Annotated in this window: 225 protein-coding genes, 14 tRNA genes and 3 pseudogenes (1 of these 242 running past the window's edge); 118 read left to right on the forward strand and 124 right to left on the reverse strand. The window is 67.3% G+C overall.

Translation table 11 applies throughout. From position 1 onward, the window contains the following. Positions 1–790, reverse strand: partial view of a Bcr/CflA family efflux MFS transporter gene (locus tag G6N46_RS11990; RefSeq protein WP_407665094.1) — the 5' portion only. Its footprint begins 497 nt before the window's first position; 790 of the gene's 1,287 nt are visible here — the first part of the coding sequence; it begins with the start codon at positions 788–790; its stop codon lies beyond the left edge, outside the window. A 161-nt stretch (positions 791–951) separates the two neighbouring features. On the opposite strand from G6N46_RS11990, the gene G6N46_RS11995 reads away from it, so the two are divergent. Both G6N46_RS11995 and G6N46_RS12000 read left to right on the forward strand, forming a co-directional pair. Beyond that, entirely contained in the window at positions 952–1,722 is a 771-nt protein-coding gene (locus G6N46_RS11995) for a hypothetical protein (RefSeq protein ID WP_138249567.1), read from the forward strand. Positions 1,723–1,878: 156 nt separating this feature from the next. Next, entirely contained in the window at positions 1,879–5,553 is a 3,675-nt protein-coding gene (locus G6N46_RS12000) for a multifunctional oxoglutarate decarboxylase/oxoglutarate dehydrogenase thiamine pyrophosphate-binding subunit/dihydrolipoyllysine-residue succinyltransferase subunit (protein WP_163692729.1), read from the forward strand. Here the strand turns inward: G6N46_RS12000 and G6N46_RS12005 are convergent. Beyond that, positions 5,550–6,644: an MbnB/TglH/ChrH family RiPP precursor modification enzyme gene (locus G6N46_RS12005; protein ID WP_138249600.1), complete on the reverse strand. Its 1,095-nt coding sequence runs from the start codon at positions 6,642–6,644 to the stop codon at positions 5,550–5,552. The genes G6N46_RS12000 and G6N46_RS12005 overlap by 4 nt on opposite strands. Then, the gene (locus tag G6N46_RS12010) at positions 6,641–7,336 is read right to left on the reverse strand and encodes a TIGR04222 domain-containing membrane protein (protein WP_138249610.1); all 696 of its coding nucleotides are present in this window, start codon (positions 7,334–7,336) and stop codon (positions 6,641–6,643) included. The genes G6N46_RS12005 and G6N46_RS12010 overlap by 4 nt, the downstream gene beginning before the upstream one ends. A 14-nt stretch (positions 7,337–7,350) precedes the next feature. Between G6N46_RS12010 and G6N46_RS12015 the strand changes: the two genes are divergently transcribed. Beyond that, positions 7,351–8,187, forward strand: coding sequence for an SDR family NAD(P)-dependent oxidoreductase (locus G6N46_RS12015; protein WP_138249601.1), 837 nt, complete (start codon positions 7,351–7,353; stop codon positions 8,185–8,187). Positions 8,188–8,216: 29 nt separating this feature from the next. Continuing rightward, positions 8,217–9,047 carry an SDR family NAD(P)-dependent oxidoreductase gene (locus G6N46_RS12020; protein WP_061004151.1) on the forward strand — a complete coding sequence of 277 codons (831 nt, stop codon included), beginning with the start codon at positions 8,217–8,219 and terminating at the stop codon, positions 9,045–9,047. Positions 9,048–9,360: 313 nt separating this feature from the next. Here G6N46_RS12020 and G6N46_RS12025 read toward each other — a convergent pair whose 3' ends face one another. Beyond that, positions 9,361–10,221 carry a glycine betaine ABC transporter substrate-binding protein gene (locus G6N46_RS12025; RefSeq protein ID WP_138249602.1) on the reverse strand — a complete coding sequence of 287 codons (861 nt, stop codon included), beginning with the start codon at positions 10,219–10,221 and terminating at the stop codon, positions 9,361–9,363. Positions 10,222–10,226: 5 nt separating this feature from the next. Continuing rightward, entirely contained in the window at positions 10,227–11,369 is a 1,143-nt protein-coding gene (locus G6N46_RS12030; RefSeq protein ID WP_138249611.1) for an NAD(P)-dependent malic enzyme, read from the reverse strand. 136 nt (positions 11,370–11,505) lie between these two features. Here G6N46_RS12030 and corA point away from each other — a divergent pair, with 136 nt between their 5' ends. Continuing rightward, a complete protein-coding gene (gene corA / locus G6N46_RS12035) occupies positions 11,506–12,612 on the forward strand; it encodes a magnesium/cobalt transporter CorA (RefSeq protein ID WP_061004148.1) in 1,107 nt (368 codons plus the stop codon). An 87-nt stretch (positions 12,613–12,699) separates the two neighbouring features. After that, positions 12,700–12,978 carry a hypothetical protein gene (locus G6N46_RS12040; RefSeq protein ID WP_138249603.1) on the forward strand — a complete coding sequence of 93 codons (279 nt, stop codon included), beginning with the start codon at positions 12,700–12,702 and terminating at the stop codon, positions 12,976–12,978. A gap of 3 nt (positions 12,979–12,981) precedes the next feature. Here G6N46_RS12040 and G6N46_RS12045 read toward each other — a convergent pair whose 3' ends face one another. The 6 genes from G6N46_RS12045 to G6N46_RS12070 form a co-directional block, all read right to left on the reverse strand. Next, positions 12,982–13,575 (reverse strand): suppressor of fused domain protein, encoded by a 594-nt coding sequence (locus tag G6N46_RS12045; protein ID WP_138249604.1) that lies wholly within the window; start codon positions 13,573–13,575, stop codon positions 12,982–12,984. Further along, positions 13,572–14,747, reverse strand: a complete 1,176-nt coding sequence (locus G6N46_RS12050; RefSeq protein ID WP_138249605.1) for an ABC transporter ATP-binding protein — start codon at positions 14,745–14,747, stop codon at positions 13,572–13,574. Before G6N46_RS12050 ends, G6N46_RS12045 begins: the two co-directional genes overlap by 4 nt. Before the next feature lie 3 nt (positions 14,748–14,750). Then, entirely contained in the window at positions 14,751–15,587 is an 837-nt protein-coding gene (locus tag G6N46_RS12055; RefSeq protein WP_138249606.1) for a carbohydrate ABC transporter permease, read from the reverse strand. A gap of 1 nt (position 15,588) precedes the next feature. After that, the gene (locus tag G6N46_RS12060) at positions 15,589–16,467 is read right to left on the reverse strand and encodes a carbohydrate ABC transporter permease (protein WP_138249607.1); all 879 of its coding nucleotides are present in this window, start codon (positions 16,465–16,467) and stop codon (positions 15,589–15,591) included. After that, a complete protein-coding gene (locus G6N46_RS12065; protein ID WP_174814126.1) occupies positions 16,464–17,873 on the reverse strand; it encodes an ABC transporter substrate-binding protein in 1,410 nt (469 codons plus the stop codon). The genes G6N46_RS12060 and G6N46_RS12065 overlap by 4 nt, the downstream gene beginning before the upstream one ends. 168 nt (positions 17,874–18,041) lie before the next feature. After that, positions 18,042–18,542: a general stress protein gene (locus G6N46_RS12070; protein ID WP_061004137.1), complete on the reverse strand. Its 501-nt coding sequence runs from the start codon at positions 18,540–18,542 to the stop codon at positions 18,042–18,044. Between the two features lie 80 nt (positions 18,543–18,622). Here G6N46_RS12070 and G6N46_RS12075 point away from each other — a divergent pair, with 80 nt between their 5' ends. Continuing rightward, positions 18,623–19,282: a DUF4190 domain-containing protein gene (locus G6N46_RS12075; protein WP_064858966.1), complete on the forward strand. Its 660-nt coding sequence runs from the start codon at positions 18,623–18,625 to the stop codon at positions 19,280–19,282. Beyond that, the gene (locus G6N46_RS12080) at positions 19,279–19,509 is read left to right on the forward strand and encodes a DUF4190 domain-containing protein (RefSeq protein WP_061007142.1); all 231 of its coding nucleotides are present in this window, start codon (positions 19,279–19,281) and stop codon (positions 19,507–19,509) included. The genes G6N46_RS12075 and G6N46_RS12080 overlap by 4 nt, the downstream gene beginning before the upstream one ends. 10 nt (positions 19,510–19,519) lie before the next feature. On the opposite strand, the gene G6N46_RS12085 is transcribed toward G6N46_RS12080, so the two are convergent. Next, a complete protein-coding gene (locus G6N46_RS12085; RefSeq protein WP_061007143.1) occupies positions 19,520–20,485 on the reverse strand; it encodes an HpcH/HpaI aldolase/citrate lyase family protein in 966 nt (321 codons plus the stop codon). A 25-nt stretch (positions 20,486–20,510) separates the two neighbouring features. On the opposite strand from G6N46_RS12085, the gene G6N46_RS12090 reads away from it, so the two are divergent. The 5 genes from G6N46_RS12090 to G6N46_RS12110 all read left to right on the forward strand — a co-directional run bounded on the left by G6N46_RS12090 (position 20,511) and on the right by G6N46_RS12110 (position 26,247). Then, positions 20,511–21,824 carry a magnesium transporter MgtE N-terminal domain-containing protein gene (locus tag G6N46_RS12090; RefSeq protein ID WP_061007144.1) on the forward strand — a complete coding sequence of 438 codons (1,314 nt, stop codon included), beginning with the start codon at positions 20,511–20,513 and terminating at the stop codon, positions 21,822–21,824. Next, positions 21,821–22,414: a DUF1003 domain-containing protein gene (locus tag G6N46_RS12095; RefSeq protein WP_138249608.1), complete on the forward strand. Its 594-nt coding sequence runs from the start codon at positions 21,821–21,823 to the stop codon at positions 22,412–22,414. Before G6N46_RS12090 ends, G6N46_RS12095 begins: the two co-directional genes overlap by 4 nt. A 119-nt stretch (positions 22,415–22,533) precedes the next feature. Beyond that, a complete protein-coding gene (locus tag G6N46_RS12100) occupies positions 22,534–24,036 on the forward strand; it encodes a lytic transglycosylase domain-containing protein (protein WP_135355538.1) in 1,503 nt (500 codons plus the stop codon). A gap of 43 nt (positions 24,037–24,079) precedes the next feature. Beyond that, positions 24,080–25,213 (forward strand): Mrp/NBP35 family ATP-binding protein, encoded by a 1,134-nt coding sequence (locus G6N46_RS12105; protein ID WP_135355539.1) that lies wholly within the window; start codon positions 24,080–24,082, stop codon positions 25,211–25,213. A gap of 29 nt (positions 25,214–25,242) precedes the next feature. After that, positions 25,243–26,247, forward strand: coding sequence for a beta-ketoacyl-ACP synthase III (locus G6N46_RS12110; RefSeq protein ID WP_138249612.1), 1,005 nt, complete (start codon positions 25,243–25,245; stop codon positions 26,245–26,247). A 1-nt stretch (position 26,248) separates the two neighbouring features. Here the strand turns inward: G6N46_RS12110 and G6N46_RS12115 are convergent, their stop codons facing one another. After that, positions 26,249–27,160 (reverse strand): acyl-ACP desaturase, encoded by a 912-nt coding sequence (locus G6N46_RS12115; protein ID WP_138249613.1) that lies wholly within the window; start codon positions 27,158–27,160, stop codon positions 26,249–26,251. 254 nt (positions 27,161–27,414) lie between these two features. Between G6N46_RS12115 and G6N46_RS12120 the strand changes: the two genes are divergently transcribed. From G6N46_RS12120 to G6N46_RS12125, 3 genes are read left to right on the forward strand one after another with little or no spacing between them, the layout of a single operon-like run. Beyond that, positions 27,415–28,335 carry a DUF222 domain-containing protein gene (locus tag G6N46_RS12120; RefSeq protein ID WP_235688637.1) on the forward strand — a complete coding sequence of 307 codons (921 nt, stop codon included), beginning with the start codon at positions 27,415–27,417 and terminating at the stop codon, positions 28,333–28,335. Between the two features lie 4 nt (positions 28,336–28,339). Further along, positions 28,340–28,549: a hypothetical protein gene (locus G6N46_RS28665; protein ID WP_235688638.1), complete on the forward strand. Its 210-nt coding sequence runs from the start codon at positions 28,340–28,342 to the stop codon at positions 28,547–28,549. Next, a complete protein-coding gene (locus G6N46_RS12125) occupies positions 28,521–28,751 on the forward strand; it encodes a hypothetical protein (protein WP_138249615.1) in 231 nt (76 codons plus the stop codon). The genes G6N46_RS28665 and G6N46_RS12125 overlap by 29 nt, the downstream gene beginning before the upstream one ends. On the opposite strand, the gene G6N46_RS28265 is transcribed toward G6N46_RS12125, so the two are convergent. After that, positions 28,748–29,020, reverse strand: a complete 273-nt coding sequence (locus G6N46_RS28265; RefSeq protein ID WP_197746724.1) for a 2Fe-2S iron-sulfur cluster-binding protein — start codon at positions 29,018–29,020, stop codon at positions 28,748–28,750. The two genes, G6N46_RS12125 and G6N46_RS28265, sit on opposite strands and share 4 nt — an antisense overlap. After that, a pseudogene (locus G6N46_RS12135) lies at positions 29,020–30,379 on the reverse strand (oxygenase MpaB family protein). Before G6N46_RS12135 ends, G6N46_RS28265 begins: the two are co-directional and overlap by 1 nt. 112 nt (positions 30,380–30,491) lie before the next feature. Here G6N46_RS12135 and G6N46_RS12140 point away from each other — a divergent pair. Next, complete coding sequence (locus G6N46_RS12140) at positions 30,492–31,043, forward strand: TetR/AcrR family transcriptional regulator (protein WP_064857794.1); 552 nt, start codon at positions 30,492–30,494, stop codon at positions 31,041–31,043. 69 nt (positions 31,044–31,112) lie between these two features. Here the strand turns inward: G6N46_RS12140 and G6N46_RS12145 are convergent, their stop codons facing one another. Together G6N46_RS12145 and G6N46_RS12150 are read right to left on the reverse strand one after the other, a co-directional pair. Then, positions 31,113–32,804: an aldehyde dehydrogenase family protein gene (locus G6N46_RS12145; RefSeq protein WP_138249617.1), complete on the reverse strand. Its 1,692-nt coding sequence runs from the start codon at positions 32,802–32,804 to the stop codon at positions 31,113–31,115. A 41-nt stretch (positions 32,805–32,845) separates the two neighbouring features. Further along, positions 32,846–33,931: an oxygenase MpaB family protein gene (locus G6N46_RS12150; protein WP_138249618.1), complete on the reverse strand. Its 1,086-nt coding sequence runs from the start codon at positions 33,929–33,931 to the stop codon at positions 32,846–32,848. Positions 33,932–34,074: 143 nt separating this feature from the next. Here G6N46_RS12150 and G6N46_RS12155 point away from each other — a divergent pair, with 143 nt between their 5' ends. Beyond that, the gene (locus G6N46_RS12155; RefSeq protein ID WP_135355544.1) at positions 34,075–34,773 is read left to right on the forward strand and encodes a TetR/AcrR family transcriptional regulator; all 699 of its coding nucleotides are present in this window, start codon (positions 34,075–34,077) and stop codon (positions 34,771–34,773) included. Positions 34,774–34,786: 13 nt separating this feature from the next. Here the strand turns inward: G6N46_RS12155 and tatB are convergent, their stop codons facing one another. The 4 genes from tatB to sigE form a co-directional block, all read right to left on the reverse strand. Beyond that, positions 34,787–35,215 carry a Sec-independent protein translocase protein TatB gene (gene tatB / locus G6N46_RS12160; protein ID WP_138249619.1) on the reverse strand — a complete coding sequence of 143 codons (429 nt, stop codon included), beginning with the start codon at positions 35,213–35,215 and terminating at the stop codon, positions 34,787–34,789. After that, a complete protein-coding gene (gene htrA, locus G6N46_RS12165) occupies positions 35,215–36,708 on the reverse strand; it encodes a serine protease HtrA (RefSeq protein ID WP_135355546.1) in 1,494 nt (497 codons plus the stop codon). Before htrA ends, tatB begins: the two co-directional genes overlap by 1 nt. A gap of 84 nt (positions 36,709–36,792) precedes the next feature. Then, on the reverse strand, positions 36,793–37,200 hold the full coding sequence (gene rseA / locus G6N46_RS12170) for an anti-sigma E factor RseA (protein ID WP_061007153.1): 408 nt from the start codon (positions 37,198–37,200) through the stop codon (positions 36,793–36,795). 90 nt (positions 37,201–37,290) lie between these two features. Beyond that, on the reverse strand, positions 37,291–38,124 hold the full coding sequence (gene sigE / locus G6N46_RS12175; protein ID WP_138249620.1) for an RNA polymerase sigma factor SigE: 834 nt from the start codon (positions 38,122–38,124) through the stop codon (positions 37,291–37,293). A 237-nt stretch (positions 38,125–38,361) separates the two neighbouring features. Here sigE and G6N46_RS12180 point away from each other — a divergent pair, with 237 nt between their 5' ends. The 6 genes from G6N46_RS12180 to G6N46_RS12205 all read left to right on the forward strand — a co-directional run bounded on the left by G6N46_RS12180 (position 38,362) and on the right by G6N46_RS12205 (position 43,966). Further along, positions 38,362–39,120 carry an O-methyltransferase gene (locus tag G6N46_RS12180; RefSeq protein WP_234880689.1) on the forward strand — a complete coding sequence of 253 codons (759 nt, stop codon included), beginning with the start codon at positions 38,362–38,364 and terminating at the stop codon, positions 39,118–39,120. 298 nt (positions 39,121–39,418) lie between these two features. After that, positions 39,419–40,072 carry a TetR/AcrR family transcriptional regulator gene (locus G6N46_RS12185; protein WP_138249621.1) on the forward strand — a complete coding sequence of 218 codons (654 nt, stop codon included), beginning with the start codon at positions 39,419–39,421 and terminating at the stop codon, positions 40,070–40,072. Further along, the gene (locus G6N46_RS12190; RefSeq protein WP_138249622.1) at positions 40,069–40,992 is read left to right on the forward strand and encodes an ABC transporter ATP-binding protein; all 924 of its coding nucleotides are present in this window, start codon (positions 40,069–40,071) and stop codon (positions 40,990–40,992) included. The genes G6N46_RS12185 and G6N46_RS12190 overlap by 4 nt, the downstream gene beginning before the upstream one ends. Further along, positions 40,989–42,626 (forward strand): ABC transporter permease, encoded by a 1,638-nt coding sequence (locus G6N46_RS12195; RefSeq protein ID WP_138249623.1) that lies wholly within the window; start codon positions 40,989–40,991, stop codon positions 42,624–42,626. The genes G6N46_RS12190 and G6N46_RS12195 overlap by 4 nt, the downstream gene beginning before the upstream one ends. A gap of 8 nt (positions 42,627–42,634) precedes the next feature. Further along, positions 42,635–43,309, forward strand: coding sequence for a methyltransferase family protein (locus G6N46_RS12200; RefSeq protein ID WP_138249624.1), 675 nt, complete (start codon positions 42,635–42,637; stop codon positions 43,307–43,309). A 72-nt stretch (positions 43,310–43,381) separates the two neighbouring features. After that, on the forward strand, positions 43,382–43,966 hold the full coding sequence (locus tag G6N46_RS12205) for a DUF4126 domain-containing protein (RefSeq protein ID WP_138249625.1): 585 nt from the start codon (positions 43,382–43,384) through the stop codon (positions 43,964–43,966). Between the two features lie 75 nt (positions 43,967–44,041). Here the strand turns inward: G6N46_RS12205 and glgC are convergent, their stop codons facing one another. Next, positions 44,042–45,256 carry a glucose-1-phosphate adenylyltransferase gene (gene glgC, locus G6N46_RS12210; protein ID WP_061010717.1) on the reverse strand — a complete coding sequence of 405 codons (1,215 nt, stop codon included), beginning with the start codon at positions 45,254–45,256 and terminating at the stop codon, positions 44,042–44,044. A 77-nt stretch (positions 45,257–45,333) separates the two neighbouring features. Between glgC and glgA the strand changes: the two genes are divergently transcribed. Further along, positions 45,334–46,503, forward strand: a complete 1,170-nt coding sequence (glgA, locus tag G6N46_RS12215; protein ID WP_138249626.1) for a glycogen synthase — start codon at positions 45,334–45,336, stop codon at positions 46,501–46,503. Position 46,504: 1 nt separating this feature from the next. Here the strand turns inward: glgA and G6N46_RS12220 are convergent, their stop codons facing one another. The 5 genes from G6N46_RS12220 to folP all read right to left on the reverse strand — a co-directional run bounded on the left by G6N46_RS12220 (position 46,505) and on the right by folP (position 49,518). Continuing rightward, positions 46,505–46,672, reverse strand: a complete 168-nt coding sequence (locus G6N46_RS12220; protein ID WP_005059648.1) for a DUF3117 domain-containing protein — start codon at positions 46,670–46,672, stop codon at positions 46,505–46,507. Positions 46,673–46,825: 153 nt separating this feature from the next. After that, positions 46,826–47,407: a DNA-3-methyladenine glycosylase I gene (locus G6N46_RS12225; protein ID WP_138249627.1), complete on the reverse strand. Its 582-nt coding sequence runs from the start codon at positions 47,405–47,407 to the stop codon at positions 46,826–46,828. Beyond that, positions 47,404–47,709, reverse strand: coding sequence for a DivIVA domain-containing protein (locus tag G6N46_RS12230; RefSeq protein ID WP_060999033.1), 306 nt, complete (start codon positions 47,707–47,709; stop codon positions 47,404–47,406). The genes G6N46_RS12225 and G6N46_RS12230 overlap by 4 nt, the downstream gene beginning before the upstream one ends. A 46-nt stretch (positions 47,710–47,755) precedes the next feature. Next, a complete protein-coding gene (locus G6N46_RS12235; RefSeq protein WP_138249628.1) occupies positions 47,756–48,697 on the reverse strand; it encodes a glucosyl-3-phosphoglycerate synthase in 942 nt (313 codons plus the stop codon). Continuing rightward, positions 48,694–49,518 carry a dihydropteroate synthase gene (gene folP / locus G6N46_RS12240; RefSeq protein WP_064857811.1) on the reverse strand — a complete coding sequence of 275 codons (825 nt, stop codon included), beginning with the start codon at positions 49,516–49,518 and terminating at the stop codon, positions 48,694–48,696. The genes G6N46_RS12235 and folP overlap by 4 nt, the downstream gene beginning before the upstream one ends. Before the next feature lie 376 nt (positions 49,519–49,894). Here folP and G6N46_RS12245 point away from each other — a divergent pair, with 376 nt between their 5' ends. Then, entirely contained in the window at positions 49,895–50,989 is a 1,095-nt protein-coding gene (locus tag G6N46_RS12245) for a glycosyltransferase (protein WP_138249629.1), read from the forward strand. A 52-nt stretch (positions 50,990–51,041) separates the two neighbouring features. Here the strand turns inward: G6N46_RS12245 and fadD6 are convergent, their stop codons facing one another. Further along, positions 51,042–52,823 carry a long-chain-acyl-CoA synthetase FadD6 gene (gene fadD6 / locus G6N46_RS12250; protein WP_138249630.1) on the reverse strand — a complete coding sequence of 594 codons (1,782 nt, stop codon included), beginning with the start codon at positions 52,821–52,823 and terminating at the stop codon, positions 51,042–51,044. Positions 52,824–52,834: 11 nt separating this feature from the next. Beyond that, complete coding sequence (locus G6N46_RS12255) at positions 52,835–53,410, reverse strand: cytokinin riboside 5'-monophosphate phosphoribohydrolase (RefSeq protein ID WP_133425593.1); 576 nt, start codon at positions 53,408–53,410, stop codon at positions 52,835–52,837. Positions 53,411–53,511: 101 nt separating this feature from the next. Between G6N46_RS12255 and G6N46_RS12260 the strand changes: the two genes are divergently transcribed. From G6N46_RS12260 to G6N46_RS12270, 3 genes are all read left to right on the forward strand, one after another. Continuing rightward, positions 53,512–55,167: an AAA family ATPase gene (locus G6N46_RS12260; RefSeq protein WP_407665192.1), complete on the forward strand. Its 1,656-nt coding sequence runs from the start codon at positions 53,512–53,514 to the stop codon at positions 55,165–55,167. Positions 55,168–55,238: 71 nt separating this feature from the next. Further along, positions 55,239–56,111, forward strand: coding sequence for a type VII secretion target (locus G6N46_RS12265; protein ID WP_138249631.1), 873 nt, complete (start codon positions 55,239–55,241; stop codon positions 56,109–56,111). A 61-nt stretch (positions 56,112–56,172) separates the two neighbouring features. After that, positions 56,173–57,055 (forward strand): IS5 family transposase gene (locus tag G6N46_RS12270; RefSeq protein WP_407665193.1). Its coding sequence is split into 2 segments (ribosomal slippage): positions 56,173–56,504 and positions 56,503–57,055, totalling 885 coding nucleotides; the frame shifts between segments, so codons are not numbered across the junction. A gap of 252 nt (positions 57,056–57,307) precedes the next feature. On the opposite strand, the gene abc-f is transcribed toward G6N46_RS12270, so the two are convergent. From abc-f to G6N46_RS12300, 6 genes are all read right to left on the reverse strand, one after another. Beyond that, on the reverse strand, positions 57,308–58,897 hold the full coding sequence (gene abc-f / locus G6N46_RS12275) for a ribosomal protection-like ABC-F family protein (protein WP_138249632.1): 1,590 nt from the start codon (positions 58,895–58,897) through the stop codon (positions 57,308–57,310). Between the two features lie 143 nt (positions 58,898–59,040). Beyond that, a complete protein-coding gene (locus G6N46_RS12280; protein ID WP_064860489.1) occupies positions 59,041–59,403 on the reverse strand; it encodes an Hsp15 family ribosome-associated heat shock protein in 363 nt (120 codons plus the stop codon). Next, positions 59,400–60,464: a succinyl-diaminopimelate desuccinylase gene (gene dapE, locus G6N46_RS12285; protein WP_138249633.1), complete on the reverse strand. Its 1,065-nt coding sequence runs from the start codon at positions 60,462–60,464 to the stop codon at positions 59,400–59,402. Before dapE ends, G6N46_RS12280 begins: the two co-directional genes overlap by 4 nt. Before the next feature lie 109 nt (positions 60,465–60,573). Next, positions 60,574–61,854 (reverse strand): GAF domain-containing protein, encoded by a 1,281-nt coding sequence (locus tag G6N46_RS12290; RefSeq protein ID WP_138249634.1) that lies wholly within the window; start codon positions 61,852–61,854, stop codon positions 60,574–60,576. Positions 61,855–61,877: 23 nt separating this feature from the next. Then, positions 61,878–62,672, reverse strand: coding sequence for an acetoin reductase (locus G6N46_RS12295; RefSeq protein ID WP_133425587.1), 795 nt, complete (start codon positions 62,670–62,672; stop codon positions 61,878–61,880). Between the two features lie 14 nt (positions 62,673–62,686). Further along, the gene (locus G6N46_RS12300; RefSeq protein ID WP_133425586.1) at positions 62,687–63,733 is read right to left on the reverse strand and encodes a 2,3-butanediol dehydrogenase; all 1,047 of its coding nucleotides are present in this window, start codon (positions 63,731–63,733) and stop codon (positions 62,687–62,689) included. A gap of 114 nt (positions 63,734–63,847) precedes the next feature. Between G6N46_RS12300 and G6N46_RS12305 the strand changes: the two genes are divergently transcribed. The 3 genes from G6N46_RS12305 (at position 63,848) to G6N46_RS12315 (ending at position 67,640) form a co-directional block, all read left to right on the forward strand. After that, positions 63,848–65,662 carry an NAD(P)/FAD-dependent oxidoreductase gene (locus G6N46_RS12305; protein ID WP_138249635.1) on the forward strand — a complete coding sequence of 605 codons (1,815 nt, stop codon included), beginning with the start codon at positions 63,848–63,850 and terminating at the stop codon, positions 65,660–65,662. Between the two features lie 71 nt (positions 65,663–65,733). Next, positions 65,734–66,666, forward strand: a complete 933-nt coding sequence (gene dapD, locus G6N46_RS12310) for a 2,3,4,5-tetrahydropyridine-2,6-dicarboxylate N-succinyltransferase (protein ID WP_064860512.1) — start codon at positions 65,734–65,736, stop codon at positions 66,664–66,666. A gap of 224 nt (positions 66,667–66,890) precedes the next feature. Further along, positions 66,891–67,640: a hypothetical protein gene (locus G6N46_RS12315; protein ID WP_138249636.1), complete on the forward strand. Its 750-nt coding sequence runs from the start codon at positions 66,891–66,893 to the stop codon at positions 67,638–67,640. Positions 67,641–67,650: 10 nt separating this feature from the next. Here the strand turns inward: G6N46_RS12315 and G6N46_RS12320 are convergent, their stop codons facing one another. Next, entirely contained in the window at positions 67,651–68,073 is a 423-nt protein-coding gene (locus G6N46_RS12320) for a PPOX class F420-dependent oxidoreductase (RefSeq protein WP_064860496.1), read from the reverse strand. 99 nt (positions 68,074–68,172) lie between these two features. On the opposite strand from G6N46_RS12320, the gene G6N46_RS12325 reads away from it, so the two are divergent. Next, entirely contained in the window at positions 68,173–69,498 is a 1,326-nt protein-coding gene (locus G6N46_RS12325; RefSeq protein ID WP_064860513.1) for a hypothetical protein, read from the forward strand. Between the two features lie 3 nt (positions 69,499–69,501). On the opposite strand, the gene G6N46_RS12330 is transcribed toward G6N46_RS12325, so the two are convergent. After that, a complete protein-coding gene (locus G6N46_RS12330; protein ID WP_064860497.1) occupies positions 69,502–70,899 on the reverse strand; it encodes an acyl-CoA synthetase in 1,398 nt (465 codons plus the stop codon). Between the two features lie 163 nt (positions 70,900–71,062). Here G6N46_RS12330 and G6N46_RS12335 point away from each other — a divergent pair, with 163 nt between their 5' ends. The 3 genes from G6N46_RS12335 (at position 71,063) to G6N46_RS12345 (ending at position 73,050) form a co-directional block, all read left to right on the forward strand. Beyond that, positions 71,063–71,605, forward strand: coding sequence for an NUDIX domain-containing protein (locus G6N46_RS12335; RefSeq protein WP_374704289.1), 543 nt, complete (start codon positions 71,063–71,065; stop codon positions 71,603–71,605). A gap of 105 nt (positions 71,606–71,710) precedes the next feature. After that, positions 71,711–71,947, forward strand: coding sequence for a hypothetical protein (locus G6N46_RS12340; RefSeq protein ID WP_131808833.1), 237 nt, complete (start codon positions 71,711–71,713; stop codon positions 71,945–71,947). Between the two features lie 83 nt (positions 71,948–72,030). Beyond that, positions 72,031–73,050 (forward strand): isopenicillin N synthase family dioxygenase, encoded by a 1,020-nt coding sequence (locus G6N46_RS12345; RefSeq protein WP_064860499.1) that lies wholly within the window; start codon positions 72,031–72,033, stop codon positions 73,048–73,050. A 10-nt stretch (positions 73,051–73,060) separates the two neighbouring features. Here the strand turns inward: G6N46_RS12345 and G6N46_RS12350 are convergent, their stop codons facing one another. Then, a complete protein-coding gene (locus G6N46_RS12350) occupies positions 73,061–76,498 on the reverse strand; it encodes a bifunctional proline dehydrogenase/L-glutamate gamma-semialdehyde dehydrogenase (RefSeq protein WP_138249637.1) in 3,438 nt (1,145 codons plus the stop codon). Between the two features lie 69 nt (positions 76,499–76,567). On the opposite strand from G6N46_RS12350, the gene G6N46_RS12355 reads away from it, so the two are divergent. After that, on the forward strand, positions 76,568–77,494 hold the full coding sequence (locus tag G6N46_RS12355) for a LysR family transcriptional regulator (RefSeq protein WP_082934878.1): 927 nt from the start codon (positions 76,568–76,570) through the stop codon (positions 77,492–77,494). A 4-nt stretch (positions 77,495–77,498) separates the two neighbouring features. On the opposite strand, the gene G6N46_RS12360 is transcribed toward G6N46_RS12355, so the two are convergent. Together G6N46_RS12360 and G6N46_RS12365 are read right to left on the reverse strand one after the other, a co-directional pair. After that, positions 77,499–77,972: a MarR family winged helix-turn-helix transcriptional regulator gene (locus G6N46_RS12360; RefSeq protein ID WP_138249638.1), complete on the reverse strand. Its 474-nt coding sequence runs from the start codon at positions 77,970–77,972 to the stop codon at positions 77,499–77,501. Next, entirely contained in the window at positions 77,959–78,999 is a 1,041-nt protein-coding gene (locus G6N46_RS12365; protein WP_138249639.1) for a TIGR03617 family F420-dependent LLM class oxidoreductase, read from the reverse strand. Before G6N46_RS12365 ends, G6N46_RS12360 begins: the two co-directional genes overlap by 14 nt. Positions 79,000–79,150: 151 nt before the next feature. On the opposite strand from G6N46_RS12365, the gene G6N46_RS12370 reads away from it, so the two are divergent. After that, on the forward strand, positions 79,151–80,260 hold the full coding sequence (locus G6N46_RS12370; protein WP_138249653.1) for a sulfotransferase family protein: 1,110 nt from the start codon (positions 79,151–79,153) through the stop codon (positions 80,258–80,260). Beyond that, complete coding sequence (locus tag G6N46_RS12375; protein ID WP_138249640.1) at positions 80,250–81,545, forward strand: DUF1214 domain-containing protein; 1,296 nt, start codon at positions 80,250–80,252, stop codon at positions 81,543–81,545. Before G6N46_RS12370 ends, G6N46_RS12375 begins: the two co-directional genes overlap by 11 nt. Positions 81,546–81,643: 98 nt before the next feature. Here G6N46_RS12375 and dapC read toward each other — a convergent pair whose 3' ends face one another. Continuing rightward, a complete protein-coding gene (gene dapC / locus G6N46_RS12380) occupies positions 81,644–82,753 on the reverse strand; it encodes a succinyldiaminopimelate transaminase (RefSeq protein ID WP_275938042.1) in 1,110 nt (369 codons plus the stop codon). Then, a complete protein-coding gene (fdxA, locus tag G6N46_RS12385; protein WP_029121628.1) occupies positions 82,750–83,070 on the reverse strand; it encodes a ferredoxin in 321 nt (106 codons plus the stop codon). Before fdxA ends, dapC begins: the two co-directional genes overlap by 4 nt. Positions 83,071–83,327: 257 nt before the next feature. On the opposite strand from fdxA, the gene G6N46_RS12390 reads away from it, so the two are divergent. Continuing rightward, positions 83,328–83,894, forward strand: a complete 567-nt coding sequence (locus G6N46_RS12390) for a PadR family transcriptional regulator (RefSeq protein ID WP_064860503.1) — start codon at positions 83,328–83,330, stop codon at positions 83,892–83,894. Continuing rightward, positions 83,891–85,918, forward strand: a complete 2,028-nt coding sequence (locus G6N46_RS12395; RefSeq protein WP_138249641.1) for an NADPH-dependent 2,4-dienoyl-CoA reductase — start codon at positions 83,891–83,893, stop codon at positions 85,916–85,918. The genes G6N46_RS12390 and G6N46_RS12395 overlap by 4 nt, the downstream gene beginning before the upstream one ends. Before the next feature lie 122 nt (positions 85,919–86,040). On the opposite strand, the gene G6N46_RS12400 is transcribed toward G6N46_RS12395, so the two are convergent. After that, entirely contained in the window at positions 86,041–86,502 is a 462-nt protein-coding gene (locus G6N46_RS12400) for a DUF2231 domain-containing protein (protein WP_138249642.1), read from the reverse strand. A gap of 123 nt (positions 86,503–86,625) precedes the next feature. Further along, positions 86,626–89,205, reverse strand: coding sequence for a bifunctional FO biosynthesis protein CofGH (locus tag G6N46_RS12405; protein ID WP_138249643.1), 2,580 nt, complete (start codon positions 89,203–89,205; stop codon positions 86,626–86,628). A 213-nt stretch (positions 89,206–89,418) separates the two neighbouring features. Here G6N46_RS12405 and G6N46_RS12410 point away from each other — a divergent pair, with 213 nt between their 5' ends. Further along, complete coding sequence (locus tag G6N46_RS12410) at positions 89,419–90,780, forward strand: prolipoprotein diacylglyceryl transferase (protein WP_138249644.1); 1,362 nt, start codon at positions 89,419–89,421, stop codon at positions 90,778–90,780. A gap of 307 nt (positions 90,781–91,087) precedes the next feature. On the opposite strand, the gene G6N46_RS12415 is transcribed toward G6N46_RS12410, so the two are convergent. Further along, positions 91,088–91,540, reverse strand: coding sequence for a hypothetical protein (locus G6N46_RS12415; RefSeq protein ID WP_407665097.1), 453 nt, complete (start codon positions 91,538–91,540; stop codon positions 91,088–91,090). Positions 91,541–91,630: 90 nt separating this feature from the next. Then, positions 91,631–92,509 carry an N-acetyl-1-D-myo-inositol-2-amino-2-deoxy-alpha-D-glucopyranoside deacetylase gene (gene mshB, locus G6N46_RS12420; protein WP_138249646.1) on the reverse strand — a complete coding sequence of 293 codons (879 nt, stop codon included), beginning with the start codon at positions 92,507–92,509 and terminating at the stop codon, positions 91,631–91,633. 28 nt (positions 92,510–92,537) lie between these two features. On the opposite strand from mshB, the gene G6N46_RS12425 reads away from it, so the two are divergent. Further along, positions 92,538–93,836 carry a chloride channel protein gene (locus tag G6N46_RS12425; RefSeq protein ID WP_138249647.1) on the forward strand — a complete coding sequence of 433 codons (1,299 nt, stop codon included), beginning with the start codon at positions 92,538–92,540 and terminating at the stop codon, positions 93,834–93,836. Here the strand turns inward: G6N46_RS12425 and G6N46_RS12430 are convergent. Continuing rightward, complete coding sequence (locus G6N46_RS12430) at positions 93,823–95,730, reverse strand: ABC transporter family substrate-binding protein (protein ID WP_174814047.1); 1,908 nt, start codon at positions 95,728–95,730, stop codon at positions 93,823–93,825. The genes G6N46_RS12425 and G6N46_RS12430 overlap by 14 nt on opposite strands. Before the next feature lie 64 nt (positions 95,731–95,794). Here G6N46_RS12430 and G6N46_RS12435 point away from each other — a divergent pair, with 64 nt between their 5' ends. Continuing rightward, a complete protein-coding gene (locus G6N46_RS12435; RefSeq protein ID WP_135356283.1) occupies positions 95,795–96,655 on the forward strand; it encodes a hypothetical protein in 861 nt (286 codons plus the stop codon). 48 nt (positions 96,656–96,703) lie between these two features. Here G6N46_RS12435 and typA read toward each other — a convergent pair whose 3' ends face one another. After that, positions 96,704–98,608: a translational GTPase TypA gene (gene typA / locus G6N46_RS12440; RefSeq protein ID WP_138249648.1), complete on the reverse strand. Its 1,905-nt coding sequence runs from the start codon at positions 98,606–98,608 to the stop codon at positions 96,704–96,706. A gap of 68 nt (positions 98,609–98,676) precedes the next feature. Between typA and G6N46_RS28270 the strand changes: the two genes are divergently transcribed. Further along, positions 98,677–98,844, forward strand: a complete 168-nt coding sequence (locus G6N46_RS28270) for a hypothetical protein (RefSeq protein ID WP_167526410.1) — start codon at positions 98,677–98,679, stop codon at positions 98,842–98,844. A 93-nt stretch (positions 98,845–98,937) separates the two neighbouring features. Then, on the forward strand, positions 98,938–99,210 hold the full coding sequence (locus tag G6N46_RS12445) for a hypothetical protein (protein WP_138249649.1): 273 nt from the start codon (positions 98,938–98,940) through the stop codon (positions 99,208–99,210). 1 nt (position 99,211) lies between these two features. Here G6N46_RS12445 and G6N46_RS12450 read toward each other — a convergent pair whose 3' ends face one another. Beyond that, a complete protein-coding gene (locus G6N46_RS12450; protein WP_138249656.1) occupies positions 99,212–99,604 on the reverse strand; it encodes a (deoxy)nucleoside triphosphate pyrophosphohydrolase in 393 nt (130 codons plus the stop codon). Positions 99,605–99,841: 237 nt separating this feature from the next. On the opposite strand from G6N46_RS12450, the gene G6N46_RS12455 reads away from it, so the two are divergent. Further along, positions 99,842–100,114, forward strand: coding sequence for a 4a-hydroxytetrahydrobiopterin dehydratase (locus tag G6N46_RS12455; protein WP_061001910.1), 273 nt, complete (start codon positions 99,842–99,844; stop codon positions 100,112–100,114). On the opposite strand, the gene G6N46_RS12460 is transcribed toward G6N46_RS12455, so the two are convergent. Beyond that, the gene (locus G6N46_RS12460; RefSeq protein ID WP_234880692.1) at positions 100,098–101,234 is read right to left on the reverse strand and encodes a mannosyltransferase; all 1,137 of its coding nucleotides are present in this window, start codon (positions 101,232–101,234) and stop codon (positions 100,098–100,100) included. The two genes, G6N46_RS12455 and G6N46_RS12460, sit on opposite strands and share 17 nt — an antisense overlap. A gap of 207 nt (positions 101,235–101,441) precedes the next feature. On the opposite strand from G6N46_RS12460, the gene G6N46_RS12465 reads away from it, so the two are divergent. Together G6N46_RS12465 and G6N46_RS12470 are read left to right on the forward strand one after the other, a co-directional pair. Continuing rightward, a complete protein-coding gene (locus tag G6N46_RS12465) occupies positions 101,442–102,218 on the forward strand; it encodes a hypothetical protein (RefSeq protein ID WP_235688639.1) in 777 nt (258 codons plus the stop codon). Between the two features lie 45 nt (positions 102,219–102,263). Beyond that, a complete protein-coding gene (locus G6N46_RS12470; protein WP_163692734.1) occupies positions 102,264–103,310 on the forward strand; it encodes an Rv1157c family protein in 1,047 nt (348 codons plus the stop codon). A 67-nt stretch (positions 103,311–103,377) separates the two neighbouring features. Here the strand turns inward: G6N46_RS12470 and G6N46_RS12475 are convergent, their stop codons facing one another. The 5 genes from G6N46_RS12475 to G6N46_RS12495 all read right to left on the reverse strand — a co-directional run bounded on the left by G6N46_RS12475 (position 103,378) and on the right by G6N46_RS12495 (position 106,800). Continuing rightward, entirely contained in the window at positions 103,378–104,118 is a 741-nt protein-coding gene (locus G6N46_RS12475) for an SDR family NAD(P)-dependent oxidoreductase (RefSeq protein WP_133425564.1), read from the reverse strand. 62 nt (positions 104,119–104,180) lie between these two features. Continuing rightward, a complete protein-coding gene (locus G6N46_RS12480) occupies positions 104,181–104,543 on the reverse strand; it encodes a nuclear transport factor 2 family protein (RefSeq protein WP_234785409.1) in 363 nt (120 codons plus the stop codon). Between the two features lie 42 nt (positions 104,544–104,585). Beyond that, positions 104,586–105,011 carry a MarR family winged helix-turn-helix transcriptional regulator gene (locus G6N46_RS12485; RefSeq protein ID WP_166427968.1) on the reverse strand — a complete coding sequence of 142 codons (426 nt, stop codon included), beginning with the start codon at positions 105,009–105,011 and terminating at the stop codon, positions 104,586–104,588. 100 nt (positions 105,012–105,111) lie between these two features. Then, positions 105,112–106,536 carry a CYTH and CHAD domain-containing protein gene (locus G6N46_RS12490; RefSeq protein ID WP_133425563.1) on the reverse strand — a complete coding sequence of 475 codons (1,425 nt, stop codon included), beginning with the start codon at positions 106,534–106,536 and terminating at the stop codon, positions 105,112–105,114. Positions 106,537–106,650: 114 nt separating this feature from the next. After that, positions 106,651–106,800, reverse strand: a complete 150-nt coding sequence (locus G6N46_RS12495; protein ID WP_064859942.1) for a DUF1059 domain-containing protein — start codon at positions 106,798–106,800, stop codon at positions 106,651–106,653. A 33-nt stretch (positions 106,801–106,833) separates the two neighbouring features. Here G6N46_RS12495 and G6N46_RS12500 point away from each other — a divergent pair, with 33 nt between their 5' ends. Continuing rightward, positions 106,834–107,496 (forward strand): nitroreductase family protein, encoded by a 663-nt coding sequence (locus G6N46_RS12500; protein ID WP_163692736.1) that lies wholly within the window; start codon positions 106,834–106,836, stop codon positions 107,494–107,496. 69 nt (positions 107,497–107,565) lie between these two features. Here the strand turns inward: G6N46_RS12500 and G6N46_RS12505 are convergent, their stop codons facing one another. From G6N46_RS12505 to G6N46_RS12515, 3 genes are read right to left on the reverse strand one after another with little or no spacing between them, the layout of a single operon-like run. After that, on the reverse strand, positions 107,566–108,144 hold the full coding sequence (locus G6N46_RS12505) for an HhH-GPD-type base excision DNA repair protein (RefSeq protein WP_061005373.1): 579 nt from the start codon (positions 108,142–108,144) through the stop codon (positions 107,566–107,568). A 58-nt stretch (positions 108,145–108,202) separates the two neighbouring features. Continuing rightward, entirely contained in the window at positions 108,203–109,090 is an 888-nt protein-coding gene (locus G6N46_RS12510; RefSeq protein ID WP_138248216.1) for a dihydrodipicolinate synthase family protein, read from the reverse strand. 23 nt (positions 109,091–109,113) lie between these two features. After that, positions 109,114–109,899: an aldolase gene (locus tag G6N46_RS12515; RefSeq protein WP_138248215.1), complete on the reverse strand. Its 786-nt coding sequence runs from the start codon at positions 109,897–109,899 to the stop codon at positions 109,114–109,116. A 100-nt stretch (positions 109,900–109,999) separates the two neighbouring features. Between G6N46_RS12515 and G6N46_RS12520 the strand changes: the two genes are divergently transcribed. The 3 genes from G6N46_RS12520 to G6N46_RS12530 are packed head-to-tail and all read left to right on the forward strand — an operon-like array spanning position 110,000 to position 113,074. Then, entirely contained in the window at positions 110,000–110,521 is a 522-nt protein-coding gene (locus tag G6N46_RS12520) for a helix-turn-helix domain-containing protein (RefSeq protein ID WP_138248214.1), read from the forward strand. A 3-nt stretch (positions 110,522–110,524) separates the two neighbouring features. Further along, entirely contained in the window at positions 110,525–111,745 is a 1,221-nt protein-coding gene (locus tag G6N46_RS12525) for an MFS transporter (RefSeq protein ID WP_407665098.1), read from the forward strand. Between the two features lie 45 nt (positions 111,746–111,790). Further along, positions 111,791–113,074, forward strand: coding sequence for an acyltransferase family protein (locus G6N46_RS12530; protein ID WP_064859948.1), 1,284 nt, complete (start codon positions 111,791–111,793; stop codon positions 113,072–113,074). Positions 113,075–113,139: 65 nt separating this feature from the next. Here G6N46_RS12530 and G6N46_RS12535 read toward each other — a convergent pair whose 3' ends face one another. Both G6N46_RS12535 and G6N46_RS12540 read right to left on the reverse strand, forming a co-directional pair. Continuing rightward, a complete protein-coding gene (locus tag G6N46_RS12535; protein WP_061003916.1) occupies positions 113,140–113,328 on the reverse strand; it encodes a DUF5302 domain-containing protein in 189 nt (62 codons plus the stop codon). An 18-nt stretch (positions 113,329–113,346) separates the two neighbouring features. Beyond that, positions 113,347–113,790, reverse strand: a complete 444-nt coding sequence (locus tag G6N46_RS12540) for a PPOX class F420-dependent oxidoreductase (RefSeq protein ID WP_064859949.1) — start codon at positions 113,788–113,790, stop codon at positions 113,347–113,349. A 54-nt stretch (positions 113,791–113,844) separates the two neighbouring features. Here G6N46_RS12540 and G6N46_RS12545 point away from each other — a divergent pair, with 54 nt between their 5' ends. Beyond that, positions 113,845–114,366, forward strand: a complete 522-nt coding sequence (locus tag G6N46_RS12545) for a DUF1697 domain-containing protein (protein ID WP_064859950.1) — start codon at positions 113,845–113,847, stop codon at positions 114,364–114,366. A 49-nt stretch (positions 114,367–114,415) separates the two neighbouring features. Here G6N46_RS12545 and G6N46_RS12550 read toward each other — a convergent pair whose 3' ends face one another. After that, complete coding sequence (locus G6N46_RS12550; protein WP_064859951.1) at positions 114,416–115,609, reverse strand: ATP-binding protein; 1,194 nt, start codon at positions 115,607–115,609, stop codon at positions 114,416–114,418. Between the two features lie 232 nt (positions 115,610–115,841). On the opposite strand from G6N46_RS12550, the pseudogene G6N46_RS12555 reads away from it, so the two are divergent. Together G6N46_RS12555 and G6N46_RS12560 are read left to right on the forward strand one after the other, a co-directional pair. After that, positions 115,842–116,674: pseudogene (locus G6N46_RS12555) on the forward strand (class I SAM-dependent methyltransferase). A 108-nt stretch (positions 116,675–116,782) separates the two neighbouring features. Continuing rightward, positions 116,783–118,051 (forward strand): uracil-xanthine permease family protein, encoded by a 1,269-nt coding sequence (locus G6N46_RS12560; RefSeq protein ID WP_138248212.1) that lies wholly within the window; start codon positions 116,783–116,785, stop codon positions 118,049–118,051. Here the strand turns inward: G6N46_RS12560 and G6N46_RS12565 are convergent. Then, positions 118,024–121,167 carry a bifunctional cytochrome P450/NADPH--P450 reductase gene (locus G6N46_RS12565; RefSeq protein ID WP_138248211.1) on the reverse strand — a complete coding sequence of 1,048 codons (3,144 nt, stop codon included), beginning with the start codon at positions 121,165–121,167 and terminating at the stop codon, positions 118,024–118,026. The genes G6N46_RS12560 and G6N46_RS12565 overlap by 28 nt on opposite strands. Positions 121,168–121,201: 34 nt before the next feature. Next, positions 121,202–122,707, reverse strand: a complete 1,506-nt coding sequence (locus tag G6N46_RS12570; protein WP_138248210.1) for a flavin-containing monooxygenase — start codon at positions 122,705–122,707, stop codon at positions 121,202–121,204. A 130-nt stretch (positions 122,708–122,837) separates the two neighbouring features. On the opposite strand from G6N46_RS12570, the gene G6N46_RS12575 reads away from it, so the two are divergent. The 17 genes from G6N46_RS12575 to G6N46_RS12655 all read left to right on the forward strand — a co-directional run bounded on the left by G6N46_RS12575 (position 122,838) and on the right by G6N46_RS12655 (position 126,405). Beyond that, positions 122,838–124,034 carry a PucR family transcriptional regulator gene (locus G6N46_RS12575; protein ID WP_138248209.1) on the forward strand — a complete coding sequence of 399 codons (1,197 nt, stop codon included), beginning with the start codon at positions 122,838–122,840 and terminating at the stop codon, positions 124,032–124,034. A 59-nt stretch (positions 124,035–124,093) separates the two neighbouring features. Beyond that, positions 124,094–124,357: a hypothetical protein gene (locus G6N46_RS12580; RefSeq protein WP_138248208.1), complete on the forward strand. Its 264-nt coding sequence runs from the start codon at positions 124,094–124,096 to the stop codon at positions 124,355–124,357. A 181-nt stretch (positions 124,358–124,538) separates the two neighbouring features. Next, positions 124,539–124,627 (forward strand) — tRNA-Leu (locus tag G6N46_RS12585). 5 nt (positions 124,628–124,632) lie between these two features. After that, positions 124,633–124,706: transfer RNA gene (locus G6N46_RS12590), tRNA-Leu, on the forward strand. Between the two features lie 4 nt (positions 124,707–124,710). After that, a tRNA-Lys gene (locus G6N46_RS12595) sits at positions 124,711–124,783 on the forward strand. 3 nt (positions 124,784–124,786) lie between these two features. Then, positions 124,787–124,858, forward strand: a tRNA-Lys gene (locus tag G6N46_RS12600). Between the two features lie 13 nt (positions 124,859–124,871). Then, positions 124,872–124,944 (forward strand) — tRNA-Gly (locus G6N46_RS12605). 4 nt (positions 124,945–124,948) lie between these two features. Next, positions 124,949–125,024: transfer RNA gene (locus G6N46_RS12610), tRNA-Trp, on the forward strand. A 41-nt stretch (positions 125,025–125,065) separates the two neighbouring features. Then, complete coding sequence (locus G6N46_RS12615) at positions 125,066–125,560, forward strand: HNH endonuclease (protein WP_138248207.1); 495 nt, start codon at positions 125,066–125,068, stop codon at positions 125,558–125,560. Positions 125,561–125,618: 58 nt separating this feature from the next. Further along, a tRNA-Asn gene (locus G6N46_RS12620) sits at positions 125,619–125,691 on the forward strand. 4 nt (positions 125,692–125,695) lie between these two features. Further along, positions 125,696–125,779 (forward strand) — tRNA-Tyr (locus G6N46_RS12625). A 4-nt stretch (positions 125,780–125,783) separates the two neighbouring features. Next, positions 125,784–125,855: transfer RNA gene (locus G6N46_RS12630), tRNA-Gln, on the forward strand. A 92-nt stretch (positions 125,856–125,947) separates the two neighbouring features. Further along, positions 125,948–126,025, forward strand: a tRNA-His gene (locus G6N46_RS12635). A 60-nt stretch (positions 126,026–126,085) separates the two neighbouring features. After that, a tRNA-Ile gene (locus tag G6N46_RS12640) sits at positions 126,086–126,162 on the forward strand. A 1-nt stretch (position 126,163) separates the two neighbouring features. Beyond that, positions 126,164–126,251 (forward strand) — tRNA-Ser (locus tag G6N46_RS12645). 3 nt (positions 126,252–126,254) lie between these two features. Then, positions 126,255–126,326, forward strand: a tRNA-Arg gene (locus G6N46_RS12650). Between the two features lie 5 nt (positions 126,327–126,331). Further along, positions 126,332–126,405 (forward strand) — tRNA-Ile (locus tag G6N46_RS12655). Between the two features lie 110 nt (positions 126,406–126,515). Here G6N46_RS12655 and G6N46_RS12660 read toward each other — a convergent pair. Further along, positions 126,516–126,878, reverse strand: coding sequence for an Rv1152 family transcriptional regulator (locus G6N46_RS12660; protein ID WP_138248206.1), 363 nt, complete (start codon positions 126,876–126,878; stop codon positions 126,516–126,518). A gap of 61 nt (positions 126,879–126,939) precedes the next feature. On the opposite strand from G6N46_RS12660, the gene G6N46_RS12665 reads away from it, so the two are divergent. Beyond that, the gene (locus G6N46_RS12665) at positions 126,940–127,668 is read left to right on the forward strand and encodes an NAD-dependent deacylase (protein ID WP_064859958.1); all 729 of its coding nucleotides are present in this window, start codon (positions 126,940–126,942) and stop codon (positions 127,666–127,668) included. Here the strand turns inward: G6N46_RS12665 and G6N46_RS12670 are convergent. From G6N46_RS12670 to G6N46_RS12680, 3 genes are read right to left on the reverse strand one after another with little or no spacing between them, the layout of a single operon-like run. After that, entirely contained in the window at positions 127,655–128,284 is a 630-nt protein-coding gene (locus tag G6N46_RS12670; protein ID WP_064859959.1) for a class I SAM-dependent methyltransferase, read from the reverse strand. The genes G6N46_RS12665 and G6N46_RS12670 overlap by 14 nt on opposite strands. Positions 128,285–128,286: 2 nt before the next feature. Next, positions 128,287–128,967: a TetR/AcrR family transcriptional regulator gene (locus G6N46_RS12675; protein ID WP_138248205.1), complete on the reverse strand. Its 681-nt coding sequence runs from the start codon at positions 128,965–128,967 to the stop codon at positions 128,287–128,289. Further along, a complete protein-coding gene (locus tag G6N46_RS12680) occupies positions 128,952–131,168 on the reverse strand; it encodes an MMPL family transporter (protein WP_138248204.1) in 2,217 nt (738 codons plus the stop codon). Before G6N46_RS12680 ends, G6N46_RS12675 begins: the two co-directional genes overlap by 16 nt. A 336-nt stretch (positions 131,169–131,504) precedes the next feature. On the opposite strand from G6N46_RS12680, the gene G6N46_RS28915 reads away from it, so the two are divergent. Next, on the forward strand, positions 131,505–131,627 hold the full coding sequence (locus G6N46_RS28915) for a hypothetical protein (RefSeq protein WP_020099274.1): 123 nt from the start codon (positions 131,505–131,507) through the stop codon (positions 131,625–131,627). A 172-nt stretch (positions 131,628–131,799) separates the two neighbouring features. Here the strand turns inward: G6N46_RS28915 and G6N46_RS12685 are convergent, their stop codons facing one another. The 4 genes from G6N46_RS12685 to G6N46_RS12700 all read right to left on the reverse strand — a co-directional run bounded on the left by G6N46_RS12685 (position 131,800) and on the right by G6N46_RS12700 (position 135,968). Beyond that, complete coding sequence (locus G6N46_RS12685) at positions 131,800–132,945, reverse strand: acyl-CoA dehydrogenase family protein (protein WP_138248203.1); 1,146 nt, start codon at positions 132,943–132,945, stop codon at positions 131,800–131,802. A gap of 120 nt (positions 132,946–133,065) precedes the next feature. Beyond that, the gene (locus G6N46_RS12690; RefSeq protein ID WP_138248202.1) at positions 133,066–134,067 is read right to left on the reverse strand and encodes an NAD(P)H-dependent flavin oxidoreductase; all 1,002 of its coding nucleotides are present in this window, start codon (positions 134,065–134,067) and stop codon (positions 133,066–133,068) included. A gap of 13 nt (positions 134,068–134,080) precedes the next feature. Next, on the reverse strand, positions 134,081–134,833 hold the full coding sequence (locus tag G6N46_RS12695) for a 3-hydroxyacyl-CoA dehydrogenase (RefSeq protein ID WP_138248201.1): 753 nt from the start codon (positions 134,831–134,833) through the stop codon (positions 134,081–134,083). 40 nt (positions 134,834–134,873) lie between these two features. Beyond that, positions 134,874–135,968, reverse strand: coding sequence for a CaiB/BaiF CoA transferase family protein (locus tag G6N46_RS12700; RefSeq protein WP_138248200.1), 1,095 nt, complete (start codon positions 135,966–135,968; stop codon positions 134,874–134,876). A 121-nt stretch (positions 135,969–136,089) separates the two neighbouring features. Between G6N46_RS12700 and G6N46_RS12705 the strand changes: the two genes are divergently transcribed. The 4 genes from G6N46_RS12705 to G6N46_RS12720 all read left to right on the forward strand — a co-directional run bounded on the left by G6N46_RS12705 (position 136,090) and on the right by G6N46_RS12720 (position 139,391). Next, the gene (locus G6N46_RS12705; protein ID WP_138248199.1) at positions 136,090–136,881 is read left to right on the forward strand and encodes an enoyl-CoA hydratase; all 792 of its coding nucleotides are present in this window, start codon (positions 136,090–136,092) and stop codon (positions 136,879–136,881) included. Between the two features lie 217 nt (positions 136,882–137,098). Then, complete coding sequence (gene tet(V), locus G6N46_RS12710; protein ID WP_064858208.1) at positions 137,099–138,382, forward strand: tetracycline efflux MFS transporter Tet(V); 1,284 nt, start codon at positions 137,099–137,101, stop codon at positions 138,380–138,382. Between the two features lie 107 nt (positions 138,383–138,489). Next, a complete protein-coding gene (locus tag G6N46_RS12715) occupies positions 138,490–138,939 on the forward strand; it encodes a hypothetical protein (protein ID WP_064858209.1) in 450 nt (149 codons plus the stop codon). A 77-nt stretch (positions 138,940–139,016) separates the two neighbouring features. Continuing rightward, positions 139,017–139,391 (forward strand): hypothetical protein, encoded by a 375-nt coding sequence (locus G6N46_RS12720; protein WP_131808692.1) that lies wholly within the window; start codon positions 139,017–139,019, stop codon positions 139,389–139,391. A gap of 75 nt (positions 139,392–139,466) precedes the next feature. Here the strand turns inward: G6N46_RS12720 and G6N46_RS12725 are convergent, their stop codons facing one another. Both G6N46_RS12725 and G6N46_RS12730 read right to left on the reverse strand, forming a co-directional pair. Then, positions 139,467–139,982, reverse strand: a complete 516-nt coding sequence (locus G6N46_RS12725; RefSeq protein ID WP_138248198.1) for a gamma carbonic anhydrase family protein — start codon at positions 139,980–139,982, stop codon at positions 139,467–139,469. 149 nt (positions 139,983–140,131) lie between these two features. Continuing rightward, complete coding sequence (locus tag G6N46_RS12730; protein WP_138247968.1) at positions 140,132–141,535, reverse strand: IS1380 family transposase; 1,404 nt, start codon at positions 141,533–141,535, stop codon at positions 140,132–140,134. Positions 141,536–141,757: 222 nt separating this feature from the next. Between G6N46_RS12730 and G6N46_RS12735 the strand changes: the two genes are divergently transcribed. Together G6N46_RS12735 and G6N46_RS12740 are read left to right on the forward strand one after the other, a co-directional pair. Then, positions 141,758–142,978: an MFS transporter gene (locus tag G6N46_RS12735; protein ID WP_138248197.1), complete on the forward strand. Its 1,221-nt coding sequence runs from the start codon at positions 141,758–141,760 to the stop codon at positions 142,976–142,978. 133 nt (positions 142,979–143,111) lie between these two features. Beyond that, positions 143,112–143,858, forward strand: coding sequence for a fasciclin domain-containing protein (locus G6N46_RS12740; RefSeq protein ID WP_064858212.1), 747 nt, complete (start codon positions 143,112–143,114; stop codon positions 143,856–143,858). A 65-nt stretch (positions 143,859–143,923) separates the two neighbouring features. Here G6N46_RS12740 and G6N46_RS12745 read toward each other — a convergent pair whose 3' ends face one another. The 3 genes from G6N46_RS12745 to G6N46_RS12755 are packed head-to-tail and all read right to left on the reverse strand — an operon-like array spanning position 143,924 to position 147,022. Next, positions 143,924–145,066 carry an acyl-CoA dehydrogenase family protein gene (locus G6N46_RS12745; protein ID WP_064858213.1) on the reverse strand — a complete coding sequence of 381 codons (1,143 nt, stop codon included), beginning with the start codon at positions 145,064–145,066 and terminating at the stop codon, positions 143,924–143,926. Between the two features lie 13 nt (positions 145,067–145,079). After that, positions 145,080–145,880, reverse strand: coding sequence for a crotonase/enoyl-CoA hydratase family protein (locus G6N46_RS12750; protein WP_064858214.1), 801 nt, complete (start codon positions 145,878–145,880; stop codon positions 145,080–145,082). After that, a complete protein-coding gene (locus G6N46_RS12755) occupies positions 145,877–147,022 on the reverse strand; it encodes a thiolase family protein (RefSeq protein WP_138248196.1) in 1,146 nt (381 codons plus the stop codon). The genes G6N46_RS12750 and G6N46_RS12755 overlap by 4 nt, the downstream gene beginning before the upstream one ends. Before the next feature lie 194 nt (positions 147,023–147,216). Between G6N46_RS12755 and G6N46_RS12760 the strand changes: the two genes are divergently transcribed. Next, positions 147,217–148,014: a FadR/GntR family transcriptional regulator gene (locus G6N46_RS12760; RefSeq protein ID WP_073698289.1), complete on the forward strand. Its 798-nt coding sequence runs from the start codon at positions 147,217–147,219 to the stop codon at positions 148,012–148,014. On the opposite strand, the gene G6N46_RS12765 is transcribed toward G6N46_RS12760, so the two are convergent. From G6N46_RS12765 to G6N46_RS12785, 5 genes are all read right to left on the reverse strand, one after another. Then, on the reverse strand, positions 148,004–149,731 hold the full coding sequence (locus tag G6N46_RS12765; protein ID WP_138248195.1) for a DUF3556 domain-containing protein: 1,728 nt from the start codon (positions 149,729–149,731) through the stop codon (positions 148,004–148,006). The two genes, G6N46_RS12760 and G6N46_RS12765, sit on opposite strands and share 11 nt — an antisense overlap. Positions 149,732–149,850: 119 nt before the next feature. Beyond that, complete coding sequence (locus G6N46_RS12770; RefSeq protein WP_133425544.1) at positions 149,851–150,366, reverse strand: DoxX family protein; 516 nt, start codon at positions 150,364–150,366, stop codon at positions 149,851–149,853. 9 nt (positions 150,367–150,375) lie between these two features. After that, positions 150,376–151,614 (reverse strand): WS/DGAT domain-containing protein, encoded by a 1,239-nt coding sequence (locus G6N46_RS12775; protein WP_407665100.1) that lies wholly within the window; start codon positions 151,612–151,614, stop codon positions 150,376–150,378. A 79-nt stretch (positions 151,615–151,693) separates the two neighbouring features. Continuing rightward, positions 151,694–152,323: an Rv1363c family protein gene (locus G6N46_RS12780; protein ID WP_064858218.1), complete on the reverse strand. Its 630-nt coding sequence runs from the start codon at positions 152,321–152,323 to the stop codon at positions 151,694–151,696. Further along, positions 152,320–152,955, reverse strand: a complete 636-nt coding sequence (locus G6N46_RS12785; protein ID WP_064858219.1) for an Rv1363c family protein — start codon at positions 152,953–152,955, stop codon at positions 152,320–152,322. The genes G6N46_RS12780 and G6N46_RS12785 overlap by 4 nt, the downstream gene beginning before the upstream one ends. Before the next feature lie 138 nt (positions 152,956–153,093). Between G6N46_RS12785 and G6N46_RS12790 the strand changes: the two genes are divergently transcribed. Both G6N46_RS12790 and G6N46_RS12795 read left to right on the forward strand, forming a co-directional pair. Further along, positions 153,094–153,981, forward strand: a complete 888-nt coding sequence (locus tag G6N46_RS12790; protein WP_064858220.1) for an alpha/beta fold hydrolase — start codon at positions 153,094–153,096, stop codon at positions 153,979–153,981. Between the two features lie 34 nt (positions 153,982–154,015). Next, positions 154,016–154,846, forward strand: a complete 831-nt coding sequence (locus G6N46_RS12795; RefSeq protein WP_082934603.1) for an adenylate/guanylate cyclase domain-containing protein — start codon at positions 154,016–154,018, stop codon at positions 154,844–154,846. Here G6N46_RS12795 and G6N46_RS28275 read toward each other — a convergent pair. Next, positions 154,804–154,974 (reverse strand): hypothetical protein, encoded by a 171-nt coding sequence (locus tag G6N46_RS28275; RefSeq protein WP_090562611.1) that lies wholly within the window; start codon positions 154,972–154,974, stop codon positions 154,804–154,806. The genes G6N46_RS12795 and G6N46_RS28275 overlap by 43 nt on opposite strands. A 49-nt stretch (positions 154,975–155,023) precedes the next feature. Between G6N46_RS28275 and G6N46_RS12800 the strand changes: the two genes are divergently transcribed. Together G6N46_RS12800 and G6N46_RS12805 are read left to right on the forward strand one after the other, a co-directional pair. Further along, complete coding sequence (locus G6N46_RS12800) at positions 155,024–155,716, forward strand: hypothetical protein (RefSeq protein ID WP_064858221.1); 693 nt, start codon at positions 155,024–155,026, stop codon at positions 155,714–155,716. 110 nt (positions 155,717–155,826) lie between these two features. Next, the gene (locus G6N46_RS12805) at positions 155,827–156,054 is read left to right on the forward strand and encodes a hypothetical protein (protein WP_029104726.1); all 228 of its coding nucleotides are present in this window, start codon (positions 155,827–155,829) and stop codon (positions 156,052–156,054) included. A 19-nt stretch (positions 156,055–156,073) separates the two neighbouring features. Here the strand turns inward: G6N46_RS12805 and G6N46_RS12810 are convergent, their stop codons facing one another. After that, a complete protein-coding gene (locus tag G6N46_RS12810) occupies positions 156,074–156,934 on the reverse strand; it encodes a phytanoyl-CoA dioxygenase family protein (protein ID WP_064858222.1) in 861 nt (286 codons plus the stop codon). Positions 156,935–156,982: 48 nt separating this feature from the next. Here G6N46_RS12810 and G6N46_RS12815 point away from each other — a divergent pair, with 48 nt between their 5' ends. Then, complete coding sequence (locus tag G6N46_RS12815) at positions 156,983–157,561, forward strand: TetR/AcrR family transcriptional regulator (protein ID WP_138248193.1); 579 nt, start codon at positions 156,983–156,985, stop codon at positions 157,559–157,561. A gap of 5 nt (positions 157,562–157,566) precedes the next feature. On the opposite strand, the gene G6N46_RS12820 is transcribed toward G6N46_RS12815, so the two are convergent. Continuing rightward, positions 157,567–158,313 carry a class I SAM-dependent methyltransferase gene (locus G6N46_RS12820; RefSeq protein WP_064858224.1) on the reverse strand — a complete coding sequence of 249 codons (747 nt, stop codon included), beginning with the start codon at positions 158,311–158,313 and terminating at the stop codon, positions 157,567–157,569. A 28-nt stretch (positions 158,314–158,341) separates the two neighbouring features. Continuing rightward, a complete protein-coding gene (locus tag G6N46_RS12825; RefSeq protein ID WP_064858229.1) occupies positions 158,342–158,740 on the reverse strand; it encodes a VOC family protein in 399 nt (132 codons plus the stop codon). Positions 158,741–159,036: 296 nt separating this feature from the next. Here G6N46_RS12825 and G6N46_RS28670 point away from each other — a divergent pair, with 296 nt between their 5' ends. The 6 genes from G6N46_RS28670 to G6N46_RS12850 all read left to right on the forward strand — a co-directional run bounded on the left by G6N46_RS28670 (position 159,037) and on the right by G6N46_RS12850 (position 165,528). Beyond that, positions 159,037–159,429 carry an IS110 family transposase gene (locus G6N46_RS28670; protein WP_235688617.1) on the forward strand — a complete coding sequence of 131 codons (393 nt, stop codon included), beginning with the start codon at positions 159,037–159,039 and terminating at the stop codon, positions 159,427–159,429. Between the two features lie 122 nt (positions 159,430–159,551). Next, entirely contained in the window at positions 159,552–160,253 is a 702-nt protein-coding gene (locus G6N46_RS28675) for a transposase (protein WP_235688640.1), read from the forward strand. 228 nt (positions 160,254–160,481) lie between these two features. Then, positions 160,482–160,619, forward strand: coding sequence for a hypothetical protein (locus G6N46_RS12835; protein ID WP_163692738.1), 138 nt, complete (start codon positions 160,482–160,484; stop codon positions 160,617–160,619). 293 nt (positions 160,620–160,912) lie between these two features. Beyond that, positions 160,913–161,476, forward strand: coding sequence for a hypothetical protein (locus tag G6N46_RS12840; protein ID WP_234789748.1), 564 nt, complete (start codon positions 160,913–160,915; stop codon positions 161,474–161,476). Continuing rightward, entirely contained in the window at positions 161,469–162,590 is a 1,122-nt protein-coding gene (locus G6N46_RS12845) for an XRE family transcriptional regulator (protein ID WP_064860384.1), read from the forward strand. The genes G6N46_RS12840 and G6N46_RS12845 overlap by 8 nt, the downstream gene beginning before the upstream one ends. Before the next feature lie 112 nt (positions 162,591–162,702). Then, positions 162,703–165,528, forward strand: coding sequence for a class I SAM-dependent DNA methyltransferase (locus G6N46_RS12850; RefSeq protein WP_064860383.1), 2,826 nt, complete (start codon positions 162,703–162,705; stop codon positions 165,526–165,528). A gap of 12 nt (positions 165,529–165,540) precedes the next feature. Here G6N46_RS12850 and ychF read toward each other — a convergent pair whose 3' ends face one another. Next, a complete protein-coding gene (gene ychF, locus G6N46_RS12855; RefSeq protein ID WP_138248190.1) occupies positions 165,541–166,632 on the reverse strand; it encodes a redox-regulated ATPase YchF in 1,092 nt (363 codons plus the stop codon). An 83-nt stretch (positions 166,633–166,715) separates the two neighbouring features. Here ychF and G6N46_RS12860 point away from each other — a divergent pair, with 83 nt between their 5' ends. Beyond that, positions 166,716–167,834: a DUF6542 domain-containing protein gene (locus G6N46_RS12860; RefSeq protein ID WP_138248189.1), complete on the forward strand. Its 1,119-nt coding sequence runs from the start codon at positions 166,716–166,718 to the stop codon at positions 167,832–167,834. 24 nt (positions 167,835–167,858) lie between these two features. Here G6N46_RS12860 and G6N46_RS12865 read toward each other — a convergent pair whose 3' ends face one another. Beyond that, positions 167,859–168,869, reverse strand: coding sequence for a 4-hydroxy-3-methylbut-2-enyl diphosphate reductase (locus G6N46_RS12865; RefSeq protein WP_073696220.1), 1,011 nt, complete (start codon positions 168,867–168,869; stop codon positions 167,859–167,861). Positions 168,870–168,922: 53 nt separating this feature from the next. On the opposite strand from G6N46_RS12865, the gene G6N46_RS12870 reads away from it, so the two are divergent. The 4 genes from G6N46_RS12870 (at position 168,923) to G6N46_RS12885 (ending at position 172,083) form a co-directional block, all read left to right on the forward strand. Then, positions 168,923–169,507, forward strand: a complete 585-nt coding sequence (locus G6N46_RS12870; RefSeq protein WP_138248188.1) for a lipid droplet-associated protein — start codon at positions 168,923–168,925, stop codon at positions 169,505–169,507. A gap of 4 nt (positions 169,508–169,511) precedes the next feature. Further along, on the forward strand, positions 169,512–170,744 hold the full coding sequence (gene xseA, locus G6N46_RS12875) for an exodeoxyribonuclease VII large subunit (protein WP_138248187.1): 1,233 nt from the start codon (positions 169,512–169,514) through the stop codon (positions 170,742–170,744). Then, on the forward strand, positions 170,731–170,943 hold the full coding sequence (locus tag G6N46_RS12880) for an exodeoxyribonuclease VII small subunit (protein WP_138248186.1): 213 nt from the start codon (positions 170,731–170,733) through the stop codon (positions 170,941–170,943). The genes xseA and G6N46_RS12880 overlap by 14 nt, the downstream gene beginning before the upstream one ends. Before the next feature lie 63 nt (positions 170,944–171,006). Beyond that, a complete protein-coding gene (locus G6N46_RS12885) occupies positions 171,007–172,083 on the forward strand; it encodes a 3-beta-hydroxysteroid dehydrogenase (protein WP_138248185.1) in 1,077 nt (358 codons plus the stop codon). Between the two features lie 82 nt (positions 172,084–172,165). Here G6N46_RS12885 and G6N46_RS12890 read toward each other — a convergent pair whose 3' ends face one another. After that, positions 172,166–172,441 carry a dsRBD fold-containing protein gene (locus G6N46_RS12890; RefSeq protein ID WP_029104721.1) on the reverse strand — a complete coding sequence of 92 codons (276 nt, stop codon included), beginning with the start codon at positions 172,439–172,441 and terminating at the stop codon, positions 172,166–172,168. Between the two features lie 151 nt (positions 172,442–172,592). Here G6N46_RS12890 and G6N46_RS12895 point away from each other — a divergent pair, with 151 nt between their 5' ends. The 3 genes from G6N46_RS12895 to G6N46_RS12905 all read left to right on the forward strand — a co-directional run bounded on the left by G6N46_RS12895 (position 172,593) and on the right by G6N46_RS12905 (position 176,064). Continuing rightward, a complete protein-coding gene (locus tag G6N46_RS12895; protein WP_061003284.1) occupies positions 172,593–174,143 on the forward strand; it encodes an arylsulfatase in 1,551 nt (516 codons plus the stop codon). Further along, positions 174,144–175,037, forward strand: coding sequence for an HAD family hydrolase (locus G6N46_RS12900; protein ID WP_061003286.1), 894 nt, complete (start codon positions 174,144–174,146; stop codon positions 175,035–175,037). Between the two features lie 151 nt (positions 175,038–175,188). Continuing rightward, positions 175,189–176,064, forward strand: a complete 876-nt coding sequence (locus G6N46_RS12905; protein WP_064860374.1) for a formylglycine-generating enzyme family protein — start codon at positions 175,189–175,191, stop codon at positions 176,062–176,064. A gap of 10 nt (positions 176,065–176,074) precedes the next feature. Here G6N46_RS12905 and G6N46_RS12910 read toward each other — a convergent pair whose 3' ends face one another. Next, positions 176,075–176,644 (reverse strand): TIGR03086 family metal-binding protein, encoded by a 570-nt coding sequence (locus G6N46_RS12910; protein WP_061003291.1) that lies wholly within the window; start codon positions 176,642–176,644, stop codon positions 176,075–176,077. Between the two features lie 93 nt (positions 176,645–176,737). Here G6N46_RS12910 and G6N46_RS12915 point away from each other — a divergent pair, with 93 nt between their 5' ends. Next, positions 176,738–177,328: a CGNR zinc finger domain-containing protein gene (locus G6N46_RS12915; RefSeq protein WP_082934866.1), complete on the forward strand. Its 591-nt coding sequence runs from the start codon at positions 176,738–176,740 to the stop codon at positions 177,326–177,328. Positions 177,329–177,423: 95 nt separating this feature from the next. On the opposite strand, the gene G6N46_RS12920 is transcribed toward G6N46_RS12915, so the two are convergent. Then, a complete protein-coding gene (locus G6N46_RS12920) occupies positions 177,424–177,969 on the reverse strand; it encodes a redoxin domain-containing protein (RefSeq protein WP_163692740.1) in 546 nt (181 codons plus the stop codon). A 99-nt stretch (positions 177,970–178,068) separates the two neighbouring features. Between G6N46_RS12920 and G6N46_RS12925 the strand changes: the two genes are divergently transcribed. Continuing rightward, positions 178,069–178,695 carry a TetR/AcrR family transcriptional regulator gene (locus G6N46_RS12925; protein ID WP_082934864.1) on the forward strand — a complete coding sequence of 209 codons (627 nt, stop codon included), beginning with the start codon at positions 178,069–178,071 and terminating at the stop codon, positions 178,693–178,695. A gap of 15 nt (positions 178,696–178,710) precedes the next feature. Here the strand turns inward: G6N46_RS12925 and G6N46_RS12930 are convergent, their stop codons facing one another. From G6N46_RS12930 to G6N46_RS12945, 4 genes are read right to left on the reverse strand one after another with little or no spacing between them, the layout of a single operon-like run. Next, positions 178,711–178,950 carry an anti-sigma factor family protein gene (locus tag G6N46_RS12930; protein WP_082934863.1) on the reverse strand — a complete coding sequence of 80 codons (240 nt, stop codon included), beginning with the start codon at positions 178,948–178,950 and terminating at the stop codon, positions 178,711–178,713. Then, positions 178,947–179,582, reverse strand: coding sequence for an RNA polymerase sigma factor (locus G6N46_RS12935; protein ID WP_064860392.1), 636 nt, complete (start codon positions 179,580–179,582; stop codon positions 178,947–178,949). Before G6N46_RS12935 ends, G6N46_RS12930 begins: the two co-directional genes overlap by 4 nt. Positions 179,583–179,603: 21 nt before the next feature. Then, positions 179,604–180,320: a flavodoxin family protein gene (locus G6N46_RS12940; protein ID WP_064860370.1), complete on the reverse strand. Its 717-nt coding sequence runs from the start codon at positions 180,318–180,320 to the stop codon at positions 179,604–179,606. Further along, complete coding sequence (locus G6N46_RS12945) at positions 180,313–180,765, reverse strand: YkgB family protein (RefSeq protein WP_082934868.1); 453 nt, start codon at positions 180,763–180,765, stop codon at positions 180,313–180,315. Before G6N46_RS12945 ends, G6N46_RS12940 begins: the two co-directional genes overlap by 8 nt. 229 nt (positions 180,766–180,994) lie before the next feature. Here G6N46_RS12945 and G6N46_RS12950 point away from each other — a divergent pair, with 229 nt between their 5' ends. Continuing rightward, positions 180,995–181,351 carry a hypothetical protein gene (locus G6N46_RS12950; RefSeq protein ID WP_131808826.1) on the forward strand — a complete coding sequence of 119 codons (357 nt, stop codon included), beginning with the start codon at positions 180,995–180,997 and terminating at the stop codon, positions 181,349–181,351. Between the two features lie 138 nt (positions 181,352–181,489). Here G6N46_RS12950 and G6N46_RS12955 read toward each other — a convergent pair whose 3' ends face one another. Continuing rightward, the gene (locus G6N46_RS12955; RefSeq protein WP_138248192.1) at positions 181,490–181,936 is read right to left on the reverse strand and encodes a DUF417 family protein; all 447 of its coding nucleotides are present in this window, start codon (positions 181,934–181,936) and stop codon (positions 181,490–181,492) included. A 248-nt stretch (positions 181,937–182,184) separates the two neighbouring features. On the opposite strand from G6N46_RS12955, the gene G6N46_RS12960 reads away from it, so the two are divergent. Together G6N46_RS12960 and G6N46_RS12965 are read left to right on the forward strand one after the other, a co-directional pair. Beyond that, a complete protein-coding gene (locus tag G6N46_RS12960; protein ID WP_064860366.1) occupies positions 182,185–182,949 on the forward strand; it encodes an SDR family NAD(P)-dependent oxidoreductase in 765 nt (254 codons plus the stop codon). A 32-nt stretch (positions 182,950–182,981) separates the two neighbouring features. After that, positions 182,982–184,205 (forward strand): AI-2E family transporter, encoded by a 1,224-nt coding sequence (locus G6N46_RS12965; RefSeq protein WP_138248184.1) that lies wholly within the window; start codon positions 182,982–182,984, stop codon positions 184,203–184,205. Here the strand turns inward: G6N46_RS12965 and G6N46_RS12970 are convergent. Then, the gene (locus G6N46_RS12970; RefSeq protein WP_138248191.1) at positions 184,132–184,794 is read right to left on the reverse strand and encodes a DUF4245 domain-containing protein; all 663 of its coding nucleotides are present in this window, start codon (positions 184,792–184,794) and stop codon (positions 184,132–184,134) included. The genes G6N46_RS12965 and G6N46_RS12970 overlap by 74 nt on opposite strands. Positions 184,795–184,884: 90 nt before the next feature. On the opposite strand from G6N46_RS12970, the gene glpX reads away from it, so the two are divergent. The 3 genes from glpX (at position 184,885) to G6N46_RS12985 (ending at position 188,149) form a co-directional block, all read left to right on the forward strand. Continuing rightward, positions 184,885–185,913 (forward strand): class II fructose-bisphosphatase, encoded by a 1,029-nt coding sequence (gene glpX, locus G6N46_RS12975; protein ID WP_138248183.1) that lies wholly within the window; start codon positions 184,885–184,887, stop codon positions 185,911–185,913. Positions 185,914–185,942: 29 nt separating this feature from the next. Further along, positions 185,943–187,355: a class II fumarate hydratase gene (locus G6N46_RS12980; protein ID WP_138248182.1), complete on the forward strand. Its 1,413-nt coding sequence runs from the start codon at positions 185,943–185,945 to the stop codon at positions 187,353–187,355. Positions 187,356–187,789: 434 nt separating this feature from the next. Continuing rightward, complete coding sequence (locus G6N46_RS12985; RefSeq protein ID WP_138248181.1) at positions 187,790–188,149, forward strand: hypothetical protein; 360 nt, start codon at positions 187,790–187,792, stop codon at positions 188,147–188,149. A 288-nt stretch (positions 188,150–188,437) separates the two neighbouring features. Here the strand turns inward: G6N46_RS12985 and G6N46_RS12990 are convergent, their stop codons facing one another. The 9 genes from G6N46_RS12990 to G6N46_RS13030 form a co-directional block, all read right to left on the reverse strand. After that, positions 188,438–189,307: a polysaccharide deacetylase family protein gene (locus tag G6N46_RS12990; protein ID WP_061001750.1), complete on the reverse strand. Its 870-nt coding sequence runs from the start codon at positions 189,305–189,307 to the stop codon at positions 188,438–188,440. An 86-nt stretch (positions 189,308–189,393) separates the two neighbouring features. Then, positions 189,394–190,707, reverse strand: coding sequence for an RNA 5'-3' helicase PhoH2 (locus tag G6N46_RS12995; protein WP_061001774.1), 1,314 nt, complete (start codon positions 190,705–190,707; stop codon positions 189,394–189,396). Positions 190,708–190,897: 190 nt separating this feature from the next. Then, a complete protein-coding gene (locus tag G6N46_RS13000) occupies positions 190,898–191,719 on the reverse strand; it encodes an acyl-ACP desaturase (RefSeq protein ID WP_061001751.1) in 822 nt (273 codons plus the stop codon). A gap of 93 nt (positions 191,720–191,812) precedes the next feature. Continuing rightward, complete coding sequence (locus tag G6N46_RS13005; protein WP_138248180.1) at positions 191,813–193,819, reverse strand: hypothetical protein; 2,007 nt, start codon at positions 193,817–193,819, stop codon at positions 191,813–191,815. Between the two features lie 29 nt (positions 193,820–193,848). Then, a complete protein-coding gene (locus G6N46_RS13010; RefSeq protein ID WP_138248179.1) occupies positions 193,849–194,142 on the reverse strand; it encodes a hypothetical protein in 294 nt (97 codons plus the stop codon). A gap of 326 nt (positions 194,143–194,468) precedes the next feature. Then, positions 194,469–195,677 (reverse strand): PucR family transcriptional regulator, encoded by a 1,209-nt coding sequence (locus tag G6N46_RS13015; RefSeq protein WP_138248178.1) that lies wholly within the window; start codon positions 195,675–195,677, stop codon positions 194,469–194,471. Positions 195,678–195,750: 73 nt separating this feature from the next. Then, on the reverse strand, positions 195,751–197,223 hold the full coding sequence (locus tag G6N46_RS13020; RefSeq protein ID WP_138248177.1) for a glycine hydroxymethyltransferase: 1,473 nt from the start codon (positions 197,221–197,223) through the stop codon (positions 195,751–195,753). Between the two features lie 49 nt (positions 197,224–197,272). Next, positions 197,273–197,731, reverse strand: a complete 459-nt coding sequence (locus G6N46_RS13025) for a hypothetical protein (RefSeq protein ID WP_135355684.1) — start codon at positions 197,729–197,731, stop codon at positions 197,273–197,275. A gap of 6 nt (positions 197,732–197,737) precedes the next feature. After that, complete coding sequence (locus tag G6N46_RS13030; RefSeq protein ID WP_110783765.1) at positions 197,738–198,970, reverse strand: DUF885 domain-containing protein; 1,233 nt, start codon at positions 198,968–198,970, stop codon at positions 197,738–197,740. A 63-nt stretch (positions 198,971–199,033) separates the two neighbouring features. On the opposite strand from G6N46_RS13030, the gene coaA reads away from it, so the two are divergent. Beyond that, positions 199,034–199,972, forward strand: coding sequence for a type I pantothenate kinase (coaA, locus tag G6N46_RS13035; protein WP_061001757.1), 939 nt, complete (start codon positions 199,034–199,036; stop codon positions 199,970–199,972). A gap of 74 nt (positions 199,973–200,046) precedes the next feature. Here coaA and G6N46_RS13040 read toward each other — a convergent pair whose 3' ends face one another. After that, the gene (locus G6N46_RS13040; protein WP_138248176.1) at positions 200,047–200,448 is read right to left on the reverse strand and encodes a hypothetical protein; all 402 of its coding nucleotides are present in this window, start codon (positions 200,446–200,448) and stop codon (positions 200,047–200,049) included. A 367-nt stretch (positions 200,449–200,815) separates the two neighbouring features. Here G6N46_RS13040 and G6N46_RS13045 point away from each other — a divergent pair. Continuing rightward, positions 200,816–202,038, forward strand: a pseudogene (locus tag G6N46_RS13045) (IS110 family RNA-guided transposase). A gap of 105 nt (positions 202,039–202,143) precedes the next feature. Here G6N46_RS13045 and G6N46_RS13050 read toward each other — a convergent pair. The 3 genes from G6N46_RS13050 to G6N46_RS13060 form a co-directional block, all read right to left on the reverse strand. Further along, positions 202,144–202,563: a hypothetical protein gene (locus G6N46_RS13050; protein WP_138248167.1), complete on the reverse strand. Its 420-nt coding sequence runs from the start codon at positions 202,561–202,563 to the stop codon at positions 202,144–202,146. Positions 202,564–202,694: 131 nt separating this feature from the next. Next, a complete protein-coding gene (locus G6N46_RS13055; RefSeq protein WP_138248166.1) occupies positions 202,695–204,059 on the reverse strand; it encodes a hypothetical protein in 1,365 nt (454 codons plus the stop codon). A gap of 21 nt (positions 204,060–204,080) precedes the next feature. After that, on the reverse strand, positions 204,081–204,878 hold the full coding sequence (locus tag G6N46_RS13060; RefSeq protein ID WP_064860360.1) for a (2Z,6E)-farnesyl diphosphate synthase: 798 nt from the start codon (positions 204,876–204,878) through the stop codon (positions 204,081–204,083). A gap of 116 nt (positions 204,879–204,994) precedes the next feature. Here G6N46_RS13060 and trhA point away from each other — a divergent pair, with 116 nt between their 5' ends. After that, a complete protein-coding gene (trhA, locus tag G6N46_RS13065; protein ID WP_061001761.1) occupies positions 204,995–205,720 on the forward strand; it encodes a PAQR family membrane homeostasis protein TrhA in 726 nt (241 codons plus the stop codon). A gap of 49 nt (positions 205,721–205,769) precedes the next feature. On the opposite strand, the gene G6N46_RS13070 is transcribed toward trhA, so the two are convergent. The 4 genes from G6N46_RS13070 to mca are packed head-to-tail and all read right to left on the reverse strand — an operon-like array spanning position 205,770 to position 209,286. Continuing rightward, on the reverse strand, positions 205,770–206,132 hold the full coding sequence (locus G6N46_RS13070) for a nuclear transport factor 2 family protein (RefSeq protein ID WP_064860389.1): 363 nt from the start codon (positions 206,130–206,132) through the stop codon (positions 205,770–205,772). Between the two features lie 10 nt (positions 206,133–206,142). Beyond that, positions 206,143–208,122, reverse strand: coding sequence for a thioredoxin domain-containing protein (locus G6N46_RS13075; RefSeq protein WP_138248165.1), 1,980 nt, complete (start codon positions 208,120–208,122; stop codon positions 206,143–206,145). Between the two features lie 10 nt (positions 208,123–208,132). Then, positions 208,133–208,423 (reverse strand): hypothetical protein, encoded by a 291-nt coding sequence (locus tag G6N46_RS13080; RefSeq protein ID WP_138248164.1) that lies wholly within the window; start codon positions 208,421–208,423, stop codon positions 208,133–208,135. Further along, positions 208,420–209,286 carry a mycothiol conjugate amidase Mca gene (gene mca / locus G6N46_RS13085; protein ID WP_138248163.1) on the reverse strand — a complete coding sequence of 289 codons (867 nt, stop codon included), beginning with the start codon at positions 209,284–209,286 and terminating at the stop codon, positions 208,420–208,422. Before mca ends, G6N46_RS13080 begins: the two co-directional genes overlap by 4 nt. A 120-nt stretch (positions 209,287–209,406) precedes the next feature. On the opposite strand from mca, the gene G6N46_RS13090 reads away from it, so the two are divergent. From G6N46_RS13090 to G6N46_RS13100, 3 genes are all read left to right on the forward strand, one after another. Continuing rightward, entirely contained in the window at positions 209,407–209,829 is a 423-nt protein-coding gene (locus G6N46_RS13090; protein WP_138248162.1) for a DUF4307 domain-containing protein, read from the forward strand. Positions 209,830–210,093: 264 nt separating this feature from the next. Then, positions 210,094–210,588 (forward strand): transcription elongation factor GreA, encoded by a 495-nt coding sequence (greA, locus tag G6N46_RS13095; RefSeq protein ID WP_061001764.1) that lies wholly within the window; start codon positions 210,094–210,096, stop codon positions 210,586–210,588. 45 nt (positions 210,589–210,633) lie between these two features. Next, positions 210,634–211,296, forward strand: coding sequence for a GOLPH3/VPS74 family protein (locus tag G6N46_RS13100; protein ID WP_138248161.1), 663 nt, complete (start codon positions 210,634–210,636; stop codon positions 211,294–211,296). Here G6N46_RS13100 and G6N46_RS13105 read toward each other — a convergent pair. The 3 genes from G6N46_RS13105 to G6N46_RS13115 are packed head-to-tail and all read right to left on the reverse strand — an operon-like array spanning position 211,293 to position 213,467. Beyond that, entirely contained in the window at positions 211,293–212,465 is a 1,173-nt protein-coding gene (locus tag G6N46_RS13105) for a cystathionine gamma-synthase (protein ID WP_061001766.1), read from the reverse strand. The genes G6N46_RS13100 and G6N46_RS13105 overlap by 4 nt on opposite strands. Positions 212,466–212,475: 10 nt before the next feature. After that, entirely contained in the window at positions 212,476–212,931 is a 456-nt protein-coding gene (locus G6N46_RS13110; protein ID WP_138248160.1) for a TM2 domain-containing protein, read from the reverse strand. A gap of 14 nt (positions 212,932–212,945) precedes the next feature. Next, a complete protein-coding gene (locus G6N46_RS13115) occupies positions 212,946–213,467 on the reverse strand; it encodes a DUF4190 domain-containing protein (RefSeq protein ID WP_138248159.1) in 522 nt (173 codons plus the stop codon). 84 nt (positions 213,468–213,551) lie between these two features. On the opposite strand from G6N46_RS13115, the gene G6N46_RS13120 reads away from it, so the two are divergent. Then, a complete protein-coding gene (locus tag G6N46_RS13120) occupies positions 213,552–214,718 on the forward strand; it encodes an acyl-CoA dehydrogenase family protein (protein WP_110767579.1) in 1,167 nt (388 codons plus the stop codon). Here the strand turns inward: G6N46_RS13120 and G6N46_RS13125 are convergent. The 7 genes from G6N46_RS13125 to G6N46_RS13155 form a co-directional block, all read right to left on the reverse strand. Continuing rightward, complete coding sequence (locus tag G6N46_RS13125) at positions 214,702–215,199, reverse strand: Rv1078 family RDD domain-containing protein (RefSeq protein ID WP_234880557.1); 498 nt, start codon at positions 215,197–215,199, stop codon at positions 214,702–214,704. The genes G6N46_RS13120 and G6N46_RS13125 overlap by 17 nt on opposite strands. Further along, positions 215,196–215,681 (reverse strand): Rv1078 family RDD domain-containing protein, encoded by a 486-nt coding sequence (locus tag G6N46_RS13130; RefSeq protein ID WP_138248158.1) that lies wholly within the window; start codon positions 215,679–215,681, stop codon positions 215,196–215,198. Before G6N46_RS13130 ends, G6N46_RS13125 begins: the two co-directional genes overlap by 4 nt. 63 nt (positions 215,682–215,744) lie before the next feature. Next, the gene (locus G6N46_RS13135) at positions 215,745–216,830 is read right to left on the reverse strand and encodes a DUF2189 domain-containing protein (RefSeq protein ID WP_163692742.1); all 1,086 of its coding nucleotides are present in this window, start codon (positions 216,828–216,830) and stop codon (positions 215,745–215,747) included. Positions 216,831–216,881: 51 nt separating this feature from the next. Further along, positions 216,882–217,310: a DUF2752 domain-containing protein gene (locus G6N46_RS13140; protein ID WP_138248157.1), complete on the reverse strand. Its 429-nt coding sequence runs from the start codon at positions 217,308–217,310 to the stop codon at positions 216,882–216,884. Positions 217,311–217,322: 12 nt separating this feature from the next. After that, complete coding sequence (locus G6N46_RS13145; protein ID WP_133425507.1) at positions 217,323–217,703, reverse strand: CD225/dispanin family protein; 381 nt, start codon at positions 217,701–217,703, stop codon at positions 217,323–217,325. Positions 217,704–217,788: 85 nt separating this feature from the next. Beyond that, positions 217,789–219,183, reverse strand: coding sequence for a cystathionine beta-synthase (locus G6N46_RS13150; RefSeq protein ID WP_061004953.1), 1,395 nt, complete (start codon positions 219,181–219,183; stop codon positions 217,789–217,791). A gap of 42 nt (positions 219,184–219,225) precedes the next feature. Beyond that, on the reverse strand, positions 219,226–220,278 hold the full coding sequence (locus G6N46_RS13155; protein WP_138248156.1) for an alpha/beta hydrolase: 1,053 nt from the start codon (positions 220,276–220,278) through the stop codon (positions 219,226–219,228). Positions 220,279–220,484: 206 nt separating this feature from the next. On the opposite strand from G6N46_RS13155, the gene G6N46_RS13160 reads away from it, so the two are divergent. Both G6N46_RS13160 and G6N46_RS13165 read left to right on the forward strand, forming a co-directional pair. Then, positions 220,485–221,450 (forward strand): SGNH/GDSL hydrolase family protein, encoded by a 966-nt coding sequence (locus tag G6N46_RS13160; protein ID WP_138248155.1) that lies wholly within the window; start codon positions 220,485–220,487, stop codon positions 221,448–221,450. Between the two features lie 40 nt (positions 221,451–221,490). Further along, on the forward strand, positions 221,491–222,708 hold the full coding sequence (locus G6N46_RS13165) for an acetyl-CoA C-acetyltransferase (protein ID WP_138248154.1): 1,218 nt from the start codon (positions 221,491–221,493) through the stop codon (positions 222,706–222,708). 442 nt (positions 222,709–223,150) lie between these two features. On the opposite strand, the gene G6N46_RS13170 is transcribed toward G6N46_RS13165, so the two are convergent. Beyond that, positions 223,151–224,017 (reverse strand): endonuclease domain-containing protein, encoded by an 867-nt coding sequence (locus G6N46_RS13170; RefSeq protein WP_234880560.1) that lies wholly within the window; start codon positions 224,015–224,017, stop codon positions 223,151–223,153. Between the last annotated feature and the right edge of the window lie 227 nt (positions 224,018–224,244).

Here is a 224,244-nt window from a genome sequence, read left to right on the forward strand (position 1 = left end):
CGAAGGCGGCACCGGCGATGTACGCGAACAGGCCCGACATGCCGAGCGCACCGACGAGGACCAACACCACGAAACGGATGTCGCTGAGCACCTCGACGTAGGTCCGCAGGATGGCCCGCAGTCGCAACGGCCGACGGTCGGCGACCGCGAGGGTCTCGGGCAGGGCCAGCACCGCCACCGCCAGGATCGCGCCGCCCAGTACGGCGAGCGCGGCGAACACCCAGTGCCAGGAACCGCGTAGCAGGACGGCCGCACCGAGAGACGGCGCCAACACCGGCGCCACACCCAGGACCAGGATCAACCGCGACATCACGACGGCCGCGACCGACTCTTCGAACAGGTCGCTCACGACCGCGATGGCCACCACCGAGGCCGCGGCGGCACCCACACCCTGCAGTGCGCGGGCAATGCCCAGCACCTCGATGTTGGGAGCGAACAGGCACAGCAGCGAGGCCGCCATGTGCAGCAGGATCCCGGCGACCAGGGGCCGCCGCCGGCCCAGTGCGTCCGACAGCGGGCCGACGATCAGCTGGCCGAGCGCCAGGCCGCCGAGCGTCCCGGTCAGCGTCAGCTGGGCGATGGACGACGACAACCCCAGCTCAGATGCGATCCTCGGCAGCGCCGGCAGGTACATGTCGATGGTCAGCGGGCCGAGCGCGACCAGCAGGCCGAGCACCACGATCATCCGGGTGCGGCTCGGCGCCGGACGTACGTCCGAGGCCTCCACGGACGCGCCACTACCGGTGGCGTCGCCTACCGCTGTCAGATCCACAAGGGGCGATGCTGCCATGAATATGGTTAGCAATGCATACCGGTTTTTTCTTCCCGGCAAATCTGCAGCATTCAGATGTGATCACCGGCTCAGCCGGCACTGGGCACTCAGATGGCGCGCCGATCGTTGACCACGCGTTAGCCTGAATTCCTGAGTCACGGAGATGGAGAGGCCGGCCGATGAGTGCTCGCTCCAGCATGAAGGGGCAGTTGCCTGTGAAGCATGACGCCCACGCCGAGAATCCTGGCGCTGCCGCCAAGGCGCTCTCGCACATCCTCGAAGGCGGCGCCCGGGTGCAGGCACCCGCCGTGGCGGCCTACGTGAACCGGTTGCGCGAGCACAACCCCGGTGCCACCCCGGCCGAGATCATCACCAAACTCGAGAAGCACTACCTGGCCGCGACCATGGCCAGCGGCGCCGCAGTCGGATCGGCCGCGGCCTTCCCCGGCATCGGCACCCTCGTCGCGATGTCGGCGGTCGCCGGCGAGACCGTGGTGTTCCTCGAAGCGACCGCGGTGTTCGCCCTGGCGGTGGCCGAGGTGCACGGCATCCCGGTCACCGAGCGGGAGCGTCGTCGCGCGCTGGTGCTCGCCGTTCTCGTCGGCGATGAGGGTAAACACGCCATCGGGGATCTGCTCGGCACCGGCCGCACCAGCGGCGCGTGGCTGGCCGACGGCGCCACGACGGTACCGCTACCGGCTGTCTCGCAATTGAATTCGCGGCTGCTGAAGTTCTTCGTGAAGAAGTACACACTCAAGCGCGGCGCCATCGCCTTCGGCAAGCTGCTGCCGGTCGGCGTCGGCGCGGTGATCGGCGGTGTCGGCAACCGGTTGATGAGCAAGAAGATCATCGAGAACGCCCGCGCGGCCTTCGGGCCTGCCCCCGCGCGGTGGCGGCAGACGCTGCTCGTGCTGCCCGAGGCACGGGATAGCAAACTCTCGGCAGATTGATCCACCAATAGGTGGGCTTCCGCCGTCCAAGGAATCGACCGACGGGTTAGCCTTAGGCGGCACGCGGGCGGGCGACCGCCAACACAACAGATGGCGGGAACGCCGGGCTGAGGTCCAGCGCTCGTCGGACAGAAGGAAACGAGGCGAATAGCGGCCGTGAGCACATCACCTTCACCATTCGGTCAGAACGAGTGGCTGGTCGAAGAGATGTATCGCAAATTCCGTGAGGACCCGTCCTCGGTGGACCCGAGTTGGCACGACTTCCTGCGTGACTACAACCCCGAACCCATAACGGACACAACGGATTCCGTGGCCGCCGCAGCCCCGGCCCCCGCCGCGGCGCCCGCCCCTGCCGCGGCGCCTGCCCCCACCGCCGCGCCGGCCAAGGCCGCCCCCGCCAAGGCCGCCGCCGGACCCGCGCCCGCCGAGGACGCCGAGACGCAGACGCTGCGCGGCGCCGCGGCCGCCGTCGTCAAGAACATGAACGCGTCACTGGACGTGCCGACCGCCACGAGTGTGCGCGCCATCCCCGCGAAGCTGATGATCGACAACCGCGTCGTCATCAATAACCACCTCAAGCGCACCCGCGGCGGCAAGATCAGCTTCACCCACCTGCTGGGCTACGCGATCGTCCAGGCGGTCAAGCAGTTCCCGAACATGAACCGGTACTTCGCGGAGGTCGACGGCAAGCCGACGGCCGTCACGCCGGCGCACACCAACCTCGGTCTGGCCATCGACCTGCAGAACAAGGACGGCTCGCGCCAACTCGTCGTCGCGGCCATCAAGCGTTGCGAGACAATGCAATTCGGCCAGTTCATCGCCGCCTACGAGGACATCGTCCGGCGGGCCCGCGACGGCAAGCTGACCGCCGAGGACTTCAGCGGCGTCACCATCTCGCTGACCAACCCCGGCACCATCGGCACCGTACACTCGGTGCCGCGCCTGATGCGCGGTCAGGGCGCGATCATCGGCGCCGGTGCCATGGAGTACCCGGCCGAGTTCCAAGGCGCGAGTGAAGAGCGCATCGCCGAGCTCGGCGTCGGCAAGCTCATCACGCTGACCTCGACCTACGACCACCGCATCATCCAGGGCGCCGAGTCCGGCGACTTCCTGCGCACCGTGCACCACCTGCTGCTCGACGACGCCTTCTTCGACGAGATCTTCCGCGAGCTGGGCATCCCCTATGAGCCGGTGCGCTGGCGGATCGACAACCCGGACTCGATCGCCCACAAGAACGCCCGCATCATCGAGCTGATCGCGGCCTACCGCAACCGCGGTCACCTGATGGCCGACATCGACCCGCTGCGCCTGGACAAGACGCGCTTCCGCAGCCACCCCGACCTCGACGTCAACACCCACGGCCTGACGCTGTGGGATCTGGACCGCGAGTTCAAGGTCGACGGCTTCGCCGGCAAGCAGTTCATGAAGCTGCGCGACGTGCTGTCGGTGCTGCGTGACGCCTACTGCCGCCACGTCGGTGTCGAGTACACCCACATCCTCGAACCCGAGCAGCAGAAGTGGCTGCAGGAGCGCGTCGAGGTCAAGCACGACAAGCTGGCCGTCGGCGAACAGAAGTACATCCTGTCCAAGCTCAACGCCGCCGAGGCCTTCGAGACCTTCCTGCACACCAAATACGTTGGGCAGAAGCGCTTCTCACTGGAAGGCGCGGAGGCCGTCATCCCGATGATGGACGCCGCCATCGACCAGGCCGCCGAGCACGGACTCGACGAAGTGGTCATCGGCATGCCGCACCGCGGTCGCCTCAACGTGCTGGCCAACATCGTCGGCAAGCCGTACGCGAAGATCTTCAGCGAGTTCGAGGGCAACCTGAACCCGGCGCTGGCGCACGGCTCCGGCGACGTGAAGTACCACCTCGGTGCCACCGGCCACTACCTGCAGATGTTCGGCGACAACGAGATCGACGTGTCGCTGGTGGCCAACCCCAGCCACCTCGAAGCCGTCGACCCCGTGCTCGAGGGTCTGGTCCGCGCCAAGCAGGACCTGCTGGTCGGCGACGAGCATGACGACAGCGACGCGCACGGCCGCTTCTCGATCATGCCGATGATGCTGCACGGCGACGCCGCGTTCGCCGGTCAGGGCGTGGTCGCCGAGACGCTCAACCTCGCGCTGCTCAAGGGCTACCGCACCGGCGGCACCATCCACATCATCGTGAACAACCAGATCGGGTTCACCACGGCGCCAACGGATTCGCGCTCCAGCGAGTACTGCACCGACGTGGCCAAGATGATCGGCGCCCCGATCTTCCACGTCAACGGCGACGACCCCGAGGCCTGCGCCTGGGTGGCGCGGATCGCGGTCGACTTCCGTGAGGCGTTCAAGAAGGACGTCGTCATCGACATGCTGTGCTACCGCCGCCGCGGCCACAACGAAGGCGATGACCCGTCGATGACGCAGCCGTACATGTACGACGTCATCGACACCAAGCGCGGCGTCCGCAAGACCTACACCGAAGCCCTCATCGGCCGTGGTGACATCTCCATCAAAGAGGCCGAGGACGCCCTGCGCGACTACCAGGGCCAGCTGGAGCGGGTCTTCAACGAGGTCCGTGAGCTCGAGAAGCACGAGATCGAGCCCAGCGAATCGGTGGAGTCCGACCAGACCATCCCGCAGCGCCTGCTGACCGCGGTCGACAAGTCGCTGCTCGCCCGCATCGGCGACGCGCACCTGGCGGTACCCGAGGGCTTCAACGTGCACCCGCGCGTCAAGCCCGTGCTCGAGAAGCGCCGCGAGATGGCCTACGAAGGCAAGGTCGACTGGGCGTTCGCCGAGCTGCTGGCCCTGGGCTCGATGGTCGCCGAGGGCCGGTTGATCCGGTTCTCCGGGCAGGACACCCAGCGCGGTACCTTCACGCAACGGCACGCAGTCCTCATCGACCGCGTCACCGGTGAGGAGTTCACCCCGCTGCAGCTGCTGGCCACCAACACCGACGGCACGCCCACCGGCGGCAAGCTGCTGATCTACAACTCGGCGCTGTCCGAGTTCGCGGCGGTCGGCTTCGAGTACGGCTACTCGGTGGGCAATCCCGACGCCATGGTGCTGTGGGAAGCCCAGTTCGGAGACTTCGTCAACGGCGCGCAGTCGATCATCGACGAGTTCATCAGCTCCGGCGAGGCCAAGTGGGGCCAGCTCTCCGACGTCGTGCTGCTGCTGCCGCACGGTCACGAGGGCCAGGGCCCGGACCACACGTCGGGCCGCATCGAGCGGTTCCTGCAAGTGTGCGCCGAAGGTTCGATGACGGTCGCCATGCCGTCGACCCCGGCCAACTACTTCCACCTGCTGCGCCGACACGGCCTCGACGGCATCCACCGGCCACTGATCGTCTTCACCCCGAAGTCCATGCTGCGCAACAAGGCGGCGGTCAGCGACATCAAGGACTTCACCGAGATCAAGTTCCGCTCGGTGCTCGAGGAGCCGACCTACGAAGACGGCGTCGGCGACCGGTCGAAGGTCACCCGGGTCCTACTCACCAGCGGCAAGCTGTACTACGAGCTGGTGGCCCGCAAGGCCAAGGACAAGCGCGACGACATCGCGATCCTCCGCATCGAGCAGCTGTACCCGCTGCCCAAGCGCCGGCTCAACGCCACGTTGGACCAGTACCCGAACGTGCAGCAGTACTTCTGGGTACAGGAAGAGCCGGCCAACCAGGGTGCCTGGCCGACGTTCGGCCTGAGCCTGCCCGAGCTGCTGCCGGAGAAGCTGACCGGCATCAAGCGCATCTCGCGCCGGGCCATGAGCGCGCCGTCGTCGGGTTCGTCGAAGGTGCACGCCATCGAGCAGCAGGCCATCATCGACGAGGCGTTCGCGCCCTAAGCATCGAACGTGGGCTTGTGTGCGAACTTCCGACGGAGTTTCGCACGCAAGCCCATTTTCGTGTGCGTGTGCGCTCGCTTGTGCGCCAAGACGGCCCCGGCCACCGCAACGCGGTGTTCGTCGAATCCTGGCGGCGGGCCGGACAAGCCCAGCAGCGCCTGCAGTAGTGAGTCCTCGGCGACGGCCAGGGCTCGACGGGTGATGTCGGACGGCTCAGCGACCACTCGACCGGGCAGCCGCTGCAGTCCCGCGGCCCAGGGCCGAACCGCGTCGTCACCGGCGCGTCCGGCAGCCGACCTGACGGCGGCCAACTCGCGTGTCAGCGCGCTGGGCGCCGGGTAGGCGCCGTCGCGTTCCAGCATGACCGCGGGCAACTCGGTTCTGCGCGCGAGCTCGGCGAGCAATTCCAGGATCGGCTCGGCGACGTCGGCGGTGTGGGTGTCGTGCCAGACGCCGTCACGCAAGGCTCCGCCGGCGACGTGGACGTAGGCGATCCGATCCAGCGGCAACGTGTCGAGCGCGGCGAGCGGATCGGCGCCGAAGTTGACGGCCGACGTGTACAGATTCGCCACGTCCAGGAGCAGGTGCGCGCCCGTGCGCTCGATGATCTCCCGCAGGAACTGCGCCTCGGTGAATTCGTCGTCAGGCCAGGCCACGACGGATGCCACGTGTTCGAGGGCCAGCGGGACGGGCAGCGAGTCCTGGGCGTTCCGGACATTGGCCACGACGACGTCGAGTGCGGCCCGGCTGCGCGGTACCGGCAGGAGATGCCCGGCTTCGCGGTCGCCGGCGCGCACGAAAGCGATGTGCTCGCTGACCAACGGGGCCCCGAGGGCCACCGCACAGTCGCCGAGGTGCTTCAGCCGCGCAGATTCGGGCCGCTCCGCACCACCCAAGGAGAGCGAAATTCCGTGTGGCACAACGGGAATTCCGCGGCCGCGCACGGCAACCAACGACTCCGGGAGGGCGCCCGGCCGGATGCCCTCGGCGATCACCTCCATGAATTCGACACCGGGCAGTCGCTCGATGGTGAGGTCGATCTCGGGCCGCCAGCCGATGCCGACGGCCGGCCCGAGGGCGCCGGCGGTCATCCGCCGCACCCGCCGCAGCCGCCACAGCCACCGCCGCCGCAACCCCCTCCGCCACAGCTGCTGCCGCTGCCACAACCGCCTCCGCTGCCGACACCGGCACTGCCGATCAGCGACGTGCGCAGATCGTCGTCTGTCAGCGCGGCGAAACCGAGCAGCGCGACCCCGACCACCTGCGCCTGCCGTAGCGCGTCGGCCCGCCGGGTCTCCGTCGCAGGATCGTTCAGGCCCACGCCGGACTCGTACCGGTTCTTCATGCCTTCGAGCGCGAGTTTCCCCGAGTCGGACGGTCGGTGCGCCGCGTCGGCGAGAAATGCGCGTACCAGGACGAGCGTCGACAGACCGGTGGCCACCAGGAAAACCGTCAGCAGGATGACCCTGTGGTGCAACTCGATGCCGTTGATCAAGCGGAGGAGGCCGACCACCCATACCGCGCACGGCAGCAGCGCGCAGGCGCGCAACACGGTGGTCGAACCGTCGTCGAGAAGCAGACCCCGGCCGCGCAACCGGTCACCGATCGCCACGATGTGCGGGTGCTTGCGCAGCCGCCGCATCGCGCTCCGCCGGCGGCGCGTCGTGGACACACCGGCGGCGACGGCAGCATCGACGTCGTCGAGCGGTTCGACGTCGGCGGGAACGGTGAGCGCACCGCTGCGGGAAACCAGAAGCCGGTCGCTCAAGGCCAGGTTTGCGATCGCGGCGCTGACTCATGGAGGGCTTCGCCGGGAAAGTCTGTGTCGTCACCGGAGCCGGATCGGGCATCGGTCAGGCCCTCGCCATCGAGCTCGCCCGCTCGGGCGCCAAGCTGGCGATCAGTGACGTCAACACCGAGGGCCTCGCCGAGACCGAAGAGCGCATCAAGGCCATCGGCGCCCCCGTCAAGAGCGACCGCCTCAACGTCACCGAGCGCGAGGCCTTCGCCCTCTACGCCGACGCCGTCGCCGAGCACTTCGGCAAGGTCAACCAGATCTACAACAACGCCGGCATCGCCTTCACCGGCGACATCGAGGTCAGCCAGTTCAAGGACATCGAGCGGGTCATGGACGTCAACTTCTGGGGCGTCGTCAACGGCACCAAGGAATTCCTGCCGCACCTGATCGCCTCGGGCGACGGGCACGTCGTCAACGTCTCCAGCGTCTTCGGCCTGTTCGCCGTCCCCGGCCAGGCCGCCTACAACGCCTCCAAGTTCGCCGTCCGCGGCTTCACCGAAGCCCTGCGCCAGGAGATGAAGCTCGCCGGCCACCCCGTCAAGGTCACCACGGTGCACCCCGGCGGCGTGAAGACCGGTATCGCCCGCAACTCCACCGCGGTCGAAGGCATCGACCCGAAGGAGCTGGCCAAGACCTTCGACGCGAAGCTGGCCAAGACCACCCCCGAACGCGCCGCCAAGATCATCCTGGAGGCCGTGCGCAAGGGCCACGCCCGCGTGCTCGTCGGACCGGACGCCAAGCTGCTGGACCTGATCATCCGGGCCACCGGCTCGGGCGCGTACCAGGATCTGTTCTCCCGCGTCACGTCCCGCGTGATGCCGTCGCGCTCGCACTGACACCCACCACCCAACGCAAAGGAGCGGTCATGGAGGGATTCGCCGGCAAGGTCTGCGTGATCACCGGAGCCGGGTCGGGTATCGGCCAGGCGCTGGCCATTGAACTGGCGCGCTCGGGTGCGTCGCTGGCGATCAGCGACATCGACACCGAGGGCCTGGCCAAGACCGAGGAACAGGTCAAGGCCATCGGCGCCGAAGTGAAAGCCGACCGGCTGAACGTCGCCGAGCGGGAGGCCTTCGAGCTGTATGCCGACGACGTGGTCAAGCACTTCGGCAAGGTCAACCAGGTCTACAACAACGCCGGCATCGCCTTCACCGGTGACCTCGAGGTCAGCCAGTTCAAGGACATCGAGCGCGTCATGGACGTCGACTTCTGGGGCGTCGTCAACGGCACCAAGGTCTTCCTGCCGCACCTGATCGCCTCGGGCGACGGGCACGTCGTCAACGTCTCGAGCATCTTCGGCCTGTTCGCGGTGCCCAGCCAATCCGCTTACAACGCAGCCAAATTCGCCGTCCGCGGCTTCACCGAGGCGCTGCGCCAGGAAATGAAGCTGGCGGGCCATCCGGTGAAGGTCACCACGGTGCACCCGGGCGGCATCAAGACCAACATCGTGCGCAACTCGACCGCGGCCGCCGACATCGACTCCGCGGGCCTGAACAAGCTGTTCGACAGGGGCGCCCTGACCACCCCGGAACGGGCCGCTCAGATCATTCTCGAAGCGGTCCGTAAGGGCCATGCCCGCGTGCTGGTCGGGCCGGACGCCAAGATCGTCGACGTGATCGTCCGCATCACCGGGTCGGGCGCCTACCAGGGGCTGTTCGCGGCGATCGCGGGACGGGTCCTGCCCAGGCTCGGTTGAGTCTCGCGAGCATAGTCGTTTGGCGGTTGGCCCTACCCTGGGGCCCGAGATGCGAGGCGGCCGGAGGTCGGGTTGGGGTTGTTCACCAACAGCGGCGGGGCGAAAAGTCCCTGAGCGCAACCGGGGCGATGATCCGCGAGTTGCTATTGAGCCCAGGGACGTTTCGCGGCGCGGAACGGTGCGTGGCTTCAATCAGGACGGCTACTGCTCCCCCGGAAATGAAACCACGCTCCTCTCACCAGGTTTACCCACCTCTGGTGAGCACCGCCATTGCGTGCGGATCACCGGCGATCACCGCGGATTGCCGGCTCGGCTAGTGGTCCAGCGGGTGCTGGGCCAGCCACGCACCCGCCACCGCGGCCGGATCGGCCCCCTTGTCGACCTGACCGATCATGTCGGTCAGCGTCGCGGTGTCCAGTTCGCCGGCAATTCCGTTGAGCGCCAACACCTGTTGTTCGGCCAGGACGTTACGCCGGTACAAGGGCACCACGTTCTCGGCGCGGATCAGCGCGGTGCGGTCGGTCAGCACCGTCACGCCCGCCGGTACCGCCGGCGCCGCGGTGGAGGTCCAGGCCACCGTCACCGCGCCCGCCTTCAACGCATCGAAAAGGCCTGCGGCGTCCTTGAATTCACGAGCGGCCGGTAGGACACAGTCCCCCACGCGAGCCGGGTGGGCATCCCCCGTCACCACTCCGACGGACAAACCGCCGCAATGCCCCGGTAGCGCCGCGACATCCCGCTTGCCCCAGCGGTCCGCTGTCGCGGCGGTGACCGCGACAGCCGGCTTGTCCTGCGCCGACGCGGTGTAGTCGGCGGCGGCGACACCTTCGGGCAGCGCCGAGATCATCGACCGGTACACCTGTTCGTCGGCCCGTGCCGTGGCGTGTGGGACGAATCTGGCGAGCAGTTCGCCGGTCAGTCCGGGCGCCACGGTCACATCGGCGGAGTCCAGGGCCGCAACAGGATCCGGGACCAGGTGCACGCGGGTCGGGATACCGAAATATCCCAGGGCGGCCGAGTACAGATGAGCGAGAAGTTTCGACTCGCTGGTCGGCGCGGCACCGACGGTCACCGCCGGGGGTCCCGGCACGGATTGCCCGGTGCTGCAGCCCGCCGTCGTCGCGGTGAGCAGTGCGGCCAGCGCCACACCGCCCGCCGCGACCCGGCGGCTCATGGTGCTCAGGCTTGCGACGCGGCGGCCACCGCGGCCGCCACGGCCGGACCCACACGCGGGTCGAGCGCGCTGGGCACGATGTAGTCGACCGACAGATCATCACCCACGACCGAGAAGATGGCTTCTGCGGCAGCCACTTTCATGGCCTCGGTGATCCGGCGGGCACCGGCGTCCAGGGCGCCGCGGAACACGCCGGGGAACGCCAGCACGTTGTTGATCTGGTTCGGGAAGTCGCTGCGACCGGTCGCCACGACGGCGGCGTACTTGCGGGCGACGTCCGGGTGGATCTCCGGGTCCGGGTTCGACAGGGCGAACACGATGGCATTGGGCGCCATCTCGGCGATGAATTCTTCGGGCACCAGGCCGGCCGAGACGCCCAGGAAGACGTCGGCGCCGTCGAGCGCCTCGGCGATGCCGCCGGTCACGCCACGCGGGTTGGTGCGGCCGGCGAGTTCGGCCTTGAAGGAGTTCAGGTCGTCACGACCGGTGTGCACGACGCCCTTGCTGTCGAGGACGATGATGTCGCGAATGCCGCTGGCCAGCATGATGTTGGTGCAGGCCACACCGGCCGCACCGGCACCGGACACCACGACCTTGAGGTTGTGCATGTCGCGCTCGAGCACCTTGGTCGCGCCCAGCAGCGCGGCGAGCACCACGATGGCGGTGCCGTGCTGGTCGTCATGCATGACGGGGCAGTCCAGCGCCTCGATGACGCGGCGCTCGATCTCGAAACATCGCGGCGCGGAGATGTCCTCCAGGTTGACGGCGCCGAATGTCGGACGCAGCCGGATCAGGGTCTCGACAATCTCGTCGGGGTCCTTGGTGTCCAGCACGATCGGGATGGAGTCGAGGCCACCAAAGGTCTTGAACAGGGCGCTCTTGCCCTCCATGACCGGCAGGGAGGCCGCCGGGCCGATGTCACCGAGGCCCAGCACGGCGCTGCCGTCGCTCACGACGGCAACCAGGCGGTTGGCCCAGGTGTACTTCTTGGCCAGGGTCGCATCGGCCGCGATGGCACGGCTGACCTGCGCGACGCCCGGGGTGTAGGCGATCGACAACGCGCGCTGGGTATCAAGCGGCTCGTTGAGGGCTACGGAGAGCTTGCCCCCTTCGTGGGCGGCGAAAATTTCCGCATCGTCGATGACCACCTGGGGTGTGCGCACAGCGCCTGACTTATCTGACACCGCGTCAGGCTACTTCACTCAATTGTTACTCGCCGGTTCCGCGTAGCATTTGCGACTGGTCTACTGATCCGAGAAGTCCGCCCCACGGGAGGTCAGCCGCATGCCCTCGTTCCGCGCACTCCAACCATCGAACTTCCGCCCCGTGCCGAAAAAGGCGCCTGCCGGGCCCGATGCCAGCTCCATCCACGTGCCGGTCGCCCGCGCCACCGTCGACTGCGGCGTCTACTCCATGGGCGCGCGGCTACCCGGCAAATACACCCACGGCGCAGCCGTCTCCAAGGTGCGCGAACTGCGCGCGGCCGGCGCGGAGGCCTTCGTGTGGATCGGACTCCACGAGCCCGACCAGCACCAGATGCAAGCCGTCGCCGACGTCTTCGGACTGCACGAACTGGCCGTCGAGGACGCGGTCTGCGCCCATCAGCGGCCCAAACTGGAGCGGTACGACCAGACCCTCTTCCTGGTGCTCAAAACGGTCAGCTACGTCGAGCACGAGTCCGTGGCCAATGCCCGTGAGATCGTCGAGACGGGCGAGATCATGGTGTTCGTCGGCCCCGAGTTCGTGGTCACGGTCCGGCACGGTGAACACAGCGGACTGGCCGGCGTGCGGCACCGACTGGACGAGTCCCCCACCATCCTGACGCTGGGCCCCTACGCGGTGATGCACGCCATCGCCGACCACGTGGTGGACAGCTACCTCGATGTCACCGCACTGGTCGAGACCGACATCGACGCCATCGAGCAGGCCGTGTTCTCCCCGCACACCCAGACCGATATCGAGAGCATCTACCTGCTCAAGCGTGAGGTCGTCGAGCTGCGGCACTCGGTGAACCCCCTGACCATGGCACTGCAGCGGCTGCTGTCCGACCACCACGACCTGATCTCGAAGGAAGTCCGCCGCTACATCCGCGACGTCCACGACCACAACAGTCAGGCCGCCGACCAGATCACCGGCTTCGACGACATGTTGAGCTCGCTGGTGCAGGCGGCGCTCGGCAAGGTCGGCATGGAACAGAACGCCGACATGCGCAAGATCTCGGCGTGGGTTGCCATCGCCGCGATGCCCACGATGATCGCCGGCATCTACGGCATGAATTTCGATAACATGCCCGAACTACATTGGCATTACGGCTATTTCGCCGTCCTGACGGTGATGGTGCTGGTGTGCACGGGCCTGTACCGGACGTTCCGCCACAACCACTGGCTGTAATCACGGCGAACGCGCGGCAACGCGCGAGTGAACGGCATCTTTCGTAAAACGCGTCGCGGGATGCCGCGCGCCAGTCATGATCTCGGGATGAAGATCGGACCGAAGTCCCTCGCGGTGGCGGTTGCCATCGCGAGTGCTGCGCTTGCCGGCATCGCCGCGCCGGCCGCCCACGCCAACGGCGCGGACGCCGTCATCAGGGACCTCGAGGCCGAGGGCTACACCGTGATGCTGAACTGGCTCAACGGGAACAAGCCGCAGATTCTGCACCGCTGCACCGTGGTCCGGGTCAACAACCCGTCCTCTGACGAACCTGCCGAGGGTGATGCCGTGTGGGCTGACGTCGCCTGCCCCAACAACACCTCGTAGCCGTCAGCTGGGCTCGGCGGCCCGGCGCCGCTGATCGAGGACGTCGACACCGTCCTGTTGCCACGCGTCACGCATGGCGTCCGCGCCCTTGAGCCGCACCCAGGCGGCCTCGGTGGCGGTGATGGGTGTCGCGCTCAGGATCCGGACCGGCTGATACGGGTCGGGCAGCTCGACGTCGCCGATCTCGCTGGCGCCCAACAGGAATGCGGTGAATGCCGCCCCCTGCCAGACCGGCTGTTGCAGATCGATCAGCGCATCCGGTTCCAGGATCAGACCTTCGACGGCCGGCGCCGACGCCAGTACGGCGATCGAGCGGGCCAGTGCCGTCGGCGTCGGGCCACGCAGGGACAGCACCGCCTCCGCCCGCGGGCCGCTGATCCCGTCGGCCACCATGTCCATCGGATCCGTCATCGGATAGCGCGAACAGCCCAGCGACGCATAGTGATACACGTCGCCGTCGGTCGGCCCGTAGCGCAGTACCTCGATGGGGTCGGCGCCAAGGAAGGTGACACTGGCACCCACCGGCTCGGCGCTGCTGCCACGGCCGGCGAAATGCGTTGTCAGACGGGCGCGAACCGCGCCGAGAACGTCGGTCACTGCACCAATGACAGGTTGCGGCCCGTGGCCGGGTCGAACAGGGTCAGCTTGGACGTGTCCAGAGCCAGCTCGACCCGACTACCCGCGGTCGCGGCCGACTTGGCCGAAACCCGTGCCACATAAGTGTTTTCGCTCGATCCGGCATCGGCGGTGTCGTCGGCGAGCTGCTCCAGCTGGGCGGCTTGAGCGCCGGCACCTTCGAGCCGGAAGTGCACGTACTTGTCCGCCCCGAGCGATTCCACCAGCTCGGCGTCGACCTCGAAGGTCAGCGATTGGATGCGCGCGTAGGCGTCGATCACCGAGGCGTCGTCGAACTGCTCGGGACGCACACCCGCGATCAGGTCGGCCGACGGCCGCTGCTGGTCCAGCGCCGCGCGGGCCTCGTCGCTCAAGGTGACCTCACCGAAGGGCAGCTGCACCCCGACGTCGGTCCGTGTGGCCGGGAAGAAGTTCATCGACGGGGAGCCGATGAAGCCGGCGACGAACAGGTTCGCCGGCTCGTTGTACAGCTCGTCGGGGGTGCCGACCTGTTGCGCGACACCGCCACTCATCACCACCACCCGGTCCCCCAGCGTCATCGCCTCGGTCTGGTCGTGCGTGACGTAGACGGTGGTGGTGCCGAGGCGGGCCTGCAGCCGGGCGATCTCGGTGCGCATCTGCACCCGCAGCTTGGCGTCCAGGTTGGACAGCGGCTCGTCCATCAGGAAGGCCTTGGGGCTACGCACGATGGCACGTCCCATCGCCACACGCTGACGCTGTCCACCGGACAGCTGGGCGGGCTTGCGGTCCAGAAGTGCCGTCAAATCAAGGATTTTCGCGGTCTCCTCGACCTTGGCGGCGATCTCGGCCTTCGGCATCTTCGCGAGAGTGAGCGGGAACGCGATGTTCTGCCGCACCGTCATGTGCGGGTAGAGCGCGTAGGACTGGAACACCATCGCGATGTCCCGGTCGCGGGGCTCCTTCTCGTTGACCCGTTCGCCACCGATGCGCAGTTCGCCGGAGCTGATGTCCTCCAGGCCGGCAATCATGTTGAGCGTCGTCGACTTTCCGCATCCCGACGGCCCGACCAGGATCAGGAACTCACCGTCTGCGATCGTGAGCGACAGGTCCTGCACGGCCGTTGCGCCGCCGTCGTAACTCTTGGTGACGTTCTCCAGAACGATTTCGGCCATGGACTACCCCTTCACCGCACCGGACGTCAGGCCCGCGACGATCCGTCGTTGGAAGATGAGAACAAAGATGATGATGGGCACCGTGATGACCATCGCCCCGGCGGCGATGGAACCGGTCGGCTCCTCGAATTGCGAACTGCCCGTGAAGTTCGCGATCGCCACCGGCGCGGTGATGGCACGCTGGGTGGCGGTCAGCGACAATGCCAGCAGCAGGTCGTTCCAGGCGAAGATGAACACCAGGATCGCTGCCGTGACGATGCCGGGTGCGGCGAGTGGTGCGATGACCTTCCGGAAGGCCTGCCCCGGCGTGGCACCGTCCATCTTGGCGGCCTTCTCCAGATCCCAAGGGATTTCCCGGAAGAACGCCGACAGGGTGTAGATCGCCAGTGGCAGCGCGAAGGTGATGTACGGCAGGATCAGACCCGGCCAGGTGTCGAACAGCCCGACAGTGCGCTCGATGTTGAACAACGGTGTCACCAGCGAGATCTGCGGGAACATCGCGATCAGCAACGACAGGCCGACCAGCAGTCGCTTGCCCGGAAAGTCCAGGCGGGCCACGGCGTAGGCCGCCATGCCACCGATCGTCACCGCGATGGCGGTGGTGATGAGCCCGATGCCGATCGAGTTGATCAGTGCCGAGCCGAAGCCGACGCCGGTGAAGATGCCCTTGTAGTTGTCGAACGTGACCTGACGCGGAATCAGGTTGCCGTCCTTGACCGTTGACGTCGGCTTGAGGGACAGCGAGAAGATCCACAGCACCGGCAGCAGCGCGTAGACCACCACCAGGACGTTGACCACGCCCCAGCCGGCCAACCGGCCGCCACGTGTCTGATCGCTCATGTCACCGCACCTCGGCTTCCGCACCGGGCGCCGCGGCACCGAAGATCTTGATGTAGATGAACGCGATGATCGCGACGGTCGCGAAGATCAGGACGCTGATCGCCGATCCCAGGCCGATGTTGAACGCCTTGAAGAGATTGTCGTAACCCAGGATCGACACCGAGCCGGTGTTGTTGGTGCCGCCCGTGAGCACGTAGATGTTGTCGAAGATGCGGAACGCATCCAGCGTGCGGAACAGCAGGGCCACGAGGATCGCCGGTTTCATCAGCGGCAGAGTGACTTTGGCGAACCGCTGCCAGCGACCCGCGCCGTCCATCTGGGCGGCGTCGAGCAGGTCCCGGGGCACCAGCACCAGCCCCGCCAACAGCAGCAACGACATGAACGGCGTGGTCTTCCACACCTCGGCGAGCACCACGATGGCCAGCGACGGCAGCTGCTCGGTCAGCGGCGCGCTGCCCGTGGGCAGCAGATTCGCGAGGTAGCCGGTGCCCGGCGTCCACGCGTAATACCAACTGTAGGAAGCGGCCACGGTCACGATGCCGTACGGAATCAGGATGGCGGTGCGCACCACCGAGCTGCCGAAGACGGTCCGGTGCATCACCACCGCGAGCGTCATCCCGAGCACGAACTCGATGGCCACCGACACCACCGTGATACCGAGCGTGACCACGAAGGCCGTCCACCAGTAGTGGTCGGTGAGGATTGTCGTGTAGTTGTCCAGACCCACGAAGCGGGTCTCCGCCGGCGCGGCGAGGTTGTCCCGGTGCAGGCTCAGCCACACCGCGTAGCCGACGGGATACGCTGCCACCGCGAGCATCACCAGCACGGCGGGCGCGATCAGCGCATAGGCGAGGCGCCTGTCGGCAGTTCCACGGCTCACGGGATCAGCCCCTTGCCGTCGATCGCCTGTTGCACCTCGGAGGCCAGCTTGTCGGCGGTGCGCTGCGGGTCGATCTTGGTGATCGGGGCCAGCGTCGCCGAAATCCGCGTCGACACCGCCTGATACTGCGGCGTGGCCGGCCGCACCGCGGCATCCGCGAGCTGGCGACGGATCACCGCGTACTGCGGATACTTGGCCTGGAACTTGGGATCGTCGTACAGCGACGCGCGCACCGCGGGCAGCCCGCCCTCCACCGACGTGAACTCCTGATTGGCCGCGCTGCGCATGCACCGGATGGCCTCGAAGGCCTCGGCCTTGTGCGTACTGTCCTTGCCCACAGCCAGATTCAGCCCACCGATGGTGACCTTGGCCGGCACCCCGGGCTGCACCCCCGGGTAATCCGCGAAGCCGAACACCTTCTTGCTCTCGTCGTAGGCCGTCGTGAACTGCGCATCGTCGGGCGCGAAGGTACCGACGTCGTTGATGGCGCTCTTGAGCTCCGCGCGCTCGTTCAGCGGCAGGAACGGCACGCCACCCTTGACCGCGTTCTCCAGCAGTGACGGCAGCACGAACGGCCAGTTCACCTCGAGCGCGGCCTTGCCCTGCTCGAGTGCCAGCCGGGCCGTCCCCTCGTCGGTCTGGGTGATGGACGGGTCGGCGCCGGGCGCGGTGGCCACCGACTTGATGACCTGCAGCGCCTTGACGGTCGCGGCGCGATGCTCGGGGGTGTCGGTCAGGGTGACGGTCTTGCCGTCGTCGGACAGCACGCTGCCGCCGGCGCTGGTCAGCAAGGTGTTGAACCAGACCACCAGGCCCTCGTACTGCTTGCCCTGCACGGCGATCCAGCTGGGTCCACCGGCGGCGTGCAGCTTGGTCGCCTGCGCCACCATGTCATCCCAGGTCGCCGGCGGCTCGGGCATCAGATCGGCCCGGTACCAGAGCATTTGGGTGTTGGTCGTGATGGGCGCGGCGAACAGGCGGCCCTGCCACTGCGCCGTCTTGAGCGGTCCGGGCAGGGTGTCGTCGGCGGCGTCGGCTTCCGCTTTTCCGGCCGGGTCGTCGGCCAGCGGCACGGCCCAGCCGGCTTCGGCGAACTCCGCGGTCCACACCACGTCCAGGCCCATGATGTCGAGGGTCTTGTCGTTGCCGGTCAGCCGGCGGGCCAGCTGCAGCCGCTGATCGTCGGCGCCCTTGGGCAGGCTGATCTGCTTGATGCTGAAGCGGCCGCCGAGTTCGGCATTGCACCGCTTGGCGACGGCCGAGAATGTCGCCATCTCATTGGCCGAGGTATAGAAGTTGACGACGTTGCCGCCCGCACCGGAACCGCAGGCGGATACCAACGTGGCGGCCGTGCACGCCGCCGCACCCGCTGCCAGCGCAGCCCGCAGCTTTCCCGCGCGCACCACGGACGCCTCCTGTCTCACGGGAACCTCCCGCGCGCAAACCGTAGAGCGCAGAAGGTGTGCCGTGCAACATATCGGCGACGTCAGGAGCCGATCGTGTGCCTGAGCGGCGAGCCAGGTGCGGATCAGGCGGCGGGGCCGGAGCGGATCAGGCGGCGGGGCCGCCGGCCACTACAGCGAAAGGCGGCCCAGCAGGTCGCGGCCCTGCTCGGCACAAACCGGATCGCACAGGACGTCGTAGCGGCCCGCGACGAGCTGCATGGTGGAGCTGAAATCCCTTGTGCCGCGCGACATCGCATACTGCACGCCCGAGGTGATCAAGCCGAAGAAGATGCCGGCGATCAAGCCGGTGAGCAGCGAGCCCCACGCGTTGGTGCCGAAAAGCCCGAGCACCAGCCCGATGAACAGACCCAGCCACGCTCCGGTCAGGATGCCGCCGGTCAGCACCCGCGGCCAGGTGAGCCGCCCGGTGACGCGCTCCACCTGCATCAGGTCGACGCCCACGATGGTCACGTGCTGCACCGGAAACTCTTGGTCCGACAGGTAATCGACGGCGCGCTGCGCCTCGGCGTAGGTGGGGTAGGAACCGATGGGCCAGCCCTTGGGCGGAGTCGGCAATCCGGGCTGTCCACCCGGGCCCGGGGTCCGGTCGGGCTGCAGCGGATTCGTCATTCCCCTGGTCTCCTGTCACTCGCCTCGGAACGCGTTTCGGCTACCACGATGCCATGAACTCGTGCGCTAGGTTGGTCGGCATGACAAGTCCGGGCGGGCAGTCGGGCCAACCCTCCTGGGATCCGTCGGGGCCGGGCGGTTCCGCGCCTCGGCCGACCGGCACCGATGCCGAAGCGACCAGCGACTATCCGGTGTACGAATACCCCGCGATCGAAGAGCCAGGGCCCACCTCTGCGCCCTGGCAGCAGGCGCCGCCCACCCCGGCGCCGCAGGTCCCGCCGCAGCCACCGACGGGTCCGTTTCCCGCACCTCCCGGCCCGCCGCCGGGCTTCTACGGCGCCCCGCCCGCCGGTCCGTACGGCCCACCGGCGACGCCCCCACCGCCACCGGGATTCCCGCCGCCACCTGGATTCCCGCCGCCGGCCGGCTACCTGCCGCCGCCGCTGTACTCGTCGTACCCGGCACCGAGGTCCAGCGACGGCATGGCCATCGGGTCACTGGTCAGTTCGCTGATCGCACTGCCGCTCTACTTCATCTGCTTCGTGTTCGGCCCGGCCGGCTCGCTGCTCGGCATCATCCTGGGCATCGTCGCCTTGGCGCAGAGCAAGGGCCGGCCGCAGACCAACGGCAGGAACATGGCGATCGCAGGCATCGTCATCGGTGCCATCACCCTCATCGTCGGCCTGGTCGGCTTCGTGGTGCTGGTCGACTGGGCATCACGCCAAGACCCGACCTTGTGATCGGCGCACGGGTGAACCGGCTGGCGGTCGGCTCGGTCGTGTGCGCGCTGGCCGGCGTGGTGTTGGGCCCCGTGGCGCTCATCGGCGTCGGGCTCGGCGTGGTCGCCTACGAGCGCATCCCCGGCAGCGGCACCCGCGGGAGCCTGCTGGCCGTGATCGGCATCGTGTGCGGCGCCCTGGCGTTCCTGCTCAACCTGTTTCTGGTCGTCCTGATCCTCGGCGGCTAGGCCGGCCCGCTCACGCGGGCGGAGTGAACCGCTCGCCGGTGCGCGTCATGCCGGCGGCGCGGCCCTTGCCCGCGATCACGAGCGCCATCTTGCGGCTGGCCTCGTCGATCATCTCGTCGCCCAGCAGCACCGCGCCGCGGGCGCCACCGGCCTGCGAGGTATGCCATTCGTAGGCCTCGAGGATCAGCTCGGCGTGGTCGTAATCCGCCTGCCGCGGACTGAAGATCTCGTTCCCGGCGGCGATCTGGTCGGGGTGCAGCACCCACTTGCCGTCGTACCCGAGTGCCGCGGTCTGCCCGGCGACGCGCGTGAACGCCTCGGTGTCCTTCACCTTGAAGTACGGGCCGTCGATGGCGTTGATGCCGTGTGCCCGCGCTGCCACCAGGATCGTCATCAGCACGTGGTGATAGGCGTCGCCGACGCCGTAACCGACGGGCTGCTCCCCCACGACGAGGGTGCGCATGTTGAGGCTCGCCATCAGGTCGCCCGGCCCGAAGATCAGTGCCTGCACCCGCGGCCCGCCGGCGATGGCGTCGGCGTTGACGAGCCCCTTGGCGTCCTCGATCTGCGCCTCGATGCCGATGCGGCCGACGGGCAGTCCGTGGGTGCGCTCCAGCTGCGTCAGCAACAGATCGAGGGCCTGCACGTGCGAGACGTCGCTGACCTTCGGCAGCACGATGACGTCCAACTCGCCACCGCCGCGCGCCACCGCGGTGACGACCTCGATCACGTCGGCGTACGTCCACGGTGTGGTCCAGTCGTTGACCCGGAGTCCGCGCAGCTGGCCCGCCCAGCCCGGCTCGCACAACGCCTGTGCCACCCGGGTCCGCGCCGTGGCCTTGGCGTCGGCCGCCACCGCGTCCTCGAGGTCGAGGAACACCTGATCGGCGGGCAACGTCTTCGCCTTGGCGATCATCTTGTCGCTACTACCCGGGACGGACAGGCAGGTACGGCGGGGCCGATACAGGTTCTCCACGACCCCACTCTCTACCCTGTGGTGCATGGTGGCGGTCAACAGGGTCTACGTGGCCAGACTCGCTGGACTGGTCGTGCTGGGCCCCGACGGAGAGTCGGTCGGCCGGGTCCGCGACGTGGTCGTGAGCATGGGCATCGTCCGGCACCAACCACGGGTGCTCGGCCTCGTCGTCGAACTGACCACGCGCCGAAGGATTTTCGTGCCGATCCTGCGGGTGACGTCCATCGAGCACAACTCCGTCACCCTGACCGGAGCGACCATCTCGCTGCGCCGGTTCGAACAGCGCCCCGGCGAGGCCCTGGTACTCGGGCAGATTCTGGACACCCGCGTCCGCGTCACCGACCCACAGCTCGAACAGCTCGCCGGCGTCGACGTCGTCGTGGTCGACCTCGCGATCGAACAGGCCCGCTCGCGCGACTGGTTGGTCACCCGCGTCGCGGTGCGCCACCGCCGGCTCGGCCGGCGCACCACGGTGCACGTGGTCGACTGGCAGAACGTCACCGGCCTGACGCCGTCGGCGCTCGCGCTACCGGGACAAGGGGTGGCGCAACTGCTGGAGCAGTTCGACGGTCAGCGTCCCGTCGAGGTCGCCGACGCCCTGCGCGACCTGCCGGCCAAGCGCCGGCACGAAGTCGTCAAGGCCCTCGACGACGACCGGCTGGCCGACATCCTGCAGGAGCTCTCCGAACCCGAGCAGGCCGAGTTGCTCAACCAGCTGGGCACCGAGCGCGCCGCCGACGTGCTCGAGGAGATGGACCCCGACGACGCCGCCGACCTCCTCGGTGAGCTCGACGCCACCCGGGCCGCCGTGCTGCTGGACCGCATGGACCCCGAGGATTCCGAGCCGGTGCGCCGCCTGCTGCAGCACTCGCCCGACACCGCCGGTGGTCTGATGACGCCCGAGCCCGTCGTGCTCACACCGGACACCACCGTCGCCGAGGCGCTGGCCCGCGTCCGCGACCCCGAGCTGACGCCGGCACTGGCGTCGCTGACGTTCGTCACCCGGCCACCGACCGCGACGCCGACCGGCCACTACCTGGGCTGTGTACACACCCAGCGGCTGCTGCGCGAACCGCCGGCCAGCCAGGTCGGCGGCATCATCGACAGCGACCTGCCGGTGCTGTCCCCGACCAGCTCACTGGCCGAGGTCACGCGCTACTTCGCCGCGTACAACCTGGTGTCCGCACCGGTGGTCGACGACGAGAACCACCTGCTGGGCGCCGTCACCGTCGACGACCTGCTCGACCACCTGCTGCCGTCGGGCTGGCGCAGCGCGGACGAACCAGGGCCGGACTCGACGCAGGCCATCACTGACAACATCTCGGGAGCCGGCCGGTGAGCGAGCCTTCGGCGCGGCAGCGCCTGGACATCCCGCGCACGTCCCGTTTCCGGTTGACCCCACGGGTCGACGTCGAGGCCGTCGGCCAGTTCAGTGAGTCGATCGCCCGGTTCCTGGGCACGGGCAAATATCTGCTCATCCAGACGGTGATCGTGGTCATCTGGATCGCCTTCAACCTGATCGCGATCAGCCTGCAATTCGACCCGTATCCGTTCATCCTGCTGAACCTGGCGTTCTCGACCCAGGCCGCGTACGCCGCGCCGCTGATCCTGCTGGCACAGAACCGCCAGGAGAACCGGGACCGCGTGTCGCTCGAAGAGGACCGCAGGCGCGCGGCCCAAACCAAGGCCGACACCGAATTCCTGGCCCGCGAACTGGCCGCGCTGCGGCTGGCCGTCGGCGAGGTGGCGACCCGCGACTACCTCCGCCGCGAACTCGACGAGCTGCGGGCGTTGATTGCTCAGCAGAACGGCGGCAAGGGCGGATCCGGCAAGCGCAAGACCGGAAAATCCCGGCCGCCGGTCGAGGACGACGACGCTTTCAGCGGCACTCCGGCCGACTCTGCCGACTCCGCCACCGCAGCCGAATAAGAGATTCCATTGTCCGGAATCATTGCTACGACAAGCGACCGTGGAGTAGGTATGGTGACTTGGATCACAACACAGGTCACCGGGGTCACTCCGGTATTCCACTTTCATAGGATGGCTTAGTGCACAACGGGGGCGACACCGCTGATTTCGCGGACGACGCTGCGCCTACTACTGAATCCCACGCACTTTCCGGCGACTCCGCGCTGGTCGACGACGCCATCGAGGATTACGACGCCGCCGTCGACGACGACTCCGGCGTCGTTGCCGAAACCGCACCCGGCCGTCGCCGACAGATCGCCAGGGCGCTGCGCCGGCCGCTGGCCGGTGTCGCCGTCGTCGCGCCGCTCGTCTTGATGCTTGCCGTCGGCGGTTCCGCGCCGACTCGGCAAACAACCGCACACAACAGCGCCACCACGGGCGTCACGCCGCTGGCGGCCGTCACCCCCACCACGCCCGGCCCACGCAACCGGGCCGGTATGACGGTCGTCGCGTCCGATCAGATTCCCCGCGCGCTGCACATGGATCCCACCACCGCCCTGTCACCGCCGCCGGCGTCGCTGGTGATGGCGCCCGGCGGACTGCGGATCCCGCCGGTCGTCCTCAACGCCTACCGCACCGCCGAGAAGATCATGGCGACCAACGCACCGGGCTGCGGTATCAGCTGGAACCTGCTGGCCGGTATCGGCCGCATCGAGTCCGGCCACGCCAACAGCGGCGCCACCGACGCGCGGGGCACCGCGCTCACCCCGATCCTCGGACCTGTCCTCGACGGCACGCTGGCCGGCAACGAGGTCATCGTGCAGAGCATCTCGGCCGGGCGGGTGACCTACGCCCGGGCGCTGGGACCCATGCAGTTCCTGCCCGGCACCTGGGCCCGGTATGCCGCGGACGCCATCGGCGACGGCAAGCCCGACGTGCAGAACGTCTACGACGCCTCGCTGGCCGCGGCCCGCTACCTGTGCAGCGGTGGGCTGAACCTGCGTGATCCGTCGCAGGTGCTGACCGCGATCCTGCGCTACAACAACTCGATGCCCTACGCCCAGAACGTGCTCGGGTGGGCGAAGGCCTATGTCACCGGTATCGCCCCGGTCGACCTGCCGCCGATCGTCGGTCCGCCGCCCGCCATCGGCGACCAGCACCTGGACAACCCCGAGGGGCTCGGGCCGGGACTGCCGATCAACGCGATGGGCCTGCCGTCCGACGATCCGCTGGCAATGACGCCCGCGTTGCAGATGGGCCGCATGGGTCCGCTGCCCGGCCCGGCCGAACCGAAACAGAACTGCGCGGTGTTCTGCCTGCAGGGTGGCCCGGCGCCGAGCGCGGCGCCCATCCCGGCACCGGATGCGCCGGCGCTGGACGCACCCGCGCCCAACCCGTTCAACCTGCCGCCGTTCCTGCTGCCGCAGGCTCCGCCGCCCGCGCCTGTCGCGCCGGCACCGGCTGCTCCCGGACCCATTCCGGTCACCGCGGTGGGCGTCGGCACGCCGGCCGCCGGCCCGGTCGGCGCCGCACCGGGACCCGCGCCCGGTCCGGCGGCGGTCCCCGCACCACTTGCTCCCGCCGGTCCGCTGCCCGCGGAAGCCCTCGGTCCGCCGCCGCCCGCCTTTCCCGGCCTACCATGACCAGCTGCCGGTGCGCTGACCGGCAGTTATAAACTCGCGGGTAATGTCTGCTGAGCTGAAAGCCGCCGTGCGCGCCGCACTGGGCAAAGTCATCGATCCTGAACTGCGCCGTCCGATCACCGAGGTCGGCATGGTCAAGGACATCACGGTCGAGTCCGATGGCGCGGTGCACGTCGAGATCTACCTGACCACGTCGGCCTGCCCGAAGAAAACCGAGATCACCGATCGGGTCACCGCGGCCGTCACCGACGTGCCGGGCACCGGGGCCGTCAAGGTCACCCTCGACGTGATGAACGACGAGCAGCGCGCCGAGTTGCGCAAGCTGCTGCGCGGTGACGACAAGGAACCGGTCATCCCCTTCGCCCAGCCCGGCTCGCTGACCCGGGTGTACGCGGTGGCGTCGGGCAAGGGTGGCGTCGGCAAGTCCAGCGTGACGGTGAACCTGGCGGCCGCGCTGGCCGCCAAGGGCCTGTCGGTCGGCCTGCTCGACGCCGACATCTACGGCCACTCGGTGCCCCGGATGATGGGTGTGCAGGATCGCCCCACCCAGGTGGATTCGATGATCCTGCCGCCGGTTTCGCACGATGTGAAGGTCATCTCCATCGCGATGTTCACCCAGGGCAACACCCCGGTGGTGTGGCGCGGGCCGATGCTGCACCGGGCGCTGCAGCAGTTCCTGGCCGACGTGTACTGGGGTGACCTCGATGTTCTGCTGCTCGACCTGCCGCCCGGCACGGGCGACATCGCCATCTCGGTGGCGCAGTTGATCCCCGGCGCCGAAATCCTCGTCGTCACCACACCGCAGATGGCTGCTGCCGAGGTCGCCGAGCGCGCCGGCGCCATCGCGGTCCAGACCCGTCAGCGCATCGTCGGCGTGGTCGAGAACATGTCCGGACTGACCCTGCCCGACGGCACCACCATGCAGCTGTTCGGCGAGGGCGGCGGCGCGCAGGTCGCCGAAAGCCTCACGCGCACAGTCGGTGCCGAGGTTCCGCTGTTGGGTCAGGTCCCGCTGGACCCGCAGCTCGTGAGCGCCGGCGACACCGGTGTGCCCCTGGTGCTGTCCGGACCGGACACCGCAGCCGGCGCCGCACTGCGCGGCATCGCCGACAAACTGTCCAGCCGCAAGCGCGGACTGGCCGGGATGTCGCTCGGGCTCGACCCGGCCGGGCGCTGACCCCTCCCTCGTCCGACAGGAAACCTCAAGTGACACATATCCATACGCGCAGCGGCGCACAGAACGTCGGCCTGCTGAGCGTGGCGGCCTACCGCCCGGGCCGCGTTGTCACGAACGACGAGATCTGTCAGACCATCGAGTCGTCGGACGAGTGGATCTACTCCCGCACCGGTATCAAGAACCGGCGCTTCGCCGGTCCCGACGAGTCTGCGGTCACGATGGCGTGCGAGGCCGGACGCCGGGCCTGCGCCGCCGCCGAGCTGTCGGGCTCGGACATCGACGCCGTCATCGTGGCCACCAGCACCAACTTCCGCAACACCCCGCCGTGCGGACCGCAGGTCGCCACGGAGATTGGCGCACAGGGCATTCCGGCGTTCGACATCGCCGCGGGCTGCGCGGGATTCGGCTACTCACTGGGCGTGGCCGCCGACATGATCCGGTCCGGTAGCGCGGGGCGAATCCTCGTGGTGGGCTCGGAGAAGCTGTCCGACGCCATCGACATGACCGATCGCAGCAATGCCTTCATCTTCGCCGACGGCGCCGCCGCGGTGGTCGTCGGACCGACCGAGGAGCAGGGCATCGGACCCACCGTCGCCGGGAGCGACGGCGAACAGTCCAGTGCCATCGTGCAGGACCTCAGCTGGATCGACTACACCGAGAACCCTTCCGGACCAAGGCCTTTCCTGCGCATGGAGGGTCAGACCGTGTTCCGCTGGGCAGCCTTCCAGATGGTCGACGTCGGCAAGCGCGCCATCGCGGCCGCGGGCCTGACGGTCGACGACATCGACGTGTTCATCCCCCACCAGGCCAACGGCCGGATCAACGAGTTGCTCACCAAGGGACTCGGACTCAGCCCGGAAACGGTTGTCGCCCAGGACATCCAGGACGCCGGCAACACTTCGGCCGCCTCGATTCCACTGGCGATGTACACCCTGCTGGACACCGGCGAGGCAAAGCCGGGCAGCGTCGCGCTACTGCTGGGGTACGGCGCAGGCCTGGCCTACGCCGCCCAGGTGATCCGGCTCCCCGGCTGAGTCATCCACCCACCGCGGCCAGCTTGCGCTTCTCCTCGTAGAACCGCGCCCGCTCGTCGAGCATCGCGAGGAACCCGACCAGTTCCTCACGCGCCTTCTCACCACGCGGCCCGAAGTCATTGCGCTCGAAGATGTTCCAGAAGCGCAGCACCGGCACCAGCACATCGTCGTGGTGGATGCGCAGATCGTAGATACCGGCCTTGGCGATGGTGAGCGCATTCTTCGCGAAGTCGGCCATACCCAGGCCCGGCATCGCGAAGTTGACGACTTCATCGCGGATGGCAACCATCGCGTCGTCCGGCGCGATGTCCAGGGCGGCATTCATCAGGTTGCGGTAGAAGACCATGTGCAGGTTCTCGTCAGCCGCGATGCGCGCCAGCAGCTGGTCGGCCAGCGGGCAACCCGAGGCCCGGCCGGTGTTGCGGTGCGAGACGCGCGTGGCCAGTTCCTGGAACGACACATAGGCCAGCACCGACAGCGCGCTGCGCTCTCCGGCGTCGTAGCCGGCGACGGTGTGCTCCATGCGAAGCCGTTCCAGGGCAACGGGATCGACGCCGCGAGTGACCACCAGGTAGTCCCGCAGCGCGATGCTGTGGCGACCTTCCTCGGCCGTCCACTGCCCGATCCAGGTGCCCCAGGCGCCGTCCCGGGAGAAGCGGGTGGCGATCTCGCGGTGATATGACGGCAGGTTGTCCTCGGTCAGCAGGTTGACGGTCAGGGCCGTCTTGGCGACCGGGTCCAGCGGCGAGTCCTCCGGCCGCCAGTCCTCGCCACCGAGGAACGCGAAGTCCCGCCCGCGGCTCCACGGCACGTAGTCGTGCGGGAACCATTCCTTCGCCATCTTGAGGTGCCGGTCGAGGTTCTGCGCGACGACGGGCTCCAGCTCGTACAGCACAGCTGCCTGGGTATCCATGGGTCAATCCCTTCATCGGTGGTCGGCGTCAGATCGTGAGCCTCACAAACCTACGGTACCGTAACCTACGGTACCGTAGGTTAGCGCTGGGTAGCCGGATCGTGACGAACCTGGACCGCGCGAGCCCGCCGCGGGAGCATGGCAGGCGACTCTTTCCGAAAAACTTTGGTCACTTTGTTTGCGCTGGTCACATTGGGTAACTAGGGCCACATTCGCCGCAGCTTCTTGTCGGTGCTTCGAACTATTGTTCGAATATGGACATCGCCGGCAGCGCTCTCATCGAGGAGGCGTACGCCGACCTCGACGCTGACGCCGCCCGGGTCGCGGAGCTCGATTACAGCGGGTTGAGTGTGCCGGAGTTGTTGGCGTTGCAGTCCCGGCGTGAACGTCTGAAGTGCGCTGCCGAGGCGGTCGATCACCGCATCCTGGCCGCTCTGGTCGCACAAACCGGCCCGAAAGACATCGGCGCGAAAAACTGGCCCGACGTCCTGCGGATCCGCCTGCACATCTCCGGCAAGGAAGCCCGCCGCCGGGTCCGGGACATGGAACACCTCGGCACGCGGGTCGGGTTGACCGGTGAGCCGTTGCCGCCCCGACGGCAGGAGGCGGCGCGGGCGCAAGCCGCGGGAGCGATCAACCCCGAACACGTCGAAGTCATCGGCAATTTCATGGCGAACCTGCCGGGCTGGGTCGATCCGGTGACTACCACTCAGAGTGAGCAGACGCTGGTGGCCCGGGCGCGACACCAGACCCCCGAGGAACTGCGGGCCGCGGCCAACAAACTGCTCTACGAACTCGACCAGGACGGCCCCGAACCCGACGACACCGAACGCGACCGCACACGGGGCATCACCCACGGTCGGCAACGATCCGATGGCACCAGCGAGGTGTCCGGCACGATGACCCCCGAAGCTCGGGCGTATTGGGATGCGATCTACGACAAGTACGCCGCGCCGGGGATGTGCAACCCGGCTGATGAGACGCCCTGCTACTCGGGGACACCGACCGCCGAGCAGATCGCCAATGACACCCGCACAGCCCATGCGCAGATGTGGGTGGCGCATGGGGGACGGGGTGGTGCACCTGCACTGTCACCATGCACGCACCCGGCCAAGCTCGCGCAGCCAGGCCCATCACATCACCAACTGGCGCGAGGACGGCCTGACCAATGTTGACACCATGACCCTGGCCTGCGGCTGTGATAACCGGCTGGTCGACACCGGCGGCTGGAGCACCACCATGGGCCCCGACGGCCGCACCCACTGGACCCCACCACCCCTACTCGATGTCGGCCAACCCCGAACCAACCAATACCACCACCCCACGCTCTACCCACCCGAGCGCGGAGACGCCGACGACGATGGCGAAACCGACAGTCCCGCAAGGTGATACGGCGCCAACGGCGCCGGAACGCCACGTCGACCAACCGCGGCGGCGGTACCGCGCGCGCCGCTACAAATCACCCGTTGACGAGGTGGTGAAGCTGCCCGCGCAAGCTGCCGGCGCGGGCGACGAATACGACGCTCTCCGGCCCGCGGCGCCGACCAAACCCGCCCAGAGCTCCGAGCTGGAGACCGAGGCGGCAGGCTAGAGATCGAGCACGATGTCCGCCCCGCCCACGGCCCGGGAGACGCACGGCATCATGAACCGACCCGCGGCCCGCTCCTCGTCGCTGAGAAAGCTGTCGCGATGGTCGATGTCGCCGGACAGGACCCGCGTCTGGCATGTGCCGCACAAACCGTTGTGGCACATGGAGTCCACTCGGACTCCGGCGGCGAGCAGTGCCTCCAAGACCGATTCGTCCTGCGCCACATGGATGGTTCTGCCCGTGCGACACAGGACGACGTCGAACGCCTCCACTAGCTCGCGGCAGCCTGGTGCGGCACCGGGCAACCCCCGCTCGCGGTCTCGTTGTGGTGGTCGTAGGGAGTACCGTGAATTCCCTTGCGGGCCGCCACGAATCGGGCGACTGCCAGCATCGAGCCCCACAGCGCAAGGTCGCTTTCGCGGGCGGCGGCTCGCGCCGTTGCGCCGGGGACACGGTCGAGCAGCCGCCGCAATCCCACATTGACGTTGACCAGTACCTTCGAAACTCCCATCCAGGGCCTGAGGTTGACGCCCGCCAGGCTCGTGCCACGCACCATCGCGTGGGCGAGATCGTCACCGCCGTAGTAGGCCAGCAGCCCGAGCAGTGGTGTAGCCAAGGCGCGCTTGATCGTTCCGGCCGCGCTCTGCCCGTCGATGGCGGCGCCGACCATGGTGTCCGTCCACTCCGACGGGCCACCGGCATACGCCACTGTGAAGTCCATGGCTTCGATGGCTTCGGCGGTATTCCTCGGGATGAGTTCCTCCGCCACCCCGAAGACGTGGGCGATGTAGGCCCAATACATCAGCGCCGCATCGAGATCCGCGCTGCTGCAGGGTGCGGCCGTGCGCATGATCGACAAGCAGAGGCTGCAGGCCGAAACTGATCGCCGCGTTCATCATCATCGCATTGGAGATCGGGTTGCCGTGATGGGCGAACTGTTCGTCACCCCAGGTCTGTCGCAACCCGGCACGCACCTGCGAGTGCATGAGCCGCACCCGCACGGTGTCCTTGAACGGTTCGGCCCAGCGTTCCAGCGCACCGGGGTAGGTCATATTCCGAAACCAGGCCAGAGTCTCCAGGTTGCGGCGGTAGAAATCGCTGACGAATCGACCCGTCTGCCCGGTGGCATAGGCGACTTCGTCGCCGACGAAGGTGCCGAAGGTGTCACCAGCGAACATGCCGACCTTGCCGGCCAGCGACGCGTCGATCCATAACCGCCGGCCGGCTTCCCACTGCTGCGGGTCGTACCAGGCCGGTGGGTTGTCCAGCTGGTTGAACAACGCGACCAACTCCGCGGGCGCGTTCGGCACCGCGTCGATACCGTGGTCGAGCGCCCGGTCCAGCATGGCGCGACCGTCGGCCATGCCCATCGCGCGGAACCGCGCGACGACGGCGTCCATCAGCTCGTCGCCCTGCCACAGGTGATCGACGAACAGATCGGTCCACGCCGTGGAACGGGGCACCTCACGGAATTCCATCCACGGCGTGAACAGCTGCCGGCGGGTGTAGGTCCACATCGGTTCGAAACGCAGGCGCGGCGGTGCGGGCCGCAGCGCCGCGCCGGGCCGCCAGTAGTAGTCATACGGATGCGAACCCGCCTTCACCGCGGCACTTTCTTTGCCAGAAGCCATGTTCAGAGCCTGACACGAGCTTTTACTCGCATACAATTCGCGTTGTGAGTGCCTCATGAGCAGCCCAATCGCGCATCCGCGGCGCAGTCCGCGACAAGAACGCTCGCGTTTGATGGTCTCCCGCATCCTCGATGCCGGCCGCACAGTGCTCATCCAGCACGGCTACGACGGCACCACCACCAACCTCATCGCCAAAGAGGCCGACATCAGTCCCGGATCGCTCTATCAGTACTTTCCGAATAAAGACGTCATCATCGCGGCCATCGTCGACGACTACACCGACGAGATCGCCCGCACCGTCACCACGCACCTGGTGGAACACGTCGGCAAGCCCGCGAAACTGGACACGATGCGCCAGACGCTCGCCGTGCTGCTCGACGCGATGAGTGAGCAACCCGAACTGTTACGGGCCATGATCGAGCACACCCCGCGGCTCGGACTGGGCAACAAGATCGTCGACTTCGAGCAGCGCGTCGGCGAACTCGCGCTCGCACACCTGCAGCTGCGGGACCAACGCCCCGAACATCCCAACACGGTCGTCTGGATCGCCGTCCGCGCGGTCGAACACCTGACCATCCGCTACGTGCTCGACCAGCCGCCCATCGACCACGACGAGTTCCTCGATGAACTCACGGCTCTCTTCGGCAGCTACGTCAGCCTCTGAGATCCGAAAAGCCGGCCTGCGGCTGACCACAGACCGGCTTTTCGGATCAACGACCCCCGGGGAAACCCATCAGCCCCGCAGCGCCGAGACGAAGATCGCGGGCAGCTTGGCCCAGCTCGGCTTGCCCGTGAACGCCGTGAGGAGCCGTCCGGTCGAGGCAGCCGTGCGGTTGTTGACGAACCACGGCGGCTTCGGCGAGATCGACAGCTCTCCCCCGATCAGCGAGCGCGGCGACGGGCGGAACGGCCCGCGGACCACGGTTCGCTCGGGCTTCTCGAGCAGGAAACCGTTGTGCACCACACCGATTCCGCTCTGCACGTCGCTCAGCGTGTGGCCGGGGAACGCGCCCCAGGTGGCGTGCGGCGTCAGGTAGCCGACGCCGGTCCAGGCGTTGACCGCCACGGTGCCGTAGTGCAACGACTCGATCATGGCGTCGAACGCCTTGCCCAGCGCCTTGATGGTGGCCGGCGCCGCGACGATGTTGACGCCCAGGGTGCCGACGAAGTCCTCGTTGGCCAGGCGGGTGGCCGCGCGGACGAACTCGACACCGTCACTGTCGAGATCGACGACGCCGTACACCGGCGCGAAGTACTCGGTATTGAGCAGCGCGGTGCGGTCCTCGGGATCCACCACCAGCACGCGGTCGCCGAGGCGCTGCGCCTTCGGGTACGTCGCCTCGGCGCTGGCGACGCGGGAGTCGGAACCCGGGTAGTAGGCGGCGCGATTGGGCGCGGCGGCGAGGGCCTTGGTCAGCGCCGCCACGAACTCATCGCGCTGCGCCCACTTCGAGGACAGCACCACGACCTGCGACGCCACGCAGTTGTAGCCGTTGTTGTGCAGCCGCTGCGTGGCAATGTGGTTGGCCTGGAACACAATATCGGCCTTGCTCCACTTGCCGGGCACCACGATGGTCGGCGACACCCCGCCGAGCTCGCTGGTGATGTCCTTGTGCAGGATCGGCTCGCCCGCGGCCTTGCGCCGGGCCCCCTCTTCGCCGACGCCGAACACGATGGCGTCGTGCGTCAGCGCACTGCCGGTCATGTGCACGTGGTCCACCGCGTCGTGCTGCACCAGGTAGGTGCCGACATCCGCGCCACCGGTGAGGATCCGCACCGCGCCGAGCGCGATGAACGGCGCCAGCACCTTCGTCAGCACCGGCAGCAGCGGATCGGTGACCGGGTTGAGCTTGAGCGCCACCACCCGGTTGCCCGCGATCAGCTCGTAGATGGTGTCCAGCGGCGCGATCGAGGTGATGTTGCCGGCGCCGAGCACGGCGCCGATCCCGTTGGTCTTGCCCGGATCCCGCTGCGCAAGGCCGGCGGTCCGGATGGCTTCGTCGCGGCTGACGCCCGGCTGCAGCCACACCTGTGCGCTGAATCCCGACAGCAACAACTTGTCGAATACGTTGAGCGGCAACACGTTAACCGTCGTGCGGCCCGCCGCGGTGCCGAACGTCGCACCGTCCAGCGGGCTCTTGCCGGCCTCCAGCTTGGCCAGGCTCGCCGACAACGCCGCGGCCCCGGCGGCCAGCGGGTACGGGCCGGAAATCCATTCCTCACCGACCAGCGGCGACTCCGGATTGAGTTGTTTGATCCGGATCGCGGCCTCGACCCACTCGGCGCCGTGCTGCACCGCCAGCTGCTGCACGTCGTCGAGAATCTGCCGTCGGCGCGCCAGAGGGGTTGCCGCCCAAGCTTTCTCGCCCTCGGCGAGCTCATCCAGCGCCTGGTCCACCAGGGCCGTGTACGCAATGTCCGTCATGTACTGAATTCTCCCGGTGGTGCGGTCGGTATGGGCCGGAATCAGCCGGCGTGCGCTTCGAATTCCAGCAGCGCGTCGCTGTGGTTGTGCTCGTACGGCTTGGGGCCCTTGCCGAGTGCCCGCTTGGCGACGAGCGCCTGGTACTGCTCGAACGGCGTGGTCCGGCCCCATTTCTTCCGAGCCTCGGCCGGGGTGTACGTGACGGGATTCTGAGCCGGGATCTTCATCAGCGTCGGGCCGACGATCGGCGTGGTGTGCGGGGTGGTGAAGTCCAGGATCGCCAGTTCCAGGCGCGGGACGCTCGCCACCGCGCGCAGGAGCGGCCGCGCGATGAGCTTGGCAGCGACGTCATCGGAGTAGTTCTGCGGGATACCGCCGAGGGTGCGCATCCACTTCGGCATGGTCGCGATGATGGCCCGGCGCATCGGCCAGTTGAACACGCGGCGCATCCAGCTCGGCACCCGCTCGGGCAGGATGTGATAACCCAGGTCGACGAGGTAGTTCATCATGTTCTGGGCGACCTCGGAGCCGGCCATCTGCGGCCGGTACTGCTCGAAGTACTGCTGGATGCCCTCCCGCGTGCGCGGCACGTCGTCGGGGTTGATGGTCTGGAATTCCGCGGCCCGCGCGCACTCTTCCCAGTACTGCAGTTCTTCGGCCTCGGTCAGCTTGCCGGGGCCGAACATCTCGTAGGTGTAGAGGATCGAGTGCCACGCGGTCAGGTGGATCCACAGCTGCGAGTACGGGTCGTTGGCGTCGAACGGCTTGCCGGTGATCGGCTCGGTGCCGATGGCCTTCCCGTGGATCTTGACCAGGATCTCCGAAGCGTCCAGCACGGCCTCGGCGTCACCGAAGGCCACCAGCGCGAAGTACTGCATGGTGCGGTCGTAGCGCAGCCGCGTGCGGGCGTACACCTGACCACTGGCGTCCACAGCGGCGGCGAGGTACGGGTCGAGGTGCTCGATGGTCACGGCGCGGGCGAAGCCCAGCAGCAGCGACGTCGGGTAACTCCACACCCGCCAGGTGACGGAGTCGGGTCCGAAGAAGCCGTAGTCGACCGCGGGCGTCAGCTCTGTGTCCGTGACCGGTAGCCCGGCGACGCGGCGAAAAGTGGCGACAGCATCCATCGTCGTTCCCCTTTGAACATGAAGGCGCCACCCACTGGCGCGGTTCGCTAAATGGTACGCCACGTACCACTAGATAGCCAGACTCCCACTGATTGGCTGCATCAGGTAACTCCCGACCAGGTACATGAGGTAAACAAGCAGCCATGGCGAGTGCCACCACCGGTCGCTGGGCCGGCCAACGCGAGCGCAGGCGCGCTGAGTTCATCGACGCTGCCCTCGTCGTGATCGAGCAACACGGGCCCCAGACGTCGACCGAACAGATCGCCGCCCACGTGGGCGTCAGCCGCACCAAGCTGTACCGGCACTTCGTCGACGCCGCCGACCTGCAACGCGAGGTCGCGCACCGGACCGCCCAGATGATCACCGCCGAACTCGCGCCGGTGTGGCAGCCCGAGGGCAGCATGGCGCAGATCGTCAAGGCCGGCGTGAGCGCGCACGTCCACTTCCTGACCCAGCACCCCAATTTGTACCGCTACCTGCAGCGCTGCTCGATCGACGAGGGCTTCAACGCCTTCGCCGACATCAAGATCACCATCGCCAACCTGCTGACCGCGGTGCTCAAGGTGTACGTGGCGGCCTTCGACGTCCAGGCCGACGCCGAGCGGTTGTCGTACAGCATCGTCGGCCTCGTCGAGACCGCCGCGGGGCACTGGCTCGAACAGCCGCTGCGCGACACGCAGGACGCGCTGGTTGCCGATCTGACCCGCTGGATCTGGCTGATGCTCGACGACTCACTGCGCGCGGGCGGCGTCTACCTCGCGGCGGACGAAATCCTGCCGCCGGCCGCGGAGATCGCCGCGAATTCGGACCGCTACCGGGATCCGGCGCGCTTGCCGGCCTGAATCTCCGGCGGCGTCAGGTCGCGTCGGGGTCGAACTGCGTCGTCCCCGACTGCGGCTGCGGGGCGGCGCGGGCGGCGCCCGGGGTCGGCGGAATGCCGTTGACCTCAGGTGTGGTCAACGGCTTCGCCTGGTCCGGCGGCGCGGGGGTGTCGAAGGCGCCGGTGAGGAACGAGTCATCACCGTCGAGCAGATGCTTGGTCAGCGCCGCGCGCGGTGTCATGCCGCGCAGTTTCTGCAGCTCACTGAGAGGCTGACGCAGGTCTTCGAACTCCGGCCCGAGGTCCTGACGCAGCTGACTGGTCGCGCCGCTGAGATACTCCCGCACCTGCTTCAGGCTGCCGGCCGTCCACCGGATGGCACCGGGCAACCGCTCCGGGCCCAGGATGACGAGGCCCGCGATGACCAGCACGAGCATCTCGCCCCATCCGATGTTGCCGAACATCAGCTGGCCGGGGTGTCTGCGTTGGGCACGACGGTGAGCGTGACGTGCCGGCCATCACGGATCACCTCGATGGGTGCCGGCTGCCCGATCTGGAGCTGCCGCACCGCGACCACGAACTCGTCGGCATCGGCGACCTTGCGGTTACCCACCTTCACCACGACGTCGTTCTCGACGATGCCGCCCTTCTCCGCCGGGCTGCCGGCGACGACGTTCACCACCTGGGCGCCCGAGGCGACCTTGTCGCTGGCCGACTTGGCGTTGAGGCCGAGCGTCGGGTGGAAGATCTTGCCGTCCTTGATCAGGATCTCGACGGTGGCCTTGACCTCGTTCACGGGGATGGCGAAGCCCAGACCACTTGCGCTGTCGGACAACGACTTTCCGGCCGTGTTGATGCCGATGACCTCGGAGTTCATGTTGATCAGCGGGCCACCGGAGTTGCCGTGGTTGATCGAGGCGTCGGTCTGGATGCCGTCGATGACGGTGTCGGTGTCCGACCCTTCGCCGGACAGCGGCACCGGGCGATGCAGCGCGCTGATGATGCCGTGCGTGACGGTGCTGCGCAGGCCCAGCGGGGCGCCGGCCGCGATGACCTCGTCACCGACCTTGACCTTCTCGGCATCACCGAACTTCGCGACGGTCAGGTTGTCGACGTTGTCGACCTTCAGCACCGCGAGGTCGGTCTTGGGGTCCCGGCCGACGAGGTTGGCCGGCACCTGCTTGCCGTCGTTGAACACCACCGAGATGTGGTACTGGCTGGGGTTCTTGGCCGCGTCGGAGATGACGTGGTTGTTGGTGACGACGTAGCCGCGGCCGTCGACGACGACGCCGGAGCCCTGCGATCCGTCGGTATCGCCCATCGCCTCGATGGTGACCACCGAATCAGCCACGGCGGCAGCGACTTTCGCGAACCGGCCCTCGGGCAGGTCGCCGCCGTCACTGGTCTTCAAGGTGACCTTGGACGTGGTGAAGGCCTCGACCACCTCGGCGGTCTTGCGTCCGACGACGCCGCCGAGGATGCCGATGACCAACGACAGCAGGGCGAGCACCGCGAGAGCCGTCATCGAGACCTTGCGGCCGAACAGCACGTCGCGCACGCCGAGCTTGCCGACGGGAGCGGCGACCACCACCGGAGGCGGCGGGGGCAGCGCGGGGGTGCCGAGCGACGGCGCGGCCGACGGATCACGCCACGGGTCGGCGACGGCGTCGTCGTCGTCCTTGCCCTCGGCCTCCAGCGCGCCGGCATCGGCGGGATGGCGCTGCAGCGAATCGACGCCGCCACCGGGCCGGCCGAAGGCTTCGGCGAGCACGGGATCGGGCGCCTGGTTGGTGGGGGTGTACTCCCCCTGGTTACGAATCTGGTCCTCGGCGAGGAAAGAACCGGCGAAGCCCTCGGGCCGGCCGAACGCGCGCTGCGACGCCGGGTCCACCGGGGTGCGCGTCACCGGACGCGGAGCCAGACGGGGGCGATCGCCGGACATGTCCTGATTCGTCACCGGTGTTGCACTCCCCATCTACTGGCTCTGTCTGCCCGACCCGCCTGAACGGGCGTGGCGGTCACTCAAAATTCAGGCTCAACCCTACCGGCGACGACGACGTTCCCGCGGCGGCCGATCGGCAAAGTCCCGGTCTTCGATCCCGGACGCCTGAATATCCGCGAACTGCGTCGATGTGTCATTCGGGATGTTCGCCAAGGCGCCCAGCAAGGACGTGGGCGCGATGATCGGGCAGGAATCGCGCAATGCGCTCCGGGCCTGACCCTGCGCGTCCACCTCGGCGGCGCAATCCGGGCACTGGGACAGGTGATGGGCCGCACGCAGGTGCGCACCCATCTGCAGCTCACCGTCGACGAATGCGGCGATGGCCTCGATGGCCAGGTGCTCCGTGGACCCGAAGCGGCGTGGACCGACGGGGCCGTCGGTCTGCGAGGCGAACTGCGCGGGCAGCCAGGAGAACGCACGACGGAACAACTGTCCCCGGTCGACCATCACCGAGCTCCTCTCCGCGCCACGCCTTCGTCCGTGTTGCCGTTACTACTGAATGTAGCGCGACAACCTGGGACGGATACGTCACAACGCTCAGGCGGACTTGGCGGAGATGGCCGCGGCCGCCTCGGAGTAGTCACCCGGATGGCTGGCGAGGTACTCGCGCAGGGCCTGCCGGCCACGGTGGATGCGGCTGCGCACGGTGCCGAGCTTGACGTCCAGCGTCGCGCCGATCTCCTCGTACGACAGGCCTTCGATGTCACACAGCACCACAGCGGCACGGAACTCCGGGGGCAGCGAGTCGAGTGCGGCCTGCAGGTCCGGCCCGAGCCGCGAATCGTGGTACAGCTCCTCGGGGTTCGGGTCGTCGGCAGGCACCCGGTCGTAGTCCTCCGGCAGCGCCTCCATGCGGATACGGGTGCGGCGACGGACCATGTCCAGGAACAGGTTGGTGGTGATGCGGTGCAACCAGCCTTCGAACGTGCCGGGCTGGTAGTTCTGCACCGAGCGGAACACCCGGATGAACGTCTCCTGGGTGAGGTCTTCGGCGTCCTGCGGGTTACCCGACAAGCGGTAGGCCAGCCGGTACACGCGGTCGGCATGCTGACGGACCAACTCGTCCCATGACGGCATGGTGGCCACGTCGCCGGTGGCATCGAAGACGGCGGTGCCGGTCAATTCGTCGCTGACTTCAGCCCAATCCAGCTCGGCTTCGGCGACCGGGACATGGGACATGTGGGTCGGGGCAAGCTTGGTGGGGGCCGGCATGGCGGTCGTGGCAATCTCCAGTTCCGTAGGTTCCGCGTCGTTCACACATGACGCATCAGCAGAAACCGGTGCCTGGAGTCCGATATTCCCGATCCCGCGGATGTCCGGCGACTGCCGGAGTCCGGAATCGGCTTGCAGATCGTTCACACTCGCGTGCATGGCGATTACGGTTCCCCACCCTGGTGAGGTTGATGTATGAGCAAACTGAACTTTTCCTGAGAAACCCCGCGCCAGCTCCATGACCTGCGAATACCCGTTATATGTTCGCCAAAACTTAACCTTGCGCCCCGGGCGTGGCGCGCCGTCGCTCAGGATCGTTCCGCAGCCGGCCGAGACCACCGCCCTATTGCGCGTGTACTGACCGGCGGCGTGCTGGGCGTTCGTTACGCTGCGCACATGTCCAGCACCGATGACCCGACGGTTTCGGCCGGCAGCAACCAGCCTGATCCGGCGCAACCGGCTCCAGCGGCACCCGCCCAGGCGCCGGCCCAGCCCGTCGCTGCCGCACCGGCCGGTGCACCCAAGCCGAGCACGGCCGAGGCCATCGTCAAGCACGCCGAGCGATCCATCACCGAGGAGCCGATCACCGCGGCGACCCGCGAGCGTGCGGAGGAGAGCGGAGCCAACCCCGTCACCCCGGCGGTGGGCGCGCTGCTCAGCGTGCTGGCGAAGATCGCGTCGGCCAAGGCCGTCGTCGAGGTCGGCACGGGCGCCGGCGTCAGCGGGTTGTGGCTGCTGTCCGGTATGCGCGAGGACGGCGTGCTGACCACCATCGATGTCGAACCCGAGCATCAGCGGCTGGCCAAGCAGGCGTTCGTCGCCGCGGGCGTCGGACCGTCCCGGACCCGACTGATCGTGGGCCGCGCGCAGGAAGTCCTGACCCGGCTGGCCGACGAGTCCTACGACCTGGTCTTCATTGACGGCGAGCCCGCCGACCAGCCGCAATTCGTCGCCGAGGGCGTCCGCCTGCTGCGATCGGGCGGCGTGATCGTCGTGCACCGCGCCGCGCTCGGCGGCCGTGCCGGCGACGCGTCGGCCAACGACCGCGACGTGACGGCAGTACGCGAGGCCACCCGCGCCATCGCCGAAGACGAGCGACTGACCCCGGTCCTGGTACCGCTGGGCGACGGGCTGCTGGCCGCGGTCCGCGACTAGGACTGCCTGGTGCGCCAGGCGCAGGGTTTCAGCGGCCATTCGCGTTGACCCTGAACCCAGGGCGCGAAAAGCTGAGTAAGCCGCGCCCACACCGCAGGGTCAACACCGGGGCACCGTCGACTCGCGTTGACCCTGAACCCAGGGCGCAAAAAGTCGAGTAAGCCGCGCCCACACCGCAGGGGCAACGCCGGCCGGGCGTGCGAGCGCATGACCGGTTGACGCTTCTGTCGAATCTTTACGGACTCTTGACGTGTCAGATCCTTGACGCCCGACTGAACGCGTGTTTAACGTACTAAACATGCGTTCAGTCGAGGACCTCACCACCGTCGCCCGGATCCGCGACGCGGCGATCGAACAGTTCGGCCAGCACGGGTTCTCCGCGAGCGTCCGCAGCATCGCCGCGGCCGCCGGCGTCAGCGCCGCTCTGGTGATCCACCATTTCGGCTCCAAGGACAAGCTGCGCGAGGCGTGCGACGCCTACGTCATCGAGACCGTCCGGGCCGCCAAGACCGAGTCGATGCAGAACGCCAGCCCGAGCGCGTGGTTCGCGCAGATCGCCGAGATCGAATCCTTCGCGCCGATGACGGCGTACCTGATGCGTGCCCTGCAGACCGGCGGTGATCTGGCGAAGTCGTTGTGGCAGAGCATGATCGACAACGCCGAGGGCTACCTCGAAGAGGGCGTCCGGGCCGGCACGCTCAAACCCAGCCGTGATCCCAAGGCCCGCGCCCGCTTCCTGGCGCTGACCGGCGGCGGCGCACTGCTGACCTATATCCAGCTGCACCCCAACCCGACGGATTACCGCCAGGTGCTGCACGACTACGCACAGGACATGCTGCTGCCCGCCCTCGAGCTGTACACCGAGGGCCTCATGGCCGATCGGGCCATGTACGAGGCGTTCATGGCGCAACGCGAAGCAGGCCAACCCATCGTCACCACCACCGAGGAGTGAATGTGAACGCCGCCATCGAAATCGACACCCTGACAAAGAACTTCGGAGCAGTCCGGGCACTCGACGGACTGAATCTGCGGGTCGAACACGGCGAGGTGCACGGCTTCCTGGGGCCCAACGGCGCAGGCAAGTCGACGACGATCCGCATCCTGCTCGGGCTCGTGCGCGCCGACTCCGGCTCGGTCCGCCTCCTCGGCGGAGACCCGTGGACGGACTCCGTGGCCTTGCATCGCCACATCGCCTATGTGCCAGGTGATGTCACGTTGTGGCCGACGCTGACCGGCGGCGAGACCATCGACCTGCTGGCCCGGATGCGCGGCGGCATCGACGAGAAACGCCGTGCCGAGCTCACCGAGCGGTTCGACCTGGACCCCACCAAGAAGACCCGCACGTACTCGAAGGGCAACCGACAGAAGGTCTCGCTGGTCTCCGCGTTCGCCTCGAACGCGGACCTGTTGCTGCTCGACGAGCCAAGCAGCGGCCTGGATCCGTTGATGGAGAACATCTTCCAGCAGTGCGTCGCCGAGGCCGCCGCCCGCGGAACCACCGTGCTGCTGTCGAGCCACATCCTGGCCGAGACCGAGCGACTGTGCCAGCGGGTGACGATCATCCGCGCCGGCCGGACCGTCGAGACCGGGACGCTGGAGTCGATGCGGCACCTGTCGAGCACCACCATCAAAGCCGACATGATCAACAACCCGGGTCGAATCGACCATCTCCCAGGGGTTTCCGACATCTTCTTCGATGGCCGGATGCTCACGGCCCGCGTCGAATCGGAGAGCCTCGGCGCCGTCATCAAGGCACTCGGCGATGCCGGCGTGCGCTCACTGGTGAGCCAGCCACCCACTCTCGAAGACCTGTTCCTGCGGCACTACGACAATGGCCGGGCCCGCCGCGAACCCGAGCAGGTGCGGGCATGACCGCCATTCTGGACCGCCCGGCCCGGCCCGCCCGACCTGCCGCCGGGGCGTCCAGCTTCACCGGAACCCTTGGGCTGCTTCGCCTTTACCTGCGCACCGATCGCATCGTGCTGCCGCTGTGGGTGCTGCTGCTGTCCCTGCCACTGTCGACGGTGTACATCGGCAGCATCGAGGCCGTCTACCCCACTGCGGCGGCCCGCGCCGGGTTCGCCGCGAGCATCATGGCCAGCCCGGCCCAGCGCGCGATCTACGGCAACATCTACAACGACAGCCTGGGCGCGGCCGGTATCTGGAAAGCCGGCATGTTCCACGTACTGATCGCCGTCGCCGTCATCCTGACGATGATTCGGCACACCCGCGCCGATGAAGAGGCCGGACGCACAGAGCTGATCGACTCGACGGCCGTCGGCCGCAACGCGAGCCTGACCGCCGCGCTGCTGCTGACCGGTGGCGGCTCGGTGCTCACCGGGTTGCTCGGCTTCCTCGGACTGCTGAATACCGATGTGCCCGTGACGGGTTCGCTGGCCTTCAGTTGCGCACTGGCGGCCTCCGGGCTGGTGTTCACCGCCGTCGCGGCAGTGGCCACGCAGCTCTCCGCCAGTGCCCGCGTCGCACGCGGTACCGCCTTCGGCGTCCTCGGCGCCGCGTTCACGCTGCGGGCAGTGGGCGACGCGAGCGGTAGCGAGCTGTCCTGGGCATCACCCCTGGGCTGGTCACTGCTGGTCCGCCCGTATGCCGGCGACCGGTTCGGCGTGTTGGCGCTGCACGTGACGCTGACCGTCGCCCTGGTGGTACTGGCGTACCAACTTCAGGGTGGCCGCGATGTCGGCGCGGGGATGTTCGCCGAACGGCGCGGCCGGCCGCGGGCCAACGGGATGCTCCATGGCCCAACGGGATTGGCGTGGCGACTGACCCGCGGTTCGGTGCTGGTGTGGACCGTCGGACTGGGGCTGTACGGGCTACTGGTCGGCAGCGTCGTCCACGGTATCGGCGATGAGCTGGGCGGCAGCGGCTCGGCCCGCGACATCATCACGCGCCTCGGCGGTACCAGCGCACTGGAGGAGGTGTTCATCGCGATCGCCTTCAACATGCTCGGCATGGTCGCCGCCGCGTTCGCGGTATCACTGGCCCTGCGGCCCCACCAGGAGGAAACCGGCCAGCGTGCCGAGACCCTGCTCGCCGGAGCCTTGAGCCGGATCCATTGGCTGACGGGCTATCTGACGATCGCACTGGCCGGCACCACCGTCGCAATGCTGACGTCCGGGCTGCTGGCCGGCGTGACCTACGGCGCCGCGGCCGACGACATCACCGGCAAACTGCCCCTGGTGCTGGGTTCGGCAGCGGTGCAACTGCCCGCCATCTGGCTCCTGATCGCGGTGACGACAGTGTTGTTCGGGGTGATGCCGCGGTTCACCCCGGTGGCGTGGGGCGCCCTGGTCGGCTTCATCGCGGTGTTTCTGCTCGGTTCGCTGGCGAATTCACCGCACTGGGTACTGGACCTCGACCCGTTCAGTCACATCCCGCGGGTCGGGTCGGGCAGCTTCACCGCGACGCCACTGGTGTGGCTGCTGGTTCTGGACGCAATTCTGATCACCCTGGGCGCCTTGGCTTTCCGGCGCCGCGATCTACGGTAGGAGAAATCATGAAACTGGCTCTGCAGGCGCTCGCCTCGGCGGCTGGGGGCATCGTCTTCTTCGCGGTGTTACTGTGCGTGCCGGCCGGCACCATCCACTACTGGCAGGCTTGGGTTTTCATCGCCGTCTTCATGATCGCCACCATGGGCCCGAGCATGTACCTGGCCGTCAAACACCCCGAGGCGCTGGCGCGACGGATGCACGGCGGCCCGAAGGCCGAGACCCGACCGGTGCAGAAGGTGGCCATCTGGGCGATCCTCGCGTCGGTGGTCGGGACCGGTGTGGTCAGTGCCCTCGACTGGCGCTTCGGCTGGACCCACGTGCCCACGGCGGTCGTGGTCCTGGGCAACGTCGTCGTGGGGGTGTCCCTGATCGCGGCCCAGTGGGTCGTCATCCAGAACAACTTCGCGGGCGCGAGTATCTCCGTGGAGGCCGATCAGCCCGTCATCTCGACCGGTCTGTACGGCATCGTGCGGCACCCGATGTACATCTGCGCCCTCATCATGATGCTCGCGACCCCGCTGGCACTGGGCTCCTACTGGGGGCTGATCCCGGTGCTGGCCGCCGCCCCGGCGCTTATAGCCCGAATCTTCGATGAGGAGAAGATGCTGCGCGTCGAGCTGCCCGGCTACCTCGACTACACCCGCAAGGTGCGCTACCGGTTGGTCCCCTACGTCTGGTGACACCCCGCGATTTGTGCACGAAAATCCGCGGACAGCGCGGGAAATCGTGCACAAATCGCGGAGACTGAACGGGTGGAACTGTTCACCGGGCTCGGTCTGGCCACCGCGTCGGGCCTCAACGCCTACATCCCGCTGCTGGCGATGGGCCTACTGGGACGCTTCACCAACCTCGTGGAGTTGCCGCACCCGTGGGCGTGGCTGACCAACGGCTGGGTGATCGGCATCGTGGCCGTGTTGTTGGTCGTCGAGGTCGTCGCCGACAAGGTGCCCGCCCTCGACAGCATCAACGACACCATCCAGACGTTCGTCCGGCCGACGTCGGGGGGCATCGTCTTCGGCTCCGGAACGGCGGCGCAGACCGCCGCCGTCACCGACCCGGGCGCGTTCGCCAGTTCCGGACAGTGGATTCCCGTGGTGATCGGGGCCGTCACCGCACTCGTGGTGTCGCTGACGAAGTCGACAGTGCGGCCTGTCGCAAACGTCGCAACCGGCGGGCTCGCCGCTCCCGTGCTGAGCACGGTGGAGGACATCGCGAGCGTCGGACTGGTGATCCTCGCGATCGTGCTGCCGGTGCTGGTTGTCGTCGCGCTGGCGCTGCTGGTCTGGGCAGCGGTGGCCGTGCTGCGACGACGGAAGCGCCGAGACGCCGCGGCCTGAGCAGGCTGCAGCGGAGATCCTGTGCACGTTTTTCCGCGGCTGCCGCGGAAAAACGTGCACAAATCCCCGGATTTACTAGATCCAGACGCCCTTACCGACTGCGACTACACCGCCGGCACTTACCGAGAAGCGTTCGCGGTCCTTCTCCAGGTCCACGCCGACCATCTCGCCGGGGCCGACGACCACGTTCTTGTCGAGGATGGCGTGCCGCACCACGGCACCGCGGCCGACGCGTGCGCCGGGCATGATCACGCTGCCCTCGACGATGGCGCCGTCGTCGATCACGACGTTGGACGACAGCACCGAATTGCGTACGGACGCAGCGGAGATGATGCTACCCGCGCCGACCACCGATTCCTGCGCCGAGCCGCCGTTGACGAACTTGGCGGGGGCGAGATGCTCCGACTCCCCCAGGATCGGCCAGCGCCGGTTGTAGAGGTTGAACACCGGGTGCACCGACACCAGATCCATGTGGGCGTCGTAGAACGCGTCGAGCGTTCCGACGTCGCGCCAATAGCCGTGGTCGCGCTCGGTGGCCCCGGGGACCTCGTTGTCGTTGAAGTCGTAGACGGCCGCCATCCCGTCGGCGACCATCTGCGGAATGATGTTGCCGCCCATGTCGTGGTCGGAGTCGTGGTTCTCGGCGTCCACCCGGATGGCGTCGATGAGCGCCTTGGTGGTGAACACGTAGTTGCCCATGGAGACGAACGTCTGCTCCGGATCGTCGGGCGTGCCCGGCGGGTCCGACGGCTTCTCGATGAAGCTGCGGATGCGGCCGGACTCGTCAGCGTCGATGCAGCCGAACGCCGACGCCTCGGCGCGCGGCACCCGGATGCCCGCGACCGTCGCGCCCGCTCCGCTCTCGATGTGGAACCGCACCATCTGCTCGGGGTCCATGCGGTACACGTGGTCGGCGCCGAAGACCACGATGTAGTCGGGGTCCTCGTCGTAGATGAGGTTCATCGACTGATAAATGGCGTCGGCCGAGCCGGTGTACCAGCGCGGGCCCAGCCGCTGCTGCGCCGGGACCGGGGTGATGTACTCGCCCGCCAGACCCGACAGCCGCCAGTTCTGCGAGATGTGCCGGTCCAATGAGTGCGACTTGTATTGCGTCAGAACGCAAATCCGCAGGTATCGGGCGTTGACCAGGTTGGACAGGACGAAGTCGATCAGTCGGTAGGCACCGCCGAACGGAACGGCGGGCTTGGCGCGGTCCGCCGTCAGCGGATACAACCGTTTGCCCTCACCGCCGGCCAAGACGATTCCCAGCACCTGCGGCTGTTCCCTCATGCCCCCAAACCTAATAGCCACCAACCGAAGCGGCCAGACATACGCCCCAACCCGTCGCACGCGTTAACGTCATCGACATGCGGGTGGCGATGATGACGCGGGAGTATCCACCGGAGGTTTACGGCGGCGCGGGCGTGCATGTGACCGAACTCGTCGGCCAGCTCACGAAGCTGTGCGACGTCGACGTCCACTGCATGGGAGTGCACCGGCGGGACGCCTTCGTGGCCCAGCCCGATCCGCTGCTCGCCGGGGCCAACGCGGCCCTGACGACGCTGTCGGCGGACCTGGCGATGGTCAACAACGCATTCGCCGGTCCGGCTGCCATGCCGGATGTGGTGCATTCGCACACCTGGTACACCGGCATGGCCGGACACCTCACGGCACTGCTGCACGGCATCCCGCACGTGCTGACCGCGCACTCGCTGGAGCCGCGGCGGCCGTGGAAGGCCGAGCAACTCGGTGGCGGCTACCGCATCTCGTCGTGGGTCGAGCGCACGGCGATCGAAGCGGCCGACGCCGTCATCGCGGTCAGCGCGGGCATGCGGACCGACGTCCTGGCCACCTACCCGCAGTTGGACCCTGCGCGAGTGCACGTGGTGCGCAACGGGATCGACACCGACGACTGGTACCCGGTCGAGGCAGGGCAGACCCTGGTCGACCTCGGGATCGATCCGGACCGGCCGATCGCGGCGTTCGTCGGGCGCATCACCCGGCAGAAGGGCGTCGGCCACCTCATCGCGGCGGCCCACCAGTTCGACCCCGACGTGCAGCTGGTGCTGTGTGCGGGCGCACCCGACACCCCCGAAATCGCCGCCGAAGTCGCGGCCGCGGTGAAAGAGCTCAGCGCGACGCGCGCCGGGGTGCACTGGATCCAAGAGATGCTGCCGCTCGAGAAGATCCGGGAAATCCTGGCGACGGCAACGGTTTTCGTCTGCCCCTCGGTCTACGAGCCGCTCGGCATCGTCAACCTCGAAGCCATGGCGTGCGGCACGGCCGTGGTCGCCTCGGACGTCGGCGGCATTCCCGAGGTGGTCGACGACGGCACCACCGGATTACTGGTGCACTACGACGCCGAAGACGCGGTGGGGTTTGAGACAGGGCTCGCGGACGCGGTCAACGCGGTGGTCCGGAACCCGGAACAGGCCCGCACATTCGGGCAGGCCGGCCGTCGGCGGTGCATCGAGGAGTTCTCCTGGATGCAGGTCGCCCAGCAGACGCTCGACATCTATCGGAGCGTCTGCGGCTGAACTAGCTGGTGACGTTCTTCAGTTCGTCGCCCAGGGCTGCGGCCTCATCCGGGGTCAGCTCGACCACCAGACGACCGCCACCCTCCAGCGGTACCCGCATGACGATGCCGCGCCCCTCTTTGGTTGCTTCCAGTGGACCGTCGCCGGTCCGGGGCTTCATCGCCGCCATCGGGTGCTCCCTCCGCACGCGCCCGGACCGCATCCACGGTCCCGGATCAAGGCCGGAGCCACCCACTCAGCGGGTCGGCTCACGGCACTGAACTGCAACTGAACTACGTCTATTGTTCCCTATCGCTACCGGAGGGTGTGAAAGACCCGCCCGTCACGCCTCCGACAAGCTGTGCCGGGGCACCCAACAGGCCTCGACATGGTCGTCCACCATCCCGGTGGCCTGCATCAACGCATACGCCGTGGTCGGGCCGACGAACCGGAATCCGCGGCGCTTGAGTTCCTTGGCCATGGCCACCGATTCGGGTGTGGTCGCCGGGACCTGCGCCAGGTCGGCGGGCCGCGGCCGCGATGGTGGCGCGAACGACCACAGCAGCTCATCGAGGTCCAGACCGCCGTCGATCACCCGGGCGTTGGCGATGGTCGCCTCGATCTTGGCGCGGTTGCGGACGATGCCCGGATCGGCCAACAGCCGGTCGATGTCCTTCTCCCCGAAGCCGGCGACCGTGGCGACGTCGAATCCGTGGAACGCCGCCCGGAAGTTCTCCCGCTTGCGCAGGATGATCAGCCAGGACAGGCCGCTCTGGAACGCCTCCAGCGAGACGCGTTCGAACAGCGCTTGCGTGCCGCGCAGCGGGCGGCCCCATTCGGTGTCGTGGTAGTCGCGGTACAACACCGCGTCCGCAGTGTCGCCGATGTCGACCCACCCGCACCTGGTCTGCTCGACGGCGGTCACTGCTCGGCATCCGCGGTCTGCGCCCGCAACGTCGTCAACTCGCCGCGCAGCGAGTCCAGCTCCTGCGCCAGCCGGTCCAGCACCCAGTCGACCTCACTGGTCTTGTAGCCGCGCAGGGTCTGCGTGAACTTGACGGCGTCGACGTCGGCGCCGGTGACACCGGATGCGGGCAGCACGGTGGCTGTGGTGCCCCGCGCCAGCGGCGGCAACTGCTCGCTGCGACCGAACAGCACGGTGCCCAGGGCGAACAGCACCACCGCGACCAGGATCAGCACCACGAGGTAGATCAAAATCAGCGTCACACCGACGATCCTGCCGGATGGCACCGACAAGCGCCGCCGAGGCGGGTCAGCGCAGGGTGTTCATGGCGGGACGGTCGATCAGCGACACCGTCGAGGTGCGGGGCGTGAAGGCGTCGCCGTCGGCGAAGAACTGGGTCAGTCCGACGCCGGAATCGCTGATGCCGCAGCGCGACAGCAGCGTGGCGATCACCTGACGGCTCATCGCGGCCAGCTCGGTCAGCGGCCGGTTGCGGTGCGTGCGCACGCCGAGGTTGACCTGCGCGATGGCGTCGAGGCCCAGCTTGTCGTAGGTGTCGATCAGCAGACCGATCTCGACGCCGTAGCCGGGCGCGAACCCCACCGACGTCAGCAGCTCCCGGGTGCCGGCGTACTCGCCGCCCAGCGGCTGCAGCAGGCACGTCAGCTCGGGCCGCAGGGACGCCAGCAGCGGACGTGCCACCAGTTCGGTGACCCGGCCGCCGCCGTTGGCATCTTCGGCGCCGCCGACCTTGAGCGGCCGCCGGTAGAAGCCCTTGACCAGGTGCACACCGTCGGCGAGCAGCAGCGGACCCAGGAGCTTGGGCACGAACATCGGGTCGGGGTCGAGCAGGTCGGAGTCGACGAACACGATGATGTCGCCGCTGGTGGCCGCCAGTGAGCGCCACAGTGCCTCACCCTTGCCGGGCTGCACCGGCACCTCGGGCAGCGCCTGTTCGCGGCTGACGACCCGGGCGCCCGCCTCGATGGCGCGCAGTTCCGTCTCGTCGGTGGAACCGGAGTCGAGCACGACGAGCTCGTCGACCAGACCACCCAGCAGCGGGCTGATGCTGTCGATGACGTCGGCGACGGTCTCTTCCTCGTTCAGCGCGGGCAGCACGACAGAGACGGTCCGGCCGGCCTTGGCCGCCTCGAGCTCGGCGACGGTCCACGTCGGCCGACTCCAGCTGCGTTCGGCCAGCCACGCATGGCGAGCGATGCCTTCTGCGGTCAAATCGGGCGTTAGGGTCACGCGAGTCCCCTCACTGTTCGGCTCGGTGGACGCCCGCCCTGGATCGAAGCGACCATTTCCAGGACGCGTCGGGTGGGGCCCACCTCGTGCACCCGGAACATGGCGGCGCCGTCAGCGGCGGCGAGTGCCGTCGCGGCCAGCGTCCCCTCCAGGCGCTCGGTCAGTTCGACACCTAAAGTCTCCCCCACGAAATCCTTGTTACTGAGGGCCATCAGGACTGGCCATCCGGTATTTACAAGATCTTTTACGTGGCGCAACAAACTAAGACCGTGGTAAGTGTTCTTGCCGAAATCGTGCGTCGGGTCGATCAGGATGGCGTCGCGCGAGACGCCGACATCGACGGCATGCCGCGCCGCTGAGGTGACCTCGGCGATGACGTCGTCCACCACACCGCGTTCGGTGACGCCGTAGTTGACGCGGAAGGGCCGCGTGCGCGGCACTGCCCCGCCGGTGTGCGAGCAGACCAGCCCCGCCCCGAATTCAGCGGCCACCTCCGGCAGTCCGGGATCGGCGCCGGCCCAGGTGTCGTTGATCAGGTCGGCCCCGGCCGCGCACGCCTGCTTGGCCACGTTCGCGCGCCAGGTGTCGACGCTGATCAGCTGGTCGGGGTATTCGCCGCGCAGCCATTCGATGAACGGCACCACGCGCGCGATCTCCTCGTCGGCGTCGACGGTGCTGCCTGGTCCCGCTTTGACGCCGCCGATGTCGATGACGTCGGCACCGTCCGCGATCTTCTGGTGCGCCGCGTCCTTGGCCGCGCCGTCGCTGAAGGTCGCCCCCCGGTCATAGAAGGAATCCGGGGTGCGGTTGACGATCGCCATGATCAGCGCGCGATCGCCGGCCACCTGGCGTCCCAGGAATTGGCCCCTTGCGGAGGACTGCACGGCTCCCAGGCTATCGGGCTGCCGCAAATCCGCCGATTCCGCCGTCACCGCCGTGGCAAAGACGGCAGCGGTCGCCCGCCGCCCCGGGCGACCGCTGTGGCTTCGGCGTAGCCCGCCACCTCGGCGCCTGCCCGGTTTCCGAAGGCAAAATATTTTTGGTTTGCTGGACTTTCGCTGAGTGAGTTGCGATCGTGAGAACCAACCTGTTTTGTCCCCGATCTGGCCGCCGAACGAAACATCATCTGATTTGCCTGGACAATGCAGGCGAACAGAACTCGACCGCCGATGGATGAGACCGAAGGGGTAGGGAGCCATGAAGATCCTGTGGGCCATCGTCGACGGCGGCGGCAACATCCCGCCACAGATCGCGGTTGCCCGCGCACTCCGGAAGCGCGGCGCCGACATCCATTTCATCGGCCACGTCGGCGCCCGCGAACGCGTCGAGAACGCCGACTTCACCTTCGAAACCTTCAGCACCGGAAGGGAATTCAACCCGACCACACCGCGGTCACTGCCGGCGATGATGGCCATGTTCACGCGGGAGATCACCGACCGAAGCCTCGGCCGGCAGGTGCTCGACGCGGCGCGGCGGCAGGACGCGGACGCCATCGTCGTCGACACCCTCCTGGTCTCCGTGACCGCCGACGTCATCAAGAGCGGCATCCCGACGGTGGTGTTCGTCCACTGTTTCTACCGCGCGGTTCAGGACGCTGTGGCAGGCCCGATGGGCTGGTACGCGAAGCTGCGCGGCATGGATCCGCGAGCGCCCGAGCGCGCCGACGCGCTGCAGATCGTCGCCGCCCGCGCCGACCTCGACCCGATGCGCGGTACGCCGCCCGTCATCCACACCGGAGTGGTCTGGCAGGGCACACCGTCTCCGTCCGTCAGCGCCGAGACGCCGCGAATCCTGGTGAGCCTCAGCACATGTGGCTTCGGTGGGCAACGGGCGATGCTGCAGAACATCCTCGACGCGCTCGCACCGTTGCCGGTCGACGTGACCGTCACCGTGGGCGCCAGCATCGACACCGCGGGCCTGCGGGTGCCTGCCAACGCGACACTGCACGACTGGCTCGATCACGACGAGGTGCTCGCGACGACGTCGCTCGTGGTCGGCCACGGCGGCCACAGCACGACGATGCGTGCGCTGTCGTTCGACGTGCCGCTCGTCATCATGCCGGCCAATCCCATGATCGACCAGAAAGGCGTCGGGGCCGCCGTCGAACGCGCCGGCGCCGGTATCGCCCTGCCGAAAAAGGCCGGCGCGGAACAGATCCGGGCTGCCGTACAACGGGTGCTCGCCATCCCGAGCTATCGCCGGGCAGCGGCCCAACTGGGTGCCGACATCCGGGCACGGGACGGCGCCGAGGTGGCCGCCGATGCGATCAGTGCCCACTTCGCCACCGTGTGATTTGTGCACGATTTTCCGCGGTTAGCGCGGAAAATCGTGCACAAATCCCTGGCTAGCGCGGCTTCTTGCCGTCCTTCACCTCGGTCGGGTACTCGGGGTAGAACGGCACGTAACCCTCGTCGCGGCCGGACAGCACGTAGATGGGGTCCGATACCTCGTCGCCGTAGCCCTGCTTGCGCAGGTCCACCTTCTGGTTCTTGAACGTCGAGGTGTGCGCCAGCTCGGGCACGATCCGGATGAACAGCGGCACCGCGTAGGCGGGCAGGTGCTCGAAGCCGGCCTTGGCCAGGCGCGCGCCGTCGAATTCGGCGCCTTCGCGCAGCTGCACCGACGCCATGCCGGCGCGGCCGCCGCAGCCCGGCACCTCGACGCCGTACACCGTGCACTCCTCCACCTGGTCGTCGGCGCCGAGCGCGGCCTCGACCTCGGTGGTGGCGACGTTCTCGCCCTTCCACCGGAAGGTATCGCCGAGCCGGTCGGCGAACGCGGCGTGCGCGAAGCCCTGCGACCGCATCAGGTCACCGGTGTTGAACCAGACGTCGCCGTCCTTGAATGCGTTGCGCACCAACTTCTTCTCGCTGGCGGCCTTGTCGGTGTAGCCGTCGAACGGCTGCAGGTTGTTGACCTTGCTGAGCAACAGGCCCGGTTCGCCGCGCTTGACCTTGCGCAGCCGGCCGTCGGGGCCGCGGGCCGGCTCTCCTGTCTCCAGGTCGTACTCCACGTAGACGACGGGCGACGGGCAGATGCCGGTGGTCTTGTCGATGTTGAACACGTTGACGAAGCCGGTGTTGCCCTCGCTGGCGGCGTAGAACTCGCATACCCGCTTGATGCCGAAGCGCGAAGTGAATTCGTCCCAGATCGCGGGGCGCAGTCCGTTGCCGGCGATGACCCGGACCTTGTGTGCGCGGTCGGTGGGCTTGGGCGGCTGGTTCAGCAGGTAGCCGCAGATCTCTCCGATGTAGATGAAGGCGGTGGCGTCGTACTTGATGACCTCGTCCCAGAACCGCGAGGCGGAGAACGACTTGCCCAGCGCCAGCGCGGCACCGGCGTTGAGGGCCGACGACGTCGCGACCGTCAGCGCGTTGTTGTGGTACAGCGGCAGGCAGCAGTACAGCGTGTCGCTGCTGTTCAGGCGCAGCCCCAGCCCGCCGAATCCGCCGAGCGCGCGCAGCCAGCGGTAGTGCGTCATGACGCTGGCCTTGGGCATGCCGGTGGTGCCCGAGGTGAAGATGTAGAACGCCTTCTCCTTGGCCAGGATCTGGCTGGTGCCCACCGGGTTGGCGGTCGACTGGCCGACGGCCAGCTCGCGCAGTTCCTCGACCGACATGAGGCCCGTCGTCAGCTCCGCAGCGGCACCGCACTCGATGACGGGCTCGTGAAAGTCCGACTCGGTGACCAGGACCTTGGCGCCGAGCAGGCCGAGGCTGTGCGCCAAGACATTGCCGCGCTGGTTGTAGTTGATCATTCCGGCGACCGCGCCGCACTTGACGGTCGCCAGCATCAGCAGCACGGCGTCCGGCGAGTTGCGCAGCATGATGCCGACCACCGAACCCGGACCGACGCCCTTGGCCGCGAGCACCGACGCGTAGCGGTTGACCGTCGCGTTGGCCTGACCGTAGGTGATGCGCTGGTCCTCGAATTTGATGAAGACCTTGTCCTTGTTGGCCACTGCGCGTTCCTGGAACACCTTGCCGATGGACGTCTTCGCCGTCGGGCTGGCACCGAAGCCGGTGATCAGGCCGCGAAGGATCACCGGGGCGTCGGACAGGAAACCGGGCAGTTGCTTAGCAATATCGAGCAGCCCGACGCCGGTGCGTGATGTCTCGTCACTCATGCCCGGTGAGCCTAGTGAGCGATGTCACGCGGCGCACAAGCAGCCATGGCCTCGTCGACGTCCTTGACGACGATGAGCCGGTCGAGCGCGGCCCGCTGGACGTAACCGGTGTCGACCAGCGTGTGCAGCCAGGCCAGCAGGCCGTCGTAGTGGCCGTGCGGATCGAGCATCACCAGCGGCTTGTCGTGCATGTTGAGGTAGCCGGCCGTCCAGGCCTCGAAGAACTCCTCGAGGGTGCCGATACCGCCGGGCAGCGCGATGAAGGCGTCAGACCGGTCCTCCATGATCTGCTTCCGCTCGCGCATGGTGTCGGTGACGATCAGCTCGCTGGCGTTCACGTCGGCCAGCTCGCGATGCACCAGCTTCTTGGGGATGACGCCGATGGTGCGGCCGCCGTTCTCCCGGGCTCCGTCGGCGACGGCGCCCATCGCCGAGACGTTGCCGCCGCCGGACACCAGGGTCCAGCCTTTCGCGGCGATGGCCCGGCCCACATCGCCGGCGAGGGTGAGCAATTCGGGATGACGGGGACCGGCGGCGCAGTAGACACAGACGGCGTAGGGATTCTCGGGGGTGTTGTCGGCCAGCACAGCACAACGCTAATCGAGCGATGCCGTCCGCCGCGCAGCCATAGGATCGGACCGTGGTGCTCAGCCAGCTGAAAGCGGGCGTCGAAACCCGGGCCGGTGCGCTGCTGACGGGTGCCCGCGGGTCTGGCAAGACCACATCGGCGCGCGTGGCTTTCGACGAGCTGGCGCCCGGCTTCGAACGAGCAGCCTGGATCACCAGCACCGCCGCCGATTCGCGGGTGCCGTTCGGTGCTTTCGAGCGGCTGTTCACGGTGCCCGAGACGGGCCGGACGATCCAGGTGCTGCGCGCGGCGCGGGAGGCGCTCGGGACCGGACTGCTGTTGGTCGTCGACGACGGGCATCTGCTCGACCGGCTGTCGGCGTCGTTGGTGTATCAGCTCGCGGTGTCGGGAGCGGCCCGGGTCATCGTCACGGCGGAATCGAATCATTCTCTGCCCGAGGGTCTTTCGTCGCTGGTTCGGGACCGGTTGGTGGTTCCGGTGACTGCTGACGAGCCGGTCCGTGCTGTGGTGCCGCACGATTCTGCGCCGCCGCCACCCGACGGCGACGGCGTCGTCGGCCGGCTGCGGCGTGCGGTGCGGGCGCTCGACGGCGGCGACGCATTACCCGTCGCCGAACTCGCTGCCGCCGCCGACGATGCCCTGCGCCTCGGCGATCTCGAACTGGCGGAACGGCTGGGGCGGGCGGCGCTGCCGGCCAGCGGCCTGGCCACCCGGGTGACGTTGAGCTATGCCCTGGCCTGGCAGGGACGCGGCGTCGATGCCGACGCGGTGCTGGCCGAGGTCGACGCGTCCGCGCTGACCGAACCGGCCCTGATGATGTGGGCACTGCCCCGCGCGGCCAACCAGTTCTGGATGCTCTCCGAACCGGAGCGGGCGACGGCTTTCCTGCGCACCGTCAGAAGCCGCGTCCAGACGCCGGCGGCGCAGGTCACCCTGGACGCCTTGTCGGCGACGTTCGCGATGAACGCCGGCAATCTGAACCGGGCCATGCAGCTCGCCGACTCGGTGCTGGCCAGTGCCGAACCGAGCGACACCGCCGTCGGCTGGGCGGCGTCGGCGGCCGCGCTGAGCTGTGCTCGCACAGGCCGGTTGACCGAGGTGGACGGCTTCGCCGAGCGCGCCCTGGCCGCCGGGCAGCCGGGTCTGTTGCGGTTCACCAGCGGGTTCGGGCAGACCACGGTCCTGCTGTTGGCCGGCGAGCCGGACAAGGCTCAGCAGCTGGCCCAGGAGCTGATCGACTTCACGCAGTCCCAACAGCCCGGGCGGGCCATCGGCGAGGTGCTGCTGGCCGACATTCTGATCGCACGAGGCGAGCTCGACGCGGCGATCGAAGTACTGCAGGGCGCGACGAAAGTACTGGCGCGCACCGGATATTCGTGGGGTCCGCTGGCATGGATGCTGTTGGCGCGGGCGCTCGGCCAGCGTGGGGCCACCGCCGAGGCGGGCCGGGCTCTGGCCCGTGCCGAAGCCAGGCACGGCTTGAAGTCGATGTTGTTCGCGCCCGAATTGGCCCTGGCCCGCGCCTGGACCACCGCCGCTCGGCGGGACCACCACGGCGCGATCGCCGCCGCCCGCGAGGCGCTCCGCGCCGCCGAGCGGGGCGGCCAGTCGGCGGTGGCGCTGCGCGTCCTGCACGACGCGGCGTTGTTGGGCGATGTCCGGGCCGCGGACTGTTTCGACCGCGTCGGCGTCGACTGTGCGTTCGGCAGGCAGGCTCGGGCCGTGGCGGCGGAGGTCGCCGCCGATCGCGCCTGACCATTTGCCGCAGGGCACGTCATCGACGTCGCCATAGGATTGACCGCAACAGGTCTTCGAGGGGGCAGATCATGGGCGATCCGCTGTACGTCAATACCGAGGGTGTGCTGGGCATGGCCCGGGTGCACGACGCGGTTGCGGCCGGGCTCGGTCAGCTCCAGAACGGCGCGGGTCTCGGCCAGTCGGTCGGCCCGGCCGGTCCGGCGACGACGCACGGGCTGATCGCCCACGGCATGAATTCGGCGCTCGGTGGGGTGATGGCGCGACGCGACAGCATCCTGCAGTCGACGGGCGCGGCCGGCCAGCAGATGTCCGAGCAGTTGCACCGCGCCGCCGAGGCATACCGGGCCGGTGACGAGCAGGGCGCGCGTGGGTTGTCTTCGGCCGCCGAGGGCATCCCGGGAGGCGGGGCCGGTGGCGGCGTCAGTGCCGGCACGCCAGGTGGGGTCGGCGCGGCGGTCCCCGGCAGCCCCGCCGCCGGCGGTGGCGACGTGGCGCAGACGCTCGGGCAGGTGGGCCAGCAGGCCGGCCAGATCGCCCAAGGCGTGGCACAGACGTTGGGACAGATTCCGGGGCAGATCGCCCAGGGCGTGAGTGGCGTGTTGGGCGGGCTGCTCGGCGGACTGGGCGGGGTTGACGGTGTCGGCGCCGGACATGCGGCCGGATCGGGGCTGGGCGGGCTGAGCGACTCCGGTGGCGTGGATTCTGTTGGCGAACATGACAAGTCGGATGCCGACGATCGGGACCGGGAGCGCCGGGACCCGGAGCGCCACGAAAAAGGCGAGGACGACAAGCGGATCCTGTCGGTCGAGCACCGTGGTCAGTCGGGTGACGCGGGTGAAGGCGAGGGCCCGGCGGCCGGCCCGTCGGGCGCCGGCGGTCCGTCGGGTGTCGCCGCTCCCCCACCACGCCGCCCGGCCCAGACTCGGCCGCAGGACATCTAGGGCGTGTCTGACAAAGATTTGGGGTGTTGTACCGCAGGCTGAATTCGTGTCGCGGTTTCAGTTGCTTTCTGATGCTCAGTGGTCGTTGATCGAGGATCTACTCCCTGCTCGTACCGGTAAGCGGGGCAGGCCTTTTCAGGATGCACGTTCGATGGTCGAGGGCATCATTTACCGCTACCGGTGTGGTATCGCCTGGCGTGATGTTCCTGAGGTGTTCGGTCCGTGGCAGTCCATTTGGACCTGGCATCGGCGGATGAGCGCTGATGGCACCTGGGACACGGTGTTGGCACGGTTGCTGACTGCGGCCGAGGATGCCGGAATCCTCGATTGGGCAGTGTCGGTGGACTCCACGATCGCCCGCGCCCATCAGCACGCCACAAACCTCACCCGTGACACAGGGGGCTGGGTCGAATTACACGAATCTGGCGATCGAGCCGCCTGACCATGGCATCGGCCGCTCCCGAGGCGGTTTGACCAGCAAGATTCACCACCTCGTCGACGGTGGTGGACGACCGTTGGTGGTGCTCGTCGGCGCCGGCCAAGCCCACGACGGGCCGGTGTTCGAGCATTTGCTCGCTCACTTGAAAGTCAGCCGCCGCAGCGGCGGCCGGGCACGCACCCGCCCGGACCGAGTCCGTGGCGATAAGGCCTATTCCAGCCGCGCGACCCGTACCTTGTTGCGGCAACGCCGAATACGCGCGGCGATACCTGAACCCAGTGATCAGATCGCCAACCGTAAACGCCGAGGCTCACAAGGTGGGCGGCCACCGGCCTTTGACGCCCTCGACTACAAAGGCCGCAACGTGGTGGAGCGAAACTTCAACGTAGTCAAGCAATGGCGCGGTCTGGCCACCCGCTACGACAAACTCGCCATCGTCTACCGCGCCGCCGCGGTCCTACGCGCCGTCACGATCTGGCTGCCCTATTTATCAGACACGCCCTAGGCCAGGCCTCGCCCAGCGGTTGATCGTGCGTCTACGCAGATGTCTACCCGCAAGAGTTCAGCGAGGACGCACACTCAACTGCGGCAAGGGATTTGCTTGTCGAGTGCTCAGCGCTCGGACCGCAGAAGTCGACCGCCACCCCGGCGCCTTCGACCCGGAGCTGTCACAAAAACCGACATTGTCAGCCGATGCTGACAGTTTCAAATCGCAAGCGCCGCAGGAGAGCCGGCACGCCGACCGTGCACGCTGGTTTCACTCCAGCGTCATCCGGCGTTCGATGCCGATCGCGTCGAGAAACCGCTCGTCGTGACTCACCACGATGAAGGCACCGCGGTAGGCGTTGAGCGCGGATTCCAGCTGCGCGACGCTGACCAAGTCGAGGTTGTTCGTCGGTTCGTCGAGCAACAGCAGGTGCGGTGCCGGTTCGGCGTACAGCACGCAGGCCAGCGTCGCGCGCAGCCGCTCCCCGCCCGACAGGACCGACACCGGTAGCTCGATCCTGTTGTCCTGGAACAGGAACTGCGCCAGGAGATGCCGCCGGCGGGTGATGCTCAGGGTCGGCGCCCAGGCCATCAGGTTCTCCAGGACACTGCGCTGCTCGTCCAGCAGATCGAGACGCTGCGACAGGTAGGCGATGCGGCCGCCACCCCGGGTCAGGGTTCCGATATCCGGTTGGAGGTCACCGTTGATCATCTTGAGCAGCGTGGACTTGCCCGCGCCGTTGCGACCGGCCAGGGCGATGCGTTCGGGTCCGCGGATGTCCAGGTCGATTCCGTTGTCGGCGAACAGCATCCGACCACCGCGCTGGATGTTGAGCCCGGTCGCGCTCAGCACCGTCCGGCCTGCGGGCACTTCCGTGTTCGGCAGATCGAGGGCGATGACGTCGTCGTCGCGCACTGCGCGTTCGGCGGCGTCGAGACGGGCGCGGGCGTCGTCGACTCGTTTTTCGTGCACCTCGTCGGCGCGACCTGCCGATTCCTGAGCATTGCGTTTGAGTTTCCCGGCAATGATTTTCGGCAGTCCAGCATCCTTGAGGTTGCGGGCGGCCGTGCCGGCCCGGCGGGCGGCGCGCTCCCTGGCCTGCTGCATCTGGCGCTTCTGGAGTTTGAGCTGCGACTCCGCGTTGCGCATCTCGTCAACCGCAGCGCGTTGCGCCTCGGCGACCGCGTCCTGGTAGGCGGTGAAATTGCCGCCGTAGAACTGGACATCGCTGTCGCGCAGTTCGGCGATGCGGTCCATGCGGTCGAGCAACGCACGGTCGTGGCTGATCAACAACAGGGTGCCTGGGTAGCGGTCCAGCTCGTCGTAGAGCCGTTGCCGCGCAGCGGAATCCAGATTGTTGGTGGGCTCATCGAGCAGCAGAACATCGGGACGCCGGAGCAATTGCGCGGCCAGCCCGAGGGTGACGACCTCTCCGCCGGACAGGGTGCCGAGCACCCGGTCGAGGGGGACGTCGAGGCCGAGCCGCGCCAGCTGCGCGGTACTGCGTTCCTCGATGTCCCAGTCATCGCCGATGGCGGTGAACACCGCCTCGGAGGCGTCGCCGTCCGCCAGCGCCGTCAGGGCCGCCAATATGGATGCCACGCCGAGTATTTCGGCGACGGTCAGGTCGGTTGCGAACGGCAGCGTCTGCGGCAGGTAGCCGAGAGAGCCGTCGACGGTGACGCTGCCGCCGGTCGGTTGCAGCTCTCCGGCGATGAGTTTGAGAAGCGTGCTCTTACCCGCGCCATTGGGGGCGACAAGTCCGGTATGACCGGCACCCACGGTGAACGACAGGTCCGAGAACAGCTCGGTGTCGTCGGGCCAGGAAAACGACAAATGGGAACACGTAATAGAAGACATGCAAAAGCTCTCGTGAGAGTGACAGGGCGAGGGCGTACTCCGGTTATCCGGAGATGTCTTCTCCCAGCATGTTTTCGGCCCACCTCGGTTGACAGCAGTTGCAAAACCCACAGTACTCACGAGCGCAACTGATTAATCTCCGCTCAGTACCCGCGCAGCTGATCCAGCTGCCGCCGTTCACGTTTGGTGGGCCGGCCCGCGCCCCGGTCGCGGACGGGCACGGCAGGCATCGTCTCTTTGGCGGGTGGCGGCGGGCTGCGGTCGATCAGGCATTCGGGGACGACGGCGGCGCCGACCCGCTTGGCGATGGGCCGGATGACCTCGACGATGCGCTCGCGGCCCTCGAGCCGGACGCGAACCTCGTCACCCGGACCGACCAGCTGCGCCGGCTTCACCGTGACGCCGTTGACGCGCACGTGTCCGGCCCGGCAGGCCGCGGCGGCCAGGGCCCGGGTCTTGGTGATCCGGACGGCGAAAATCCAGCTGTCGACGCGAACGCTACTCAACTTGTCAGGTACCGCCGCAGAATGTCGGTGACCGCGGTGATGTCCGCCGTCGTCACCCGCTCGTCGACCTTGTGCGCGAGGTTCGGGTCGCCCGGCCCGTAGTTGACGGCCGGAATGCCAAGGGCGGCAAAGCGTGCCACGTCGGTCCAGCCGTACTTGGCCCGCACCTGTCCCCCGGCCGCGGCGACCAGCGCGGCGGCGGTCGGCTGCGTCAGCCCGGGCAGGGCACCGGCGGCCGAGTCGGTGAGGTCGATGCGCACGTCGAGACCGGCGAACACCTCGTGGACGTGCGCGAGCGCCTGCTCGACGCTGCGGTCCGGGGCGAACCGGAAGTTGACGGTGACCGAGCCGGCATCCGGGATGACGTTGCCGGCGATGCCGCCGTCGATCCGGACCGCGGACAGGCCCTCGCGGTAGACGCAGCCGTCGATGTCCACCTGCCGCGCCTGATAGGCCGTCAACCGCTCGAGAACGGCACCGAGTTTGTGAATCGCGTTGTCGCCCAGCCATGATCGCGCCGAATGCGCGCGTGTACCGGCGGCGTGGACGATGACACGCAACGTGCCCTGGCAGCCGGCTTCGATGAGGCCACCCGACGGTTCGCCGAGGATCGCGACGTCGGCCTTGAGCCAGTCCGGCAGTTCACGTTCGATGCGGCCCAGACCGTTGGCGCTGGACTCGATCTCCTCGCAGTCGTACATGACGAGCGTGATGTCGTGCGTCGGCTCGGCGATGGTGGCGGCCAGATGCAGGAACACCGCATCGCCTGCCTTCATGTCGGAGGTGCCGCAGCCCCAGAGCTCGTCGCCGACGAGCCGGCTCGGCAGGTTGTCTGCCGCTGGGACGGTGTCGGTGTGCCCGGCCAGCAGCACGCGCGACGGCCGGCCCAGGTTGGTCCGGGCCAGCACGGCGTCGCCGTTGCGGATCACCTCGAAGTGCGGCGCCTGGGCCTTGAGTGCGGTCTCGATCTCGTCGGCGATGAGCTGCTCGTGCCGCGACTCGCTGGGAATGTCGACCAGGGCGGCGGTCAGAGCGATCGGGTCGGCGGTGAGATCCAGCATTCAGCCAGATTAGCCGGTCGCCTATCTCCCGCGAGCAGACGTAAAACTGTCGTTTTCCCGACGAAAACGACAGTTTTGCGTCTGCTCGCGAGGTGAAGGTGCCCCCGGTTCAGGCGACGGCGCGCAGGGCCCGGATGGCCGGTGCCGTCGAGGCGCCGAGCAGCGTCGAGCGGTCGGCCGGGTAGCGCACGTCGATGACGGCGTCGTCGCCGAACCGGTAGGGCTTGCCAAGGATCAAGCCCGCCAACTGCTTTCGCATCCGGGACAGCTCGGCCCGCACCGTGACCACCCGGCTCCGGTCGCCGTAGAGGTCCTCGGCGAGCTCCGATGCCGACCTCCCGTTCCGGTGGATCGCCAGCACCAGCAGGATTTCGGCGTGCCGCAGCGAGATGTCGTGGCGCCAGCCACCGAACTGCCCGGCCATCTCCAGGACGGGAGCGCCGCGCAGGTCCAGGACGACGCGGGTGGCGGTCGCGTCGTCGTCGGCCGCGGCGATCGATGGCCGGACCAGCCATCCGCCGGGGAGAATCTCGACGTCGCACCGTCCGAGGGTCGGGATCCATGCCCGCCCCGGGGCCAGTTCGTCGGGCAGCAGAATCCGGTTGTGCAGCGGCATCTGGTCGACGGCGGCCACCCAGCCGTCGGCGTCGACCGCCAGCGCCGGAGCGCCGATGCGGGCCAGGATCGGCGCGGCGACCATTCGCAGCCGGTTCAGCGTCCCCTCATGCTGCTCGCGCAGGTGCGCTTCGGCCAGCCGGGCGACCGCGTCGACGAGCGCGACGGTGGTGGGGTGCACCGTCGCGGCCGGGCCGGAGACATCGACGACGCCGATGACCTGGCCGGTGCGCGGGTCGCGGACCGGGGCGCCCGCGCAGGTCCAGGCGTGGTGGCTGCGCAGGAAATGCTCGGCGGAGAAGACCTGCACGGCCCGGTTGGACGCCAGCGCGGTCCCGATGGCGTTGGTGCCGACGGCACCCTCACCCCAGTTGGCACCCTCGACGAACCCGAGCCGGTCGGCCTTGCCCAGCACGGCCGCGGACCCGGACCGCCACAGCACCCGGCCCCGCGCGTCGGCCAGCACGAGGATGTTGTCCCCTTCGGCGACAATGGATTCCAGGCCGCGTGACACGTCGTCGAGCACGGCGAGCAGACCCGATGACTTGCGCAGCGCATCGAGCCCGGACGCTTCGATGACCGGCGGGATGTGGGTATCGGGGTTGACGCCGCGGGCCAGCATCCGCTGCCACGATTCGCCGATCACATCGCGCGGCCGCGCCGGGGCCCGCCCGCCGGACATGGTCGCGTCGTAGACAGCCGACATCAACCGCGCGTAACTGCGCGGGTCCTCGCCAACAGCTACCGCTGGTTCAGGCACGGCCGGGCTCTGCATCAACGCCGATTGTGCTCCGCATGTCAGCGATAAACCAGGCCGCCGTCGATCAGACCGGCCTGCCCCGTCATGTAATCGGCGTCGGGCCCGGCCAGATACGACACGAAACCGGCGACGTCATCCGGGGTTTCCGCGCGACCCAGGGCGATCCCGCCGACGAACTTCGCGTACGTCTCGCCGACCGGGGCGCCGGTGAGTTCGGCGAACCGCTTGTCGATCTCCACCCACATGTCGGTGCCCACCACGCCGGGGCAGTAGGCGTTGACGGTGATGCCGTCGGCGGCGTGTTCCTTGGCGGCGGCCTGGGTCAGGGCGCGTACGGCGAATTTCGTGGCGCTGTACGGCCCGAGCATGGCGAAGCCGTCGTGCCCGGCGATCGACGAGGCGTTGATGATCTTGCTGATCTTGCCGTCCGCCTGGTTCCCGAGTTCCTTGAATTTCGCGACGGCGGCCTGGATGCCCCACAGCACACCGTCGACGTTGATCGACCACAACCGTTGCAGATCCTCGGGCGTGACGTCGGCGAGCGGGCCCACCAACGCGACACCGGCGTTGTTGACCATGATGTCGAGGCCGCCGAGTTCGGTTGCCACATAGTCGACTGCGGCGAACACCTGATCCCGCTGACTGACGTCAGCGACGAAAGTGGTGAATTTGCAGCCGATCTCGGATACCTCGGCGGCCACCTCCGCCAGCGGATCGGCTTCGACGTCGACGAGCGCGACGTCTGCGCCGTCACGCGCGAGCCGCAGCGCGATACCGCGCCCGATGCCACGTCCGGCCCCGGTGACAAGGGCTACCTTCCCTGCCAATGTCATTGCTGTTTCTCCGCTCATCGCGTCGGGTCGACCAGAACCTTCATCTTGTTCCCCGCATGCAGGGCCTCGAATCCTTCGGCGACCACATCACCGATCGGAATCTGGGCCACCCATCCGCTGGTGTCGTAGGCGCCCTGCGCCATCAACGCGATGACGGCCTCGAAGTCGGCGCCGGTGTAACACAGCGAGCCTTGGATGCGGGATTCGTTCATCACCAGGTTCAAAAGTGGTGTCTGCAGCGGCTTTTCGTAGATCGCGACGCTGACCATCGGCTTGCGGGAGCCGACGCAGGCCAGTGCCGTCTCCACCGCGGGAGTGACGCCGGCGGCGTCGAACGCCGCGTCGGCCCCGGCGCCGTAGGTGTGGTCGGCAATGAAGCCGGGCACGTCGGTGACCGTCGGGTCGAGCGTGACGGCACCGAGTGCTTCGATGGCGGCCCGCCGCGTCGGCGACGGCTCGACGACAAAAATCTCCTGAAGTCCCTTGCCGCGCAAGGCGAACCACAATCCGATGCCGATGGGACCGGCGCCGAATACCATCGCGGTATCACCGGGTTTGACGTCACCGAGCGTCGCCGCGTGGTAGGCCACCGACATCGGTTCGACGAGCGCACCGAGTTCCAGCGAGACGTTGTCGGGCAGCCGGTGCAGCATGTTCGTCGGCACCACGGTGTATTCGGCCATACCGCCGTCGGACATCAGGCCGTGGAAGCCGATCTGCTGACAGACGTTGTAGTTGCCCGCCGCGCACGGGCCGCAGTGGCCGCATTTGTAGATCGGTTCGACGGCCACCCGGTCGCCCTCACGCCAGCCCGTGACGCCGGCGCCGACGGCGGTGATGGTGCCGGAGAACTCGTGGCCCAGCGTGAGCGGCAACTCCTGATGGGTCAGGGGATGCGGCTGCGTGGGGACGAAGATGGGGCCGGCGTAGTACTCGTGGAGGTCAGTGCCGCAGATGCCGTTAAAGCCGATCTGTAGTTGCACCTGGCCTGGGCCTGGCGCCGGGATGGCGACGTCCTCGACCGAGACTTTGTTGGGACCGTAGTAGACAGCTGCTCTCATGCGACCAGTTGTATGTGACCGCGGCCACATCTCGACAGAGTTGCAGAAGGTTGCAACGCTGCAACGTGGTGCAACTCTTGTCCGAGGTTGTGCTCTGGCTGTGTCCTGAGTCACATGACCGCAACACTGGAACCAACTACCGCCGTTTCACCGCAGCAGCGCGTCGAGACCTGGCTCGCCAACTTCGAGGCGGCGCTGGCCGCACAGGACATCGACGGCGTCGTCGGGATGTTCGCCGTCGACAGCTTCTGGCGCGACCTCGTCGCCTTCACCTGGAACATCAAGACCGTCGAGGGTCGCGACCAGATCGCGGACATGCTGCGCACCCGGCTGGCCGACACCACCCCGTCCGGCTTCCGGACCCGTGAACCCGCCACGGCGGACGGCGACGTGACGTCGGCGTTCATCGAGTTCGAGACGGCCACCGGGCGCGGCTCGGGACACCTGCGGCTGCGCGGCGACGAAGGCTGGACGCTGCTGACGACGCTGCAGGAACTCAAAGGGCACGAGGAGCGCAAGGGCACGACGCGCGTGCTCGGCGCCGTGCACGGATCCGATCCCGACCCGCGCTCGTGGGCCGAGAAGCGCGCCGAGGAAGAGGCCACACTGGGACGCGAGAAGCAGCCCTATGTGCTGGTGATCGGCGGTGGCCAGGGCGGCATCGCCCTGGGTGCGCGGCTGCGGCAGCTCGGGGTGCCGTCCATCGTCGTCGACAAACACGAGCGACCCGGCGACCAGTGGCGCAAGCGCTACAAGTCGCTGTGCCTGCACGACCCCGTCTGGTACGACCACCTGCCCTACCTGCCGTTCCCGGCCAACTGGCCGGTGTTCGCGCCGAAGGACAAGGTCGGCGACTGGCTGGAGTTCTACACCAAGGTGATGGAGGTGCCGTACTGGTCGCGCACCGAATGCCTCTCGGCCACTTACGATTCCGAAGCGGGCCGGTGGACCGTCGAGGTGAACCGCGACGGTGAGCGCATGACGCTGCACCCGACACAGCTGGTGCTGGCGACCGGCATGTCCGGGAAGCCCAGCATCCCAACGTTGCCCGGCCAGGACATCTTCGCCGGAGAACAGCACCACTCGAGTCAGCACCCCGGCCCGGACCGCTACGTCGGCAAGAAGGTCGTCGTGGTGGGTTCCAACAACTCGGCACACGACATCTGTAAAGCCTTGTACGAGAACGGCGTCGACGTGACGATGCTGCAGCGCTCGTCGACGCACATCGTCAAGTCCGATTCACTGATGGAGCTCGGTCTCGGCGACCTGTACTCGGAGCGCGCGGTGGCCGCCGGCATGACGACCGAGAAGGCCGACCTGACCTTCGCATCGCTGCCCTACGCCATCATGGCCGACTTCCAGCGGCCCATCTACGACGCAATTCGCGAGCGGGACAAGGACTTCTACGCACGGCTGGAGGCCGCCGGTTTCGAGTTGGACTTCGGCGACGACGACTCCGGCCTCTTCATGAAGTACCTGCGGCGTGGCTCGGGCTACTACATCGACGTCGGCGCGTGCGAGCTGGTGGCCGACGGTTCGATCAAGCTGGCGCACGGCCAGGTGTCGCACCTGGCGGAGAACGCGGTGGTGCTGGCCGATGGCACCGAGCTGCCGGCCGACGTCGTCGTCTACGCGACGGGCTACGGCTCGATGAACGGCTGGGCCGCCGACCTGATGGGCCAGGAGATCGCCGACCGGGTCGGCAAGGTGTGGGGCCTGGGCAGCGGGACCGCCAAGGACCCCGGCCCGTGGGAGGGCGAACAGCGCAACATGTGGAAGCCGACGCAGCAGGAGAACCTGTGGTTCCACGGCGGCAACCTGCACCAGTCGCGGCACTACTCGCTGTACCTGGCGCTGCAGCTGAAGGCCCGCTACGAGCGCATCCCGACACCGGTATACGGCCTGCAAGAGGTCCATCACCTGCAGTGAGCGATCTGGGGGCGCTGCCCGCTCGTGGGTGGTGCCCCCAGCTCAGCGCTGGTTCAGTAACCTTGGCCAACGTGACTTCTTCTTCTGGTGCATCCGGCATCGGCATCGCCACCATCACCGCCGACGGAACCGTCCTCGACACCTGGTTCCCGGCACCCGAACTGAACGCCGACGCCGCGGCCGGCCCGGTCCCCGCTGAGCTGGAAGCCCTCGTCGGCACCGATGAGGACCGCGGCGTGCGCACCGAGGTCGTGCGCACCACCATCGCCTCGCTCGACGACAAGCCCGCCGACGCGCACGACGCCTACCTGCGGCTGCACCTGCTGTCGCACCGCCTCGTCGCGCCCCACGGCGCCAACATGGACGGCATCTTCGGCCTGCTGACCAACGTGGTGTGGACCAACTTCGGCCCCTGCGCGGTCGAGGGCTTCGAGACCGTCCGCGCCAAGCTGCGTCGTCGTGGCACGGTCACCGTTTTCGGCGTCGACAAGTTCCCCCGCATGGTCGACTACGTGCTGCCGACCGGCGTGCGCATCGCCGACGCCGACCGCGTCCGCCTGGGCGCGCACCTGGCGTCGGGCACGACCGTCATGCACGAGGGCTTCGTCAACTTCAATGCCGGCACGCTGGGCACCTCGATGGTCGAGGGCCGCATCTCCGCGGGCGTCGTCGTCGATGACGGCTCCGACGTCGGCGGCGGCGCGTCGATCATGGGCACGCTGTCGGGCGGCGGCAAGGAGGTCATCTCGGTGGGCAAGCGCTGCCTGCTGGGCGCCAACGCCGGTCTGGGCATCTCACTCGGCGACGACTGCGTCATCGAGGCCGGCCTGTACGTCACCGGCGGCACCAAGGTGACCACCGCCGACGGCCAGACCGTCAAGGCCAAGGAGCTCTCCGGCTCGAACAACCTGCTGTTCCGCCGGAACTCGGTCAGCGGCGCGGTCGAGGTCGTCAAGCGCGACGGCACCGGCATCACGCTCAACGAGGCGCTGCACGCCAACTGACCGGCTGTACTTCGGAAAAGGGCCGCTCGGCAACGCCGGGCGGCCCTTTCTGTATGCCGGCCAATCGTAGGGATTTCCCTTATATCGAGTCTCGCGGGCCGTCGATAGCGTCAGTGACATGCCTTGAAAAGGGCGAACATCGTCACGACTGCGTAGGGGCCACCATGGGCAGCAGAATACGAACACTCAGCCGATACCTCGCTGCCGCAACGGTTTCCGGGGTCATGTTCCTACCGGTCCCGACGGCCGGCGCCGACGTGCTGCCCAACGGCCTCGACGTCACCTGCCAGGTCATCAAGGACACCACGGCCAGTTGCCTCATCGCAGGTTGCCCCCGCGTCCACGGGGACTATGTGGTCGACGCCGTGCACATCATCGCCTACAGCTATCAGGTCGAGAAAGAATTCAAGTGCATCAACGGCGGTAGGGCCACCTACACCACGACATTCAAAGATTTCGGGCCGCACACGATCCACCTACAGGCTTGCCGCAAGAAGGACCTCGAAGGCGACTGGTGCGGCCCATGGTCGGACTACACGTTCAACGCTCCCGCGCCGGCCCCAGCGGCGCCCGCTCCGGCCCCGGCTCCGGCACCTGAGCCGAAGCCGATCAAATGCACGGCGGGCCGGGTCCTCGTCGGCGACCAGTGCGTCGCCGCGCCGCAACCACCGGAAGCACAGCCACCCCACGACGCCGTCACCATGAACGTGAGCACCGGCGGGCTGGCCGGGGTCACGGTGAACGTCACCAATTCCGCGGACATCGCCGGCACGTGCACGTACGACGCCGTCGCCGACAACAAGCTGATCCCGCCGACCCACCGCCAGCTCAACCTGCCGGCCAAGGGCAATGCGAGCCTGCACATCGACGGCGTTCCGACCTTCAGCACCTACCAGGTGACCCTCGCCTGCCACGGCATCTTCAACGGCAAGGACGTCGAATTCGGTCACGTCCAACAGTCCGTGAGCTACTGAGCGACGCCCCTCAAGACTGCGCCGCCCACGGGCCGACGCCCGTCACCTTCTCGATGGTGATGCGGGTGAGGTACCCGGGCGGCGCGCCGGCCGGTGGGAACTGGCCGTTGAAGTCCGGCGCCATCACGTTGGTCAGCCGGGTCAGGACCTCGGGCGCCCCGCCCTCGACGATGCGGGCGGTGCCACTGATCGCGAGGTAGGGGTTCACCGATGCGGCGCCCCGGTCGGTGCCGACGATGGTGACCGCGACCCTGGGGTCGCGGCGCATGTTGCGCAGCTTCTTGTAGTCCGCGAGGTGCGCGCTGACCAGCTCGTCACCTTGCAGTTCGACCCACACCACCGAAACCTGCGGGCTGCCATCGGCATTCAGAGTCACCAGCGTCGCGTTGGCCCCATCCCCGATCAGGGCGCGGGCTTCGTCTGTGAGTTGCATGCGATCTACAAGGCCGTGAAGACGTGCGGTATTCCCGCCGGGAAGTTGGAGGTTTTCCCCCAGGGACATCGGCGCACATTCATCGCTAGCGTCAATCCGGTGAGCACGACGACCGGCGACGCGGACACCTTGGCACCCACCGACCCCGACGAGACCTCGGCGCCCGAATGGACCGACGCACAGAAGCTGGCGTTCCGGCTGTTGTTCACCATCGGCGGCGGAATCCTGATCCTCTCGGTGTACGGCAATCTGGGCCTGAGCCTATTGATGGCCCCGCTTCTTCAGGGGCTCGCAAACCTGGGCAGTTTCGTCACCCGCGGCGAGGGCGCACACCTGAACATCAACGGCGGCGCTGATTCGATGGCAGAGTGGTGCCTGCACCTCGGCTGGATCCTGGTGGCCCTGTTGATCACCGCGGTGTGGACTGCGCTGGACCGGCAACGGCCCAACTACCGCAGCCTTGCCGCACTGCTGCTGGTGTTCGCCCGGTTCGGGCTGGCCGTCTCGATGCTGCTCTACGGTCTGGCCAAGCTCATTCCGACGCAGATGGCCTACATGATGCTGCCCGGCTATCAGATCCAGATGGTCGGCGACGTCAGCATGATGAACACGCTGTGGGGTTTCATGGGCGCCTCGGACCCCTACTCGATGGCCACGGGTCTGGTCGAATTCGTCGCCGGTGTCCTCTTGCTGTGGCGGCGAACGTGGCTGCTGGGCGCGCTGATCGCGATCGTGGCCATGGGCCAGGTGTTCCTGCTCAACCTCTTCTACGACGTCCCGGTGAAGCTGGTGTCCGGCGCGCTGTTGTTCATCGCCGTCGCGATCACCACGCCGTACTGGCAAAGCCTCGCTCGAACGGTATTCCAGCGTGGCACTTCCGAACCGGTCGTGCTGTGGCCGGCGTCGGGTTCGGGCAGGCGGTGGTTGCGCCGGACCGGCACCGTGGCGAAGTTCACCATCGCAGGCGTCGTCACCGTGCTGGTCGCGACGTTCGGCGTCGTTACCTACCAGCAAATTCGGCACCGGGAATCGGACATCGACGGAGTCTGGCGCGCAACGTCATTCACGGTGGAAGGCCAACAGGCGACGCTGCAGCAGACCTCGCCGGCGCCGTGGACGAATGTCGCGATCGCCGACCGGGTCGGCGACTATACGAGCTTCGTCACCCAGGTCCCGGCGGGCTACGTGACCGTCTACCAGTTCGAGATCCGCGGCGACAGACTGGAGATCAAGAAGCACGAATCGGATCCGCCCACCGTGCTGAACTTTCGCCTGGACGGTCCCGACCGGCTGATGTTGACCGGCACGGTTGACGGCAAGCACATCGAGGGCGACTACCAGCGACGGCACATGCAGCGCAGCGAATCTCACTTCCGGCTGATCCAGCCGGAGACCGAGAACGGACCGGCGAGCCGGCTGCCCTAGCCGCTAGACGAGGAGCTTCTTCTGCACCTTGCCCATGGCGTTGCGGGGCAGGCTGTCGACGAGGCGCACCTCGCGCGGCCGCTTGTGCACCGAAAGCTGTTGCGCGACAAAGTCGATGAGTTCCTGCGCCGATGCGGAGCCGACCACGAACGCGACGATCCGCTGGCCCAGGTCGTCGTCGGGCACGCCGACGACCGCGGCCTCGGACACGCCCGGGTGGCCCAGCAGGACGGTCTCGATCTCCCCGGCGCCGACCCGGAAACCACCGGACTTGATCAGGTCCACCGACTCTCGCCCGACGATGCGATGCATGCCCTCGGCGTCGACGACGGCGACGTCGCCAGTGCGGTACCAGCCGTCGTCTCCCAGCACTTCGGCCGTCGCCTCGGGCCGGTTGAGGTACCCGCTGAACAGCGTCGGCGCGGAAACCTCCAGGCGGCCAATGGTTTCCCCGTCGTGCGGCACGGGCGACCCGTCCTCGGCGACCAGCCGGGTCTGCACGCCGTCGAGCGGCAACCCGACCCAGCCGGGCCTGCGGTCACCGTCGACCCGGGTCGACAGGGTGATCAGCGATTCGGTGCTGCCGTAGCGCTCGACGGGCGCGTGCCCGGTGAGCCGCACGAGGTCGTCGAACACCGGCACCGGCAGCGCCGCACTGCCCGACACCAGCAGTCTCGCGCCCCGCAACGCCTCGGCGGCGGCAGCATCGGCCACTACGCGTGACCACACGGTCGGCACCCCGAAGTACAGCGAGCCACCCGCTGCGGCGTACGCGGCCGGCGTGGGTTTTCCGGTGTGCACGAAGCGATTTCCGATACGCAGCGAACCCAGAAGGCCGAGAATCAGGCCGTGGACGTGGAACAGCGGCAGGCCATGCACCAGGGTGTCGGCCGGGGTCCAGGCCCACGCTTTGGCCAGCGCGTCGATGTCGGCCGCGATGGCGCGGCGGCTGATCAGCACACCTTTGGGCAGCCCCGTCGTTCCTGAGGTGTACATGATGAGCGCCGTCGAATCCGGTGAGGGCTCGGCGTAGCGATGCCAGGACCGGGCGTGCAACCGCACCGGAATGACTGGTAATCCTTCGGCTTCGTCAGGCGTCTCCCCCAGCCACGCCTGCGCCCCGGAGTCCGTGATCATGTGCCGGCGTTCGGCAGCACCGACATCGGCCGGCACCGGCACCACCGGCACCCCGGCGATGAGGCAGCCGGCGATGGCCAGCACCGTCTTGGCGGTGGGCCTAGCCAGCACCGCCACGAGCGATGCGCCCGCGACCCGCTCGGCCACCGACGTCGCGGCCCCGACCAGATCGCTGCGTGAAAGGACCGCGCCGTCGATGCGTACCGCGTCTTCGAGGTCGTGTCCGGCGGCCACGGCGGCGGGGTTCAGAGAGGTCAGCAGCACATCGCGAGGCTACTCGCCTATTCGGATACAACGATCATTCCGCGGCAGAAAATTGTTCGCGGATGGTCGTCGGCGCCCCTATGTCCGGTGCCGCGGAGGTGGCACTTCTCCTGTTCGGAACGACAACCAGGGGCCACCGCCAACCATCCGCGATACTGGAGCTGTGATCGAACGCGTCGGCTCCCGTGAGGTCTACCGCAACGCCTGGATGTCGGTGCGCGAAGACGACATCCGCCGCCCCGACGGCACCACCGGCATCTACGGCGTGGTGGACAAACCCACCTATGCGCTGGTGATTGCCCGCGACGGCGACCGCTACCGGATGGTGGAGCAGTTCCGCTACCCAATCGGGTTGCGGCGCTGGGAGTTTGTGCAGGGCACCGCGCCGGGCACGTTGGGCGGCAACGAGCCCGCGCCCGCCGATCTGGCTGCCCAGGAACTCCGTGAGGAGACCGGGCTGCGCGCCGAGACGTGGGAGGTGCTGGGCCAGTTGGATGTCGCACCCGGGATGTGCAGCCAACGCGGCTGGGCCTATCTCGCGACCGGCATCACCGAGGGCGAACACGAGCGTGAGCACGAAGAGCAGGACATGCACAGCGAGTGGTTCACCGCCGAGGAGATCGAGAACATGATCCGGCGCGGCGACATCACCGATGCGCAATCGTTGGCGGCGTGGACACTGCTGCGGTTGCACACGACGCGGTAAGGCGATCCTGCCAACTCGGGTAAACATCGCGCCACCTGGGATGACGCCGATTCGGGCGCCTGTTGATCTGGGCATAGCACCCCAGGAGGCAACGGCATGAAAACGATGACTAGTAGTACACGGCAGGCGTTGGGCCGCTACGTTCTCGCAGGCGCATTCGGAGTCGGAATCCTGGTGTCCCCGATCGTGTGGTCATTCGCGGAGGACACGCAGAAGGCCCTACCGGAAACCGTTGTGGCAGCACACAACAACCACGGTATCGATCAGCTGCAGTGGCTCCAGGACATCCAGCCGCACGCGCAGGCGCCACGGGTCGACACCACGGTGCACCAGAGTCAGTAGTAGGCGGCCCCGACCGACGATGTTGCGCGAGAAGAATTTTCACACTTGATCTCAACTTAGGTTGAGGTTCTAGCGTCGAACGCATGACCCAACCTGAAGTGATAGTCGACCGTGTCGTCCTGCAGGACGGCTTCGTCCCAGTCATAGACATCAGCAGCGCGCGCACCGGCGACCCGGCGCACCGCCAGGCGGTGGCCGACGCGATCGGCCGCTGCTGCGAGACGAGCGGCTTCCTGCTCCTCGTGGGCCATGGCGTGCCCTACAAGGCCATCAGCGACGTCAACCGCGCCCTGCGTGAGTTCTTCGCTCTGCCACAGGCAGAGAAGGACCGGGTCCGGGCACTGCCCGGCGACCCACTGGCCCGTGGATTCAGCAGTGCGGGCAAGCTCTCGGCCACCAACGACGGCGCGGACGTCGAGGCCGAGCACCAGGCGCCGGACCGCGTCGAGAAGTTCGTCCACTTTCCGCTCGGCAACCCCGAGGGCCTGGGCGGCGACGGTTGGACCGATGAGCGGGTGGCCGTCGCCGAGCGGTGGCCTGAACTCCCGGGCTTTCGCGGCGCCTACGAGCGCTACTACGCCGAAATGGAACTACTGGCGACCGAGCTGTCCCGGCTCTTCGCGCTCGCCCTTGGCCTGCGGGAGGATTGGTTCGACGCGTCGATCGACCGGCACAACTCCAACCTGATGGCCAACTACTACCCGGCCGACAATCGGCCGGCGGGCGAAATCCGGCTGAGCCAGCACAGCGACTGGGGCAATCTCACGATCCTGTTGCAGGACGAATCTCAGCGCGGCCTACAGGTTCTCAAAGACGGCGGCGAATGGCTCGACGTGCCCGTGGTCCCCGGATCGTTCGTCATCAACATCGGCGACCTGCTGGCCCGGTGGACCAACGACCGCTGGGTCAGCACCGTGCATCGCGTGGTGAGCAACGGCGCCGGCGGGGAACGGTTCAGCCTGCCGTTCTTCCACCAGCCCAACTTCGACGCCGTCATCGAGTGCATCCCGACCTGCGCGACAGCCGACAACCCGCCGCGGTATGAACCGGTGGTGTCGGGGCCGTATCTGCTCGACAAGTTCAAGCTCGCCTACGCGCTCTGACGGCTCGGCGTCACCGGAAGAGGTTCTCCGACAACGGCGTCGGAGAACCGAATCGGTGCGTCGTCACCGCGATCGCCTGCTCGTGCAGGAACGTCAGCAGCTCGATGCGCCCCGCTTCGACAACCGGCCCCGCGTAGAGCGCGATCCCGACATTGCCGGCGCTGTCGCGAGCGAACTGTTCGCGGCTACCGCCGAGCAGGCGAACGCGGCCAGGCGCGTTGTCCCGCAGGGTGTTCCGCCACGACGGGGCATCTTCCGCCCGGCAGACGACGCCCGCGGTTGCCAGCGTGTCGGCAACCGACGGGTCGAGTGGAACCGGGGTGGAGAGGGTCACGCGGGAACCCGCGAGGATTCCCGCCCCGACGACCCGCAGCACGGCCGCCGTATCGGCATTCTCGACACGTACCGTCACCGGCACCGGCAGGTAGCGGAAGACGTTCTTCTCCGCCATCAGGGCGGACACATCGCGCGCGACGCCGAACTCCGTCGCCCAGGCATGTGCGTCGGATCCGAAGGACCGCTCGAGGAAGTCCAGTGTCCCCGGGTCCGGCGCGAAAGTCTTTGCGGCGTCGAGGATCGTGCGCACCGACGGTGAGATGGCGGCCGTCCGGGTCGCCGGCGTGGAACGCCAATCACTCAGCCCGATCAGGTAATTCGGGCCACCGGCCTTCGCGCCCGCACCGACCGCCGACTTCTTCCACCCGCCGAAGGGCTGCCGCCGCACGATCGCCCCGACGGTCGAACGGTTCACATAGGCATTGCCGGCCTCGACCCGGTCGAGCCAACGTTCGATCTCATCGCGGTCCAGGCTGTGCAGGCCCGCCGTCAGGCCGTAGTCGACCTGATTCTGAATGGCCATCGCCTCGTCGAGGTCATCGGCTGCGATGAGGCCCAGGACCGGCCCGAAGTACTCGGTGAGATGGAACTCCGAGCCGCGCCGCACGCCGGTCTTCACTCCCGGTGACCAGAGCCGCCCGCTGTCGTCGAGTCGGCGCGGCTCCACCAGCCACTGCTCACCCGGTGCGAGCTGTGTGAGGGCCCGCAGCAGCTTGCCGTGGGCGGGTTCGATGATGGGTCCCACCTGCGCGGTCGGGTCTGACGGATAGCCGACCTTCAGCGACGTGACGGCGTCGACGAGCTGGTCGCGGAACCGCGCGGAGCGGGCAACCGAGCCCACCAGAATGCCGAGCGACGCCGCCGAACACTTCTGTCCGGCATGCCCGAAGGCCGAGTACACCAGGTCTTTGACCGCGAGATCGAGATCGGCATGCGGGGTGACGATGATGGAGTTCTTGCCGCTGGTCTCGGCCAGCAGCGGCAGGTCGGGCCGGAAGCTGCGGAACAGTTCCGCGGTCTCGAACGCGCCCGTGAGGATCAGCCGGGCGACCCGCGGGTCGGATACCAATTGCGTCCCGAGCTCGCCCTCATCGAGGTGCACCAACTGCAGCACGTCGCGTGGCACGCCGGCGTCCCAGAGCGCTTGCACCATGACGGATCCGCACCGCCTGGCCTGGGTGGCGGGTTTGATGATGACGGGGCTGCCCGCGGCCAGCGCGGCCAGGACCGATCCGGCGGGGATCGCCACCGGGAAGTTCCAGGGCGGCGTGACGACGGTCAATCCCGCCGGTGTCGCAACGGCACCGTCGACAATATCTAGGTTTTCCGCTTGCGCCGCATAGTAATTCGCGAAGTCGATGGCCTCGGAGACCTCGGGATCACCCTGATCGAGCGTCTTGCCGCACTCGGACGCCATCACCTCCAGCAGTACCGCCCGCCCCGCCTGCAACGTCGCGGCCGCACGCCGAAGGACGGCCGCCCGTTCGGCACCGGTCAACGCAGCCCACGTCGCGCCTGCCGTCACCCCATCGGTGATGATCCCGTCGAGCGCGCCCGCGCTCGACACGGTGTGCTCGGCAACCAGCTGGACGCCGGCCGTCGACGCGGCGACCCGCTCGGTGATAGCCCGTCCCCACAGCCGATTTCCCGGCAGTGCCGGATCGGTATCGGCGACATTCGCGAAGCCACCGGGCGGGCTCATCGCCGCGCGCGGATCGTCGGTACGACGATCCTGGCGACGGTTGGGCACCGGAATGACAGTCTCCCCCACGAGATCCGCGAGCGACACGACGAACCGGCCCTTCTCGCGCTCGAACAGCGCCTGATCGTCGTGCAGCTCGAACACCGCGGACATGAAGTTGTCCTGGCTGGCGCCCTCCTCCAGCCGGCGCACGAGGTAGGCGATCGCCACGTCAAAGTCCTTGGGGTGCACCACCGGTACGTACAGCAACAGACCGCCGACGGTGCGCCGGACGGCTTCGGCCTGCGCCTCGGCCATCCCGAGCAGCATCTCGAACTCCACGCGATCCCGGACGCCGCGACGGCCGGCGAGCGTCCACGCATAGGCGATGTCGAAGAGGTTGTGCCCGGCGACGCCGATGCGCACGTTCGCGGCATGCTCGGGCTGCAGTGCGTAATCCAGCACCCGCTTGTAGTTGGTGTCGGTGTCCCGTTTTGTCGGCAGGGTCGCCACGGGCCAGTCGTGCAGCGAGGCCTCCACGTGTTCCATCGGCAGGTTGGCGCCTTTGACCAGCCGCACCTTGATGCCGGCGCCACCCCGTGCGCGGCGCGCCCGAGCCCAGTCCTGCAGGCGCATCATCGCGCTCAGTGCATCAGGCAGATACGCCTGCAGCACGATCCCGGCTTCGAGGCCGAGCAGTTCGGGCCGGTCGAGCAGCTTGGTGAACACCGCGATCGTCAGCTCAAGGTCGCGGTATTCCTCCATGTCGAGGTTGATGAACTTCTTCGTCGGCGCGGTCGCCGCCTGGGTGAACAACGGCAGCAGGTTCGCCGCGATGTGGTCGACGGCGTCGTCGAACGCCCACGGCGAGTGCGGGGGCACGGTGGCCGAGACCTTGATCGACACGTAGTCGACGTCGGGACGGGCCAGCAATTGTTCGGTGCCCTTCAGCCGGCGGGACGCCTCGGCCTGGCCGAGCACCGCCTCACCGAGCAGGTTGATGTTGAGGCTGACGCCACGATTGCGGATCCGTGCGATGGACCGTCCGAGGCGGGCATCGGACGCGTCGACCAGCAGGTGACCGACCATCTCGCGCAACACCTTCCGGGCAACCGGGATGACCAGACCGGGCGCGATCACCGACACCAGGGCACCGAGCTTGATCAGCAGCCGTTCATGCAGCGGCAGGAAACCGGGGGCGTTGCGCGCGAGGGCGCGCAGGTTGGCAGCGGCGACCTTGTGGTCTTCGGGCCGGATCACGCGGTCGACGAAGCCGACGGTGAAATCCAGGCCATGCGGATCGCGAAGGACGTCGGCCAATCGCCGGCCGGCCGAGGGGGCGGGCAGGCGGGCGGCCTCGTCGAGCCAGGACCGGACCTGGCCCACCACCTCGTCCAGCAGGTCGTCCTTTTCACGGCTCAGCTGTGTCATCTGCCCATCATGAGCGTGTTGGACACTTAAAATAAAGCGATGTTTTCTGACATGAAAGTTTAAGTAGAGATGAAGCATCAGCGCGCCGATCTGCTCGACACCCGCAGGCTCCGCCTGTTGCACGAGCTGAGCCTGCGCGGCACGTTGTCCGAGGTCGCCGAGGCGTTGCACCAGAGCCCGTCGTCGATATCGCAGGCGTTGAGCCAGCTCGAGCGCGAGGTCGGCGTGCCGCTGTTGGAGAAGGTCGGGCGCAGGCTGCGGCTCACCCCCGCTGCCGAGGTGCTGGTCGAGCACACCGCGGTCATCCTGGCGCGGCTCGAGCAGGCCGCCTCCGACGTCGCGGTGCAGAGCGACGAGGCATCCGGCACCGTCCGGCTGGCCGTCTTCCAGTCGGCGGCGTCGGCCTTCATGCCACAGATGCTGACGGAGCTGGCGACGCGCCATCCGCGGCTGCGCGTGACGATGTCGCAACGCGAACCGGAGCAGGCACTCTACGAGACCTGGCTGCGCGAGTTCGATCTGGTGATCGCCGAGGAGTATCCAGGCCATGCCGCACGTGCGTATCCCGATCTGCACCGGGCACCGCTGACCACCGACCTGCTGCGGCTGGCCGTACCGCCGAGCGGCGACCCGTGGGACCGCATCACCTCGGTCGAAGACGCCGCCGACCTGCCGTGGACCATGGAACCCGAGGGCACCGCTTCCCGGCACTGGGCCGAACAGCTTTGTCGCCGAGCCGGTTTCGAGCCCGACGTCCGCTTCGAAACCGACGACCTGGAAGCCCAGATCGCGCTGATCGAGAACGGCAACGCCGTCGCCATCCTCCCCGACCTGATGCGGGTCCGGCGCCGTCCGGCGGTCCGCGTCGTCGACGTCGATCCGCGGCGACGTGTGGTGTTCACCGCGACGCGGACCGCAATCAGCAAGACACCGGCCATCGTGGCGTGCCGTGCCGCCCTTGCTTCGGCAGTGCCGGCGCAGCTCGACGTGGACTGAGTCGCTAGATCGGAGTTTCCTTCGTGTCGTTGACGAAGCGGTTCAGCAAGACATCGAGCTGACGCAGATCGTCGGCGGTCCAGTCCGCGAGTGCGCGCGCCAGGTGTTCGCGACGGACGTCCTGCAGTGCGTCGGCCGCACGTTGTCCCGCTTCGGTGACCTGCACGATGGACACCCGCCCGTCGCTGCCGTCGGCATGCCGGGTGACGTGCCCGGCGTCGACCAGGGCCTGGACGCGCCGCGTGGTCATGCCGACGTCCATGTGCGCCGTGGCAGCCAATTGCCCGACAGCCTGCGGCCCTTCGTCGATCAGCACCCGCAGCAGAGCGTAGGACGGCTGGGACAATTCGGTGTCGGCACTGGTGGCCTGTCGTTTGAAGGCCGCGCGGCTCAGGCTCAACCGCACCACCTGCGCGAGGGCGGCACTGATCGAATCGACCGATTCCATCTTGCGTTTCGATGCCCTAATCGACGCCATCGCCCGCTCCGTTCCGCAGGTCCCGGACGCAGGCCCGCACCGGTTCATCCTCGTTCTCGTCCGCACCGACCGGCGGTAACACCACCCCGTCCGCGATGCCGTCGTACTTGGCACGCAGCAGATTCGGCAGTTGATCGTATCGCCCGGCCGTCACCAACTGGTCGAGCACGGCGTCGCTGAGCACAGTCGGCAGGTCGTGCCACCGTTGCTGTTTGATGAGGGCACGAAGGTCGTCGGCCAAGCCGTGCCAGCCTTTTCGTTTCAGGGTCGCCGCGTATGCGGGCGTCGAGAGCAGGAACGCCAGCATCCGGCGTTGCCGCTCCCGGTCCTGCTCGACCAGCAGGTCGGTACTGCCGGTGGCAACGGCGGCCGACGCCACGAGAATCGGCAATCCGGAGCGGCCGGCATCCGCCGCGCCGCGCCGAAGTGCCGGGCGCACAACCTCGCTCAGGTAGTCCGGGTCGGAATTGGTGGAATGCGTGACAACGCCGTCCGCCACCCCGCCGGCCAGTTCACACATCCGGGCATTGACCGCGCCCAGCCAGATCCGTGGTGGCGCCAGGTCATTCGGCCCCGGGTTGAAATACGGCTGCAGGCGCGTGATGCGGTAGGCGTCGCCCTCGTGCTGCACGGGTCCACCAGTTCTGAAGGCTTCGAAGATGCCGTTGAGCGCACTGACGTATTCGGCCATGCGCGCCCGCGGTTCGCTCCACGGCATACCGAAGCGGTCCTCGATGTTCTGCCGGATCTGCGTGCCGAGACCCAGTTCGAATCGCCCGCCGGAGAAAGTCTGCAGGTCCCACGCCGCATACGCGGTGAGCATCGGGCTGCGCACGAAAGCCAGAGTGACGGCGGTCCGGATGGTCAGTCGCTCAGTATGTTCGGCGGCCAGCAGTGCCACGGCCAGCGAGTCGTGCGTCGTCTCGGCGATGTGCAGGCCGTCGAAGCCGAGTCGCTCGATCCGGCGCGCGTAGGCCGGCACCTGGGTCAGCGGCAGCTCGGGCGACATCGCGGCGAATACCTGCATACGCCAGGACGCTAGCCAGCCTGATTGACATTGTCAATTGATTGACAAAGTCAAATAAATCTCCTTACGGTGGCGACAGACCCATTCCGACTCCACGGCTCGAGGAACACCTGTGTCGCGTTTCTACTTCAACTGGTCCAACTACGTCACGATGCTTCGCCTACTGCGGAGGGACGCCCGTTCCCAGCGGCGGTGGGTACCCTTTGCGCGATTCGCCGTCGGCGTGCCATTGGTGGCGGCACTGCACGCACTGTGCTTCGCGCTCGACCCGATCTTGTTTCCGGCGTTGCGCCGCACCGAGGTCCGCACACCGACGTTCTGCATCGGTCACGCGCGTAGCGGGACGACGTACCTGCACCGCTTGATGGCGCGGGACCCGCAGTTCAGCTACGCCCTGATGTACGAGCTGTTCTTTCCGTCGCTACTGGAGAAGAAGCTGCTGCGCTTGCTGTTTCGCGTCGACGCCGCGACCGGCGGACGCTTGCGCCGGCGGCTCGACGACATCGAGGAACAGACTTTCGCCCCTACCGAGGACATCCACAAGACGGGTTTCTTCGTCCCCGAGGAAGACGACGCCTTCCTGACCTGGTCGCTGAGTTCCGGGTTCTGGATCGTCGCGTTCCCCTACATGGGCGAGCTGGACTTCTATCACGTCGACCGGTGGCCGGCCCGGAAGCGGCTTCGCCTGATGGCGTTCTACAAGGAATGCGTCCGGCGTCAGATCGCGCTGCGCGGTGGCGGCACCCACCTGAGCAAGAACCCGACGTTCTGCGGACGGGTGGAAACCCTGATCGAGGTCTTCCCCGACGCGAGAATCATTGTGCCGATGCGTAATCCGTACGAGACGATTCCCAGCCTGCTCAAGCTGATGCAGACCGAGTGGTCGCTCCGCGGGCGCGATGGCCGGCTGATTGCCGGCTCTCTGCGGGTTCTGGCCGACCAGTCGGTCGACACCTATCTGCACCCGCTCGAAGTGCTGGCACGTCACCCCGAGGTGCGGGCGAGCGTCGTCGACTACCGCGAACTCGTCGGCGCACCGTCGGCGACCATGCGCCGCGTCTATGACGACCTCGGACTGGTCGTCGGTCCGGAAGCCGACCAGGCTTTCACGGCCGCCGAACGCCATCCCGGCCACGAGACCACGCATCGGTACAGCCTCGCCGAGTTCGGGCTCGATCCGCACGACATCCACCGGCGCCTTGCCGGCCTGTTTGACGAATACCACTGGGACAACGAAGAAAAGGACGCTCATGTCAGCTGAACTCGAAACCGTGCGCGCAGCGTGGACCGACATGATGGCCGCACTCGGCCGGGCGCGCGATGCCGTCGACTCCCCTGAACTGCACGCGCCGCCCGTGACATCCCTCGGTGTCGCCGAAGGCTACCGGTATCTCATGGGTTTCGCGTTCAGCGCCATCGAACGCGCCTTCACCGAAGACCCCGAGTTTCCCGCCTTCCGGCGCGCCATCCAGCCCATCGACAAGGCCACCATCGACAACGCCGATGCGCTCTATCTGTCGGCAGCCATCGACGGCAGCCGGAATTACCGCATTCGCGGCAAGCTGGCGGGGCCAAACCCGCCGCAGTACATGATCTTCGAGACGCACACGGTGTACGCCGGCGACACCGGCTCCCTGTCCGAGCTCGGCCCGGGCGGGCGCATCGTCACCGGCATGCTGGACTCAATCGATCTCATCATCGACGACGACGGCAGGTTCGAGATCCTGCTGTCGCCCGAGCGACCGGCCGGCCACACCGGCAATTTCATCGCCACCGCGACCGATGGCGCGAACGCCGGATATGTCATCGCCCGCATGCTCTTTCACGACTGGGAGCACGAAGTCTGCCCAGACCTGCACATCGCGCAGATCGGTGCCGAGGGAACGCATCCAGCCTCGCTGACCCCGTCCTCCACGGCGGACCGCCTGCGACGTATCGGTGATCTCGTCGAGAACCAGATGAGGTTCTGGAATGAGTTCTATGACGTCGTCCTCGAAGCCCACGGCGACAAGAACGGTGATGGCATCACGTTGATGCCACGCAACGCACTCAACGCCCCCATGCCCGCCAACCTCGCGACGGGCGGCGGTCAGTGCACCAACGTGTACTCGGGCGGTACCTACGATCTGGGCCCCGACGAGGCCTTACTGGTCGAGCTCAATGTGCCTGTGCCACCGGCATATCTGGGCTTCCACCTGTCGAACCTCTGGGGTGAATCACTCGACTATGCCAATCACGTCAGCAGCCTCAACGGATTTCAGACCGAGCCCGACCTGGACGGCCGACTGCGCTACGTCATCACCGATGTCGATCCGCAGGTACCGAATTGGCTTGACACCGCCGGACATTCGCAAGGCTTCCTCACGGTGCGGTGGACGTACAGCGTGCCGCCGGCGGAGTTGCCGACCGCGACCGTCACGGTGATCAGCCGCGACGAGGTCCGCAAGCACCTGCCCGAAGCCACCGGCACCGTCAGCGCCGATGAACGCCGCGAGCAGATACGGATCCGGCAGGAACACGTCCAGCGGCGGTACCGCCAGTACTGAGTCCTACGCGAGAAGACGTAAAACTGTCGCTTTTCTCGAGAAAAGCGACAGTTTTGCGTTCGCCCGCAAGCGGGAGGTACCCCCAGCTCGCGGAAGAACTAGGCCAACCGAGAAACCGCGGCGGCGATGCGCTCGTCGGTCGCGGTCAGTGCGATGCGCACGAACTGCTCGCCGGCCGGGCCGTAGAACTCTCCCGGGGCGACCAGGATGCCGCGCTCGGCCAGCCACGCGACCGTCGCGCGCCCGGACTCGCCGCGGGTCGCCCACAGGTACAGACCCGCCTCGGAGTGGTCGACGGTGAAACCGGCGCCGCGGACCGCGGCCAGCAGCGCGTCGCGGCGCTTGGCGTAGCGGTCGCGCTGGACGCGTTCGTGTTCGTCGTCGTCGAGAGCGGCGACCATGGCGGACTGCACGGGCGTCGGGACGATCATGCCGGCGTGCTTGCGCACCGCGAGCAGTTCCGCGACCAGAGCCGGGTCACCGGCGACGAAACCGGCCCGATAGCCGGCCAGCGACGAGGTCTTGGACAGCGAGTGCACAGCCAGCAGACCGGTGTGGTCGCCGTCGCAGACGTCGGGATGCAGCACCGACAGCGGCTGGGCGTCCCAGGCCAGGCCGAGGTAGCACTCATCGGACGCGATGACGACACCGCGCTCACGCGCCCAGCCGACAACCTTGCGCAGATGGTCGACACCGAGCACCTTGCCGGTCGGGTTGCTGGGCGAGTTCAGGTACACCAGCGCGGGCGTCTGCGGCCCGATCTGGGTCAGCGAATCGGCGCGCAGCACCTGGGCACCGGCAAGCCGCGCACCGACGTCGTACGTCGGGTAGGCCAGCTCGGGCACCACCACGGTGTCGGCGGCCCCCAACCCGAGCAGCGTCGGCAGCCAGGCGATGACCTCTTTGGTGCCGATGACCGGCAGTACCGCCTGCTCCGGCAGGCCGGTGATGCCGTAGCGGCGCTGCAGCGCAGCCACCGCCGACGCGCGCACGGCCGGCGTACCGGCCGTCGTCGGGTAACCCGGTGAGGCACTGGCAGCGGCCAGCGCCTCCCGGATCACCGGCGCGACGTCGTCAACAGGCGTGCCGACGGACAGATCGACGATGCCGTCCGGATGGGCACGCGCGGTCGCGGTTGCGTCAGCCAGGGTGTCCCAGGGGAACACCGGCAGGGCAGCCGAGACCTTGGTTCGAGCGGACAGGGTCACTCGCCCTGCGGCGCGAGATCCTTGACCGCCTGCGGGTCGTTGTCGGTCTGGCCGACCTTCGACGCACCACCCGGCGAGCCGAGCTCGGCGAAGAAGTCAGCGTTGTTCTGGGTGTATCCGCTCCACTGATCGGGGACATCGTCCTCGTAGTAGATGGCCTCGACGGGGCAGACGGGCTCACAAGCGCCACAGTCCACGCACTCATCGGGGTGGATGTACAACATGCGTGCACCCTCGTAGATGCAATCGACCGGGCATTCTTCGATACATGCCTTGTCTTTGACGTCGACGCAGGGTTCGGCAATGACGTACGTCACCGGTGGTTCTCCTGTTCCAGTGGGCTGCTGGCTCGTCAGGAATACAACGAGCAGACGTCAGTATGGTGCGCCCGTACCGAAGCGTCTGGCTCAGTGTCACCTAACTTTACGCGCCGCCCGGGAAGGGTGGCGCGTGGTTACTGATACTAGACGTTGCACATACCGTCCGACTAGTTCCCACCACAGCTTTTTACGCGTGTCATTTTTCGCTTTGCAATCTGTTGCATAGGACCGCCGGTAGCGCCTAGGCTCGGGCCGTGGCTCTCCCCCACGCCATCCTTGTGGCGCTGTGCGAACAAGCCGGTTCCGGTTACGAACTGGCCAACCGGTTCGACCGATCGATCGGCTACTTCTGGGCCGCCACCCATCAGCAGATTTACAAGACGCTGCGCACCATGGGCACCGACGGCTGGGTCAGCGTCGAGGTCGTCGCGCAGCACGGGCGTCCGGACAAGAAGGTCTACACGGTGACGGACGCCGGCCGGGCCGAACTCGAACGCTGGATCGCCGAACCCCTCACCGGCCGCGGCAGTTCCGTGACCGACGCTCGTACGCGCGAACTCGCGGTGAAACTGCGCGGTGCGACGTACGGGTCCGCGGACAGCACCGCAGCCCTGTGCGAGCAGATTCGCGCGCTGCGCGCCGAACGCGCCGCGCTGCTCGACACCTACCGCGGCTATGAGAAACGTCAGTTCCCCGACCCGTCCTGGCTCACCGGCAGCGCGCTGCATCAGTACCTGGTGCTGCGCGGCGGTATCCGCGCCGAGGAGGGATCGGTGGACTGGTTGGACGAAGTTCTGCTGGCATTGAGAGGAAACCGATGACCGCGCCGCATTCAACGCCCTATCCGAACCTGTTGTCCCCGTTGGACCTTGGGTTCACGACGCTGCGCAACCGGGTGATCATGGGCTCGATGCACACGGGCCTGGAGGATCGCGCCCGCGACACCGGCAAGCTCGCCGAGTACTTCGCCGAGCGGGCCCGGGGCCGCGTCGGTTTGATCATCACCGGCGGATACGCCCCCAACCGCACCGGCTGGCTGCTGCCGTTCGCCGCCGAGATGATCTCGTCGCCTGATGCCCGTCGGCACCGCCGGATCACCACGGCCGTCCACGCCGAAGGCGGCAAGATTCTGCTGCAGGTGCTGCACGCGGGACGCTATGCGTACCATCCGCTTTCGGTCAGCGCGTCGTCGATCAAGGCGCCCATCAATCCATTCCGGCCGCGCGCGCTGCGCGACGTCGAAGGCACCATCGACGACTTCGTGAAATGCGCGCTGCTGGCCCGCGAGGCCGGTTACGACGGCGTCGAGATCATGGGCAGCGAGGGCTATCTGCTCAACCAGTTCCTGGCGCCGCGCACCAACAAGCGCACCGACGCCTGGGGCGGTAACCCCGAGAAGCGTCGCCGGTTCCCCGTCGAGATCGTCCGGCGCACCCGCGAGGCCGTCGGCCACGACTTCATCATCTGCTACCGGCTGTCCATGGCCGACTACGTCGAGGACGGCCAGACGTGGGAGGAAATCCTCACGCTGGCAACGGAAATCGAAGCGGCCGGCGCGACGATCATCAACACCGGAATCGGTTGGCACGAAGCGCGGGTGCCGACCATCGTCACGTCGGTACCCAACAGCGCGTTCGCGGACATCAGCAACGCGGTGGCCCAGCACGTGAGCATCCCCGTGGTGGCCTCCAACCGGATCAACATGCCGCAGTCCGCCGAACAGATCCTGGCCGACGGTGCGGTGCAGCTGATCTCGATGGCCCGGCCGCTGCTGAGCGACCCCGACTGGGTGCGCAAGGCACAGCACGACGCCGCCGACGAGATCAACACCTGCATCGCCTGCAACCAGGCCTGCCTGGACCACGCGTTCGTGCACAAAACCGTGTCGTGCCTGCTGAATCCACGAGCCGGGCACGAAACCACGTTGGTACTGGGCAAGACCCGGACGACCAGGCGGATCGCGGTCGTCGGCGCCGGACCGGCCGGCCTGGCTGCGGCCGTCACCGCCGCCGAGCGCGGGCACGACGTGACGCTGTTCGAGGCCGGCGGCCACATCGGCGGCCAATTCGACCTGGCGCGAAGGATTCCCGGCAAGGAAGAGTTCAACGAGACGCTCCGGTACTACACCACGATGCTGGCCAAACACCGTGTGGACGTCCGGCTGAACACCCGGGCGTCGGCCGACGAACTGTCCGGCTACGACGACGTCATCCTCGCCACCGGCGTCGCGCCGCGCATGCCGGCGATCCCGGGCATCGACCACCCGATGGTGCTGTCGTACGCGGAGGCACTGACCGGAGCGGCGGTCGGCAAGCGGGTGGCCGTGATCGGCGCCGGCGGAATCGGTTTCGACGTCAGCGAATTCCTCACCGTCGATGAATCCCCCACCTTGAACCTCAAGGAATGGCGGGCTGAGTGGGGCATCGCCGACGGCGGCGACTCGCGCGGCGGGCTGACCACCCCGATCCCGCTGCCGCCGGCGCGCGAGGTGTACCTGCTACAGCGCACCAAGGGCGCCCAGGGCCGCGGACTGGGGAAGACGAGCGGCTGGGTGCACCGGGCGTCGGTCAAAGCCAAAGGCGTACAGCAATTTTCCGGCGTCAACTACGAGAAGATCGACGACGCCGGGCTGCACATCAGCTTCGGTTCGGACCGGTCCGGGGCGCGCGTCCTGGAGGTCGACAACGTGGTGATCTGCGCCGGACAGGAGTCCGTCCGCGACCTCGAAGACGGCTTGCGTCAGGCCGGCATCGAACCGCACATCATCGGCGGGGCGGCCGTCGCGGCAGAGTTGGACGCCAAGCGGGCCATCCGCCAGGGCACCGAGCTGGCTGCCAAGCTCTAGTCCAACACTGTGCGGCTCGCGGCCCTACGTCGAGAGTGGGGGTTGCCGCGCTCCGCGCGGCGTGTCGTCATCAGCAAGCGCCACGCTCGGCGTTGGAGTGTCGCACCACGTGGTGACCCGAACTACAGGCTGAAGTCGCCCCAGACGGCACGGGCACCGGTATGGCCGATCCGCACGATCTGATAGATCGTCGCCACGCCGACGACGACGGCCAGCACCGCGACCACGACCCGTGCCAGCTTCTCCCTGTCCCCGAGCCACGTGCCCCACCGGTGCAGGACCGCGACCGCCAACGACACGACAAACAGCCCGATGACGAAAAAGATTGCGGTATCGCCGAGTTCGGCGTGCTCGCGCAGGACGGGGTTCTTGGGCAGCTGGTGGATCAGTGCCTCGCCGGCTTCGATGGCGAACGGCGTCAGGATGACCGTCGTCACCGACAACGCCAGCGTCAGCCACACCAGCCGCTCCCGGGCCGCCGTCCACACGGCGCACAGGATCGTCAGGACGGCCGTCAGCGGTGTCAGGACGACGATCGCGTGCACCAGCAGCGGATGAGCGGGCAGGTCACCAATGGTGTTCACGCCTCACAGCGTGACACTCGCGGCGCGCGAGCGTGCGCAAAGTGCACGCGACACACCGCGAAAGCCCGTACAAACGCGGCCGCTCGCGGGGGAAGGCGGGGCACCCCTGCTCGCGGGAGAGGGCTAGGCAGCGAGGGGCGAGTAGTCGGTGCTGCGCTGGCGGGCCGGGCGGCCGATGCCTTCGGCGATGGCGACCAGTTCGGCGACGGTCTTGGCCGAGCCGTTCTCCGAACCGGCCATGCGGGAGATGGTCTCCTCCATCAGCGTGCCGCCTAGATCGTTGGCGCCGCCCTGCAGCATCACCTGGGTGCGCTCGACGCCGAGCTTCACCCACGAGGTCTGGATGCTCGGAATCCGGCCGTGCAGCATGATTCGCGCCAGCGCGTGCACCGCGCGGTTGTCGCGGTGCGTCGGGCCCGGGCGCGCCCCGCCGGCCAGATACAGCGGGCTGCTCTGGTGCACGAACGGCAGCGGCACGAACTCGGTGAAACCGCCTGTGCGGTCCTGGATTCCGCGCAGCACGTTCAGGTGGCCCACCCAATGCTTGGGGGTGTCGACGTGCCCGTACATCATCGTCGACGACGACCGCAGCCCCACCTCATGCGCGGTGGTCACCACGTTGATCCACTCGGCCGTCGGCAGCTTGCCCTTGGTCAGCACCCAGCGGACCTCGTCGTCGAGGATCTCGGCCGCGGTGCCCGGGATGGTGTCCAGGCCGGCCTCGCGCAGCGCCGTCAGCCACTCCCGCACCGACATGCCGCTGCGCGTGACGCCGTTGGCGATCTCCATGGGCGAGAAGGCATGCACGTGCATCGACGGCACGCGCTTCTTCACCGCGCGGACCAGGTCGGCATATCCGGTGACGGGCAACTCGGGGTCGATGCCGCCCTGCATGCAGACCTCGGTGGCCCCGGCGACATGCGCCTCCCACGCCCGGTCGGCGACCTCGTCCGTCGACAGTGAGTAGGCGTCGGCGTCACCCTTGCGCTGCGCGAAGGCGCAGAACCGGCAGCCGGTATAGCAGATGTTGGTGAAGTTGATATTCCGGTTCACGACGAACGTGACGTCGTCGCCGACGACGTCACGCCGCAACGAATCCGCCAGCGCCGCAACGGCATCGAGCGCCGGTCCGTCGGCGGTGGCCAGCGCCAGGTACTCGTCGTCGGAGCAGCCGCCGGGGTTGCGCTCCGCCGACCGCAGGGCAGCGAGCACGTCGGTGTCGATCCGCTCCGGCGCACGGGCCGCGAGCTCGGAGACCTTCTCCCGGATCGACTCCCAGTCCCCGAACGCGCTACCCAGGTCGCTGCGGGTCTCGGTCAGCCGGCCCTCGGTGTCGATCGCGGTGTGCAGATCGGTGCGGCCCAACGACTCTGACGCCTCGTCGGGTTCCTGCCACGGCAGGCCCACGGGGTTCACCTCGCGCGCCCACCCGGTCTCCGGATCGGCCAGGGCATCGACATGTCCCCGCACGCGCGGGTCGATCCACGCCGCCCCGGCCTGTACGTACGACGGCTGCGCCGTCAACCGCTGCACCAGGTCATAACCGGCTTCGGCCGTCACCGACGCCAGGTCGTCGAGCGCGGGCCACGGCCGTTCCGGGTTGACGTGGTCGGGGGTCAGCGGCGAAACGCCACCCCAGTCGTCGACACCGGCGGCGATGAGCGCCAGGCATTCCTCGCGGGACACCAGATTCGGCGGCGCCTGGATCCGCATCTTAGGGCCCAGCACCAGGCGCGTCACCGCGATGGTCGCCAGGAAATCGTCGATCCCGGCATCGGGCGTCGCCGCCATGGCGGTGTGATCCTTGGCCCGGAAGTTCTGCACGATGACTTCCTGGACGTGCCCGAATTCCTTGTGCGACTTGCGGATCGCGTGCATGGTCTCGGCCCGCTCGGTGAGGGTCTCACCGATGCCGACCAACAGGCCCGTGGTGAACGGGATGGACAACCGGCCGGCGTCGTCCAGGGTGCGCAGCCGCACCGCCGGGTCCTTGTCGGGGCTGCCGTAGTGCGCCAGCCCCTTGGTCTCGAACAGCCGGCGCGACGTCGTCTCGAGCATCATGCCCATCGACGGCGCGACGGGCTTGAGCCGCGACAGTTCCGACCAGCTCATGACGCCGGGGTTCAGGTGCGGCAGCAGACCGGTTTCCTCGAGGACGCGAATCGCCATGGCCCGCACGTAATCCAGGGTCGAGTCGTAGCCACGCTCGTCGAGCCACTGCTTGGCCTCGTCCCAGCGGTCCTCCGGGCGGTCACCGAGGGTGAAAAGCGCCTCCTGGCAACCCATCTCGGCGCCGCGGCGGGCCACGTCGAGAATCTCGTCGGGCTCCATGTACATGCCCATGCCCTGGGCGCGCAGCTTGCCCGGCACCGTCACGAACGTGCAGTAATGGCACGTGTCGCGGCACAGATGCGTGACAGGGATGAACACCTTGCGCGAATACGACACCGGCAACCGGCCGGCGGCGCCGCGCCGTCCCGCTGCCTCCAGCCCCGCGTCACGGACACGGGCCGCGCTCGCACACAGGTCGACGAGGTCATCGCCGCGGGCCGTCATCGCGATGGCGGCCTCGTCCACATTCAGCGACACGCCATCACGGGCGCGGCGCAGGACGCGACGCAAGGCGGACGACGATGCGGGGGCGGCGAGCGGTGGGACCACGGGCAGAGGCAGGTCGGCGCCGTTCTGGGGGTTCAGAGCCACTTCCGTGTAACCCCGCTGAAGTCGACGTTCATCCACGCGTCTCACATTCTGAAACCACTGCGCCTGGCATACCGGCCACAGTAGCGCCAGCAGGTCGGCGCGGCGCGGGCCCCATGCCCAGACACACACAGCAAACCCGCAGACTATTAGCCGAATTTGGTGACGACCGCGTAAGTTCAGAGCGTCGGGACGCGATCATTTCGAGGAGCCATGGTGTCCGTTTCTATCCGCTCATATGTGATGGCGGGCGCCGCTGCTGCGACCGCCACGGCCCTCGCACTGACCCCGGTGCAGGTGGTTCCCGCCGACGTCGCGGTGCCGGCGCACCCGACCGCAGTCCAACCGCACCTGACCGAGGCCATGGTCAAACTGCTGGCCGCGGCGAGCAACATGACGCCACCGGCGCCGAAGCTGCCTGCCGCGGGCGTCGTCCCCAAGGTCGGGCCGAACCCGCTGGCGGCCGCACCGTTGGCAGCCGGGCCGGTCGTCACGCCGCAGAACGCGGCCAGTGACTGGCTGACCAACGCGTACACCGGCATTCAGGCGTGGGTCGACTGGGGCGTCGACTACGCCACCGACGTTCTCTACTGGCTGAACTGGTTCGTGCCGTTCACGGGCACGATCGCGGCGCAGACCGACATCTTCTACTGGACGCTGATCCGGCCCGTCTCGGACAACATCTTCTACCAGGCGGTCGTCCCGATCGTGAACGATCCGCTCAACCTGGGCGTGTGGGTCAACGGCATCGGCAATGCGATCCGCTACTCGGTCAATGACGTCATCAACTTCGGTATCGCGGAGTTCAACTACTTCTTCGGTTGGATCATCCCGCCGATTCCGCCGCTGCCGCCCATCGGCTCGCTGGCCGCCACGCAGACGACGCTCGAGTCGATCGCCAAGACGGTGCAGACCACGCTGACCAGCCTGGCCGCCGGCCTGGCCCCAGCCAAGGCCGCCGCGCAGACCGACCCGGCGACCAAGCTCGCGCCGACCGCCGCGCAGAACCCGGCGGACAAGGCTGCGGAGAAGTCCACCGAGAAGCCTGCGGAGACGCCGACGAAGGCGGACGACAAGGGCAAGGCCGACGACAAGGGCACGCAGCCCGCGGGCACCGACGTCGGACAGCAGCCGGCCGACCCGAAGGCCGAGCCCAAGGCGGACCCGAAGACCGAACCCAAGGCCGATCCGAAAGCCACCGACCCGAAGACCGAGCCCAAGTCCGACCCCAAGACCGAGCCCAAGACCGACGAGCCCAAGGCCGGCGCTCCGGCCGCCGGCGACCCCGCGGGATCGGCCCAGCCGCAGGACGAGGTCAAGGCGCCCAAGCCCACCAAGACCCGCGACAAGAAGCCCGGCGACAAGACCGAGGTCAAGAACAACAACGCCGGCGCAGATAACCAGACCGGCACCACCGGAACGACGAAGCCCGCCAAGGGCGACAAGGCCGGCGGCGACAAGGCCGGCGGCGGCAAGGCGAAGGGCGAGAAGGCCAAGGGTGAGAAGGGCGCCGGCCAGTCGCAGGGTGCCGCCGGCGGCCAGAAGGCCGGTTCGGGAAGTCACTCAGCCAATAGCTGAGCCAGGCGCCCAGGTTCGCCTGCTCTTGTCACACGTCGATCACCGCGCCCTGACCGCAGATTCACCGACACCGTCGTTGGCTCTGCGTCAGCGGCGGCAGGCACTCGACCTTTCCCGCCACAACCGCAGGACCAACCAGGCACCGCGATCGACCCTGCGGCCACGGCGGCATCTACTCGATAGTTGTCGCCCTCAGTGCGGAGTCGATGCGGAAATGCCGCGACGGTGCACACAGATCGTCCTCCCGACGGGTTCGGGCGATCTGGTCGCACATTCGCCACTTACCGGGCAGCAGAGAGACCGGACGTCAATCCGGCAGTGCGGCGCGCCGCTGAGCATGGCGCCACAGCACCACACCGGGCGGCGTCGCACCGAGGAGCAGGAAGATCAACGGTGAGGCCTGCATGATTCCGGCGCCGCCGAACACGACGTCATCGCCGGGGCCACCGAGCAGCAGGAGCACGACCGTCGACAACCAGGCCCACATCGGGAGCGCGGCCAGGCGAGGGCGGGACGTCCACTGCAGGCCGGCCCAGACCAGGGCCGCGTTGACGAGACCACTGATCAGCGCACTGATCGGGAACGGCACGGGGCCGAGATAGAGCGGCAGGAACAGTGCACCGGCAATGGCCGACAAGGCGCCATCGAACGCCAGCACACCGAGCATCAATGAGCGCGCCCGACCGGAGTCGGCGCGCACCGGGGCAGACGTCAGGTCGGGATGCTGTCGAGCAGCCCGACGAGGGAGCCGACGACCCACTGATAGTTGTCGCCGAGGCCCTGCAGGTGCTGCAAGTTGGGATCCAGATCCGCGTCCATGGCGGCTACCCTACTCCCCCGCTTCCCGGTGTCACGCGAGGTTTATCCCGCTGAGTAGGTCAGTTTCCACACCACGGTCGTCGCGTTCGCCCGCCGCGCCGTCGACCAACAGGTAGTGCTCGACGGCACTGATCGGCAGCGCGATGTTGTTGGACAGCGCAAAGACCCGGCCGCTCGGCTCGACCGTCACCTGAGTCTGGTGGGCCCGCATGGCGGCGACCTTGGCCGGCAGGCTGTCCTGCGCGTCGATGACGGCGTCGATGCGGTGACCGAGATCGAACGGCAGCGCACTGGCCGGGATCCGCACCCAGCTGTCGGGCAGCTCGACCTCGTTGATGGACTCCAGCGCCTCGGCCATCGACTCACCGTCCATCACGGTCCAGTAGAACTTCGGGACCTGCCACGGCTCGCCCGGATGACCGTCACCCGCCGACGCGGCGACCGCAGCCGTCGTCACCCGGTGCGCCTGGATGTGGTCGGGGTGCCCGTAGCCGCCGTTGGGGTCGTAGGTGACGACGACGTGCGGGCGGAAGTCCCGCAGCACGGCCACCAGGGCGCCGACAGCCTCGTCCATGTCGGCGTCCGCGAACCGTTCGCGGTGCCGGGCCGGGCTGCCCTCCATGCCAGAGTCGCGCCAGCGGCCGGCCCCACCCAGATAGCGCGGCTGATCGACACCCAATTCCTTGAGCGCCAAAGACAATTCGCCGATGCGGTAGCCGCCCAGCTGGTCGGCCCCGTCGACCGCCAGCTGCGCCCACTGCGAACCGATGACCTCACCCTCTTCGCCCAGGGTGCAGGTGAGCACCCGGACATCGGCGCCGCGCGCCGCGTAGTGCGCGATGGTCGCTCCGGTAGTCAGTGTCTCGTCATCCGGATGGGCGTGGACGAACAGCAGCCGTGGGGTCTCCATATCCCCCAGGCTGGCATACATTCACCGGGTGACGCGACGTGCGCTCGAGTTCGGCAGTGCGGTGCTGCTCACCGGCCTGCTCGCCGGCGTGGCCGGAGCCATCACCGTCTCGATGCTGCACGCCATCGAACATCTCGCCTACCACTATTCGTACGGGCTCCTGCTCGACGGAATCGGCGCCAGTTCACCGGTCCGGCGTGCCCTCGCGCCGGCCATCGGCGGGGCACTCGCCGGACTCGGCTGGTGGATCCTGCGCCGCCGCAGCGGGGTGCCGTCACTGTCGGCGACCATCGCCGGCAAGAAGCCGATGCAGCACCTGCCGATGGCGGCCGACGCGGCCTTGCAGGCCCTGGCCGTCGGCTCCGGCGCCTCGCTGGGCCGCGAGACGGCGCCGCGCCAGTTGGCCGCTGTCCTGAGCAGTTACGGCACGACGTGGCTGGGCCGTCTGACATCGTCGACCCTGGGCACGCTGACGGCCCGCGACCGCGAGATTCTGCTGTCCTGCGCCGCGGGGGCCGGCCTGGGCGCGGTGTACAGCGTGCCGCTGGGTGGGGCGTTCTTCGCCGCGCGCGTCATGATGGGCACCTGGCACCCCAAGGTCGTCGGCACGGCGCTCATCACGTCGAGCCTGGCGGTCGCGGTGTCGCATCCGGTCACCCATTTCGAGCGCGACCTCACCTGGCCGGATCCGGCACTGTCGTACCAATTCGCCATGCTGGCACTGGCCATCGCACCCCTGGCGGTGGTGATCGGCCTGACGTTCAACCGGTTGATGACGGCAGCGGGACCCAAGCCGCAGCTGACCTCCTGGCTGCTCATCCCGGGCGTCGCACTGGCGGGGCTGGTGACCGGCATCTGCTCGATCTACCGGCCCGAGCTGCCCGGCAACGGCCGCAGCGTGCTGATCGTCAGCGTCGACGCGCAGCTGAGCCTCGCCGCCGCGGCGGTTCTCCTGGTGCTCAAACCGCTTCTCACCGCGCTGTATCTGCGGGTCGGCGCGGTCGGCGGTCTGATCACCCCGGCGCTGGCCACCGGTGCGGCCGCGGGCACCGTCGCGACGTTCGCTCTCAACGGCCTGGCCGATACGCATCTGCACCTACCCGCCATGGCACTGACCTGTGCGGCGGGCGTCCTCGCGATCACCCAGCGGGCCCCGGCGTTCGCGGCGCTCTTCGTCTGGGAGCTGGCGCATCCGCCGATCTGGCTGCTGCTGGTTTTCGCCGTGGCCGCGTACTCGTCACACGGCATCCGGCTGCTGCGGGAGCAGTCAGCCGCTCGCGCGACCGCCGCTGCAGCGCCGGCTCACGAACCGCTCAGGGGACCTTGACCCACTTGCCGGCGTCGCCCACGATCCCGACCGGGACTGCGCCGGTGAGGCTGACGTTCTGCACCGTCGGCCCCGCGGCGACGATCGTGGTGTCCTGCAGGATCGGCAGCACCGTCTCCATCGCCCAGAGCTTGGGCTCCAGCTCGTTCAGCACGTCGGCGATCTTCTCGGTACCGGCGAGCGCCGCGTCGATCTTCGGCTGGATCGCGTGGTCGCAGATGCCCGTCAAGTTACTGGGCGCCTGCACCAGCTGATCGCCGCCGAGCGGCTTGGGCAGCGGGATGGTCGGCGCCGTCGACGTCACCGTCGGCGTCGACGGCTGCGGCACAGCGGTTTTCGAGGTTGACGCCGTCGGCTGTCCCGTGGGCGCCGGCGGCGTGGCGGTGGAGACCGCCGTCGCGTCCAGTCCCGGGCAGCCGTAGCGCGATGCCAGCACCGTCGCCAGGTCGCCCCCGGCATGACGCCAACCGACGATCGCGTCTACCCGCTCCAGTCCCTCGGCGTACAGGGCCACCGGATCCATGGCCAGCACGGTGGCCTCGATCCCGACGCTGCGCAGTTGGTCGGCTGCCGTGTTCGCCACCGCGACCGACGTCGGGTCGTTGGCGGCGACGCCGATGGCCAACCCCAGCGGCTTGCCGTCTTTGACCAGCCGATCGTGGCCGGGCGGCGGTGGCATGCCGGGAGGCGACGGCGGCGCGACGTCGGGCTCGATGTTGTACCCGGCACGCACCAACAGGTCCATCGCGGCGTTGCGGTCGAGGGCCGGCGGCGCCGTCGGCACGTAGCCCGGGTCCGACGGGGTCCGGATCTGCGCCTGGGCCAGCGTCACGGTGTTGTCGCTGCCCGCGCCGACAGCGGCCAGCAGGCCGACGTCGAGCAGGCCCAGCAGTGCCTTGCGCACCTGGACGTCGGTCAGTGCGGGCCGCTGCGCGCGCAGCGTCAACTGCATGACCCGCGGGGTGACGATCCGCGCGGTCCGCACGCCCGGGATGGCCGCGAGTTGCGCGAACGTCGCCTGCCCGCCGTGCACCTGGGCCACCTGGGTATCCCGGTTGCGGATCGAATCAGCAAGGGCCGCAGGCGATCCCCCGCGCCGGAACAGCACCTGGTCGGGCACCGACGGCACGCTCCAGTAGCGGTCGTTGCGCGCCAGCAGGATTTCGTCGCGCTGCGGGTCGATGCTCTCGACGCGGAACTGGCCGCCCGTCACCGGCATGGCCCGCGCCAGCCCGGCACCGAAACCGCCCGGCACGTCCTTGACGATGTGCGCCGGCAGGATGTTATTGAACAGTTCGCGCCAGGCCGGGTACGGCCGGGCGAAGGTGACGACGGCCGTCTTGCCGCCGTCGACCGACTGGACACCGGTCACCAGGTCGTAGCCGGCCGGGTCGACGACGCCGGGCTGGCTGACCATCTGGCGCCACTGGTACCAGTAGTCGTCGGCGGCGATGGGCGCGTTGTCGGTCCACTGCGCCTCGGGACGAATCTTGTACGTGACGGTGAACGGGTTCTGATTGGTCACGTCGGCCGACAGCAGCAGCGACGGGTCGAGTTCCCAGCGCGACCCCGAGGGCGACGCCGGATCGGCGATGGGCCGGAACGAGCTCGGCAGGACCAGCGCCGAGATGGCCGCGTTGACCGGCGACTGGTCGGACTGCAGATGCGGGTTGAACCCGGGGCCGATCCAGTCGATGGCCATGATGATCTGGCTCATCTTGGGCGGCGGCGGGACGACGGTCTTGATCGTCTCGGTGCTGCGCGGCGCCGGCGGCGGACTGACGGTGCAGCCCGCAAGCGCCAGGACCGACACCAGTGCGCCTGTCGTCATCAGCTGGCGGCGGGCGGTCGGCACGCCGTTCAGGGTATCCGCCGGGTGAGCCCGAACCACCATCCGAGGCCCCCGCCGCAAATCCCCGTCGCGCCGCTCGCCCCTGATGTGGTCCACAATTTCCGGTATGGGCCTACTGCCGAAGCCGTACACCCCACTGTCCGATGCCGACGTCGCCGACGCGCTGAGCCGTGCCGTCGCCGTCATCAACCCATTGCTCAACGTGCTGTCGCAGGCCGATCCGATCGGGCTCCGCAGGCGCACCCACCGGCTCCTGACCCCGCCGCGCGGTTTGGTCGGCCTGGTCCGTCGGCTGCGGGTGGGGCACCGGCGTGCCGAGGCCGGCCGCAGCCCCAGCACCGCGGACCGGGCGCTGAACGCGGGCGCCCACCTGATGAACGCCGCTGACCTGCCCGGTACCGCCGCGTGGGAGCGGCTGAGCCGGGACGAGCGCATCCACTGGTGGGTGCACCGCGTCGGCGCGTTGAACACCGTGCTGGTGGCCACGCCGGGCGCGTTCGGTGTGCTGGCCCGGGTACTGCCGGTCAGCGAATTGGCCGGTTTCATCAACCACGCCATCGTGCTGTGCGCGGTGGCCCGCGAATACGGCGTCACCGATCGGCGCGAGCAGGTGCGGCTGCTCGCCGCGGTGTTGTGCGGGCGCCAGCTGTCCGCGGACTTCGACGTGCCGCAGGCCGCGGAGCCGGAGCCGCTGCCCGACACCCCGCCGGACGGCTGGAAGCCCCTGGAGGCCATCACGTCGTCGCTGCCGGTCGTCGTCGTCAAGAGCATCTGGCAGCTGGCCGGCATCCTGCGCGCGACGTTCGACGAGATCGCCAAGCGGCCACAGCCGACCAAGTGGTGGCAGCGCCTGAGCGCGCTGCCGTGGGTCGGCGCGGTGTCCACGTACTTCGGTGAGCGCGGCGCGCTGATCAAGGCGGCCGACGAGGGTGTCGCGTGGCTGGACCAAAACCAGAAGGCCGGCTAGCGCTTCGCGAAAACGCGTGCGCCGGCCGGCCTTTCGGTTCGGTGAGAGTTAGTTGCGGGCCTTCTCGCGGGCCTTGGCGCGAGCGCGCAGGCTGGCGGTCAGCTCGACCTTGCGCACGCGCACGACCTCGGGGGTGACCTCGACGCACTCGTCCTCGGCGCAGAACTCCATGGCCTGCTCCAGGCCGAGCTCCAGCGGCCGCGCCAGCGTCTCCATGACGTCGGCGGTCGAGCTGCGCATGTTGGTCAGCTTCTTCTCACGGGTGACGTTGATGTCGAGGTCCTCGGCGCGCGGGTTGATGCCCACGACCTGGCCCTCGTAGGTGTCCTGGCCCGGCTCGACGAAGAACTGACCGCGGTCGGCCAGCTGGATCATCGCGAACGGGGTCACCGTGCCGCTGCGGTCGGAGACCAGCGAACCGGTGTGCCGGGCGCGGATCTCGCCGGCCCACGGGCGGTAGCCGTCGAACACGGCGTTGGCGATGCCGGTGCCGCGCGTGAGGGTGAGGAAGTCGGTGCGGAAGCCGATCAGGCCACGCGACGGCACGATGAAGTCCATGCGAACCCAGCCGGCGGCGTGGTTCGTCATCTCTTCCATGCGGCCCTTTCGGGCGGCCATCAGCTGGGTGATGGCGCCGACGAACTCCTCGGGACAGTCGATGGTCATGGCCTCGAACGGCTCGTGCAGCTTGCCGTCGATCTGCCGGGTGACCACCTGCGGCTTGCCGACCGTCAGCTCGAAGCCCTCGCGGCGCATCTGCTCGACCAGGATGGCGAGCGCCAGCTCGCCACGGCCCTGGACCTCCCAGGCGTCCGGGCGGCCGATGTCGACGACGCGGATCGAGACGTTACCGATGAGCTCGGAGTCCAAGCGGGACTTGACCATTCGCGCGGTCAGCTTGTGGCCGGATACCTTGCCGGCCAACGGCGAGCTGTTGGTGCCGACGGTCACCGAGATGGCCGGCTCGTCGACGGTGATGCGCGGCAGCGCGTGTGCGTGCTCGAGGTCGGCAAGGGTGTCACCGATCATGATCTCGGACATGCCCGCCACGGCGACGATGTCGCCGGCGACGGCCTCGGTGGTCGGGGTGCGCTCGACGCCGACGGTGACGAGCAGCTCGGTGATCTTGCCGGTGGTGATGACGGGGGCGCCGTCGACCTCACGCATCCAGGCCACCTGCTGGCCCTTCTTGATCTTGCCGTTGTAGACGCGCACCAGCGCCAGACGGCCGAGGAAGGCCGACGCGTCGAGGTTGGTCACGAGCGCCTGCAGCGGGGCGTCCGGGTTGCCCTTGGGCGCCGGGATGTGCTCGAGCAGCACGTCGAACAGCGGGTCCAGGTTCTCGCTGTCGGGCACCTCGCCGTTGGCCGGCTGGACGGTCGAGGCGACACCGGCGCGACCCGACGCGTACAGGGTCGGCAGGTCGAGCGCCTTCTCGGCCGCCGCCTGGGCTTCCTCGTCCAGGTCGGAGGCGACGTCGAGCAGCAGGTCGTGGCTCTCCTCGACGACCTCGGCGATGCGGGCGTCGGGCCGGTCGGTCTTGTTGACCACGAGGATGACGGGCAGGTGCGCGGCCAGGGCCTTGCGCAGCACGAAGCGGGTCTGCGGCAGCGGGCCTTCGGAGGCGTCGACCAGCAGCACGACACCGTCGACCATGGACAGGCCGCGCTCCACCTCGCCACCGAAGTCGGCGTGGCCGGGGGTGTCGATCACGTTGATGACCGTCACGGTGCCGTCGGCGTTGTGCCGGTGCACCGCGGTGTTCTTGGCCAGGATCGTGATGCCCTTTTCCTTTTCAAGGTCACCCGAGTCCATGATGCGTTCGGTGGAGTCGTCACCCCGGTCCAGGGCTCCGGACTGCCGCAGCATGGCATCGACGAGGGTCGTCTTGCCGTGGTCGACGTGTGCGACGATGGCGACATTTCTGAATCCGGCGCTGGCCTGCTCACTCACGCCCAAGATTGTCGCAGCGAGGGGGTCGGTTTGCGAAACCGCGGACGGCCTGGCAAAACTGCTAATCGATGAAGGCCAGCAAGCTCACCGGGGCTAAACCGAAGAAGAAGTGCTGCCGCAGCAAGCCCCGGTGCAAGCGGTGTCCGCTGGTGCTGCACAAGGTCCAGAAGGCGGCGCACCACGGGGTCCACGGCAAGGATCTCGAGAAGGTTTACAAGCGCGCCCGCAAGGCCTGATATATAGCGATTGACCTGCCTCTTTAACTGTTTCGCGAGTACCGTGGAAGCGTCTCGTCAGCTCGAGGGAACCAGCGCGAGGAGGTCGTCGTCATGACCATCTACGAAGTGTTGACCGGAGTGATCGGGTTCGTGCTGGCGCTCGGCGCGACGGCTGCGATACTCGCCGGATTGGCCAATTGGGCCGGCGGATTCTTCGTGGTGCGGTGTGCTGCGTGTCACCATTTGGCGTTCTCCACGGTGAACAAACCGAAGACCGATTGCCCGCATTGCAAGTACCCCGCGCTGCTGCATCCGCTGTACACCGCGCAGCACGGCACCGCGATGGCGTCGGCGCGCGTCGTCGGCGACAAGCTGCACTACTGAGTCAGCGCGACTGAGTCAGCGCGGCCGTCAGCTCGGCCAGCCACGCGCGGTCGGCGGGCACCCAGGGCAGGTCTTCGAGTTCGGCCGCGCCCACCCAGCGCACCGCGTGGTGATCGTGGGCGTGGGGCGCGTCGTCGGTCGACACCCGGTACGCCCGCAATATGACGGTGTCGGACAACGGCACGTCCTCGCCCAGCCTTTCCCCGACGGTCACCGTGACGCCGAGTTCTTCCTGCAGTTCGCGGGCCAGCGCCTGGGCGTCCGTCTCCCCCGGCGCCACCTTCCCGCCCGGCAGTTCCCAGAGGCCGGCGAGTTCCGGTGGCCGATTGCGCTGCGCGACCAGCAGCCTGGCGTCGGCGATCAGGGCGCCCGCGACGACGATCACGTCGGTCAGGTTACTGGCTCGTCGATCGTGGGGGGTTACGCGAAATCTGGCCGGTCCACGGTCACGAACGTGCGGCCAGACCGTCGATTTCGCGGATCCGGCGCTCTGTTCGCACGCTCGCGACGTCCCGGGCTCCCGCACCACCACGACCGTGCCTACAGAGCGCCTCAACCGCCAAACCGACGATCCCTGTGCACATTCGTGCGAGCTCAGCGCGGGCGCACGGGCGGGAGTACGTTCGAAACCATGGCCGTTCTCACCGATGAACAAGTAGACGCCGCACTGCCCGAGGGTTGGGAACGAGCCGACGGCGCCCTACGCAGGTCCGTGAAGTTCCCGGCATTCCTCGACGGCATCGATGCCGTTAGGCGAGTGGCGATCCACGCGGAAGCCAAGGACCATCACCCGGACATCGATATTCGTTGGCGCACAGTGACTTTCGCTCTTGTCACGCACTCCGAAGGCGGCATCACCGACAAGGACGTGGCGATGGCCGAAGACATCAACGGGCTCGTCTGAGCCGGGCCATCCACACCAGCGTCAGCACCGTCATCACCGGGTAGATCAGCCCCGCCCAGGCCAGGTACCACGGCCGGCTGATCACCCAGATCGTCGGCTGCGCGAAACTCAGCAGCCACGGCACGCCGACCAGCAGCAGCACCAGCCAGGTCCAGCGCAGCGCCCGCGCGGAACGCAGCGCCGCGAACGGCCCGTGCCACAGCCACATCATCAACGGGATCAGCCACACCCAATGGTGGGTCCATGAGATCGGCGAGAACAGCAGTCCGAACAACTGCACGACGAGCAGCGCGCCCAGTCGATCGGGCCGGTCGGCGCCGTAGACGGCACGCCAGGCGAACACCGCCAGCACGGCCGTCAGTACCACCGCGATCAGCACCGCGGGCTCGAAACCGGCGTCGTGGCCGACGATTCGCGAAATCGCGCCGCGCCAGGACTGGTTGAACGACGTCGCGACGGGACCGATGCGGTTGGCATCGCCGAGCAGGTCGGTGAAGTAGTAGAGCGCCTGACCCCGCAGCACCAGCCACGACACCAGCACCGTGCCGGCGAACGTGACAGCCGCGAACACCGCAGCACCCCACCGGCGGACGCCCAGGAAATAGAGTCCCGTCACCGCGGGTGTCAGCTTCACCCCGGCGGCCAGACCGACCAGCAGACCGGACCACCACCACCGGGTGCTGTAGACGGCGTAGAGGACGGCCAGTACGAGGATGACGTTGATCTGCCCGTAGTCGAAGGTGCTGCGCAGCGGCTCGGTCCAGATGCCGACGGCCGTCCACGCCATGGCCAGCCGGTGCCCGGGGTCGGCGAATCCGATGAGCCGCAGGCTGATCCACACCACGCCGTAGAGCGCCACGATGATGCCGACCTGCCAGCAGAACGCCAGCAAACCGAACGGCACGAAATGCAGCGGATAGAACAGCACCGCCGCGAACGGCGGGTAGGTGAACGGCAGCGGGAAGTCCGGGGTCTGGTCGGCGTAGACGTAGTCGTACAGCGGGTGACCACTGCCCAGACTCGCCGCGCCGCCGACGTAGACGTGGAGGTCGACGAAGTTGGCGCCGTTGGGCACCAGGTAGGTCCAGGCGAAGCGCGCAGCGACGCTGAGCGCCAGCATCAGCGGCGCCCAGCGCAGAACTGATCGCGTGGCGGTGTTTATCGCATGACTGTAACGGTCGGTCACCCTTCGCCTTCCGATCAGTAACGGATCTATAAATGCCACACGTGTCACTTGAGTAACACCAGTAACTGAATAGCTTCGGTTCTGACGCGCCACGACTGGACCGGGAGGACCCCCAAAATGCGCACACGTACCACTGGAAAAATGTTGGCCACCAGCATGATTGCCGCCGCCGGCGCAGTTCCGGTGGCGATCGCCCTGAGCGCGGTCGCCGCTGCCGACCCGGCCCCCGCGGCCCCGGCCCCCGTCGTGCCCGGCACGCCGCTGGTCAACGAACTCGCCCAGGCTCCGGCCCAGGCCCTGTCGGGCGTGACGCAGGCCCTCACCTCGGGTGCACCGGCCGCCGCGCCGGCCGCTCCCGCTGCCACCGCCTCGGTGACCCTGCCGCAGAACCTGGTCCCCGGCGCCGCCGCACCGGCTGCCGCTGCTCCGGCTGCTGCCGCTGCGCCCGCCCCGGCTCAGGGCATCATCCCGTCGGCCAACATCAACCTGCCGCAGATTCCGGGCTCGCCCGTGCCGCTGCCGAAGCAGATCGCCTTCCCGGGTGACCTGACCTCGCTGCTGCCGGCCGGCACCCCGCTGGCGAACCTGCTGCCCGCGCCGGCTGCTGCCGCAGCTCCGGCCGCGACCGCCGCCACCGCTGCGACCTCGCCGCTGACTGCGCCTCTCGCCGCCGCGACCGCACCGCTGGCCGCACCGCTCGCTGCGGCTGCCGCTCCGGCTGCCGCCGCTCCGCTGGCCGCTGCCACGGCTCCGCTGGCCGCTCCGTTGGCTGCCGCTCCGGCTGCGGCGTCGCCGCTGGCCACCGCACCCGCCGCTGTGGCGGCTGCCGCCCCCGCGGCACAGGCCATCCCGGGCGTCGTGCCGGGGATCATGAGCCTGACCAGCCTCGCGCCGGTCATCACCTCCGGCTTGCCGTGATCCGCGCCGTAACCAGATAACCGATACGAAACCGGGGAGAGAGTCATGCAATCGAGGAAGCTGTTCGTCGCACTCGGCGCGTCCGTCGCACTCACGATCGGCGCGGCGACCGTCGCGCACGCCGATCCGGCCTCGCCATTGCCGTTGCCGCTGCCCATCGATGGCCTTCAGGCTCCTGGCCTGCCGGCCATGCAGACTCTCGCCCCGGTGATCCAGCAGGCCGCCGCTGACCCGGCGGGCGCCGCGGAGCTGCTCATGGCAGCAGCCCGGGCGTTCGCCGGCAACAAGGCCGCACCGTCGGATTCGAAGAATCTGGCCAACGCCGTGAACCAGTTCGCCGCCGATCCGGCTGCGAACCACGTACCGGCCCCCGGCGCGGTGCCGGGCGCCGAGGCCCACCTGCCGGCCGGCGTCGACCCGGTGCACGCCGTCGGCCCGGTGGCCGAGGCCGCTCCGGCACCGGCCCCCGAGGCGGCACCCGCACCCGCGCCCGAGGCCGCCCCGGCTCCCGCCGCAGCCCCTGCGCCCGCTCCGGCACCTGCTCCTGCCCCTGCTCCTGCTCCGGCTCCGGCTCCGGAAGCTGCGCCGGCCGCCGCTCCGGTCACCCAGGCCGCGGCGACGGTCCCGGCTCCCGACGCCGCGCCGGCGGCCGCTCCCGCTCCGGCGGGTGCGTTCGGTCCGGGCACGCCCATCACGCAGGACTTCATGTACCCGTCGATCAGCAACGGCTGCCAGGCCGACGGCGGCAACGTCCTGGCGACGGCCATCAGCGTGGCCGGCCCCGCGAAGATTCCGACGCCGGGCCCCGGCCCCGGCCAAACCGCCTACGTGTTCACCGCGGTCGGCACGCCCGGCCCCGCTGCCGAGCAGAAGCTGCCGCTCAACGTCACCTGGGTCAACCTGACCACCGGCAAGTCGGGCAGCGCGACCCTCAAGCCGCAGGCCGACATCAACCCGCAGGGCCCGACGACGCTGACCGCCATCGTCGACACCGGCTCGGGCAGCATCATGTCGACCATCTTCGGCCAGGTCACGACGACCGAGAAGCAGTGCCAGTTCATGCCCACCATCGGCTCGTCGGTGGTGCCGTAACCCGCACTCGCCGTACAGAAGAGGACGCCCGGGGTCACCACACCCCGGGCGTCTTTTCTGCGTAGGGCTAGAGCTGGAGCTGGCCGCCGTCGACGGCCAGCTCCGCGCCGGTCATGAAGCTGCTCTGGTCCGAGGCCAGGAACAGCACGGCGGAAGCGATTTCGTCGGGACGCCCCAGACGCTTCATCGGCACTTGAGCGGCCATGCCGTCGAGCAGGTCCTGCTTCTGATCGGCGGGCGCCAGGCCGGTGAGCCCAGGGGTTTCGATCGGTCCGGGAACGATGGTGTTGACCCGAATCTTGCGGTCCGCCAGCTCGGCGGCCCAGGTCCGGCCCAGCGACCGGATGGCGGCTTTCGACGCGGCGTACAGCCCGAAAGCCGGGACCCCTTCGGACGCCGCGGTGGATCCGGCGAGGATGACCGAGGCGCCCTCGTTGAGCAGCGGCAGCGCCTTCTGCACCGTGAACACCGTGCCGGCCACGTTGCGGTCGAAGTTGGCCCGGTAGTGCTCCGGTGTCACGTCGGCGAGGGTGGCGAAGTCGCCGCCGCCGGCATTGGCGAAGACGATGTCGAGCCCCTTGCCGTGCTCGGCGATTTCGGCGGCCAGCGCGTCGAGTTCCTCCGGCTTGCTGATGTCGCTCTGCACGCCGTGAGCTCCGATCGACGCGGCGGCCTCGTCGAGGCGGGTGCGGTCGCGTCCGGTGATGAACACATACGCGCCCTCGGCGGCGAGGCGCTGCGCGGTCGCCAGACCGATGCCTGACGTCCCTCCGGTGACCAGTGCCGTCTTGCCATCGAGCTGTCCCATGATCGGGCTCCGTTTCTGTGAGGTTTGCGCTGTCACCCGTATCAACTTAGGTGATGTATCACCTATTCCCCGGCGGTCAGCACCGTCCACAACCGGACGATACGCTCGTCGACGATCTCGGCGACGTCGAATCCCGAAGCCACCGTGACATCGTCCGGCGTGCGCACGTCCCACGCCAGGAAGCCGAGGCCGCGAGTCTGGCGGACCGGGCCGGCCTTCGCGAAATGCAGACCCGGCAACTTTTCCTGCAGCTCAGCCGCTTTGGCATTCAGCTGGTCGTGGCCGACGGCGGTACTGTCGTCATCGATCCACTCCACATCCGCCGCGTAGGTCTCGGCGATCGCGGCGGCACGGCGCTGCGGATCACGCTGGTCGAACACAGCCAGCAGATTCGCCTCCATCAGGCGGGTGACGACGTCACTCACGGGCCAACTCCTCCACAAATAGGTGATAAATCACCTATCACTCTAGCTCGGCGCCGGCGGGAGCGAGCTGTTGTGATCGAGGTTGACGTGGATGTGCTCCAACGCCGCGGTGAACGGGCCCAGCAGGTTGTCGGGCAGCGGATCGAAGAACAGCGCGCGCACCAGGTCGACGTGCCCGGGTGCGGCCTCGGTGATCGCGCGTCGACCGTTCGCGGTCAGCACGACGTTGGAGGTACGGCCGTCCTCGACGCTCGGGCGACGCTCGGTCAAGCCCCGTTCCTCCATGCGCCGCAGCTGATGCGAGAGCCGGCTGCGTTCCCAGCCGATCTGCGCGGCGAGGTCGCTGACCCGCATCCCGGCGTCGTTGTCGCTGAGCGCCACCAACACGTCGTAGTCGGCCAGCGACAACCCGGAGTCTGCCTGCAGCTGCCGGTTCATCTCGTAGTTCATCCGCAGTTGCACCCGCATATAGGCCACCCAGGCCCGCTGTTGTTTCGGCGTGAGCCATCCCCGCTCGGGCGTGTGCCCCACCTTTCTCGGCGTCACGCCCGTCAGTATGCCGGTCGCGTCACAACATCTCGCGCGCCTGCCGTCGGCAGTCGTCGGCGATGCGCTGTTCGCGGCTGTACAGCAGGCCGAACGTGAAACCGTTCTCACCGGCCGTCGTACCGCTCGCCAGCGCCATGCGGCGCAACAGATCAGCGGCGACCACGGTGTCCTGGTGATCGCCCAGGATCGACTGAAACCGCTTGTAATGCTTGACCGTTCGCTTCGTCTGCTTGGCGCCGCCGATGTCCTGGCACAGCTCCGCCGCGTATCGGGCGCGTTTGGCCGCCTTCCGGGCGCGGTGCAGCAGCGCGGCGTCACTGTCGTCGACGTCAAGCGCCGCGACCAGCCGGCGGTCCGCTTTCCGCTGCGCCTTCCGCGCGCGCTTGACGAGTTTGGCGGTGCTGGTCTCCGGATCGACGGGTGGCGCCGTGCGCCAGGAGCGCAGCACCGCCAAGATCGCCAGGTAACGCGGCGAGTCCATGGCCTCGGTGATGCGCTTGCGCGCCGGCAGCTCGACCGCCTGGAGCTCGTTGCGCACCCGGGCCCGCACCGGCCCGAGGATCAGCGTCTCCGGCAAATCATCGAGCGCTTCAGTGAATCGGCGCTGCTGCACCTGACAATCGCGGACCTCGCCGAGCAGCCCCGCGAACCAGCGCAGATCGTCGTCGAACTGGCCGGTCGCCGACCGGTCGAGCATCTTGCCGAACACCCGCAGGGTGCTCCGCAGCCGGCGGATCGCCACCCGCGTGTCGTGGATCGGGTCGCGGCCACGTCGTAACTCGATGTCGCCCAACACAATCTGGTCGATCTGTGCGTTGACATACCGCAGCACTGCGCGCGCCGCGGGCGAGATCGGCTCAACCGACTGGACCGGCCGCACCACATGAGCGAGCTTCGACGGAAAGCGTGACGGCCGGGCACCGGCTTTCTTCAGCCGCCTGACGAGGTGCTTCGGAATCGACGGGGCGTGGGTTCCGAGTTCGACCTCGACCTCACGCCAAGCCAGCAGCTGCTCGTCCGCCGACGCACGCACCGAGTCGTCGACAATCTCGGCATAGAGATCGCCGGATCGCGGTGCGGAGAGCCGGTATCGATCCCGGACGGTATGAATCTTTGCGACACGCGCCAACGGCTTGCCCAGGCTCACGCCGCTGAGCAGTTCAGCCGCGGCGTCGGGTAATGCCTCGGTGGACGGCCAGTGCATTTCGACGCGCCCATCGCCCGCCGGAACCTTGAGCTGCCATCCCGTGTCGGCGTCGCCGGTACGACGGCGGAGCTGCACGCGGTGCGCCAGCAGATCCCCGTCAGCGGTGTCGTAGTAGTCGCTGGTCAGGTCGACGGTGGCGTGCACAACGTCGGCGTCGGCGATGATGCCGTGAAGATCGGGCAGCTGAAATTCGGCGTCGACGTCCCATTTGCCTTCACGTTCCAGTACCTCGTACATACCCGAGGCATTGCCTTTCGGCCAGGCCGCCAAACCAGCTACGACCTGCTGGACCGTGGACAGCAGCGAGCGTGGCTACCCCCCAACGGCAGCCACGCTCGCTTATCTACTGGCTCAGTAGGCCATGAAGAGGATCATCTCCCGGTCGTATTCGCGACCGGGGTGCTGCTCGGCGAGGTGGGCCTGCGCCTTCTCGACCAGATCGTCCTCGTCACTGCCGGAAATCGCCTCGCCGCAGGGGCAATTCAAGTGTGTCTTAGCCATACACATCACCTTCCCATACGCATGATGGTCGGTATGGAGATTTACGACGTCATGCGCACGACCGGGGCCGTCCGCAAGTTCAGCGGCGAGCCCCTGTCTGACGAGGTGCTCGAGCGCATCCTCGACAACGCGCGCTTCGCCCCCAGCGGCGGCAACCGGCAGGGCGCACGGGTGATCGCGGTGCGTGACGTCGAAACCCGCAAGAAGCTGGGCGAACTGTCCAAGCCCGGCGCCAGGCAGTACATCGCGCAGATCGCCGCCGGCGAAGGCCCGTGGAACCCCTTGCAGCCCTGCGGGGTCGACCCCGCGGTCGTCGAGGCGACACCGGTCCCCGACGGCATGGTCACCGGGACGCTGCTGGGCGCCGAGGTGGTGCTCGTGGTGTGTCTGGACCTCGGCGTGGCAGCGGCATTCGATCAGCACCTGGATCGCATCGGCGTGATCAGCGGCGCATCGATCTACCCGTTCGTGTGGAACATCCTGCTGGCCGCGCGCAACGAGGGCTACGGCGGCGTGCTGACGACCATGGTGGTGGCGCAGGAGCCCAAGGTGCGCGAGCTGCTCGGCATCCCCGACAACTACGCCGTCGCCTGCATGCTGCCGCTGGGCAAGCCGGTCAAACAGGTGACGAAGCTGACCCGGCGTCCGGTCTCGGAGTTCGCCACCCGGGAGCGGTTCGACGGTCCGCCACTCTGATCTCCCGTTGATCCTGCGGCTACGGCGTCAGCCACTCGGCAAAAGTCGCCGTGGACGCGGAATCAACGGTCAGGCCTTGGCGGCCTTGGCTGCTGCCTTCATCTGCTTCTTGTAGGCGCGGACCTGGTCCAGTGAGCCCTTGTCGACGACGTCGGCGACGGACATGTGCGTGCCCTGCTTGCCGTAATCACCAGCCGCGCCGCGCCAGCCCTCCGGCGTGACGCCGTACTGCTTACCGAGTAGCGCCAGGAAGATCTTGGCCTTCTGCTCACCGAACCCGGGCAGCGCCTTGAGCCGCCGCAGCACCTCTTTGCCGTCGGGATCGCCGGTGGTCCACAACGCGGCGGCGTTGCCGTCGTACTCGTCCACGATCACCTGAGACAGCGCCTGCACACGCTTGGCCATGGAGCCCGGAAAGCGGTGCACCGCAGGGGTTTGCGCGAACAGTTCGGCGAATTTGTCGGGGTTGTAGTCGGCGATCTGGCGGGCGTCCAGGCCACCCATCCGGTCCTCGAGTTTCTTCGGCCCGGCGAACGCCACTTCCATCGGAATCTGTTGATCGAGAAGCATTCCGACCAGCAGCGCGAACGGGTTGGACTCGAGCAGTGCGTCGGCGGACGGCTCCTGAACCAGCTGCAGCTTCGACATCACGCCAGTCTAGGACCCTGGTGAGCGCAGCTCGATTACGACGGTTCAGTAGGCGCACTCACGCGCTGGCCAGCAGGCCTTTGAGTTCGGCGCGGCCGTCCTCGTCGAGCGGCAACAGCGGGGGCCGCGGGTCACCGGCGTTGCGCCCCAGCAGGTCCAGGCCGGCCTTGACGGTCGTCGGCAGGCCACCGGCGACGATGAAGCGCAGCAGCGGCGCGAGGTCGTCGTAGATCTCCTGCGCCCGGGCGCGATCACCGCTGCGGACCGCTTCGTACAGCTCGACGCACGGCTGCGGGCGCAGATTCGGTGCGGCCGTGCACCATCCGGACGCGCCGGCGAGTAGCGCGTCGAGCACCAGCGGGTTGCTGCCGTTGTAGAACGGCAGTGCCCCGCCGGAGAGCTCCTTGATGCGCAGCATCCGGGTGAGGTCACCGGTGGATTCCTTGACCATGCGGACGTTGTCGATGTCGTCGAACATCCGCACCAGCAGTTCGGGCGCCATGTCGATGCCGCTCGTGGCGGGGTTGTTGTAGACCATGATCGGCAGCTCGACGGCGGCCGAGATGCTGGCGTAGTGCTGGAAAATCTCCCGCTCGCCCAGCTTCCAGTACGAGATCGGCAGCACCATCACCGCGTCGGCGCCGGCCTGATGTGCGTACTGTGCGCGTCGAATGGTGTTGGCAGTGGTCAGATCCGAGGCTCCGACGATGACGGGGACGCGGCCGGCGACGGTGGCGACGGTGGTGTCGACGACGGCGTCGAACTCGGCCTCGGTGAGGTACGCCGATTCGCCGGTGCTGCCCAGCGGCGCGATCGCGTGGGCGCCGGTGCTGACCAGTTGCTCGACGACGGCGGCCAGCGTCTCGGTGTCGACGTTGCCGCCGTCGGTGGTGAACGGGGTGATCGGGTAGGCGATGATGCCGTGGATCCTGGGTGTCTCGGTCATGGGTGTCTGCTTTCTAGTGTCGGTCAGTGGTCGAGGGCGTCGGGGTGGCGCACCAGGGCACGGCGCGCGTAGTAGGCGAAGTTGGCGACGCTGCGTTTGGGCGTCAGCGTCCAGTCGTGGGCCTCGCGGGCCAGCCGGTCGGGCAGCGGCGCGATGGTGCCGGCAGCCATGGCGGCCAGCTGGAGCTTGGCCCCGCGTTCGATGAGCATGGCCAGCGAGCAGGCTTCCTCGACGCTGGCCCCGGCCACCACCTGACCGTGATGGGCCAGCAGGATCGCCTTCTTGTCCCCCAGCGCGCCGGAGATGATCTCGCCTTCTTCGTTGCCCACCGGCACGCCCGGCCAGTCCTTCAGGAAAGCGCAGTCGTCGTACAGCGGTGCGATGTCCATCTGGGACACCGCCAGGGGCACTTCGAGCATCGACAGCGCCGCGACGTGGAACGGGTGCGTGTGCACGATGCAGTTCACGTCCGGCCGGGCCCGGTAGATCCACGAGTGAAAGCGGTTGGCGGGGTTGGCCATTCCGCCGCCGTCGAGGACGCCCAGGTCTTCGTCGACGAGCAGCAGGTTGCCCGCGGTGATCTCGTCGAAGCCCAGGCCGAGGCGCTGCGTGTAGTAGGTGCCCGACTCCTCGGCGCGGGCGGTGATCTGCCCGGCCAGGCCCGAATCGTGTCCGGCGTCGAACAGCGCCCGGCAGGTCAGCGCCAGCTTCTCACGCACTGTCAGGGTGGATTCGGCGATATGACGGTTCAAGCCGTCCTCGGCGCGCTGCATCAGTTCGCCTTTGGAGTCATGCATGGTGTCAGTCATCGGAACTCCCCTCAGCCTCGGTGCGCGGCCGCACCTCAATGACACATTGCCGACCATAGGACACAAAGTGTCATGCAGTCAATGCGTTATCCTCACTCTCGTGAGTGGCTTGTTGCGTGCGGTGCGCCAGCAACGCGGAATGACGCTGGATGAGCTGGCGGCCGGTACCGGGCTGACCAAGAGCTACCTGTCCAAAGTCGAGCGCGGCCAGAGCGTGCCGTCGATCGCGGCCGCTCTCAAAATCTCTCGCACGCTCGATGTCGATGTGGCACAACTGTTTTCCGACGACCCCGAAGTCGGCACCTTCAGCGTCGAGCGCGCGGCAGACCGCGGCACTGCTCGCAATCACGCCATGGTGGCCGGCATGCTCGGCAAGGCCATGTCGCCTTTCGTGGTGCGCCCGGGCCGCCAGTTCGCCACTCATGCGCACCCGACGCACCCCGGTCAGGAGTTCGTGTTCGTCCACTCCGGGACCATCGAACTCAACTACGACGGCCGCCTGGTCGAGCTCGCCACCGGTGACAGCGCCTACTTCGACGCCTCCGCACAGCACAAACTGCGCCAGGTCGGCGACGAAACCGCCGAGGTGATCGTCGTGACCTCCCCAGCTCCGCGCCGCTGAGGAATGCCAGCGCGCCCCGCCCGCGTTGCCCTACCCGTGCTCCAAACTCGAACCGTGACCTCGCGCCTTGGCTTTCCGCTGCTGGCCTACGCCTTCGCCGCCATCATGCTGGGCACCACGCTGCCGACGCCGATCTACGCGCTGTACGCGCACGAATTGCACTTCGCGGTCCTGACGACGACGGTCATCTTCTCGGCCTACGCCATCGGCGTGCTGGCCGCACTACTGCTGTTCGGTCGCTGGTCCGACGCCATCGGCCGGCGCCCGGTCCTGATCGCCGGCGCGGTCGCCGCCATTGCGAGCGCCGTCGTCTTCCTCAATGCCGACAGCGTGTCGATGCTGCTCGTGGGCCGGCTGCTGTCCGGGCTGTCGGCCGGCATCTTCACCGGCACCGCGACGGCCGCCGTCGTCGAATCGATGCCGGAGGACCGCCGGGAACAGGCCGCGGCCGGTGCCACCATCGCCAACATCGGCGGGCTGGGCGCCGGGCCGGTCGTGGCCGGTCTGCTGGTGCAGTACGCACCGCATCCGTTGCAGCTGCCGTTCCTCGTGCACATCGTGCTGGCCACGCTGGCCATCGCCGCGGTGTGGCTGGTCCCGGAAACGTCGAGCCGCACCGGCCGGATCGGCTTCCAGCGCCTGTCGGTCCCCGCCGAGGTCCGGGCGACGTTCGTCCTCGCGGCAACCGCCGCCTTCGCCGGTTTCGCGGTGATGGGCCTGTTCACTGCGGTGGCGCCGTCGTTCGTCGCCAGTGTCATCGGGATCGACAATCATGCCGTCGGCGGCGCGGTGGCGGCGTCGATCTTCGTCGCCTCCGCCGTCGCCCAGTTGGCCGGTCGTCGCATCCATCCCCCGCGGGCCGTCGCACTGGGCTGCGCCATCCTGGTCGTGGGCATGACGATTCTGGCTGCCGCACTGCACTTTTGCTCACTGGCCGGGCTCCTGACGGCCGCTGTCGTGGCCGGCATCGGGCAGGGCATCAGCTTCAGCCGCGGCCTCGCGGCCGTCGTCGAAGGCACCGCGACGGAGCGTCGCGCCGAAGTCAGTTCGACGTACTTCGTCGTGGCCTACGTGGCCATCTCGCTGCCGGTCGTCAGCCTCGGCTTCGCGGCCCAGCGCTGGGGCTTGCAGGAGGCCGGGGTCAGTTTCGCCGTCATCATCGCGGTGTTGGCGGCCGTCTGCCTGGCGGCCGTCCTCCGGCAGGAACGCCGCAGGTCAGCGTGAATTTGAGTAGCACTACCTAGGGGTCGGGCCCATACGGTCGAAGGCATGACCACCCGCGTCTTTCCTTCTGCTGCCGAAATCGCGCAGCGCACGCCGGCCGACCGTGACCGCGCCATCGACGTCATCCGCATCGTCTCGTTGATCGGCGTCGTCGCCGGCCACACCGTCATGGCGACCAGCATCATCGACAACGACGTCTTCCGCTGGGGCAACCTGCTCACCACGTCGGTGGTGTTCCAGGCGCTGACCTGGATTTTCCAGATCATGCCGCTGTTCTTCTTCGCCGGCGTCGCGGCGTCGGCCACGTCGTATCGCAGCGGAATGAGCTGGGGTGGTTGGCTTCTCAAGCGCTGCACCCGGCTGTACCGGCCGGTGTTCTACTACCTGGCGTTCTGGGCCGCGGCGTTGTTGGTCCTGAAGCCGCTGCTGCCCATTCACGTCTACGAACCCATCGCCGGCATCAGCATCCAGCTGCTGTGGTTCCTGGGCGCCTACGTCTTGGTGCTGGCCGCGGTGCCGCTGCTGGTGCGGATCACCACGGGTGGCCAGCTCATCGCTGCGGTGGCCGGTACCTACGCCCTGGTCGCGCTGGTCGATGCCATCCGCATCAACGACCACGCCTGGTCAGCGTTGGGTTACGTGAACTTCGTGGTGTGGCTGATCCCCGGCATGTTCGGTGCGGCTTACCGGCGGGGGCTGCTGAGTGCGGCGGCGGCGTTGCGGGTCGGGCTGGCCATGCTGGCGGTCAACATCGCTCTGGTGTGGGTCGGGCCGTACGAGCTGAGCCTGGTCGGCATCGAGACCCAGCACATCAAGAACATGACGCCGCCGTCGCTATTGCTCGCCGGTCACGCAATCATGATGTGCGCGTTTGCCATTGCGGCCGCACCCGCCATCAGTCGTTGGGCTGCCCGGCCGCAGGTCTGGCGCCTCGCGGTGATCGGCAACACCGGCGCCATGACGCTGTATCTGTGGCACATGCCCGCGCTGCTCGGCATGCACCTGGCCTTCGATCTCGCGGGTCTGCCCCGCTACCCCGGCCAGCCGCATTTCCTGGTGCTGAGCGTCTACCAGATGACGATCATGGCGGCCCTGGTCGCCGGGCTGTTCCTGCTGCTGCGTCCGCTGGAGAACAACCCGCTGCCACTGTGGGACGGCGGTCGCGTTTCGGAAACCGGTTGGCGCAGTGCGGCTGTCGGGACGCTGTTGGTCGTCGCCGGCGGCGCGACGCTGGCGTCCGTCGGCTGGGGCCTGAAAGACACCGGGTTGCAGTGTGTTTCGGTGATGCTGGTGGCGCTGGTCGCGGCCAGGGCATTGGCCCGGGATTAACCGTGAGCAGACGTAAAACTGTCGTTTTGGTCCCCAAAACGACAGTTTTACGTCTGCTGGCGGGACTAGCCGCTCTTGCGGCGGAACTCGCGACGGCCACCGCCAACGGCGCCGTGCGACTTGGAGTTCTTGGCCCCGCCGTCCTGGTGGGCGGTGCCGCCGGCAGAACCGGCCTTCTTACGCTCGAGCGCCTCGCGGAACTTACGCTTGGTCTCGTCGGACGATGCTGAACCTTCGGCGGAGTTCTCGGCCATGCACGCAGACTAGCGCGTTCAGCGCACGCCCGGCGGCAGCCCGTACAGGTGGGTTATCGGCATGGTGAGCAGGACCCGACGGTCGGCGACCATTGCCCGCCGGTAATCGTCCCAGTCCGGGTGCTCACCGGAGATGTTGCGGTACAAGGCAATCAGACCCTCGACAGTGTCGTCGTCAGGTGCCGCGGCGGGCGGGCTCAACACCGCGTCACCCTCGGCCACCGCGTAGGCCCAGCCGTCGTCGGACCGGACATAGATCGACGCCCGCGCGTCCCGCCGCAGGTTGCGGGTCTTGGCCCGGGGTTCGGTGATGGACACCCCGATGGTGACGGCCCGCGGGTCGAAGTAATAGGACACGTTCGACAACTGTGGTCGTCCGTCGCGCTTGATGGTGGCCAGCACGCCCAGCGAATTGTCGCTGATCAGTGCCAGCAGCTTGTCTTCGAAGACCTGACGGGTCATGGCACCCAGCGTACGGTGCAACTGCCTACGATTGGGCGTCATGAGGCAGTTCGTATGACGCGCTACGCGGTATTTCTGCGCGGGGTAAATGTCGGCGGGGTCAATCTCAAGATGGCCGACGTCGCGACCACCTTCCGACAGGCCGGCTTCGACGATGTGAAGACGCTGCTGGCCAGTGGCAACGTCGTGCTGTCGAGTGCGGCGAGGGCCGCGACGGTACGCACGAAAGCCGAAGCGGCGCTGCGGGAATCGTTCGGGTACGACGCCTGGGTGCTGGTGTACCCGATGTCGGAACTGAAGACCATCTCGGCGGACTACCCGTTCGAGCGTGAGGTCGAGGGCCACCATTCATACATCACGTTCGTCAGCGACCCCGATGTGCTCGACGAACTCGCCGCGCTCGAACCGGTCGGCGACGAATTGATCAGCCGCGGTCACGGAGTCCTGTACTGGCAGGTGGCCCGCGGCGACACCCTGGGCAGTGCGATCAGCAAAACCATGGGCAAGAAGCGCTACAAGTCGTCCACCACCACCCGCAATCTGCGGACCGTCGAGAAAGTGCTGGCTGCCGCATGAGTTCGGCCGGCCAAGAAATCCGCCGACCGGCAATGAATTCACGAGAAAATCAAGACATTTCCGACAGCTCAGGCATCACGCGCTTCATGTACTGGTCAAAGTGCGGCACCGTGAAGTCCGCGTAACCGTGGTCGGGAGTGTAGAGCAGGCCCATTGCAATAAGTTCCGACCGGAACGGCGCAACTTGCGGCGACTGCTTGCCGAGGATCGCTGCCACATCCTGCGCTTTTTGTTTTCCTGACCCGAGTTCAGCCATCGCTCGCAAGTACTGCTTTTGCCGTTCTGTACACCGATCGAATCTCACCCGAAAGAACGACTCATCAAGTTTCGAGAGATACACCTCTTCAGCCTGCTGGACATCGGTCCGATTTATGGCGGTACCTTCCGCCACGCCCCAGGCCGCGTATCCCAATTCCTGCAGGAAATATGGGTAGCTGCCGGTGATTTCGAGGGCCAGGTCAAGCGCCGTAGGTTGAAACACCACACCCTCGATTCGAGCCGGCCCAGCAAGCGCCTCTCGCGCGTCATCCTCTTCAAGATTGCCGATCGTCGGGAACTTGAATAGGCGCTCTGCGTACGATTTCGCGTCCCCCGCCAACTCCGCCACCTGAGGTAGCCCCGCCCCCACCATCGTGATCGGAAGCTTCCGCTGCACTGTCTTGTGCATCGCCGCAATCACTGCTTCCAGTTGAGATCTGGTAAGGAATTGCACTTCGTCAAACAGAAGAACCAGGCCGCGGCCGGCCGACTGAGCGGCTTCCCCGACAGCCACGAAAAGATCAGTCAAGTCGAGGCTCAGCTCACCGTGATCCGCTTGCCCTTCTGCCGGAGCACCATCGAACCCGAGCTGCAGTGCTCCGGAGGGATCGATAGACAGCGAGAACGACTTCAAAACTGCTGCGGCTGCGGTCGCCCGCTCAGTCCACCTGGCCTTCGGTGACAGTTCGAGCAAAGCCGTGCGAGTCCGAGAAGCGATGGTCCGCCGGAACTCGGTGTCATCGTTTTTCTGAACCTCAAGTTCAAGCACGACCCAATTCGCCTCGAGTGCCTTCTGCCTGAACTGGCCAAGCAGGACGGTCTTACCGACCCCACGAAGCCCCTTAATGATCATCGACTGCTCTGGACGGCCAAGCTTGAGTCGCCCCAGGAGCAAGTCGAAGGAGTCAAGCTGCGGGCTGCGACCGACGAGCGTTGTCGGCTGAGCACCAGCGTTCGGCGTGTACGGGTTGCGTATGGGGTCCAACCAAGACCTGCTCTCTACCGGTTTAGCCGCCGCGGCTAAACCGCCCTAACTTTCCTAACGACCATACACCATGGTTTAGCCAGATTTCCTAAACTTCCAAAACTCCCAAACCTGTAGTTTAGCCATTTTCCCTAAAGTCACTTAAAGTTCATAACCTCAGCCGGTCCGCCACTATGACCAGGCGCAACTGCGGTTCCTCGGAGAGAGTGCCAACTTCGGTAGCTTCGAAACCATGAGTTCACCGCAGAAGATCGACGGCTCCACGCTGACCGGCGTATCGGAGACCGCACTGATGACCCTGCAGGTCCGGGCAAGCGAAGCGCGCCGACCCGACGGCATCATCGAAGATCCGGTCGCGGTCGAGCTGGTGGACCGCATCGACTTCGATTTCGCCAAGTTCGGCTACTCGAGGCGCTCCGACATGGCGATGCGCGCGTTGGCGTTCGACCGCGCCACCCTCGCCTATCTGCGGGACCACCCGGAGGCCACCGTGGTGGCGCTGGCCGAGGGCCTGCAGACCAGTTCTATCGAATCTCGGCCAGCGATGTCGGAACCAGATGCCGTTGGCTGACAGTTGATCTACCGCCGATGATCGAGGTCCGCAGCAAGCTGCTGCCCCCTGCGGACCGGGTTTCGGTGTGTGCACAGTCGGCGTTGGACTACAGCTGGATGGACCAGGTTGACGCCACCAAAGGCGTCTTCATCACGGCCGAAGGCCTGCTGATGTACCTGCAGCCCGAGGAGTCCTTGGGACTGATCGCCGAGTGCGCCAAGCGGTTTCCGGGCGGACGCATGATGTTCGATTCGCCGCCCGCGCTGTTCGCCCGGCTGGTCGGGCGCGGAATGCGGACGTCCTTGCGCTACCGGGTGCCTCCCATGCCGTTCACCCTGTCGGCAAGCCAGGCCGCGCGACTGGTCGACACCATTCCGGGAATTCGCCAGGTCCACGACGTCGAGTCCCCCGCAACCCGCAGTCGGGTACTCAACGCCATCATGCGAACGGCACAACGGTTTTCGCTGTTCGACCCGGTGCGCCCGGCGATGACGCTGCTCGAATTCGGCTAACCTTCCGCCGAAACGGCATTCCAGCAGGCCCCTTCTCGGACTTTCTCTGCTGGAATGCGGTTTCGGCGACGACCAGCGAACGTGATCGCCATCCGGCAATATGACCGGATGATTCCGCTCTCCTGGACGCCGGTCGGGCCGGACGCCGCTGTGGTCGGCCCCGACGAACGCCTCAGCTGGCCGCGCACCATCGGCATCGGCGCCCAGCATGTGGTGGCGATGTTCGGCGCGACGTTCCTGGTGCCGGTGCTGACCGGCTTCCCGCCGGCCACCACGCTGTTGTTCTCCGGCATCGGCACCATCGCGTTCCTGCTGATCACCGGAAACCGGCTGCCGAGCTATCTCGGGTCGAGCTTCTCGGTGATCGCGCCGGTCACCGCCGCGGTCGCCGCGCACGGAACCGGTAGCGCGCTGGGCGGTTTGATCGCCGTGGGCCTGCTACTGATCCTGGTCGGCGGCGTGGTGCATCTGGTCGGCACGCACTGGCTCGATGTGACGCTGCCGCCGGTGGTCACCGGTGCGATCGTCGCGCTGATCGGGTTCAACCTGGCCCCGGCGGCGAAGCACAACTTCGAGAAGGGGCCGGTGGTCGGGCTCGTGACACTGGTGCTCCTGGTCGCGACGCTGGCGTTCTTCCGCGGCATCGTCGGCCGGCTGGCCATCTTCCTGGCCGTGGTCATCGGCTACCTGCTGGCGCTGGCGCTCGGCGATGTCGACACCGCGGCCATCGCCGCCGCCCCGTGGATCGGGCTGCCCGAGTTTCACGGCCCGTCGTTCAGCCTGGCCGTCCTGCCGATGTTCCTGCCGGCGGTGATCGCGCTGATCGCCGAGAACATCGGACACGTGAAATCGGTGGGCCAGATGACCGGTAAAGACCTGGACCCACTGATGGGCCGGGCGCTGGCGGCCGACGGAGTGGCCACCGTGCTGGCCGGTGCGGGCGGCGGCTCGGCCACCACCACCTACGCCGAGAACATCGGGGTGATGGCGGCGACGCGCATCTATTCGACCGCCGCGTACTGGGTGGCCGCTGCCGTGGCCGTCGCACTGTCGTTGTGTCCCAAGGTCGGTGCGGCCATCTCGGCCATTCCGCCCGGCGTGCTGGGCGGGGCGACGATCGTGCTCTACGGGCTGGTCGGCATCCTCGGGGTGCGGATCTGGCTGACCAACCACGTGGATTTCTCGCAGCCGATCAACCAGATGACCGCCGCCATCCCGCTGATCATCGGTATCGCCGACTTCACCTGGCAGGCCGGCCCGCTGACCTTCACCGGCATCGCGCTCGGTTCCGTTGCGGCGCTGGTGATCTACCACGGCATGCGGGGGCTCACCGCCGTCCGCGGGACCCGTCAGCCGGCCCAGACGTCCTCGACGTAGCGGTCGGTGCTGACGAGTTCGGCCAGCCAGGCGCGGGCGGCGTCGTCGTCGGCGCCCGTCCGGCTGCGATAGATGTCCTGGAACGCGGCCCGCACGGCCGGCGCCATCCGGGCACCGTCGCCGCACACATAGACGTGGGTGTCGTTGTCCGGATTGCCGAGCATGTCCCAGACCTCGTCGGCGTCCGCGGCGATCCGGTCCTGCACGTACTTGACCTCGTCACCGGCGCGGGAGAACGCCGGTCGCATCCGCACAATGCCCAAACGTTCGGCGTCCTCGGCCTCGTCTCGGAACAGGTAGTCCACGTCGGGATGACGCACACCGAAGAAGCACAGCGCGGCAGTGAACGGCTCCCCCGCCTCCAGTGCGCCCAGCCGGTCTCCGATGAATCCACGGAACGGAGCGACGCCCGTCCCGGCGCTGACCAGGATGACGTTGCGGGTCGGATCGGCGCCGGCGCGGAAGGCCTGCCGAGCCGGGTCCACCCGCATCCGAATCTGCTGTCCCGGAACAGCATCCGCGAGGTAGCTGGACGAGACGCCACGGAACACACCGGAACCTGACCGGGCCGGGCCTTCCAACACCCCGACCACCAGCTCGACTTCCCGGACCCGGCGGCGGGACGACGTGGCGATCGAATAATGGCGCGGGGACATCGGTTCGAAGAGTTCCAGCAACTCTTCGCGGCTCAGCTTGGTGGCGGGGAACTCCGCCAGACAATCGGTGATGCTCAGGGCACGGGCCTCGGGATCGTCGGCCAGCGCAGTCAGCGCCGCACGTTCCGGTGGGCACGGGTTCGCGGCGGCGAGCCGCAGCAGCTGGCTACGGCTCGCCGGCTTGCGGAGTTCCAGGAAGTGCGTAAGCAATTCGCGCACAGTGACTTCCCGGTCGATCGGGATGGCCCGCCGCGTGCTGCGCCGCGGATTGATCGAGATGCGGCGATCGAGGCGCAAATCCAGCAATTCACCGACCTCGTCCACCAGGACGGAGCTGTTGTCCGGTAACACCGTGAGGTGGTCGCCGGTCTGATAGTCGACACCGTCGGGCAGCGCGATGCGGATCAACCGCTTGTCCTGTCCGAACTCGGAGCCGGTGTCCACCAGCGGAATGTTGTCGAGCACCGTCGCCGGTTGCACGTGATGGCGGGCGTCGATCGCGGCGGTGACCGGTCCGTCGATGGCGCGTAGGTCATAGAGTGGCTCGTCGGCCACGGGTTCATCCGCGACGATGGCGCCGAACACACCGCCGAGCGCATTCCACAGTGCCACCGAGAAATCCTCGACCACACCGGCGAAGTCGCCCGAGGTGTCGGCTTCGGCCATCGGAAGTAGTTGCGTGGCACCGAGTTCCGCGAGCCGGGCGTCGATGCGCCGCGGTATCGCCATGTACGTCTCGGCCCAGTTGCGGTCGCCGACACCGAGAACTGCGTATGGCACCGCCGGCGCCGTGGCGTCCGATCCGTCCAGCCATTCCACAAAGGCGCGGGCATCGTCGGTCGGCATGCCGTTGTACGACGCCGCGACGACCACCACCGCGCCATCCTCCGGCAGTGCGCCGGTCACGGAATCCAGTGCGGCGACGGTCGTTTCGTAGCCGAGGTCGACGGCTTCATCCCCCAGCTGCTGTGCCAGCGACCGACAGTTGCCGAGGTTCGACCCATGCAGCACAAGCAGTTTCGTACCGGCCGGGACCGCCGCGCGGGACTGCGTCACCGGGGCGGCCGCGACGGCCGCGTCAACCTGCCTGCGCTCCTCCGGGGTGCGGCGAATGAGTTCGACGTAGAAGCCCTCCGGCTTGCGCAGCACGTCACTGTGGGTACGCAACGTGTAGTGCTCGACGTCGACGAACCGGTAGCGGTGCACCAGGGTCGCGATCGCCATGGTTGCTTCGTGGAGCGCGAACTGCCGGCCGATGCAGGACCGCGCTCCGGTGCCGAACGGCTTGAACAGGTTGACCGGTCGCTGTGCGGCCCGGTCGGCGCCGAACCGGTCCGGATCGAAGATCTCGACGTTGTCGCCCCACTCCGGTTGCCGGTGCAGCGACGACGTCAGTACCGTCACGGCTTCACCCCGCCGCACCGGGTACTGGCCGCCGATGACGGTGTCCGCCAGGGCCATTCGATCGAACTCCCGCACCGGCGGGGACAGCCTTAGCGCCTCATCGATGATCTGGCGGATGTAGGTGAGCTTGCCGATCTCGTCGAATGCCGGCACGTGGTCGTCGTCGGGGCCGAACACCGCGTCCGCCTCGGCCTGCGCCCGGTGCAGCACTGCCGGGTTCTTGACGATGCTGTACAGCGCCGTCGGCATCAGTATCGACGTCGTGTCCTGGCCGGCGACCAGGAAGGTGGCGATCTGGTTCCGGATGCTGTCGTCGTCCAGGATCGGGTTGCCGTCGGGACCGGGCTGCAGCATCAGGGCCAGGAGATCGTCGAGGTCCACGTCGCCCGCACGGTGCTGAGCGATCAGGTCCACGATGAAGCTGAACAACTTCCCGCGCTCGGTCTCGAAGACCGTCTGGTCGGCGTTGGCTCCGAGCAGCACCTGGTTCAGGGTGGCCGCGAAACTCGCTGGGATATCGGCAAGTCCGTCGTGCTGGTAGGAATCGAACCGGGCCCCGAACCCAGCCAGGCCGACGGTGTCCATGGCCAGCTTCGCCAGATCACCGGCCACATCCACCGTTCGAGTCCCCACGGCGGCATCCCACTGCGCGATCAGTTGCCGGTTGATGTCGAGCATCGCGGGGTGATAGCTGCGCAGCCCGCTGAAGCTGAAGCCGGGAATCAGGACGTCGTGCGCTTCCTGCCAGCCCTCCTCGCCGGGGTACGCGGTGAAGAGCCCGTTGCCGACCACCGGACGGAACCTGGCCAACCGGCCCGTCAGCGCTTTGCTGAACCGGCTCTCATCGCACAGTTCGTCGACCAGTGCCAGCGAGCACGCATAGAGGCGGCGGCCCGGCCCGAGGTCCGCGTAGAACATTGGGCCGTACTGCTCGGTGAGCAAGTCCAGCGGCAACGAATAAGGCCGTCCGGGCACTGGCCCGGACGGCAACTCGACGCCGACAGCTGAAGGGACACCAGGAATCTCGGGCGGCACAGCTGGCGAGAAGCTCTCCATTCACGCCAGCGTAAACGGCCGCCCTGAGAGCAGATCAAGAAACCGGCGCGAACTCCTGGACTTCTGCGCGACGGGCGGCGGCGAACCGCAAGTTCGGGTCTGCCACCGCGCCGTGCCGCAGCACCTCCCGGTCGAAGTTGTAGTTCATCGACATCACCCAGGGTCCTTGCGCGCCCTGCCGCGGCAGCGTGTCCGCCACGCGCTGCACGTATCCCGCCGCGAAGTCCAGCAGGGGCTTGGTCGCCATGCCCGCATCGTCGAACTCCGGCCGAACGCTGTCGAATCCGCGTTCGTCCATGTGGCTCAGCAGTCGGCAGAAGTGCTCGCACAGCAGGCCGACCTTGAGTGTCCACGACGAGTTGGTGTAGCCGAACGCGAAGGCGAAGTTCGGCACGCCCGAGAGCATGATGCCCTTGTAGGCGACGGTTTCCGAGAGGTTCACCGCCTGACCATCGACGGTCAGCGTCATCCCGCCGAACAGCTGGACGTTCAAACCTGTTGCGGTGACGATGATGTCGGCATCCAGGTGCTGCCCGGACTCCAGTTCGATGCCGGTCTCGGTGAAGGTCGCGATGCGGTCGGTGACCACTGTGGCCTTGCCGCTGCCGATCGCCTTGAACAGGTCGGCGTCGGGCACCGTGCACAGGCGCTGGTCCCACGGCTTGTAGTCGGGGCTGAAGTGGGTGTCGACGGGATAGCCCGCGGGCAGCTCGCGGGCGTTGGTCCAGCGGATCAACCGCCGAGCGACGGCCGGGTACTTCTGGCAGAAGGTGTAGACCGCGCGCTGCCGGATGACGTTCTTGCGCCGGGCCAGCGCGTAGCCGCGGTCGGCGCCGAGCACGCGACCGGCCACGTTGGCGAACGCGTCTTTGGACGGCACCGGAAGGATGTACGTCGGCGACCGCTGCAGCATGGTGACGTGCGCGGCCTTGGCCGCCATCGACGGCACCAGCGTCACCGCGGTCGCCCCGCTGCCGATGATGACGACCTTCTTGCCGGTGTAGTCGAGGTTCTCGGGCCAGTGCTGCGGGTGCACGACCTGGCCGGCGAAGCGGTCGCGGCCCGGAAACTGCGGGGTGAAGCCCTGGTCGTAGCGGTAGTAGCCGCCGGCACAGAAGAGCCAGTTGGCGGAGATTTGCACCAGTTCGTCGGTGTCGGTGCGCTCGACGTCGACGAGCCACCGCGCGGTGCCGCTGTCCCACGCGGCACCCAGCACCTTGTGGTGGAACCGGATGTTGCGGTCGATGTTGTTCTCGCGGACCGTCTCTCGCAGATACGCGAGGATTTTGTCGGCGGAGGCGATGGCATCCTCGTCGCGCCACGGCTTGAACTCGTAACCGAAGGTGTGCAGGTCGGAGTCGGAGCGAATGCCGGGGTACCGGAACAGATCCCAGGTTCCGCCGGTCGCGCCGCGGGATTCCAGGATCGCGTACGACCGGCCGGGATGTTCCTGCTGCAGGTAGTAGGCGGCACCGATGCCGGAGATTCCGGCGCCGACGATCAGGACGTCGACCTGGGTGGTGTTGGCGGTGTGCTCCATTGCAGACTCCCTGTTGGCGGTGGTGGGCGTGGCAACAATGTTGGCGCCTGCCGGTCGCCGACTGAAGGTCAAAACATCTTAGATTTCCCGATCACTGGTGCACTATGCACCAGTCCGCTAGCCTGGCAGGATGGGCACAACAGGGCCGTCACCGCAGGTACGCGACCTGATTCGGCAGTGCGCGCAGGTGGTCGTCAACGCCCCCGCGGAATGGCTCGAGGAACTCGACCGGGCAGTTCTGGGCGCCAATCCGGCCATCGCCTCCGATCCTGAGCTGGCGGCGGCCGTCAGCCGGAGCAACCGCTCGAACTTGTTGTTCTGGGGTGCGGCCAACGTGCGCGAGCCCGGCGCGCCGGTTCCGCCCAACGCGGGCGCCGAGCCGATGAGCGTCGCCCGGGAAATGGTCCGGCGCGGCGTCGACTCGTACACCTTGGATGCCTACCGAGTCGGCGAAGGCGTGGCATGGCGACGCCTGATGGATATCGCCTTCGAAATGACCTCCGATCCCGCCGACCTACACGCGATGCTCGACGTCTGTTCACAGTCGATCAGCGACTTCATCGAGGCCACCCTGGCGGCCATCGCCACCCAGATCGAACTCGAGCGCGACGAGCTCACCCGCGGCAGCCACGCCGAGCGGCGCGCGACGGTCGCACTGCTCCTGGAAGGCGCTCCCATCCCCCGCCAGCGCGCGGAAAGCCGTCTGGCTTACGGACTCGGCGGCAGCCACACCGCGGCCGTCATCTGGACCGACGATCCGGGCAGCGACCTGTCTCAATTGGACCGTGCCGCCGAGGCTTTCGGACAAGCCGCGGGTGGCCGACCACTCAGCGTGCTGGCCAGTTCCGCCACCCGATGGGTGTGGGCACCCGGCCCTGTCGATGTCGACACACTGACACATGCCGCCGGACGCGAGGTGCGGGTCGCGATCGGGTCGACGGGAGCCGGGGTCGACGGGTTCCGGCGCAGCCACTTCGATGCCCTCACCACGCAACACATGATGGCGCGGTTGCACTCGCCGCAGCAGGTCGCCGAGTTCACCGACATCGAGATGGTTTCGCTACTGACCACCAACGCCGATCGCGCCGCGGTGTTCGTCAAGCGGGTGCTGGGTGACCTCGAATCAGCGAGCCCCGAATTGCATTCGGCGGTGCGAATGTTCGTCCGCGAGCAATGCAATGTGTCCCGGGCCGCCGGCAGACTGTTCACCCACCGCAACACCTTGTTGCGCAGGCTTGCCCGCGCTGACGAATTGCTGCCCCGCCCGTTGGCCGACAACAGCGTCGAGGTAGGCGTCGCACTCGACGTGTTGCACTGGCGCGGTTGAGGTTTCAGCGCCGGAAATATCCACTCGGCAATGCCACGCGACGCTGCTACCGTTGATTCGTGACTTTCCGGTACGACGACCAGCTCGCCGAGGTGTCTTCGACACCGACGGCGGCTTTGTCGTACGCAGACACCGCCGGCTCCATAGCCCGGCACGAATCGAGTGAGCAGAGCAGCGTTTTCTGGCAGCCCATGCGCTTCGCGTCGTACCGCCGTACTTCCGCCGCGCATGCCGGCGTGCGCGGCGGCCGCAAGCTCGGGCCAGAAGACAACTCTCACAAATTCCACAATCTCGCAGTTTTCCCTGGCAGGAACGTCGCCTGACGTCCCCGTAGTTCTGTGTGCCCAATTGCGTTGCACGGGAATTGAATACAGGAAAATACCCACTGGACAGCACCGGCCTTCGGTGCGCATCATTGAGCTACCCGGATCGATCCGGACAGCCAGCGCAGGCCGAATCAGCTTGCTCTGCAAGAACTTTGAGAACTCAATAGTGTTGGCATTCGCGCTCGTGGCGAAATCTCGGTAGACGCGCCCGGCTCAAACCCGGGTGCCGGTAGCCCCGGCGTGCAGGTTCAAGTCCTGCCGAGCGCACGCATGCCCCGCTGGCCCAACTGGAAGAGGCACTGGATTTAGGTTCCAGGTGTTGGGGGTTCGACTCCCTCGCGGGGCACAACGGGCCGCTGGTGAAATCGCCTATCACTCTTGGCTTTTACCCATGAATTCCGGGTTCGAGCCCCGGGCGACCCACATGCGCCGTTAGCTGAGTTGGGATAGCACCAGACTCTTAATCTGGAGACGGGGGATCGAAACCCTCACGGCGTACGTTGCTTTTCCCGCCGGTGCGGTGTAACTGGTTTGCACGTCAGTCTTCCAAACTGAAAGGGCGAGTTCGAGTCTCGTCACCGGTTCGATGCGGATGTGGCTCAATCGGTAGGGCATCGGTCTCCAAAGCCGCAGGTTGCAGGTTCGAGTCCTGCCATCCGCGCCAACCACTTGCCCGCAAGATCAATCAGAAAGGAGGCACGCGGCATGAGGCATTTCCGACAACGCAAGGCCAGTCACCGGGCCGTGGCGGTGTACAACGCCGACTACCGCGTGCTGACCCACGTGACCTGGCAGGAGGCGGTTCGGCTGCTGCTGCGGGGTTCGGTCCATGTGATCGAACGCCACAGCCCGGCCGTGCACATACACAGCCCCTCGACCGTGATCGAGCTGCCCGCATCCGTCGCGCTACATCAGTACGTCCACGTGCCGTACCGGCCGCACAACCGGGTCACGCGTGACGGCGTCCTGGCTCGCGACGGCTACACCTGCGGCTATTGCGGTGGCCATGGCGACACGGTGGATCACATCGAGCCGGTGTCGCGAGGCGGGCAAGACTCCTGGCTGAACCTCATTGCGGCGTGCGCGCCGTGCAACGGTCGCAAGAGTGACCGCACGCCGGAGGAAGCCGGGATGCGGTTGCTCTGGGAGCCCTACGAACCCCGCGATCGGGATCGCTACCGGGTCCCCGAGTTGGTTTGAAACCCGTCGGGCGGGGCGGGAGGTCCATCACCTCTCGCCCCGCCACGACGAAACATGTTGCCCCGTAGCTCAACTGGCAGAGCAGCTCCCTGTTACGGAGTAGGTTGCAGGTTCGACTCCTGCCGGGGTAGCAACGCGTGCGCGGCGACGCGGGAGTGTCGCACCTGGCTGTAAACCAGAGGCCTTCAGGCACAGGGGGTTCGAATCCCTCCGCACGCACCGATGACCCGTGGTGTAACCGGTAGCACTGCTGATTTTGGTTCAGCCGGTTCAGGTTCGAATCCTGGCGGGTCAGCTTCAGGAAGACAGCGCGCCGTGGTGGCACATCCCGTTTCGAAAACGGGCGCGGGGTGAAAGCCCTGGGGTTCGACTCCTCTGTCTTCCGCTGTGTGCGATGCCGAAGCGGTCGAGGCCCCAGGTTGTGATCCGCAGGCTTTGCGGGTTCGAGTCCCGTCGCACACCCCAACGTCGACAACGCCGCGGATTGCAGTCACCCACTGACTGCAATCCGCGGCACTAACCCAATGTCCGGTAGCTCATCTGGTGAGAGCGCCGCTCTGATACGGCGGAGGCAGGTGGTTCATGCCCATCCCGGACAACCACGGAGGCGTGGCAGAACGGTAATGCAGCGGCTTGCTAAGCCGTGGCCGCTGTCCAGCGGTTGTGGGTTCGACTCCCGCCGCCTCCGCCAAATGCCCCTGTAGCTCAACGGAAGAGCACCTGCTTTCGACGCAGATGGCTGGGAGTTCGAATCTCTCCAGGGGCGCGCATGCGCAGGTAGCTCAGTTGGTCAGAGCGCCGTCCTTATAAGACGGATGCCGCGGGTTCAATCCCCGTCCTGCGCACCCATGGGAAGCCCAGCAGCAATCTGGACCTGACGCGCGAGCGTGCACACAGCTCGTCGGATCCGCGAAATCGGCACTCCACACGCACACTCGCGAAGACCGCCCCCGCCCTACTCGAACGCCGCGTCCAGATACCGCAGCGCGTCGGCTTTCAGCACGCCCAACGCCCGGGCGGTGTCGGCGAACGCATTGGCCGCGTCCACCATCGCTGCGGCAGCCGGATCCGCAGCCGCGACGAAAGTTCCTGATCTCCCGCGGGTTTCGAGGACCCCGGCGGTCTCGAGTTCACGGTAGGCGCGGGCGACGGTGTTGGCCGCCATTCCCAGCGTGCCGGCCAGCTCGCGCACGGTGGGCAGTCGGGTGCCGGCGGACAGACGCCCAGCACGAATGGCTTCGATGATCTGCAGCCGCAACTGGTCGAACAACGGCCCCGCGTGCGGATCGAGGCGCACCCACTCACCGAAATCGGTCACCAGCCGAGTATGACCGATGACGAGGTGGCCCAGATCACCCAGAACCCGATAACGTGGTCCAATGCGGGTGACGGTGTTCAGCGGTGCGGGAATGTCCGCCGACAGTGGCGTGCCGACCTTCCGGGATGCCGAGACCGGCCTGTGGGCCAACACCGACCCCTACGAAATTTCCAGCTCGGACGCCTGGCGCCGCCACCCCGAGCGAGTGTTCGCCTGGTATCTGTGGCGCCATCACATGATGGGCAATGTATCCCCGAATGACGGGCACCGCGCGGTCGCCGCGTGGCAGGACTACACCGAGGTCGACATCGTCACCCAGAACATCGACAACCTGCATGAGCGGGCCGGCAGCACACGGGTCCATCATCTGCACGGCAGCCTGTTCCACTTCCACTGCGACAGTTGCAAAGCCGAATTCGAAGGTACGTTGCCGCCGATGCCGGAGCCCGAGATCGCCATCGAACCGCCGGAGTGCTACTGCGGCGGCTTGGTGCGGCCCAATGTGGTCTGGTTCGGCGAGAACCTGCCCTCCGACGCGTGGAACAACTCCGTCGCCGCGGTCAGCGCGGCCGACCTGGTCATCACCGTCGGTACGTCGTCGGTGGTGTACCCGGCGGCGTCATTGCCGGAAGCCGCGGTGCAGCAGGGCATTCCGGTCATCGAGGTGAACCCGAAGCCGACCCCGTTCTCGGATCAGGCCACGGTATCCCTGCGCGAAACCGCGGCCACCGCGCTGCCGACGCTGTTGCAGCGGTTGCCCGAACTGCTGCCGACGATCAAGCAGGCCTGACGGCGCGGCCCAGCGCCACCTCGGCCAGCGGCACCCAGCCCGGCAGCATCAGCACGCGCCGGGCATCCGAAACCTCGAAACCCGCACCGACGATGCTCTGCTCGGTTTCCCGGTGTGCGTGACAGTTGCCGGAAATCTTGGGCCAGAACGTCGAATCCAGGAAGCGCTGCACCCGGCCCCGCACCCCGCCGCTGGCGACGTGCTCGAAGTAGCGCAGCTCACCACCGGGCTCGAGCCGTGAATACACCTGCCGCAGCACACTTTCCGGCTGGTCGACCGAGCACAGCACCAGGGAGCACACCACGGCGTCGAAAAGATCGGCGCCGTCGAAGTTCTCGACGGTCTCGGTGCGGACCGTCACCGGCACCGGCGCGGTCAGTGCCGCCTTCCGGGCCAGCGGCGCCAGCCGGACCTCCGGCTCGACGGCCACCACCTCGGTCACGGTGTCCGGATAGAACGCGAAGTTGGTTCCGGTTCCGGCACCGATCTCCAGCACCCGGCCGCGGAGCCCGGCCAGATTCTCCTGCCGCAGCCTGGTCATGAACTTGCGCTCGCGCGACGACATCGCGATCCACATGCGAGCGAAGAACGGGTTGTCCACCGAAGTGTCGGTCATCGTCAGGAACCTTTCAATCGCTCGACCAGCTGTTGCGGGGCCACATCCGGTCCGCCCAGTCCTCTCACCATGCCACCGAGGCACGCGGCGCTGAGCACCCGGTCCGCGAACTCCTCGACATCGCCGAACGGCAGATACGGCCGCGAGATGAACAACGCCGCCAGACCATGCGCGACCGTCCACAACCCGAGCGCCGTCACTGTCACGTCGCCGGCCGGATAGCCGCCCTCGTCCATCAGGGCCTGTACCGAATCCCGCATGTGCACGAACGCCGCGGTGTTCAGGGCCTGGTCCACGTCGCTGTCCGGATGGCCCTCGGACATCATGGCGATCCGGTAGAGCTCGGGGTTCTGGCGGGCGAAGCGGACGTACGCCAGCCCTTGCGCGCGTAGCCGGTCGATGGTCGTCGGTTGCTCGGCAGCCACCTGCTGCATCACGTCGTCCAGTCGCTCGAAGTACCGGCCGCACACCGCGTCCAGCAAGGCGTCCTTGTCGGCGAAATGCAGGTAGATCGATGGCGGCGTCACGCCCACCTGCTGTGAGACCGACCGGATGGACACCTCCTTGGCGCTACCCGTCTCCAGCAGTAATTCTGTTGCCACGTCGAGGATTTCGTCACGGAGCTGGTCGCCGGCCCCGCGGGGGGAACGACGCCGTCTGGCCGCCGTCATCGTGCGCCGCATGCCGACGGCTCGGGCACCGATTCATTGATGCCGATGCGCTTGTGCAGCCGGGCCAGCGGCGCCGGCGCCCACCAGTTCCACCGCCCCATGAGGTGCATGAAGGCCGGTACCAGCACCGTCCGCACCAGGGTGGCATCGACCAGGACGGCAATGGTCAGGCCGAGCCCGAACATCCGCATGAACGACACCTCGGCAGCGATCAGCGCGCCGAACGAAATCGACATCACCAGAGCCGCCGCGGTGATCACCCGGCCGGTGTGGGCCAGGCCGAGAGCGACGCTCTCGTCGTTGTCCTGTTCCACGAGCCAGAACTCACGGATGCGGGCGACCAGGAACACCTCGTAGTCCATCGACAAACCGAACGCGATACAGAACAACAGCACCGGCATGTTGGACGCCAACGTCCCGGTCGCGGTGGTGCCGAGCGCGCCGAGGTGACCGTCCTGGAAAATCCAGACCAGCGCGCCGAATGCCGCAGTAAGCGAAAGAACGTTGAGCACAACGGCTTTCACCGGCAGGACCACGCTGCCGGTGAGCAGGAACAGCAGCCCGAGCGTGATGACGGCGATGACGGCCAGCACCCATGGCAGCCGGTCGGTGACGGCCTGCACGCTGTCGTGACTTATCTGCGCGACACCCGCCAACTGCACGAGTCGCCCGTCCGGTCCCCGAACGGCGTGCACCGCATCGAGCTGCGCCTGAGACGCGTCCGAGAACAGCGGCGCGCTGCTGCCGATCGTCAGGAAGGCGCTGCCGTCGACGATCGCCGCGCCGGGACCAGCCGGCCCCACTTTCCGGCCGCCGGCGAAAGTGCCGGTGGGAGAAGTCACTTCGGTGACGGCAGTGACGCGTGAGAGGTCGGCGGCGTACGTATCGAAGGCTGTCGGGCTCAGCCCGACGGCGTCGGGAATGACGGCCGTGATGTCGGTGGCGGAGTTGTTGGCGAAGTCATTGCGCAGCTGGTCCCCCAGTTGGTGTGCCGACGCCGTGGTCGGCAGCACCCGCTCGTCAGGGAATCCCCATTTCGCGCCGAGGAACGGCGCACCCAGCACCAGCAGCAGCGCGACGACGGCCAGACCGGCCGACACCGAGCGGCGCATCACCGCCTTGGCGGCGCGGTACCAGAACAACTCCTGCACAGGTTTGGGCGTGGTGTCGCGCCGGAACAGACGCGGCAGGCTGAGGGCGTCGAGCCGGTCGCCGAGCAGCCAGATGGCGGCCGGGGTGACGATCACCGCGGCCGCGGCGGCGAACGCGACCGTCGCGATGCCGGCGTAGGCGATGGACGTGAGGAAGTACATCGGGAAGATCAGCATCGCGGCCATCGAGAGCCCGACGGTGATCGCGGAGAACAACACGGTGCGGCCGGCGGTGACCATGGTGCGGATCAGCGCCCGGTCCCGGGGCTGTCCCTCGGCCACCTCGTCGCGGTAGCGGCTGATGATCAGCAATGTGTAGTCGATGGCTAGGGCCAGCCCGAGGGCCGTCGCCACGTTCAGCGCGAACACCGACACGTCGGTGAAGAACGTGATGGTGCGCAGCACCGCGAGCGTGCCGGTCATCGCCAATCCGCCGACCAGGATCGGCAGCGCCGCGGCGACCAGTCCCCCGAACACCCACACCAGCACCAGGAAGCTGAGCGGCACCGCGATGGACTCCATCAGCAGCAGGTCGTGTTCGGTCTGGGTGTTGATCTGCGAGTAGATGATCGCCCCGCCACCGGCCTTGACGGTGACGCCGGGCCGGTCGTGGACGACCTGGTCGGCGAGTTCCTGGGCGTATCTCTGCGCATTGTTCTCGCCGCCGTTCATGCCGGCCACGATCAGCCCGGACTTGCCGTCCTTGCTGATGAGTTCTCCGGCCACGGCCGGTGGCACGGTCCAGGCCGACGACACATAGGCGACGTGGGGCGAGGCCTTCAAATGGTCGACGATGTCGCGGGCGGCCGCCGAGGCAGCCGGCCCGTGCACCCCGTCAGGCGCGGTGAGGGTAACCAGCATCGGCATGTCGCCCTGATGGAACTTGGTGGCCAGCAGCCGGCTCGCTTGCGACGACTCGGACTTCGGGTCTTGGAAACCGCCCGCGGGCAGGGTCTTGACGACCGGGACGCCGAAGATCGCCGCGGCGATCAGGACCAGCCCCGCCACCGCCAGGATTCTCTTCGGCGCGGCGATGGCCAGCAACGCGATGCGGTTCAGCATGCAGTCCCCTTCTGCTAACACCGCTAAGTTATCGCCGATAACTCAGGCTTGTCAATGCTCACTCACCCTGGTCACGAGATATATTGACGTCTGGTTCACGCCGCCGACCAGCCGTTACCGAAGTGACCGTCATCATGTTTGCTACTGGCCAGTGAACCAACGCGCGATCAGGAGCCCTGTCAGCACATCAAGATCACCTGCGACCTTGCGGAATGTGAGCTACCCACGGGTCACTTAGGGGTCGGAGTAGGCCAACCTACCCAGCGGTAAGAATTGCCAACGTTTTCCGAATCGTGACTCAATGATTTCTTAATAGCGACCCATAGCCTCATAGACATGTGGATCGACGACACCAACGCAGATGTCATCAAAGTAGATTTCGATGCCCTGTACCACGGGGACGTCCTGATCGAGGGTGACACGTCCGAGCAGTTCCCCGACCTCGCCGAGGCTGTCTGATTCCGCGGGTTCACCCGCGAGTCTGACGCCGCGCCGAGGCGCGACGCCCGTGCACTGAAATCGCGTGCACGCAGGGACTCGCTGGGGTGATCACCAGCGTCAAAGCCACCGACCGTCACGGTCGGTGGCTTTTTGTGTGTCTGGGCTCAGGTCCCACTGACGCGGCAGACACCTACAGCCCCAGGTCGCGACCGATGACCTCACGCATGATCTCGTTCGAGCCCGCCCAGATTTTGGTGACGCGGGCGTCCTTCCAGGCCCGGGCGACCCGGTACTCGTTCATGAAGCCGTAGCCACCGTGGATCTGGACGCAGTTGTCCAGGATTTCGTTCTGCACCACCGAACTCCAGTACTTGGCCTTCGCCGCGTCGACGGCGGTCAACTCACCGCTCAGGTGCGCCACCACGCAGTTGTCGACATAGGCCTGCGCCACATCGAGTTTGGTGACCATGTCAGCGAGAAGGAATTTGTTCCACTGCAGGGAGCCGATGGCCTGGCCGAACGCCTTGCGCTCCTTGGCGTACTCGACGGTGTCCTCCAGAATCCGCCGGACGTGGGCGAGGTTGGCCACCGCGACGCTGATCCGCTCCTGGGGCAGCAGCGTCATCATGTGGATGAAGCCCCGATCGACCTCACCGATGACCGCCGACTCGTCGACCCGGACGTCTTCGAAGAACAGCTCCGCGGTGTCCGCTTCGGGCTGGCCGACCTTGTCCAGCTTGCGCCCGCGCGTGAACCCCGGCATGCCCGTTTCGACAGCGAACAGAGTGATGCCCTTGGAACCCTTTTCCGGCGCGGTTCTCGAGGCGACGATCACCATGTCGGCCTGGGTCCCGTTGGTGATGAACGTCTTTGAACCGTTGATGACGTAGCTGGAACCATCCTTGACCGCGGTGGTCTTCAACGCGGCCAGATCCGATCCACCGGACGGTTCGGTCATCCCGATGGCGGTGATCATCTCGCCGGTGCAGAACTTCGGTAGCCACCGCCGCTTCTGTTCCTCGGTGGTCAGCGTGACCAGATATGGTGCGGCACAGTCGTAGTGGATGGTGAACGCCGACGCGGCGGCGGCGCTGGAACGCGAAAGCTCTTCACACAGAACGGTATTGAAGCGGTAGTCCCCCGCGGCGCTGCCGCCGTACTCTTCGGGCACCTCGAGCCCCAGATACCCATTGCGGCCGGCTTCCAGCCACACCTCACGGTCGATGTAGCGCTGCTCGATGAATTTGTCTTCATTCGGCTCGATATGGCGAGAGACGAATTCGCGCACCGAGGCGCGGAAGTCGTCGTGATCTACCTCGAACAAGCTGCGCTGCATATCAAAGTCCTTAACGCGGGCCGGGTCGCTTACGGCCAAAAGCTACCCGGCTACCGGCTGCCGAATGCACTGAGGGCTGTGACTCCCCCAAGTCACAGCCCTCAGCGCACTTCGGTCGAACTAGACGGACGCCAGCTCGGCTTCGCCCGCGCCGAGCATCCGGGCCAGGCGGCCGGTGATGATCTCCTCGGCCTCGCCGACGATGCGGCTGATCAGCTCATCGCACGTCGGGATGTCGTGGATCAGGCCCATGACGGTGCCCACGGTCCAGATGCCGGCGTCGATGTCGCCGTTGTCGAACACCTTGCGGCCACGCACTCCGGCCACGAGATCCTTGACGTCCTCGAACTGGCCACCATTCTTAAGGATCTCGACGACCTCACGCGAGACGACGTTGGACGCCACCCGTGCGGTGTTGTGCAGACTGCGGAAGATCAGCTCGGTGCCCCGCTCGTCGCCGGCCACGATGGCTTCCTTGACGTTCTGGTGGATGCACGACTCGACGGTGCACATGAAGCGCGTGCCCATGTTGATGCCGTCCGCACCGAGCGCCAGGGCGGCCACCAGGCCGCGCGCGTCTCCGAAACCGCCCGAGGCGATCATCGGGATCTCGATCTCCTTGGCCGCGGCCGGGATCAGCACCAGGCCGGGCACGTCGTCCTCACCGGGGTGGCCGGCGCACTCGAAGCCGTCGATGCTGATGCCGTCGACACCCAGGCTCTGAGCCTTGACCGCGTGGCGCACCGAGGTGCACTTGTGCAGCACCTTGATGCCGTTGTCGTGGAACATCGGCAGGTGCGGGCCGGGGTTGGAGCCGGCCGTCTCGACGATCTTGATGCCGGCATCGACGATCACCTGGCGGTACTCGTCGTACGGCGGCGGGTTGATCGACGGCAGGATCGTCAGGTTCACCCCGAACGGCTTGTCCGTCAGGTCGCGGGTCTTGGCGATCTCGTTGGCCAGATCCGCGGGCGTCGGCTGCGTCAGTGCGGTGATGAAACCCAGACCGCCCGCATTGGCCACGGCGGCAACCAGTTCCGCGCGACCGACCCACTGCATACCGCCCTGGGCGATCGGGTGCTCGACACCGAAGGCCTCGGTGAATTTCGTCTTGATGCTCATCGCTTCTCCTTGATTACCGCGGGGCCATGCGGATCGCGCCGTCGAGGCGGATGACCTCGCCGTTGAGCATCGGGTTCTCGATGATGTGCTGCGCCAGGAAGCCGTACTCGTCCGGGTCACCCAGGCGAGCCGGGTGCGGGACCTGCTGGCCGAGGGACTTCTGCGCCTCTTCCGGCAGCGAGCCCAGCAGCGGGGTCTTGAACAGGCCGGGGGCGATGGTGCAGACGCGGATCAGCTCACGAGAGAGGTCGCGGGCGATCGGCAGCGTCATGCCGACGACGCCACCCTTGGACGCCGAGTACGCAGCCTGACCGATCTGGCCGTCGAACGCCGCCACCGACGCGGTGTTGATGATGACGCCGCGCTCCTCGCCGACCGCCTCGGTCTTGGCCATGCGCTCGGCCGACAGACGGATGACGTTGAAGGTGCCGATCAGGTTGACCTCGACCACCTTGCGGAAGCCGTCGAGCGGGAACGCGCCGTTCTTGCTCAGGGTCTTGATGGCGTTGCCGATGCCGGCGCAGTTGACGTTGATGCGCAGCGGGCCCATCTCCTCGGCTGCGTCCAGCGCCGCGTTGACGCCGGCCTCGTCGGTGACGTCGGTGGCGACGAACTTGGCGCGCGGGCCCAACTCGGCGACGACGTCCTCACCCTTGAGGTCGATGACGACGACGCTGCCGCCGGCGTCGAGCAGACGCTTGGTGGTCGCCAGGCCCAGGCCTGACGCGCCACCCGTCACGACAGCCACGGAATCTTTGATCTGCATTGATGCAATTCCCTTCTTGTTACGGAAATCAGTGGGGCGCTCAGGCCCAGTCGCGCAGGACCGACTCGGTGTCGGAACCGGGCACACGAGGCGGCGTCGGAACGCCCGGCACGCTGCGGGAGAACCGCGGCGCGGGCATCGGCTCGAGGTTGCCGCCGTCTTCGGGCGAGAACCGGAAGAAGGTGTCGCGCTCGGCGATGTGCGGCTCGGTCTCGACCTCGGCGAAGCTCAGGACGGGGCTGACGCACGCGTCCGAGCCGGTGAACACCTTGGTCCAGTGGTCCCGGGTCTGCGCCTTGAAGGCAGCGGTGAAGATCTCGCGCAGCTCGGGCCAGCGGGCGACGTCGTTCTGGCCGGGCAGGGCCGCCGGGTCGAGTTCCAGCTTGGCCAGCAGCTCGGCGTAGAACTGCGGTTCGATGGAGCCGACGGCCATGTACTTGCCGTCGGCGGTCTCGTAGGTGTCGTAGTACGGCGCGCCGGTGTCGAGCATGTTGGTGCCGCGCTCGTCGCTCCACATGCCCTGCCGGCGGAAGCCCCACATCATCTGCATGAGCACGCTGGAGCCGTCGACCATCGCGGCGTCTACCACCTGGCCCTTGCCGGAGGTCTGCCGCTCGAACAGCGCCGACAGGATGCCGACCAGCAGGAACATCGACCCGCCACCGAAGTCGCCGGCCAGGTTCAGCGGCGGCACCGGACGTTCGCCCTTGCGGCCGACGGCATGCAGCAGGCCGTTGAGCGAGATGTAGTTGATGTCATGGCCGGCCTGCAGGGCGCGCGGGCCCGTCTGGCCCCAGCCCGTCATGCGGCCGTAGATCAGGCGCTCGTTGACCGCGGCACAGTCCTCGGGGCCCAGGCCCAGCCGCTCGGTGACACCGGGGCGGAAGCCTTCGATGAGAACGTCGGCCTTCTTGATCAGGCTCAGGACCAGCTCGCGGCCTTCGTCGCTCTTCAGGTCGGCGGTGACGGACCGGCGGTTGCGCAGCATCGAGTCGCCGCTGGGCTTACCGGACTTGCTCGGGCGTTCCACGCGCACCACGTCGGCGCCCAGGTCACCCAGGATCATCGCCGCGTGCGGCCCGGGGCCGATGCCGGCCAACTCGACAACGCGCAGTCCCTGCAGTGGTCCAGCCATCTAAATGCACCTCTTGGTCGATCGGTTAGAGCCCAGTTCTATTGACCGCGACATAGCTTACTTGTATAACGAAGTCTGTCTAGTGCGGGCATCTGGCCCGCCCATGAAACTGGGGTACTGAATGACTTACACCGGATCCGACGATCTGACCGTCTCACTGGATGACGGCGTGTTGTCCGTGACGCTCAACCGGCCGGACACGCTGAACTCGCTGTCGCTGGGAATGCTCGAGCTTCTCGGCGACGCGGTGCTCCAGGCCGCGACCGATCCCGAGGTCAAGGTGGTCCGGCTGGGCGGCGCGGGCCGGGGCTTCTGCTCCGGCGCGGGCCTGAGTGCCGAAGACCAGGACGCCAAGCAATTCGATGCCGCCGCCGTGTTGAACGCCGCCAACCGCGCCGTCGCGGCGCTGGTGAGCCTGCCCAAGCCCGCGGTCGCGGTGGTGCACGGCGTCGCCGCCGGCGTCGGGGTGTCGCTGGCCCTCGGGTGCGACATCGTCCTGGCGTCGGAGAAGTCGTCGTTCCTGTTGGCGTTCACCAAGATCGGTCTGATGCCCGACGGCGGCGCCTCGGCTCTGGTCGCCGCCTCGATCGGCCGGGCCCGGGCGATGCGGATGGCCCTGTTGGCCGAGAAGCTGCCGGCGTCCGAGGCTCTCGCCGCCGGCCTGGTGAGTTCCGTCCACGCCGCCGATGAACTCGACGCCGAGGTCGACCGCGTGCTGGCGACGCTCAAGTCCGGCCCGGCCGTGGCCCTGCGCAAGACCAAGCAGGCCATCAACGACGCCACCCTGACCGAGCTGAACAACACGTTCGCCCGTGAAACCGCCGGGCAGATCCAGCTTTTGCACGCCGCCGACTTCCGCGAGGGCGTGGCGTCCTTCCAGCAGCGGCGGACTCCCGTCTACTCGGACGTGTAGCGAACGGGTCCACACCACGAGCGTGCAAACAGATCACCAGATCCGCGGTTGACGCGCTCTGATTGCACAGTCGCGGGATCATGCGTTTCGACGGGTTCGCGAGTGTGCAACCAGGGCCTCGATTTCGCGGATCCGGTGATCTGGTTGCACATTCGTGGCAGTGACTCATACCGACGTACGCCCGGAAATCGCTTGACGGGCGCGGGACCATGGACTGGTGAGTTCCCAGTTCGACGTCGAGACGCCCGAACCGCGGACCACTGACCGCTGGCGGGTGTTCGCGCCCTTACGTTTCCGCGAATACCGGCTGCTCATCGCGGCCGTCTCACTGTCCATCTTCGCCGAGGGCATGTGGACGGTCGTGGCCGCGCTGCAGGTCATCGCGCTGGACAATGATCCGGCTGCGCTGTCCCTCGTCGCGACGTGCGCAGGCGTCGGCCTGGTGGCTTTCGTCCTCGTCGGTGGTATCGCGGCCGACAGGCTCAACCGGCGCAACATCATCATCACCGTCGAGGTCATCAACCTGGTCGCGGTGTCGACCATTGCTGCCCTCAGTTCGACTGGGACACTGCGCCTTTGGCACATGGCGGTCGCGGCGACGTGCCTCGGCATCGCCGTGGCCTTCTTCTTCCCGGCCTACAGTGCACTGCTCCCCCGTATCCTGCCGGCCGAACAACTGTTGGCAGCCAACGGCATCGAGGGCGTCGTGCGTCCCGTGCTGCAGCAGGCCATCGGCCCGGCCGCGGCCGGTGTCCTCGTCGGGCTGACGTTCCCGAGTGTCGGTGCGACCACCGTCGCGGTGCTGTTCGGTGTGGGACTGGTGCTGCTGGTGGCGACCCGGCCCACTGCGGTCCCGGCGGATGAGAAACCGGCCGAGCACAAGCACGTACTGCATGATCTGCGTGAGGGTTTCACGTTCATGACACGCACGCCGTGGCTGTTGTGGACGCTCCTGGTCGCGAGTGTCTACGTGCTGGTGGTGCTGGGACCCATCGAGGTGCTGATGCCGTTCATCGCCCAACAACGCTTCGAAGACGGTCCCCGCGCATACGGATTCATCATTGCCGGCTTCGGAATCGGCAGCGCCGTTGGCGCGCTGGCAGTTTCGTCGGCCCGCATGCCGCGGCGCTATCTGACCGCGATGATGGCGATCTGGGGCCTGGGTGCACTACCCTTGGTCGTGGTCGGCAGCACCTGGTCATTCCCCGTCATGCTGGCCGCAACAATCCTCGTCGGAATCGGCGAGGGCGCCAGCATGGTGATCTGGGGGACGCTGCTGCAACTGCGGGTCCCCACCGAGATGCTGGGCCGGGTCTCGAGCCTCGACTTCTTCGTCTCGCTGGTGTTCATGCCGGTGTCATTCGCCATCGCCGGACCGCTGTCGAAAATCGTTCCGATGCAGTGGATTTTCGTGGTGTCCGGGGTCCTCCCGGCCATCCTGACGGCCATCGCGTGGGCCGTGGCGCGGATGCGGGCCGACGAACTGGCCCACCCGCTTTAGATTTCGGCGTGATCTGTGACTGTCGGCGTCACAGATCACGCCGAATTCGCCAGGCGCTGTCCACCGTTCGGCGGACTGCGCTTCCCGGCATTCGTTGGCAGGCTGTGATGACGCATCATCCGCAACGCCGACCTGCCGAGGAGTTCGAACTGATGAAAGTCGCTGCACACCGGAGCAGAATGTTGGGCGCGGGATTCATCCTGCTCGCGGCGTCCAGCGCGACAAGCGTTTTGGGCGCCTGTGCCGCGGGTGCCGAGCCCACGCCGCCGTCACTGGTGGGTCAGTGGACACCGTCCGATGGCACCAACTTGAAGGTCGTCGGTGATACCGGTGTCTGCAAGGGCTTCTTCTACGACAGCAGTACCGGCAAGCCGCTCGATATCGGCGGACCGATGTCGTGCTCATTGTCGTCGAAAATGGATTCAGATGGCCGCTACCGTCTCGCCGTCACACAAGGACCCAACTCGGCGACCTATCTCGTACGATTCGACACCGCCGATCACGCCACCGTCTATACGAAAAGCGGAACGAAACTCTATGGACTGGAACGGTTCTAAGTGATCGTTCGATGACACGGGACCTAGGTGCACGCCACTATTCACGGAAAAATTCAGGTAGAAGAGGAACGCCGGCCATGCTCTCATTGCCAGTCAAAATCGTAGGCACCGTGTTGACGGCCGTCGCCCTGGCGGTCGGTAGCGCAGCCTGCTCAAATGATTCGGGCGCGAAGCACTCAGGTGGTGCGAGCGCGGCCCGCTCGGTCACCTGTGATGAGTACGCGCAGAAGGAATATGCACCCGCAAGGATCGGCGGGGAATCGCAATCTACCGACATCTCAGAGCTTCTTGACTCGCACAAGCTGCCCCAGTTTGATCTCAAGCTCAATAGCAAGGTCAAGTCGGCGGTCGAGAAATTCTGCGGGAAACCGAGCCCGAAGGGTGGCCAGCCGGCCAAGCGCAACAACTCCCGGCCGATCAACGACGCCGTCGACTGGGATCAACTGTCGTAGCGCTGATCCTCATCCCTGGTTTGTGCACGATTTTCCGCGGCACCCGCGGAAAATCGTGCACAAATCCCCGAGTTCCTAGCCGCGGTGGAGGGTGAGCAGGTGCTCGTACACCTGGCCGTTGATGCGGTTGTGGTTGATCTCGTCTTCGGTCAGCTCGCGCCGGATCTTGCCGGGCACTCCGGCAATCATGGTGCCCGGCGGCACGACGAACCCTTGCGGCACAACGGTTCCGGCCGCGACCAGCGAGCCGGCGCCGATCACGGCGCCGTTGAGCACGATGGCCCCCATGCCCACCAGGGCGCCGTCCTCCACCGTGCAGCCATGCAGGACCGCGTTGTGCCCGACGCTGACGCCGGCGCCCACCTTGACCGGGAAGCCCGGGTCGACGTGCACGGTGCAGCCGTCCTGGATGTTGGACCCTTCGCCGATCTCGATGGGCTCGAACTCGGCACGCAGCGTGGTGCCGTACCAGATGCTGGCCCGCGCGGCGAGCGTCACCTGGCCGAGCACCGATGCGGTCGGCGCGACCCACGCCTCGTCGTGCAGCTGCGGCGCATGGCCCTGGATGGGAAGAATCAACGGTCCTGACATGCGGCAGAGTTTAGCCTCGATCCGTGGACTGACTGATTCTGTGAGGACTTTTCGGTTCTGGTCGGGATCATTTTGCTGTGGGCGGCAGTTAGCTGCTGGTCTGCCCAGCTTTTCCTGTGGTGTCCTCGGGTTGGGCCTTGCGGCGGTGGTCAGGATGTCACGGTTTGTGGGGGTGGGCGTCCGATCGTGTTGTGCCACAGTGCAAGCCAGTGTCGGGCCCAGGGCCAGTGGGCGGGTAGGTGCAGGACTGCTCGGCGTTGTGGTCGGGCCAGTCGGGCCGCGATGTTGACGATGCGCCGTCGCAGGGTGGCACCGCGGGCAACGGCGTGAGAGCCTCCGGCCAGGACGCCGGTGGCGCGCAGCAGGTTGTGGGCGATGGCCGCGCAGAGGATCCAGGCGGAGTTGGCGCCGAACCGCCCCGAGGGCATGTGGGCCAGGGGTCCGTCGATCAGGTCGGCGAACACGGTTTCGATGATCGCGTGGCGACGGTGGGTGATGTCGGCTTGATCGACCGGTAGGTCGATGTCGGTGAAGAACGGGTGATACCGCCACACCGGAAACAGCCCATCGGCCATGCGCGCATCTTTGACCCGGCGTACCACCAGTCGTGCGGTGATCGGGGTCTTCGTGGAAGTGAAAGCGGTGTAGGTAGTTTCGGCGACTTCAGCATCAGAAATCCACGCGCCGGTATCGGGATCGCGCACTGCACCGGGATAGTTCACCGGTACCCACGCGTCCTGGTCGATCTGCTCGATCGCGGCGGTCAGCGCCGCGGTCTTGGTCAACACGAGCGAGAACCGGGCCCCGGCACGGCGGCACGCGGACACCACCGCGCTGTTGCCATAGGCCGAGTCGCCGCGCACCAGGATCTGACCAGTGACGCCGGCGGCACGGGCGGTAGCCACCGCTTGCGCGATCATCCGGGCCGCTCCCTTGCCGGAGTTGGCCTTGCCCGAGCGCAACCGCGCTCCGGCGATCACCGGGGCGCTGTGTTCGGTGCTGATCGTGGTCACCAGCGGCGAGAGACCTTTGCGCAGGATCTGGCGGCCGGCGATCTTGGTGTGCCCGTAGCTCGCGCCCTGTTTGGCGTGTCCGTAGACCGGGCGCAGCAGCGAATCGATATCGATGAACGCACGCTGATCGGCGCCGGGCAGCAACAGCACGCGTTCACACAGGGCACCCAGATGTGCACCCAGAACTGACTCCAGTTGACGGGCATGCCCGAAGGTGAACTCCCGCAACAGGGTTCCGATCGTCGAAGGCGCATACACCCCGTCGAAGAGTGTTTTCATTCCACCGCTGCGGACCACGTCGAGGTCATCGATACTGTCCGCGCCGACGCACATGCCGGCGATCACCGTCGCCAGCTTCGGTGACGGGTTGGCCGCCCCGGACTTGATCCGCTCGCTGGTGAAACGAATCTTGTGCTCCAACAACGCCGAAAGGCGACTCTGCTCTGCCAACGTCATCACCGGCACCAGGCCCGCGCACGACACGAGATGCTCATCATCAAAGACCGCCGACGACGCGGTGAACCTGTGGGACACTTGCACTGGAAGTGCCTTTCCGAGTTGTGCCGATAAGTGCGTAGAGAACACTCATCATCCCAGCTCAGAAGGCACTTTCCTCGTTACGACACCCGACCAAACAGTCAGTTCATCGGTGGATCGAGGTTTAGGTCGCACGCCGCTCCGGCCGGGAGCGTGGCGCAATCTGTGCGGTTCGTGTCGGTTCTGCCACTGGCCCGGTCCCGACCTACCGGCCAGAGTGGTGCGGTGACGCTCACCTCGACGACCGCGCCGACTCGCGCCGCATGGACGGTGGCCGCCGTCAGTTTCCTCGCCATCCTGGCCGCCGCCGGTTTCCGCGCCGTACCCGGCGTGCTGATGACGCCGCTGCACCACGAGTTCGGCTGGTCGCACGCCACGGTGGGCCTGGCGATGTCGGTCAACATGACGCTGTTCGGAGTCACCGCGCCGTTCGCGGCAGCCCTGATGGACCGGTTCGGGGTCCGGCCGGTGCTGACCGTGGCGCTGGGGTTGATCACGGCCGGTTCGGCGCTGTCGGTCCGGATGACGACCGGCTGGCAACTGGTGGCGTGCTGGGGCGTATTGGTCGGCATCGGCACCGGATGCATCTCGATGGGCTTCGTCGCGACCGTCGCCACCCGCTGGTTCGACGAACGGCGCGGCCTGGTGACCGGCGTGCTGACGGCGGCCAGCGCCACCGGGCAGCTGATCTTCCTGCCGCTCGTCGCCGAGGTCGCGACCCGTCACGGCTGGCGCTGGGCCTGCCTCATCGTCGCCGCGGCCGCGTTCGCGGTCATCGCACCCGCCCTCATCGTCATGCGCCACCACCCGCCCGCACCCACCGCGGCACCCGCGAACGGCTTCCGGGCCGCGCTGGACGGGCTCGTCATCGGTGCGCGGGTGCCGGTGTTCTGGCTCCTGGCCGGCAGCTTCGCGATCTGTGGCATGACCACCAACGGGCTGATCGGCACCCACTTCATCCCTGCCGCGGGCGACCATGGCATGCCGACGACCGTCGCCGCGAGCCTGCTGGCCACCATCGGCGTCCTCGACGTGGCGGGCACGGTCTGTTCGGGCTGGCTCACCGACCGGGTTGATCCGCGGCTGCTACTGACCGTCTACTACGTCGGCCGCGGCATTTCGCTGATGCTGCTGCCTTCGCTGCTTTCTCCGCACGCCGACCCGGGCACCTGGGTGTTCATCGTCTTCTACGGCCTCGACTGGGTTGCCACGGTGCCGCCCACGATCGCGCTGTGCCGCGACTACTTCGGTGATCGGTCCCCCGTGGTGTTCGGCTGGGTGTTTGCCGCACATCAGGTCGGCGCCGCGGTCGCAGCGGCCGCAGCCGGCTGGCTCCGGGACCTACAAGGTAACTATGACCTGGCCTTTCAACTGGCGGCCGGCTTGTGCGCGGTCGCCGCGGCGCTGTGCTTCAGCGTGCGAAAAGTGCAGGTCAGAACCACTTGACCAAAACGGACCGCCGGTAGCTGATTTTGCTGTTTCGCAGCGCCAGCCATTACCATTCGACGGGCGCCACGCCCCGGATGGGGTCTCCCCGGTCGGGCGGGGTGCGCGTCATGAACAGCTGAGGAGCCGAACCATGAAGACTCGCACCAGCAGATTTCTGGGCGTAACCGCGGCCGTCGCCGCCCTGACCGCATCGCTGCCGCTGGCAGTGTCCGCTTACGCGGACCCGCCGCCGCTGCCGCCGCCGACCAACAAGACGGTGGACCCCCAGGGCCCCGGCTGCGACAAGGTCAAGGCAGGCATGCCCGACCTGAAGACGTTGGTCAACAAGCCGGTGAGCCAGGTGCTGGCCGCGATTCCGGCGATCAGCACCTTCAACTCGGCGGTGTCCGGTGGCCTGAACCCCGCCGTGAACATCACCAGCGTCCTGGACAACGGCCCGTACGTGGTCTTCGCGCCCACCAACGAAGCCTTCGCGGCGCTGGACCCGGCCAAGCTGGAGGCCCTGAAGGCCGACCCGGCCGCGCTGACCAGCCTGGACTACTACCACGTCTTCCTGGGCGTGCTGGGCAATGACACCGTCAAGGGCCAGCGTCCGACGCAGCAGGGCACCCAGATCAAGGTGACCGGCGACGGCGGCGACATCAAGGTCAACGACACCGCCAAGCTGGTGTGTGGCGCCATCGAGGCGAGCAACGCCCGCATCTACGTGATCGACACCGTGCTGGACCTGGCGGACGCCCCGGCCCCGGTCACCGCCGCGGGCAGCGAGACCTCCACCTCGACCTCGGTCACCACGGCGACGTCGACCTCGGCAGCGCCGAGCGCCGCTGAGTCGACCTCGGCGACCCCGACCACGACCACGTCGGCTGCGCGCTAGCCAGACAAACGAAATCGGCGCCCCTGCACCACGTTGTGCAGGGGCGCCGATTGGCTTTGTGGGGCCTACAGACCCAAGTCGCGGCCGATGATGTCCTTCATGATCTCGGTGGTGCCACCGAAGATCGTCTGGATGCGGGCGTCGCAGTAGTCGCGGGCCACGCGGTACTCCATCATGTAGCCGTAGCCGCCGTGGAGCTGCACGCAGCCGTCGATGACCTTCTTGGCGGTCTCGGTGCAGAACCACTTGGCCTTGGCCGCCTCGACGGCCGACAGGTCGCCGTCGAGCACGCCCTCCAGGCACCGGTCGATGTACCGCTCGCACACGTCGAGTTCGGTGTCCATCTCGGCCAGCAGGAACCGGTTGTGCTGGAAGCTGCCGATCGGCTGCCCGAACGCCTTGCGGTCCTTGGCGTATTGCAGTGTCTGGCGCCAGGATTCGCGCGCGCCCGCGATCGCCGAGATCGCGATGCCGAGCCGCTCGGAAGGCAGGTTCTGCATCAGGTGGTAGAAGCCGCGGCCTTCCTGGCCGAGCAGGTTCGCCTGCGGCACCCGCACGTTCTCGAAGTGCAGCTCCGAGGTGTCCTGCGCATGCAGACCCATCTTGTCGAGCTTGCGGCCCCGCTCGAAGCCTTCCATACCGCGCTCGACGACCAGCAGCGTGAAGCCCTTGTGTCCGGCTTCGGGATTGGTGCGACACACCACCACGACGAGGTCGCAGTTGATGCCCGACGAGATGAAAGTCTTGGAGCCGTTGATGATCCAGTCGTCGCCGTCGCGCACCGCCGAGGTACGGATGCCCGCCAGGTCACTGCCGGCGCCGGGCTCGGTCATCGCGACGGCGAGGATCAGTTCGCCGCTGGCGATGCCCGGCATCCACCGTGCCTTCTGCTCGTCGTTCGCAAGGTGGTTGAAATACGGTGCGACGACGTCGTTCTGGAGGCTCAGCGACGGCGCCGGGCCGCCGTAGCGGGCCAGTTCCTCGTCGATGACGGCATTGAAGCGGAAGTCGTCGGACCCGCCACCGCCGAACTCCTCGGGCATGTTGAACCCGATCAGGCCGTACTTGCCGGCGGCGACGAACGCCGACCGGTCGACCATGCGCTGCTCTTCCCACTTCTCGGCGTTGGGGACGAGCTCACGCTCGATGTACTGCCGGGTGGATTCCCGGAGCGCCTCATGCTCCGCTTCGAATACTGTCCGCTTCACGATTTCTTCTCCGTCACTTGGCTTTCCATACAGGCTGACGTTTCTGCGCGAACGCCAGCGGGCCTTCTTTTGCGTCCTCGGACTGCAGCAGGGTGACGAACTCGCGGTTGGTGCGCTTCCAGCCGTCCTTCTCGTCGGTCACCACGCCGTCGTCGGCGCCGTATGCCACCCGCTTGCTGGCCTGCACGGCCAGCGGCGCGTTGGACGTGATCCGTTCCGCCAGAGCCAGTGCCGCGTCGACGACGGTGCCGTCGGGGACCACCTGATTGATCAGGCCCCAGCGCAGCGCGTCCGCGGATGTCATGGGCTCACCGGTGAACAGCAGTTCCAGCGCGACCTTGCGCGGCAGCTGCTCGACGATCCGGAACACGCCGCCGGCACCGGCGATCAGGCCGCGCTTCACTTCCGGGAGACCGAATTTCGCGCTTTCCTCGGCCACCACCAGGTCACTCGCCAACGCCAGTTCGGAGCCGCCGCCCAGGGCGGTGCCGTTGACGGCCGCGATGGTGGGCTTGTCGATGAAGTGGCTGACGTAGCCGGCGAAGCCCCAGTCCGTGTGATCGGGGTGGAAGAGGTTCTCGCCGCGCGAGAGCGCCTTGAGATCCGCACCGGCACAGAACGATTTGTCGCCGGATCCGGTGATCACGACGGCCCGGATCTCCGGGTCGTCCTGCGCGGCCTGCAGTGCGTCGCCGACACCGATGCTGACGGCCTGGTTCACGGCGTTGCGGGCATCGGGCCGGTTGATCGTGATCAGCAGGACGTTGCCGCGCCGCTCGGAGAGGGCGCCCGGTTCGGCGGACACCGAGGTCACAACAGCTCCAGGATGGTCGCGTTGGCCTGGCCGCCGCCCTCGCACATGGTCTGGAAGCCGTACTGAATGTTGTTGTCCCGCATGTGGTGCAGCAGGGTGGTCATGATGCGGGCACCGGAACCGCCGAGCGGGTGGCCGAGGGCGATGGCGCCGCCGTTCGGGTTCAGCCGGTTCTCGTCGGCGCCGATGTCCTTGAGCCAGGCCATCGGAACGGGCGCGAAGGCCTCGTTGACCTCGAACACGCCGATGTCGTTGACGCTCAGACCGGACTTGGCGAGCGCCTTCTGAGTGGCGGGGATGGGCGCGCTCAGCATCATCACGGGGTCGGCGCCGGCCAGCACACCGGTGTGCAGCCGAGCAAGAGGCTTGAGCCCCAACTCTTTTGCCTTCTCGGCGGACATGATCAGCAGCGCGGCCGAGCCGTCGGAAATCTGCGAGGAGTTGCCGGCGTGGATGACGCCGTCTTCCTTGAACGCCGGCTTGATGGCCGCCATGGATTCGACGGTGCCGCCGCGACGGATGCCGCCGTCTTCGGTGACGATATTGCCGTCCTGGTCCTTGATGGCGACGATCTGGTCCTTGAAGGCGCCGGCATCCTGTGCGGCAGCGGCCTTTTCGTGTGAGCGCAGCGAGAACTCATCAAGCTGCGTGCGGGACAGGCCCCACTTCTCGGCCATCATCTCGGCGCCGGTGCCCTGGTTCGGGGTCTGGTCGTAACGGGCGCGGAACGCCTCCGGGTAGGGGTGCCCACCGTTGGCGAGCGACGAACCCATCGGGGTGCGCGACATCGATTCGACACCACCGGCGACGACGACGTCGTAGTGGCCGGCGACCACGCCGGCGGCGGCGAAGTGCACCGACTGCTGGCTGGAGCCACACTGGCGGTCGACGGTCACGCCGGGGACGGTCTCGGGCCAGCCGGCGGTCAGGACCGCGGTGCGGGCGATGTCGAGCGCCTGCTCGCCGGCCTGCATGACGCAGCCCCAGATCACGTCGTCGACGAGCGCCGGGTCGACGCCTGCGCGCTGCACCAGGGCGTTGAGCACCTGAGCCGAGAGCTCGGCCGGGTGCACCCCCGACAGGGCGCCGTTGCGCTTCCCGATGGGCGAGCGGACCGCCTCGACGATGACTGCTTCAGCCACGGACTTCTCCTTCAACATGAATTGACACCCGTAAAGACCTGGTCATATGCGAACATAGAACAGAAGGTTTACTAGGTCAACCTACTAGTTGGTAGATAGGCGCCATTTCCGGGAATGACGGGGTCATGCCGCCTCACATGGTTTACTGAGTTGCCTAACACGAGGCCAGCACAAACGGTTCAAGGAGGGCCCAGATGGCGCAGACTCCGCCGTTGTCGCCGATGATCGACCCACGTACTGTGCCATCCTCGGCCAGCGGCCCCATCCGCTCCCCCAAAACCGCGGAACTGGTGGCCGGCACCCTGCGCCGGATGGTCGTCGACGGTCAGCTCAAGGAAGGCGACTTCCTGCCCAACGAGGCCGAGCTGATGGCCCACTTCGGGGTCAGCCGCCCGACCCTGCGCGAAGCCGTTCGGGTCCTGGAATCCGAGCGCCTGGTCGAGGTACGCCGCGGGTCGCGCACCGGTGCCCGTGTCCGCGTCCCCGGACCCGAGATCGTCGCGCGCCCAGCGGGTCTACTGCTGGAGCTGTCCGGCGCGACGATCGCCGACGTGACCACCGCGCGCGCCGGGATCGAACCGACCGTCGTGCGGCTACTGACCGAGCAGGGCAACACCGCTGCTTTCGACGAACTCGACACCATGCTGGCCGAGTACGTTCCGTCCGGGCTCGAGACGGGCCGCATGGCCGAGACCACCGGCGACTTCCACCAGCGCATGGTCGAGCTGTCGGGCAACGCGACGCTGGCCATCGTCGCCGGCATGCTGCACGAGATCACCGTCCGCCACATCGCGTTCGCGATGCGCGAGAACCGCCCGATGTCCAGGTCGGACTACGACATTCTGATGAAGTCCTACCGCCGACTCATGACGCTCATGCGCTCGGGCAACGCCGCGGCCGCCGAAGCGCACTGGCGCAAGCACCTCGACGTCGCGAACAGTCTGCTGTTCGCCGGCATGGAGGACCTCAAGGTCCGCGACGTCATGCGCTAGTCACGCCGTACACGGGGACATCGTCGGCCCACGGCTGGCGGGTCACCATGTCGCGCACCTTGACGTAGCCGCGCTCGAACTCGCCGGTGGCGGCGTCGACCAGGCGGTACTGCTGCGTCTGTTGATGGATGGGCTGGGCATCGAGCATGACGATCCGCACCTCGCCCGGCTCGAAGTGGCACCGCTCCTGCAGCGCCGCGACGAGCTGTTCGTTCGACATGTGGCCGTCGCCGAAGTTCCAGCCGATGGCGGTCGAGACGATGCGCTCACCGTCGGTCAGGGTGTAGTCGTCCTCGTTCTGCCCGGCCATGGCACGGTGCGCGAGCGTGAACAGCGCGCGGCCGTGGGTATTGAAGGCGCGGAACGCGTAGCCCATGTACAGGTACATCTGCGCGTTCTCGGGGCTGCCGTAGTACCGCTCCATCTGGGTAGCGGGCATGCTGGCGATCGCGACGATGTTCTTCTCGATCTTTTCCGACGCGGACGGTTTGATGCACCACAGCGACGTGTCCCAGTTGCCGGCGTAGTACCGCATGCCCGGCAGGAAAGAGACCTTGCGCGGGAACAGGTTTCCGATGACGACGGTGCCCGCGACGACCGCAAACAGGACGACGGGCCACGGCGAGCTGAGGTCCGTCAGGCCGATGTCGGCATGCCCGACGAACAGCGTCACGACGCAGAACATCATGAAGACGTTCCACTCCAGCGGCACGCCCATCGGGATCGACGACAGGATGCCGAAGTGGAAACACAGCATGACGAAGGCGGCGATGTAGGTCGGCCAGCCACCGCCGCTGAAGAACAGCACCAGCGGCACCGCGCCCTCGATGAACGTGCTGAAGTGCGCCATGAAGCGTGACGGCCGGCCGGGGCGCAGGTCGTCCGGGAAGTGCTCGAAGAACGCGCGCTTGATGAACTTCGGTCGCAGCACCGGGTTGTTGCTCATCATCGTGGAGATGACGAACGGGAAGTGCTGGTTGAGCTTCGACGTCGCGGCGCCCAGCCAGATCACCATGCACACCAGCTTGGCGGCGATGATCAGGTCGACGCCGTAGCCGGCGAACAGGAAGGCGACGGTGAACGAGCCGTATACCTCGCCGCGGGCGGCCAGGAAGATCACCTTGTCCCTGAGGCCGAGCACCGCCAGCACTCCCAAGACGGCCCAGATCTGCCACATCGGCAGCACGCCGACATTCGCACCGGGCAGAACCGGGCCGGTGCCGTCGGTGCACAGGGCGACAATGAGCAGGACCAGCAGCGCGCCGTAGAGCAGCACATCAACGGGCGTCCGGGCATCGCCACGCGTCAGCGGGATGCGGCCGGGCCACGGTGGCAGACGAATGGTCTTCGGCCGCAGCCAGTACAGGATCGAGCCCAGCGGCGGGAAGAAGCGGTTGTTCAGTGGGCCGAACCCACAGCCGAGCCCGACCACCTCGAACAGCATGGTGTACAGCACGACCTTCTCGAAGACGATCGGCTCGGTCCACCACGTCGCGACGTCGGTGAAGCCGTCGATCCCCTTGGTGGACAATGCGATAAGCCAACCGCCGAGGATGTACAGGCCGATCTTGACGACGTAGAACAGGTGCAGCGCCACCGGGGTGCCGAAGCCCGTCTCGGCCCAGTGCCGGGCCATCGGGACGATCTTCTGCGCGCGGCTGCCCTTGTTCCACTCCTCGAAGTCGATGACAGGAGTGTCCTGCGTGAGAAAACCCATGCCCGTCAGACTAGAACGTGTTCTAGTCTGACGGAATCAGATCCCCTCAGTTCGCCCGGTAGCCAGGTCGCCGGCGTTCGAGAAACCGGCGCCCCGGCCCCCGGGCCAACGACAGGTGCTCAGGCCTTGGCGGGCGGGCGGAAGAAGATCAGCAACTGCCCTATGCCACCGGCCAGGCCCAGCACCACCGCGATGGCCAGACCGCACCAGCCGTGCAGCAGGTGATAGAAGCCGGTGTTGTGGAAGAGCAGGCAGTCCAGGCTGTAGCGGCCCGCGCCGGTGCCCGCGATCGCCACGGCCGCGACGCCCAGCACCAGGTTGTACTCCCAGCCGGATTTCACGATGAAGAAGCCGTTTTCGCGGTGCACCGTCCAGGCCGCCACCACCATCAGCGCCACGAATCCCGCGGCGGGGATCGGCGTCAGGAAGCCGACCGCGAGACCCAGGCCGGCCAGGATCTCGGTGCCGGCAGCCAGCCGGGCATGCAGCATGCCGGGCTTCATACCGATGCTGTCGAACCAGGCGGCGGTACCCGGGATGCGGCCACCACCGAAGAACTTGTTGTACCCGTGCGCGGCCATGGTCAGACCGAGCACCACCCGCAGCAACAGGATCGAGAACGCGTAAGCAGTCACGCGATGAATCTAGCCCGCGGCGTCCAGGACCGCTGACAACCGTTCCACGTACGAATCGACATCCGGTAAGGCCGACGGGGACGCATGCACACTGATCGTGACGGTGTCCCCGATGCCGTGCACGCCGTGCGTCAACCCCATCATCGGCGACAGCGCCGGACATGCGGTGGTCAGCACCACCGGGCAGCCGCCGAATGTCAGATCGGCCGGGCCGCGGTGCACGCTCGACACCACGGTGTTCCCGGTGGCCGTCGTGGACCGCGCGTGCACATCGAATTGCGCGGTGCCCCAACGCAGCAGCCGCGCCGGCACCGCCGCGGTGGCGGCATCGCTCGTCGCGGCCGACGGATGCTCGAACCGCTGCCGTCGCATGGCGAGCTCCGCCTCGATCCGGACTGCCCGCTCATGAAAGGGCAATTGCGGGTGCAATGCCACCCCGACGTTGCCGTAGTGGTTGTAGGCCCGACGGGTACCTGTCTTGGCCATCGGCACCTCGGCCCCGAGCGCGGTGACCCCACCCAGTTCGGCGGCAAGCGCCTCCGAGATGGCCGCCAGCACCCCGACCGTCACGGTCGGCCCGGGCAGGTCCGCACGATGACGGACGATCGTCCGCAATTCGTCGGGGCCCTCCGGCGCGTTGTTGGTCGCCTGCACCGGCCACGAATCGGCCGGTGCGGCAACAGCACCCGACTCCGTGTCGTGCACGAGCCGGCGATGAGCAGCGCTGGCCCGCCACGCCAGGTACGGCAGCGCCCACGTCCCCAGCCGCGACTCGACCACCGCCGGCACCGGCTGGTCCCGGCCGAAGATCCGGCCCATGAGTGCCGTCGCGCGCCGCCCGTCGGCGAGGGCGTGCGACATCTGCACGACGACGACGGTGCCCGGCCCCGTCGTCTCCGGTATCCCGGTGACGCCGGCGAAGACGTGCAGTCGCCACGCCCGCACGGTGGCGTCGAGCTGGTCACTCGCAGCCAGCGCGCACACAGCGCTCAGGCACCCGAACCACGTGCGGTCCCCGGGTTCGTGCACGACGATCTCCGGGGCATCGCATCGCACCCAGGACGGATAGCGCCAGGGACGCGAATCGTCGATGCGTACCAACAACTCTGGGCACGCCGCCACGTTGCGGCGGACCGCTGCCAGCGCGGCGTCCAGGTCAGCGGGCACACCGTCGAACCCGCACACCAGAAACATGTCGTTGGGGATTTTCGCCGACATCCAGAAACTCTGGGCGTCGGCGGCCGCCATCCGGTTCACGTCCACCGCCCCGGGATTTGTGCACGAAAATCCGCGCCCACCGCGGAAAATCGTGCACAAATCACGACCATCACACCGGCTCGAACTTGGCGATCAGCCACTGGCCCCCCAGTCGTTCCAGGGTTACGCGCGCACTGGTGGGCGTGCTGGTCGGTGGTTGGTCACCGACACGGACTATCTGGTTGACGAACACCAGCACCACGGCATGGTTCTCCTCGACCGAGACCGCCGCGGCGGCGGGCACCGACGTCGCCGCCGCGATGCGCCGCTGTTCGGCGCCGGGGATCACCGACTTGGTCAGTGTCGTGTACTCGTCCAGGAACGGTGTGGTGAGCAGCTTGCGCGCATCGGTCAGTTGTTGACGGACCGTGTCCGGCTGGTACGACAGCAGAGTGACCGTGCCGTCGCTGGCCAGCTTGATCACCGCGGCCCGCTGAGCGTCATTGCTGTGCTTCGTGGTCAGGTACCACAGTCCGCCGGCCGCGGCCGCGAGTACCAGCGCCAGCACCGGCAGGACCCGGTACGCCGTCACCCGCGCCCACTCGATACCGCCGGGCTGCAGCGGGTTCACCTGCGGCACAGCGGCATTGGGCGCCGCCGACTCTGTCTCGACAGCCTCGGCCGCATCCGGTTCCGCCTCCGTCGACTCGGCCTCCGCGTCGGCCGGCTCGTCAGGTTCGTCCATTTCGTGCTTGCTCATTGGATCGGCTCCACCTTCGATGCCTTGGCGCTGTCGCCCACCTTCTGCATCGTCAGCCGCACGCGCCAGTAGCGGTCGCGTTGCGGCGGCCCGCTGCCGACCTCGGTGTGCACCTTGACCGCGACCAGGACCACGCCCGTGGTCTCGTTCGCCGACTCCACGCCGGCCTCGGTGACCGTGCCGACCGACGCCGACTGCTGCTGTTTCACCGAGTCCACCACAGCCACCGAACGCTGTTTGAAGTCGTCGAAATAGGCGCCGGTCGAGGTGTCCAGCGCCCGCTTGATGTCGTCGTCGACGTGCCGGTAGTCGATGGTCGTGAGATTGACCGCGACCTGCTTCCCGGCCGTCAGGTACATGTCGTGCAGGGCGTCGTCGCGACGCAGCTGCAGCTCACGCTGACCGAGCCAGGCCACCAGCGCACCCAGCGCGCCGACCACCAGCACTCCCACGACCAGTGCCACGATCACCCGCTTATCCCGTTGGGGTGCAGTCGGTTTCAGGAAGGCGAGGGCGTCCTCGTCGGAGATGGCCGGTGCGTCGTCGTCGGCATCCGGGGTCACGTCCGGGTCGGCCGCGTCGTCGTCGTCCACCTCGTCGGGATTCCTGTGCCGCCCGTGCTCGTCCGCCATATGCCTTCCTCTCGCCGCGCGCCCGGCCGGGCGCGCGACACCTCGGCCGAGTCTAGAGACCACGGGGTGACCAGGGTCATGTTCGGTTCAGTTAGCACAGCTCGGTAACGTGCAGGAGAAGTGACGAGAGGATTCCCAGTGAGCACCGACGAACGCACTTCCCCGGCCGAGGGCGGCAGCAATGTACAGACGGTGCGATTCCGCGGTATCGACGAACTGACCCTCGTCGCCGACGAGTGGAACCGCGACGCGGACACCGCAGCGGACAAGCCGACGATCCTGATGTTGCACGGCGGCGGCCAGAACCGGCATTCCTGGAAGAACACCGGCCAGATTCTCGCGAACGCCGGCTTCCACGTCGTCGCACTGGACAGCCGCGGGCACGGTGACAGCGACCGTTCCCCCACGGCGAACTACTCACTCGAGACACTGACCGGCGACACGCTGCAGGTGATCTATCAGATCGGCCGGCCGGTGGCCCTGATCGGCGCCAGCATGGGCGGCCTGACCAGCCTCCCCGTCGCGCACGAAGCCGGTCCCGAACTGGTGACCAAACTGGTCCTGGTCGACGTCGTGCCACGATTCGAGAAGAGCGGCAGCGCGCGCATCCGCGACTTCATGTTCAGCGGCATCGACGGCTTCGCCTCGCTGGAAGAGGCCGCCGACGCCGTCGCGGCGTACCTGCCGCACCGCACCCGGCCGCGCAGCGTCGAAGGCCTCAAGAAGAACCTGCGGCTGCGCGACGGCAAGTGGTTCTGGCACTGGGACCCGGCCTTCCTGACCGCGCCCGGCGACGACCCGTTCGAGCGCGCCGAGATGCTCGAGCACGCGGCGATCAACCTCGAGATCCCGATCCTGCTGATCCGCGGCAAGCTCTCCGACGTGGTCAGCACCGAAGGCGTGCAGGATTTCCTGCAGAAGGTGCCAGGCGCCCAGTTCGTCGAGCTGTCCGATGCCGGGCACACCGCCGCCGGCGACGACAACGACGCGTTCACCGACGCGGTGGTGCAGTTCGTCCGTCAATGACCCGATCGGGGCCCGTCGCCTCGATACTTGAGCGGTGACGGTATCGACGATCTCGCTGATCGCCATCTGTGTGCTCGCCGTGGTGGTCGTCGTCGAGACCATCGTGTTGCGGGTGACGCGCGCCCGGCTGCGGGCCGCGCGGCAGGAGATCGAGGAGCTGCGCGCACCGTCCGAACCCCGCACCAATCTGCTGCTGGCCGGCGGCCGCGCCGCGGTGAAGACGATGTGGCAGACCGCCAACCTCATCAACAAAGAGGGCTTCGGCGGCGCGATGTGGTCATCGATCGAGGAGCTCGCCGGCTGGGCCGAGGTCGAGCGGCCGGACCTGGCCAAGCTGGCGCCGACGGGCCGCGTGGCGATCATGTTCTCCGACATCGAAGGGTCCACGGCGCTCAACGAGCGCATGGGTGACCGGGCCTGGGTGCGGCTGATCGATCATCACGACAAGCTGGTCGGCCGGTGTGTCAAGAAGCAGTCGGGGTTGGTCGTGAAGAGTCAGGGCGACGGTTTCATGGTCGCCTTCGCCGAGCCCGAGCAGGCCGTGCGCTGCAGCATCGACATGCAGCAGCAGTTGGCGAAGGCGCCCGGCGGCGTCCGGGTCCGCATCGGGATTCACACCGGCAAGTCGGTGCGCCGCGGCGATGACCTGTTCGGGCGCAACGTCGCCATGGCGGCGCGGGTGGCGAGCCAGGCCGACGGCGGTGAAGTGCTCGTGAGCAAGGCCGTCCGAGATACCTTGTCCGCTTCGGCTTCCTGCGCCGACATCACTTTCGACAGCGGCCGGGTGGCGGAGCTGAAGGGCTTCACCGGGGATCACCGGCTCTACGCCGTGGGCTGGCTCCCGCCGGATTCGGCCAGCCGCTGATGCAACCGGGCGCGAATATCGTCGGCGGTGTATGACTCACGCTTGCGCTGATCGCGCGCGACCAACACGCCACCGGCGACCACGCCCGCGACACCGGCCAGGCCAACCCACTTCCACACGCCACGCATGCAGTGATTATGGACGAGCGAAGCGCCGGGGAATGTCTAAGCTGCCCAGATGACTGGTAACGCGGTGACATTGGAGCGGGCGCTGGCCGAAACCCGGACCGGCGACATCTGGTTGTTCCGTGGGGCTTCCAAGCCCGACCGCGCCATCCAGACGCTCACCAACGCGCCCGTGAACCATGTCGGCATGACGGTCGCCATCGACGACCTGCCGCCGCTGATCTGGCACGCCGAACTCGGCGACAAACTCGAATGCCTGTGGAGCGGCAGCCACCACCGCGGCGTGCAACTCAACGACCTGCGGGCCGCCGTCGAACGGTGGGTGTACGTGTACGGGCAGCGGTGCTGGCTGCGCCAGCTGACGCCGTACGCCACCCGCGAGCAGGAAGACCTGGCGTTGAATGTGGTGGCCCGCATGGACGGCACCGCGTTCCCCACCACCGCGCGGTTGACGGGCCGGTGGTTCCGTGGCCGGGCGCCGGTGGTCAGCGACTACACACGCGGAATTCCGTTGGTGCACCGCAAGGTTCGCGAATCCGCCGAGCGCGACAAGAACCGCCGGCGGTCGGCCGGGCTCGAGACCGCGTATTGCGCCGAGACAGTGGCCATCACCTACGAGGAAATGGGACTGCTGGTCACCGAGAAACGGGAGAACTATTTCGATCCCGGGTCGTTCTGGAGTGGTGATTCATTGTCGTTGACGCCTGGATACCGGCTCGGCGAAGAAATTGAAATTCTCGCCTGACCTGGAATTCCCGAATCCGTCAATTCATTGCATTCGGCGTCAGCGCAGTCGTGCCGCCATTAACATTTGTGGGCAACTACCCGGTTACGGGAAAGCCCTCAGGAGGCGTCATGCGATTGAAAAATGCGCTCGTAGGAACGTGGATTGCCGCTGCCGCAATCGGCGGGGCGATCAGTCTTGCCCCGATGGCCGGCGCCGATCCGGATCCCGATGTGCCCTACGGCGGCGACGAATTCGACCTGCCGCAGCAAGGTCCGAACCCATACGACTTCGGGTTCCACGAGTCCAATCACGACGAGAAGGACACGTCCGCCGGCGCCACCGACGTGCCGTACTGATCCGCCTGATCGTCGACGATCAGGCGTACTGATCGCCGGCGATCTCCAGCAGCCGCTTCGGGTGCATGCCGTCCACCTGCCCGATGAAGGGCGGGTGAATGCTGTAGCCGAGCATGCGGCGAATGTCTTCTGACACCCGGCGGACGGTGTCGCGGGTCATCGACAGCGTGAAGGCCTCCTGCGGCCGCAGCCACGGCTCGCAGTATTGGGCGGTGACGGCCAGCCGCGGACGGTCGGTGCGGTTGGCGCCGCCGCCGTGCCACAGCGTGCCGGGGAAGAACACACACGACCCGGCGCTCATCACGACGGGCTTGCGCTCGACGTCGTCGCCGGGCAACCGGTCACCCCAGAGCTGGCTGCCGGGCACCACATCGGTGGCGCCGTTGTCGGCGGTGAAATCGTCGATGGCCCAGATGGTCGCCGCGCCCAACGCGGCGCGGGGCCGCGGCAGCGGGTAGAAGCCGTCGTCGGTGTGCAGCATCTGCGCCTGTTCCCCCGGCAGGATGTTGATCACCTGGAGCATCGACAGCAGATAGTTGGGCAGGAACATCCGGTCCAGCAGTGCGAGCACGCGCGGGTGGTCGGCGATGACGTCGCACGCCGCGGTCTTGTTGAGCACGCTGTAGATGCGCTGCGTCGACCGTCCCTCAAAACCGTTGCGGCCGTGTCGATCCAGCATCGGCGTCACGGCGGCGCGGATCTCGTCCAGCTGGGTCGCACTGAGCAGATCGGGCAGGATCACGTAGCCGTCGCGCGTCATCGTGGCGAGATCGGCATCGACGATCGCGGGGTCGACGGTCGCGCCGCTGCTTTCGGTCCGGCGATAGGTGCCGGCCAGGTCGCCGCTCAAGTCCGCCAGCGATGACACTTCAGTGCTCATTGCTCCACTCCCGCCGAAACATAACCGAGTTCTGTTATGTTTTGGACTATGGCACGTGCCCCGATCGGACGTCAACAACTTCTGACCGCCGCGCGCGACGAACTGGTGCGCGGCAACGGCGTGCTCGAACTGAGCGCACTGACCCGCCGGGCGCAGCTCAGCACCGGCGCCCTCTATCACCACTTCGGTTCCAAAAGTGGGCTTCTCGCAGCGGTTTACGACGACTTCTATCACGGGCTGCGCCATGCCATCGCCGACGTGCACCTACCCGTCGACGCCGACTGTGGAGTCCGGGAGCGCGAGCGCACCCGCCGTTTCGTCGTCTACCACTTCGACGATGAGCTGGCGCCGATCCTGCTCGGCCGCGCGACGCTGGACCCCGAACTCGCCGAACTCGAGGCCGTCCATCTCCAGACGATGAGCGAGGCCGCAGCCGACAACATCCGCCACGGGCAAGAGTCCGGTGAATTGCCCGACGACATCGACGCCGACAGCGCCGGGGCGTTCGTCATCGGCGGACTGCGGCACAGCATCGCCCAACAGCTCCGGGCCACACCGCGTGCCGATCCCGATCTTGCCGCCGAACGGCTCTGGCATCTGGTCGCCGCGGCACTCGGCATTTCGTGACGGGATCAGACGGTGCCGCGCGCCGCCCACGCCGTGGCCGTCACGGTGAACGGTCCGTCGCCAAGACGTTCGCGCGCAACGGTTTTCAGCATGCCACGCCTCTCGTCATCGAGGCGCTGGACGTAGTCCCCGGCCGGTCCGACACCGAACGTGTACGGCTCCCACCACTCCTCGAAGCTCGGGTGCAGCACGTCGATGGCGATGGCATCCTCTGTCACGTTGCGTAGCCCGGCGGCGTCGAAGATCTCGGTGAGGTGGCCTCTGTGCGCGCCAGATAGCAACGCCTCGTCCTGTGCGTCGGGGTCGATCACGTGGACGGCGTCCCAGAACGGTGCCAGCGCACCCGTCGGGCCGTCCCACGCGCACGCCGCGACGACGCCCCCGGGCCGGGTCATCCGCGCCATCTGCCCGATGCCGGCGACGGGATCGGTCATGAAATGCACCACCAGTTGGGCGAGCGCGGCGTCGAAAGTCGCAGTGTCGTAAGGCAGTTCCTCAGCGGTCCCGAGGCGGGCGTCGAGCCCGGGGAACCGCGCCTGGATCGCATCGACGAACGGCGGCGACGGATCGATGGCCGCAACCTCGGCGCCCGTCGCCAGCAGCCGCGCTGTCAGCGCGCCGGGTCCGCTGCCGACGTCGAGCACCTTCGCTCCGGCCGTGATCCCGGCGAAGGCGGCGAAGACGTCCGCGAGCGGCTCGGCGTATCGGCCCATGTAGCGGCCGTACGCGTCCGGCGAGACGACGAAGCTCACCAGCAGATGCTATGCCGCATATCAGCTACTACGCCCCGAATTTGGCCTTGGCATCGTCTCTCACCGGCGTGAAGAGGTTGACGAGGTTGCCGTCGGGATCGCGGAACAACAGCGACCGGTTACCCCACGGCATCGTGGTGGGCTCGGTGACGACCTCGTCCAACCGGCTTCGCAGCCGTTCGTACTCCGCGTCGACGTCATCCACGATGAACTCGATGATGGTGCTCCGGTTGGCCGCCGGCTCGGCGGAACCCGCCCCGAACAAGGGCACGGTCTTGTCGCTGCCGATCGCCAAAGTGCCCACCGGCGTGGGGATCTCCGCGAACAGTTCATTGGCCCAGACCGCCTCGGCCCCGGTCACCAATTCATAGAAGCCGACCAGGCTCGGGACGTCGGCGGTGATGATGCGGGTGGAAACAAGCTTCATGCTGCGCACGATATCGGCGACCACCGACATTGATTGTGTTCAACCCGTTCGGGCGAGGATGACCTTGCTCGTTCGCCGCTGGTGATGACCCTCCCACCGACTGACGCCCTGCTGGGTTGTCTTCGACTTGATCTGTCTCACCAGCGACGCGCGAGCAAGCGTTGCCCCGAGAGCCCAGCGGGGCGGACATGACCTAATCAGGAGCCTGGCCGTTCCTCATCAATGTCTTGTCTGCCCGCCCCGCAGGGTTGTCACCCACCCGCACGGTTCATTACTACGGAGAGGACACCACCATCGTGACATCCCCACGCCGAGTCGTCATCGGCGCCGACACCCATCTGGACACCATCCACGTCGCCGCCATCACCGACACCGGCCAACCGCTCGGCGACGCCGAATTCCGCACCAACCCCACCGGCTACTGGGCCGCGATCTGCTGGGCCCGCAGCTTTGGTGACATCGTGACCGCAGGAGTCGAGGGCACCAGCAGCTACGGCGCCGGACTCACACAAGCATTGCAGGCCAACGCTATTCACGTCGTTGAAGTCAACCGACCCGACCGGGCAGCCAGGCGCAGGCAAGGAAAATCCGACCCGCTCGATGCCTACAGTGCCGCCCGCGCCGCGCTGGCCAGCAACAGCCCAGCCGTCCCCAAAGACCCCACACCAATGCACTCAAAGCCCTGCTGACCGCCCGTCGCGGCGCCGTCAAAGCCCGCACCGCAGCCATCCAGCAGATCAAGGACCTCCTCGTCACCGCTCCCGCCGAGATACGCGAGCGCTACCGCGGCTACACCACCACGCTGACGCTCGTGGCCGCGCTGTCCAGATGCCGACCCGCTACACACAACGATCCCGTCACGGTCTCAGTACTGACGGCCTGCAAAACACTGGCCCGCCGCGTCACCTTCCTGCAAGATCAGGCCGACGAAATCACTGCTGAGCTCGACACCCTCACTGCTGCATTCAATCCTGCACTCCGGGCCGCCTACGGCGTCGGCCCGGACACCGCCGCTCAACTGATCATCACCGCCGGCACCAACCCCCAACGGCTCCGCAGCGAAGCCTCCTTTGCGATGCTCACCGGTGTCGCTCCCATCCCGGCCTCGTCCGGGAAAACCAGCCGCCACCGACTCTCCCGCGGCGGCGACCGCGCCGCCAACAACGCCCTGTACCGCATCGCCCTGGTCCGCATGGCCCACGACCAACGCACCCGCGACTACGTCACCCGCCAGACCGCCGCCGGCCGGTCCAAAAAAGAGATCCTGCGGATGCTCAAACGCGCTATCGCCCGCGAGATGTTCAAACACCTCACCGCACCCAGCCCGATCGACGACTACAGCGACCTCCGCCCGGCTCGTCGAGCCACAAACATCACTCTCACCGCCGTCGCCGACCACTTCGGCGTATGGCCCAACGACATCTCCCGCCTCGAACGCGGCCTCAAACGCGACGACACCCTCGCCGCTACCTACCGCCAATGGTTAAACACCCAGCTCAACCACGCCGCTTGACTATTAACAGAAATAGGAGCATCAAGCTCGCCTCGTCGAGCGCTTCCCGCGGTCGCCCGCCAAGCGCATGATTGATCCACAGAGGGAGGGGAGTGCCGCGGTGCCGAACCAATGGTCGGGAGTGACGATCGACTGTGTCGACCCGGTCCGGATGTCGACGTTCTGGGGACACCTTCTCGGCATCGAGCCCTCATACGAGCACGGCGACGACCCGGGCTGGGCGCCCTGGTGGTCTCCCACGACGTGCTGGTCCACTCGATGGGCCAGGGTTGGGGCTTCGCGTCGCCGCTCGACATCGCTCGCCGCGTCCGCGAGGGCACCATGCCGCCGCCGCCAACCTGGATGCGCCGCCGTATCGGCGGTTAGAAAACCTGTTCGGCCGCTCACCGTCCCGGCGGTCGCCAGCCCGGCTCGCCGATGCGCGTTTTCACATTGCAGATATAGCAGCTACGCGCGAAACGTGTGCAATACTAAAGTCGCGTCCAGTTCGATCCACGCTCCCGGACGCGGATACAGGAGACGCCTTCATGGTTCCGAGTTCCCCCACCAATGCTCTCGGCCCGCACGCGAAAACAGTCCGTGACGCGCTGGTCGAGGTCATACGGTCTCGACATAATCGCTTCGCAGACGCTCATCAAGTCGCGGGCACTCGATACTCGATGGCCTTCGGAAGTCAGTGGCGTGACCTGCTGGACGACACCAATGATGCGCTGACGGGGCGCGGCTTCCAGTCGCAGAAGCTCACTCCGGCTGGCTACAAGATCCCGGTGGTCAACGATTGCCTGGTGTACGTGTGGCGGGTCCCCGGCTCTGCGGATGCGGTCAGCTTCTTCGCTTCGAGTCCGACGCGGAAGAATGGCTTCTCCGCTTCTCCCCCGCCGCCGATGTTGTTCGATCCCGTCCTGGTGGACGAGGGCCGGGCTGACGACGACGATCCTCCGGGCGGCGAACTCGGTCACACGTTGCGGGCAGCAGGCGACAAGATGCCGGTGGTGCTGGTGATGGTTGAATCGTCGCCGTGGCAGTTGCAGTCGATAAGTTGGGGCGTCGCCGTTCTGGACGAAGCCACCGGCAAGGTCGAAGTTCGTGGGCTCGAGTCGATCTGGGAGCCCACCTCGGACACCGATCGCGATACGTCGAGTGCGGACTCGTTCGACAGCGGCACGCCCGAGGGTCCCTCGGTCGAGCCGCGGCCGCAGGAGCGCCCGAGCACGGATGACTGATGATCCGCCAAGCTTGTTCGACTGGCCCGAGGCCGGTCAAACGCATGGTCGATTCGACCCAGCGCGGCTGACCCAGGCCCGTGTGCGCCTTGCGATAAGCAAGACGGACCTCGCCGCAGAAGTGGGCGTTTCGCCTGCCGCGATCGGCCAGTACGAGGCGGGCGTTAACTCGCCGCGTCCTGACGTTATCGATCGAATGGCGAAGGCCTTGAGGGTGCGACCGGGGTTCTTCGGGGTGGGCCGCCCTCTCGCCCGTATGGATACCGTCCATGCGCATTTTCGGAGCTTGAGATCCGCTCGCGCGAGCGACCGTCAACGAGCAGTCGCGACGGCAACACTGATGTGGGAACTGACCTTCGCGCTTGAGAGGTACGTCAAGCTGCCGGTACCGAACCTACCGCAAATTGAGCCTGGCACCGCGCCTGCGGACGCCGCTGCGATGCTGCGCAGGCACTGGAACCTCCCCGATGGGCCGGTGAAGCACTTGGTAGCCACCGTGGAATCTCACGGCATCGTGGTAGCAGTGCGTCCGCTAGGCGAGATCGATGCGGTCGACGCCTTCTCGGTAGTGATCGTGGACCGTCCTATCATCATCACAACGCCCCGGCGCAGCGAGAACGTCTTCGGACATCGATTTTCGATCGCTCACGAGGTCGGCCACTTGCTCCTTCACGGAGACTCCGGCGAGTCGAGCCAGGCGGTGGAGCGTGAGGCAGACGAGTTTGCTGCGGCATTTCTAACCCCTGCCGCGTCTATGGACGCGGTACTGCCCGAGAGGCTCGATCTACCGGCCCTGCATCGACTGGGTCGAACGTGGGGTGTTTCGCCAAAGTCGTTGGTCCGTCGGATGGTGGAGCGGCATCGCACGACTGATTCGTCCGCACGGCGGGCCTACCAACGATTGGCCATGACGTACGACCCGTCGGCGGACCCCACCAGCGCGTACCCCGGTGAGGTAGCAACGCTTCTGCGGAAGGGCGTCGAGCTGGCTGGTCAGCACGGCGCGGGCGTACCCGTTCTCGCGGATGTCCTCAAGATCAGCCCTGGGCAGCTGCGCGACCTCCTGGGAGAGGAAGATCAGCGCCCGGTTCTGCGCCTCGTCAAAGACGAGTGACGCTCGGGAGCGGTCGCCGTGTCCCCTCGGGTGACGTCAGTGGACGGCTTTACAGTGCCTGTCATGGCCTCGACACCATCGAAAGCGTTCGCGCCGACTCAGGGGCCGGGCCGTGCAGCCTGAGACGCTCCAGCAGGATCTCGCCGAGTTCATCGCGTACCGGCATAACCTCCTCAAGGGTGACGAGAAGGGCGAGGCTCAGGTCTTCCTCGACCGACTGTTCAAAGCGTTCGGAAACGGCGGCGTCCGAGAGGCCGGGGCAACCCTGGAGGCACGCGTTCGGAAGGCCGAGACCAAGGGCACCTCATTCGCCGATCTGCTCTGGGAGTCGCGCTGCATCATCGAGATGAAGAAGGCCGGGACCGACCTCTCGAAGCACTTCCGACAGGCCTTCCAGTATTGGATCCAGGTGGTGCCCCACCGCCCGAACTACGTGGTGCTCTGCAACTTTGACGAGTTCTGGGTCTACGATTTCGACCTCCAACTCGACGCTCCAATGGACGTACTGAAGCTCGATGATCTGGTCAACCGGAGAGAAGTGCTCGCGTTCCTCTTGCCGGAGCCCGAGACACCGCTATTCGGCAACGACCTCGTTCAGGTCACGCGCGAGGCGGCGGCGCAAGTGTCCAGCGTGTTTCGCTCGATGAAGGATCGCGGGGTCCCTCGGCTGGATGCTCAGCACTTCGTTCTCCAGTCGGTCGTGGCGATGTTCGCCGAAGACATCGGCCTGCTGCCCGAGAAGTTCTTCACCCGCGTTGTCGAAGAGGCCAAATCTGGCCGCGACGCCTACGACTTGCTCGGCTCACTGTTCCGAGAGATGAACACGCCCGGTCGGACGAAGGGTGGCCAGTTCGTCGGGACGCCTTACTTCAACGGCGGCATCTTCGAGAACATCACGCCGATTGAGATGAACCGAGACGAGCTAAATGCCATTCGGTGGGCGTGCACAACGAACTGGGCTGCCGTCCGCCCCGAGATCTTCGGCACTCTGTTCGAGACCTCGATGGACAAGGACGAACGTCACGCCTACGGCGCTCATTTCACGTCTCAGGCCGACATCGCCCGAGTGGTGATCCCCTGCATCGTGGACCCCTGGATGGAGCGAATCGAAGCCGCCAAGACGATCGGCGACCTGGAGCAGATTCAGCTAGCAATGGCCAGCTACCGAGTGCTCGATCCGGCGTGCGGGTCGGGCAACTTCTTGTACGTGGCCTATCGGGAGATGCGCCGCCTTGAGGTCGAGGTCAAGAATCGCATCGCTGCTCGCCGCCGCACCAAGTCCGGCCAGGCGACGATCTCCTACGTGACGCCCGATCACTTCATGGGAATCGACACCAACGCCTTCGCCGTCGAGGTGGCAAAGGTGACCATGATGATGGCAAAGAAGCTGGCTGCCGACGAGCTGGAGGAGTACGTCGACGCACTCCCCCTGGACAACCTCGACGAGTCGATTCGCTGCCGCGACGCTCTCTTCTCGGAGTGGCCCAGCGCGGACGTGCTCATCGGCAACCCGCCCTATCTGGGTCGGCGGAAGATGGCAGCCGAACTCGGTGCCGATTACGTATCAGACCTTGACGGGAAGTATCCGAACCCCGGCGTGAGTGACTTCGTCACCTACTGGTTTCCCCTGGCGCACAAGGCACTACCCCAGGGCGGCCGAGCGGGGTTTGTCGCTACGCAGGCGGTACGCGACGGCGACTCGCGGAAGGCGTCACTCGATTACGTCGTCAAGAACGATGGGGTGATCTTCGAAGCCGTCTCGGTCACCCCGTGGTCGGGTGACGCCGTGGTTCACGTGTCCATCGTCAACTGGGTGAAGGGCGCGAACCACGCACCCGCGAAGAAGGTCCTTTGGCTGAACAATGGGCAACTCCGACTCGAAGTCGAAGACATCGCCGCCAGCCTGAGGCCGGTCACCGACGTCGGGACTGCCGCCTCGCTGCCCCAAAACAAGGCCCCGAAGCGGATCTTCCAAGGCCAGACGACGGGAAAAATCGATGCCTTCCGTTTGACCGGAGGCGAGGCCGCCGACCTTGGCAAGACAGACCCCGGTTCGGCGGCGTTCATTCACCCAGTCCTCGGTGGGAAGGTGCTGCTCCACTCCCTCGGACCCCAGAACTTCATCATCGACCTCCCCCACGACGACGCGCTGGACGTCAAGGTCGCTGCTCCAGGTGCCCTGGCGAGGCTGCGCAAGCTGGTGCTGCCAGACCGGGAAGCGGCTGCCGAGAAGGAGGCCACCGCGAATGCCGCGATCCTCAAACGCAATTCGAAAGCACAGGTGCGTTGGCACAACAAGAACTTCCTGAACAAGTGGTGGCAGCATTCGTATCGGCGCGACGACATGATCGAGGCGTTCGCTCCGTTGCAGCGCTACATCGCGACGTCTCGGGTGGCGGCAGAGCAGCGGGTCTCCGTCTTCCAATTCGTGGACACGTCGATCCGACCCGACGATTCGATGACCGTCATTGCCTTCGATGACGACTACACCCTCGGCGTCGTGTCGTCGGCGCTTCATAGAGCGTGGTTCGAGGAGCGGTGCTCCAAATTGAAGTCCGACCTTCGCTACACGTCGACCACGGTATGGGATTCGTTTCCGTGGCCGACCTCACCAGGAGAGGCCGTGGCTGAGGTCGCGCAAGCGATGGCCGCCATCATCGACTACCGCGAAGCGAAGCTCGCCAAGGGCATCACGCTGGGAGAGCAGTACGACGCGCTGCGTACCCCTGGGAAGTCGGAACTGCGGGCGCTACACGACGTTCTCGATGCCGCCGTTGTCCGCGCGTACGGGTTCAATCCAGAGGAAGACCTGCTGGCGCAACTGCTGGCCCTGAACCTGGCCGCCGCGTCTGATCCCGAGGCCGCCATCGCACCGGGTGGCGGCGGGCGGCCCGAGGCCTACACCACCACCTACCGACTCACGGCAGCCGCGCCGTGAAGGACCGACCGGTCACGACTTTGACTTAGATGGTTGTCCGTGGCGAAATTCGACCACGTCACCGTCGACCATGACGTAGTCCTTGCCTTCCATCCGGACCTTGCCGGCGGCTTTGGCGGCCGCCATGGAGCCGGCTTCGACCAGGTCGTCGAAGGCGACGATCTCGGCCTTGATGAAGCCCTTCTCGAAGTCCGTGTGAATAACCCCCGCTGCGCGAGGTGCGGTGTCGCCCTGGTGGATGGTCCACGCCCGCGATTCCTTGGGTCCCGCGGTCAGGTAGGTCTGCAGCTTCAGCGTCCGGAAACCGGCGCGCGCCAACGCATCCAGGCCGCGCTCGGTCTGGCCGATGGACTCCAGCAGCTCGGCGGCGGACTCGTCGTCGAGCTCCAGCAACTCGGCCTCGATCTTGGCGTCCAGGAACACGGCCTCGGCCGGGGCGACCATCGCGGTCAGCTCGGCCTTGCGGGCCTCGTCGGTCAGCACCGACTCGTCGGCGTTGAAGACGTACAGGAACGGCTTGACCGTCATCAGGTTGAGCTCACGCAGGGCAGACCAGTCCTTGCCGGTGGAGAACAGGGTCTTGCCCTCGTCGAACACCGCCTGGGCCGCCGCCACGGCCTCGACGATCGGCTTGCGGTCCTTGTTGGTCCGGGCTTCCTTCTCGAGCCGCGGCAGCGCCTTCTCGAGCGTCTGCATGTCGGCGAGGATCAGCTCGGTCTCGATGACCTCGATGTCGGACTTGGGGTCGACGCGGCCGTCGACGTGGACGACGTCGTCGTCGGCGAAGGCGCGCACCACCTGACAGATGGCGTCGGCCTCGCGGATGTTGGCCAGGAACTTGTTGCCGAGGCCCGCGCCCTCGGACGCGCCCTTGACGATGCCGGCGATGTCCACGAACGTTACGGGCGCCGGGACGGTCTTCTCGGAACCGAAGATCTCGGCGAGCTTGTCGAGCCGCGGGTCGGGCAGCGGGACGACACCCTCGTTGGGTTCGATCGTTGCGAACGGATAATTAGCCGCGAGCACGTCATTACGTGTCAACGCGTTGAACAACGTCGACTTCCCGACGTTCGGCAGACCGACGATTCCCAGGTTCAGACCCACGAGTTCGTTAGTTTAGGAGACGCCACACCGTCCCAACGCCCACCTGCAGGCACAGTGGCCCAGATTGCCGGTACGGTCTAGGAGTGTCAGCAGAGCATCATGGGCCCGAAGCCGCCCTCGATCGCCGCTCGGCGCTGCCCAGCATCCCGGGAATCCCCTGGTGGGGAGCCATTGTGCTGGCCGTCACAGCCACCGCGATCGGCTTCGCCTACGACGCCGGCACCGGTGACAAAGAACTCAGCGCTTTCTTCACTTTCTGCTACGTGGCCGGCTGTGTACTCGCTGTGCTCGGCGTGCGGCGGTCCGGGATTTTCACCGCGGTCATCCAGCCCCCGCTGATCCTTTTCGTCGCCGTGCCGGGCGCGTATTTCATGTTCCACAGCGACAAGATCGCCGGCATCAAGGACCTGTTGATCAATTGCGGTTATCCGCTGATCGAGCGTTTCCCGACGATGTTCTTCACCGCGGCGACGGTTCTGATCCTCGGTTTGATCCGCTGGTTCGTCCTGCCGCAGTTCCTGACCTACGAGGAAGACGACACGGAAGAGGCCGTCGCCGAGCCCAAGCCGCGCCGCAGCCGCCGTCAGGCCGACGACGAAGACGTCGCGCCCGCCGGTCTCGCCGCGACGCTGTCGGCCAAGCTCACCAAGCTGACGACAGGCCAGACGCCCCGCAGCTCCCGTACCCGTGCCACCTCGTCGCGTCGTTCGGCGGCGGAGTCGCCGCGCCGCAGCGCTGCCGACCCGCAGCGCGCACCGCGTCCGTCCCGCGCCCGGGCACAGGCCGGCGACACCGAGCTGATCGAACCGGTGCCCGGCCAGATGCGCCGGCCGCGGCCCGCACGTCCCCGCCCGGCCGCCACCGACTCGTACGCGGTGCCCGACGAGCCGCGGCGCCGTCCCCGTCCGGCCGGCGAGCCGCGCCGCGCCCCGCAGGAGCGCTACGACTACCGGGAGCCACGCGAGCGGGACCGCTATGAACGACCGCAGCGCCCGTCCGCGGCCGAGCCGCGGCGGCGTCGCTACGCCGACGATCCGTACGAGCCCGGCGACCGCTACCAGTCGCCGGCCCGCCCGTCGCGCAACGCACCACCCAGCGGCGCCCACCACCCCGTCTCCCGGGTGCGGTACCGCGGTGCCGACGACGATGCGGCAGCCGAGCCGCGCGAACGCCGGCCGCGTCAGCCCCACAACTGGGACTGACCGACCGCGTCTGCGTTCGAAGAACTAGTGCCGGGCGGGACGAATCTCGCGCGGCAGCGCGAACACCAGCGTCTCGTTGGCAGTGGTGACCGGCTGGACGGTGTCGTAGCCGAATTCCGCGAGGCGCTCGAGCACGCCGCGCACCAGGATTTCCGGTACCGACGCGCCTGAGGTGACGCCGACGGTCGTGACACCCTCGAGCCAGCCCGGGTCGATGTCCTCGGCGTAGTCGACGAGCTTCGCGGCGTTGGAGCCGGCGTTCAGGGCCACCTCGACCAGACGAACCGAGTTGGACGAGTTCCGTGAGCCGACGACGATCACGAGTTCGCACTCGGGAGCCATCGCCTTGACCGCGACCTGGCGGTTCTGGGTGGCGTAGCAGATGTCGTCGCTGGGCGGGTCCTGCAGCGTCGGGAACTTCTCCCGCAGCCGTCGGACGGTCTCCATGGTCTCGTCGACGCTCAGCGTGGTCTGGGACAGCCAGATGACCTTGTTCGGGTCGCGGACGGTCACCTTGTCGACGGCGTCCGGGTTGTCGACGACCTGCACGTGCTCGGGCGCCTCGCCGGCGGTGCCGACGACCTCTTCGTGGCCCTCATGGCCGACCAGGAGGATGTCGTAGTCGTCGCGGGCGAAGCGCTTGGCCTCGTTGTGCACCTTGGTGACCAGCGGGCAGGTGGCGTCGATGGTCCGCAGATTGCGGGCGGCGGCCTCCTCGTGCACCGTCGGCGCGACGCCGTGGGCGGAGAACACCACGATGGCACCCTCGGGCACCTCTTCGGTCTGTTCGACGAACACCGCACCGGCCTTGGCCAGCGTGTCCACCACGTAGCGGTTGTGCACGATCTCGTGGCGCACGTACACGGGAGCGCCGTGCTTCTCCAGCGCGCGCTCCACGGTCTCGACGGCGCGGTCCACGCCGGCGCAGTAGCCACGCGGCTCGGCGAGCAGCACGCGCTTGCCGGTTTTGCTCATAGCTTCTCCGGCGACCGAAACGGTGGCGCCGGGAATGCCCATATTGATGGTCGGTGGCATAGCACAAGGGTACTGATCACCGCAGGGCCACAGCCAGCCGTACTCTGGCAGGCATGTCTACTGCGCCCTACGGAGTCCGGCTGCTGGTCGGCGCGGCGGCGACCGCGCTCGAGGAGACCATTCGGCTCCCCCACACCATCCTGACCTACCCGATGACGCTGGCCAGTCAGCTCGCCCAGCTGGTCATGAAAATGCAGCAGGACCTGGCCGAACTGGTCAACAAGGGCGACGAGACCCTGGAGCAGTGGTTCCCGCCCAAGGACGAGCAGCCGGAATGGGCCACATTCGACGAAGATCTGCTCGAGCCGGGTGCTGACGATCCCGCCGGCCCGGCCACCGAGCAGCCCGACGGCGCCCGCCTGACGGAAGGCCGGTTCGCGCTGTACAGCACGGGGGCCGCCGAGACCCCGAAGCCGGCGACGAACGGTGCGGCCGCCAACGGCGCGAGCGTCGCGACCCCCGCGATCGTCGAGGCCCTGGACTACGCCGAGCTGACCCTGGCCCAGCTGCGCGCCCGGCTCCCCCAGCTCAAGGTGGACGACCTCGAGGCGCTGCTGACCTACGAGAACAACACGAAGTCCCGCGCGCCGTTCCAGACGCTGCTGGCCAACAGGATCACCCGCGCGACCGCGAAGTGATGCGGTGACAGCTGCCGAGATCCCGAACTCGGCCGAGAATCCCTGGCCGGTCCGGGCGGTGTCCACCCGGGTGGCCAAGTACATCGACCGGCTCGGCACCATCTGGATCGAAGGTCAGCTCACCGAGCTCAAGCTGCGTCAGTCGACGGCGTGGATGGTGCTGCGCGACCCGGCCGCGGACATGTCGCTGTCGGTCAGCTGCCCGCGTGCCCTGGTCGACGACGCGCCGGTCGCCCTGTCAGAGGGCACCCAGGTGATCATGCTGGGCAAGCCGCAGTTCTATACCCGCAACGGCTCATTCTCGTTGCGTATCAGCCAGATTCGCGCCGTCGGTATCGGTGAGCTGCTTGCCCGCATCGACCGGCTGCGCCGCCTGCTGGATGCCGAAGGCCTGTTCGACCCCCGACTCAAGCGCCCGATTCCGTTCCTGCCCAACACCATTGGCCTCATCACCGGCCGCGCCTCGGCGGCTGAGCATGACGTCGTCACCGTCGCCCAAAGTCGTTGGCCCGCCGTCCACTTCGATATCCGCAATACAGCGGTGCAGGGCGCCAATGCGGTACCACAGATCGTCGAGGCCCTGCGCGCGCTGGACGCCGCGCCGCACGTCGACGTCATCGTGATCGCGCGCGGCGGCGGCAGCGTCGAGGACCTGCTGCCGTTTTCCGACGAGACGCTGTGCCGCGAGATCGCGGCCTGCACCACGCCGGTGGTGAGCGCCGTCGGGCACGAACCGGACAACCCGCTGTGCGACCTGGTCGCCGACCTGCGGGCGGCCACGCCGACCGACGCGGCCAAACGCGTCGTCCCCGACGCCGCCGCCGAGCAGGCGCTGGTGACCGACCTGCGGCGGCGCAGCGCGCAGGCCCTGCGCAACTGGGTGCACCGCGAGGAGCGCTTCATCGGTCAGCTGCGCGGCCGCCCGGTGCTGGCGCAGCCGCTGCAGGCGCTGGACGCCCACGCCGCGGAGATCACCCGGGCGGTGACGGCCGCGCGCCGCGACATCCGGCGGCTCATCGCCACCGAGACCGACCATGTCGGGCACCTGTCGGCCAGGCTGGCCACGCTCGGGCCGGCTGCGACCCTGGCCCGCGGGTATGCCGTGGTGCAGAACCTGTCAGCCGGCGGTGCGGTCCTGCGGTCGGCGCAGGATGCCCCGGCGGGAACCAGACTCCGAATCCGGGTGGCCGACGGCGCCGTCACGACCGTGAGCGAAGGAATATATGACGAACATTAGTCAGCTCGGCTACGAAGCTGCCCGCGACGAACTGATCGAGGTCGTCCGCAAACTGGAAGCGGGCGGGCTCGACCTCGACACCTCGCTCCAGCTCTGGGAAAGGGGCGAACAACTGGCAAAACGTTGCGAAGAGCACCTGGCCGGCGCCCGCAAGAAAGTCGAGGACGCGCTCGCCTCCGGCGCCGAAGACGAAAATTGATCAGTGCGGTAATTTCTCCCGCACTCTGTTAACTGGAACACGTTTCAGTTATGCTCCTGCACCATGCGTGATGCTTCCCTGACCACAGACCTCGGCCGTGTGTTGGTAACCGGCGGGTCTGGCTTCGTCGGCGCCAACCTGGTGACCGAACTGCTCGGCCGTGGCCACCACGTCCGGTCGTTCGACCGGGCGCCGTCGCCGCTGCCGGCCAACCCGAACCTGGAGACGCTGGTCGGCGACATCACCAACGTTGACGACGTCGACGCCGCAGTCCAGGGCATCGACACGATCATCCACACCGCGGCGATCATCGACCTGATGGGCGGCGCATCCGTCACCGACGAATACCGCAACCGCAGCTTCGGCGTGAATGTCGGCGGCACCGAGAACCTGGTGAAGCTGGGCCGGGCCGCGGGCGTCAAGCGCTTCGTCTACACCGCGTCGAACAGCGTGGTCATGGGTGGGCAGGACATCCAGAACGGCGACGAGACCATGCCGTACACCGCCCGCTTCAACGACCTGTACACCGAGACCAAGGTCGCCGCCGAGAAGTTCGTGCTGTCGCAGAACGGCGTCGACGGCATGCTCACCTGTTCCATCCGGCCCAGCGGTATCTGGGGCCGCGGCGACCAGACCATGTTCCGCAAGGTGTTCGAGAACATCCTCGCCGGCCACGTCAAGGTGCTGGTGGGCAACAAGAACATCAAGCTGGACAATTCCTACGTGCACAACCTGATCCACGGTTTCATCCTGGCGGGCGAGCACCTGGTGCCCGGCGGTACCGCACCCGGGCAGGCCTACTTCATCAACGACGGCGAACCGCTCAACATGTTCGAGTTCGCCCGGCCCGTCATCGTCGCGTGCGGCCGCAAGCTGCCCACCTTCTACGTCTCCGGCAAGCTCGTGCACCGCGTGATGATGGCGTGGCAGTGGCTGCATTTCCGGTTCGCCCTGTCCGAGCCGCTGATCGAGCCGCTGGCGGTGGAGCGCCTCTACCTGAACAACTACTTCTCGATCGCCAAGGCCAAGCGCGACCTCGGCTACGAGCCGCTGTTCAACACCGAACAGGCCATGAAGGAATGCATGCCGTACTACGTCGACCTCTTCCACCAGATGGAAGCGGCCGAAGCCACGAAGTAGCTTTCTCCCGCGGGCAGGGGGTCACCACCCACTCGCGAGCTGGGGGTACCTCCCGCTTGCGCGGGTTTCTCGGCCCCGGTAGTCAGCGGTACAGGTGCACCGGGTGCTGTGTTGATTTCTCGATGTTCGCCGACGCGGCCATGAGCAGATCGGTGCCGAGCGCGATGAGCGCGCGGGCGGCCGCGATCTCCTCGCCGACGAGCGGCGCACTCGGGTCTTTGGGATTGCGGTAGGCATCCCCCGTCGTCGTGAGGGTGTCGTCCCGCAGCCGGGCGTGTGCGGAGGCGTGGGTGTGGACATCGTCCTCGAAGAACTCGATCTCGACGTGCCACTTGTTGGTCAGATCCTTGTCGTACATGTCGATCACCTTCCCTAAGTAAGCGTGCTCCTCCCGCCGCCCGTTGACCAGTACCGATTTCACGCACCTGCCGAAGCCCCGCCGGAATCGGTGACGCACCCGTAAAGTCGAACGGGCACAGCAATTTCCGTTTCGATCGAGGAGCTCTGTCATGCCCGACGGCAAACCCAACATCCTGGTGATCTGGGGCGACGACATCGGCATCAGCAACCTGAGTTGTTACAGCGACGGGCTGATGGGCTACCGCACCCCGAACATCGACCGCATCGCCGCCGAAGGCATGCGCTTCACCGACTCCTACGGCGAGCAAAGCTGCACCGCGGGACGGGCGGCCTTCATCAGCGGTCAGAGCGTGTACCGCACCGGCATGAGCAAAGTCGGCGTGCCGGGCGTCGACATCGGTTGGGCCGCAGAGGATCCGACCATCGCCGAACTGCTCAAGCCCATGGGCTACGCCACCGGCCAGTTCGGCAAAAACCACTTCGGCGACCTGAACAAGTACCTACCGACCGTGCACGGGTTCGACGAGTTCTACGGCAACCTCTACCACCTGAACGCCGAAGAAGAGCCCGAGAACTTCGACTACCCGCACAAGGACCAGTTCCCCCTGCTGTACGAGAAGGCATTGCCGCGCGGGGTGATGAACTGCAAGGCCACCACCGAGGTCTCGACCGAACCTGACGACCCGAAGTTCGGTCCGGTCGGCAAGCAGACCATCGAGGACACCGGCCCGCTGACCGCCAAGCGGATGGAGACCATCGACGACGACATCGCCGACCGCACCGTCGACTACATCAAGCGTCAGCACGAGGCGGGCAACCCGTTCTTCGTGTGGTGCAACTTCACCCACATGCACCTGTACACGCACGTGAAGCCGGAGAGCCGCGGACAAGCCGGGTTGTGGCAGTCCGAGTACCACGACGTGATGATCGACCACGACAAGAACGTCGGCACAGTGCTGGACGTCCTGGACGAATTGGGCATCGCCGACGACACCATCGTCATCTACTCCACCGACAACGGCCCGCACCGCAACACCTGGCCCGACGGTGGCACCACCCCGTTCCGCAGCGAGAAGAACACCAACTGGGAGGGCGCCTTCCGGGTGCCCGAAATGATCCGCTGGCCCGGAAAGATCAAGGCGGGCAGCGTCTCCAACGACATCATCCAGCACCACGACTGGCTGCCGACGCTGCTGGCCGCCGCCGGCGACCCCGATATCGCCGAGAAGCTCAAGAAGGGCCACAAGGCGGGGGCTGATGGAAACACGGACTACAAAGTTCATATCGACGGGTTCAACCTCCTGCCGTACCTGACGGGCGAGGTCGAGCACAGCCCGCGGCGCGGCTTCTTCTACTTCAACGACGACGCCGAGCTGGTCGCGATGCGTTTCGAAAACTGGAAGATCGTCTTCGCCGAACAGCGCTGCCAGGGCACCCTGCGGATTTGGGCCGAGCCGTTCACACCGTTGCGGGTGCCCAAGCTCTTCAACCTGCGCACCGACCCGTACGAGTACGCCGACATCACATCCAACACGTACTACGAGTGGTTCCTGCGGCGCGACTTCTTCGCCTTCTACGCGACGGCGATGGCCGCGGCGTTCCTCGACACCTTCAAGGAGTTCCCGCCCCGGCACCCACCGGCCAGCTTCAGCATCGATCAGATCGTCGAGAAGCTCCACGAGTTCCTGGCGGCGGATTAGGTGTTGGAGTCCTGGAACAACGGCCCGACGAAGTCGGCGATCGTCGACTTCGTCGGGCGCGTCACCACCGACGGGCCGGATTTCGTTGCGCCGCAAGACCGGATCGCGGTCTTCGACAACGACGGCACGCTGTGGTGCGAGAAGCCGGCCTATATCCAGCTGGATTTCCTGGTGCGTCGACTGGCCGAGCAGGCTGCCGCCGACCCGGCGCTGGCGGACCGGCAGCCGTATGCGGCGGCCGCCGCCGGTGACCTCACCTGGTTCGGCGACGCCGTCACCAAGCACTATCAGGGCGATGACAGTGATCTGAAAGTGCTTGCCGGGGGCGTTCTTTCGGCGCACTCCGGGATCACCGTCGAGGAGCATGCCGCGCGGGTGGCGGCATTCTTCGCCGCGGCCCGGCACCCCACGCTGGACCGTCCGTATACCGCGTGCGGGTATGTGCCGATGACCGAGTTGCTGCGTTACCTGGAGTCGCACGGTTTCACCTGCTACATCGTCTCCGGCGGCGGGCGGGACTTCATGCGGCCCGTCACCGAAGCCATGTACGGCATCCCGCCCGAACGCGTGGTGGGCAGCTCAGTGGGTGTCACGTTCGCCGATGGCGATCTGGTGACGACGGCGCAGCCGGAGTTCCTCAACGACGGGCCGGTCAAGCCCGTGCGGATCTGGGGACGGACTGGGCGGCGGCCGATCTTCGCGGCGGGCAACTCCAACGGTGACATCGAAATGCTGCAGTACACCAAGGGTTTTCAGCTATTGGTGTTGCATGACGACGCCGACCGCGAGTTCGCCTATGAAGCCGGCGCCGAGAAGGCACTGACTCTGGCAGAGACCGAAGGCTGGACCGTCGCCAGCATGCAGTCCGACTGGGCCGAGGTGTTTCCTCGTTGATCCCGCACCCACTGGCGTTGACCCTGCGGCAACGGCGTAAAAGTGCGAGAGCGACGCACCCTGAGCGCAGAGTCAACCAGGGGCCGGAGTTGACTCTGCGCCCACGGCGCAAAGTTGCGAGTGGCCCACACCCTCAGCGCAGGGTGAACGCGTGAGTCTGGTCTGGATCCCCGGGCAGACGGCAGTGCTGGGTTCCGACGAGCACTACCCCGAGGAGGCGCCCGCTCGCGAGGTCACCGTCGTCGGCTTCTGGATCCAGCCCCATCAGGTGACCAACGCGGACTTCGCGGCATTCGTCGAAGCCACCGGCTACGTCACCGTCGCCGAACGGCCGCTCAACGCCGCCGACTATCCGGGCGCTCCGGCGGAGAACCTGCAACCCGGCTCCATGGTGTTCCGCCGCACCCCGGGCCCCGTCGACCTGCGTCACCTCAGCCAGTGGTGGACGTGGACGCCGGGCGCGTGCTGGAACCATCCACGCGGCCCCAAGTCGTCGCTGCGGAACCGCGAGAAGCACCCCGTCGTGCACGTGGCGTTCGAGGACGCCGCCGCGTACGCCGACTGGGCCGGGTTGGCCCTGCCCACCGAGGCGCAGTGGGAGGTCGCGGCCCGCGGAGGCCTGGACCGCGCCATCTACACCTGGGGCGACGAAGCCGAGCAGCCCGGGCAACAGCTGGCCAACTTCTGGCACGGCGAATTCCCGTACCTGCCCGACACCGGCTACGGACAGACCACGCCGGTGGGCAGCTTTCCGCCGAACGACTACGGCCTGTTCGACATGGCCGGCAACGTCTGGGAGTGGACCACCGACTACTACGGCGCGACCCGGGACAGCCAACCCTGTTGCGCCGCAGACAGTTACGACCCTGACCAACCGGGGACGCCGGTAGCCCGCCGGGTGATCAAGGGCGGGTCGTTCCTCTGCGCCGACAGTTACTGCCTGCGCTACCGACCGGCGGCCCGTCGTCCCCAAGCGGTCGATACGGGGATGAGCCACATCGGCTTCCGATGTGTGCGGAACGGGTGAGGTAGCCGAATCAAAGTGGATTGCGGCCGGCGAAGGCGATGACCCGCTGCGTCGGACTGGCGTCGCCACCCAATTCAACCCCCGGACCGAACAAGCCCTGAGGTTGTAGAGCGGGCACAAGTGCTGCACCTACGCCCTCTGCCAGCGCAGCCTCAGCGTCATCGAATTCGACCGTTCGTCCCACGGCGACCGCAAGATCCCAGCTGTGGATGAGCGTCGAGTAGGTGATGATGCTGATCGCCTCGGCCGCCGGCATCGATCCGAGCACCGTGGTGACCGGATGCTGCCAGTCACCGATGGTGGCCCAAGCACGTTGGGAACGGCCGATCGACTGCTCAGCAACCGCCAACGGGTCCGACCCCAAAATATCAGCGCCACTGAACAATTCCGCTTCCGTCGGCCCGCTGCCGCCATCGACGGCGGCCGCAAAAGCATCGATCGAGGAGATGGTGTGGCTCAGCAGCGACCGCACCGCCCATCCCGCGCACGGACTCGACAGGTCGAGGTCCGACGCCGTCAACGTCGACACGAGACCGACCAGTCGGGCATCGGCCCCCGAGAGCAATTCAACAGGTCCCATCACAACGCCGCCTAACGCTAGTAGCTGTCATTTACCGTTATAGTTCTACGCGACAGCGGCTAACGTTGTCAACGGAGTGCTACCGTTAATTCGGTGGCAGCCACATCGAGACTGGAGCGCGCGCAGCACACCGGATTTCCCGTGGCCGGCGAGCCATTGGCGGTGGATTTGGCCGACACGATCATCACGGTGACCACACCGGCCACCGACCTGCTCGCCGACGAGACCGCATGCCGCCTGTGGTGGGACCTCCAGCAAGATCGCCTGCCCGACGCTGCGTTGCCACCACCGATGGGCCCCACCGTCGAATTGCGCCAGGCCATCCGCGAGATCCTCGACGCACAAATTGCCGGCACGCCACCCAATGACAGCTCCGTGAGCTATGTGAATCGCGTTGCTGCCGATGTCCCACGGACCAGGAAGTTGGTGCGCGTCCCCACCGGCTGGGCATCGGACATCGAATATCACGCGCCCACCGATCAGCCATATCAGCTTGCTGTCGCCTTCGTCGCTGACAGCCTCATCGACTTTCTGGTCGGGCCAACGTCAGAGCGGCTGCGCCGTTGTGAGAACCCTTCTTGCAGTATGCTTTTCGTCGCGCAGGACGCGCGCCGAAAATTCTGCACCCAGAACATCTGCGCCAATCGCACGCGAGCGGCACGGCATTACCACCGTCACCACTGACGGCGAGCACATCATCCTGCGGCCAGGTCGCCCGCCAGTATCAGATCACCGAGCTTTCCATGACCTCCAATTGGATCAGCAGGGCAGCCTGATCATCACCGATCGACTGCGAGCGCTCGCACCGCGGCAACAATATCGTCGACCGATGGAATGTCGGCTGCCGTGACGGCGTGGTGGGCGTAGGCAATGCGCCCGTCACGGCCGACGACGAACGTGCCGCGTCCCTGCAGAACGTCCGACGTGGGTTTGCCCGCGCGACTGCCCGCGCGCAACACACGAATCAGTCGCATCGGCGAGAACATCGCGTACCGGCCCGCCGAGAATCGCGCCACTTCGGTGGCGCGCTCGAGTTCCTGCCGCGGGTCACTGACGCAGTCGACGGTCAGGCCGCGCTCGACACAAGACGTACACACGGTGTCGATGTCATCGCGATAGACGATGACCACGCGCGCACCCGCAGCAGCAAGGTGGTCGCTGACGCGTTCGAGATCGCGGGCCGCCTGCTGGCAGAACGGACACCACAACCGGTGAAAGGCCACCACAACAGGTCCAGCCGCGATCAACTGCGCGATGCTCACATCCCCACCGGGGTACGCCACCGCGACGTCGACGGGAAACCTGTCCCCCACATCGAGAACCACTGGCACCTCCACTCAGCCAGTTGAGGCCTTGCCCGGCAGCAACTTTCATATAACTGTACTACAAAGTACAGAAATTGGACCAATTGATACATTGAACAGGTGATCACCGAACCGACGACCGACCGCGGACGTGCGACCGTGGCCCGGATCCTCGAAGCGGCGTGCGTGTTGTTCGCCCGACAGGGCGTGCGGGCCACCACGCTCGACGAGATCGGTAACGCCGCCGGCGCGGGCCGTAGCCAGCTCTATCACTTCTTCGCCGACAAAGCCGACCTGGTATCCGACGTGGTGCGGTTTCAGGTCGACAGGGTGCTGTCATCAGTCCAGCCCTCGTTCGGCGAGGTCAACACCGCAGCCGATCTGCGGGCCTGGTGCGCCGACGCGATCCGCGCCCACGCCGCGTCTGACGATCCCATCCGCTGCCCCATCGGCTCGCTGGTCTACGAACTGGACCGCTCCGACGACGGCCCGGCCCGGGCGACGCTCAAATCCGGGTTCGCCCGATGGGAACAGGTCATAGCCGACGCCCTGCAGCGGGTCGCCGACAACGGCGGACTACTGCCGGGCACCGAGCCGGTGGTGCTTGCCGCCGCTTTCCTGGCGGCCTACCAGGGCGGCATGCTGATGGCGGACGTCAGTGGTGATGTTGCACCCTTGCGACACGCCCTGGATACGGCGTTGGCGGCCGCCGTGGGACTGCCAACCAAGCGAGTGCGGTCTCGCTAGTACTGCCCTGATCCCTCAGTGCCAGTTCCGAAACGCCTCGATCAGGCGGCTTCGAAAGCCGGGGTCAAGCTCATCGGCACCGATCTTGCCGACGGTCGCGATGGTGCTGCGGAACTGTTGTAGGTAGTTCTCACAGCCGTCGCAGTCGAGCAGGTGCATGTCGAAGCGCGCCCGGTCCTCCAGATCGAGGGTTCCGTCGAGGTAAGACGTCACCAACTCGACGAGTTCGTTGCAGTCAATCGGATTGGTCGTCATGCGGTATCCCCCAGATAGTCCTCGAGTATCTGCCGGACGGCGGCACGGCCCCGATGGAGCAGGACGCGCTGGTTGGCTGCGCTGATCTCGAGCAGCTCACAGACCTCGTCGGAGTCCAGCCCCAGCATGTCCCGCATTGTCACCACCACGCGTTGGCGTTCGGGCAGTTTGTCGAGTCCCCGCCGCGCGACGGTGATCAGTTCCTGACCCAAGACAGAACCCTCGGGGGTATCCGGGAATGGCGACGGAGCGGCGGCCGGCAGCCAGTGCCCGGGGTAGGGGTCGTCAGCGCCGCGAAAGCGCGCGGGGTCGACGGTTCCTCCGGTGAACGCCACCACCGCCAGATCGGCGTCCCGGCGTTCACGGACACCCCGATTCTTGGCGATATTGATCAGGATCGCGAAAAGCCAAGTGCGCAAGGAAGATCTGCCTTCGAACGAGCCGATCCCCTTGAGCAAGGCGATCCAGGTGTCCTGTACGACATCTTCGGCGATCTCGCGAGTGGATACGTAACCTTGCGCTACCCGTAGCAACGCCGGAGTGTGGCGGTCCACCAGCTCGGCAAACGCGCTCTCGTCGCCGCGTTTCAAAGCGGCGACGAGGGCGTCTTCGTCACCTACGGTCCTGGTCATGATGACCGGGAGCATAGTCGTTCAGCGATACTCCGGGTTGGTGAAGTCGTACCGGCAGCCGGCATCCCACCCGGACCGCACATTGCCGTACGCGGGGATGCCGCCGCCGGCGCGCAACATCCGCGCCAGGTGCATCAAATTCCACGTCATGAACGTGGTGTTTCGGTTGGTGAAGTCGTTCTCCGGTCCGCCCGACCCCGGGTCGAGGTAGGACGGACCCGGGCCGGCCTCCCCGATCCAGCCGGCATCGGCCTGCGGCGGAATGGTGTATCCGATGTGCTGCAACGTATAGAGCACGTTCTGCGCACAATGCTTGACGCCGTCCTCGTTGCCGGTGATCAGGCAGCCTCCGACCCGGCCGTAGTACAGATACTGCCCGGCGTCATTGAGCAGATGCGAACCTCCGTAGAGCCGTTCGTGTACGCGCTTCATCACAGAACTGTTGTCGCCCAACCAAATCGGTCCGGCGAGCACCAAGATGTCGGCAGCCAGCACCTTGCCGAAGATCGCGGGCCAGTCATCAGTGGCCCACCCGTGCTGCCGCATGTCCGGCCACACGCCGGTGGCGATGTCGTGGTCGACGGCGCGCACCACCTCGACCTCGACTCCGTTGGCCACCATGATGCGACTGCTGATGTCGATCAAACCTTCGGTATTGCTCACCTCAGGCGATCGCTTGAGGGTGCAGTTGATGAACAGCGCGCGCAGGCCGCCAGAATCGAAGGACTGTTCAGGCACGATCCGCCACCCGCCCCGCCTGCAGCGCGTCAGCCAATGTCCATGCGGAAATCCCGAGCAATGCAACGTCTTTGATCAGAAACTGGCCCGTCATCGACAGCGCAGGAAAGCCACCGGCAGCCACCTCGCCGATCCCCGGCGTAGTGAACAGAAAGCTGATCGTCGCGATGAACAACCCGACGGCGATCAGACTTCCGACCGCCGACACTCTCGGCCACCACGGCTTGACGGCAAGCAACACCGCAGTGCCGACTTCGAGCACACCCAGCAGGGACGAGAATGTCGAGATGGAGAAGACGTCGTACATCCAACTCATGAATGGACTGTGCGCAACGAGCGGCTGAATACCTTGTGCCTCATACGAAGTGAACTTCAGCAGGCCGATCCAACCGATCACGACGACAAGGCCGTAGCGGGCAAGATGGCCGGCAATTCGACTCACCATGGCCTCTGATGTCGCTGACAGTGTGTAGTCCCGAATCTTGGTCGCGGTCATTGGTTACCCCTTCAGCTCCCTCGCGGCGGGCTATCCGCCGACGATTACGAAACTGAGTGCGCTGCCACCACGTGAGCGTTACGCGACGGCAGAAATCGGCTGTAACGAAGGTGCGTCGCACCGACACTCAATCGGCGAAAGGGGCTGTCGCCCCACCACGAAACGAGGAGTGCACATCATGAGCAACGCCACCAACACCCTGAGCTTGAGAAAGATCACCCGCTGGGCCGTCGTCATCGGCGGCGCCGCGCTGACCCTCGCCGCCGCGCCGAATGCCGCGGCAAATTCCCAGATCCTGCCCACACCCGGTGACGGTCCGGCCAGTATCGCGGTTCAGCAGCTGCAAGCGGCGGGATACGACGTGTCGATCAATTGGCTTGAGGGACATCCGAATGTTCCGCTGTCCGAGTGCAAGGTCGCCAGCATCTCCGGCTTGAAAGTCACGGTGACGGCGTCCGACGTCATGATGATGACGATGGAGCCCGGCGGTCTGAACACCGTCTACGTCGACATCGCCTGCCCTAACGCCAAATAGGCGCTCGGCCGGTTCACCGGCGCGCAGCAGGCCGCCTGTCCTGCTGCGCGCCGGCTGCCCATCGCGGCGCCGCAAACTCGATGTCTGACCGCATTCAGTCGGGCGCGGTGAATTAGGCTGCGTCGGAACAGATTACGATCAAGAGCGTGGCCGGATCGGCGTGCCGTGGCCGAGCGCATCGCCCAAGGTCCAGATGGACACCCCGATGAGCACCAGATCCTTCAACAGGAACTGGCCGGGCAAGGCACCCAGGATCGGCACCGGACCGGCGTGCCCGGCGACGAGACCTGGAGTCGTGAACAGGAAGCTCAGCGTGCCGAGGAACAACACCACCGCCATCGCGCTGCCCACCGCCGACACTCGAGGCCACAGTGGGCGGACCGCGATGAGCGCCGCGGCGGCGATCTCGGCGGTGCCCAATGCCGCGGCGACGGCGTGGTGACTGAGTAGCTGATAGATCCACGACATCAGCGGACTGTGCTCGATCAGCACGTGAGCTTCCATCTTGACGAACTTGCCGAGGCCGATCCACGCCAATCCGACAACCAGCCCGTACCTGGCCACCGCCTGTCCGATGGTCGTCATGCGGCGCGCCTGGACCGCCAGCTCAACAGTCAACGAATCCGTCCCTCTGAAGCGATGAATGCCGCCCGCCGCGAACCTATCTATGTACCGAACAGTACATCAACTGTACTTCGCAGTACACAATCGACACAGAGCGAAGGCGGATTTCGCAGCACCACTCGAATTTCAGGTGTATACAAATTTGTTAATCTGTTCACACCCGCGGCGCCGCAGCCTGCCGAGCCGTCGATCACGCCAGGGAGAAACCAGTGACCACACAGCGCAACGCCCTCATCGTCGGTGGCGCATCCGGTATCGGCTGGGCCACTGCCCGGGGCCTGGCTGCGCAGGGCTACCGCGTCACCATTGCCGACCGGAAAGCCGAACTCGCCGAGGCCCGCGCCGCCGAACTCGGTACACCGCACACGGCGGTCACGGTCGAGGTGACCGACGAGGCGTCCGTCGCCGCCGCCTTCGAGCAGGCCGGCGAGCTCGACGCCGTCGTCAGCTGCGCCGGATTCTCGACCTTCGGGCTCATCGTGGACACGCCGGTCGAAGATTTCCGTGCCGTCGTCGACTGCTGCCTGACCGGTTCCTTCATCGTGACCAAGTACGCCGGACGGCAGCTCCGCGAAGGCGGGTCACTGGTGTGCATCTCGTCGCTCAACGGGCGCCAGCCGGCCATCGGTATGAGCGCCTACAGCGCCGCCAAGGCGGGCCTGTCGATGCTCACCGAGGTGGCCGCATTAGAGTTGGGCCCTAAGGGAATTCGCGTCAACGCCGTCGCCCCGGGCTTCGTGCACACGCCGCTGACCGAAGGTGCGGCGATGGTTCCCGGCGTCGTCGACGAGTACGTGGAGAACACCGCGCTGGGCCGCGCCGGTACGCCCGAGGACATCGCGAACGCCGTGCTGTTCCTGTGCTCGGAGCAGTCGTCATGGATGACGGGCGAGGTGCTCGACCTCAACGGCGGCGCCCACCTGAAGCGCTACCCCGACATCATGAGCCACATCCTCAAGCTCGCGTCGGGATAACAACCGGCGGCAGATCCGTCAGAATCACCGTCATGGACACCGACTTCACGGTCACCCAGAAGCGGGCGCTCGCCGTCGCGACGATCCTGGCGGTCGGATTCGGCGCGTACTTCCTGCGCGGGCAGTTCATGCTGGTCGTAGTGGCCGGAGTGGTGGCCTATCTGTTCACCCCGTTGTTCCGCCGACTGTCGGCACGGCTGAGCACCGGCCTGTCGGCCACACTGACCCTGCTGGCGGCGCTGCTCGTGGTGGTCGTGCCGATCAGCGGGGCCGTCGCCATCGGCGTCGTCCAGATCACCACCATGATCCGCAACGTGTCGGACTGGGTCAGCCGCAACGACATGGGCGCGCTGGGCACCCGGGCGCTGCAGGCCGCCAACGACCTGCTGGCGCAAATTCCGTACCTGCACCACGTCACGCTGACGCCCGAGTCGGTGCAGAAATGGATCGTCAGCTTCGCGCAGCGCGCCGGCGAGTGGGGCCTGAACGTGCTGCAGACCGCGGCGGGCGGGCTGTTCGGCGCGTTGGCCGGTGCCGTGATCTTCATCTACGTGTTCATCTCGATGCTGGTCAACGGCGATGAACTGATCCTGCTGATCCGTCGGCTCAACCCCCTCGGCGAGGACGTCACCGACCTGTACCTGGCCAAGATGGGCGCGATGGTGCGCGGCACGGTCCTCGGCCAGTTCGTCATCGCCCTGGCCCAAGGTGTTTCGGGCGCGATCTCGATCTACATCGCGGGCTTCCACGACGGATTCTTCATCTTCGCGATCCTGCTGAGCGCGCTGTCGGTGATCCCGCTGGGCGGTGGCATCGTCAGCATCCCGTTCGGCATCGGCCTGGCGCTGTTCGGCAACGTCGGCGGCGGCCTGTTCGTGATCCTGTTCCACGTCCTCGTGGTCACGAACATCGACAATGTGCTGCGGCCCATCCTGGTGCCCAAGGCGGCCCGGCTGGATTCGGCACTGATGCTGCTCTCGGTGTTCTCCGGGATCGCGATGTTCGGTTTCCTGGGCCTGGTGATCGGCCCCGTGCTGATGATCGTCGTGGTCACCACGATCAGCGTGTATCTCGCTGTCTACAAAGGTGTTCCGTTGAGCGAGCCGGAATCCGACGCACCCCACGCCCCGGGCCGTCTCGGACGGCTCATCGCCGCGATCCGGGCCCGTCGCACGCCGCCGGCTAAGGCAGCGGCTGCGCCTTCTGCGTCGCCTCAGCCAGAGTCCGATAGTCCGCCGGATTCGCCGAACCACTGACCGCGACCTGCGCCGGGCCCGTCGGCCCGTCGAGCTTCGCGGTCCAGATCGGTTCGGTGCCCTGCTGGTCTTCGCCGGCACCTTCGTACACCACCCAGTGCACGCCGCCGATGTCCTGCGCACCGGTCGGGTACATGCCGGTGTGGATCGAGGACACCAGCTTCTCCTCGTCGGCGTTGCTCTGGACGAGCGCCACGAACATGCCGGCAGCGGTCAGATAGCCGACCTTGGACGTCAGCGCGCGCGTCGGCTGCTTGGTGACGGGATCGGTGCGGCCGGCTTCGATGGCACCGCGCGACCCCGAATTGGCGTGCCAACCCGACGGCAGCTGCGGCACCCGGATCGGGATGCGGAGCGCCGCGGCATCGGCTTTGAGCGCGGCCGGGGCGTCGTACTGCGGTGCCGGCCCCTTGCCCGGGCCCTGCGGCGCGAACGAGCACATCCCGAGCATCCCGGCCAGCGCGATACACGCCACCACCAGCGGGGCGATGGACCAGAACATGTCCCGGCCGTCCTGCAGCAGCCGGTCCTTCGCCGGGCGCGGCACCGGCACCGACTGGCCCTCGGCGACCGCCTCGGGTGCGGACAGCGGCTGACCCTCGGGTTCCGGGGATGATGACGTCACGGTGCTCAGTATCCCAGCTCCCCGGGGCGCACCGGCTAATGGGACAATCTGCGCATGACGCCTTCGCGCCGGGAAGCCCCAGACCGCAACCTCGCTCTCGAACTGGTCCGCGTGACCGAAGCCGGCGCCATGGCCGCCGGCCGTTGGGTCGGCCGCGGTGATAAGGAAGGCGGTGACGGCGCGGCCGTCGACGCCATGCGTGAGCTGGTCAATTCGGTCTCGATGCGCGGTGTCGTGGTCATCGGTGAGGGCGAGAAGGACCACGCGCCGATGCTCTACAACGGCGAAGAGGTCGGCAACGGCGACGGTCCCGACTGCGACTTCGCCGTCGACCCCGTCGACGGCACCACCCTGATGAGCAAGGGCATGCCCAACGCCATCTCGGTGCTGGCGGTCTCCGAGCGCGGCACCATGTTCGACCCGTCGGCCGTCTTCTACATGAACAAGATCGCCGTCGGCCCCGACGCCGCCGACGTCATCGACATCACCGCGCCCATCGGCGAGAACATCCGCCGCGTCGCCAAGCGCCTCAACGAGTCCGTCGCCGACGTCACGGTGTGCATCCTGGACCGGCCCCGGCACGCCCAGCTGATCAGCGAGGTCCGCGAGGCCGGCGCCCGCATCCGGCTGATCTCCGACGGCGACGTCGCCGGCGCCATCTCGGCCTGCCGCCCCGAGTCGGGCACCGACATCCTGGCCGGCATCGGCGGCACGCCGGAGGGCATCATCGCCGCGGCCGCCATCCGCTGCATGGGCGGCGCGATCCAGGCCGTCCTGGCCCCCACCGACGACGATGAGCGCCAGCGCGCCCTCGACCGCGGCTACGACCTCGAGCGCGTGCTGACCACCGAAGACCTGGTCGCCGGCGACAACGTCTTCTTCTGCGCCACCGGCGTCACCGACGGCGACCTGCTCAACGGTGTGCGTTACTTCGCCGGCGGTTGCACCACCCAGTCGATCGTCATGCGCTCGAAGTCTGGCACCGTCCGGATGATCGAGGCCTACCACCGGCTGTCCAAGCTCAACGAGTACTCCGCGGTGGACTTCACCGGAGACCTCTCCGCCGCACACCCCCTGCCGTAGTTTCCGTTCACCTCAACCAAAGGGAGCACATGTCCGACAACGTTGTCGAAGCCGAGTACCGGATCGAGCACGACACCATGGGCGAAGTCCGGGTGCCGATCAACGCCCTGTGGCGCGCGCAGACGCAGCGGGCCGTGGAGAACTTCCCGATCTCGTTCCGCGGCCTCGAGCGCACCCAGATCCGCGCACTGGGTCTGCTCAAAGGCGCCTGCGCACAGGTCAACAAGGACCTGGGCCTGCTGGACCCCGAGAAGGCCGACGCGATCATCGCCGCCGCCGGTGAGATCGCCGACGGTCTGCACGACGACCAATTCCCCATCGACGTGTTCCAGACCGGCTCGGGCACCAGCTCGAACATGAACGCCAACGAGGTCATCGCCTCCATCGCGGCCCGCAACGGCGTCGAGGTCCACCCCAACGACCACGTCAACATGTCGCAGAGCTCCAACGACACCTTCCCCACCGCCACGCACATCGCGGCGACGGAAGCCGCTGTGCGCCACCTGATCCCGGCGCTCGAGGTGCTGCACGAGTCGCTGGCCAACAAGGCCCGCGCGTGGCGCACCGTCGTCAAGTCCGGCCGTACCCACCTCATGGACGCCGTGCCCGTCACCCTGGGCCAGGAGTTCGGTGGTTACGCCCGTCAGATCGAGGCCGGCATCGAGCGCGTCAAGGCGACGCTGCCCCGTCTGGGTGAGCTGGCCATCGGCGGCACCGCCGTCGGCACCGGCCTGAACGCCCCCGACGGCTTCGGCGCCAAGGTCGTCGAGGTGCTGGTGAACCAGACCGGCATCGCCGAACTGCGCACCGCCGCAGACTCTTTCGAGGCCCAGGCCGCCCGCGACGGACTCGTCGAGGCGTCCGGCGCGCTGAAGACCATCGCGGTGTCGCTCACCAAGATCGCCAACGACGTGCGCTGGATGGGCTCGGGCCCGCTGACCGGCCTCGGCGAAATCCAGCTGCCGGACCTGCAGCCGGGCAGCTCGATCATGCCGGGCAAGGTGAATCCTGTTCTGCCCGAAGCGGTTACCCAGGTCGCCGCGCAGGTCATCGGCAACGACGCGGCCGTCACCGTCGGCGGCCTATCGGGCGCCTTCGAGCTGAACGTCTACATCCCGATGATGGCCCGCAATGTGCTCGAGTCCTTCACGCTGCTGTCCAACGTGTCGCGGCTGTTCGCGTCCAAGTGCATCGACGGCCTCGTCGCCAACGAGGACCACCTGCGCACGCTGGCGGAGTCGTCGCCGTCGATCGTGACGCCGCTGAACTCGGCCATCGGCTACGAAGAGGCCGCCAAGGTCGCCAAGGAAGCCCTCAAGGAGAAGAAGACCATCCGGCAGACGGTCATCGACCGCGGCCTGATCGGCGAGAACCTCTCCCTGGCCGAGCTGGACAAGCGTCTCGACGTGCTGGCCATGGCGAAGGTCAAGGACGGCGAGTAGTTTTCTGCGCTGAGCCGCGAAGCCCCCAGAATCCCTGGATTCTGGGGGCTTCGTGTTTCGCCGGAATTCACGTCCAGGGTGCGTACAGATCGTCAGATCCGCGGGCGGGAGGCGCTGGCGGCACAGTCGCGAGGCTCCGCCCGCTGGGCACTCGACAAGCAAATGCCCTGTGCCCGTTGACTTTGCGGTTATGCAGACAAAGTTCGAGTAGCGCGGATCCTGAGCGCACGATCAACGCGAGGCCGACATTGATTCCGCGGCTACGGCGCAAAATCCCGAGTGGACATGACCGTGAGCGCAGGATCAATGGGACAGATTAGCCCGCTCGGCAGCCGCCAGCTCACATCGCAGGTGAAGCGAATGTGAACAGCTCCTTACTGGACAGATACTGCCGGGAAACGGGATTCGACCCGTGCGTTTGCAATTGTGTTGCAATGACGGCCGAGCTCACCGATTCGCACCGAGGTGCCCGGCTGGATGCCGTCCCGTGCATGACGCACGGCCGCTTCTACATGCCGCACACGCACACCGGCGAGCGGCTGCCCAAACCCCAGGCCGAGGTCCTCAAACTCGTGACGACAGCACCGGGTCAACGGAATGCCGATGTCCTGCAGGCCAAGTTGTTCATCGAACTGCTCGAGGACGAACTGGCCGAGTTGCACCTGCAACTGGCGGTGACGGAGCGCCGGGCGGCCAAGCAGGGCGCCGACAAGCATCTCGAGGTACTACGCGGGCGCATCGCCGATCTCCTGGCGATGGTCGACGCGATCGTCGACCGCTTCCCCACCGCGTAGCTCCGCCGCGAGTCAGCTCGTCAGATCGTGGCTCAGCAGATGCGTTGGCGCCCGAGTCGGGCGGAAAAAGTCCGTGAGTTCAATCGCGATGACCAACCACCGGTGGTGATTGAACCCAGGGACGTCCAGCGGCCGGAAAAGGTACCTGACTTCAGTCAGGGCAGCCACGCCCCACCACGATTGAAGCCACGTACATCTGATGCTCGAGGCACCCACGTATATGTCGCGGCCACTCAAAACGTTTCGGGTTGTCGATGCGAGCGCGTACCTGAAACCGCCCCGGCGTGACTACTGACCGTTGTTCGAGCCGCCGGAATTGGCACCCGGGATGTCGGTGATCGGGATGTTCGGCATCGGCGGCGGCGACGGGGTGTTGGGCAGCGTCGGAATCTCGGCCGGCGGGATGTCGGTCAGATCGTTGACCGGCGGGCCGTTCTCCCGGCTGCCGTAGCTGGTGCCCGGCTCGCGATGGCCGATCATGTGGCTGACCGTCACCAGGTGATAGCCGTTGGCCTTGAGCACCGGGATGAACTGCTGCACCAGGTCGACCGTCGACGAGTAGGTGTCGTGGAACAGGACCACCGAATTCGGCTTGATCTGCGTCATCAGCATGTAGCGGGTGGCCGCGGTGTTGGAGTCGTTGGCCCAGTCGAACGGGATGACGTCCCAGTTGATGTCGGCCAGGCCCTGCTTCTTGGCCTCGGCGAGCACCTGGTCATTGATTAGGCCGCCGGCGGTGCGCACCAGCTTCGGCCGCTGCCCGGTGGCCTTCTCGATGGCGTCGCCGGCCTTGCTGAACTGGCCCGCGATGAACTCCGGCGGGATGGTCGTCATGTTGGGGTGTTCCCAGGTGTGCTGACCGAGCTCCATGCCGGCCTCGACGACGCGCTTGGCGCCGTCGGGGTTGGCGGCGACCTTGTTGCCGATCTCGAAGAACGTCGCCTTGGCGTCGTTGTCCTGCAGGATTTTCAGCAGCCGGTCGGTGTACGGGCTGGGACCGTCGTCGAACGTGAGCGCGACGCACTTGTACTTGCTGCAGTCGACTTCGTCGGCCTTGGCGACATTGCCGGTCTGACACCCGACCACGACGATCGTCACACCGGCACACACGCCGAGGACGGTTCGCCAGTAGGGCCAGGCCTTGCTCTCGCGTCGCACCCAATCACCTTACCGACGCCGCGATTTGTGCACGAAAACCCGCGTTCAGCGCGGAAAATCGTGCACAAATCGCGGTCCGGCTCAGGTCACGGCAGGGTGCCGGGGCTGATCTCCTCGAGCATCTCGGTGACCAGCGCGGCAATCGGCGAGCGTTCGCTGCGCATCAGGGTGATGTGCGCGAACAGCGGGTGGCCCTTGAGCTTCTCGATCACCGCCGCGACGCCGTCATGCCGGCCGACGCGCAGGTTGTCGCGCTGGGCGACGTCGTGCGTGAGGACCACCCGAGAGCCCGAGCCCAGCCGGGACAGCACGGTCAGGAGCACGTTGCGCTCCAGTGACTGGGCCTCGTCGACGATGACGAACGAGTCGTGCAGCGAGCGGCCGCGAATGTGGGTCAGCGGCAACACTTCCAGCATTCCGCGGGACAGCACTTCTTCCAGCACGGCCGGGCTGGCCAGGCCTTCCAGGGTGTCGAAGACGGCCTGCGCCCACGGGCCCATCTTCTCGCTCTCGCTGCCCGGCAGGTAGCCGAGGTCTTGTCCGCCAACGGCATACAGCGGCCGGAACACCACGACCTTGCGCTGGGTGCGGCGCTCGAGCACCGCCTCGAGCCCGGCGCACAGCGCCAGCGCCGACTTACCGGTACCGGCCTTGCCGCCGAGGGAGACGATGCCGACGGATTCGTCGAGCAGCAGATCGAGGGCGACGCGTTGTTCGGCTGACCTTCCCCGGAGGCCGAACACTTCGCGATCACCACGAACTACCTGCACGCGCTTCTCGGCGTTGACCCGCCCGAGCGCGTGCGATGTGCCACCGAGCAGCCGGATGCCGGTGTGGCACGGCAGATCCCGCGCTTCCAGCAGGTCGACCTCGCCGTCGGCGAACAGTGTGTCGATGTCTTCCGGGGCGGCGTCCATCTCGGTCATGCCGGTCCAGCCCGACGTGACGACATCCTGCGCGTGGTACTCGTCGGCAGTCAGGCCCACCGCGCCGGCCTTGACGCGTAGCGGAATGTCCTTGCTGACCAAGGTGACTCGCTTGCCCTCGGCGGCGAGGTTTGCGGCGCACGCGAGGATCCGGTGGTCGTTGGTGTCGGTGCGGAAGCCCGAGGGCAGCACCGACTGGTCGACGTGGTTCAGCTCAACCTGCAGCGAACCACCTTGCGTCCCAACAGGAATCGGCTGATCCAGTCGACCGTGTTCCAATCGCAAGTCATCGAACATGCGCAGGGCCTGCCGGGCGAACCAGCCCAGTTCGTGATGGTGGCGTTTACCCTCCAGCTCGCTGATGACCACCAGGGGGACAACCACTTCGTGCTCAGCGAAGCGCGTGCATGCCCAGGGATCGGACAGCAACACGGAGGTATCGAGCACGTAGGTACGGACCTGCGAATCAGACACGTGGCGCTCCTCGGCCCGTGCGGCCCCACACGAGTACTTCGGTGGACGCAGCGGTACCTGGACCGGGGCCGGTCCCAATCTCTAATCGGGTACCGCCCGGATAGCAGAGCAATTCGCTAGCCATCACCGGCGACGCTACCCCCGGCAACGGCCGCGCGCTCACTGGCGCGCCGTGACTCTTTTGTGACGTCTAGATGAACTGAGCGAGCGACGGTTCGTCGCTCAGCCCCCACGCCTTGATGCGGTCGGAGATGACGGTGCGCAGCGCCGTGGCGTCGAAGATGCCGGCGTCAGCAACGACCTGGACCTTGTCCTGGTAGGCGTCGATGTCCGCACCGATGACCTCGAGGCCGGCGGCCCGGGCCGCGATGGCGGCGATGGTCTCGTCGCGGTGCGTCTCCAGCAGGTGCGTGACGAGGTTGGCAAAGAACTCCTCGTGACGTTCTTCGTCGCGGGCGATGCGGCCGGCCATGGCGGCAAGCACGGGTTCCTCGATCTGGGCCTGCAGGTTGCGGGTGAAGACGGCGTGCGCACGCTCGAAGAACGCCATGAAGACCAGCGTCTCGATCTGGCTGTACTTGTCGGCGCGGTAGCCCTTCATGACGTGCTCGACGCGCACGTCCTCGTTGGCGGTCGGGTCGATCTGACGGGTGACGACCAGGTAGTTGCGCAGCGCGATGGCGTGCAGGTGCTCTTCGGCGGTCCAGCGACCCAGCCAGCGGCCCCACTTGTCCTCGAGGATGAAGTGCTCGACCAGTTCGCGGTGGTAGCCCGCGAGGTTGTCCTTGGTGATGAGCAGGATTTCCAGCGCATCGGTGACCGGCTTGGGCAGCGTGACGCTGGAGGCATCCCAGTCGGTGCCGCCGAGGAAGGCGAAGTTTTCACCCTGCTCGAACGGCACGTAGTCGTGGGCGTACCAGGCTTCCTCAGTCGCGAGGTGCCGGGACAGCTCGGTGTCCACCACGGGCTCGAGCTCGAGGGTCAGTGCGTTGGCAACCGGTTTCTCAGCCATGAAAGTAACTGTAACCCGAGTTCACATGTTTTTGAAATCAACACCGCACAAACGGGGACCGGTGTCGCCCGGTCCCCGTTCGCCCGCAGACGGCTACTTCGTTGTGCCCGAACCTGCGCCTGCGGTCTTTCCGCCGCCACCAGCAGAAGCCGAATTCTTACCTTCAGTGTGCTGCTTGCTTTGTGCGGGTTTGGAGTCCTCCGGGCCACTCGTGTGCGTGGCGCCAGAAGTGCTGGAACCCTTGGCAACCTTGGACGGCTTTCCATTGGCAGGTTTCGATCGCTTCCCGTACTTGGGCTGCTTGACGTGCTGCGTGCCGTCGGTCTGCTGGTTCTTACCATTGGTGGCCGCCGGCTTGGCCGACCCCTCGGCCGCCGGGGTGTCAGACGGTTTCGCAGGGCTGCTCGCCGGAGTGCCCGCCGGGTCTGCAGCTGTCGGTGCTGCCGGGCTAGCGGGCTGTGCCGTCGGTGTTGTGTCTGCCTCATGTGTGGTCTTCGCTGTCGGAGTCACGTCCGCGCCGAATGTTGCTGCGGTCGGCGCCGGCGTCCCGGTCGGTGTTTGTGACGTGGGGTTGGCCGCGGGGATCGCGCCGCGCAGCCCACCGACCAGCATGTGCCCTGTGGTGCGGCCGAGGTCTCCGAGCTCCTTGACGACCGTCTTGATGTTGCCCATCGTCAACGGCGAGTAGCTGTCGGCGCGGTTCAGCGCCACCGACAGGTCGTCACGCGCGTTCAGGAAGCCTGCAGTGACGCTGGTGCTCGGGTCGGTCAAGGTCTGGTTGATGATTGTGCCCAAACCTTGGATGCCATTGCCCAGCGCCGCGACCACGGCGGTGATGTTCCCGGAAGCGAGGCCGGCTCGGATTTGGGTGAGGGTCTGGTTGATGAGTAGGTCGCACCGCAGAGCGGACAGGACCATGGGATTCACGATGTCCTGGACCGCCAACGGAATGTTCTGCACGACAGCGGACAAGCTGCCGACGGGGTTGGCGAAGATGCCGCGGGCGAGGTCGACGTAGTCCGGGTTGAGGGCAGATTGCGTGATCCGGTCCAGGACGGACGGGACGTTGCTCTGGCTACCGAATATCTCGTTGAACTTGTCGGTGCCGACCGCTGCCCTGATCTGATCGAGCTCCAAATTCGCCGTCGCCCAGCCAGTGGGCACGTTGTTCTGGTTGTGCACGTAATTGAATTCGAACATCCGCCGTTTGAGGCCGGCCGCGTACTGCTGCGGGGTGACGGTCGGGGTATCGGCCGGCAAGTGCAGACGGACATCAGAGATCGGGACTACTTGGGCCGTCACCGCATCATTGTCGAGCGTGCCGTTGACGTCCTGGAACCGGAGCGTGACGGAGCCGTTGACGACGCCTCCGTTGTCCAGCCAGTTCGCGACGCCGGGGTTCGTGGCGCTGACGACGTAATAGGTGTAACCGTCGTCTGCCTGAAAAATGTTGCTGCCGTTGAGGCTGCTCTGCGCGGTCGCATACGGCAGATCCAGCTGCCAGATATTGGTCAGCTGGGCAGCCACGTAGCCGGCCGAAACGGTGGGCACCTTGACCACGAGTGCCTGGTCTGGCTGCAGGTTGAAGTGTCCGATGCTGGTCAATTGCCCCGGCAGAATCGGGCCGCCGACCGCCGAAGTCGTCGGCTTGATCACGGTGAAGGTGTTTTCCGGTACTGCGGCCCAGACCGCCTGAATTCCCTTATTCGTGACGCTGGAATTGAACCCGGAGACATTGTCCGCGACGCCGGCCAACACCGCCGCCACCTGGCTTTCTGACAGCACCGGCAGCTTGAACTGCGACGATGAACTCTGCTGCTTGATGAGGATCGTGTCGTGCGGAATGCCCCAGTCGGTGGTGGTATCGCGCATGAGGATCGTCTGGGCGCCGGTGCTGTTCACCCAGTTGCCCGGTTGCTGGTCCGGACTGATCACCACGGTGTACGTGCCGTCCGCATTCGGTGTGAATTGCGTCAGGTCATAGCTGACACCGGTCGAGATGAACTTCCCGTCCATGATGTTCCCCGACATCGGAACGAAGGTCACCACCTTGGTGCCAGGGCGAGGGGTGATGGTCACCGTGTACGACTCGCCCCGCACGGCCAGCAGCGTGTACTTGTTGTCCGCCGTCAGGTCGTTCGAGAACGGCAGAGGCTCGGCAGACGGCGCGTTCCAGGGGCGGTGAGAAATTCACCGTTGCGGTCGTAGCCGTTGATCCGGTTCTGTTCATTGAGCGCACCGAAGAGCACGCCCATCGCCAGGGCCTGGCTGTATTGCGGCAACGAACTCACGTCGGACGGTTTGATGAACGGATAGTTGCTGTTGGTGGCGATGATCTGCTGCTGTTGGGCGAGGATCTGATCTGTCACGGCCTGGTAGCTGTCCGCGGCGAACGCCTGCGGGGCGGTGAGCGCTGCGACCATGGCGCCGGCGACAGCGGTCGTGGCGATGCCCCGCCGCCTGGCCCGGGACCGGCGCCGTGCCGCCCGGTTGGCGGCCGCTACCGGCTGATCGTCCCCTGCCGTATTCGACCGCCAGGTATGGCCCAACTCAGACATTCTTCGCCCCTTCGTGATGGGTCTGCCCGGGTGGCTGACTCAGCGTGAACGCCCGGGGTGTGATGTGGTGAACAGCTCGACGAAATTGTCGTCCCCGTCACAATATGAGCGATCGCTGTGCTGACCAATGGGTGCTCAGACCAGGGTTTCCGCGCTCACATGTGCAAAATGCACATCATCCTGGCGTGAGCTCAGGAAGCCGGCGAAAGCACCCGCGCGCCGTACCACCGGCAAATCTCCAGAGCCAGCGCGACCGTCAGGGTGTCGGCGTCCAGGCGCAGGCCGTATAGGTCGACGGCCTGCTGCACCCTCAGGTACACGGTGTTGCGGTGGAACATCGTGCGCTTCGCGGTCTCGGTGTAGCTGCAGTTGGCGGCCAGGAAGGCCCGGATGGTCTCGCGTAGCTGCTCGCACCGCGCATCGTCGTCCGCGAGCGAGCCGAGGACGGCAGCGACGAACGCCGCGAGGTCGGCCGGCTCGTCGGCCAGCAACGCGACCGACGCGACATCGTCGAAGAGCACGACCTGCGGTGCATGGGGTGCGAACCGGGCCAGTTCCTTGACCCGCGCCGCCGTGCGCGCTGCTGAGCGGAAACCCTCCAGCCCATTGCCTCGGCGACCGACCGCGGCACGTAATCCATTGATGCACAATCGCTTTGCAAGCTCTTCGTGATCCACGCGGGCGGCGATGGGCAGGCGCAACCAGATGCGCTGTTGCGACTCCCCGCCGGCGACGAGGACGTCGTCGACGCCAGGCAGTACCTGGCGCAGGACCGTCACCACTTTGGGCAACGCGTCTGCCGCGGTTGTGTCGTCCGCCCATGCCTCGACCGCGAGATGACTGCCCGACAGCCGGTAGCCGAGCGCCGATTCCGCTTGTGCCACATCAGGTTCGGGATCGTTGAGCAAGCGGGCGATCCACTGCCGCCGGATCGCCTCGTCGGTGCGGACGCGCTGCGTCAGCCGGTCCTCGTACAGTGCGGTGATCTGCTCGGCGACCCGACCGTTGTGGGATCCGCTGAGATTCACCACCTCGATCATCGCCGCGGCCACCCCGGGCGCCGTGGCCGGCATCTCCGCCAGACATGCGCTCAGCATCAATCCGTGCCCGATGCGGTAGGCCTTCAGGACCGCGGACAGCGGAACACCGTCGGTCACCGCCCGCTCGACGTTGGCGATGGCGCGGCTCGACGGCGAAATGCTCTGCGGGTCAATCCCGTTCGCCAGAACGTCCAGGAAGAGATCCAGGCTCTCGGTGGCGTTGACGGCGACGATCTCGTGGAAAGACGGGTCACTGAGCTCGGGTACGGCGGCCAGGATCTCGGCGATCACACCGGCGATGAAGGCGTCCTTGTCCCGGGCGAAGTACTCGATGATCGCGGCCAGCGCCTCACTGCCCATCTGCCACCTCCTCGGCCGCAGCTCACGCTACCGAGGTGTGCACCGCGCACACCTCGGTTTCAGCGCGCCAGAATCAGAGCGTCAGGCCCGGGTACAGCGGGTTGGCGTCCAGCATCTCGGCCGAAGCCGCGCGGACGCGGTCGGCGGTGCCGTCGGCCAGCGTGTACTTCGCCTTCGACGGGCCGTTCGGGCCGGCGTCGGCGGAAGCGTTCTTGAGCACGTCGACCACCAGCTCGGAGACCTTGTCGAACTCGTCGGCGCCGAAGCCGCGCGTGGTGAGCGCCGGGGTGCCGAAGCGGATGCCGCTGGTGTACCAGGCGCCGTTCGGGTCGTTCGGGATGGCGTTGCGGTTGGTGACGACGCCGGCGTCCAGCAGCGCCGACTCGGCCTGCCGGCCGGTCAGACCGAACGACTGCACGTCCAGCAGCACCAGGTGGTTGTCGGTGCCACCGGTGACCAGCGTCGCGCCACGCTTGAGGAAGCCCTCGGCCAGCGCCTTGGCGTTGTCGGCGACGTTCTGCGCGTAGCTGCGGAACTCGGGCTGCCGCGCCTCGGCGAGCGCGACGGCCTTGGCGGCCATCACGTGCGACAGCGGGCCGCCGAGCACCATCGGACAACCCTTGTCGACGGCCGGGGCGTATTCCTCGGTCGCCAGGACCAGACCACCGCGCGGGCCGCGCAGCGACTTGTGCGTCGTGGTGGTGGTGACGTGGGCGTGCGGCACCGGGTCGTCGTCGCCGGTGAACACCTTGCCGGCCACCAGGCCCGCGAAGTGCGCCATGTCGACCATCAGGGTGGCGCCGACCTCGTCGGCGATCTCGCGCATCTTGGCGAAGTTCACCCGGCGCGGGTACGCCGAGTAGCCGGCGACCAGCACCAGCGGCTTGAACTCGCGGGCCGCGGCGGCGACGGCGTCGTAGTCGATGAGGCCCGTCTGCGCGTCGGTGCCGTAGCTGCGCTGGTGGAACATCTTGCCCGAGATGTTGGGCCGGAAGCCGTGCGTGAGGTGGCCGCCGGTGTCCAGCGACATACCCAGCAGGCGCTGGTTGCCCAGCTTGTTGCGCAGCTTCTCCCAGTCCGCCTCGGACAGGTCGTTGACGTGCTTGGCGCCCAGTTCAGCCAGGCCCGGAGCCTCGATGCGGGTGGCCAGGATGGCCCAGAAGGCGACCAGGTTGGCGTCGATGCCCGAGTGCGGCTGCGCGTAGGCGTACGGGGCGCCGAACAGCTCGCGGGCGTGCTCGGCGGCCAGGGCCTCGACGGTGTCGACGTTCTGGCACGCGGCGTAGAACCGGTGCCCGACGGTGCCCTCGGCGTACTTGTCGGAGAACCAGGTGCCCATGGTCAGCAGCACGGCCGGCGACGCGTAGTTCTCGCTGGCGATCAGCTTCAGCGAACTGCGTTGATCCTCAAGCTCTTTGCGGGTGGCCGCGGCGACCCGGGGCTCGACCTGCTCGATGACCCGCAGCGCCGCCTGGTAGGCCTCGCTGGCGGTGGCGGCGTACTCGGCACCCAGGCCGGCGTTGGACACGGAAGCGTCAGAGGTCATGCCCCCAGACTAATCCGCTGGTCGCATCGCTCCCGCCCCAGGGTGATGCCTAGCCGGGGTGCGGAAACGGCGGCTGGGCGGGCGCGAGGCCACGGCTGAGCTTGGAGAACAGCACACACCACGCGACGGGCCCGGCGATGACGCAGGCCGACCACAGCGCCAGGCTCACGGTTTCCGACCAGGACGGCTCGCCGAGCAGTTTCATCAGGATCGACGACGTGGTGCCGCTGTCGCCGCCGTCGGCGCAGAACACGCCGAAGCCGAACATCGCCGACCACACGGTCACCTGCGCGCGGGTCTGGGCAGGCGTCAGCTCCCGCCCGGGCAGCTGCCGGATCATCCTGGTCGTCATCGTCAGACAGATCAGCAGCGCCGGCGAGACGAGGACGACGAACACCGTCATCCAGCCCAGCGGCGCGAACACGCCCCGCCCGATCGCCATCCATACCACCAACAAGACGTTGAGCGGCATGGCCTTTCCGGCGCTGTCGCGCCGCAGGGTCGCCACCGGCGGCTAACTCCGCAGTGACGACGGGATCAGCGGCTCGTCGAGCAGGCGGCCGAACCGCGTGGTGAGGCTGACGTCGGCGGGCCGGGCGTCGAGCCAGCCCCGCAGCAGCCGGTACCCCTCGACGTAGGTCGACGTGTACGCACGCCACAGCGGCGACGACAGGAACCGCATGGACTGCCGGGCCCGCTCCGGGCTGGTCAGCAGCCAGCGCTGCAGGAAGGCGACGACGTCGTCGGTGTCGCGGTGTTCGTCGTGCAGCATCAGTGCGGCGTCCTGGCGGACGTCGGCCAGCGCGGCGCTCGCCGTCGAGATCGCTTCGGCGCGTTCGCCGTCGAAGCGCAGGCCCAAGTCGGCGTAAATTTCCGAGGCCCACGCCCCCCAATCCGGACCGATGGCGGCGTACAGCGCCAGGTCCGCCAGCCCCTCGGCCATCAGGCACTGCGGCGTGTTGACCAGGAAGATCGTCTGCTCGGCCTGGCCGCCCAACTCGACGAGGCCGGCTTCTTTGCGGCAGTGCTCGGTGTGGTGGCCCGGGTACGACTCGTGCGCCACCAGCCGCGGCAGGTTCGACATCTGCTGCTTGAGGTCGGCGTTGACCGCGACCGTGGACCGGTAGTTGCCCTCGTAGTAGTTGAAGCCCGACCACGGCTTGTCGGTGACGATCTCGTAGTTGATGGTCTCGGCGTCCGGCAGCGGGAAGTCGGCGCGGACCCGGTCGCGCAGCGCGGACGAGAACGCGTGGATGCACTCCTCGAGGCGCTCGGGCGGAATCTCCTCACCGGAGCGGTGGGCCTGCATGCGCTCGACCAGCGGGCCGCTGCCGCCGAGCGCCTCGTCGAGCAGGCGATGCGCCTCGCGGTACTTGTCCTCGTCACCCTTGGTGATGTCGACATCGAAGTAGTCGCGGACCTCGTCGACGAAGCCGACGTCCTCCCCCGCGAACTTGCGCCCCGCGCAGTCCAGGGCCCGCAGATGTGCCTTCAGGTAATCCGCACGCTGCGCGTCCAACCCGGAGCCGTCGACCTCGCCGTGCAACCGGCGGGCCTGCCGGGCCAGCGTCGCGGGGTCCGGCGCGGGTTCGTCGGCGACCTGCTTGCGCAGTGCCGGCTCGCCCGTGAACGAGTCGACGTAGCCCTCCTCGATGCGGTCGAACCGCAGACCCAGCAGCAGGTATTCACGGATCAAGGCATCGGCGGCGGTGTCGGGAACCGGCATCGAGGTATGCCCAGTGCTCATACCCGCCCACGTTAGCCGGTACCCCCGCGTTCATCGCCCGGCAATGACTGCAAGACTGGGCACATGCCGCGGCCGAGCGAGCCGAGTCCCTACGTCGAGTTCGACAGGCGCCAATGGCGCGCGCTGCGTATGGCGACTCCCCTCAAACTCACAGCTCATGAGCTGCTGGGCCTGCGCGGTATGGGCGAGCAACTCGACCTGCTTGAAGTCGAAGAGGTCTACCTGCCCCTGGCCCGTCTGATCCACCTGCAGGTCGCCGCCCGGCAGCGCCTCTTCGCCGCGACCGCCGAGTTCCTCGGCGAACCGCAGCAGAACCCCGACCGTCCGGTGCCGTTCATCATCGGCGTGGCCGGCAGCGTCGCCGTCGGCAAGTCGACCACCGCGCGCGTGCTGCAGGCGCTGCTCGCCCGGTTCGGCCACCACCCGCGCGTCGACCTCGTCACCACCGACGGCTTCCTGTACCCGAACGCCGAGCTGATGCGGCGAAAGATCATGCACCGCAAGGGCTTTCCCGAGAGCTACGACCGCCGCGCGCTGATGCGGTTCGTCACCGCGGTCAAGTCGGGCGCCGACCAGGCGTCGGCCCCGGTGTACTCGCACCTGATCTACGACATCGTGCCCGGCGAGAAGGTCGTCGTCCGGCACCCCGACATCCTGATCATCGAGGGCCTCAACGTCCTACAGACCGGGCCGGCGCTGATGATCTCGGACCTGTTCGACTTCTCGGTGTACGTCGACGCCCGCATCGAGGACATCGAGCAGTGGTACGTGTCGCGGTTCCTCGCGATGCGGGCGGGCGCCTTCGCCAACCCGCAGTCGCACTTCCACCACTACTCGACGCTGACCGACGAGCAGGCCATCTTCGCCGCCCGCGACATCTGGCAGTCCATCAACCTGCCCAACCTGATCCACAACATCCTGCCGACCCGGCCCCGCGCCACGCTCGTGCTGCGCAAAGACGCCGACCACGCCATCAACCGGCTGCGCCTCCGCAAGCTCTAGACAGCGATTTGTGCACGATTTGTGCACGATTTTCCGCGGTAGGCGCGGAAAATCGTGCACAAATCCCGGGGTGATCAGGCGCGGCGGACGCCCTGGTACTGCAACTCCGCCATCGCGAGCGTGTAGACGGCGCTGACGATCATCATGGCCACGCCCGTCGTCGTCAGTGGCCAGACATCGTCGACCACGGCCAGCACCGCGGCGATGGTGAAGACGACGTTGGCGATCGCCACCGCGATACCGGGACGACGCACCGCCGCCATGGTCGAGAGCCCGTAGACGCCGACGCCGTAGACGACGAGGACCGTGGCCAGCACGTATACGGCCGGCTGCGGGATGCCGGACTCCGATGCGATCGCGCCGGCCGCGGCCGCCAGGATGACGCCGCCGGTGCCGCTGATGAGCGCGTCGGCCCGCAGGGCCAGCCGCAGCAGGCGGTCGGAGCGGACGCGGGCGGGTGCGGTGATGGTGGTCATGGAGTTTCCTAATCGTTTAGTAGGGATGGATTACCGGTCCTGATGACCGGGGTTTGTTCCTGACGGGGTCTGTTGCCAGGTGATGCCTGATGTGTCCCGTCGTTCGACGACTTACGAAAGAACGGCGCGCCTGGCAGCAGACCCTGTTCGGTGGTGGTGGGATTCCGTTGCCCGAGCCTGCCGCAGGGTTGACTTCCCGATGATGGTTCCCGAGCTTTGAGCTCTTCGATAGAACGAAGTCCTGCGGTGCGCTGGAGTCACGGACGGCTAGTGAGATGACGGACCTTTGAGTCCCACGATTAGGGCGCCGCGTGAGTCCACCGGTAACGGCACGACCACAGATCGAAGGAGTGAGACAACATTGGGTTTGTATTGCGGAATCGATTGGGCCACAGCCCATCACGATGTCGCGGTGATCAACGATGAGGGCAAGGTGGTGGCCCGCGGCCGGGTCAACAACGACGCCGCCGGGTTCACCGCCCTGCTGGCCCTGCTGGCCGAGGTCGGTGACAGCGCTGAGCATCCGATCCCGGTCGGTATCGAAACCGACCGCGGCCTGTTCGTGGCAGCGCTGCGGGAAACCGGCCGGGTGATCTACCCGATCAACCCGCTGGCCGCGTCCCGCTACCGGGCCCGGTACTCGGTGTCGGGCGCCAAATCCGATGCCACCGACGCGGTGCTGCTGGCCAACATCATCCGCACCGATCCCACCGCGCATCGCGCGTTGCCGGCCGATACCGAACTGGCCCAAGCGATCCGGGTCCTGGCCCGCGCCCAGCAGGACGCGGTGTGGGCCCGCGGGCAGGTCGGCAACCAGATCCGTGATCTGCTCAAAGAGTTCTACCCCGCCGCGCTGGTGGCGTTCGACGGCCTCGACGGCGGGCTGGCCCGCCCCGATGCCCGGGCCATCCTGACCGCGGCGCCGACCCCGGCCCAGGCCGCCAAGCTGACCCCCGCCAGGTTGCGCCGGCTGCTGATCAAAGCTGGCCGCCAGCGCTACCTCGACCGCGACGTGACACGCCTGCGTGAGGTGTTCGGCGACACCTACCTGCACCAGCCGGCGGTGGTGGAAAACGCGATGGGCATTCACCTGACGGCGCTGCTGGGCCAGTTCGACGCGGCCTGCGCCGCGACCGATGCGTTGACCGAGGCGGCGACCGCCCATTTTGATCAGCACCCGGACGCCGCGATCATCACCAGCTTCCCGGGCTGGGGATGCTCGCCGGTGCCCGGGTGCTCGCCGAGATCGGTGATGACCGCACCCGGTTCCCCGACGCCCGCGGCTTGAAAGCGTTCGCCGGATCGGCGCCGATCACACGAGCCAGCGGCAAGAAAACCGTTGTCCTGCACCGTCATATCAAAAACCGGCGACTCAACGCCGTCGGGCCGATCTGGGCCCTGGCCTCGCTGCGCGCCTCCCCAGGAGCCCGCCGGCACTTCGACGCCCGCCGCGCCGCCGGAGACTGGAACCACCAAGCCCAACGGCACCTGTTCAACAAATTCCTCGGCCAACTGCATCACTGCCTGCACACCGGCCAGCTCTACAACGAACATCAAGCGTTTCCACCTCCACTCCCGGCCGCGGCTTGACTTTTAACTTCGTGAGATGTCTTTCGTTGGAGGGGTGGTGAAGGCCGGCGCGGGGACGTCAACTGCAACCTCTTTCAGCGACGCCCCCGCCCGGCGGGAAGGGAGTCACGCCAGACGGCGTACTCCGAGGTATTGCAGCCAGGCGCAGCCCAGGCCCACAGCCATGACCGCGAGCACCAGGACGTTGCCCGCCGCGGTCAGCGGCAGCACTCCGGAGGCCAGGACGCCCAGCACCGCGACGGTGGCGATCAGGTTGCCGATCAGCACGCCGGTCCCGACGCGCCGAATCCTGGGCACGGCGGCCATGACGTACAGGGCAAACCCCCAGACGACCAGTACCGCGCCGATGACCCATTCGGATGTCGCCGACAGCCCCGACAACCGGGACAGCGGATCAGCGGTGAACGCCATCAGCAGGCCGGTGAGCGAGCACAGCGTGCCGTCGACGCGGAGGCCGAAACGGAGCAGGGAATCGGAGCTGTCGGACAGTGGTCGGGTGTGGAGCCCGGGGTTGATTGCGGTCATGGCGGTCGCTCCTTGCGGTGCCGGTTGGGGGGGACACCCATGACACTGCTCGAACCGGGCTGCCCGGTCTGCACCAAAAGCTGCCGATTACTGCCAGGCACTGCCAACCGCAGGTCAGCGACCATTGCGGCCTACGTCAGCGTGGAGACCGGGGTACCGCGCAGGTCGGCGGCGATCACCCGGGCCGCCGCGTTCTGCCAGTTGTGCAGCGACCGCTGCGGCACCTCGGTGACGAACCATTGCCACGCCTGCCGGGCCACCGGGTCGAGTCCGGCCGCCGTGGCGTTCTGCGCGTAGGCCCGCACCCCGACGACGTACGGGAAGTACAGCGAGTTGTAGTGGCGCCACTGCTCGGTGGTGCCGAAGTCGCCGCCGTCGCGGGGTTTGAGCGCCGCGATCCGATCGGCCAGCAAATCCTTGAGTTCGTTGGCGCGCTCCAGCGGCTGGTCGGGTGCGCCGCGGCGGGCGAGTCTGTCATCGATGACGGGCAGCGTCGTCAACGGCGAGGCGACGAGCTTGGAGAGGTCGGCGTAATGGCCGAGCGCGCGCCGGGTCAGGCGGACGAACGTCTCGTCATCGATGTGGTCGAGCGGGTTGGTGGCGCGCAGCGGCAGTGCCGCCTCGGTGCGACGCAGCGCGGCGCGGTCGGCCCGCAGGTCCGGTTCGCGGGCGAAGGCCAGCCGGTCCAGCAGCCCCGACAGCGGGTCGGCCAGGACGTTGATGGCGATGGCCACCGCGAGGCTGGTGAACAACAACACCATCAGCGCCAGATGCTCGCCGGTGACCGCCAGGCCGATCAGCACCTGGCCGCCGAACAGCACCGACACCGCCATGCTGCCGACCAGTGAGCGGCGCATCCCCGCGCGCAGGGCCTGCCCTTCGTCGAAGGCGTCCCACCACGCCACCGCGATGCCCAGCAGCAGCACGTCGAAGGCCGCGGACGCCAGTACCAGCCAGCTGGGCAACAAGCCCAGCGGAATGAGCAGGATCGCGTTGCCGAGCCCGAAGAACAACGTCGCCGCCACGACCGGCGGGACGATCTTGCGCGACGACGCACCACGGCGCAGCCGTCGTACCGCCAGCACGAGCGCGCCGAACGCCGACAGCGCGATGGCCCCGACCATGACCCAGTGCCCGAGCCGCAGCGGCGGGTGCACACCCCCGGAAATCCCGGCCCCGACCAGCGCGATGGCCGCCACCGTCGCCACCGCCACGAAACCCCACCGGCTCCGCGCCGAGTCGACGGGCCGGGACAGCTCGAGCAGCACGGTGAGCCAGGCGATGCCGGGCAGCACCGCCAGATACGCCTCGATGTGACTGAGCGGGCCGGTCGGTGCGTCGCCGGCCAGCCGGATCGCGTCGACTGCGACCACCACGGCGAAGCTGCACAACCCGAACGCCGTCCACGCCAGCATGGGCTTGCGGGGATCACGCGCGAGCAGGTACAGCCCCAGCCACCAGCTCAGGGCGAAGACCACTGCCGACAGCGCAGCCATGTCTTCAGTTTGGCACGAACGCTATTTGCCGTAGCGGCGGTTGCGCAGCGTGTAGTCACGCAGCGCGCGCAGGAAGTCCACCCGCCGGAAGGCGGGCCAGTGTGCGTCGGTGAACCACATCTCCGAATAGGCGCTCTGCCACAACAGGAATCCGCTGAGCCGCTGCTCACCCGACGTGCGGATGACGAGGTCGGGGTCGGGCTGGCCCGAGGTGTAGAGATTCTCGGAGATGCCGTCGACTGTCACGGCCTCGATGAGTTCCTCGGCTGTCGCACCGTTGGCGAGCTCCTTGCTCAGCAGGGTGCGCACGGCGTCGGCGATCTCCTGCCGGCCGCCGTAGCCGACGGCGACGTTGACGTGGAACGACCCGGCATCGGTGCGCGCGGCCGTCGACTCCACGGCGTCGCGCAGCCGCTTGGCCGGCTCCTCACCGAGCAGCTCCAGGTCGCCGACGGTCCGCACGGTCCAGTGCTTGTCGGGCGCGCAGATCTCTTCGACGACGTCGGTGATGATCTCGATCAGCGGCGCCAGCTCCTGCGGGTCGCGCTGCAGGTTCTCGGTGGAGAGCAGGTAGATCGTCGCCATCTCGATACCGGCCTGCTGGCACCAGCGCAGCACCTCGGCGATCTTGGCGGCCCCCATGAGGTAGCCGTAGCTGACGTCGTCGTGACCAGCCTCACGTGCCCAGCGCCGGTTCCCGTCGCACAACACCGCAATGTGGCGTGGCAGTTGCGCTTTCGAGTGCGCAAGCTCCTGACGCAGCCGCAGCTCGTAGAGCCGGTACGCCGGTTCCTTGAGACGCGGGGGAATGATGTCCACGAGAAACCAGACTACTGTGGACCCCTGGGTATCCCATGGCTGTTAGTGGAGGAACGTTGTCCGCTCCGAGCAATACAGGTCCGGCCGCCACCGACCCGGCTAACGCACCGTCGAACATGACCAAGCCGTACCGCGCCGCCGCGGTGCTCCGGCAGGCGGATTCGCTGCCGGATGTGGTGGTCGAGAGCGTCGTCGAGTTCCTCGGCAAGCCGCGCGCCCGCGGCTGGATCCACGTGTACTCGGCAGTGGTCGCGTTCTTTGCCGGTGCCGCACTGGTTTCGGTGTCGTGGGCCATGCAGGGCACGCGCGCCGGTTTGGCGACGTTGCTCTACACCTTCACCATCGTCGCGATGTTCACCGTCAGTGGCACCTATCACCGGGTGAACTGGAAGTCGGAGAAATCGCGCACCTGGATGAAGCGCATGGATCACTCGATGATCTTCATCTTCATCGCCGGCAGCTATACGCCGTTCGCGCTGCTCGCGGTGCGCACCGACGGCTGGCTGTTGTTCTGGATCGTCTGGAGCGGGGCGCTGGCCGGCGTGGCCCTCAAGATGCTGTGGCCGACGGCGCCGCGCTGGCTCGGCGTGCCGCTGTACATCCTGTTGGGCTGGGTCGCGGCCTGGTTCATCGGGCCCATCCTGGAGGGCGCGGGCGTCACAGCGGTCGTGCTGTTGATCGTCGGCGGCGCGCTGTACTCGATCGGCGGCGTGCTCTACGCGCTCAAGTGGCCCAACCCGTGGCCACGGACGTTCGGGCACCACGAGTTCTTCCACGCCTGCACCGCGGTGGCGGCCATCTGCCACTACATCGCGATGTGGTTCGCCGTCTTTTCCGGGTGATTTGTGCACGATTTTCCGCGCTCACCGCGGAAAATCGTGCACAAATCGCTCAGAGCTGGGTGACGTTCGCCGGGCCCCAGTACGCCTTCATGGACATGATCTTGGCGTCGGCGTCGAAGTTCATGGTGCTGATGATGTCGATGCGCATGGCGCTGTTGACGGTCAAGGTCCAGTAGAACGCGGCCTCGTGGCCGCAGACCCGCAGCGTGTGCAGTTCGTGGGAGTTCTTGGTGCCCGCGATGTTCGAGTAGAAGCCGTGGATCGTCTGGCGGCCGACGTGCACCTCACCGCCGACCGGGTCCTCGATGGCGGCATCGACGGCGTACAGCTCCGCGATCCCGTCGGCGTCGGCGACGTCGACGAGGTCCAGATAGCGGTTGACGTTTTCGGTGATCTGCTCAGCGCTGGGCATGCGCCGCACGCTACACGGCCGCGCCGAGGGCAGCGCCGAGATCCCCCGCCGTCGTCACCGGAAGGTCACACGCCTGGCCGCGGCAGACGTACGCGGCGTCCTGGCCGTGCACGCGGCCACGTCCGTCGAGCAGCGTCGACGACCCCTCGGCACCGCCGACGACGATGGCGCCACCGGGCGCGAATCTGCGTGCCGCACCGAGCAATTCCGAGTCCGTGCCGGTGCACGCCACCGCGATCTGAATGGGGCCGCGAACGGCCGCTTCCGTGACCGCCAGCCAGTGGCCACCGCCGCGTGGCGAGCGGGCCAGGATGGGGGTGGCCGACGCCAGCGTGGCGGCGGCCGCATTGAGGTACCGCTCGGGTTCGGCGGCCAGGTGCGCGAACGTCAGCAGCGCCTCGGCGACCAACGACGCACCCGACGGCGTCGCCCCGTCGACCGGGTCGGCGGGGCGCACCAGCAGGGCCTCCGCGTCGTCCGCGGTGTCGAACCAGCGGCCCCCGCGGTCCGGGTCGGCGAAGTGCGTGAGCGCGGTGTCGAGCAGACCGTGCGCGGCCGTCAGCCAGCTGTCGTCGCCGGTCACCTGATGCAGCGTCAGCAGGCCCGTCGCGAGCGCCGCGTAGTCCTCCAGGATCCCGACGCTGTCGCCGACGATGCCGCCGAGGCTGGCCCGGCGCAGCCGGCCGTCGACCAGATGCAAATCCAGCAGCCGGCGGGCGCAACCCGTTGCGGCATCGAGGAATTCGGGCTTGCCGAGTGCGACGGACGCCTCCGCGAGCGCCGTGATGGCGAAACCGTTCCAGGCGGTGACGACCTTGTCGTCGCGTCCCGGCTGCGGCCGCAGCGCCCTGGCTGCCATCAACTTCGCGCGGACCTGCTCGAAGCGTGCGGCGTCGTCGGGGTCGGTCAGCAGCTGCAGCACCGAGCTGCCGTGCTCGAACGTCCCGGCCTCGGTGACCTCGAAAAGCGCAGCGGCCCAACGCCCGTCGTCATCGCCCAGCACCGACACCAGCTCCGCCGGCGTCCACACGTACGTCAGGCCCTCGTGCCCGGCGGTGTCGGCGTCCAGCGACGAGACGAACATGCCGCCGTCACCGAGGTCGTCGATGATGAACCGTGCCGTCTCGTCGGCCACCTTGCGCGCCAACGCGTTTCCGGTCAACCGCGCCCAGTGGGCGTACACCCGCAGCAGCAATCCGTTGTCGTACAACATCTTTTCGAAGTGCGGCACCACCCACGACGCGTCGACGCTGTAGCGGGCGAAGCCGCCCGCCAGTTGGTCGTAGATGCCGCCGCGCGCCATCGCGCCACCTGTGCGTTCCACTGCGTCGAGGCCCGAGCCGGTGCGTTCATGGTGCCGCAGCAGGGCTTCCAGCAATGCCGACGGCGGGAACTTGGGCGCCCGGCCGAAGCCACCGCGGGCATGGTCCTCGTCGCGCAGCACCGCGGCGACAGCGTGGTCGCACAGCTCGGGCGACGGGACCGGGCCACCCGAGGGCAGCGCGGACGACATCTTGCGCAGCTCCGAGGCGATCTGGTCGGACGCCTGCTCGACCTCGTCCCGCCGGTTCTGCCAGGTGTCGGTCACCGCCGAAAGCAGCTGCAGGAAGCTGTCTTTCGGGTAGTACGTGCCGCAGAAGAAGGGCCGGCCGTCGGGCGTCAGGAAGCACGTCATGGGCCAGCCGCCCTGGCCCGTCATCGCGACCGTGGCGTTCATGTAGATGGCGTCGAGGTCGGGACGTTCCTCCCGGTCGACCTTGATGCACACGAAGTTCTCATTCGTCACCGCAGCCACGTCGTGGTCCTCGAAGGACTCGTGCGCCATCACGTGGCACCAGTGGCAGGCGGCATAGCCGATCGACAGCAGGATCGGCACGTCGCGCTCCGCCGCCTCGGCCAGCGCCTCCGGTGTCCACTGCTGCCAGTGCACCGGGTTGTCGGCGTGCTGGCGGAGGTAGGGGCTGGTGGCGGAGCCGAGTTTGTTAGCCATACCTGGAGTGTTACCCAGCTTCTGGCTTTGTAGTGCCGTCGGGTCCGGCGTCGCTCGTCGGCGCCTCGTGCGGCACGCCGCCGACGGTGCCGTCGTCGACCGCCTGATCCGGCTCGGGATGCGCGGGGTCGAAGGATTCGGGCAGCTTGCGAAGGTGCCGGTTCATCGACCAGACCAGGGCCACCACGGCGATCAACAGGATCAGCGTGATCACCAGCCCGGCCGGGCTGGCCTTGCCGAAGTCGGGCCCCGTCTGGCGCGGACCTTCGGCCAGCAGGATGGTGAGCGGAACAGAAATCACAGCGATACTCCCGTGAACAGATCGGTCTCGGGCAACGTCACCGGAACCCTGGATCGGGCCAATTCGTACTCCTCGGTCGGCCACAGCCGCTGCTGCCATTCGATGGGCGCGCGGAAGAAGTCACCGTTCGGGTCGATCTGCGTGGCATGCGCCAGCAACGCGCGGTCCCGCTGCTCGAAGAAGTCGGCGCACTCGATGCGGGTCGTCACCCGGTTGGCGAAGGGATCGTGCTCGGGGTCCCAGTGCTGCAGCCACTTCTCGAACGGCCCGACCTCGCCGTGCTTGGCGAACTCGTCCTGCAGCAGCTGCATGCGCCGACGCAGGAAACCGTGGCCGTAGTACAGCTTCGAGATGCTCCAGGGCTCGCCCTCTTCGGGGAACTGCACATGGTCGGCGGCCGCTTCGTAGGCGGCCATCGACACCTGGTGAGTGCGGATGTGGTCGGGGTGCGGGTAGCCGCCGTTCTCGTCGTACGTGGTGATCACGTGCGGCCGGAACTCGCGGATCACCCGCACCAGCCGGCGGACGGGCTCTTCGATCGGCACCACCGCGAAGCAGCCGTCGGGCAGCGGCGGCAGCGGGTCACCCTCGGGCAGCCCGGAGTCGACGAACCCCAGCCAGTGGTGCTCGACGCCGAGGATTTCGGCGGCCCTGGCCATCTCGTCACGGCGGACCTCATGGATGCGGCCGTGCACCTCGGGCAGGTCCATCGCCGGATTCAGGATGTCGCCGCGCTCGCCGCCGGTCAGGGTCACGACCATGACCCGGACGCCGTTGGCCGCGTACTTGGCCATGGTGGCCGCACCCTTGCTCGACTCGTCGTCGGGGTGCGCGTGCACCGCCATCAACCGCAGTTCGCTCACGTGTGCCTTACCTACTGTCTCTACTCGGTGGGACAACTCGCTGCAGTCCAACCATGTCGCTGGGTCCTATAGTTCCAGTCCAAGCATTCCGAACCGACCGATGGGGCACCCAAAGTAGCCATGATCGAGCGTCCGACCGCCCGCTACGGGCGCCAGCGCATGTCCCGGCTGACCCGTCGCCGCATCGCGATCGGCCTCACGCTCCTCATCGTCGTCGCTGGTGTGGCGCTCGCGTTCGTCGGTTTCCAGCGCCTGGGGACGTCCCCCGTCAAGGGCGAGTTGAGCACCTACAAACTCATCGACAACGAAACCGTTGCGGTGACCATCTCGGTCACGCGCGAGGACCCGTCCACGCCGGCGGTGTGCATCGTGCGGGCGAGGGCGCTCGACGGCAGCGAAACCGGGCGGCGCGAGATTCTCGTCGTGCCGGCAGAGGCCAAGACGGTCCAGGTGACGGCCGTCGTGAAGTCCACAAAACCGCCGGTCGTCGGCGACGTCTACGGCTGTGGCACCGACGTGCCGTCGTACCTCGTCGCGCCCTGAACACCGGCCGGGTGACCAACCGTCCGGCGAACTCCGAACTGCGAAATCATGACCGTTTGGAGACGCCCAAGTGGTACGCTTGCTCAGTACACGGTTCCGACTGGGGCCGTGTATTGCTGCATTAGCGGGCACCTGCTGGCACCTTCTGGGGGGACCTGGACCTGCCGTCGCGATCGCAGCACCGCCGGCCCCAAGCAACGGGGCAACCCCGGACACACCGCCCGGGCATACACGCACGCTTACAACGACAGGAGAGCAGCAGACATGACCGATACCCAGGTCACCTGGCTCACCGAAGAAGCATTCGAGCGCCTGAAGGCCGAGCTCGATCAGCTGATCGCCAACCGCCCGGTCATCGCTGCCGAGATCAACGACCGCCGCGAAGAGGGCGACCTCCGCGAGAACGGCGGCTACCACGCGGCCCGCGAAGAGCAGGGCCAGCAGGAAGCCCGCATCCGTCAGCTGCAGGAACTGCTCAACAACGCCAAGGTCGGCGAGGCACCGAAGAAGTCCGGTGTGGCGCTGCCCGGCTCGGTCGTGACCGTCTACTACGACGACGACCAGAACGACACCGAGACGTTCCTCATCGCCACCCGCCAGGAAGGCGTCACCGACGGCAAGCTCGAGGTGTACTCCCCCAACTCGCCGCTCGGCCACGCGCTGATCGACGCCAAGGTCGGCGAGGAGCGCAGCTACACGGTGCCCAGCGGCGCCACCGTCAAGGTCACGCTGGTCAAGGCCGAGCCCTATCACGCCTAGCCCTGCGACGGCCGGCCCTACTTCGCCGGCCACCAGCTGACATTCATGGCTCAGATCGCCGAAGACCTGTATCTGCTGCTCCTGGACAATTCGTCCGCACAGCCGGGTCTGGATCAACCACGTCGGCACCGGGTGTTGTCCGGTGCCGTCCTGCTGGACCTGGCGCTGGCGTGCCGTATTCGGCCCGCCGCGCCAGGTGACGGCGCACCCGACGGCCACCTGGTGGCCCTGTCCGGCGACGGCACCGTCGACGCGGTGTCCGCGCCGGCACTGGACCTGCTTCGCCAGCGACCGCGGCGGCCCGCTGCCGTGATGTCGAAATTGCGCAAAGGCACCGAGGACAGTCTCATCGACCAGCTGCAGCACGCCGGGCAGCTGCGTCGGCAACCGTTGGGCGGCAACAGGTTCCGGCCGCACTACGCCCTGCCGTTGACGGACCGGGCCCGCGTCGGGCAGGCGCGCGCGGCGATGCTGTCGGCATTGTTCGACCGCCGACCGCCCGCGCCGGCGACGGCAGCCATCGTGACGCTGCTGCACACCGTCGACGGTCTGGGTTCGCTGATGAGCCTCAACGACCGCGGCTGGCGGTGGGTGCATGCCCGCGCCGGCGACATCGCCAGCGGCCACTGGGTCAACGAATACGAGACCGGCGTCGCCGAGGTGAACCTCGCGGTCACGGCCGCCGCGGTACGGGGCGCGCTGGTTTAACCCAGCGCCTGCTCCAGGTCCCCGATCAGGTCGGCCACATCCTCGATGCCGACCGACAGCCGGACCAGGTCGTTCGGCACCTCCAACTGCGAGCCGGCGGTCGACGCGTGCGTCATGGCGCCCGGATGCTCGATCAGCGACTCCACGCCACCGAGCGACTCGGCGAGAATGAAAATCTCTGTGCGCGAGCATAATTCGCGGGCGGCCTGCTCGCCGCCGCGCAGCCGCACCGACACCATGCCGCCGAAACCGCTCATCTGCTTGGCCGCCACCTCGTAGCCCGGATGACTCGACAGACCCGGGTACAGCACCGTCGCGACGGCCTTGTGGTCGTTGAGGAATTCGGCCACCCGCAAGGCGTTTTCGCAGTGCCGCTGCATGCGCAGCGGCAGCGTCTTCAGACCGCGATAGGTCAGGTAGGCGTCGAACGGGCCCGGCACCGCACCGGCACCGTTCTGCAGGAACGCGAATTTCGCGTCGAGTTCTTCGTCGTTGGTCACCAGCGCGCCGCCGACGACGTCCGAGTGCCCGCCGATGTACTTGGTGGTCGAGTGCAACACGATGTCCGCCCCGAGGGCCAACGGCTGCTGCAGCGCCGGCGAGGCAAAGGTGTTGTCCACCAACACCTTCACGCCCGATGTGGCGCCGATCTGCACGATGGCCGCGATGTCGGCGATGGACAACAGCGGGTTGGTCGGGGTCTCCACCCAGATCAGCCGGGTCTTCGAGGTGATCGCCGCGCGCACCTCGTCGAGGTTCGACAGCTGCGCCGGCGTGTGCGTGATACCCCACTGCGTGAAGACCTTGTCGATCAGGCGGAAGGTGCCGCCGTAGGCGTCGTCGGGGATGACGATGTGGTCGCCCGGACGCAGCACGGCGCGCAGCGCGCAGTCGGTGGCCGCCATGCCGGAGCTGAACGCCCGGCCGTAGTGCCCGCCCTCGACCGCGGCCAGCAGTGTCTCCAGCGCCGCCCGGGTCGGGTTGCCCGTGCGGGCGTACTCGAATCCGCCGCGCAGCCCGCCCACGCCGTCCTGCGCGAACGTCGAACTGGCGTAGATGGGGGTGTTGACGGCACCGGTCTGCGGGTCCGGCCGGAACCCGGCATGAATGGCCCGGGTCGACGGTCCGTAGGCGCGGTAGTGGTCTGCCTGGCTGCGCTGCTCACTCACAGGCGCCAGCCTAGTCGCGGAGCTTGCGCCCTTGGGGGTCGGGAACGTTCCCCATCAGGATCATGATGCCGTCGATCAGCGGCCAGATGGCACCGATGCCGCAGGTCACCAGCGAGACGACGAGCTGGAGCACGCCGATGGTCGTGTAGCCCAGATAAAATCGCCCGACGCCGAAGGTGCCCAACAGGATCTGCAGCAGGCCGGCCGTCACCTTGGACTTGTCCGACAACGGCAGCCCCGTCAGGGGATCACGGCCCCAGGGCGCGGACGGGTCGGCCACGTACTGCGGCGCGTAGCCGTAGCCCGGCGGCGGGTAACCCGGCTGCTGCGGGTACCCGGGCGGCGGGTAACCGGGCTGTTGGAAACCGGGCTGCTGGGAGTACCCCGGGTATTCGTGGCCGCTGAACGGCGGCTCGCCCGGCTGCTGCTGACCGGACCCGTCGGCGGGCTGGTAGGGATTCGTCATTGGTCAGGTCCCGTCTAGTAGGTGGTGGTGCCGCTGCTGCCCACGATGAGCGCGATCAGGCCGAAATAGAAGATCGCGATCAGCGCGAAAAGCGCCAGCCCGATGTAGCCGACGATCAAACCCGCGAGAGCCATGCCCTCGCCCTCCTCGCCGCTCTGCTTGATCTGCGACTTGGCGAGGTGCCCGAAGATCACCCCGAGGATCGAGGTGGCCGCACACGTCGCCAAGCCCAGCAGTGAACAGACCAACGACGCGATGGCCAGGCCGTTCGTCTTCGGCACCGGCGCATAACCCATCGGCATCATGCCGGGCATCGGCGGCATACCCGGATATCCCTGGGCCACAGGCGGATACGGCGCGACCGGCGGCGGGTAGCCCGGACCAGGGAAACCGGTGACCGGCGGCGGGGGGAACGGCTCGGGCGCCGGCATCGACGGGTACGGCTCCGTGCCGTAGGCCGGGAGCGGCGGCATACCGTAGGCCGGGGTCGAAGCCTCCGGCTCGCCCGCACCCTGGTTCTGTTCCTGCTCAGTCATCGTCCACCCCGTCTGTCCCTGAGCGACCAGCGTAGCCGGGGCCGCCTCTCGCTTTACGCCGAACTCCCGGTGTAGAACTGCACCATGACAGCCTCGATCGACAATCTGCTCGGCACCGACGACCTGTTGAGCGCCGAGGACATCGAATTGCGCACCATGGTGCGCCAGTTCGGCGAGCAACGGCTGCGTCCCTACATCGCCGAGTGGTTCGAGAACGGTTCGGTTCCGGTACGCGAGATCGCCACCGAGGTGGGCAAGCTGGGCCTGCTCGGCATGCACCTCACCGGGTACGGCTGCAGCGGGTCGACGGCGACGGCCTACGGGCTGGTGTGCCAGGAGCTGGAGGCCGTGGACAGCGGCATCCGGTCACTGGTGTCGGTGCAGGGCTCGCTGGCCATGTTCGCGATCCATCACTGGGGCAGCGAGGAACAGCGCGAGCAGTGGCTGCCGGGCATGGCCGCGGGCGATCTGATCGGCTGCTTCGGTCTCACCGAACCGGACTTCGGCTCCAACCCCGGCGGCATGCGCACCACCGCCCGACGGGACGGCGACGACTGGGTCCTCAACGGCTCGAAGATGTGGATCACCAACGCCTCGGTCGCCGATGTCGCGGTGGTGTGGGCGCGCGCCGAGGAAGGTGTGCTGGGATTCGCGGTACCCACGGACACACCGGGTTTCAGCGCCCGCGAGATGACGCGCAAGATGTCGCTGCGAGCCTCGGTCACCTCCGAATTCAGCCTCGACGACGTCCGGCTCCCCGAGTCCGCGCGGCTGCCCGGGGCGCGTGGTCTGTCCGGCCCGCTGAGCTGCCTGTCGGAGGCGCGGTTCGGCATCGTGTTCGGCGCGGTGGGCGCGGCGCGCGACTGCCTGCAGGCGACGCTGGACTACGTCGGCACGCGCACGGTTTTCGACAAGACGCTCGCGGAATACCAACTGACGCAGGCCAAGATCGCCGACATGGCCGTCGAACTCGGCAAGGCGCAGCTGCTCGCCCTGCAGCTCGGCCGGCTCAAGGACGCCGGGAAGATCCAGCCCGAGCAGGTGAGCGTCGGCAAGCTGAACAACGTCCGCGAGGCCATCAAGATCGCCCGTCAGTGCCGAACCCTGTTGGGCGCCAACGGCATCACCCTCGAGTACCCGGTGATCCGGCACGCCAACAACCTGGAGTCGGTGCTTACCTACGAGGGCACGTCCGAGGTGCACCAGCTGGTGATCGGGCAGGCGCTGACGGGGGTCAGTGCGTTCCGCTGACAGGGGTGCGCGTGCGCGGCGGCGTCACGCAGACGGTCTCCATCACCATGTCGGCGAACGTCTGTCGCTTGGCGTCCCACAGCGGCCACAGATAGCCGACGATCGACAGGTCGGCCAGGTGTACCGCCTGCCGGAGCAGTGAGCGCCCGAAACCTATTGGCGTCCCTGAGGTTTGACCGACGACCCGGACGCGCAGGGCGGTCTTGCCGAGGCTGGCGCCGGTGCGTCCCTGGCGGTAGCCGAAGTTCCAGACCAGATAACCGACCATGAGCGCCCAGGTGACAACCAGGCTGACGTAGCCCAGCGTCGAGTAGCCGTCGCCACATTGGGCGCCGCCGTCGAACGCGGAAGTATCGGTGTCGCACAGCCGGTCTCGCGTGAACCACACCAGTGCCGCACCGGCCGCGGTGAGTACCAGCAGGGGCAGCAGGTCGATGACCGTGGCAGCGGCTCGCCGCCACCACGGGGCGTACGCCATCATCGCGTCGACACGCAGACGGTCGACATGATCTTGTCGGCCAGGGTCTGCCGCTTGGCGTCCCACAACGGGAACAGGTAACCGGCGAACACCGGGACGGCGTCGGCGACGTGGGCCAGCTGCCGCACCACCGAGCGACCGAAACCGACGGGCTCCCCCGTCTTTTCGTCGATCACCTGGAAATGCAACACCCGCTTACCCAGGCTGGAGCCCGTGGTGCCCTGCAGATAGCCGTGATTCCACACCATGAACAACAGCGCGACGACGAGTCCGGCCAGCCAGATCAGCACACCGGCGACAGAGTTCCCGGTGGCGCAGTACGGGCCGATGCTGTAGTCCGCTTGGTCGGCAAGGCATTTCGTAACGCGCTGGGAGCGCTCGATCAGACCGCCGACGATGATGACGAACAGCGGCGGGACCCGGTCGATCAGGCTGGCCACCACGCGGGCCCACCAGGGTGTGTAGTTCAAGTCGTCCTGTCTCATGGGGTGCTGCCGTCATGCCTGTTCGGGGGCCGCGACCGGCGTGCCCCCGAACAGGCCACGGCGTTACGGCGTCAGCGGGGCGACCTGACCACCGCTGAGGCGACGGTAGGTGTACACCAGCATCAGCGAGGCGACCGGACCGGAGACCAGGACACCGACGCCACAGGCGAGGATGCCGGCCGCGGCGATCAAGCCGGCCACCAGCCAGACCAGGATCACCTGTCCGACATTGGCTTTCACGATCTCGATGCTGGCCTTCAGCGAATCGATCGGCGACAGGTTGCGATCAACCAGGATCGGGTGCGCGAATATCGCGAACAGCGCGACGATCAGACCGGGGATCACGCACAACACATACCCGATACCGACGAGCACACCGACGATGAGCGTCAGGACGATCATCGGCCCGATGTAGCGCGGCTTGAAGAACGACCCGATGGTGGTCGGTTGTCCGTCGGCGATGCCGAGCAGGCCGACGTACTGAGCCGACGAGATGGCCGCCGCGACCACCAGCAACACGAGGTAACCGAGCACCAGGATGGCGATGCTGGCCGGTCCCAGTGAGGTGACGTTGTACGAGTAGCTGAAGCCGGCGTCGTCTGCCGAGTAGCTCGAAACGGAAGTGTCAGCCAATCCCAGGGCACTGAACTGCACGATGCCGGCGATGACACCGACGATGAGGCCGTAGACCAACACCGACACGATCAGCGGCGCCGGGTTCTTGGTGAACTTGTTCCACGCCCACGACAGCGCGTCGCCGACGCTGAACGGGGCGGCACCGCCCGGCGCACCGTACTGGTAGCCGGCCGGCGGGTATGCCCCTGGCGGCGGCGGCGCGAAGCCACCCTGCGGCGGCGGGGGCGGCGGGTAGGCACCACCCGGAGGCGGGGGCGGCGGGGCGTATCCACCCTGCCCCGGAGGAGGCGGGTAGCCGCCCTGCGGCGGGGGCGGGAATCCTCCGCCCGGAGGCGGCGGGTAGCCACCCTGCGGCGGGGGCGGGTAGCCACCCTGCGGTGCCTGCGGAATGTATTCCGTCGGAGCGCCTCCCGGAGGTGGCGGCGGGGGGAACCCACCCGGCGGTGGCTGCGGAATGTACTCCGTCGGCTTATTGGCGTCCGGCGGAGTGCCGTCCGTCGGTTGGTCCGTCATCTTTCGTCCCTCCGAGCGATGTGATGTGGCGTTTCTGATTACAAACGTGAACTACACGTACAACGAAATGAACGGCGCTATCGGCACATTGCGAATAACAAACCAAATGCACATTACCGTCAAAACGGCCGGAGCGGCCCAGCCCCGATGCTGCCAACTGGTTATTCTTCGGCCCACGACGCGGCCGTACGTCCATGCGCCATAGGACCAGACGAGCAATACCAATGCGACCAGGCCAACCGCATTGAAATGCAACGCAGCCGAAAAGTCGCCGTGCATCAGCGAATACAGCATTCGCATGCTGCCGCAGCCCGGGCAATCGATACCCAGCAGCGCCTTGGTGGGGCAGACCGGCATCGGGCCACCCGGCACCGTCGGATTGCTCAGCCAGATCGCGCAGCACACCACGCCGGCGCCGGCCGCAACACCGAGCGGCCCAAGGAGCGGACTAACCGCCTTGGGCCGCTGGAGGTGTTGCATTTGAGGTGCGACCTATCCCGAATAGGACGACGTCGAGAAGGAGAACGCGCCGAGCACAACGACGAAGATGATGTAGAGCACGGCCACGACAGCACCGGCGATGGCGCCCCACATGGCCCACTTCTTGGCATCATCGGCGGCGGCCTGTGCCAGGTCGGGCCGGCCCTGCGCCCACAGTCCGGATACCTGCGTCGCCTTGACGATCGACACGATGCCGAACGGCAGGCAGCAGAAGATGGTGACGAGGATGCCCCACACCAGGTTGTTGTCCGGCGGCCCGCCGGCGCCGGGATATCCACCGACCGGCTGGTAACCGCCGGGCGGGGGCGGCGGGAAATTGCCCGGGGGCGGCGGCGGGAAATTCCCGGGCGGCGGTGGCGGGTACTCGGTCATTGCGGCCTTTCCAAAGGTGAACAGCGAGAAGCGAGCGGTCTCGCCCTACCGGAGAAGATAAGTCAATCTCCCCTCAATTACGCGGCTATTTGCGCGAGCCGCCCTGCGTCAGGAACCCGAGCAGATCGTGCCGGGTCAGCACACCGACGGGCTTGCCGTCGTCGACGACCATCACGGCGTCGACCTCGCGCAATTCCTTCGCCGCCGCGGACGCCAGCTCGCCGGCGCCGATCAGCGGCAGCGGCGGGCTCATGTGCTGCGCCACCGCGTCGGCCAGTTTCGCCCGGCCCTCGAAAACCGCTGAGAGCAGCTCACGTTCGGACACACTGCCCGCGACCTCACCGGCCATCACCGGCGGCTCGGCCCCGACGACCGGCATCTGCGAGACGCCGTACTCGCGCAGGATGCTGATGGCGTCACGCACCGTCTCCGACGGGTGGGTGTGGACCAGATCCGGCAGCCCGCCGGACTTGCCGCGCAGCACATCTCCGACGGTGTGCTCCTCCGGAGTGCCGTCCAACCGGCTGCGCAGGAAGCCGTACGACGACATCCACTCGTCGTTGAAAATCTTTGACAGATAACCTCTTCCGCCGTCCGGCAGCAGGACGACGACGACGGCGTCCGGGCCCTCGCGCTCGGCCACCTTGATCGCCGCGACCGCTGCCATGCCGCAGGAACCGCCGACCAGCAGGGCCTCTTCGCGCGCCAGGCGCCGGGTCATGTCGAACGAGTCGGCGTCGGAGACGGCGATGATCTCGTCGGGGATGCTCGGGTCGTAGGCCGATGGCCAGAAGTCCTCACCGACGCCCTCGACCAGGTATGGCCGACCGGTGCCGCCGGAGTACACCGAGCCTTCGGGGTCGACGCCGACGATCTTCACCCGGCCGCCCGAGACCTCCTTGAGGTAGCGGCCGGTGCCGGTGATCGTGCCGCCGGTACCGACGCCCGCCACGAAATGCGTGATCTTGCCGTCGGTGTCGGCCCAGATCTCGGGGCCGGTGGTCTCGTAGTGGCTGGCCGGGCCATTCGGGTTCGAGTACTGGTCCGGCTTCCAGGCGCCGTCGATCTCGGTGACGAGCCGATTGGAGACGCTGTAGTAGCTGTCCGGGTGGTCGGGGGCCACGGCCGTCGGGCAGACGACGACGTCGGCGCCGTACGCGCGCAACACGTTCTGCTTGTCCTCGCTGACCTTGTCCGGGCAAACGAAGATGCACTTGTAGCCGCGCTGCTGCGCCACGATGGCGAGCCCGACGCCGGTGTTGCCGGACGTGGGCTCGACGATGGTCCCGCCCGGCTTGAGCAGTCCGGCCTCTTCGGCGGCGTCGATCATCTTGACCGCGATGCGGTCCTTGGCGCTGCCGCCGGGGTTGAGGTATTCGATCTTGGCGGCCACCACCCCCGACCCCGCTGGAACAACTGAGTTCAGTTGGACCAGAGGCGTATTGCCGATGAGCTCACTGACGTGCCGGGCGATGCGCATGGGTACATGTTGTCAGGCCGCACCCCGGTTGCGCATGCGGGATTACCAGGTTGCCTCGCGGATGTACTCGCCGATCTGCTTCAGCGAGCGGTCCGCTTCCTTGACCAGCGGGGCAGCGAGTTGGAAGACGTGCATCTGGCCGGGCCAGACGTGTACCTCGACCGGCACGCCGCTCGCGGCCAGCATGTGCGCGGCCTTGCGGGCATCGTTGAGCAGCACCTCGGAACCGGACACGTGGATCAGGGTGCGCGGCAGGCCGGGCTCGATGTGGTCGAGCGGCTCGTACACCTCTTCGGGCTTCCCGTCGACGATGTGGCGTGATGCCGCGTGCTCGATGAGCTCGATCAGCGCGTCGAAGGCGTGCGCCGGGAACATCGCGTCGGACTTCATGTTCGGGTGCTGGGCCCGGCTCTCGTTGTCGATCTCGAACAGCGGCGACATCGTCGTCACCGCCGCCGGCAGCTCGCCCTCCTCCTGCAGCTTCTCGGCCAGCGCGAGCGACAGGTAGCCGCCCGCCGAATCTCCGGCCAGCACGATCTGGTCCGGCTCGTAGCCCTTCAGGCGCAGCCACCGGTAGGCATCGTGGCAGTCCTCGAGGGCCTCGCCGATCGAGTGCTTCGGAATCATCCGATAGTCGACGACCAGGACAGGGGCGTCGGCGTACTTCGACAACGCGCCGACCACGCGGCCGTGGGTGTGCACACCACAGGTCAGGAACGCGCCGCCGTGCATGTAGAGGATGACGCTGCGGCGGCCGTCGGCGGGCAGCACGCCCTTGGCGCGGACCAGGTGCGCCGTACAGTTCGGCAAACCGATCGTGGCGCGGACCGTGCCCGGCTCAAGCCTCATGATCCGAGCGACGAAGTCCACCATTCCCCACGGCCAGGGGGCCTTGGGGGCGTAGCTGCCGATGGTCAGAGTTGACTTGATGGCGAGTGTCGCGGCTACCGACATCAGGCGCCCGGCGAGGCTGGGACCGTCCTCGACGATCTCTACCGGTGCGCCGTCGCTGACCGGATAGCGGCGTGGTTTCCGCCCCTTAGCAGCACTTATAGCAACACTATGGGTTCTGACAACCCTGCTCGGTGCGGTCATCGCCACCACTCCTACGCCTTTGTAGTTCCGGTGCACTTCGTTATTTACGTCACTTAATAGACAACCCGCGTAACTTAGCTTGCCACCGCTACATAGATCAACAATCAAAGTCGCCAAATTGATGCCCCAGTCGATATGACTACGTGATCGGGCCGCCCGCGGTTCATCGACCTGCGAATCTCCGCAACCGACCTAGAATGAACGCCGTGGGCAGACGTGCACCGCGCCGGAAGACCATCGCTCTGGCGACCGCAGCCACCATCGCCTCGACAGGGTCGTATGTCGGGGCCCGAAACCTCCTGAGCGGCCAGGCCGCCAAGGCACGCCGGGTCATCCCCAAGTCATGGGAGGTCCCGCCCCGCGCCGACGGCGTCTACAGCCCCGGGGGCGGACCCGTCGAGAAATGGCAGCGCGGCGTGCCGTTCGACCTGCACCTGATGATCTTCGGTGACTCCACCGCCACCGGATACGGCTGCCGCGACGCCGACGAGGTGCCCGGCGTCCTGCTCGCCCGCGGGCTGGCACAGCAGTCCGGCAAGCGAATCCGGTTGTCCACCAAGGCCATCGTCGGGGCCACGTCCAAGGGTCTGTCCGGTCAGATCGATGCCATGTTCGTGGCCGGCCCGCCGCCCGACGCCGCGGTGATCATGATCGGCGCCAACGACATCACCGCCGTCAACGGCATCGGGCAGTCGGCCCGCCGCCTCGGCAACGCGGTGCAGCGCCTGTGCGCCAGCGGCGCGGTCGTCGTCGTCGGCACGTGTCCGGACTTCGGCGCCATCGCAGCCATCCCGCAACCGCTGCGCTTCGTCGCCCGCAACCGGGGCCTGCGGCTGGCCCGAGCCCAGGCCGGGCAGGTCCGGTCGAACGGCGGCGTGCCGGTGCCGTTCTCGGACCTGCTGGCGCCCGATTTCCTCAAGGCGCCCGAGGTGCTCTTCTCCCCGGACATGTTCCATCCGTCGGCCGCCGGGTACTCCCTGGCCGCCCAGCAGCTGCTACCGGCCCTCTGTGAAGCGTTGGGCGAGTGGACAACTGAGTCTCCGCCCGCATCCGCGCTGGTCTCGCGGACCGCGGACGTGACGAGCCTGCTGGCCCGCCTCGCCGGCATGGCGCGCCTGTGGCGGCGTACGACAGGCGTACCCGCGCCGATCGTCGCTCCTGTCACGGGATAAATTCGCCAGGAAGCTATTTTTGGATCCTTAGGAGCCCGTCATGCCCGAAGCCGTCATCGTCTCCACTGCCCGCTCCCCTATCGGCCGTGCCGTCAAGGGCTCGTTGGCCACCATGCGGCCCGACGACCTGGCCGCCCAGATGGTGCGCGCCGCGCTGGACAAGGTGCCCGCGCTCGACCCGCGCGATGTCGCCGACCTGATGATCGGTTGCGGACAGCCCGGTGGTGAGGCCGCCTACAACATCGGCCGCGCCGTGGCCGTCGAGCTCGGCTACGACTTCATGCCGGGCACCACCGTCAACCGCTACTGCTCGTCGTCGCTGCAGACCACCCGCATGGCGTTCCACGCCATCAAGGCCGGCGAGGGCGACGTGTTCATCTCGGCCGGTGTCGAGACCGTGTCCCGCTTCGGCGTCGGCGCTGCCGACGGCGCCCCGAACAGCAAGAACTCGCTGTTCGACGAGGCCCAGGCCCGTACCGTCAAGCAGGCCGAAGGCGCCACCGAGTGGCACGACCCCCGCGAGGACGGCGTCCTGCCCGATGTCTACATCGCCATGGGCCAGACTGCCGAGAACGTCGTCCTGCACACCGGCATCAGCCGTGAGGACCAGGACCACTGGGGCGTCCGCTCGCAGAACAAGGCCGAGGAAGCCATCAACGCGGGCTTCTTCGAGCGTGAGATCGTCCCCGTCACCCTGCCCGACGGCACCATCGTCTCCAAGGATGACGGCCCGCGTGCCGGCACCACCTACGAGAAGATCAGCCAGCTGCAGCCGGTGTTCCGCCCGAACGGCACCATCACCGCCGGTAACGCCTGCCCGCTGAACGACGGCGCCGCCGCCCTCGTGATCATGAGCGACGAGAAGGCCAAGGCCCTCGGCCTGACCCCGCTCGCGCGCATCGTCTCGACCGGTGTGTCGGGTCTGTCGCCGGAGATCATGGGCCTGGGCCCGATCGAGGCCGTCAAGCAGGCCCTCGGCCGCGCCAACATGGCCATCGGTGACGTCGACCTCTACGAGATCAACGAGGCCTTCGCCGTGCAGGTGCTGGGCTCGGCCCGTGCCCTGGGCATGGACGAGGACCGCCTGAACGTGTCCGGTGGCGCCATCGCCCTCGGCCACCCGTTCGGTATGACCGGCGCCCGCATCACCGCGACGCTGATCAACAACCTGCAGACCCACGACAAGCAGTTCGGCATCGAGACCATGTGTGTCGGTGGTGGCCAGGGTATGGCCATGATCATCGAGCGGCTTTCGTAAGTCTCTGAAGCAGTCTCTGAAGCGGCGTCCCGCCGCCTCGCGTTGACCCTGTACTCAGGGCGCATTTGTTCGAGTGGAATGCGCCCCAGGTACAGGGTCAACGTGTTTCTGGGGTTGGCTCTGCGCTGGCGGCGCAAAGTTGCAAGTGGCGTAGGCCCTCACCGCAGGGTCAACCAGCCCCACCGCTGACCCTGCGGCAGCGGCGCAAAGTTGCGAGAAGCCCACGCCCTCAATACAGAATCGACGTGTTCCTGGGATCGGCTCTGCGCGGGCGGCGCAAAGTCGCGAGAAGCGTGGACCCTCACCGCAGGGTCAACCAGCCCCGCCGCTGACCCTGCGGCAGCGGCGCAAAGTTGCAAGTGGCGTAGGCCCTCACCGCAGACTCAACGTCACCACCGTTGACTCTGCGGCAGCGGCGCAAAGTCGCAAGTGGCGTAGGCCCTCACCGCAGGCTGAATGCCGCGGGATTTCGCCGGCGCACCGCAAGGTCCCAGGCTCGGTTCACTCGTGCCAACACGTCGGGCTTCCGGTGGCCCGCCGCGACCCGAACAACCGTCCACCCGATTCCGGCGATGTACTCACTGCGCACGATGTCATAGCCGAGCTGATCTGCATGCTGTTCCCCGTCGTATTCCACCGCGAGCATCAGGTCCTCCCACCCCATATCGAGGAAGTACTTGGGATTGCCGTCGGGTCCGGGGACAGGAATCTGCGTCTGTGGCCGTGGGAAATCCTCGGCGATCAGCATCAGTCGGATCCTTGTTTCCTGGGGAGATTGCCCGCCCGGGTCGCAGAGGTCCAAGGCTCGTTCCAGTTGACGAAGCCCCCGGCAGTGTCGATGTTCCCCGGCCAGCGCCAAGACTTCGTCGGTGACGAATCCCGTTGCCACGCAGAGCGCGTCGAGCCGCGCGACGGCATCATTGAGTCGCCCGCGGCGTCCGAGGTCGAATGCCGCACGTGCCGGTGTGGTGACCGGCAATCCGTCGACGGAGTGGACCTCTTCGGCAAAAATTAGGTCGTCGCGAGTGACGACTCCGCGCGGCGGTCGGGCATTCGGCCAGATCAGCTCGATCGCGGCGTCGTCCGGAATCCACTTCGCGCCCAACAGGCTTGATGCAGTCGAGCCCGCGATCACCGCTTCACGCTGCGACCACAACCACGCGGCGGCAGCGCGTTGCTGCAAAGACGGATCAATCCGCTTGTCCAAGTACACGTTCGGCATGATCGCGCGGTAATACCGGCGCAGTTCGTAACGGTTGAGGGCGCCCGCTTGCAGGGCCTCGCTGCCGATGAACGGCTGGTTGTCGATGTCCATAGCGGCAACCGTGCAGGCGTCGTCCGACACAATTTGCGGCGCAATCAGCCAGCCGAGCCTCGCTTGTGGACGAATCGCGCACTGTGCACAACGCTCTTGCCGTTGATTCTGCGGCAGCGGCGCGAAAGCGCGAGTAGCCGAGGCCATCAGCACAGACTCAACCAGCACACACCACTGACCCTGCCGCAGCGGCGCAAAAGTGCGAGAAACCCGCGCCCTCA

The organism is Mycolicibacterium phocaicum (assembly GCF_010731115.1).
GTDB classification, from domain to species: domain Bacteria; phylum Actinomycetota; class Actinomycetes; order Mycobacteriales; family Mycobacteriaceae; genus Mycobacterium; species Mycobacterium phocaicum.

Excerpts from the sequence above, each read along its gene's own strand:
- G6N46_RS11995 (WP_138249567.1), top strand. The coding sequence starts at position 952 with ATGAGTGCTCGCTCCAGCATGAAGGGGCAGTTGCCTGTGAAGCATGAC.
- G6N46_RS12005 (WP_138249600.1), bottom strand. The coding sequence starts at position 6,644 with ATGACCGCCGGCGCCCTCGGGCCGGCCGTCGGCATCGGCTGGCGGCCC.
- G6N46_RS12015 (WP_138249601.1), top strand. The coding sequence starts at position 7,351 with ATGGAGGGCTTCGCCGGGAAAGTCTGTGTCGTCACCGGAGCCGGATCG.
- G6N46_RS12020 (WP_061004151.1), top strand. The coding sequence starts at position 8,217 with ATGGAGGGATTCGCCGGCAAGGTCTGCGTGATCACCGGAGCCGGGTCG.
- G6N46_RS12025 (WP_138249602.1), bottom strand. The coding sequence starts at position 10,221 with ATGAGCCGCCGGGTCGCGGCGGGCGGTGTGGCGCTGGCCGCACTGCTC.
- corA (WP_061004148.1), top strand. The coding sequence starts at position 11,506 with ATGCCCTCGTTCCGCGCACTCCAACCATCGAACTTCCGCCCCGTGCCG.
- G6N46_RS12040 (WP_138249603.1), top strand. The coding sequence starts at position 12,700 with ATGAAGATCGGACCGAAGTCCCTCGCGGTGGCGGTTGCCATCGCGAGT.
- G6N46_RS12050 (WP_138249605.1), bottom strand. The coding sequence starts at position 14,747 with ATGGCCGAAATCGTTCTGGAGAACGTCACCAAGAGTTACGACGGCGGC.
- G6N46_RS12055 (WP_138249606.1), bottom strand. The coding sequence starts at position 15,587 with ATGAGCGATCAGACACGTGGCGGCCGGTTGGCCGGCTGGGGCGTGGTC.
- G6N46_RS12070 (WP_061004137.1), bottom strand. The coding sequence starts at position 18,542 with ATGACGAATCCGCTGCAGCCCGACCGGACCCCGGGCCCGGGTGGACAG.
- G6N46_RS12075 (WP_064858966.1), top strand. The coding sequence starts at position 18,623 with ATGACAAGTCCGGGCGGGCAGTCGGGCCAACCCTCCTGGGATCCGTCG.
- G6N46_RS12090 (WP_061007144.1), top strand. The coding sequence starts at position 20,511 with ATGGTGGCGGTCAACAGGGTCTACGTGGCCAGACTCGCTGGACTGGTC.
- G6N46_RS12105 (WP_135355539.1), top strand. The coding sequence starts at position 24,080 with ATGTCTGCTGAGCTGAAAGCCGCCGTGCGCGCCGCACTGGGCAAAGTC.
- G6N46_RS12115 (WP_138249613.1), bottom strand. The coding sequence starts at position 27,160 with ATGGATACCCAGGCAGCTGTGCTGTACGAGCTGGAGCCCGTCGTCGCG.
- G6N46_RS12120 (WP_235688637.1), top strand. The coding sequence starts at position 27,415 with ATGGACATCGCCGGCAGCGCTCTCATCGAGGAGGCGTACGCCGACCTC.
- G6N46_RS28665 (WP_235688638.1), top strand. The coding sequence starts at position 28,340 with ATGACCCTGGCCTGCGGCTGTGATAACCGGCTGGTCGACACCGGCGGC.
- G6N46_RS12125 (WP_138249615.1), top strand. The coding sequence starts at position 28,521 with ATGGCGAAACCGACAGTCCCGCAAGGTGATACGGCGCCAACGGCGCCG.
- G6N46_RS12140 (WP_064857794.1), top strand. The coding sequence starts at position 30,492 with ATGGTCTCCCGCATCCTCGATGCCGGCCGCACAGTGCTCATCCAGCAC.
- G6N46_RS12145 (WP_138249617.1), bottom strand. The coding sequence starts at position 32,804 with ATGACGGACATTGCGTACACGGCCCTGGTGGACCAGGCGCTGGATGAG.
- G6N46_RS12150 (WP_138249618.1), bottom strand. The coding sequence starts at position 33,931 with ATGGATGCTGTCGCCACTTTTCGCCGCGTCGCCGGGCTACCGGTCACG.
- G6N46_RS12155 (WP_135355544.1), top strand. The coding sequence starts at position 34,075 with ATGGCGAGTGCCACCACCGGTCGCTGGGCCGGCCAACGCGAGCGCAGG.
- tatB (WP_138249619.1), bottom strand. The coding sequence starts at position 35,215 with ATGTTCGGCAACATCGGATGGGGCGAGATGCTCGTGCTGGTCATCGCG.
- rseA (WP_061007153.1), bottom strand. The coding sequence starts at position 37,200 with ATGGTCGACCGGGGACAGTTGTTCCGTCGTGCGTTCTCCTGGCTGCCC.
- sigE (WP_138249620.1), bottom strand. The coding sequence starts at position 38,124 with ATGCACGCGAGTGTGAACGATCTGCAAGCCGATTCCGGACTCCGGCAG.
- G6N46_RS12180 (WP_234880689.1), top strand. The coding sequence starts at position 38,362 with ATGTCCAGCACCGATGACCCGACGGTTTCGGCCGGCAGCAACCAGCCT.
- G6N46_RS12185 (WP_138249621.1), top strand. The coding sequence starts at position 39,419 with ATGCGTTCAGTCGAGGACCTCACCACCGTCGCCCGGATCCGCGACGCG.
- G6N46_RS12195 (WP_138249623.1), top strand. The coding sequence starts at position 40,989 with ATGACCGCCATTCTGGACCGCCCGGCCCGGCCCGCCCGACCTGCCGCC.
- G6N46_RS12200 (WP_138249624.1), top strand. The coding sequence starts at position 42,635 with ATGAAACTGGCTCTGCAGGCGCTCGCCTCGGCGGCTGGGGGCATCGTC.
- glgC (WP_061010717.1), bottom strand. The coding sequence starts at position 45,256 with ATGAGGGAACAGCCGCAGGTGCTGGGAATCGTCTTGGCCGGCGGTGAG.
- glgA (WP_138249626.1), top strand. The coding sequence starts at position 45,334 with ATGCGGGTGGCGATGATGACGCGGGAGTATCCACCGGAGGTTTACGGC.
- G6N46_RS12220 (WP_005059648.1), bottom strand. The coding sequence starts at position 46,672 with ATGGCGGCGATGAAGCCCCGGACCGGCGACGGTCCACTGGAAGCAACC.
- folP (WP_064857811.1), bottom strand. The coding sequence starts at position 49,518 with ATGGCGATCGTCAACCGCACCCCGGATTCCTTCTATGACCGGGGGGCG.
- G6N46_RS12245 (WP_138249629.1), top strand. The coding sequence starts at position 49,895 with ATGAAGATCCTGTGGGCCATCGTCGACGGCGGCGGCAACATCCCGCCA.
- fadD6 (WP_138249630.1), bottom strand. The coding sequence starts at position 52,823 with ATGAGTGACGAGACATCACGCACCGGCGTCGGGCTGCTCGATATTGCT.
- G6N46_RS12265 (WP_138249631.1), top strand. The coding sequence starts at position 55,239 with ATGGGCGATCCGCTGTACGTCAATACCGAGGGTGTGCTGGGCATGGCC.
- abc-f (WP_138249632.1), bottom strand. The coding sequence starts at position 58,897 with ATGTCTTCTATTACGTGTTCCCATTTGTCGTTTTCCTGGCCCGACGAC.
- dapE (WP_138249633.1), bottom strand. The coding sequence starts at position 60,464 with ATGCTGGATCTCACCGCCGACCCGATCGCTCTGACCGCCGCCCTGGTC.
- G6N46_RS12290 (WP_138249634.1), bottom strand. The coding sequence starts at position 61,854 with ATGCAGAGCCCGGCCGTGCCTGAACCAGCGGTAGCTGTTGGCGAGGAC.
- G6N46_RS12295 (WP_133425587.1), bottom strand. The coding sequence starts at position 62,672 with ATGACATTGGCAGGGAAGGTAGCCCTTGTCACCGGGGCCGGACGTGGC.
- G6N46_RS12300 (WP_133425586.1), bottom strand. The coding sequence starts at position 63,733 with ATGAGAGCAGCTGTCTACTACGGTCCCAACAAAGTCTCGGTCGAGGAC.
- G6N46_RS12305 (WP_138249635.1), top strand. The coding sequence starts at position 63,848 with ATGACCGCAACACTGGAACCAACTACCGCCGTTTCACCGCAGCAGCGC.
- G6N46_RS12315 (WP_138249636.1), top strand. The coding sequence starts at position 66,891 with ATGTTCCTACCGGTCCCGACGGCCGGCGCCGACGTGCTGCCCAACGGC.
- G6N46_RS12320 (WP_064860496.1), bottom strand. The coding sequence starts at position 68,073 with ATGCAACTCACAGACGAAGCCCGCGCCCTGATCGGGGATGGGGCCAAC.
- G6N46_RS12340 (WP_131808833.1), top strand. The coding sequence starts at position 71,711 with ATGACTAGTAGTACACGGCAGGCGTTGGGCCGCTACGTTCTCGCAGGC.
- G6N46_RS12345 (WP_064860499.1), top strand. The coding sequence starts at position 72,031 with ATGACCCAACCTGAAGTGATAGTCGACCGTGTCGTCCTGCAGGACGGC.
- G6N46_RS12350 (WP_138249637.1), bottom strand. The coding sequence starts at position 76,498 with ATGACACAGCTGAGCCGTGAAAAGGACGACCTGCTGGACGAGGTGGTG.
- G6N46_RS12355 (WP_082934878.1), top strand. The coding sequence starts at position 76,568 with ATGAAGCATCAGCGCGCCGATCTGCTCGACACCCGCAGGCTCCGCCTG.
- G6N46_RS12360 (WP_138249638.1), bottom strand. The coding sequence starts at position 77,972 with ATGGCGTCGATTAGGGCATCGAAACGCAAGATGGAATCGGTCGATTCG.
- G6N46_RS12365 (WP_138249639.1), bottom strand. The coding sequence starts at position 78,999 with ATGCAGGTATTCGCCGCGATGTCGCCCGAGCTGCCGCTGACCCAGGTG.
- G6N46_RS12370 (WP_138249653.1), top strand. The coding sequence starts at position 79,151 with ATGCTTCGCCTACTGCGGAGGGACGCCCGTTCCCAGCGGCGGTGGGTA.
- G6N46_RS12375 (WP_138249640.1), top strand. The coding sequence starts at position 80,250 with ATGTCAGCTGAACTCGAAACCGTGCGCGCAGCGTGGACCGACATGATG.
- G6N46_RS12395 (WP_138249641.1), top strand. The coding sequence starts at position 83,891 with ATGACCGCGCCGCATTCAACGCCCTATCCGAACCTGTTGTCCCCGTTG.
- mshB (WP_138249646.1), bottom strand. The coding sequence starts at position 92,509 with ATGGAGACCCCACGGCTGCTGTTCGTCCACGCCCATCCGGATGACGAG.
- G6N46_RS12430 (WP_174814047.1), bottom strand. The coding sequence starts at position 95,730 with ATGGTGGTTCGGGCTCACCCGGCGGATACCCTGAACGGCGTGCCGACC.
- G6N46_RS12435 (WP_135356283.1), top strand. The coding sequence starts at position 95,795 with ATGGGCCTACTGCCGAAGCCGTACACCCCACTGTCCGATGCCGACGTC.
- G6N46_RS28270 (WP_167526410.1), top strand. The coding sequence starts at position 98,677 with ATGAAGGCCAGCAAGCTCACCGGGGCTAAACCGAAGAAGAAGTGCTGC.
- G6N46_RS12445 (WP_138249649.1), top strand. The coding sequence starts at position 98,938 with ATGACCATCTACGAAGTGTTGACCGGAGTGATCGGGTTCGTGCTGGCG.
- G6N46_RS12455 (WP_061001910.1), top strand. The coding sequence starts at position 99,842 with ATGGCCGTTCTCACCGATGAACAAGTAGACGCCGCACTGCCCGAGGGT.
- G6N46_RS12460 (WP_234880692.1), bottom strand. The coding sequence starts at position 101,234 with ATGCTGGCGCTCAGCGTCGCTGCGCGCTTCGCCTGGACCTACCTGGTG.
- G6N46_RS12465 (WP_235688639.1), top strand. The coding sequence starts at position 101,442 with ATGTTGGCCACCAGCATGATTGCCGCCGCCGGCGCAGTTCCGGTGGCG.
- G6N46_RS12470 (WP_163692734.1), top strand. The coding sequence starts at position 102,264 with ATGCAATCGAGGAAGCTGTTCGTCGCACTCGGCGCGTCCGTCGCACTC.
- G6N46_RS12475 (WP_133425564.1), bottom strand. The coding sequence starts at position 104,118 with ATGGGACAGCTCGATGGCAAGACGGCACTGGTCACCGGAGGGACGTCA.
- G6N46_RS12485 (WP_166427968.1), bottom strand. The coding sequence starts at position 105,011 with ATGCGGGTGCAACTGCGGATGAACTACGAGATGAACCGGCAGCTGCAG.
- G6N46_RS12490 (WP_133425563.1), bottom strand. The coding sequence starts at position 106,536 with ATGTACGAGGTACTGGAACGTGAAGGCAAATGGGACGTCGACGCCGAA.
- G6N46_RS12495 (WP_064859942.1), bottom strand. The coding sequence starts at position 106,800 with ATGGCTAAGACACACTTGAATTGCCCCTGCGGCGAGGCGATTTCCGGC.
- G6N46_RS12500 (WP_163692736.1), top strand. The coding sequence starts at position 106,834 with ATGGAGATTTACGACGTCATGCGCACGACCGGGGCCGTCCGCAAGTTC.
- G6N46_RS12505 (WP_061005373.1), bottom strand. The coding sequence starts at position 108,144 with ATGTCGAAGCTGCAGCTGGTTCAGGAGCCGTCCGCCGACGCACTGCTC.
- G6N46_RS12510 (WP_138248216.1), bottom strand. The coding sequence starts at position 109,090 with ATGACCGAGACACCCAGGATCCACGGCATCATCGCCTACCCGATCACC.
- G6N46_RS12515 (WP_138248215.1), bottom strand. The coding sequence starts at position 109,899 with ATGACTGACACCATGCATGACTCCAAAGGCGAACTGATGCAGCGCGCC.
- G6N46_RS12525 (WP_407665098.1), top strand. The coding sequence starts at position 110,525 with ATGCCAGCGCGCCCCGCCCGCGTTGCCCTACCCGTGCTCCAAACTCGA.
- G6N46_RS12530 (WP_064859948.1), top strand. The coding sequence starts at position 111,791 with ATGACCACCCGCGTCTTTCCTTCTGCTGCCGAAATCGCGCAGCGCACG.
- G6N46_RS12535 (WP_061003916.1), bottom strand. The coding sequence starts at position 113,328 with ATGGCCGAGAACTCCGCCGAAGGTTCAGCATCGTCCGACGAGACCAAG.
- G6N46_RS12540 (WP_064859949.1), bottom strand. The coding sequence starts at position 113,790 with ATGACCCGTCAGGTCTTCGAAGACAAGCTGCTGGCACTGATCAGCGAC.
- G6N46_RS12545 (WP_064859950.1), top strand. The coding sequence starts at position 113,845 with ATGACGCGCTACGCGGTATTTCTGCGCGGGGTAAATGTCGGCGGGGTC.
- G6N46_RS12560 (WP_138248212.1), top strand. The coding sequence starts at position 116,783 with ATGATTCCGCTCTCCTGGACGCCGGTCGGGCCGGACGCCGCTGTGGTC.
- G6N46_RS12565 (WP_138248211.1), bottom strand. The coding sequence starts at position 121,167 with ATGGAGAGCTTCTCGCCAGCTGTGCCGCCCGAGATTCCTGGTGTCCCT.
- G6N46_RS12570 (WP_138248210.1), bottom strand. The coding sequence starts at position 122,707 with ATGGAGCACACCGCCAACACCACCCAGGTCGACGTCCTGATCGTCGGC.
- G6N46_RS12575 (WP_138248209.1), top strand. The coding sequence starts at position 122,838 with ATGGGCACAACAGGGCCGTCACCGCAGGTACGCGACCTGATTCGGCAG.
- G6N46_RS12615 (WP_138248207.1), top strand. The coding sequence starts at position 125,066 with ATGAGGCATTTCCGACAACGCAAGGCCAGTCACCGGGCCGTGGCGGTG.
- G6N46_RS12665 (WP_064859958.1), top strand. The coding sequence starts at position 126,940 with ATGCGGGTGACGGTGTTCAGCGGTGCGGGAATGTCCGCCGACAGTGGC.
- G6N46_RS12670 (WP_064859959.1), bottom strand. The coding sequence starts at position 128,284 with ATGACCGACACTTCGGTGGACAACCCGTTCTTCGCTCGCATGTGGATC.
- G6N46_RS12675 (WP_138248205.1), bottom strand. The coding sequence starts at position 128,967 with ATGCGGCGCACGATGACGGCGGCCAGACGGCGTCGTTCCCCCCGCGGG.
- G6N46_RS12680 (WP_138248204.1), bottom strand. The coding sequence starts at position 131,168 with ATGCTGAACCGCATCGCGTTGCTGGCCATCGCCGCGCCGAAGAGAATC.
- G6N46_RS28915 (WP_020099274.1), top strand. The coding sequence starts at position 131,505 with ATGTGGATCGACGACACCAACGCAGATGTCATCAAAGTAGATTTCGAT.
- G6N46_RS12685 (WP_138248203.1), bottom strand. The coding sequence starts at position 132,945 with ATGCAGCGCAGCTTGTTCGAGGTAGATCACGACGACTTCCGCGCCTCG.
- G6N46_RS12690 (WP_138248202.1), bottom strand. The coding sequence starts at position 134,067 with ATGAGCATCAAGACGAAATTCACCGAGGCCTTCGGTGTCGAGCACCCG.
- G6N46_RS12695 (WP_138248201.1), bottom strand. The coding sequence starts at position 134,833 with ATGCAGATCAAAGATTCCGTGGCTGTCGTGACGGGTGGCGCGTCAGGC.
- G6N46_RS12700 (WP_138248200.1), bottom strand. The coding sequence starts at position 135,968 with ATGGCTGGACCACTGCAGGGACTGCGCGTTGTCGAGTTGGCCGGCATC.
- G6N46_RS12705 (WP_138248199.1), top strand. The coding sequence starts at position 136,090 with ATGACTTACACCGGATCCGACGATCTGACCGTCTCACTGGATGACGGC.
- G6N46_RS12715 (WP_064858209.1), top strand. The coding sequence starts at position 138,490 with ATGACGCATCATCCGCAACGCCGACCTGCCGAGGAGTTCGAACTGATG.
- G6N46_RS12720 (WP_131808692.1), top strand. The coding sequence starts at position 139,017 with ATGCTCTCATTGCCAGTCAAAATCGTAGGCACCGTGTTGACGGCCGTC.
- G6N46_RS12725 (WP_138248198.1), bottom strand. The coding sequence starts at position 139,982 with ATGTCAGGACCGTTGATTCTTCCCATCCAGGGCCATGCGCCGCAGCTG.
- G6N46_RS12740 (WP_064858212.1), top strand. The coding sequence starts at position 143,112 with ATGAAGACTCGCACCAGCAGATTTCTGGGCGTAACCGCGGCCGTCGCC.
- G6N46_RS12760 (WP_073698289.1), top strand. The coding sequence starts at position 147,217 with ATGGCGCAGACTCCGCCGTTGTCGCCGATGATCGACCCACGTACTGTG.
- G6N46_RS12765 (WP_138248195.1), bottom strand. The coding sequence starts at position 149,731 with ATGGGTTTTCTCACGCAGGACACTCCTGTCATCGACTTCGAGGAGTGG.
- G6N46_RS12775 (WP_407665100.1), bottom strand. The coding sequence starts at position 151,614 with ATGGCGGCCGCCGACGCCCAGAGTTTCTGGATGTCGGCGAAAATCCCC.
- G6N46_RS12780 (WP_064858218.1), bottom strand. The coding sequence starts at position 152,323 with ATGAGCAAGCACGAAATGGACGAACCTGACGAGCCGGCCGACGCGGAG.
- G6N46_RS12785 (WP_064858219.1), bottom strand. The coding sequence starts at position 152,955 with ATGGCGGACGAGCACGGGCGGCACAGGAATCCCGACGAGGTGGACGAC.
- G6N46_RS28275 (WP_090562611.1), bottom strand. The coding sequence starts at position 154,974 with ATGCGTGGCGTGTGGAAGTGGGTTGGCCTGGCCGGTGTCGCGGGCGTG.
- G6N46_RS12800 (WP_064858221.1), top strand. The coding sequence starts at position 155,024 with ATGACTGGTAACGCGGTGACATTGGAGCGGGCGCTGGCCGAAACCCGG.
- G6N46_RS12805 (WP_029104726.1), top strand. The coding sequence starts at position 155,827 with ATGCGATTGAAAAATGCGCTCGTAGGAACGTGGATTGCCGCTGCCGCA.
- G6N46_RS12810 (WP_064858222.1), bottom strand. The coding sequence starts at position 156,934 with ATGAGCACTGAAGTGTCATCGCTGGCGGACTTGAGCGGCGACCTGGCC.
- G6N46_RS12815 (WP_138248193.1), top strand. The coding sequence starts at position 156,983 with ATGGCACGTGCCCCGATCGGACGTCAACAACTTCTGACCGCCGCGCGC.
- G6N46_RS12825 (WP_064858229.1), bottom strand. The coding sequence starts at position 158,740 with ATGAAGCTTGTTTCCACCCGCATCATCACCGCCGACGTCCCGAGCCTG.
- G6N46_RS12840 (WP_234789748.1), top strand. The coding sequence starts at position 160,913 with ATGGCCTTCGGAAGTCAGTGGCGTGACCTGCTGGACGACACCAATGAT.
- G6N46_RS12845 (WP_064860384.1), top strand. The coding sequence starts at position 161,469 with ATGACTGATGATCCGCCAAGCTTGTTCGACTGGCCCGAGGCCGGTCAA.
- G6N46_RS12865 (WP_073696220.1), bottom strand. The coding sequence starts at position 168,869 with ATGCCACCGACCATCAATATGGGCATTCCCGGCGCCACCGTTTCGGTC.
- G6N46_RS12870 (WP_138248188.1), top strand. The coding sequence starts at position 168,923 with ATGTCTACTGCGCCCTACGGAGTCCGGCTGCTGGTCGGCGCGGCGGCG.
- G6N46_RS12880 (WP_138248186.1), top strand. The coding sequence starts at position 170,731 with ATGACGAACATTAGTCAGCTCGGCTACGAAGCTGCCCGCGACGAACTG.
- G6N46_RS12885 (WP_138248185.1), top strand. The coding sequence starts at position 171,007 with ATGCGTGATGCTTCCCTGACCACAGACCTCGGCCGTGTGTTGGTAACC.
- G6N46_RS12890 (WP_029104721.1), bottom strand. The coding sequence starts at position 172,441 with ATGTACGACAAGGATCTGACCAACAAGTGGCACGTCGAGATCGAGTTC.
- G6N46_RS12895 (WP_061003284.1), top strand. The coding sequence starts at position 172,593 with ATGCCCGACGGCAAACCCAACATCCTGGTGATCTGGGGCGACGACATC.
- G6N46_RS12910 (WP_061003291.1), bottom strand. The coding sequence starts at position 176,644 with ATGGGACCTGTTGAATTGCTCTCGGGGGCCGATGCCCGACTGGTCGGT.
- G6N46_RS12930 (WP_082934863.1), bottom strand. The coding sequence starts at position 178,950 with ATGACGACCAATCCGATTGACTGCAACGAACTCGTCGAGTTGGTGACG.
- G6N46_RS12935 (WP_064860392.1), bottom strand. The coding sequence starts at position 179,582 with ATGACCAGGACCGTAGGTGACGAAGACGCCCTCGTCGCCGCTTTGAAA.
- G6N46_RS12945 (WP_082934868.1), bottom strand. The coding sequence starts at position 180,765 with ATGGTGAGTCGAATTGCCGGCCATCTTGCCCGCTACGGCCTTGTCGTC.
- G6N46_RS12950 (WP_131808826.1), top strand. The coding sequence starts at position 180,995 with ATGAGCAACGCCACCAACACCCTGAGCTTGAGAAAGATCACCCGCTGG.
- G6N46_RS12955 (WP_138248192.1), bottom strand. The coding sequence starts at position 181,936 with ATGACGACCATCGGACAGGCGGTGGCCAGGTACGGGCTGGTTGTCGGA.
- G6N46_RS12965 (WP_138248184.1), top strand. The coding sequence starts at position 182,982 with ATGGACACCGACTTCACGGTCACCCAGAAGCGGGCGCTCGCCGTCGCG.
- glpX (WP_138248183.1), top strand. The coding sequence starts at position 184,885 with ATGACGCCTTCGCGCCGGGAAGCCCCAGACCGCAACCTCGCTCTCGAA.
- G6N46_RS12980 (WP_138248182.1), top strand. The coding sequence starts at position 185,943 with ATGTCCGACAACGTTGTCGAAGCCGAGTACCGGATCGAGCACGACACC.
- G6N46_RS12985 (WP_138248181.1), top strand. The coding sequence starts at position 187,790 with ATGACGGCCGAGCTCACCGATTCGCACCGAGGTGCCCGGCTGGATGCC.
- G6N46_RS13000 (WP_061001751.1), bottom strand. The coding sequence starts at position 191,719 with ATGGCTGAGAAACCGGTTGCCAACGCACTGACCCTCGAGCTCGAGCCC.
- G6N46_RS13010 (WP_138248179.1), bottom strand. The coding sequence starts at position 194,142 with ATGGTCGCAGCGCTCACCGCCCCGCAGGCGTTCGCCGCGGACAGCTAC.
- G6N46_RS13015 (WP_138248178.1), bottom strand. The coding sequence starts at position 195,677 with ATGGGCAGTGAGGCGCTGGCCGCGATCATCGAGTACTTCGCCCGGGAC.
- G6N46_RS13020 (WP_138248177.1), bottom strand. The coding sequence starts at position 197,223 with ATGACCTCTGACGCTTCCGTGTCCAACGCCGGCCTGGGTGCCGAGTAC.
- G6N46_RS13030 (WP_110783765.1), bottom strand. The coding sequence starts at position 198,970 with ATGAGCACTGGGCATACCTCGATGCCGGTTCCCGACACCGCCGCCGAT.
- coaA (WP_061001757.1), top strand. The coding sequence starts at position 199,034 with ATGCCGCGGCCGAGCGAGCCGAGTCCCTACGTCGAGTTCGACAGGCGC.
- G6N46_RS13040 (WP_138248176.1), bottom strand. The coding sequence starts at position 200,448 with ATGACCACCATCACCGCACCCGCCCGCGTCCGCTCCGACCGCCTGCTG.
- G6N46_RS13050 (WP_138248167.1), bottom strand. The coding sequence starts at position 202,563 with ATGACCGCAATCAACCCCGGGCTCCACACCCGACCACTGTCCGACAGC.
- G6N46_RS13055 (WP_138248166.1), bottom strand. The coding sequence starts at position 204,059 with ATGGCTGCGCTGTCGGCAGTGGTCTTCGCCCTGAGCTGGTGGCTGGGG.
- trhA (WP_061001761.1), top strand. The coding sequence starts at position 204,995 with ATGACCAAGCCGTACCGCGCCGCCGCGGTGCTCCGGCAGGCGGATTCG.
- G6N46_RS13070 (WP_064860389.1), bottom strand. The coding sequence starts at position 206,132 with ATGCCCAGCGCTGAGCAGATCACCGAAAACGTCAACCGCTATCTGGAC.
- G6N46_RS13075 (WP_138248165.1), bottom strand. The coding sequence starts at position 208,122 with ATGGCTAACAAACTCGGCTCCGCCACCAGCCCCTACCTCCGCCAGCAC.
- G6N46_RS13090 (WP_138248162.1), top strand. The coding sequence starts at position 209,407 with ATGATCGAGCGTCCGACCGCCCGCTACGGGCGCCAGCGCATGTCCCGG.
- greA (WP_061001764.1), top strand. The coding sequence starts at position 210,094 with ATGACCGATACCCAGGTCACCTGGCTCACCGAAGAAGCATTCGAGCGC.
- G6N46_RS13100 (WP_138248161.1), top strand. The coding sequence starts at position 210,634 with ATGGCTCAGATCGCCGAAGACCTGTATCTGCTGCTCCTGGACAATTCG.
- G6N46_RS13110 (WP_138248160.1), bottom strand. The coding sequence starts at position 212,931 with ATGACGAATCCCTACCAGCCCGCCGACGGGTCCGGTCAGCAGCAGCCG.
- G6N46_RS13115 (WP_138248159.1), bottom strand. The coding sequence starts at position 213,467 with ATGACTGAGCAGGAACAGAACCAGGGTGCGGGCGAGCCGGAGGCTTCG.
- G6N46_RS13120 (WP_110767579.1), top strand. The coding sequence starts at position 213,552 with ATGACAGCCTCGATCGACAATCTGCTCGGCACCGACGACCTGTTGAGC.
- G6N46_RS13125 (WP_234880557.1), bottom strand. The coding sequence starts at position 215,199 with ATGATGGCGTACGCCCCGTGGTGGCGGCGAGCCGCTGCCACGGTCATC.
- G6N46_RS13130 (WP_138248158.1), bottom strand. The coding sequence starts at position 215,681 with ATGAGACAGGACGACTTGAACTACACACCCTGGTGGGCCCGCGTGGTG.
- G6N46_RS13135 (WP_163692742.1), bottom strand. The coding sequence starts at position 216,830 with ATGACGGACCAACCGACGGACGGCACTCCGCCGGACGCCAATAAGCCG.
- G6N46_RS13140 (WP_138248157.1), bottom strand. The coding sequence starts at position 217,310 with ATGCAACACCTCCAGCGGCCCAAGGCGGTTAGTCCGCTCCTTGGGCCG.
- G6N46_RS13145 (WP_133425507.1), bottom strand. The coding sequence starts at position 217,703 with ATGACCGAGTACCCGCCACCGCCGCCCGGGAATTTCCCGCCGCCGCCC.
- G6N46_RS13150 (WP_061004953.1), bottom strand. The coding sequence starts at position 219,183 with ATGCGCATCGCCCGGCACGTCAGTGAGCTCATCGGCAATACGCCTCTG.
- G6N46_RS13155 (WP_138248156.1), bottom strand. The coding sequence starts at position 220,278 with ATGACCGCACCGAGCAGGGTTGTCAGAACCCATAGTGTTGCTATAAGT.
- G6N46_RS13165 (WP_138248154.1), top strand. The coding sequence starts at position 221,491 with ATGCCCGAAGCCGTCATCGTCTCCACTGCCCGCTCCCCTATCGGCCGT.